This window comes from Alphaproteobacteria bacterium (assembly GCA_019635875.1).
Taxonomy (GTDB): Bacteria; Pseudomonadota; Alphaproteobacteria; order Reyranellales; family Reyranellaceae; genus JAFAZJ01.
The window spans coordinates 1-225,472 of sequence record JAHBYP010000003.1 but is presented as its reverse complement, the minus strand read 5'-3'; the positions used below and the strand labels follow the sequence as shown (position 1 = coordinate 225,472).

The following is a 225,472-nucleotide window of genomic DNA, read 5'->3' as shown; positions in this document are numbered from 1 at the left end:
CTCGGTGATCTCGGCATCGCTCTTGCGCGAGGCGCTGGGCTCCATCTCCTCGCCGCGATACGGCTCCATGGCCTTCTGCGCGAAGATCTCGCGCGCCATCTTCGTGCCCTTGACCAGCACGTCGAGGTCGCGCCGCTCGGCGAGGTAGTTGGCGTCGATCGCCGGATGGTCGAACGGATCGGGACTCTTCAGCCTGATGGTGCCGCGGCTCTCCGGTCGCAGCAGGCACATGTGCAGGGTCATGCCGTTGGTCTTGAGCTTGGTCTTGCCGTGATCGATCACGAAGGCCGGGATGAAGTGCAGCTGGATGTCGGGCGCCGCCAGCCCGTCCGACGTGCGCAGGAAGCCGCCGGTCTCGGCGATGCACGAGGTGCCTGGCCCGGTCTTGGCGAAGAGGTACTTGGCGAGCGTCACCAGCTCGTTGGCCGTGTCGTAGGTGTCGCGCGTCCTGCAGTGATAGAGCGTGGCCGCATCGACATGGTCCTGCAGATTGCCGCCCACGCCCGGCACGTCGGCCACCACGTCGATGTGATGGGCGCGCAGATGGTCGGCCGGGCCGATGCCCGAGAGCATCAGGGTCTGCGGCGAGTTGATCGCGCCGCCACTCAGGATCACCTCGCGGCTGGCATAGGCGGCCTTGTCGATCTTGTCGTGGTGATAGGCGACGCCGACGGCCTTGCCGTTCTCGAACAATACCTTCTGCGTCATCGCCTCGGTCTGCACGGTGACGTTGCCGCGCGCCATCGCCGGGCGCAGATAGGCGACGGCGGCGCTGAAGCGCTTGCCGCCCTTCTGGGTCACCTGGAAGTAGCCGACGCCATCCTGCTCCGCGCCGTTGAAATCGCTGACGCGCTTGTGGCCGGCCTGCTCGCAGGCGGCGAGAAAGGCGTCGTTGATCTTCGCCGGGCATCGTTGGTCGGCGACGTTGAGCGGCCCGCCGCTGCCGTGGAACTCGCTGGCGCCGCGCTCGTTGTTCTGCGCCCGCTTGAAGTAGGGCAGCACGTCGGCGTAGCTCCAGCCGGCGTTGCCGAGCTGGCGCCAGTGATCGTAGTCCCAGGCGTGGCCGCGGATGTAGAGCATGGCGTTGATCGACGAGGATCCGCCCAGGGTCTTGCCGCGCGGCCAGTGCATGCGCCGGTTGTTGCAGTTCGCCTGGGGTACGGTCTCGTAGCCCCAGTTGAACTGGCCGGTGGCGGCGAGATTGACGACTCCGGCCGGCATGTGGATGAACATGTGGTTGTCGGGCTTGCCGGCCTCGAGCACGAGGATCTTCACATCGGGATCCTCGCCCAGCCGGTAGGCCAGCGTGCTGCCGGCCGAGCCGGCGCCGACGATGATGTAGTCGTACTCGTTGCCGGCCATCGCCCCTCTCCCGTTCTTTCTTTGCCGCGATGGTTATGCCGCGGGTGCGGCGCGGTCAACGCCCGACGACGAGGACGCCGCGCGGCGCCAGGCTCAGCGCCACCCGATCGCCAGCCGACAGCGGACGATCGACCCGCGGGCAAACTGCGAAGAGCGCGCCGGCCGCGGTCTCGATCGTGTACTCCATATGCGTGCCGACATAGGTCGACTTGGCGACGCGGCCGGCGAGCGTGCCCGACGCACCGGGCGCCGGCTCGACGGTGATCGACTCCGGCCGCACCGCGACCTCGGTCTCGCCCTCGGCCGCGTTGCGCACCGGCACGATGACCTCGATCTCGCCGAGCTTGACTGCGGCGCGCTCGCCGTCCAGCCGCCGCGACGTGCCGCGCAGGCGGTTCGATTCGCCCATGAAATTGGCGACAAAGGCGGTGGCCGGCCGCTCGTAGAGATCGCGCGGCGCGCCGTCCTGCTCGATGCGGCCCCGGTTCATCACGATGATGCGGTCGGACACCGCCAGCGCTTCCTGCTGGTCGTGCGTGACGTAGACCACGGTCAGCCCCAGCCGCTGCTGCAGCTCGCGGATCTCCTCGCGCATCTGCCGGCGCAGGCGCGCGTCGAGGTTCGACAGCGGCTCGTCGAACAGCATCACCGAGGGCCGCAGCACCAGGGCGCGCGCCACCGCCACGCGCTGCTGCTGGCCGCCCGACAGCTCGCTGGGCTGACGCCGGGCGAAGCCGTCGAGACCGACCTGCTCCAGCGCCTCCTGCGCGCGGGCCGCCGAGGCGGTCTTGTCGACGCCGGAACGGCGCAGCCCGTAGCAGACATTCTCCAGCACGCTCATGTGCGGGAAGAGCGCGTAGGACTGGAACACCATGCTGACGTCGCGCTCGGTGGCCGACAGCACGGTGACGTCCGCGCCGTCGATCAGGATGCTGCCGGCGCTGGCGGCTTCCAGCCCGGCGATCATGCGCAGCACCGTGGTCTTGCCGCAGCCCGACGGTCCCAGCAGCGTCGTCAGCGTGCCCGCCGCGACGGTGAAGCTGACCCCGGCGACGGCCGTGGTCTCGCCGTAGCGCTTGACGACATCACGGAACTCGACGCCCGCGCTCATGCGCCAGCCCTCGCCGCCAAGGGAGCCGGCGCGGCGCGCCGGCCGAGCCGGCGCTGGCCCACCAGCAGCTGGATCAGCAGGATCGCCGCCAGCATCAGGAGGATCAGCGCGCAGCTGTAGGCGATGGCCAGGCCGTAATCGCCGTTGATCACGCGCAGCACGATGAAGGTCGTCGCCAGCTCGTACTCGGCGGTGACCAGGAAGACCACGGCGCTCACCGTCGTCACCGCGCGCACGAAGCCGTAGACCAGCGCCGCCACCATCGCCGGCCGCATCAGCGGCAGCACGACATGCGCCAGCGTCTGCCAGGCGCGGCCGCGCAGCGTCGCGGAGGCTTCGTCGAGGCTGCGGTCGATCTGGCTCATCGCCGCCATGCCGGCGCGCACGCCCACCGGCATGTTGCGGAAGACGAAGCACAGCACGAGGATCAGCGCCGTTCCGGTGATCTCCAGCGGCGGCACGTTGAAGGTGAAGACGTAGGCGACGCCGATCACCGTGCCGGGCACCGCGAAGCTCAGCATGGTGGCAAATTCCAGCGTCGAGCGGCCGATGAAGCGCTGGCGCACCAGCAGCCAGGCCGCGAGCAGGCCGAGCAGGGCGGTCAGCGGCGCGGCGATCGCGGCGAGCTTCACCGTGGTCCAGAACGAGCCCCAGGCCGCGCCGGTCCAGATCAGGCCGGCGGGTCCGCTCTCGACGGAGAAGGCCTTGGCGTAGTGCTGCAGGGTCAGCGTGTGGTCGCGGCCCCAGATCTTCACGAAGCCGCCGGCCAGCACGAAGCCGTAGAGCAGGGCGGTGAAGCCGGCCCACGGCAGCGCGATCCACTGCGCCAGGCGACGCAGACCGTCGGGCATCGGCACCGGCAGGCCGGCATCGCCCTTGCCGGCGATGGTGGCGTAGGAGCGCGTGCCGACCAGGCGGCGCTGCAGGAAGAAGGCGCCCAGCGCGAAGGCCAGTAGCAACAGCGCCAGCGACGCGGCGCGGCCGTAGTCGAGCTGCGCGCCGACCACGGCGAAATAGATCTCGGTCGACAGCACGCCGTAGTCGCCGCCCAGCACGATGGGATTGCCGAAATCGGCGATGCTCTCGATGAAACCGACCAGGAAGGCGTTGGCCAGCCCGGGCTTCATCAGCGGCAGCGAGACGGTGCGGAAGGTGTCCCAGCGATTGGCGCGCAGGGTCTGCGAGGCTTCTTCGAGAGTCGGGCTGACGCCCTCGACGACGCCGATCAGCACGAGGAAGGCGACCGGCGTGAAGGCGAAGAGCTGCGCCAGGAACACGCCCTGGAAGCCGTAGATCCAGCGCGTCGGCGCGACGTCGAACCAGGCCTCGAGCGCCTGGTTGACGATGCCGGCGCGGCCGAAGACGAGGATCAGGCCGAGCCCGATGACGAAGGGCGGCGTGATGATCGGCAGCACCGTCAGCACGCGCAACGTCCTCTTCATGCGAAAGCCGGTGCGGGTGACGATCAGCGCGAAGGCGAGGCCCAGCAGGGTCGTGCCGGCGCCGCAGGCCAGCGCCAGGAAGAGCGTGTTCCACGCCACGCCGCAGCGCCCGCCGCCGCTCAGGCAGCGCAGGCTCCAGATCTTCGCCGTGGTCAGGCGCTCGACCAGCAGCGCCGGCGCGAAGGCGCCGTCGGTGGCGTTGAACGCCTGCAGCAGGATGCGCAGCACCGGCCAGGCGGTGAACAGCACGATGCAGGCGACCAAGCCGACCATGGCGCCGGCGACGAAGGAATCGCCGCCGAAGGCGCCGCGCTGGGCGAGGCCGAGCGAGAGCAGGCCGAGCAGCGCGATCATCACCAGGGTGGCGCCGCCGCCGATGCCGACCTGCCGGCCGTCGATCGTACCCAGCGCCAGGGTGAGCCACTCGGCGTTCCAGCCGCGCAGGCCGATGCTCAGCGCCTGCAGCCAGAAGACGGCCAGCCCGAGGCCGGCGAGCAGCACCAGCAACGTGCCGCGCTGCCGCCGCTCGCCGCCGATGAAGCCGACGCCAAGGCAGGCCAGCAGGATCGGCAGCAGCGGCGCGAGCCACCAGCTTCCGTGGGTGGCAATCAGCGCCAGGCCGCTGGCGGAGTCCGCGTGCGACCACGTGCCACTGATCCAGTCGAGAGCGAGGATGCCCTCCTGCTGCGCGTACCACGGCAGCAGGAGGAACCCGGCAATCCCGATCAGCGCCCACGCCGCGACCGCGCGGGTGGGCGAGACGCGGCTCACCGCGGCAGCGCGCCGATCTCGGTGTCCCAGCGCGCGATCAGACGCTTGCGCTCGTTCGCCTTGCCGTACTTGGCGAAATCGTACTGGATCAGCTTCATGTCGGCGAATTTCGGCGCCTCGGGCGGCACCGGCGTGTCCTTGTGCGAGGGCACCTGGAACTGCTTGGCCTGGGCGCCGAGCTTCTGCGCCGCCGGCGACAGTGCCCAGTCGACGAACTTGCGCGCGTTGTCGAGGTTGCGCGCGCCCTTGATCAGGCTGATCGAGCCGATCTCGTAGCCGGTGCCCTCGCACGGCGTGGCGGTCTTCACCGGGAAGCCGGCCAGCGCCTCGGTCACGCCGTCATGCACGAAGCTGATGCTGACCGTGGTCTCGCCGCGCGCCACCGCCTTCATCGGCGCCGTGCCCGAGCGCGTGTAGGCGTTGACGTTGACGTGCATCTTCTTGAGGAAGTCGAACGCCTTGTCCTCGCCCATCACCTGCACCAGCGTGGCGATGGCGACATAGGCCGTGCCCGAGGAGTTCGGGTTGGCCATCTGGATCTCGCCCTTGAAGTCGGGCTTCAGCAGGTCGGCCCAGCAGGCCGGCGGCGCGATCTTCTTCTTGGCGATCAGCTCGGTGTTGATGCCGAAGCCCAGCGCGCCGGCGTAGATGCCGGTGGTGCGGAAGCCGGAATCGGCGGCCTGCTTCTGCGCCCAGGGATGCAGGCTGGCCAGCGCCGGCGACTTGTAGACGTCCGTGAGGTTCTCCTCGGCCGCCTGCAGATGCGGATCGCCGGTGCCGCCGAACCAGATATCGCCCTTGGGGTTGGCCGCCTCGGCCTTGATCTGCGCGATGGTCTCGCCCGAGCCCTTCTGGGTGATCGAGACCTTCACGCCGGTCGCCTTCTGGAACTCGTTGGCGATCAGCGTGCACCACTCCGCCTGCACCGAGCAGTAGACGTTGAGCGACCCCTGCGCCTGCACGGCCGACGGACTGACCAATGCCATCGGCGCGATGGCGAGGATCGCGGCCTTCCAGGTTCTCATGGGCTCCCTCCCTTGTTGGAGGGACGATTGATCGCCGCGCCGATCGTTGCAACAAAATTGTAACAGTCACGCCTGGCGCGGATAGCCTTTCTGCTCGAGGTCGACGATGTCCTCGCGGAAGGCCTTGTCGATGGTGCCGTAGACGGCGCGGCGGAACAGCGGCTTGAGCAACCTCCTGATGCCGCTGACCGGCAGGTCGGCGCGGAAATGCACGATGGTGCCGCCCCTGCCGCCGCCCTCGAAGCGCTGGGTGAAGCGCGTGCCGGCATTGGTGCCCGACACGACGTCGCTGGTCAGGCTGCCGTCGGCGTTGCGCGTCAGCACGACCTCGTCGACCTGCATCATCCCCAGCAGGCGCACGGCCTGGCGGAACCTGCAGGTCGTGCGGTCGTCGGAGTGGACGGTGAAGACGATGCCCTTGTGCACGGTGTGCGAGGCGTGGTGGCGCATGTCGCCGAACTGCGCGCCGACCTCGGCCGCAGGGCGGGCGATGCGGCCCTCGTAGTCGACGACAAGTCTCTCGCTCATGACGACGCTCCCCTTGTTGCCGGCGATACGCACGGAACGCGGCGGTAGATGCGTCTACTTCTGCGGATCGGTCAGCTCGTCGAGCGTGCGCGCGAATCGCGGCGCCCAACGGCTCTCGCAGGCCGCCTTGATCTGGCGCGACAGCCATGGCCAGCGGCCGCGGCCCCATCTGAGCCAGCGGCGTCCGCATTCGAACTCGGAGGCCAGCAGGTAGAGCGCCGGCACCAGGAACAGCCAGCCTGGAATGATCGGCAGGAAGCCGCCCAGGGTTGCCAGCGCCAGGCAGACGGCGATCGCCAGGATGACGATGACCTTGCGGAACCAGCTGCGGTGCGGATCGGACACAGGTGCAGGCGACATGACTCCCATATGGTGACTTGACGTTTACGTAAGGTCTCATTGACGTTTACGTAAACGGCATATAGTTTCGCACCATGACATCGACGCCGACGATCGATTCCGCGCGCAGCCAGGCCAAGGCGCCGGCCGCACAGACCTGGACCATCGCCGAGCTGGCGCGCGAGCACAACGTCACGCCGCGCGCGATTCGATTCTACGAGGACGAGGGCCTGCTGTCGCCGACCAGGCTCGGCATGTCGCGCATCTACAGCCAGGGCGACCGCTGGCGGCTGGGCTGGATCCTGCGCGGCAAGCGGCTGGGCTTCAGCCTGGCGGAGATCAAGGAGCTGCTGGACCTCTATCACGCCGACCGCTCCGGCGTGCAGCAGCTGCGCGCCGTGGTGCGCAAGAGCCGCGAGCACGTCGCGGAGCTGGAGGCCAAGCTGCGCGACCTGCGCACCCAGATCGCCGAGTTCCGCGAGGTCGAGACGCATGCCGCGCAGATGCTGCGCGACAAGGGCGCCGATCCGGAATCGGAGTAGACTAAGCCAAAGCCTGTTCAGGGGAGAGACGCCATGGCGACCTACAAGGTACCGCTGAAGGACATGCGCTTCGTGCTCAACGAGGTGATCGACGTGTCGCGCGTGTCGGCGCTGCCGGGCTATGGCGAGGCGACGCCCGACCTGATCGACGCCATCCTCGAGGAGGGCGCCAAGCTCTGCGAGAACGTGCTGTTGCCGCTCAACCGCAGCGGCGACGAGGAGGGCTGCAGCTACGAGAACGGCGTGGTGCGCACGCCCAAGGGCTTCAAGGAAGCCTACAGGCAGTTCATCGAGGGCGGCTGGACCAACGTCACGACCGATCCGCAATATGGCGGCCAGGGCCTGCCGGCGACGGTGGGCTTCGTGATGCAGGAGATGATCACCTCGTCGAACCTGTCGTTCGGCATGTATCCCGGCCTGTCGCACGGCGCCTACGAGGCACTGCACGCGCACGCCAACGAGACCATCAAGCAGACCTACCTGCCGAAGCTGGGCGAGGGCGTGTGGTCAGGCACGATGTGCCTGACCGAGCCGCATTGCGGCACCGATCTCGGCATGCTGCGCACCAGGGCCGAGCCGCGCTCGGACGGCAGCTTCGACATCAGCGGCACCAAGATCTTCATCAGCGCCGGCGAGCACGACCTGACGGAAAACATCATCCATCTCGTGCTGGCGCGCCTGCCGGATGCGCCAGGCGGCACCAAGGGCATCAGCCTGTTCGTCGTGCCGAAGTTCCTGCCCACGGCGGACGGCAAGGCCGGCGAGCGCAACGGCATTCGCTGCGGCGCCATCGAGCACAAGATGGGCATCAAGGCCTCGTCGACCTGCGTGATGAATCTCGACGGCGCGCGCGGCTGGATGGTGGGCGAGGCCAACAAGGGCCTCAACGCCATGTTCGTGATGATGAACGCCGCGCGGCTGGGCGTCGCCATGCAGGGCCTCGGCATCGCCGAGACCGCCTACCAGAGCGCGGCGAGCTACGCCAAGGAGCGCCTGCAGGGCCGCTCGCTGACCGGCCCGAAGAACGCCCAGGGTCCGGCCGATCCGATCATCGTGCATCCCGACGTTCGCCGCATGCTCTTGATCCAGAAGTCGTTCGCCGAGGGCGCGCGCGCCATGGCCTACTGGATCGGCTCGCTGATCGACGTCGCGCGCCGCCACGAAAGCCAGGAGGAGCGCGAGAAGGCCGACGATCTGATCCAGATCCTGACGCCGATCGCCAAGGCCTACTTCACCGACATGGGCTTCGAGTCGGCGAACCTCGCGATCCAGACCTATGGCGGCCACGGCTTCATCCGCGAGCACGGCGTCGAGCAGCTGGCGCGCGACGCGCGCATCACCATGCTCTACGAGGGCGCCAATGGTGTGCAGGCGCTTGACCTGGTGGGCCGCAAGCTGCCGATGAAGGGCGGCCGGCCGGCGCAGCGCCTGCTGGGCGAGATCAACGGCTTCATCGCGGCCCACAAGGGCGATGCGGCGATGGCGGAGTTCGTCGAGCCGCTCGAGAAGGCGATCGGCCGCGTGCAGGATTCGGCGCTGTGGCTGATGCAGAACGGCATGAAGAATCCCGACGAGGCCGGCGGTGCCGCGACCGACTTCCTGCGCCTGATGGGGCTCAGTGCGATGGCGTACATGTGGGCGCGCATCGCCAAGGCGGCGCATGCCGGCCTTGCAAAAGGCAGCGACAACGATTTCTACAACGCCAAGCTCATGACCGGCCGCTTCTTCGTGCAGCGCGTTCTGCCGCAGACGACGTCGCTGTCGCACCAGATCAAGGCGGGCGCATCCACCATGATGGCGCTCGACGCCGCGGCGTTCTGAGTAGTGAACAGTCAGTCGGCGCGGTTTCCCGTTTTCCTCACGCGCCGATTGCATCATTGACGTGTTTATCACGTCGAGCACGGCCAAGCCTGTGCAATGGTTGGCGTCGAGATGTGCTCCCCCAATGCGCGTCTCTCCTCTCAGGGCCGCTCTCCCCCAACCCCTGCGGCCCTGTCTCGCTCGATGGAGCAGCCGGTCATCTCCGTGATGACCGGCTTTCTTCGTTTCAGGGCATGCGCATATTCTTCGCGCGTGCGAGGTAGGCTTCGGCATCCTCGGCCAGCAGCAGCCGATCCTTCACCAGCGCATCGACGACGGCCTCGACGGCGGCGACGTAGGTCGCGCGATCCGCATAGCGTTCGGCGATCGACGCACGCGGATCGCCGCGCGACTCGCGCTCGGCCGCGGTCGCGGTGAAGGCGAGGCAGCTGCCGTCGCGATCGGCCAGCTCGCCGTTGGGATAGGGCGCCTTGTACTCGTTCCAGCCGGTATAGGTAGCGAGCGGCACGGCGATGTCGGGCAGGCGGATGCCGGCGACCTCGTTGCCGTCGGCATCGACCGCCGACACCAGCGTGCGATAGGCGCGCGACGGCTCGACGAAATCCGTCCAGTCGCCGGGTGGGGTGACGGCGTTGGTGCGCCTGATGATCGCGGCGCCGGGGATCGCCGGGAAGCCCGTCGCGTCCGGCGCGACCAGCGTGCCGGCCGCGAGCGTCGGCGCGCGGCTGGGCGGCGGCAGCTTGCCCGACACGACCCACTCGTCGAGCGCGACCAGCAGCGCGCGCACCGCCGGCATCGGGTTGTGCGGGTTGCGCGGATTGCGGTTGGGACCGGGATCGGTGGTCGCGCCGGCGCGGCCGGCATGCTGCGTGCCGGCGATCATGTAGACGCGCGAATTCGCCGGCAGCGTCGCGTCGCGCGCGCCCAGCGGATCGGTGAGCAGCAGCGACGCGCCCTTCTGCCAGTACTCGGTCGACGTGTTGGTCTCGATCAGCAGCGGATCGCTGCCGTCGCCACGCAACAGCGAGCCGCGCGCGCCGGTGAGCGGGTCTTCCATGGTCGCAGTCGAGAACGGGAAGGCGTTCTCGGGAAAGCCGTGGTCCTCGTGCTGGGTGTTGGTACGGAATGGCTGGGCGAAGGGCTGGTTGAGGAACACGCGGCCGACGCCGGCGATGTGGCAGTGGATGCCGTCGAAGACGCGCCTGCCGTCCTCGTCGCGATTGAAGCCTTGCCAGACGTGGTCGCGCAGGTAACGGCCGGCCTGCGAGAAGCCGATCGCCAGCGCATGGGTGATCGGCCCGCCCGTTGCGGCGCGGCCGCCGGGGTCGTGCCTGAGGTAGCTGATGAAGTCGCGCGTCGCGGCGAAGCCGATGCCCTGGACCTTGGGCGACGTCGCCTCGTAGAAGACATCGTAGATCGAGCCCGGTGTCGGCTTGGTGCCGTCGGGCAGCAGCCTGATGGTGCGGTCGTCGATGAAGGTCCAGGGGACGTCGCGGCGCGGCTCGGCCTCGCGCTCGCGCAGCGTGACACGCACCTTCGATGGATCGAGGCTCGCCGCGGGATAGGAGAGTCGGAACGTCTCGGTCGCGCCGCCGGGGCGCGTGCCGCAGCCGAACTCGTCGCGGATGCGGCGTACGATAGGCTGGCCGTTGTCGGTGGCGACCGGCGCGGTGAGGCCGAGCCCGAAATTCGCGCGCGGCGCATCGGGATCCCAGCCCGACCACACGATGGTGTAGCCGCGCCTGAGCGGAAAGCCGTTTCCGAGATCGGCGACGGTGCGCGGATCGTTCATGCCCTGCGGTCCGTCGCAGATGTTGCCGACCAGCATCTTGCGGCCGCGATTGTTGACCTCGTAGAGGATGCGGCCGTTGCCGCGCTTCGCATCGGCCGGGCGCAGGATGAAGAAGTCGGTGGCGTACTCGACGCGGCCGCGCGCGTTCAGCGGCGCCTGGGCGATCAGAGCGATACCGCGGTTGCCGGGGTGCTGCGGATCGAGCTCGCCGCGGGCGACGCCGACGACGCGTTCATAGGCCCCGGCATCGCCGAAAGCCGCACCGTCGGCCAGCGTCTCGACGGCGGTGATATCGATGGAGTTCAGCATGCCGCCATCTTGAACTACCTTCCCCTGGAGGTGCAGGGCAATCGCACATGGCGTTTTCCTCCCTCTCCCCGCAAGCGGGGAGAGGGTCGGGGTGAGGGGGCGTTTCAGGTTGCGCACAGCCGTGGTGCGTCGCTTGCGGCAGCCCCTCACCCCAACCCTCTCCCCGCTTGCGGGGAGAGGGAGCAGAAGGCCAACCCATATGCGATCGCCCTGCCCCCTCCGGGGGAAGCGATTCTAGGCGGTCACTTCCTTCACCGTGATCCTGTAGCCGTAAGCCTCGGGATCGACGCCGTCGAGCGGGCCTTTCGCCGTCTCGCCTTCGGGGTACATGAAGAAGTTCACCACCGTCGAGCTCGGCGCCAGCCTGACGTCGCGGCTGTGGTTGAAGGCGACCCAGTTGGCCTCCCACGAGCCGAACAGGAAGCGCCTGAGGTCGGGCATCTTCGGATCGTCGAGCGCCAGCTTGTCATCGAGCACGACCTTGCGAATGTCGGCCGGATCGGCCGGCACCCAGCCGGTGCCGGCGGTCCAGAACTCGGCGCGGCAATGCTGCGCCTTGCTGACGTCGACGTTGCGCGTGCCCATCGCCGGGTAGTGCGCCGAGGGCGCCACGCGCACGCCGTAGACGCCGCGTGCCGGCACGCCGGCGGCGCGGGCCAGGCCCATGAACAGCGCGTTGAGGTCCGCGCATTTGCCGCCGAGATTGCCCGTCGTGAGCATGGCGCGGATATCGCCGATGCCGCAGCCCTTCACCTTGGGGTCGCGGAAGGTGTTCTCGACGATCCAGTCGTAGATCAGCTGCGCCTTGAGCAGCGGATCGCGCTTGCCGGCGACGATCCTGTCGGCGGTCTCCTTGACGATGCCGTCGGTGCGGATCATCGCGTTGGGCTTGAGGAACTTCGCCACGTCATCGGGCATCGCGCCGCCCTGCGCGCCGCTGGCGAGCGCAACCGCGCGCGGCAGCACGCCGACGCGCACGTTGAGCGTCACCTTGCGCGCCTCGCCGCCCTCGGCCCAGGCGGCGTGCACGGCGCGCGCGCCGGAGCCGAGATCGGTGTGCAGGCTGATCGGCGCGTTGCCGCTCCAGCTCATCGATTCCAGCCGCTGGTAGGGCGCGTCGTGCGGCAGCGGCAGCCAGATCTTCGTGGCGCCGCTGCTCGCCGGAATCTCGACCGCATAGGTCATGTCGAAGCTGCGCCACTTGCCGGCCGCCGTGCTGGGCGTGGCGCGCGCGGGCGATGGCGCGAGGGTGGACGCGAACGGGGCCGCGGCAGACGCGGCAAGCAACAGACGACGTTGCATGGGCTCTCTCCTCCTGGGGGCGGGAAGATCGGGGCATTGAGGTCGTCTTCAGCCCGATTGACCGGCGTGCATCCCTCGGCGCCCGGACCGGGCAGCGCTGGCGGGACGACCTCGACTGCGCGGGCCAAGCCTAGGACGGCGGGCGCGTCGCCGTCCAGTGCCGCCGTCGAGTACCTTCCCCCGCCGACGAAGGGCGATCGCAGATGATCTGGTGGCTGTCTTCGGGCCGCGCCGCTCCAGCGGCGCGCATGATGCGTCGCTGGAGCGACGCGGCCCGAACGCCTTGAAAGAAGCTGCCTGCTCGAGGCGCGCCACTGGAGAGGCGCGCGCCCAGCCTCTTGCGGGCCATATGCGTTCGCCCAGCCCGCCCGCAGGGGAAGGCAAGTCAGAACGATGGCACGAACATGCCGGCCCAGGCGGCGATCGAGACCAGGATCACGCCGGGCACCACGCGCGAGGCGTAGGTCGCGCCGCCATAGGTCGCGGCGATGACGCATTTCACGACGGAGTTGCTGGTGAAGGCGGCAAGGATCGGCCATGACGCTTCCTGCGGCGAGATGCGGCCGGACGCCGCCATCGAGGTCACCGATGCCGCGCCGGCATGCGCATCGGCCAGGCCGCCCGCGGCGGCGGCGATCACCAGGCCGGCCTCGCCCAGCCACTCCTTCAATGCCGCCGAAGCCAGCAGCACGATGGCGACGATGGCCGCGAGCAGCAGCGCGGTCAGCGGATTGAAGGCGCGCTCGTCGGTACCGACATCGCGCGGCTCCTCGGCCCGCGCGGCGTGCCAGGCGAAGAACAGGCCATAGAGGACGGCGACCGCGCCGGCCAGGGCCAGCGGGATGGCGAGCGCGATCAGGGTCGGACGATGGAAGGCAGCGACGATGATCGCCAGCTGCACCACGGTGGCGACCGTCGACAGCACGGCGCCGGCCACGATCGGGCGCAGCGACTGCGGCTCCTTGGTGGCGCGCTCGCCCATGGCGGCGATGGTGGCGGTGCTCGACACGAAGCCGCCGGCGAAACCGGCGATGGGCAGTCCGAAACGCGGGCCGACGATGCGCACGGCGACGTGGCCCAGGGCGCCGATCGCCATGACCAGGATCACGATCAGCCAGATCGTGCGCGGGTTGATTGCCTCCCATGGACCCATCGGCCGATCGGGCATCAGCGGCAGGATCACCAGTGCCGCGGCGCCCAGCACGAGGCCGTCGCGCAGCTCGTCGGCGGTGAGCACCGATCGCACGAAATGGTGGATGTCGCTGCGGAAGGCCAGCAGCACGGTCATCACCACGGCGATCGCACCGGCGGCGGCCGGCTCGCGCAGGCTCAGCGCGCCCAGCGACGGCATGGCGACCAGCGCCGCTTCCGTTGTGAGACCCGGATCCTCGCGGCTGGAATGGAAGTAGGCGACGGCGGTGAGGCCGAAGATCGCGACGCTGGCGGCGATCAGCATCGGCACGCCGCCGATCTCCAGGGCCACGGCGCCCGACAGGCTGGCGATGGCGAAGGTGCGCACGCCCGCCGGGGAATGCGTCTGATCCTCGCCCTTGCGCCGCTCGCGCTCGGCGCCCACCAGCAGGCCGATGGCCAGCGCGCCGGCGAAACGCAGCATGAGGTCGGCGAAGTCGCTCATCGTTTCACTATGAGAACCAGCGGGCTTTTGCGCCAGCAGCGGCTGTGGGAACCTGCGTCAACGAACGTCGGGAGGAAGCGTTCCATGGAATTCGGCATCCTCTTCACCTCGCACGCCAATCCGGCGACCGAGCCCTATCCGCACCGCGACGTGCACGCGCGTGTCACGGCGGAGGTGCTCGAGGCCGAGCGCCTGGGCTACGACATCGCCTGGATCGCCGAGCATCACTTCTCGACGACCTACGGCATCATGCCGGACTGCTTCGCCTACATGGCCTATCTCGCGGCCAAGACCAGCCGCATCAAGATCGGCTCGGCGGTGATCACGCTGCCGCTCTACGAGCCCATTCGCGTGGTCGAGAACACCGCCTTCGTCGACATCCTGAGCGGCGGGCGCGTGATGCTGGGCATCGGCTCGGGCTATCGGCCCTACGAGTTCACCGGCTTCGGCAAGGATTTCGACGCGCGCCGCGACGTGCAGGAGGAGGCGGTCGACTGGATGCTCGAGGCCTTCCATCGAAGGCGCTGGACGCATGACGGCAAGCATTTCAGGGGCACGGTCGAGGGCGAGTACGAGATGCTGCCGGTGCCGATCCAGGAGCCGCATCCGCCGCTGTTCATGGCCGGCGGCACGGACCGCTCCATCGCCTATTGCGGACGCCACGGCTTCGGACTGATGCTCTCGACGCTCGGCGGGCACGACACGCTGGAGAGGCAGATCGCAATCTATCGCGATGCGCTGAAGGACGCGCCGGAGAAGCTGAAGAAGAATCCCGGCGCCGGCTGCGTCGACATCGCGCGCTGGGTCTATGTCGCCGACACCGACGCGGAGGCGCGCGCCGACACCGAGGCCGGCATCATCAGGCACATCGCGCATTTCGGCGGCTCGGGCACCGCGGGCTATCTCGGCTCGGTGTCGGAGAAGAAGGGCGAGCTGCGCTACGAGGACCTGCTGGCGACCACCTTGCTGCACGGCTCGCCCGAGACGGTGACCGTCAAGCTGCGCGAGCTGCAGGCACGCACCGGGCTCAGCTCGCTGTTGCTGCACTATCCCCCGTACTACGGCCGCGATAAGACGCTGAAGAGCCTGCGGCTCTTCGCCGAGCGCGTCATGCCGGCCTTCCGCCCACCCTCGCGCGCGGCGGCGTAACCACCCCTGTCATCCCGAGCGCAGCGAGGGATCTAGTCGTCGCCCTGGATCCCTCGCTGCGCTCGGGATGACAGAAAGAGAAAAGAGGATCTGATTCATGACCGAGCAACACGTGCTGTCCGAGGTGAAGGACGGCATCGGCACCATCACGCTGAACCGGCCCGAGGTGCTCAATGCGCTCTCCGCGCAGATGACCGAGGGGCTGATCGAGATCACGCGCGCCTTCGAGAGGGACGCCGCCGTGCGCTGCGTGGTGATCCGCGGCGCCGGCGACCACTTCATGGCCGGCGGCGACATCAAGGGCTTCCACAAATCGCTGACCGAGGATCGCGAGCGCCATCTCGCCAACTTCGAGATGCGCGTGGTCAAGGCGCACCAGCTGATCTATCACCTGCGCCGGATGGAGAAGCCGGTGGTCGCTTCGGTGCAGGGCGCAGCGGCCGGCTTCGGCCTCAGCCTGATCCTGGCGTCGGACCTCGCCATCGCCAGCGACGATGCCTTCTTCACCCTGGCCTATCGCCATATCGGCCTGTCGGCTGATGGCGGCGCGACCTATTTCCTGCCGCGCATCGTCGGCGAGCGCAAGGCGCTGGAGATCGCGCTGCTGGGCGAGCGGTTCAAGGCGCCCGAAGCGAAGGACGTCGGCATCCTCAACTGGATCGTGCCGCGCGCCGAGCTCGGCGCCGAGACTGCGAAGCTGGCGCGCAAGCTGGCCGACGGGCCGACCTTCGCACTGGGCAAGGCCAAGCTGCTGATCAAGGGTTCGCTCGACAATTCCTGGGACGAGCACTCCCACCGCGAGGCCGAGAACCTCGCTGCCTGCGCCGCCACGGCAGATCACCTCGAAGGCCTGAAGGCCTTCATCGAGAAGCGGCCGGTGAAGTTTCAGGGGCGGTGACGAGGGCCGACGACGCAATGGGCCGACACGGATAAGGGCGAATACGGCGCAAGCGTAAGCCGCTGAAATCACGAGGAGAAGCCCGCGCGCGCCGGTGAAAAGCAGGGCGTTTCGACCACCCTAGGGGTGGAAATTGGAGAATGCGGGAATCGACGGTAAACCGGGAGCAGTCTTTCCAACCGGAGTCCTTCGCATGGCCCGCAATCGCACCATCCCTCCCGAGTTCTGGACCTGCGAGGCCGTCATCGACTGCAAGCCGATGACGCGCCTCCTGTTCCTCGGCCTGTGGAACTTCGCCGACGATCACGGCGTGCAGCCGCTTCGGCCCCGCACCATCCGCCTGCAGGTCCTTCCCGGCGACGCGCTCGACAACGAGGACGTGCGCGCGATGATCGAGGAGCTGGCGGCGCGCAAGCTGGTGCGCATCTACCAGGTCGACGGCGTGGAATACCTGGCAGTCGTCGATTGGGAGCAATATCAGCGCGTCGGCAAGAACGCGCGGCGCCGCTATCCCCCGTTTCCTGTGCCGGTCGAGAACCAGGACAAGTCGCCAGTTGTCGGCGGGGTGGAGGAGGGGCCTTCTGCCTCGCCTGCAACGGCCATCGATGATGAATCGCCGCGAAGTCCGACATCGGACCCTCGGCCGCCGTCTCCCCACTCTCGTGGGGAGAGGGAAGCCCAGTTCACCGATCCCGAGCCGCTGTCGCAGGCGGCCTGAGCCTCAGCCCGCCCTGGCGATCAGCCTGGCGAAGGCGGCGAGGTTCTGCTTGATGACGTCCTTGGTCGGCTGGTCGCTGAGGGTCGTCGGCGCGTTGTCGACCATCTCGAACTTCGAGCCGGCCATGGTCACCATGACCTCGGGCCGGTTGACGATGATGCCCTCGAGAAAGATGAAGATCTGGCGCAGGTGATATTGCGCGCGCGCCCCGCCCAGCGCGCCCGGTGAAGCCGACAACAGGGTGATCGGCTTGTTCTGGAAGGGCTGGTTCTGGACCCGCGAGAGCCAGTCGATGGCGTTCTTCAGCGGGGCGGGGACCGAGTAATTGTACTCCGGCGTGACGATGATCACGCCGGCGGCGGCGCGGACCGCTTCGGCCAGCGCTGTGACCGGCTCGGGGAAGCCCTTGGCCTGGATGTCGAAATTGTAGAGCGGCAGGCCGTCGATCGGCGGTGCCTCGGCGATCTCCATGCCCTCCGGTGCCAGCGCCGGCAGCGAGCGCATCAGCGCGCGGTTGATCGATGCCTTGCGCAGGCTGCCGCAGATGGCGACGACTTTGGCCATGTCGATTGCTCCCCCAGTGGAATCAATGAGCCGATATCAGGCGGTTTCCCGGGCGATGGTCTCGAGGTGCTCGACCAGCTCCTCAGGCATCGAGTAGTTCGGCGAGTGGCCCGAATCGAGCCGCAGGATGTTGAACTTCATCGAGCTGTTGACCATGCGTTGCATCGGCAGGGTGATGGCGTTGCTGCGCAGGCATTCGATGTACCAGCGCGGCACGCCGCCATAGCGCTCCTCGGTGTAGGTCATCGGCGTGGTGACGATCGCGGTGGCCTGCGGGCGCATGCGCGACATGGCGCGATAGACGTCGGCGGGATCGCAGTCGTTGAAGAACAGCGTCGGGATGATCGAGCGCTTGAAGGTGTAAGTGACGCCGCCCGGGCCGGCCTCGTAGGCGCGGCGGATCATCGAGTCGGGATCGCTGCCGGTGATGTCGCGGTTGGTCTTGCCCGGCGGCGGCACGACGCCGGTGACGTAGACCAGGGCGCGGATCTTGCGCCGTCGCGCCTCGGCGGCATGGGTGATGGTGAGCCCGCCGACGCTGTGGCCCACGAGGATCACCGGCTCGGGCTCCTTGTCGAGCATCTTGGAGACGAAGTCGACATAGAGCGGCAGGCTGACCGCCGCCGGCGGCGTCAGCTGATCGTCGCCGCTGCCCGGCAGGTCGGGTGCCAGCACCTTGTGGCCGCGCGCCTCGAGCAGCGGCACGACCTTTTCCCAGCACCAGCCGCCCTGACAGGCGCCGTGAATCAGAATGAATGTTGCCATGACAGTATTCTACGCGCGGCCGACGAGGTTCTTCGAGCCGGGCGCCGGCACGAAGAAATCGGGGGCGAGCTCGGCGCCCGGCACGACGCTGTAGCCCGAGAGATCGCTGACGCCGGCTTCCTTCAGCGCCTCGTCGTCGATGAAGAAGCGGCCGGTGCACTCCCGGCTCGGCCGCGTGAGGATGAAGTGCGCGGCGTCGGCCATGATCTGCGGCTTGCGGCTGCGCTTCATCAGCTCGTCGCCGCCCAGCAGGTTCCTGATCGCCGAGGTGGCGATGGTAGTGCGCGGCCACAGGCAATTGAAGGCGATGCCGTCGGCCCTGAACTCCTCGGCCATCGACCAGGCGTAGACGCTCATGCCGTACTTGGCGAGCGTATAGGCAGCGTGCGGCGCGAACCAGTGCACCGAGAAGTCGAGCGGCGGCGAGAGCGTCAGCACGTGCGGGTTGGCCGCCTTCCTCAGGTGCGGGATGCACTTCTGGGAGACGAGAAAGGTGCCGCGCGCGTTGATCTGGTGCATCAGGTCGTAGCGCTTCATCGGCGTGGCGAGCGTGCCGGTGAGGCTGATGGCGCTGGCGTTGTTGACCAGGATGTCGATGCCGCCGAAGGTTTCGACCGTCCTGGCCACGGCGGCCTCGACGCCCTGCTCGTCGCGGATATCGACGGCGATCGGCAGCGCCTTGCCGCCTTCCTTCTCGATCTCCTCGGCGGCGGTGAAGATGGTGCCCGGCAATCGCGGATCGGCTACCGCCGTCTTGGCGGCGATCACGACGTTGGCGCCGTCGCGCGCCGCGCGCAATCCGATGGCCAGCCCGATGCCGCGGCTGGCGCCCGTGATGAAAAGAGTCTTGCCGTGGAGATTCACCCGGTCCGGTCCCCGATCTGCCGATGCTGGTCAGGGCTGCTTAGCCTTCGCCTTGGCTGGCCGCAAGCCGGCGTTTTTGCAACGCGGCCGCCCGTCCTAGTTGTTGCGCGGCGGCCTGCTGCCGGGAATCGGATCGCCGCTGTCGCGCTCCTTCACCGCCTGCTGGAAGCCGACCGCCTCGGCGCGGCCCTTGAACCACAGGCCCTCGGGCGAGTGGCGGGTCAGCCCGTCGAACACGGTCGCCAGGGTCTGGGTGGTGCGCAGGCCCATGCTGTCGAAGGCGGCGTTGATCGCGGTCTTCTGCATCCACAGCTGGTTCTTGGGCACCCCCTTCATCCGATGGCACAGACGCGCCACCTCGGTGTCGAGCTGGTCCGCCGGTACCGCCCTGGTGACCAGCCCGATGCGCTCGGCCTCGCGGCCGTCGATCAGGTCGCCGGTGAAGAGCATGCGCTTGGCGCGCTCGGCGCCGACGCGATAGACCCACATCATGGTGGTGGGGCAGCCCCAGACGCGGGCCGGCGGGTAGCCGATGCGGGCGTCCTCGGCCATGACGACGAGATCGCAGGAAAGCGCGATGTCGCTGCCGCCGGCCACGGCGTAGCCGTGCACCTTGCAGATGGTCGGCTTGTAGCTGCGCCACAGGCTCATGAAGTTCTGCGTGCAGCGGTCCATGAACTGGTAGTCGAGGAAGGGATCGTAGGCGCCGTCCTGGGTGCCGGTCTCGGCCCGCGGCGCCTCGGCATAGGCCTTCAAGTCGTAGCCGGCGCAGAAGGCGCGGCCGGCGCCCTGCAGCACGATGACGTGCACGAGGTCGTCGCGGTTGGCGAGTTCGACGGCCTCGCGGATCTCGTCGGGCATGTCGCGGTGGATCGCGTTGAGGCGATCGGGCCGGTTCAGCGTGATGGTCGCGACGCGATCGTCGCGGTGCCAGGTGAGGTGCTGGAAGTCCATGGTGGCCCTCGCTCAGAGCGGCCGCAGGTCGTAGCCCAGCCGCGGGAAATGCACGACGATCTCGCCGGCGACCGGATCGCTGCGCCAGATCGCGATCTCGCGATCGTCGATGAAGTGCAGCTCGCCCTCGACCGGATCGCGGCCGTAGTCGTCGGCGCGGATGCGCACGAAGTCGCCGGGCCTGGGGTCCTCGGGCTGCGGCGAGGAGGGCCGCGATGGCTCGGGCGCCGCGTTCCGGGCCACCATGATGGCGTCCTCGGCGCTCATCGGCGTCGGCGTGCCGTGGCCGAAGGCCTTTACCTTGGCCATCCAGGCGCGGATGCGCCCGTAGGGCTCAAGCTCGTGCGCCAGCCGGTCGGTGCGCGCGGTGAGGAACCATAGCGCATGATAGACGGCGAGATCGGCGACGCTCGGCGCGTCGCCGGCGATCCAGGCGCGGTCGTCGGCCAGCATCGACTCGACGGCGGCGATCTGCGGCCGCAACTGCGTGGCGCTGCGCGCCGCGGCGCGGGCCATCGTCGCCGCGTCGGGCTCGGGCAGGCCGCGCATGCGCGCGCGATCGGCCTGCAGGGTGGGCGGCAGCACGTCCATGTTGTTGCCCGAGACGTAGAGCGACATCGGCCGGAACAGACGGTTCTCGGCCCAGTAGGCGACGGCTTCGGCCAGCGCGCTCAGATGCGGCGGGAACAGCGTCGGCTGGGGCACGCGCCGTTCCAGCTCGCGCACGATCAGCGCCGTGTCGCAGTAGATGTCGGCGCCGACCTGCAGCACCGGCGTGCGGCGATAGCCGCCGGTGAGCGGCGTCAGGTCGGGCTTGGGTGCGATCGGCGGGATGATCACCGAGCCCCAGGCCAGCCGCTTGAAGCCCAGGGCGAGCCGCGCCTTCTCGGAGTAGTTGGAGAAATCGTAGTGGTGGAGGATCAAGCGCTACTCGATCTTGATGCCCGCCGCCCTGATCAGCGGCCACCACAAATCGGCCTCGGCCTTGTGGTGCGCGGCCAGCGCCTGCGGCGTCTGCTGCGCCGGCGGCGGGATGTCCTGGCCCAGTGCCGCGAAGCGCTCGCGCACCTGCGCATCGGCCAGCGCCTCCATGATCGCCGCGCTGAGCTTCGCCGCGGCTTCCTTCGGCGTGCCCTTGGGCGCCCACAGCCCGTGCCAGATGGCGATGTACAGACCGGGCACGCCGGCCTCGTCGACAGTCGGGATGTCGGGCATCGCCGCGAGCCGCGTCCTGGCGGTGACGGCGAAGCCCCTGATCTTGCCGGCCTTGACCTGCGGGATCGAGTTGGCGGCCTGGTCGAAGATCAGGTCGATCTGCCCGGCGATCAGGTCCTGCATCGCCGGCGCGGCGCCGCGATAGGGGATGAAGCGCAGCTTGCCGCCGGTCTTCTGCTCGAAGTAGACGCCCGAGACATGCGAGGCGGCGCCGACGCCGGCGGTGCCCGCCGTCACCTTGTCCGGCTCGGCCTTCACGTGCGCCGCAAGCTCCTTCAGGTCGGCGGCGGGAAAGCCGTCGCGCACCGCGATGATCTGCGGGTTGGTGGCGATCAGGCCCAGCGGCTCGAAGTCGGTCAGCACGTTGTAGTTCAGCTGGTAGACCGCGGCGTTGACGACATGCGTGCTCCAGTGGCCGATGCCGATGGTGTAGCCGTCGGGCTGGGCGCGCGCCACGCGGCCGACGCCCACCGTGCCGGCCGCGCCCGTGGTGTTCTCGACCACGACGGTCTGGCCCAGCGAGCGGCTCATGTGCTCGGCGATGATGCGCGCCAGCGTGTCGGTCGGGCCGCCGGCGGAGAACGGCACGATCAGGGTGATCTGCCGGGTCGGGAAGGCCTGGCCGTGCGCGACGCCGCCCAGCGCGAGCAGGCCGGCGATGACGGCCAGAAAAAGGCGACACATGACGGCTATTCCTCCGGCGACGACTTACCCGTCGGCAGCCAAGCGCAGAAGATTGGCGCCGGCAAGGCGATAGAACGCCTTCTCCCGGCGCGGCACGCCCGGCTGGCGGTAGAGGCGCCGCCCGCCGGCAATACCGCGATCGGTCGTCCAGTCGACGCGGCAATAGCCTTGGTCGCGGGCAACCTTCGCCATGCCCCGCAGCAGCGCGCTGCCGACGCCCGTGCCGCGCCCGGCTTTGCCGACATCGGGCGCTGTCTAGCGGCCGGGACGGGCTTTGGGTACGGTTCGCGCCAAGATCGCGACAGCGGCATCTGGGAGGACACCATGGTCACACGGGCAGGGCGTCTGCAGCGGCGCACCGTCATCGCCGGCGCGCTCGGCGGCGTCGCGCTGGCGGGCGGGGCACGCGCGCAGATCGGCGGCGGTCGGCCGATCCGCATCCTGGTCGGCTTTGCCGCCGGCGGCGGCAACGACGTGGTGGCGCGCATCCTGGCGCAGAAGATGGGCGAGTCGCTGGGCCAGTCGGTGATCGTCGACAACAAGGCCGGCGCCAGCGGCCTGATCGCCGCCGACATCCTGGCCAAGGCGCCGCCCGACGGGCTCACGCTGATGGTGGCGTCGCAGACGACCTACTGCGTGGCGCCGGTGCTCTACCGGTCGGTGAAGTTCAACGCCGAGAAGGACTGCGCCGGCGTGGCGCTGCTCGGCGCCTCGCCGCTGGTGCCGGTGGTGCATCCCTCGGTGGCGGCCAAGTCGGTGGCCGAGCTGATCGCGCTGGCCAAGGCCAGGCCCGGCGTGATCAACATCGGCTCGGGCGGCGTCGGCACCACGCCGCATATGGCCGGCGAGCTGTTCATGACCATGGCCGGCATCAAGATGACGTCGGTGCCCTATCGCGGCGAGGCGCCGGCGCTCAACGACCTGCTGTCGGGCCAGCTGCCGGTGCTGTTCTCCAACATCTCGGTGTGTCTGCCGCACGTGAAGTCGGGCGCCCTGCGCGCGCTGGGCGTCACCAGCCCGGCGCGCTCGCCGGTGGCGCCCGATCTGCCGACCGTCGCCGAGTCGGGTCTGCCGGGCTTCGAGGGCGAGACCTGGTTCGGGCTGACCGCCTCGCCCGGCACGCCGCGCGACGTGCTGGCGCGTCTCAATGCGGAGGTGGCCAAGGCGCTGGCCGCGCCCGACGTCAAGAGCCGCTTCGCCGCTCTTGGCATGTCGGTCGCCGGCGGCAGTCCCGAGCAGCTCGACGCGCTGATCCGGTCCGAGATCGTCAAGTGGGGTAAGGTGATCCGCGAGGCGGGCATCAAGCCGGTCGATTGAGCAGGAGGACGGTGGCCATGAGCGACGCCTACGACATCGACATCGTCGTGCAGGGCTTCCCGGGCAAGTCGGTGTGCCATGCCGGGCTGGGCTGGAGCAGCGTCGTGCTGGTGCGCGGCCATGGCCGCGTCGCCCTGGTCGATACCGGGCCGATCGGCATGCGCAAGCTGATCCGCGAACGCCTGCACGAGCGCGGCGTCGCGCCGGGAGACGTCACCGACCTGCTGCTGACCCACGCGCATCACGATCACAGCATCAACTGGCCGATGTTCGCCAACGCGCGCGTGGTGATCGCCGACACCGAGCTCGACTGGGCGCTGAAGCAGCCGGCCGGCGAGACGCCGGTGCCCGAATTCTATATGCGCGAGCTCGACCGCTGGCCGAAGCTGACGCGCGCCAGGGACGGCGAAGAGGTGATGCCCGGCATCACCGCGCACCTCGCGCCTGGCCACACGCCGGGCTGCCTGGTCTTCCGCCTGCAGGACACCACGCGCGACGTGATCTTCACCGGCGACGCCGCCAAGAACCGCGCCGTGCTGCTGTCGCGCACCGCCGACATGACCGACGATCCCGGCCAGACCCGCCGCTCGATCGACATGATGTGGCGCTTCTGGCGCGCGCGGCCCGGCAACATCCTCGTGCCCGGCCACGATTTGCCGATGAGCCTGGAGAACGACCAGCCGCGCTACATCGGCAAGCGCGAGGCGGCGATCACCATCTGGAACGGCGCCAACCTCGAGCAGACGACCCGGATCGAGCTTGCGACGTTCAAGGCTGCGGCGATCCTGGTGCCGGTGAAGTAGGGGGATACGCGGCCGACCGATCAGGCAGCAGGGCCTGCGGTATCGCGTCAACGCGATATTGCCGCGGCCGATTGCTCAATGCTGCCGCTGTCTCGGCACGAACAGTGCGGTCGAGGTGAAGTAGCACGAGGACTCCAGCCCATGCCCAATGTTCTGTGAAGAAGGCAATGGAATCCCACCAGTGCAGAGCGATGAAGCGTCGCCAGGTAAGGCCTGCGCGCAAACTATAGCGCTTGCCGGCGCGGGCCAGATGTCGGTGAATGTCCTCGACCAGATCGCAATAGTCGCCACCGGATGACGGATTGATCGAGTCGTGCGGCACAGCCAGTGTTGGAAATCCGCGAAAACCGACCTCGCACACAAAGATGGCTCGGGGCTTCCGCCCGAGGATAAATCTACCTGAACGCCGAAACTCAACATAGAGGCGCACACTTCGAACGTCTGCCCACGGGATCGTCTTAGACGGGCCACCGGGGCCGATGAAGCGAAGTCCGTCGACCGTGCTCTCCACATCGATCGGGTTGTTCGGCTCGTCGCGTTGATAGGGGTGGCGCATCGACATCTTGCCAAGAGCGAAAAAGGGCGGAGCTTTCGGCTCCGCCCTTCGATCGCATCTACATTTGAGCAGCGCCTACTGCACGACCTCGAACAGGCCGGCCGCGCCCATGCCGCCGCCGATGCACATGGTGACGACGACGTTCTTGGCCTTCCGCCGGCGGCCCTCGATCAGGATGTGGCCGGTGCAGCGCGCGCCGGTCATGCCGAAGGGGTGGCCGATCGAGATCGAGCCGCCGTTGACGTTGAGCTTGTCGTTGGGGATGCCGAGCTTGTCGCGGCAGTACAGCACCTGCACCGCGAAGGCCTCGTTGAGCTCCCACAAATCGATGTCGTCCATCTTCAGGCCGAAGCGGGTGAGCAGCTTCGGGATGGCGTAGACCGGGCCGATGCCCATCTCGTCGGGCTCGCAGCCGGCCACCACCAGGCCCTTGAAGATGCCCAGCGGCTTCAAGCCCCTCTTGGCGGCTTCGGCGTCGCTCATGACGACAGCGGCCGAGGCGCCGTCGGAGAGCTGGCTGGCGTTGCCGGCGGTGATCCACTTGTCGGGACCCATCACCGGCTGCAGCTTGGCGAGGCCTTCCTTGGTCGTGTCGGCGCGGTTGCCTTCGTCCTTGGTCAGCTTGACCTTCTTCTTCGAGGTCTCGCCGGTGTTCTTGTCGGTCACCAGCATCTCGGTTTCCAGCGGCACGATCTCGTCGTCGAACTTGCCGGCCTGCTGACCCGCCGCGGTGCGCATCTGGCTCTGCAGCGAGTACTCGTCCTGGTACTCGCGGCTGATCTTGTAGCGCGCCGCCACCGTGTCGGCGGTCTGGATCATGCTGTGGTAGATGCCGGGCACGTGCTCCTGCACCCAGGGGTTCACCAGGCGGTGCTTGTTGCCGCCGCCGCCCTGCACCAGCGACACCGACTCCAGCCCGCCGGCGATCATCACCGGCACCTTGTCGACCAGCACGCGCTGCGCGGCCATGGCGATGGTCTGCAGGCCCGAGGAGCAGAAGCGGTTGACCGTCGCGCCCGAGACGCTGACCGGCGCGCCGGCGCGGATCGCCGAGACCCGCGCGACGTTGGAGCCCGTGGTGCCCTCGGGCGCGGCGCAGCCCAGCAGCACGTCCTCGACCTCGCCCAGCTCGAGCTTGGCGCGCTCGGCGGCGTGCTTGATGACATGCGCGCCCATCTCGGCGCCATGGGTGTCGTTGAAGGCGCCGCGGAAGGCCTTTCCGATCGGCGTGCGGGCGGTTGATACGATGACGGCGTCCATGTGTCCCTCCGGATATCCTTGTGATGATCCCAGTCTAGATCAAACGTCGGCGAACTTCTTGCCTTCGGCGACCAGTCGCTTGAGCAGCGGCGCGGGCTCCCAGAAGGGATCGCCCGACATCTCCTTGTACTTCAAGAGCGCGTCGTGGATGGCCTTCAGGCCGACGACGTTGTCGGCCCACCACATCGGGCCGCCGCGATAGACCGGCCAGCCATAGCCGTTGACCCAGATCACGTCGATGTCGAGCGCGCGCTGGGCCATGCCCTCCTCGAGGATCTTGGCACCCTCGTTGACCATCGGATAGAGCGTGCGCTCGAGGATCTCCTGGTCGGAGATGGCGCGGCGCGTGATGCCCAGCCGCTTCGAGTTCTCCTCGATGATCTTCTCGACCTCGGGATCGGGGATCGGCGTGCGGTCGGGCAGGTTGTACTTGTAGTAGCCGGCGCCGGTCTTCTGGCCGAAGCGGCCGAGCTCGCAGATCGCGTCGGCGACGTAGCCGGTGTAGCGCACGTTGCGCTGCTCCTTCTCCTTCTTGCCCTGGCGGATGCGCCAGCCCACGTCGTTGCCGGCCAGATCGCTCATCTGGAACGGGCCCATGGGGAAGCCGAAGTCGAAGATCACCTTGTCGATCTGCTGCGGCAGCGCGCCTTCCTCGAGCATGTAGGCCGACTGCACGCCGCGCTGGCGCAGCATGCGGTTGCCGACGAAGCCCTCGCAGACGCCGACCAGGGTCGGCACCTTGCCGATCTTCTTCGACAGGCTCATCACGGTGGCGATGACGTCCTTCGACGTCGCCTTGCCGCGCACGTTCTCCAAGAGCTTCATGACGTTGGCCGGCGAGAAGAAGTGCATGCCGATGACGTCGCCCGGCCGCCTGGTGTAGGAGGCGATCTGGTTGACGTCGAGCCCCGACGTGTTCGTCGCCAGGATCGCGCCCGGCTTGGCGACTTCGTCGAGCTTCTTGAAGACACCCTCCTTGACCTCCATGGTCTCGAACACCGCCTCGATGATGACGTCTGCGTCCTTGAGGTCGTTGTAGTCGAGCGTCGGCTTGATCAGCGCCATGCGCTTCTCGACGTCCTCGGCCTTCATGCCGCCGCGCTTGGCGGTGTTCTCGTAGTTGGTGCGGATGGTCTTCAGGCCGCGGTCGAGGGCTTCCTGGTTGTTCTCCAGCACGGTGACGGGAATGCCGGCATTGGCGAAGTTCATGGTGATGCCGCCGCCCATGGTGCCGGCGCCGATGATGCCGGCGGTCTTGATCTCGCGCTGCGGCGTGTCGGCCGGCACGTCCTTGACCTTCGCGGCCTCGCGCTCGGCGAAGAAGTAGTAGCGCTGGGCGGCCGATTCGCTGGAGACCAGCAGCTCCTGGAACAGCTCGCGTTCGCGCGCGAGGCCCTGGTCGAAGGGCAGCTCGACGGCGGCCTGCACGGTCTTGATGATGTTCCACGGCGCCTTGAAGCCACGCGCCTTGCGCGCGATCGACTTCTCGAAATCGGCGATGGCGGTCGGGCTCTCGAGCTTCACCTGCTGATCGCGCACGCGCTTGAGCGGCGCGTTCTGCGCGACGAGCTCGCGCGCGTAGGCGACCGCCGCCTCCTGCAGGTCGCCCTCGGCGATGCGATCGACGATGCCCTTGCTTGCAGCTTCCTTGGCCGGGATATGGCGGCCCGAGACCATGGCCTCGAGGGCGTAGGCCGCGCCGGTCAGGCGCGGCAGGCGCTGCGTGCCGCCGGCGCCGGGCAGGATGCCGAGATGAACCTCTGGGAGTCCGAGCCGCGTGGTCGGCGCCGAGATGCGGTAGTGCGCGCCCAGCGCCGTCTCCAGGCCGCCGCCCAGCGGCGTGCCGTGCAGGGCGGCGACGATGATCTTGGGCGAGGACTCCATGATGCGGATGACCTCGTTGAGGTCGGTGCCGGCGCGCGGCTTGCCGAACTCGCGGATGTCGGCACCGGCGATGAAGGTGCGGCCGCCGCCGATCAGCACGATCGCCTTGACCGCCGGATCGGCACCGAAGGCCTTGACGCCTTCATCGAGGCCGGTGCGCACCGCGGCGCTGAGCGCGTTCACCGGCGGATTGTTGACGGTGAGGATGCCGATCTCGCCATTGGTCGAGCGGATGACGGCTGGCTCTGACATGTCGCTGTTTCCCTCCGAAGCATCGTTCCGCGCCGCGAAAGCGCGTTCTGAGCGTTGAGGGACTCGTACCGCCTCAGACCGACAGGCGCAATCCGTCCTCGGCCGCCTCGATGCCCAGCGAGCCGACGCGCGAAAGCATCTCGGGACTCATGTGCGTTACCACCACGCGCCGGGCGCCGATCTCGGGCAGATGTTGCTTCACCGTCTGCCAGTTGAGGTGGAAGCGCACCGGCTTGTCGTCGAAATAGACCTCGCAGACGAAGAGATCGACGCCCTTCGCCGCCGCGACGATGGCGTCCACCCATTCGGTGTCGCCGGTGTAGCACATCGACTTGCCGTCGACCTCGACGCGCAGCGCCAGCGGCGGCGCGCCGCAGGGATGGCGCACGAGATGCGGTCTCACCGTCAGCGCGCCGAGAGTCGCCGGCTCATCGGGCGTGAGCTCGACGATGTCGAGGTCGAATTTCTGCGCGATGCCGGAGGAGCCGGGAAAGAACACCTCCATCGCCTGGAACAGGCGATCGCGCAGGCCGGGCGGACCGGCGATGACCAGCGGACGGGTGCGCCGGCTGCCGAGCTGGGCGTCGAGAATGAAGAAGGGCAGACCGCCGAAATGATCGCCGTGCAGGTGGGTGATCAGGATCGCATCGATGGCGTTGGGATCGATGCCGTGCTTGCGGATCGAGATCATCGAGCTGGCGCCGCAGTCGATCAGGAACGTGGCACTGGGCGCCCTGATATGGAAGCAGGTGTTGAATCGTCCGCCGCTGCCGAAGGCGTCGCCGCAGCCGAGGAAGGTGAAGTCGACAGGCGCCATCAGCCGTCCAGCGCGGCGGCGAGCGCCTGCTGCAGCTGGCTGCGCTGCACGGGCTTGGTGATCAGGGCCGACCGGGCGACGGCCATCATCTCATCGCGCAGGCCCTTCTCTCCGGCATAGGCGGTGCAGAATATGATCGGCGTCTGGGCAGCGGTGCGGATCTCGCGCGCCGCGGCGAGGCCGCTGCCGCCTCCAGACAGCCGCAGATCCATCAGGATCGCGTCCGGCTGTTGGCGCGTGGCCTCGTCGACGGCCTCGCGTTCGGTGGCCACCGGTCCGATGACGTCGTAGCCAAGAGCCTCTGCCATGTCGGCCAGCGACCAGGCGATCAGCGGCTCGTCCTCGACGATCAGTATCCTGCGTCCCGATCCGGATGATGGCGGCTCGTCGAGGGGCATGTCGTCGTGCTCCCGGTTCAGACGGACAGGGTGGCGGGGCGCTGGACCGATCCCGTGGCGGGCTGGCCGGCGGGATCGAGGACGGCCGAGGCGGGTGCGTCGACCAGCCACGTCACGCCCTCGGGCGGGAAGTCGAGATTGATATCGGCCTTCAGCGAGGCGGCGGTGATCCTTCCCGTGAGCTTGCGTCCGAAGCCGCGCCGGGTGGGCGGCGTGACGGGCGGGCCGTCGCTCTCGCGCCAGCTGAAGTGGAAATGCCGATCGTCGCCGTCGGTTCCTTCGAGGCGCCAGGCGATCGACAGGCGGCCCTCGGGCACCGACAGCGCGCCGTACTTGGCGGCATTGGTTGCCAGCTCGTGCAGCGCCATGCCGAGGATGTTGGAGACCTCGGGCTTGACCCGCAGGTCGGGCCCCTCGATCGTCACCCGACCGCCCGAGGTGTCGACGAAGGGCTTGAGCTGCGCCTCGACCAGAGGCCGCAGCCCGACGCCGCCGCGGGCACCTGCGACGGCGATATCCTGCAGGGTCGCCAGCGAGGCGATGCGCTGCGCCAGGCGCTCGCCCAGCTCGGCCGGATCCTCGCCGCTGCGCACCGTCTCGGTGGCGATCGCCTGCACCACGCTCAGCAGGTTCTTCGAGCGGTGCGCCAGCTCGCGCACCAGGAAGGCGTTGCGTTGCTCCGACTGCTTGAGCGAGGTGATGTCGGCGGAGACGCCGAGCAGCCCGACCGTGTCGCCGTGCAGATCGCGCACCGGCTCGATGCGCAGGCGGAAGTAGCGCGCCTCCTCGTCGACGCCGATCTTCAGCTCGGCCTCCTGGGCGTGGCCGGTCTTCATCGCGCGTTCCTTGAGCGCGATCGCCTCGTCGCTCCAGCCGGCCGGCAGCAGCTCCTCGTCGCGCCTGCCAAGCAGCTCCTGGCCGCGATGCGTGGCGCTTTCGCTGATCCAGGTCAGCCGGCGCTGGCGGTCCTGGGCGAAAACGACGATGTCGGCGCCGCGCAGCGCGACGTTGAAGCGATCGAGCGCCTGGCGCAGCGCCCGCGTGCGCTCGCTCAGGCGCTGCGAGGAGAGTTGCAGGGCGCCGGCGACCTCGTTGACCTCGCGCACCGACGAGCGCAGCGCCGGCGGGATGCGTTCGTCTTCCATCACCGTCGCGATGGCGGCGATCTCGCGGATCGGGCGGGCGACGAGGCGGCCCAGCGCCAGCGCGAGAACCAGCACGAGCAGCAGCAGGATGACGGCCAGCCCGAGGATTTCCCAGACCCCGGCGATGAGCGAGGCGCGTGCGACGGCGACCGGCACGTTCGCCGACGCCAGCCAGCCGGAGTTCGGCGACACCTTGGTGGCACGAAAGATCTCGACGCCCTCGACGCTGACGGTGCGAAAGGCCTTGTCGCGGCTGCGGCTGCGGCTGGCTGCGACGAGCTCGGGCGGCAGGGGTTTGCCGGCAAAGTCGTCGTGGCGCAGCAGGCGCGCGATGATGATGCCCCTGCGGTCCGACAGGCCCGTGTTCCACTGCGGCGGCAGGCCCTGGGCGCGCAGGATGTGCTGCAGCCAGACGGTGTCGATCGACATGTGCAGGAAGCCGCGCACTTCGCCGTCGCGGATCACCGGCGCGGTGATGCTAACCAAGGGCTGACGCGCCATGGCGCCGACGTAGACGTTGGAGATGTACGGCACGAGCGTGTTGCGTATCGCGGCGTCGATCTCGGGCACATCGACGCGCGGCAGGGGGGTGCCCCAGGCGACGCGGGTGTTGAACAGCATCTGGCCACCGGCATCGCGGTAAAGCAGATCGAGCCCCAACGGCTTGAGCGACCGCACGGCTCCCTCATGCAGCTCCTTGTATTGCTCGGCGTCGAATTGCGGCGAACTCGCCAGCACGGTGAGCGTGGCGGCGAGGAGGTTGAGACTGCGGTCGACTTCCCCGGCGAGGGCACCCGCCACCTGCTCGAGCCGATGCTCGATCTCCTGCTGACGGTCGGTCCAGCGGCGCTCGAGCAGGTAGGCGGTGCCTCCGAGCGCGGGCAGGACCAGGCAGGCGCCGAACAGAACCAGGAGCGATGCAATGCGAATCCCGCCGACCTTCGCGGCCGGCGGCGCCTGTTCCCTGGCGGGTGCGGTCAGGGGCGCGCGGTTCAGTTTAGGCTCGGCCGCGACGTCTCTAGATAGCCGCCACACACGGGTCTCCCGACCTTATTCGGCGTCTTCCCCGATCGCATTGTCACGGAGGCGGCGCCGACATGCAACCGTCGCAGACGGGGCCCCGAACGCGTGTCATCCCGAGCGCAGCGAGGGATCTTTCACTTTCGCCAGGATCCCTCGCTACGCTCGGGATGACAGAGGAGACGGTGCCTACGCCGTCGGCAGCTTGTAGTCCTTGAACTGCTCGCGCAGCCGGGTCTTGAGGATCTTGCCGGTGGCGCCGTGCGGGATGGCCTCGACGAACTGCACGTCGTCGGGCAGCCACCACTTGGCGACCTTGCCCTGGAGGAAGGCGAGAATCTGCTCCTTGGTGACCTTCGCATCGGGCCTGGGATGCACGATCAGCAGCGGCCGCTCGTCCCACTTGGGATGCGCCACGCCGATCACGGCGGCTTCGGCGACGCCGGGGCAGCTCATGGCGGCGTTCTCCAGGTCGATCGAGGAGATCCACTCGCCGCCCGACTTGATGACGTCCTTGGAGCGGTCGGTGATCACCACCGAGCCGTCCTTCTCGATCTTGCAGACGTCACCGGTGGCGAACCAGTCGTCCTTGCCGAACTGGCTCTGGCCGTCGCCTTTCATGTAGCCCTTCACGATCCACGGCCCGCGCACCACCATGTTGCCCGAGACGCTGCCGTCCTGCGGCAGGTCGTTGCCGGCGTCGTCGACGATCTTCATCTCGCAGCCGAACACCGGGCGGCCCGCCTTGGCGGTGATGGCGAAGCGCTCGGCGTCGGGCAGCTGGCGCTCGCCGCGATTGAAGCGCGTCGTCGTGCCGAGCGGGCTCATCTCGGTCATGCCCCAGCCCTGGACGACCTCGACGCCGTGCTCATACCAGAAACGGGAGATCATCGAGATCGGCACCGCCGAGCCGCCGATCAGGGTGCGCTTGACCGACGACATCTTGAGCTTGTTCTGTGCGCAATAGTCGAGCAGGGCGAGCCATACCGTCGGCACGCCGGCGCTGAGCGTCACCTGTTCCTTGTCGAGCAACTCGTAGACGCTGGCGCCGTCGAGCTTGGCGCCGGGGAACACCAGCTTGGCGCCGGCGATCGGCGCGCCGTAGACCAGGCCCCAGGCATTGGCGTGGAACATCGGCACCACCGGCAGCAGCGTGGTGTCGGGATCCATCGGGATCACCGAGCCATTCGATGCCATCATCGTGTGAATGAGCGTCGAGCGGTGCGAGTAGAGCACGCCCTTGGGATTGCCTGTCGTGCCCGACGTGTAGCACAGCGACGAGGCCGTCTTCTCGTCGAACGTCGGCCAGGTGAGCGTGCCCGGCTGGTTGGCGATCAGCTCCTCGTAGCACAGCAGGTTGGCGATCTTGCTCGAGGCCGGCATGTGCGCGCGGTCGGTCATCACCACGACATGCTTCACCGTCTTGAGGTGATCGATCACGCCCTCGACGATCGGCAGCAGGTTGAGGTCGACGAAGATGATCTGGTCTTCGGCGTGATTGGCGATGTAGGCGACGTGGTCGGGCGCAAGGCGCGGGTTGATTGTGTGCAGCACCGCGCCGATGCCGGAGATGCCGAAATAGCACTCGAAGTGGCGGAAGGTGTTCCAGGCGATCGTGCCGACGCGATCGCCGAGCTTGATGCCCAGCCCCTGGAGCGCCTCGGCCAGCTTCTTGGCCCTGATCAGCGCATCGCGATAGCCGTAGCGATGGATCGGCCCCTCGACGGTACGCGAGACGATCTCGACATCGGGATAGTAGCGGCCGGCGAAGTCGATGATCTGCGAGATCAGCAGCGGGCGGTCCTGCATCAGGCCGAGCATTGGCGTTTCCTCTGGTGCGTGCGGTTATTCCCCGGCGACTGTCATAACATGCTCGCCGGGGATCGCCACGCCCGCCTGACTGAGTAACGTGATCGCAGCCGCCTTGGCGGCGCGCGCCATGGCGGGATCGCCGCGCACCAGGTTGGTGGCGATGGCGCCGTCGACCAGGATCGCCAGCTGGGCCGCCAGCAGGTCGGGCTCGGGCAGCCCGAGCTTCACCAGCAGGTCGTGGAACCAGGCCTGCCGGCCCAGCTTGAACTCCAGCGCCACCGCCTTGGCCTCGTGCTCGCCCTCGCCGAGCTCGGCCACCGCGTTGACGAAGGGACAGCCGCGAAACGCCCGCGTGCCGAAACTGCGTTCCAGCCGGTCGAAGGAGCGCAGGATCAGGTCGGCCGGCTCGCGGTCCGACGGCGGCGTCTGCACGTTGCGGCGCTCCAGATACGCGACGATCAGCGCGTCCTTGGACGGGAAGTGGTTGTAGAGCGTGCGTTTGCTGATGCCGATCTCGGCGGCGATGGTGTCGACACCCACGGCGCGGATGCCCTGGCTGTAGAACAGCCGGTCGGCGGTCTCGAGGATCCGCTCTTTCATAGGCAGTTTTGGCGATTTCCGCATAGTGCACAGACCTGTGTAATTCTGCATTGACGGCAGGGCTTACGGGGATCAGGAATTACACAGATCGGTGTAATTCTCAAGCGAGCGTCCCATGCGTGCCGCGTTGCCCATCCTGATCGGCGTTTCCGTGATGCTCTCCCTGAGCATGGGCCTGCGCCAGAGCTTCGGCCTGTTCCTGCAGCCGCTGACGCGCGACATCGCCATCACGGTCTCGCAGTTCACCCTGGCGATCGCCGTGCAGAACCTGGCCTGGGGCTTCCTGCAGCCGCTGGCCGGCGCGCTCACCGTGCGCTGGGGTTTCCGGCCGATCATGGTGGCTGGATCGGTGCTCTATGTCGCCGGCCTCGCCCTGATGGCGATGGCGCAGGGCTTCGTCGGCGTGCTGATCGGCGCCGGTGTGCTGATCGGCATGGCGCTGGCCTGCACGGCCGCGGCGATCTCGTTGTCGGTGGCGACGCGCTCGGTCTCGGCGGCGGCACGCAGCACGGTGCTGGGCATCGTCAGCGGCGCGGGCTCGCTGGGCGCGCTGATCTCCGCGCCGCTGGGGCAGGTGCTGACCGACGAGCACGGCTGGCGCATCGGCGTGGCGTCCTTCGTCGCGCTGGCGTTGATCATGATTCCGGCGGCATGGATCGCCGGCCGCGTCGATCGCGTGCCGCTGCCGCCGGCGAGCGGCGGCGACATCGCCAGCGCCAGCATGAAGGGCGCGGCGCTCACCGCCTTCTCCAGCGCACCCTTCGTGGTGATGGCGACGGCCTATTTCGTCTGCGGCATGCAGCTGATCTTCCTCACCACGCACTTGCCGTCCTATCTCGCCCTGTGCGGCATGGACCCGATGCTCAACGCCCAGGCGCTGGGCGTGATCGGCGGCTTCAACGTGCTGGGCTGCCTGTTCTTCGGCTGGGCTGGCGGGCGCTGGAACAAGCTGGCGCTGCTCGGCGGCATCTACGTCGTGCGCTCGCTGACCCTGGCGCTCTATTTCATGTTTCCGCCGACGCCCCTGGGCACGCTGGTCTTCGCCGCGGTGATGGGCTTCGTCTGGCTCGGCGTCGGCCCGCTGGTATCCGGCGCGGTGGCCGAGATGTTCGGCCTGCGCTGGCAGGCGATGATCGCCGGCCTGGCCTTCATGGGCCATCAGGTCGGCAGCTTCGTCGGCGCCTTCGGCGGCGGCGTGATCTTCGACTCGCTGGGCTCCTACGATCTCGCCTGGCAGCTCGCGGTCATGCTCGGGCTGCTCGGCGGCACGGCGCAGATCGCCTTCGCGCTGCACCGCCCGCCGCGCCCGCCGCTGATTGCGGTGTCATCCCGAGCGTAGCGAGGGATCCAGTGACGGCCTGGATCCCTCGCTGGCGCTCGGGATGACAGGGTATGTCAGGCGTCCTCGCCAAGCTCCTGCTGCACCAGGTTGACCCAGTAGGCCGAGCCGGTGAGCAGGGCCTTGTCGTTGAAGTCGTAGATCGGCGTGTGCACGTGGTGGCAGCCGCCCTCGGCCTCGCCGCCGTTGCCGATGACGATGTAGGCGCCGGGCTTCTTCTCGAGCATGAAGGCGAAATCCTCGGCGCCGGTCATCGGCGCCATCTTGCCGTCGACGTGCTCGACACCGACTGTGGCCGCGGCCGCCTTCATGGCGATCGCGGTCTGCTCGGCGGCATTGACCAGCGGCGGGTAGCGGCGCTGGTAGTGGTACTCCGCGCTGCAGCCCCAGGCCTCGGCGGTCGAGCGCGCGATCTCGCCCATGCGGCGCTCCAGCAGGTCGCGCGTCGCGGCGCTGAAGCTGCGCGCCGTGCCGCGCACCATGACGTCCGAGGGAATCACGTTGGGCGAGCCGAAGCTGCCGGCGGCGATGTGGCCGACGCTCAGCACCGCGGTCTGCGTCGCCGCCACGTTGCGGCCGATGATGCCCTGGATGGCGAGGATGAAGCTGGCCGCCGGCGTCGTCGGATCGGTGCCGCGATCGGGCATGGCGCCATGACCGCCGGTGCCCTTGAAGGTCACCGTCCAGGAGTCGCTCGAGGCCAGCATCGGGCCGGGGCAGATCGCGAAGTGGCCGAGCTTCAGGCCGGGCATGTTGTGCATGCCGTAGACCGCGTCGCAGGGGAACAGGTCGAACAGGCCTTCCTCGATCATCACCCGCGCGCCGCCCAGGCCTTCCTCGGCCGGCTGGAAGATGAAGTGCACGGTGCCGGCGAAATCCGGATCGGCGGCGAGGTGCTTGGCGGCGCCCAGCAGCATGGCGGTATGGCCGTCATGGCCGCAGGCATGCATCTTGCCGTCGATCACCGAGCGGTGGTCGAAATCGTTCTTCTCCTGCAGGTGCAGCGCGTCCATGTCGGCGCGCAGGCCGATGGTCTTCTGGCCCGGCCGCGCGCCCTTGAGCGTGCCGACCACGCCGGTGGTCGCCAGCCCGCGATGGATCGGGATGCCCCATTCGGTGAGCTTGGCGGCGACGATGTCGGCGGTGCGCACTTCCTCGAAGGCGGTCTCGGGGTGCCTGTGGATGTCGCGGCGCAGGGCGACCAACTCGTCCTCGGATGTCTTCAGCGCGTCCAACACGTCATGCGGCATATGAACTCTCCTTGCTGCGTGCCAGCATAGCGTCGCGGCATGCAAATGGGGAAGGGATGGTCGACGCGACGCGTTTTGCCGGCGAACGGCCCGTGCTGACGACCGGGCGACTCGTGCTGCGCCAGCCCAGCGACGGGGACATTCCGGCGATCATCGACATCGTCGGCGACCTCAGGGTCGCGCGGCAGCTGGCGCGCATTCCACATCCCTACGGCGAGGCCGATGCGCGCTTCTTCCTCGACGAGATCGTGCCGCGCGAGCTGGTCTGGGCGCTTGCGCTGCGCTCCTCGGCGCGGTTGGTGGGCATGGCCGGCCTCACGCCCACCGACGACGGCGACGTGGCGGAGCTCGGCTACTACTTGGCCCCGGCGCTTTGGGGACGGGGCCTCGCCACGGAGGCGACGGGTGCGATCCTCGACTACGGCTTCGCAGTCGGGGGCTTCACATCGATCACCGCGGGCCATTTCGCCGGCAACCCGGCATCGGCTCGCGTGCTCGGCAAGCTGGGCTTCGTCGAGATCGGCCGCGCCGACCGCTTCTGCCTCGCAACCGGCTTGACTGAGCCGTCCATCGAGCTGCGCCTCGATCGCCGTTGATCAGCGGCGCGGCCAATGCGGCCTGCGGCGGGTTGAGGCAAAGCCGGGTCCGTGCGACGTTCGCTCATGCCTCGACGCGCCGTCTCGGCCGACCTGATGGGATATGGATCGAGGGAGGACGCGAGACCGTGAGCGACCATACCCTGTTTCCGGTGCACTCCAGCCTGACCCTGGTGCAGGCCGATGCGATGATTGCCGGTGCGCTCGCCGCGGCGCGCGCCGCCGACCTGCTGCCGCTCACCGTCGCCGTGCTCGATTCCGGCGGTCAGCTCGTCGCCTACAAGCGAGAGGATGGAAGCGGCGTGCTGCGCTTCGACATCGCGCTCGGCAAGGCGTGGGGCGCCCTGGGCATGGGCATCTCCAGTCGTACCCTGCGCGATCGGCTCGCCAACCGACCGGCTTTCCAGGGCGCGCTGGCGGCGGCCTCCGACGGCCGCTTCGTGCCGGTGCCCGGCGGCGTGCTGGCGATCGGCGCGCAGGGCCACGCCATCGGCGCGATCGGTATCAGCGGCGACGCATCCGATCGCGACGAGTATGCCGCGATCATGGGCGTGCAGGCCGCCGGCTTGGCGTCACATCCCGCCGCGCCCGCCGAGAACTGGCGATCGGCGGGTCTTTGACCAGGGGCAGCCGGCGCCGACGGCGTCGGGATGCAGACCCGTCATAGGTGGAACATCGAGATGACATCGCCGCTGATCAATCGCCGCGACCTGGACTTCGTGCTCTACGAACTGCTCGACGTCGGCGGCTTCACGAAGCACGCGCGCTACGCCGATCACAGCCGCGAGACCTTCGAGGCGGCGATCGAGACGGCGCATCGCCTGGCGCTGGAGAAGTTCCAGCCGCACAACGCCAAGGCCGACAAGAACGAGCCGGTCTTCGACGGCAAGGTGGTGAGCATGATCCCGGAGGTCGCCGAGGCGCTGGCCGCCTTCCGCGACGCCGGCTTCTTCGCGCCGACCAAGGACTACGAGCTGGGCGGCATGCAATTGCCGCTGACCGTGGCGCAGGCCTGCAACGCCATGTTCCAGTCGGCCAATATCGGCAGCGCCGGCTATCCCTTCCTCACCGTGGGCGCCGCCAACCTGATCGAGAGCTTCGGCTCGCAGGAGCAGAAAGCGCTCTACATGGCGCCGATGCTGGCCGGCCGCTTCTTCGGCACGATGTGCCTGAGCGAGCCGCAGGCGGGGTCGTCACTGGCCGACATCCGCACCCGCGCCGAGCCGCAGCCCGACGGCAGCTATCGCGTGATCGGCAACAAGATGTGGATCTCCGGCGGCGACCATGAGCTTTCCGAGAACATCGTGCACATGGTGCTGGCCAAGATCCCCGGCGGCCCGCCGGGCGTGAGGGGCATTTCCCTGTTCATCGTGCCCAAGCGCGTCGTCAATCCCGACGGCTCGTCGGGCGAGCGCAACGACGTGCGGCTGGCCGGGCTCAACCACAAGATGGGCTATCGCGGCACGACCAACACGGTGCTGAATTTCGGCGAGAAGGGCGGCGCCGTCGGCTACCTGCTGGGCCAGCCGCATCGCGGCCTGGAATACATGTTCCAGATGATGAACGAGGCGCGCATCGGCGTCGGCCAGGGCGCGGTGATGCTGGCCTATGCGGCGTATCTGTTCTCGCTTGAATACGCGCGCGGCCGGCCGCAGGGCCGTGCGCCCGACAGCAAGGATCCGGCCTCGCCGATGATCCCGATCGTCGAGCACGCCGACGTCAGGCGCATGCTGCTGCACCAGAAATGGGTGAGCGAGGGCGGCCTGCATTTGTGCCTCTTTGCCGCCTCGCTGGTCGATCGCATCGCCATGGCAGTTGACGCGGCGGAGAAGGCGCGGCTCGAGCTGCTGCTCGACACGCTCACCCCGATCGTCAAGGGCTGGCTGTCGGAGGTCTGCCTGAAGTCGAACGAGCACGCCGTGCAGATCCTGGGCGGCTATGGCTACACCCGCGACTATCCGGTCGAGCAGTATTATCGCGACCAGCGCCTCAATCCGATCCACGAGGGGACCGACGGCATCCAGGCCATCGACCTGCTGGGCCGCAAGATGGCGATCAAGGGCGGCGCCGGCTGGAACGCGGTGAAGGCCGAGATTGCGCGCGCCATCGGCATCGCCAGCGCCCACGATCAGCTCAAGCCGATGGCCCGCGACCTCGCCGCTCTCGTCGAGACGGTCGAGGCGACGCGCGCCACCCTGCTGGATGCGATGGGCAAGGGCCAGGCATCGCTGGCGTTGGCCAACGCCTTTCACTTCCTCGACCTGTTCGGCCTGCTGGTGATGGGCTGGATGTGGCTGTGGCAGGCCAGCGCCGTGCACGACCTGCCGCCGGCCGCCGGCGACGCGGAGCGCGCCTTCCGCGACGGCAAGCTCGCCGCCTGCCGCTACTTCTTCACCTACGAGGTGCCGCGCTCGGCTTATCTCGCGGCATTGCTGAACCGGCTCGACGACACGACGCTGACGATGAAGAGCGAGTGGTTCGCGTAATGGGGACCTCTTGTCATTCCGAGCGCAGCGAGGAATCCAGGGAAGCGACTGGATTCCTCGCTACGCTCGGAATGACAGCAGTAAGGCTCTACGGCCGCGCGGTGACGACATGCGCCCGCATCGGCGCCTCGATCGCACCCGAGCCGTAGCGCGCGGCCAGGGCGTCGGCGACCGCGTCGGTGGCGGCCTGCAGCCCGTCCGGCGCGCGCGCCTCGATCTCGCCGCGCAGCGGCGAGCCCTGGCAGAAGCCGGTCGCCGCCTCGCGCGCGCTGTCGGCGCAGCTGGGCAGGCTGACCGTGTCGATGGCGATACGGGCGAAGCCCGCGGCACCGAGATCGGCGCGGATCCGATCGACATCGTGGTAGCCGTGCGGCGTACGCTCGAAGAAGCGCGGCGGATCGGCGGCGAAGCGGGTAGCCAGCGTCTCGGTCAGCAGCGCCGGCAGCGGATTGTGCGCCAAGCTGTCCCAGGCGTTGAACAGGAAGCGGCCGCCGGGCTTCAGCACGCGCCTGGCCTCGCGATAGCCGGCGACGCGGTCGGGGAAGAACATCACGCCGAACTGGCAGACGACGACGTCGAAGCTGCCGTCGTCGAAGGGCAGCGACAGCGCATCGGCCCGCCGCAGCTGGGCGCGCATGATGCCGGTCTTGGTGGCCGCGAAGTCGACCATCGCCTGGTTCAGGTCGGTGGCGACGATCTCGACCGCCGACGGCAGCGCCGCGACCAAGGTCTCGGTGACGATGCCGGTGCCGGCCGCGGTCTCCAGCAGCCGGCCGCCCTTGAGGTCGGCAAGGCGGTGGGCCAGATCCGCGGCATAGGGCCGAAACAGCATCGGGCCCATGAAGCGGTCGTAGAGCGCGGGGATCGAGCCCGCGAACAGCGTATCGCCTGTCGTCATTGGCGGCCTCCGTGGACGGAGCGTGCCTGTTGCAGCACGTCGCCGGGCGGCAGGCAAGCGACGTTCGCCTGACGAACCGCACAGCCACGCGCGCTTGCCGCCGGGCTGTCGCCACGCCACCTTGCGCGCCGTTTCGTCACCCGGAGGCAATCCCATGGCGTCGCCGCTTTTCGACCTCACCGGCAAGGTCGCCGTCGTCACCGGCTCGAGCAAGGGCATCGGCAGGTCGATCGCCGAGCAACTCGCGCTGCAGGGCGCCAAAGTGGTGATCTCCAGCCGCAAGCTGCCGGCCTGCGAGGAGGTGGCCGCCAGGATCAACGAGGCGGGCGGCCAGGCGGTGGCCATCGCCTGCAACATCTCCGACAAGGCGCAGTGCGAGAACCTGATCGCGCAGGCCCGCAGGCAGCTCGGGCCGATCGACATCCTGGTCTGCAACGCCGCGACCAACCCGTATTACGGGCCGACCGAGAAAATGCCCGACGACGCCTTCATGAAGATCATGCAGAACAACATCCTGTCGAACATCTGGCTGATCACGCAGTGCCTGCCCGACATGCGGGCCAAGAAGGACGGCGCGATCATCATCGTCTCGTCGATCGGCGGCGTGCGCGGCACGCCGGTGATCGGCGCCTACGGCATCTCCAAGGCCGCCGACATGCAGCTGGCGCGCAACCTCGCCATCGAGTTGGGGCCGGACAACATCCGCATCAACACCATCGCGCCGGGCCTGGTGAAGACCGACTTCGCCAAGGCGCTGTGGGACGATCCGGCCTACCTCAACAAGCGCCTGCAGTCGGCGCCGCTGCGCCGCATCGGCGAGCCCGAGGACATCGGCGGCATCGCCGTGCTGCTGGCCTCCAAGGCCGGCGCCTTCATCACCGGTCAGACGATCATCGCCGATGCCGGCGTGACCATTGCGAGTTAGCCTAGGCGGCGCACGAAGCTTCCAAGATCAATCGTTAAATAATCGTCATAATACATTGAATTCAATGAACTTTTTGAGGTGTCCATGAACCGTCACCCAAAATGCCACTTTACCAAATGACTGTAACATACTGTTTATACACGGTTATATTTTCAATGACTGTGTGAATCCAATTGACAGTCCGCTTTAGCGGGAGCAGTTTATGCATTGGTAAGACGGAGATTGGCTGGGCTGATCGATGTCGACCGGTGACGCTCCTGCGGATTTCCCACCGTGCGGCGCCACCTGATGAAAAGAAGGACGCGTCCGCTCCCCCGGCCCAGGCGCGCATTGTCGACCGCATATATTTGGAGAGAGACGATGTTCGTCGCCGCCGACGCACCCAAGGTCCGCAGGTTCGTCACGCCGTTCGTCGAAATCGGCATTGCGCTGGCGTTCGTGATGCTCGCCGTGCCCGCCTCGCTGCGCGTGATCACCATCGCCTGAGCGTTCAGGCCGACCCCGAAACGGAAACGGCCGGCTGATCGCCGGCCGCCGGTATCTGTCGTTGGGCCGCCCCGCGCTCAGGCGATCTGGGTGGCGTTCTGCACGATCTTGCCGACCAGGCCGTATTCCACTGCCTGCTGCGCGCTCATCCAGTAGTCGCGCTCCGTGTCCTTCTCGATGCGCTCCAGCGGCTGGCCGGTCTCGGCGGCGAAGATCTCGTTGAGCCGACGGCGCATGCGCAGGATCTCCTTGGCCTGGATGGCGAAATCCGAGGCCGATCCCATCGCCCCGCCCGAGGGCTGGTGCAGCAGGAAGCGGGTGTTGGGCAGGCTGTAGCGGTTCTCGCGCTTGGCCGCGGCGTAGATCAGGGCGCCGGCGCTGGCGACCCAGCCCGTGCCCACCACCCGCACCTCCGGCTTCACGAACTTGATCATGTCGTAGATCGTGTCGCCCGATTCGACGTGGCCGCCCTGGCTGTTGATGTAGACGGTGATCGGATCGTCGCCGGCCGATTGCAGCGCCAGCAGCCGCGCCGAGACCTCCCGTGCCAGCTTCTGGTCGATGCCGCCGTAGATCAGGACGGTGCGCGCCTTGAACAGCCGCTCCTCGATCGCCGCGGTCTTGTCGCGCGCCTCACCGTGCTCGGCCATCTTCTCCTTCTTGTCGGGCTCGTCGTCATCGTCGTCGTCGAAACGGATGTTGGCTGGCAACATGACGCTCTCTCGCAATGAGGGGGAATGACGCCCGGTATCACGCGGCCGGGCGGCGGGCAAGGCTCAGGCCGTCACCCCGCCATCGGCCACGAATTCCGCCCCGGTGCTGAACGAGGATTCGTCGGAGATCAGGAACAGGATCAGCCGGGCGATCTCCTCCGGCCGGCCCAGCCGTCCCATCGGATGCAGGCTCTCGAGGTATTGCCGGCCGCTCATGTTGTCGATGGTCATGGCCAGGCGCGGCGCGATCATCGGCGTGTCGATCCAGCCGGGATGCACCGAGTTGCAGCGGATCGGATAGCCCATGGTGCCGCAATGGATCGCCACATTCTTGCTCAGCAGGCGCACGGCGCCCTTGCTGGCGGCATAGGCCGGCGCGCGCGCCATGCCGCGCAGGCCCAGGACGGAGGAGATGTTGACGATCGAGCCCGGCCGGTCGGGCGGATTGCCCTTCATCGCCAGCACGCCGTGCTTGCAGCCCAGGAACACGCCCAGCCCGTTGATGCGGCAGACGCGCTGGAAGTCCTCGAGCGAGGCCTCCTCGACGTCGCCGCCCACACCGACGCCGGCGGCGTTTACCACGCCGTGCAGCCCGCCGAAGCGCTGCAGGGCGGCGGCGATGCAGGCCTGCCACTCGCTCTCGACCGTGGTGTCGAGGCGAAAGAAGAGGGCGGCGTCGCCCAGCTCGGCGGCCAGCGCGCCGCCGCCGGCCTCGTTGAGGTCGGCGATCACGACCCTGGCGCCCTCACGCACCAGCAGCCGCGCGCTCTCGGCGCCGATGCCCGAGGCGCCGCCGGTGACGATCACCGTCTTTTGGTCAACGCGGGGCATTGAGCGCCGTCCTCTGGATGCCTGAGGTGATACCGCCATCGGCCACCAGCTCCGAGCCGGTGACGAAGCGCGAGCGGTCGGAGGCGAGATAGAGCACCGCCTCGGCGATGTCCTCGGGCTCGCCCATGTGGCCGATCGGATGGCGCGCGCCGATGAAGGCCTTGCCCGCCTCATGGCCCATGACCTGCCACAGCAGATTGAAGATCGGCGTGTCGATGCCGCCGGGATGCACCGAGTTGCAGCGGATGGCGTAGCCCTTCTCGGCGCAATGCTGCGCCACGCTCTTGGTCAGCAGCCGCACCGCGCCCTTGCTGGCGGTATAGGCGCAGGGTCCGGCGGCGCCGACGATGCCGGCGATCGAGGAGATGTTGACGATCGCGCCCTGCGACGCCGGCTTGGCCGGGCCGGTGCGCTTCATCGCGCCGATACCGTGCTTGCAGCCGAGGAAGACGCCGTCGAGGTTGATGGCGTGCACGCGCTCCCAGTTCTCGACCGTGGTGGTCTCGATATTGCCCATGCCGCCGGAGATGCCGGCGTTGTTGACCAGGATGTCGAGCCGGCCGCAGCGTTGCAGCGTGTCGTCGACGACGCGCTGCCAGTCGGCCTCGCGGGTGACGTCGAGACGGCGGTACACGGAGGTGCCGCCGATGTCGCGCGCGACCTTCTCGCCCAGATCGTCCTGCACGTCGGCCACCACGACGATGGCGCCCTCGCGCGCCAGCAGGCGGCAGCTCGCCGCGCCGATGCCCGAGGCGCCGCCGGTGACGATGGCGACGCGGTTGTCGAGATCCGCCATCTGCCCCTCACATCGCCGTGCAGCCGCCGTCGACCACCATCTCGGCGCCGGTCGTGAACTTCGATTCGTCCGAGGCGAGATAGAGGATCATGTAGCCGATGTCGTCGGGCTCGCCGATCTTGCCCATCGGCACCATGCGCAGCAGCCGCTTGCGCGCCTTGTCGGGATCGGTGTCGGCGGCGAGGCCCTGCTGCACCATCGGCGTGTCGATGAACGCGGGATGCACCGAGTTGCAGCGGATGTCGTAGCCGGCGCGCGCGCAGTGCAGCGCCACGCTCTTGGTCAGCAGCCGCACCGCGCCCTTGGAGGGCGAGTAGGCCGCCATCTGCCAGCCGCTCACCAGGCCGGCGACGGAGGAGATGTTGACGATAGAGCAGGGCTGGCCGTTTCCCTTCATGACGCGGATCGCGTTCTGGCATCCCAGGAACGTGCCCTCGCAGTTCACGCTCATCATGCGCTTGAAGTCGGCGAGGCTGACGCTCTCGATCGAACCGTCCGGCCAGGCGATGCCGGCGGAGTTCACCAGCACGTTGAGCCGGCCGAAGCGCTTCACCGTCTCGTCGACGACGTCCTTCCAGCGCGACTCGCTGGTGACGTCGTGCTCGAGGAACATCGCCTCGCCGCCGATCTCGGCCGCCGCCTTCGGCCCCTTGTCCTTCTGCACGTCGGTGATCACCACCTTCGCGCCTTCGCCGGCGAGCAGCCTGGCCGTCGCCAGGCCCAGCCCCGACGCGCCGCCGGTGATGAGCGCGACCTTGCCTGCGACGCGACCTGCCATGCCTTTCCTCCTTCAGGGATCGCGCGGAGATTAGCCGCGCGGAGGATGGCAGGGAAAAGAAAAGGCCCGGGACATGCCCGGGCCTCTCGCTTGATGGAACGTGCCGGTCAGAAGCCGAGCGGCTCGGTCACGCGGGTCCAGCGGCCGCCCTTGACCACCGCGAGGAACGACGAGGCGGCGCCCTGGCGGGTCTTATCGCTGAAGTTCACCTCCGGGCCGTTGAAGATGTCCTTGTAGCCCTTGATCGACTCCAGGCCCTTGACGAAGCTGTCGAGCGTCAGGTCGGCGCCGGCGTTCTTGAGCCCGACGACCGTGAGGTCGGCGGCGACATAGCCGTAGACCGCGCCGATGTTGGGATCGATGTTGTACTTCGCCTTGTAGTCGGCGACGAACTTCTTGACGCTGGCGACCGGGCTGTCTGCGTAGGGCATCTCGGTGAGCCCCATGCCGTAGAAGCCATCCATGCCCTGCGCGGCGCCGACCACGAGATCATAGACCGCGGCCGAGCCGACGAAGTCGACATCGGTCCAGCCCATCTTGCGCGCCGTGTTGTAGGGCACGATCGAGTCGCGCACGATGGTGCCCATGGCGATCAGGTCGCAGCCGGCCGCCCTGAGCTTGGTGATCGGCGCGGTGAAGTCCTGATCGGTCGGCTTGTGGGCGGCGTGCTCGACGACCTTGATGCCGAGCTTCTTGGCCTGCTGCTCGACGCCCTCGATCACCTCCTTGCCGAAGTCAGTGTCCTGGTACATCGTGCAGATCTTCTTCTTGCCTTTCTGCTTGACGAAGTAGTCGACCGCCGAACGCATCTGGTCGACGTACGAGGCCGCGCCGTAGAATTTCAGGCGGTGGAACGGCTCGTACATCTGTCGCGCCGCCGACAGCGGGAACAGGTTCGGCACGTTGGCCGCGAGCTGGTCCTTGAAGCAGGCGTTGTTCATCGGCGTGCCCAGCGGGGCCACGAAGGCGAACACGTTGTCGCGATTGATCAGCTTGTTGCAGGCCTGCACCGCCTTGGGCACCTGGTAGGCCTGATCCTCGATGATCAGCTTGATCTTGCGGCCGTTGATGCCGCCGGCGGCGTTGATCTCGTCGAAGCGCATGCGCACCGCGTTCGACGACGACACGCCGTAGGTCGCCGCCACGCCGCTCAGGTCGGTGTGCATGCCCAGGGTGATCTCGGTCTTGCTGACGCCGCGCGTCTGCGCGGCCGCGCCCGTCGCGATCGCCGCGCCGAGCGCCGCGATCGTAGCGATAGCCAGTTTCTGACGCATCCCTTGTTCCTCCCGTTGTTGACACAGCCCCTGTGGGCGGGAACCTACGCGGCTTCCGCGTACATGCTTTCGATCAATCCCTTGTACTTCTCGTTCACGAACTTGCGCTTGAGCTTCATGGTCGGCGTGACCTCGTCGTCCTCCGCCGTGAGCTGGTGCTCGAGCAGCCTGAACTTCTTGATCGTCTCGACCCGCGCGAATCCCTGGTTGACCTTCTCGATCTCCGACCAGATCAGGTCCTGCACCTCGCGCGCGCGGCAGAGCGAGGTGAAGTCGGTGAACGGCACGTTGCTGTCCTGGGCGAATTTCGACACGCTGTCGTAGTCGATCATCACCAGGCAGGTCAGGAACTTGCGCCGGTCGCCCACCACCACCGCGTCGGAGATGTAGGGCGAGAACTTCAGCTGGTTCTCGATCTCCGAGGGCGTGATGTTCTTGCCGCCGGCGGTGATGATGATGTCCTTCATCCGGTCGGTGATGCGGACATAGCCCTCGTTGTCGATCGTGCCGACGTCGCCGGTGTGCAGCCAGCCGTCGCGCAGCGCCTCGGCGGTCTTCTCCGGCTGGTTCAGGTAGCCCATGAAGACATGCGGCCCGCGCAGCACGATCTCACCCTCGGGCGAGAGCTTGAGCTCGGTGCGCGGCGCGGCCACGCCCACCGTGCCGAGCTTGATGCGGTCGGGCATGCCGGTGGCCAGGCCGCAATTCTCGGTCTGGCCGTAGACCTCGCGCATGTCGATGCCCAGCGCGCGGTACCAGCGGATCAGGTCGGGGGCGATCGGCGCGGCGCCGGTCCCGGCGAAGCGCACGCGGTGCATGCCGATGGCGCGCTTGATGTTGTCGAGCACGCAGTAGTCGGCGACGGCGTATTGCAGCTTCAGCCACGCCGAGGGCTCCTGGCCCTCGAGCTTCGTCTCGGCCAGCTTCATGCCGACGCCGAGCGCCCAGCGATAGGCGGTGCGGCCGATCCAGGTCGCCTCCTTCATGCGGATGGCGATGCCGGTATAGAAGCGCTCCCAGATGCGCGGCACGGCGAAGAATGTCGTCGGCGCCACCTCGCGCACGTTGTCCGGCACCGTCTCGACGCTCTCGGCGAAGTTGGCGATGGCGCCGGAGCGCAGCGGCAGGAAGGCGGTGAAGGTGCGCTCCGCCACGTGGCACAGCGGCAGGAACGCCAGCTGCTCCTCGCCCTCGCGCATGGGGATGAAGGCGTCGGCGTTGCTGAGCTGGAAGATAACGTTGCGGTGAGACAGCATCGCGCCCTTGGGCGGCCCCGTGGTGCCGGAAGTGTAGACCAGCAGCGCCAGCTCCTCCGCCCGCGAGGCGGCGACCAGCTCCTCCCACTTGCCGGGATGCGCCGTGTCGTACTCGCGGCCGAGCTTCAGCAGCTCCTCGAACGGCATGACCTGCGGGTCGCTGAACCCGGCCAGGCCCTCCATGTCGAATATGAAGGCCTTGCGGATCTGCGGCGTGCGCGCGCGGACCTCGAGGAACTTGTCGAGCTGCTCCTCGTTCTCGACGAACACGAAGCGCGAGGCGCTGTCGTTGAGGATGTACTCGACCTGCTTGGCCGCGTCGGTCGGATAGATGCCGTTGGATACGCCGCCGGCGCCCATGATGCCCATGTCGGCGTAGAGCCACGCCGGGATGGTTTCGGCGAGGATGGAGACGACATCGCCGCGCGCCAGGCCGAGAGACACCAGACCCATGCCCACCGCCCGCGCCCGCTCGCCATACTCGCGCCAGCTGGTCGAGCCCCAGATGCCAAGCGTCTTCTCGCGGAACGCCGTCCTGGAGTCGCGCGCGCGCACCTGGTGCCAGAACAGCTTCGGGATGGTGTCGCGGCCCTCGATCTCGATCTTCCCGATCGAGCCCGCGTGGACATCCGCATTCATGTCAGGCGGCCCTCCCTGATCGGCCTGCTCTCGTTGCGTCCTACCTACCGCATCCCGGCTGCCCTGTCATTCCGAGCGAAGCAAGGAATCCATGCCGGTTCCCGGCCTCCTCGCTCCGCTCGGAACGACAGAGGGTCAACGCCATGTCTTGCGCTTCTTCCAGCGCCGCTGGCCGCGGGCGCCCTGTTCCTTGATGCCGAGGTAGAACTCCTTGATGTCGTCCTTCTGCAGCAAGCGCTCGCCGGTGTCGGCCATGACGATGCGCCCGACCTCCAGCACGTAGCCGTAGTCGGCGACCTGCAGCGCCATGTTGGCGTTCTGCTCGACCAGCAGGATGGTGACGCCGCGCTCCTTGTTGATGCGCACGATGATATCGAAGATTTCCTTCACCAGCTTGGGCGACAGGCCCAGCGACGGCTCGTCGAGCAGCATCAGGCGGGGGCGCGCCATCAGCGCGCGGCTGATCGACAGCATCTGCTGCTCGCCGCCCGACAGCGAGCCGGCGCGCTGGTCGGCGCGCTCCTTGAGCACCGGGAAGTAGCCGAACACCGTCTCGAGGTCCTTGGCGACCTCATCGGTGTCGCGCCGGGTATAGGCGCCCATGCGCAGGTTCTCGCGCACGCTGAGGAAGGGGAAGACCTCGCGGCCCTCCGGAACGTGGCTCATGCCCAGGCGCATGATCTTGTCGGGGTCCATGCGCTGGATTTCCCGGCCCTCGAAGGTGACCGAGCCCTTCTGCGGGTCCATCACGCCGCTGACCGTCTTCAGTACCGTGGTCTTGCCGGCGCCGTTGGCGCCGAGGATGGTGACGATGTCGCCCTGGCGCACCTCGAAGGACACGCCGCGGATGGCCATGATCGGACCGTAGTAGGTCTCGATGTTGCTGACCCTGAGCTGGGCTTCGGACATGCGGACCTCAGCCTCCGAGATAGGCGCGCACGACGTCGGGGTGGCTCTGCACCTGCGAAGGCGTGCCGGTGGCGATCGGTCGGCCGTAGTTCAGCGCCAGCACCCGGTCGGACACCGCCGACACGAGCTTCATGTCGTGCTCGACCATCAGCACGGTGACGCCCAGCAGGTTCTTGATGTCCTGGATCCAGAACGCCATGTCCTCGGTCTCCTCGACGTTGAGTCCGGAGGACGGCTCATCGAGCAGCAAGAGCTTCGGATCGGTGCACAGTGCGCGCGCCAGCTCTGTCACCTTGCGCACGCCGTAAGGCAGGTTGACGATGAAGCTGTCGCGGTACTGCTGCAGGTCGAGGAATTCGATGACCTTCTCGACGGCCTCGCGGTGCTCGACCTCCATGCGCCGCACCGAGGGCAGGAACAGCAGCTCCGCGAAGAAGCCGGATGTCTTGTGGGCGTGGCGCGCCAGCAGCAGGTTCTGCAGCAGCGTGGCGTGCTCGAACAGCTCGATGTTCTGGAAGGTTCGCGCGATGCCCAGCCGCGCGATGCGGTGCGGCGGCACGCGGGTGATCTCGTTACCCTCGAAGACCAGACGGCCGCCGCTGGGCTCGTAGATGCGGCTGACCAGGTTGAAGATCGTCGTCTTGCCGGCACCGTTGGGGCCGATGATGGTGAAGACCTCGCCTTTCGCCACGTCGAAGGTCACGCCGTCGACGGCCTTGATGCCGCCGAAGTTGATCGAGAGGTTGTCGACCTGGAAGAGACTCACCGCAGCCGCTCCGACTTCATGTAGCTCTTCTGGCGCTTGAAGGTGGCGCGCTTGTACATCGGGAACGTCGAGAAGAAGACCCGGATCTTCACCCAGCGGCCGTATATTCCCCGCGGCTCGAGCAGGATCACCAGCACCAGGATCAGGCCGAGAATTCCGGCCTCGACGCCGGGCTTGCTGAGGAAGGCACCGACAGCCTGGCCGATGCCGCCGATCACGCCGATGCCGGTGGCTGCCGCCACACTGGACAACCCGGCCGGAATCTCGTCGCGCAGGATCGAGATGGCCGGCGGCAGCAGCACGACGAAGATCGCGCCGAAGATCGCGCCGTGCAGCGAGCCCAGGCCGCCGACGATCACCAGCAGCAGGAAGTTGATCGACAGCAGGATGTTGAAGGTGTCGGGCGCGAGGTACGACACCTTGTGGCCGAACAGCGCGCCGGCCAACCCCATCAGGCCGGCCGAATAGGCGAAGGCGCTCGACTTGTAGATCGCCAGGTGCACGCCCATCGACTGCGCCGCGATCTCGCTGTCGCGGATCGCCACCCAGGCGCGGCCGGTCGGCGAGCGCAGCAGATTGCGCGTCAGCCACAGGCACAGCACCAGGAAGAAGAGGCAGAGGTAGTAGAAGGCCGTCTTGTCGAAGGAAATGCCGAGGATCTCCGGCATCGCGACCGGCAGGCCGTCGAAGCCCTGGGTGACCGTCGTCCAGCGGTTGAAGACCTCCTGGATGATCAGGGAGAAGGCCAGCGTGGCGATGGCCAGGTAGATGCCGGTCATCCTGAGCGCCGGCAGGCCGACTATCAGGCCGCAGGCGGTGGTGATCGCGACGGCCATGACGATCGACGGAATCCACGGGATCCCGATCTTGAGGAAGTAGCCGTGGGCGTAGGCGCCGATACCGAGGAAGGCCGCGTGTCCGAGCGAGATCAGCCCGGTATAGCCCACCAGCACCATCAGCGAGACGCCGCAGATGCCGTAGATCAGCACCAGGCTGATCTCGGTGACGTAGTAGGTCGAGAGCCAGAGCGGCAAGGCCACGACGATTGCGCCGAGCAGGCCGTACCAGAACATGTCGACGCGGTCGCGGAACAGACCGATGTCCTGGTTGTACGAGGTCTTGAAGAGGAAACGCATGGCCGCCCCTACACCTTCTTGCGGCCCAGCGTGCCGAACAGGCCCTGCGGGCGGACCGCGAGCATGATCAGCAGCACGACGTAGGGGGCCGCGTCCTTGAAGCCTTCGGGCAGGAAGCGGCCGGCGAAGAGCTCGATCAGCCCGATAATGATGCCGCCGACCAGCGCCCCGGGGATCGAGCCGAAGCCACCCAGCACCGCCGCCGCGAAGGCCTTGAGCGCAACCGGCAGGCCCATGTTGATGTCGATCAGGGTGACCGGCGCCAGCAGGATGCCGGCGATCGCCGCCGTCGCCGCCGAGATCGCCCAGATCAGCGAAAAGATCAGCTTGACCGGAATGCCCATGTAGTAGGCAGCCAGCTGGTTCTGCGAGGTCGCCTGCATGGCCACGCCGATGCGGGTGTAGTTGAAGAAGGCGTAGAGCACGCCGCATAGCAGGAAGGTGCCGACCACGATCGACAGGTACTGGTCACTGAAGGTTACGCCGGCGATCACCGTGGCGCCGGAGAACGGCGTCGGCAGGGTGTAGATCTCCGACCCCCAGGTGACGCTGGCGAAAGTGCGGAACATCGCGCCCAGGCCGATGGTCAGCATGACCACGGCGAACTGCGGCTGGCCGATCACCTTGCGCAGGATGGTGCGGTCGAGGAGAGCGCCGAACAGGGCGACGACGACCACGGCGAGCGCGAAGCCGAGCCAGTAGTCCCAGCCCCACCAGACGACGGCCATGTAGGCGACGAAGGCGCCCAGCATCAGCAGATCGCCCTGGGCGAAGTTGACCAGCTCGGTCGCCTTGTAGATCAGTACGAAGCCGAGGGCGACCAAGCCATAGATACAGCCGACCGCGACTCCGTTGAGCAGCAACTGCAGAAACGTAACCAGCTTCTGTCCTCCCGTGGGCGATCTCGCGTCACCATCACCTCATCGCCAATATCGGAGTCGTCCCGCGCTGTAAAGCCGCCGCGTCTCGCCGAGCGAGACAGGTTTCCGTGAATCCGTTTATGAATGGGCTGGACTTCGGGAGACGACAGCCGACCATGAGTACCGCCCTGCGGGAATCAATTCCGCCGGCCTCGCCGGCGAGCCCTTTTTACACCGCCGAGCACGAGGCCTTTCGCGACACGCTGCGCCGCTTCGTGGCGAAGGAGATCGCGCCCTATGTCGACGAATGGGACGAAGCCGGCGAGTTCCCGCGCGAGCTTTATCGCAAGGCGTCGGCCATCGGCCTGCTGCAGCTGGGCTACCCTGAGGAATACGGCGGCGTGCCGACCGACCCGTTCTACCGCATCGTCGTCAGCGAGGAACTGGCCAAGGCCGGCAGCGGCGGCGTCAACGCCTCGCTGATGAGCCATTCCATCGGCGCCCCGCCGATCGCCGCGCTGGGGCCGGACTGGATGAAGCGCAAGGTGCTGCCGGAGATCCTGAGCGGCGAGAAGATCAGCGCGCTGGCCATCACCGAGCCCAGCGGCGGCTCCGATGTCGCCAATCTGCGCACCACGGCCAGGCGCGAGGGCGATCACTACGTCGTCAACGGCCAGAAGATGTTCATCACGTCGGGGTTCCGCGCCGACTACTACACCGTGGCAGTGCGCACCGGCGGGCCGGGCGCGTCGGGCGTCTCGCTGCTGCTGATCGAGCGCGACCGGCCCGGCTTCTCGCGCACCAAGCTGCGCAAGATGGGCTGGTGGGCCTCGGACACCGCGCAGCTCTTCTTCGACGACGTCAGGGTGCCGGTCGAGAACCTGATCGGCGAGGAGAACCGCGGCTTCATCGGCATCATGCTGAACTTCAACCAGGAGCGCATCGGGCTGGCCGCCGGCGCGCACGGCTTCGCCCGCGTCTGCCTCGACGAATCCATCGCCTACGCGCGCGAGCGCCATACGTTCGGCAAGCCGCTGATCGCCAACCAGGTGATCCGCCACAAGATCGTCGACATGGCGATGCGGGTGAACGCGGTGAAGGCCAACCTGGAGCTGCTGGCCTGGCGCGTGCACCAGGGCGAGCGGCCGGTGGCCGAGATCTGCATGCTGAAGAATTTCGCCACGACCACCCTGGAATACGTCGCCAACGAGGCGATGCAGATCTTCGGCGGTGCCGGCTATCTGCGCGGCGCCAAGGTCGAGCGCATCTATCGCGAGACCAAGGTCATGACTATCGGCGGCGGCTCGCTCGAGGTCATGAAGGACCTCGCGGCGCGGCAGATGGGGCTGTAGGCGATGGCCGACAAGCCCACCTCCATTTTCGAGACCATGCCCGAACGAGCCCTGGCGCTGTTCCAGGAATGGTTCTCCGACACCATCCCGCAGAACAAGGCGCTGGGCCTGCGGGTCGTCGGCGTGCGCCGGGGCGTCGTCACGATGCAGCTGCAGTGGCAGCCGCACCTTGTCGGCGATGCCGAGACCGGGGTGCTGTTCGGCGGTGCGATCACCACCATGCTCGACGCCTGCAGCGGCATGGCGGTGGCGACGATGCTGAAGGAGCCGTTGCCCTTCGCGACGCTCGATCTGCGCATCGACTACATCAAGCCGGCGACGCCCCGGCAGGCGGTGATCGCCGAGGCCGAGTGCTTCAAGCTCACCAACAACGTCGCCTTCACCCGCGCCGTGGCGCATCACGGCGATCCCGCCGATCCGATCGCCTCGTCGGCCGGCACCTTCATGATGGGCACCAAGGGTTCGGTGATCCAGGCCCAGACCCTGGGCGCGCGTTTCGCCGGGGGCCCGTCGTGAGCCTCCACCTCGAACGCCTGCGCAAGGCCCGCGACGAGGGCAATCTCGCGGCGCTGGCCGAGGCGATTCCCTATGCGCAGTGGATGGGCATGGCGCCGGAGAACTCGACCGGCGAATTGCTCACCCGCTTGCGCTACAGGCCCGACCTGATCGGCAACACGCACCTGCCGGCGCTGCACGGCGGCACGATCGGCGCGCTGATGGAGATGGCGGCGATCTTCCACCTGCTGTGGGAGCTCGACAACGAGACCCTGCCCAAGATCGTCAACATCACCGTCGACTATCTGCGCTCCGGCCGGCCGGTCGACACCATCGCCAAGGCCACGGTGACCAAGCAGGGCCGCCGCGTGGTCAACGTATCGGTCGAGGCCTGGCAGGAGGATCGCGCGCGGCCGGTGGCCGCGGCGCAGATCCATTTCCTGGTGAACGCCCCGACCTGACTGTCATCCCGAGCGCAGCGAGGGATCTCGGACCGCCCTGGATCCCTCGCTGTGCTCGGGATGACAGGGAGGGTTCAGCTCCACAGCCGCTTGCTCGCGATATCCGCACCTTCGCGTGCGGCGGCGAGCTTGGCCCAGACCACGTCCTCGGCGACGTAGGCCGAGCCGGCGAAGGTGCCGAAGCCGCAATCGGTGCTGGCGATCACCCGCTCGCGATCGCCGATCGCGGCCGCCGCCTCGCACAGCCGGTTGGCGATCAGCTCGGGGTGCTCAACGAAATTGGTCGTGGTGTCGAGCACGCCGGCCATCAGCGACATGTCCGCGGGCAGGGGGAAGCGCTTGAACGCCGGGTACTCGTGGGCGTGGCGCGGGTTGGCGAACTCCAGGCTGAGCGCGCCGGCGTTGGCGGCGTAGAGCAGCGGCAGGATGTCGGAAAGCGGCACGTCGTGGATGTGCGGGCCCTCCCAATTGCCCCAGCAGCAATGCAGTCGGACCTTCTCGCGCGGGATGTCGCCCAGCGCCACGTTGATCGCCGCGACGTGCAGCTCGACGATGGCGAGGAACTCGGCCAGCGACTTGTCCTGGAACAGCATGGTGCGTTCCATCGCCAGGTCGGGCGCGTCGATCTGCAGGGTGAAGCCCTGGTCGACGACGAAGCGGTACTCGCGGACCAGCTCGCGCGCCAGGGCCATGACATAGGCCTCGTGGCTGTCGTAGTGCGCGTTGAGCATCGTCGTGGCGATGATGCCGGGCGAGGGCGCGGTCATGAAGGTCTCGAGCGGCTGCGTCTTCTGCGCCTTGAGCGCCTCTTTCATCATCGTCGCCTCGGCCTGCGCCTCCTCGAGCGTGCCGTAGCGCACGTCGGCGATGGCCTGTGGAGCATTTGCAACCTTCGGCCGGCGCGACAGGCGCTGGGCGAGCTGGCGGGCGTAGATGCGGAACTCCTGCATGTCCTTGGCGCGGGGGCGCTTGGACTCGCCGCCGAAGCCCGACATGCGGCGCACGATGTAGGTCTGGAAGCCGACGCGCGGCTGCTCGCCGTCGTTGACGATGTCGATGCCGGCCTCGATCTGCCGTGCCACGACGTTGCGCACCGCCTCGGCCGCCTCGCGCGCCAGCAGCGACTCGTCGACCGCCTCGCCGGCCTCCTGACGGATCAGCAGGTCGTCGAGCACGGCGGGGCGCGGCAGGCTGCCGACATGGGTGACCAGGATTCGATCGGTGCTGAGCTTCATGGACGGTCCTCCAATCCCCACTTTCGGGCCGCGAGCGGCGGCGCGCAACTTCAGTTGACGGCGGTGCGTGCGGCGGGCATGGGGCTGCGATGAGCATCGACCTCAGGACCTTTCCGCGCGACGACGTAGTGGTGGACGGCAGCGGCCCGGCCGACTGGCTGAAGCCGGGCGCGTTGATCGACAGTAACCACCCGGAAATCGCGGCATGGGCGCGCCACGTGGTAGGCGACGCCGGCGAGTCGCGCGCCAAGGCGCTGCGGCTCTATCACGCCGTGCGCGACGACATTCGCTACGACCCCTACACCACGCCGCTGCGGCCCGACGCCTACAGGGCGAGCGCGACCCTGGCGGCGGGCCACGGCTACTGCATCAACAAGGCCGGCGTGATGGCCGCGGCGTGCCGCGCCGTCGGCGTGCCGGCACGGGTCGGCTACGCCGACGTGCGCAACCACATGACGACCAGGCGCATGACCGAGTTCATGGGCACCGACGTCTTCTACTTCCATGGCTATGTCGATGTCGGCCTCGACGGGCGCTGGATCAAGGCGACGCCCGCGTTCAATCGCCAGCTCACCGAGCGTTTCGGCCTGAAGCCGCTGGAATGGGATGGCGAGAGCGACTCGATCTACCATCCCTTCGACATGGCCGGCCGGCGGCACATGGAGTACCTCGCCTATCGCGGGGTCTATGCCGACATCCCCTTCGACACCATCGCCGAGTGCTTCCGACGCGAGTATCCCAGGATGCACGCGGCGATGAGCGGTGGGTCGATCGAAGGCGATTTCGCCGCCGAGGGTGAAGCGGAGACCAAGACGGCGGCCAACGCGTGAGCTTCGCCCTGGTACCGCGCTCCGCCGGCTATACCGTCCTGCTGGTGGCGCTGGCCTCGTTCGGCCCGCTGTCGATGAGCATCTATTCGCCGGTGATGCCGGTGGTGGGCGCATCGCTGGGCGCCACGCCCGACGGCGTGAAGCTCACCCTCACCACCTACATGCTGGGCTTCGCCGCCGGCCAGATCTTCTTCGGCCCGCTCAGCGACCGCTTCGGCCGCCGGCCGGTGCTGCTGGTCGGCCTGCTGCTCTTCGCGCTGACCTCGGCCGGCTGCGCGCTCGCCGGCACGATCGGCGAGCTGGTGGTGCTGCGCGTGATGCAGGGCCTGAGCGCCTGCGCCGGCTCGGTGATCGGCCGGGCGCTGACCCGCGACATCTACGAGTTCGCCGAACTGCCGCGGGTGATGAGCTGGATCTCGATCGGCGTGAACATCGCGCCGGCCCTGGCGCCGCTGATCGGCGGCCATCTCGGCGAATGGTTCGGCTGGCAGGCGACGTTCTGGGCGCTGACGGTGTTCTCGCTCGGCCTGTTCGCGATCGTCGCGCTGGGCGTGGCCGAGACCAACCGGCATCGCGCGGTGACACTCAACCTGCTGGCCTTCGCGCGCGGCAGTGGCGAGATGCTGCGCGACCGCCGCTTCCTCGGCTTCGCGCTGACCATGGGATTCATCTTCGGCATCAATTTCGGCATGATCGCCGGCACGCCGTTCATCCTGCAGGACACGCTGGGCTTCACGCCGCGCACAGTCGGCTATCTCAGCGTCATCGGCGTCGCCGGCTTCGCCCTGGGCGGCTTCGCCAACAACCGGCTGATCGGCCGGGTGCGACCGACGACGATCCTGCAGGTGGCGCCGCTGTTTCACATCACCGGCCTCACGATCATCGCCGCCCTGTCGATCGGCGGCATCCTCGAGTGGTGGTCGATCATGGTGCCGTTCATGATCTGCTCCTTCGGCTCGGGCCTGGTCGTGCCCAACTCGAACGCCGGCGCCGTCGGGCTCTATCCGCGACTGGCCGGCACGGCGTCCTCGCTGGTCGGCCTGGCGCAGATGGGCATGGGCGCTCTGGGCACCGTCGCGGTCGCCATCACCACCGGCCTGGGCGGCTACGACCGCGCCCTGCCGCTGGTCGGCGAATGGATCGGCTGCACGACCAGGGCCTGCGCCATCCCCATGCCGCTGATCCTGGCGCAGCTGCCCTTTGCCTTCGCCGCCTTGTTCGCCGCCCGGCTGCTGCGCACGGCCGGCCAGCGCTGATCGAGTGTCCTTGTCGAAATCCGGCGTGTTGCCTAGGGTTGCCGGCCGTCCCGCTGGTCAGGCCCATGACAACCCCGACCCCGTCGTTCTTCGCGTCCGACACCGACGATCCTCGGGACCTCAGCGATGCCCTGCGGGAGAGCTACGAGCTGCTCGCACTGGCCGAGCAATCGGCCGGCATCGGCATCTGGGATCGCGACCTCGCCACCGACCTGGTTCGCGCCACCCCGACCTTTTTCCGGCTGATGGGGCTGGAGCCCTCGGCTGCGCCGGTGCATGCCGATGTGATCCGCGCGGTGCGCCATCCCGACGACGCGCCCCGGGTCATCGACGGCTTCCAGCGCTCCGTGGCCGAAGGGATCGACGTGTACGATTCGGAGTACCGCATCATCCGCCCGTCGGACGGCGAGCTGCGCTGGATCTTCGGCCGCGGGCGGGTGGTGCGCGACAGGTCCGGCAAGCCGGTGCGCTACAGCGGCGTCGACATCGATGTCACCGAGCGCAAGCGTTTCGAGGGCGCACTGCGTGAGAGCGAGGAGCGCTTCTCCAAGGCGTTCAACGCCGCCGCCCATCCCATGAGCATCACGACGCTGAAGGAGGGCCGCTACGTCGACATCAACGCCGCCGGCCTGCGTGCCAGCGGGCTGACGCGCGAGCAGGTCATCGGCCGCACCGTGCGCGATCTGGGGTTCTACAACGATCCGGACAATCACCGCCTCGTGCGCGACCTGCTGGAGAAGCAGGGCTATTTCACCGAGCTGGAGACGGTGCTGCGCGGCAGCCGGGGGCCGCGCACCTACCTGCTGTCCGGTGCCCTGGTCGAGCTGCGCGGCGAGCAGTGCCTGCTGACCTCGGCGCTCGACATCACCGAGCGCAAGAAGGCGGAGGAGGACAACCGCCTGCTGATGCACGAGGTCAATCATCGGGCCAACAACCTCCTGGCGGTGATCCAGGCCATCGCCCGACAGACCGTCGACAGCGGCGACCCCAGGACCTATGCCGAACGCCTGTCGCAGCGCATCTCGGGCATCGCCGCGTCCAACAACCTGCTGGTGTCGGGCAACTGGAACGGCGTGGATCTGGCCCGGCTCGTCGAATCGCAGGTGGCGCACTTCGCCGATGCCGGCCGGCGCCTCCGCATCGACGGGCCGCCGGTGCGGCTCCTGCCGTCGGCGACCCAGGCGGTCGGCATGGCGCTGCATGAGCTGGCGACCAACTCCGTGAAGTACGGCGCGCTGTCGCAGGACGGCGGCCGGGTCCGTATCGTCTGGTCGCTGACCGGCCAGGGCGAGGGGCGCGATTTCTCGATGGGCTGGTCGGAGCACGACGGGCCGCCCGTCCAGACGCCGACACGCACCGGGTTCGGGCAGACGGTGATCGAGCGCATGGTGTCGGGCACGCTGGGCGGCAAGGCGAAGCTCGAGTACGCGCCGGCTGGCGTCATCTGGACGTTCGCCTGTCCCGCCCGGCAGGCGCTGGAGCTCGACGACTAGCAGGAACTCGCCGCCGGACGTGGCGTTGGCCTGACACCACGGATCGGCGGAGGGATGGACATGGCCTCGTCAGCGAATGCGACTCGCGCGGCGCGCCGTACGGCGTCCAAGCATCGTGCCCTGCAGCGTCGCGTGGATCGGGCGGATCGGCGGCGGCCGAGCCGCAAGAGCCGCTTGGCGATCCAGGCCGGGGCGCGCCACTATCCCGAGCCGCCGTTTCCCAGGCAGCATCAGGCCAAGCCGGGCGAGGAGTCGCGTCTCGATCCGGCGCCGCTCTACGACGCGCCGTTCTACAAGGGCTCGGGCAAGCTTCAGGACAAGGTGGCGCTGATCACCGGCGGCGATTCCGGCATCGGCCGTTCCGTCGCCGTGCTGTTCGCGCGCGAGGGCGCCGACGTCACCATCGTCCATCTCGACGAGGCGGAAGACGCCGAGATCACCCGCCAGGCCGTCGAGGCCGAGGGCCGGCGATGCCTGGTGATCGCCGGCGACGTATCGAAGGCCAGGTTCTGCGAGACGGCGGTGAAGCGCACCGTGGATCGGTTGGGCCGGCTCGACGTGCTGGTCAACAACGCCGCTTTCCAGCTGCACGAGACCGAGATCGAGGCGCTGACCGAGGAACACTTCGACCGCACCTTGAAGACCAATCTCTATGGCTATTTCTTCATGGCGCGCGCTGCGGCGCCGCACCTCGGCAAGGGCGGTGCGATCATCAACAACGGCTCGGTGACCGGTCTGCACGGCAGCAAGGCGCTGCTCGACTACTCGATGACCAAGGGCGGCATCCATGCCTTCACCCGCTCGCTGGCCAGCCACCTGCTGCCGCGCGGCATCCGGGTCAACGCCGTGGCGCCCGGGCCGGTGTGGACGCCGCTCAATCCGGCGGACAAGAAGGCCGAGGACGTGGCGGAGTTCGGTGCAAGGACGCCGATGAAGCGGCCGGCCCAGCCCGAGGAGATCGCGCCGGCCTTCGTCTTCCTCGCCTCGTCGCATTGCTCCAGCTACATCACCGGCGAGATCCTGCCGATCATCGGCGGGTACGAATAGCGAAACGGCACGGGCCCGCGCATAGCTGCCGCGCTTTCCATCGGCGCGCCAATCGGCCTAAATGGCCGCGGCGAATCGATTGGAGAGGGAAGCCCGACATGCCGAACATGCTGAAGGACAAGGTGGTGCTGGTGACCGGTTCGGGCGGCGGCATCGGGCGCGAGATGGCGCTGCTCGCGGCCGCCGAGGGCGCCAAGGTCGTGGTCAACGACCTGGGCGGCGCGGTCGACGGCGAGGGCGCCGGCAGCTCCACCCCGGCGCAGAAGGTCTGCGACGAGATCAAGGCGGCGGGCGGCGTCGCCGTGCCGAATTTCGGCAGCGTGTCCGATCCGGCCTCGGCCGAAGCGATGATCAAGCAGGCGGTGGAGACCTTCGGCAGGATCGATGGTGTGATCAACAACGCCGGCATCCTGCGCGACCGCATCTTCCACCGCATGAGCCATCTCGACTGGAAGCAGGTCATCGACGTGCATCTCAACGGCTGCTTCAACGTCAGCCGCGCCGCCGCCAACTACTTCAAGGAGCAGAAGTCGGGCGCCTTCGTGCACTTCACCTCGACCTCGGGCCTCGTCGGCAATTTCGGCCAGGCGAACTACTCGGCGGCCAAGATGGGCATCGTCGGCCTGTCGCGCTCGATCGCGCTCGACATGGCGGCGTTCAACGTGCGCTCCAACTGCATCTCGCCCTTCGCCTGGACGCGCATGATCGGCACCATCCCCGCCGACACGCCGCAGCAGGTGGCGCGGCTGGAACGGTCGAAGAAGATGACCGCGGCCAAGGTGGCGCCGATGGCGGTGTTCCTGCTGAGCGACGCGGCCGAGGGCGTGACCTCGCAGATCTTCGGCGTGCGCATGAACGAGATCATGCTGTTCTCGGCCAACCGCCCGGTGCGCTCGGTGCACATGTCGGACGGCTGGACGCTCGAGAAGATCGCCGAGACGGCGGTGCCGGCGCTGAAGCCCGGCTTCATCGACATGCGGCGTTCGCCCGAGTACTTCACCTGGGATCCGATCTGACTGATTTTCCTTCTCCCCGCGAAGGCGGGGAGAAGGTGGCGCGAAGCGCCGGATGAGGGGCTTTCGCGACCGTGCAACTGGATCGATGCTGTTGATGCGCCGCGAAGCCCCTCATTCGCCTCGCTGCGCTCGGCACCTTCTCCCCGCCTTCGCGGGGAGAAGGGAGTACAGGAGTAGGAGGACATGGACACGCCGCTGAAGAACGAACCGCGCATCGATGCCGACGAGGTGCTCGCCGGCATCGTCGAGTGGGTGGAGATCGAAAGCCCGAGCCACGATGCGGCCGCGGTCAACCGCGTCGTCGACAAGGTCGAGGGCCAGATGGCCGGGCTGGGCATGAAGATCGAGCGCACGCCCGGGCGCGACGGCTTCGGCGACATCCTCGAATGCAGGACGCCGTGGGGCGAGGGGCCGGGCATCCTGGTGCTGGCCCACCTCGACACCGTGCATCCGATCGGCATGATCGAGAAGGACCTGAAGGTTCGCCGCGAGGGCGACGCGATCTTCGGCCCCGGCATCTACGACATGAAGGCCGGCGGCTACATCGCCTACTACGCCATGCGCCACCTGATCCGGCAGGGCAAGAAGAGCCGGCTGCCGGTGACCTTCCTGTTCATTCCGGAGGAGGAGGTCGGCAGCCCGACCTCGCGCGCGCGCATCGAGGCGGCGGCGCGGCACGCCAAGTACGCGCTGGTGATGGAGCCCGGCCGCGACGGCGATCGCGTGGTGACCTCGCGCAAGGGCGTCGGGCGCTTTGTCGTCACGGTGAGAGGACGCGCCAGCCATTCCGGCGTGCGCCACCAGGACGGCCGCAGCGCCATCCTCGAGTTGGCGCGCCAGATCGTGCGCATCGAGGCGATGACGGATTACGGCCGCGACATCACGGTGAATGTCGGCCTGGTCAGCGGCGGCACCGGCGTCAACGTCGTGCCGGCCGAGGCCACCGCGGAGGTCGATCTGCGCGTGCCCGATGCCGCGACCGCGGCCGAGATGGAGGCGGCGCTGCTCGGCCTGCAGGCGATCGGCGAGGATGTCGAAGTGAAGGTCGAAGGCGGCATGAACCGGCCGCCCTACCGCAAGGATGCCGGGATCGAGGCGCTGTTCGGCAAGGCGCGTGCGATCTACGCCGAGATCGGCAAGGAGCTCAACGACGTGCCGCTGACCGGCGGCGGCAGCGACGGCAACTTCACCGCCGCGCTCGGCATCCCGACGCTCGACGGCCTGGGCGCCGACGGCAAGGGCGCGCATGCCGCCTTCGAGCAGATCTACTATTCGTCGCTGATGTCGCGCACCTACCTGGCGGCACGCCTCTTCGAGACGCTCGACTGATGCTGACCGTTTTCCATGCCCGCAATACGCGCTCGCTGCGCGTGCTGTGGATTCTCGAGGAGCTCGGAATCAAGGCCGAGGTGAAGTCGCTGCAGTTTCCGCCACGCAGGCTGCAGCCCGAGTATCTGTCGGTCAATCCGACCGGTGCCGTGCCGGCGCTGGTCGATGATGGGCAGGTGCTGACCGAGTCGATGGCGATCTGCGAGCACCTGGCCGCGAAGCACGATCCATCCTTGATCGTTGCACCGGGCGAGTCGGATCGAATCCAGTTCCTGCAATGGCTGTGGTACGGCGAGTCGACGCTGATGACGCCGCTGTCGCGCATTGCGACGGTCGGCCGCCTCGAGCGCAAGAGCCCGGACATCGACGCCATCATGGCCGACGCGCGCGACAACGCCGGCATCCGGCTGACCTCGCTGGAGAAGCATCTGGAGGGATGCGAGTTTCTCGCTGCCCGCCGGTTCACGCTGGCCGACATTTCGCTCGGCTATCCGCTGCACCTCGTCGGCCTGTTCGGCCTCGACAATCTGCTCGGCCCGCGCACCGCCGCGTACCGCGCCCGCCTGCACGGGCGGCCCGCATTCCAGCGCGCGCTCGCCGCGCCCTAGTATGCCGCGGTGAAGCGCCGCCTCACGTGCTTCGGCGTCTCGATCTCGTCGAGGATGGCGACGGCGAAGTCCTCGCGCGAAATCAGGCTCACGCCTTTGTCGTCCTCCAGTAGGTGGTCGAGCCCGAGGCGGAACTTGCCCGTGCGCTCGCCCGGCTGGATCGACGCCGCCGGCGAGATCGCGGTCCAGTCGAGATCGTCGGCGGCCCGGATCGCGTCGTAGGCCAGCGCCGCCGGCTTCGAGGTCGGCGGCTGCACGCCCTTCTCGGCCATGTGCTCGAAATGCGTGCGGCCGTCGCTGCGCAGAAGGCTGCCGGCACCGATCACGAACAATGCGCGTTTCACGCCGGCGCGACGGATCGCGTCGAGCACCTGATGGATGTCCGCCTCGTTCCACTTGATCGAGGCGACAACCACGTCGTGACCTCCAAGCACGGCGGCCAGCGCGCCGACATCGGCCGTGTTGACCACCCTTGGCGTGAGGTTGGCGCGAGGCGGCAACTTCGCGGCATCGCGGGTCGTGCCGGTGACAGGATGACCGCGACCCAGCGCCTCGTCGAGGATGCGGCTGCCGATACTGCCGGCGGCGCCGATGAGAGCGATCGAGGTCATGGACGGTGTTCCTTGGCGAGGTCGAGGATGGCGGCGGCAAAGTCGATCGGGGCTTCCTGCGGCACGTTGTGGCCGATGCGCGGCAGCAGGCGGCGCTGGTATGGGCCGGTGAAGAAGCGCTGGTGCTTCTCTGATTGCGCGGCCGGCCCAACGCCGTCGTGGCCGCCGTGCAGCACCTTGGTCGGCACGGTGATCTTTGGCCGCTGCGCCAGCCTCGCCTCGATCGGCGCGACCGCAGGGTCACCCGGCGCGTAGCCGTAGCGGTGGCGGTAGGACTGGATCACCACATCGACGAAGTCGGGATTGTCGAAGGAGGACGCAGTCTTCTCGAACGTCGCCTCGTCGAACTGCCATTCCGGCGACCACAGGCGCCACAGCAGGCGGCAGAATTCGCGGCGGTTCCTGGTCAGGCCGGCGCGGCCACGCTCGGTGTGGAAGTAGTACTGGTACCAGAAGCGGTGCTCCTGCTCGGCCGGCGCCGGCTCGACCGAGGCGGCGATGTCCTGGATGTTGTAGCCGCCGCAGCTTACCAGGCCGGCGACGCGCTCCGGCCACAGCGCGGCGACGATGCAGGCGGCGCGGCCGCCCCAGTCGTAGCCGGCCAGCGTGGCGCGCGCGATGCGCAGCGCGTCCATGAACTGCAGCAGGTCATGACCCAGCGCCGCCTGCTCGCCCGAGCGCGGCGTGTCTTGCGACAGGAAGCGCGTCGGGCCGTAGCCGCGCAGGTAGGGCACCAGCACGCGCATGCCCGCCGCCGCCAGCCGCGGCGCCACCTCGTCGTAGGCGCGCACGTCGTAGGGGAAGCCGTGCAGCAGGATCACCGGCGCGCCGACCGCAGAGCCGTGGTCCTCCCAGGCAATGTCGAGAACGTCGGTGCGAATGTGCTTGTTGGTCATGGGCCTAACTTAGGCCATTCCTGCCGCGTTGACAGGCCGGCATGGCGCGCTCAGGCTTGCGCCAGATGCTGGCCAAACCGCACGACTACGTCAGCAGCGAGCAGATCGCCGCCCTGCGCGGCAAGTCCGACCTCGTGGGCGCGCTGCTGCTGCTGCACGCCTGGGGCCTGATCTTCGGCGCCATGGCGCTCTTCGCGTGGTGGCCCAACCCACTGACCTTCATCGTCGCCGTCACGGTGATCGGCGCGCGCCAGCTCGGCATCGCCATCCTGATGCACGACGCCGCGCATGGCGTGCTGTTCGACGACAGGCGGCTGAACGACTGGGCCGGCACCTGGCTGTGCGGCGCGCCGGTCGGTGCCAGCCTGGCGCTGTACCGGCCTTATCACCTCTCGCATCACCGCCATACACAGCAGCCCGAGGATCCCGATCTTGGCCTGTCGGCGCCGTTCCCGATCACGCGCAACAGCCTGTGGCGCAAGGTGCTGCGCGACATGACCGGGCAGACCGCCTATCAGCGCCGCAGCGAGCAGGTCCTGCGCGCCATCGGGCCGCGCGATCAGGCTCTCGGCAGGCGCCTGCTCAACCTGCTGCGCAACGAGCGTGGCTTCTTCGTCACCAACGCCATCCTGCTCGCGGGCCTGAGCGCGCTGGGCCATTGGTGGCTCTATCCGGCGCTATGGCTGCTGCCGATGGCGACGTGGTACCAGCTCGTCAGCCGCGTCAGGAACATCGCCGAGCACGCCGTCGTGCCCGACAACGACGATCCGCTGCGCAACACGCGCACGACGAAGGCGAACTGGCTCGAGCGGCTGCTGATCGCGCCCTACTGGGTGAACTACCACCTCGAGCACCACCTGTTCCTGTTCGTGCCGTGCTGGCGTCTGCCCGCTGCGCATCGCGCCCTGCTGGGCGGCGGCTTCGGGCCGAGGATGGAGCTGCGCCGCGGCTATCTCGAGGTGCTCAGGCGTGCCACGTCGAAGCTGATCGACGGTCCGCCCGATTCCGGCCGTGTGAGCGGCCCCGTGCATATCTGATTCGCTACTCTGTCATCCCGAGCGCAGCGAGGGATCGAGGGCGTTCGGCCTGGGTCCCTCGCTGCGCTCGGGATGACAGATGATCAATGCCGGTGCATGCGCAGATCGCCGTAGGCTTCGGGGATCGTCTCGAGATTGTGCTGCGTCAAAGCCGGCGGCTGGACGAGGCGGCTGTCGACCGTGCCGTCGGCGTGGAAGGCGTGGTCGACATAGCCGACGACCTTCGGCCCGTACGCCGGCTGAAAGAAGTCTGGCAGGATGAACGCCGTCGAGGGTGCCCAGACGTTGCGCCAGTCGCCGCCATCGGTGTCGCGGAACTGGTGCACGTGGCCGCAGGCGACCAGGCGCAGCTTCGCGCCGTTGAAGGCCGACAGCAGACCGCCGCGCGCCGCCGGCGGCAGGAAACGTCCGCCGAGGATGGTCTCGGCCGGCGAGGCGTCGTAGAGCGGCTTGTGCACGAAAAGCGCGATCGAGCGGCCATTGGCGGTCGACGCCGCGTGGCGCACGAAACTGCCCTGGTCGGCGTCGGCCGCGAGATCGGAGCCGGCGAGCTGCGCATTGACGCCGATCAGCCGCCAGCCGGGGACATCATGCGCCCAATAATCCTCGCCGAAGACCGCGCGGTAGCGCGCGCGGCGGTTCTCGTCGATCGGCTGCTTCGAGCCGATGCCCTGGCTGTCGCCGATGTCGTGGTTGCCGGGGATCGCCAGCCAGTCGAGGTCGAGCGCCTCGTGCAGGCCGTGGGCGCGGCGCAGGTCGACATCGAGATCAGCGCCGTTCAGCGAGACGTCGCCGCTGTTGATCACCAGGTCGACGGCCGCCTCGTGCAGCGCCTCGCCCAGGCGGGCGAAGTTGGCGTTGAAGAACGGTTTGTCGGCGCTGAGATGGGTATCGGAGATCTGGGCGACGTGCACGGTCATGGCTGCCTCCACGGTGGCATGGGCCAACCTGCCCGATCTCCGTCTCAGTCGTGTGACGCCGTCTTCAGCGCCCGGGCCCGGATGTCGCCGTAGGCGCCGGGGAAATCCTGCATGTCGTTGCGCACCATGCCGGGCGGCTCGACCAAGCGGCTCTCGGAGCGGCCGTCCGTGTGCAGGCGATGCTCGACATAGCCGACGACCTTCGGCCCCCAGTCGGGCTCGAAATAGTCGGGCAGGATGAACGAGGTCGAGGGCGCCCAGACATGGCGCATCGAGGGCGTCGTCTGGCGGAAGAGATGGAGATGGCCTGACGCGATCAGCCGCACATCGGCGCCGGCGATCAGGCCGAGCAGGTTGTTGCGCGCCTGGTGCGTCAGGAACCAGCCGCCGATCTGCGGCTCCTCGACCGTGTGCTGGAACAGCGGCTTGTGCAGGAAGAGCGCGACGGCGCGGCCCGGCGCCCCGGCCAGCGCGTCGCGCAGGAAATGCGCCTGCTCGGCCTCGGCTGCGAGGCCGGAGTCGAGGAGCTGGGCGTTGATGCCGACCAGCCGCCAGCCCGGGACGTCCCGGCTCCAGCGATCGGCGCCGAAGACCTCCAGATAGCGCTCGCGCCGGACATCGTCGATCGCCTGCCTGGAGCCGACATTGCGGCTGTCGCCGGTGTCGTGGTTGCCGGGAATGACGTGGTAGGGCAGGCCGAGCGCGTCGTGCATCGCCTTGGCGCGGCGCAGATCGGCCTCGCGGTCGCAGCCGTCGAGCGTCGCGTCGCCGGTATTGATCACCAGGTCGGGCTTCGCCGCCCGCAACGCCTCGGCCAGGCGCTCGAAATTGGCGTTGAAATAAGGCCGGTCGTCGCTGAGATGGGTGTCGGAGATCTGGGCGATGGTCGTCGTCATGGCCCGAGTCCTATCACGCCAGCGGCTGGGGCGGCGAGCGCCGGGACAGGATGATGGCGATGGCCACGAGCTGGCAGCCGATGCAGACGCCCAGCGCCGCCGGATAGCCGCCGGCGAAGTCCTTGACCACGCCCAGCAGCGCCGGCCCGAAGGCGTAGGTGAATTGGTTGATGGCCGCGGAAAGCGCCATCAGCATGCCGAAGGAGGCGGCCTCGAACTCGCGCTGCACGATCAGCGAGGGCAGGGTGATCAGGTTGCCGACCGACAGCCCGAACAGCGAGGCGAGCGCGATCAGCGCCACGGTGTCCGACGTGTGGATCATCAGGAACAACGCCGCCGCCTGGCTGGCCAGCGACATCGCGGTGACCAGGCGCTGGTTGAGCCGGTCGATGAAGAAGCCCATTCCCACCCGGCCGATCACGGCGCAGATCGAGGCCAGCGACAGGGCCACGCCGGAGAGGTAGCGGCCGATCGTCGGCTCGAGGAAGGCGATGAGGTGCACGAGGAAGCCGACCTGGGCCACCAGCGCCAGCGCGAAGGGCGCGGCCACGGTCCAGAACTGCAGGCTGCGCAAGGCACGCGGACGGGTCCAGGTGCCCGACGGGGCGGGCGAGGCAGCGGTGGCATGGGCACGATGTGGCGGCCAGTCGACCCACAGCAGGATCGCCGGTCCGACAATCAGCAGGGTGGCGATCGCCGCCACGGTCATCGCCGTGGCGAAGTCGAAGACGCCGATCAGCGCCACCAGCGCCGGCGCGAAGACGATGCCGGCGACGCTGGCGCCATTGAGCGCGAAGCTGATCGCCATGCCGCGCCGCGCGCTGAACCACAGGCCGAGGATGTTGTTGATGATGGCGATGCTGGAGCCGGCCCAGCCGAAGGACATCAGCAGGAAGGCGCCGTAGAGCTGCCACGGCTCGCGCACCAGCGCCAGAAGGGCGCCCGAGCCGCTCAGCGTCACCAGCCCGACCAGCGCCACGTTGCGCGGGCCGAAGCGGCGCACCGCGTCGCTGACCCAGATCACGATCACGCCGCCGAACAGGTAATAGGCGGTGGTCGCGGTCGAGATCAGCGAGGTCGGCCAGTCGTAGAGCTTGCGCAACTCGGCGAGATAGACCGTGTGGCCGTAGAAGCCGAAGCCCCAGGCGGCGACCGCCAGCAGGAAGCAGGCGAAGACGGTCTTCCAGCCGGCGTAGCCGCGCGAAGTCTCGTCGACGGTGAGGGCACTCGTGGACATGTCCGTGAGATGCCGTCGCTTCGCGCGCCGCGTCCATCGCCAATCTTGTCACCGCACAATCGGTGTAAGCTGAGGCGAAGCGCAGGAGGGGGACAATTCATGGCCGACGTGCCGCCGACCGAGCCGAAGGATGCCGAGCCCGCGACCGCGGCCGCCAACCGGGCCATGCTTGACGTCCTGCCGTTCGAGGATCGCGAGGACTATGTCGAGGCGGCGCGTGGGCTGATCGCGGCGCTGCCGGAGGGCGTGGTGCGCACGCCTGCGGGCTCGGTGATGTGGAACCTCGGCGCCTACGGCTTCCTCAACGGCCGCGAGGCGCCGCCGACGGTCAATCCCAGCCTGTGGCGCAACGCCCAGCTCAACATGAACAACGGCCTGTTCAAGGTGGTCGACCGCGTCTTCCAGATCCGCGGCGTCGACCTCGCCAACATGACGATCGTCGAGGGCGATACCGGGCTGATCCTGATCGATCCGCTGGGCACGGCCGAGGTGTCCCGTTGCGGTCTCGACCTTTATTTCCAGCATCGCCCGCAGCGGCCGGTGCACGCGGTGATCTACACCCACAGCCATGTCGATCACTATGGTGGCGCCAAGGGCGTGGCGACGGAGGAGGACGCCAGGGCCGGCCGCGTGAAGGTCATCGCGCCCGACGGCTTCATGGAGGCGGTCGGTGGCGAGAACGTGCTGGCCGGCGTGGCGATGACGCGCCGGGCGATGTTCCAGTTCGGCCCGCTGCTGCTGCCGGGCGAGCGCGGCCAGGTCGATGCCGGGCTGGGCAAGAACATCGCCCGCGGCCAGGTGACGCTGATCCCGCCCAACGACTTGATCGTGCAGAAGACCGAGCGACGCACGATCGACGGCGTCGAGATCGAGTTCCAGCTCGCACCGGGGAGCGAGGCGCCGGCCGAGATGCACATGTTCTTCCCGCAGTTCGCCGTGCTGAACATGGCCGAGAACGCCACGCCGCTGCTGCACAATTTCATCCCGTTGCGCGGCGCGGTGGCGCGCGACACACGGCTGTGGTCGCGCTACATCGCCGAGGCGATGCGCATGTACGGCGATCGCACCGAGGCGCTGATCGCCCAGCATCACTGGCCGACCTGGGGCCGTGCGAAGGTCATGCGCTTCCTCGCCCGCCAGCGCGACCTCTACAAGCACATCCACGACCAGGCGCTGCGCATGGCCAATCTCGGCCTGCGCCCGGCGGAGATCGCCGAGACGCTGCAGCTGCCCAGAGAGCTGCAGCGCGACTGGACGGTGCGCGGCTACTACGGGACAGTCAGCCACAACGCCAAGGCCGTCTTCCAGCGCTATCTCAGCTGGTACGACGGCAACCCGTCGAACCTCAACCCGCTGCCGCCGGTGCCCGGCGCGCGCAAGCTGGTCGAGTACATGGGCGGCGCCGACGCGGTGATCGCGCGGGCGCGGGCCGATTTCGCCAAAGGCGAGTTCCGCTGGGTGGCACAGGTGATGAACCAGGTGGTGTTCGCCGATCCTGCCAACCGCGCGGCACGCGAGCTCTGCGCCGATGCATTGGAGCAGCTCGGCTACCAGGCCGAGTCGGCGACCTGGCGCAACGCCTACCTGTTCGGCGCACGCGAGCTGCGCATGGGTCCGCTGCAGCTCAACCCCCGCAGCATCCTCAGCCCCGACCTGATCCGCGCCATCACGACCGAGACGTTCTTCGACTTCATGGGCGTGCGACTGAACGCCGACCGCGCGGCCGGCCATCGCTTCGTCATCGATTGGCGGTTCAGCGATACCGGCCAGTCGCTGGTGCTCAATCTCGAGAACTCGACGCTCACGCACATGCCGGGTCCGGCGGCCGACGCGACGCTGGTCGTGACGACGACCCGGCCTGTGCTCGACTCCCTGATGGTCAGGCAATCGACCGTCACGCAATGCCTGGAAAACGGCGGATTGAAGGTGCAGGGGGACGCCGGGATGCTGGACGAGCTGTTCTCCATGCTCGACGATTTTCCGCTGATGTTCGACATCCTGACGCCGACGACGAAGGGAGGAGGCGCATGAGCGACGCGACGATCACCGGACTCCACCTCGTGCCCTCGCTGCGCTACCGCGACGCGCCGGCGGCGATCAGATGGCTGAAGGAGGCCTTCGGCTTCGAGGAGCACCTGGTCGTGCCGGGCGAGCCGGGCAGGATCGTCCATGCCCAGCTCACCAGCGGCAGGGCGATGATCATGCTGGCCAGCCCCAACGACGACGCGTTCGGCAAGCACATGGCCGTGCCCGGCATGGTCGGCGGCGCCAATACGCAGAGCATCTACATCGTCGTGCGCGACGTCGACGCGCATTGCGCGCGCGCCAAGGGGGCCGGGGCGCGCATCGTGCTGGAGCCGCAGGACCAGGAGTACGGCGGCCGAAACTATTCCTGCCGCGATCCGGAGGGACATCTGTGGAGCTTCGGCAGCTACGATCCCTGGACCAACGCCGTCGCGACCTGATCTTCCTTGTCATCCCGAGCACAGCGAGGGATCCAGGCCAGCCTGGCTTCCTCGCTGTGCTCGGGATGACAGTGGACGCTGTGTCACGCGTGGCTGGGCCGCCATCAGATGTCCCGCCGTGATCGGCACAATTCGATTGTCCGCTCTGCGCATCTGACGGGCGGGCAGGGCGGCGGGCAATGATAGGGTGCCGGCCAATCAACGGAGGGAATGCGTGGTAGGCGTGGGTGCGGACGCGGCCGAGGTCGATTCCGTGTATGCATGGTGGCGGCTGGTAGCCTGCGTCGCGCTCGGCGCGCTGGGCGGCGTCGGCATGTGGTCAGTGGTCGTCGTGCTGCCAACGGTGCAGGCCGAGTTCCAGGCCGCGCGCGGCGGCGCCTCGCTGCCCTATACCCTGACCATGGTTGGCTTCGCCTTCGGCGGCCTGCTGATGGGCCGCATGGCCGACCGCTTCGGCATCGTCTGGCCGATGCTGTGCAGCGCGCTGTCGCTCGGCCTGGGTTACATCGTCTCCAGCCAGGCCGAGACGCTGTGGCAGTTCGCCATCGTGCACGGCGTGATGATCGGCATGCTGGGCAGCTCGACGACCTTCGGGCCGCTGATGGCCGACATCTCGCATTTCTTCACCAGGCGGCGCGGCATCGCCGTGGCGCTCGCCGCTTCGGGCAACTATCTGGCCGGCGCCTTCTGGCCCAACGTCATCCAGCACTATGTCGAGACCATCGGCTGGCGCCAGACGCATCTCTACATCGGCATCTTCAGCATCTGCGCGATGCTGCCGCTGGTGCTGATGCTGCGCCGCAAGCCGCCGCGATCGGCGATGGTCATGCCGACGCCGATTGCCGGGGGTCGCAACAATCTCGGCCTGTCGCTCGGCGGCCTGCAGGCATTGCTGGCCTTCGCGTCGTTCGCGTGCTGCGTCGCAATGTCGATGCCGCAGGTCCATATCGTCGCCTACTGCAAGGATCTCGGCTACGGCGTGGCGCTGGGCGCGCAGATGCTGTCGGTGATGCTCGGCCTGGGCATCGTCAGCCGCATCGCGTCGGGCTTCATCGCCGACCGGCTGGGCGGGCTCTATACGCTGCTGCTGGGCTCGACCCTGCAGGGTATCGCATTGTCGTTCTATCTCGTGTTCGACGGGCCCTGGTCGCTCTACGTCGTCACCGCGCTGTTCGGCCTGGTGCAGGGCGGCATCGTGCCGAGCTACACGATGATCGTGCGCGAGTACTTTCCGCCCAGCGAGGCCGGCCAGCGGGTCGGCGCGATCCTGATGGCCAGCATCTTCGGCATGGCCGCCGGCGGCTGGCTCTCGGGCGTGATCTTCGACGTCACCGGCTCCTACATGGCCGCCTTCGCCAACGGCGTGGCCTGGAACGTGCTCAACGTCGCCATCGTCGTCTGGCTGATGATGCGCGCCGGCCGGCTGCGACCCGCCCTCTCGTCATTCCGAGCGTAGCGAGGAATCTCCCGGCCACAGATCGGGTGCCAGATCGCTCCACTCAGGATTCGATGCCGAGACAAGCGCATCCTTCTTCGCGCGACTCCAACCCTTGATCTGCTTCTCGCGCGCGATCGCTTCGGGGGCAGTCGGATACTCCTCAACAAGCACCAGGCGATCGACGTTGTATTTCGTGGTGAAGCCACCGAGTGTCTTCGAGCGATGCTCGACAAGTCGACGTTCGACGTTCCGCGTGATGCTTACGTACATCACTGTCTTGTGCCGGTTGACCAGAATGTAGACGTAGGCGCCACCGCGCATCGTTCAGCCCTCGTGCGCAACTTGCGGAAGATTCCTCGCTTCGCTCGGAATGACGAGGAGGGGGAGGGGCGGGAGAGAGGCAGTTACGCCCTGTGCTTCACCAGATCCCACGCCATGTCGGCCATATTGCGGGCGCGGTTGCCGTATTTGGTCGCGGTGGTCGAGGAGGCGTTGCCGTCCAGCCCGCGCTTGTAGACGCCCTGCACGATGCCGGCGAGGCGAAACAGCGAGAAGGCGAGATAGAAGTCCCAGTGCGGGATGCCGTCGCGGCCGGTGCGCTTGGCGTAGAGCGCGATGTAGTCCTTCTCCTCGGGAATGCCCAGCGCCCTGAGGTCCTGGCCGGCATAGCCGCTCGAGGCGCCGAAGCCCTTGCCGAAGTGATAGGTCATGCAGTTGTAGCCGAGGTCGGCCAGCGGGTGCCCGAGAGTCGACAGCTCCCAGTCGAGCACGGCGACGATGCGCGGCTCGGTGGGATGCACGATGGTGTTGCCCAGGCGGTAGTCGCCGTGGTTGATGCGCGTCTCGTCGCCTTCCGGGATGTTGCCCGGCAGCCACTTCTTGAGGTTCTCCATCGACTCGATGTGCTCGGTCTGGGCGAGATCGTAAAGCTGTGTCCAGCGTCCGATCTGACGCTGGATGTACTGGCCCTCGCGGCCGTAGTCGCCGAGCCCGATCGCCTTGTAGTCGACGTTGTGGATGCGCGCGAGCACGTCGTTCATCGAGTCGAAGATCCTGCCGCGGTCGGCCGGCGAGATGCCGGGCATCATCGGATCGTCGAGCACGCGGCCGGGCTTGAATTCCATGATGTAGAAATCGACGCCGATGACGTTGGCGTCCTGGCACAGCGCATAGGCCCTGGGCACCGGCACGTCGGTGTTCTCGCCCAAGGCCTTGATCACGCGGTACTCGCGGTCGACCTGGTGCGCCGAGGGCAGCAGCTTGCCCGGCGGCTTCTTGCGCATGACGTATTCGCGCCCGCCGCCATCGGTGAGATGGAAGGTGGGGTTCGACTGGCCGCCCTCGAACTGCAGCACGCGCAGCGGTCCCTTGTAGCCCTCGACCTTGTCCTTCATGAAGGCGGCCAGGGCCGCCTCGTCGAAGACGTGGTTGGGCCGCACGGGCGTGAGATTGGCGGGCAGGTCGGTCATCAGGCGGTTCCTCGGCTGGCCGCCTGTTTATCGCCGCGAGCGCGGGCCGTCGATGGCCGCGTTTCGCCGGACGATTTTCCCGTTGCTCCCTCTCCCCGCAAGCGGGGAGAGGGGGGAAGAAAAGACTACGGCGCCACGAGGTCGCGCAGCGCGCCCTCGAAGGCGGTGCGATCGCCGCTGAAGCCGTTCTCGCCGAAGACCTCGGCGGTCAGCGTGGCGACGTCCTCCTCGCGCAGCTCGACGCCGTTCTGCGCCAGGTAGCCGCGCGCCAGCTCGACCGCCTGCTGCATGTCGCCGCCCAGCTTGTACTGCTTGAACCAGTCGTGCCGGCCGCCCTTGCCCAGCGCCTCGGCCACGAGGTCGGTGAAGTTCATCACCTTGAACGGATGGTGTGCCTCAGCCCCGGCGAGCTGGCGGTGGCAGGAATGATAGGTCGTCACCAGCAGGTCCGCGCCCACCGAGGCGGCGCCTTCGGCCACCGCCTGGTGGATCTGCGCCACCTTGCCCGGCCAAACCTTGCCGGCCTGGCAGGTGTAGGACCAGTCGCGATGCTGCGGGATCTCGACCACCTCGAGATTGGGGATCGCCGCCATCAGCCGGCGCACGTTGCCGGTGACCCCGGCCAGCGAATCGTGCTCGTGCAGCACCGCGCGGCGCCTGGGCAGGTCGACGAAATGGGGCCGCATGCGCTCGATGTTGTCGGCGAGGAAGCCGGTGACGTGGCCGATGCCGAAATCGCGCGGCGCCGCCTCGTGGCGGGTCTCGGAGAACTGCTTCTGGCAGGTCGGGCACCAGGTCAGCACCTTGGTCGCGCCGGTCTGGCCGAAGCTCTCGTAGGTGCGCCCGGCGATGCGCTCGTGCGTCCTGGTGTCGCCCTCGTTGAACTGGTAGATGCCGCAGCAATTGGCGGCGCCGCCCATCACGTCGTATTTCACCGACAGCGTGTCGAGGATGTCCATGATGTTGAACACGATGTGCGGCGTGCGCAGCACGTTGCAGCCGGTATAGAACACCAGCTCGCAGTTGCGCCCTTCGCCGCGCGCGGTGATGCGCTTCATCGTCGCCGAGGGAATCTGCATGCTGGCGAGCAGGCGCATGGCGTGCGCCATGTTGCGGTATTTCTGCGCGCCGATGCTGCGCCGCTCGCTCTCCGGCACCGTGCCGGTGCGCTTCTTGATGCGCGCCACCGACATCCATTGCCGCACGTTGATCTGCTCAGGGCAGGCGGCGGTGCACTGGGCGCTGCCGTTGCACGCCTCGATCCACCTGCCGGCGGTCTCGGGATAGGCGGTGCCCGCCGTGACCGCCTTCAGTTCCCCGACGATCCGCACCGAGGCGGTACGGTCCAGGCCGATCTCGGCGGCCGTCGGGCAGGCCTCGACGCATTTGCCGCAGGTCGTGCAGCGGTCCATGGCGTCGCGGCCGACGCTGTCGAGATAGGCTTCGTAGGAGGACATACGGGTTCCTCGCCGGGATCGGCGCACCATAGCGCCGCGGCGATCGGGCACAACTGCGGACATGTTCAACACAATCCGGTCACGGATCAGTGCCTACTGGACCGCCACGGGCGACGGGCGCACCATGGCGGCAACCCAGCGGGAGGACGAAACCATGACCAAACCCGACGGATTGCATCACCTCGCGGTCACCACCGCCGACATCAAGACGCAGATCGCCTTCTTCAGCGACGTGCTGGGCACCGAGCTGGTGGCGCTCTACTGGATGCACGGCGTGAAGGGCGCCTGGCACGGCTTCGTGAAGCTCAACGACACCTGCTCGATTGCCTTCGTGCAGTCGCCCGACATCGCCAAGGTCAAGCCAGAGATCGGCGTCACCCATTCCGGCAATGCCGGCGCGCCCTGCGCGCCGGGCGTGATGCAGCACCTGGCGCTGAACGTGAAGGACGACGCCGAGCTGCTGGCGATGCGCGACCGCATCCGCTCGCGCGGCATCATCGTCTTCGGCCCGATCGACCACGGCTTCTGCAAGTCGATCTACTTCGCCGGACCCGAGAACCTCAGCCTCGAGCTGTCGACCTCGGCCGCTGCGATCGACGCGCGCGCCTGGATCGATCCCGAGGTGGTGCGCCTGGCCGGCATCAGCGAGGCCGAGCTGGCGCGCTTCAAGCAGCCCGCCTCCTACCGCAACGACAGCGGCAAGCCGCTGCCGCAGCCGGCCATCGATCCGGCCAAGCCGCACATGATCTACCCCGAGGCGCGCTACAAGCAGATGGTGGCGATGTCCGACGAGGAATATACGCGGGTGCGCAGCGAGACCACGCCGCCGGTCCAGATCGCGGCGGAGTAGGGGCCGAAAAACCCGCTTGACCTTGACGTAGCGTCAAGCCGCAAGGTCGCCTCCGGCTCAACGGCTGGAGGCGTTCCCGCGATGTTCAGGATCGGCGAGTTCTCGCAGATCGCGCGCGTCTCGGCGCGCCTGCTGCGCTACTACGACGGGCTGGGGCTGCTGCACCCGCAGCGCATCGACCCGCAGACCGGCTACCGCTTCTACAGCGCCGCCCAGCTGCCGCGGCTCAACCGCATCCTGGCGCTGAAGGATCTCGGCCTGGCGCTCGACCAGATCGCGCGCTTCGTCGACGACGACATCTCGACCGACGAAATCCGCCGCATGCTGGCGCTGAAGAAGGCCGAGGTCGAGGCCGAGCTGCGCGAGGGCGAGGAGCGGCTGCGGCGCATCGAGGCCCGCCTGCGCCAGATCGACGAGGGTGACGGCAGTCGCAGCTTCGATGTCCTGCTCAAGCCGGTGGCGGCGCAGCCCTTCCTCGCCATCCGCGCGCAGTTCGCCGGCCTCGACCCGGTGATCGCCACCTTGCGCGAGGTGAGCGCGCGCGTGCCCGAAGCGTCGCGCGACAGGCTCACCGTGCTGGCGCATTCCGACTTCGACGACGAGCGGCTCGACCTGGAGATCGGCTTCAGCCTGACGCGCGCCATCAATCGCCGCGTGGCGCTGGCCGACGGCCGCGCGCTCAGCCTCGGTGAGTTGCCAGCCGTGCCGTCGATGGCCGCGATCGTGCGCCGCGACGCCGATCTCGACAGCCATCGCGCCTTCGGAGCGCTCGGCCAATGGATCGAGGCCAACGGCTTGAGCATCTGCGGGCCCTGCCGCGAGGTGTTCCTCGAGCCGCCGTTCCAGGGCGGCGACATGGTGGTCGAGATCCAGTTCCCGGTGGAGCGCACCGGCTAGAAGCCGCGACACAGCGACAGAAAGCATTCGACCGGGAGCGCCCCCGCTCCCGGAACGGGGACACGCGTCCCTGCGCAACTCCGGGGGCGAAAGAGGATAGAACCATGCTGACCATCTACGGCGTCCCCGTCTCGGTGCACACCCGCAAGGTGATCGTCACCGCTCTGCTCAAGGGCCTGCAATTCCGCGTCGAGCCCGTCGTGCCTTTCAACCCGCCGGCGAACTGGGCCGAGCTCAGCCCCACCGGCAAGATCCCGGTGGCCGATATCGACGGCTTCAGGCTGGCCGATTCTACCGTGATCTGCGCCTATCTCGAGCGCGTCCATCCGGCGCCGTCGATCCATCCGCAGGACGCCAAGGCCCATGCCCAGGCGCTGTGGTTCGAGGAATACGCCGACGGCACGCTCTTCCGCGACGTGGTGCACGGCCTGTTCTTCAACAAGGTGATCCGCCCGGGCATCCTGAAGGAGCCGACCGACAATGCGGCCGTCGCCACCATCATCGACGACGTGGCACCGGTGAAGCTGGCCTATCTCGACGGCGCGCTCGCCGGCGACTACTTTGCCGGCGGCCAGCTGTCGATCGCCGACATCGCCATCGCCTCGAACCTGGTGAACTTCCACTACCTCGGCTACGAGATCGACAAGGCGCGCTACCCGAAGCTTGCAGCGCATTTCCGCCGCATGCTCACCGACAAGGCCTTCGCCGCCGCGCTCGAGGCGGAGAAGGGCGCCGCCGAGAGCATGAAGCTCGACCGCAGCTTCCTCGGCGTGCCGGCCTGACTCACCCGTCATCCTGAGCGCAGCGAAGGATCCAGTGGTACCGCGGACACACGGCCGCGCTGTGTCCGACAGCGCCACCACAAGGTCCTTCGCTGCCGCTCAGGACGACATCCGACCGCTTGCCAGCCGGATAGCCTCGCCAAGCTCGAGCGCGGCGAGGCTGTCGACCCGCAGATCGGCGGCCGACAGATCGAGTCCCGCCGTCATGGCGTTGGGCACGGCGATGGTGAACATGCCGGCGGCCTTGGCGGCGGCGACGCCGTTGCGCGAATCCTCGATGGCGATCGCCTCGTGCGGCGCGACACCGAGCTTCTGCGCCGCCAGCAGATAGAGATCGGGCGCCGGCTTGGCATGCTCGACCAGATCGCCGGTGGCGAGATGGTCGAAGTGTTCGAGCAGGCCCATGGCGCTCAGGTGCTGCTCGACCCAGGGCCGGCGCGATGTCGAGGCGATCGCCAGGCCCAGGTCGCGCCGGCGGGCGCCGGCCATCCAGTCCTCGATGCCCGGCCGCGGCCGCTCGGCGGCGATCAGGTCCATCATCACCGCGCGGCGGCGCACCCGCAGCGTCTCGCGATCCAGACCCCTGCCGATCTTGCCCTCGAGCCAGGCATAGGGATCGAAGACACCCTGCGTGTTGCTGCCGATCAGCTGGACCCACAGGTCCATCGGCATCTCGACGCCGAACACGGCGTATTCCAGCCGCCACGACTCGAACTCGGGCGTCTCGGTGTCGAGGATGGTGCCGTCGAAATCGAAGATCAGCGCCCTGATGCTCAATTGACCCGCCGTTCCTTGCCGCGCCAGTACGGCTCGCGCAGCTCGCGCTTGAGGATCTTGCCGGTGGGGTTGCGCGGCAGGGTTTCGACGAAGTCGACCGATTTCGGCAGCTTGTAGCCGGCGATGCGTTCGCGCGCCCAGGCGATCAGCTCGGCGGGCGTGACCTCGGCGCCGGGCTTCTTGACCACGATCGCCTTGACCGCCTCGCCCCAGCGATCGTCGGGCACGCCGATCACCGCGACGTCGGCGATGGCGGGGTGGCCGAACAGCGCGCTCTCGACCTCGGCGGGATAGATGTTCTCGCCGCCCGACACCACCATGTCCTTCACCCGGTCGTAGATGTAGAGATAGCCCTTCTCGTCGAGATAGCCGGCGTCGCCGGTGAAATACCAGCCATCGCGCATCGAGCGCGCCGTGGCCTCGGGCAGCTTCCAGTAGCCCTTCATGATCTGGCGCGAGCGCACGGCGATCTCGCCCACCTGGTTGGGCGCGCAATCCTTGCCGTCGTCGCCGACGATGCGCAGCTCGACGTTCTTCTGAGCGTAGCCGCAGGACAGCAGCTTCTTGGGGTCGTCGGGATCGTGATCCTCGGGCGGCAGCAGGGTGATCGCGCCGGTGGTCTCGGTCGCGCCATAGACCTGCTGGAAGCCGCAGGGGAAGATCTTCAATGCCTGGCGCAGCAGCTCGGCCGGGATCGGGGCTGCGCCATAGATGATGATCTTCAGCGACGACAGATCGGTCTCGTGGATCTGCGGCGTCTGCACCAGGAACAGGATGATCGCCGGCACCAGCAGCAGCACCTCGATGCGCCGCTGCTCGATCATCCGCAGGATCTGCAGCGGCACGACCTCGCGCATCACGTAGTTGGTGCAGCCGGCGTAGGTGCCGGCCAGCGCCCAGCCGGCGCCGCCGATATGGAACATCGGCAGGACGATGATGTTGGCGACGCCCGGGCCCATGTGCCAGGTCGGCGTCCAGGTCGGCAGCAGCTCGAGCAGGTTGGCGTTGGTGATCTGCGCGCCCTTGGGCAGGCCGGTGGTGCCCGACGTGTAGAACTGCACCGCCACGTCGTCGGGATCGATCGGCAGCGTCGGATCGGTGGGCGATTGGCGATCACGCCAGCGCGCGAAGGACTCGAATGCGGGGTGCGCGCCGCTGAAGGCGACGATCGTGCGCACGGTCTTGAGCTCGTCGCGGATCTTCTCGACGACCGCAAAGTATTCCTCGCCGACGAACAGGATCTCGGCCTCGGCGTCGTTGACGATATGGGCGATCTCCGGTGCCGCCAGCCGCCAGTTCACCGAGACCATCACCGTGTTCGACTTCGCGCAGCCGTAGAGCAGCTCGAAGAACACGCCGTTGCTCTTGTCGAGATGCGCCACGCGCGCCTGCGGTTTGAGCCGCGCGGCGATCAGGCCGTTGGCGACCTGGCTGGCCCGCCGGTCGAGCTCGCCATAGCTCGTCGGCACGTCCTCGAAGACGACGGCGATCTCCTGCGGCCGCTCGGCGGCGTGCTTGCGCACGATGTCGGCGATGATCCTGGGTTGCACCCCGTTCCTCCCCTTTGGCGGGCTGGCCGCGCATGCTACAGCAATTCCGGTCGGATTCGGATGATTCTCTAGGCCTGACAGGCGTTTGACGCGAAGTCTTCCGTGGAAAAATTGGCCGAATCGGGATACTGTGCGCGCAATGTTCGGCAAATGGTTCGGCGGCGGGAGGAAGACGCAACCGGCGCGGGCGCGACGCGCGGCCGTGCCGGGGGGCTATCGCGTATACGCCATCGGCGACATCCACGGCCGCCTCGACCTGCTGGCGGCGTTGCACAGCGACATCCTCGAGGACGCCACCCGCCATCCGCACGACGGCAGCAACGTGCTGATCTATCTCGGCGACTATGTCGACCGCGGGCCCTGCAGCCGCGAGGTCATCGACTGCCTGATGTCCGATCCGCTGCCCGGCTTCGAGAGCGTCCGGCTGATGGGCAACCACGACGAGGCGCTGCTGAAGTTCCTCGACGATCCGGCGATCGGCCCGAGCTGGTCGAGCTACGGCGGCGAGGCGACCTTGCTGAGCTACGGCGTGCGCGCCAGGCCCGGGATCATCGGGCTGGCGCGCTGGGAGGACATGCGCCAGCAGATGATCGAGAACATGCCGGCGAGCCACGTCGCCTTCCTGCGCGCGCTCAAGACCTCGGTCGAGGCCGGCGACTACATGTTCGTCCATGCCGGCGTGCGCCCCGGCGTGCCGCTTTCGGCGCAGCGGCAGGAAGACCTGCTGTGGATCCGCGACACCTTCCTCGACAGCGCGCTCGACCACGGCAAGGTCGTCGTGCACGGCCATACGCCGGTCGACCAGCCCGAGGTGCGGCCCAACCGCATCGGCGTCGATACCGGCGCCTTCGCCAGCGGCGTGCTGACCGCCGTCGTGCTCGAGGGCGAGAGCCGCCGTTTCATCTGCACCGGCGCGCCCGCCTGGGTGCGCGTCGCCGCGCAATAGGCTCCACCACCGACAACCAACGACCAGACCCCCTCAACGATCCCGTCCGAAGGACTGAGCTTCCCATGCCGAAACGTATCCTGGTGACCGGCGGCGCCGGTTTCCTCGGCTCGCATCTGTGCGAGCGCCTGCTGGCGCAGGGCCACGACGTGCTGTGCGTCGACAACTACTTCACCGGCACCAAGCGCAACATCGTGCCGCTGCTCGATCACAAGCATTTCGAGGTGATCCGCCACGACATCACGTTCCCGCTCTATGTCGAAGTCGACGAGATCTACAATCTCGCCTGCCCGGCCTCGCCGGTGCACTACCAGCACGATCCGGTGCAGACGACCAAGACCAGCGTGCATGGCGCCATCAACATGCTGGGGCTGGCCAAGCGCACGCGGGCCAAGATCTTCCAGGCCTCGACCAGCGAGGTCTACGGCGACCCCGAGGTCCATCCGCAGCCCGAGAGCTATCGCGGCAGCGTCAATACGATCGGCCCGCGCGCCTGCTACGACGAGGGCAAGCGTTGCGCCGAGACCTTGTTCTTCGACTACTATCGCCAGCACAAGGTCAACATCCGCGTCGCGCGCATCTTCAACACCTACGGCCCGCGCATGCATCCCAACGACGGGCGCGTGGTGTCGAACTTCATCGTCCAGGCGCTCAAGGGCCAGCCGATCACCCTGTACGGCGACGGCAAGCAGACGCGCTCGTTCTGCTACGTCGACGACCTGATCGAGGGCTTCATCCGCCTGATGAACGCGCCGAACTCGGTGACCGGCCCGGTCAATCTCGGCAATCCCGGCGAGTTCACCATCCGCGAGCTGGCCGAGAAGGTGATCAAGCACACCAACTCCAGGTCGAAGCTGATCCGCAAGCCGCTGCCGGTCGACGACCCGCTGCAGCGCAAGCCCGACATCCGCCTGGCGCGCAAGGCGCTGAAGTGGCAGCCGAAGATCAGGCTCGACGAGGGCCTGAAGAAGACCATCGCATATTTCGACCACCTGCTGACGACCGGCGTGCCCTACGGTGAGCGGGGGAACTGATGGGCGTCGCCCGCAATTCGTCCCGTCGTCCTGAGCGAAGCGAAGGACCTTGCGGTGACATGAACGGCCGCCCCGCCGGTGTGTGATCGCGATACCGCCAGATCCTTCGCTTCGCTCAGGATGACGAGGTCGACAGGACGACGGCGATTTAATCGACCCGCCGCCTTGCCAGCTCGGCGTCATTGAGGCGCAGGCCGAGACCGGGTTCGTCCGACAGCTTGAACAGCCCGTTCACCGGCACCGGCGGGTTCTCGAACACCGCGTGGGTGCGTGTCGACGGGTCGTTCCATTCGGCCGGCTTCGTGCCCTGCAGCAGCGCGGCCACCACGTGCAGGTTGGCGACATGGCCGATGGTCGGCTGCGTCTGGTGCGGCACCAGCTCGACGCCGTGCGCATGGGCCAGCGCGGCGCAGCGCAGCAGGCCGGTGATGCCGCCCATCTTGACGATGTCGGGCTGCACCATGCGCACGCCTGAATCGATCAGGTCGGCGAGCGCGGCGAGCGTGTAGGTCTGCTCGCCGGCCGAGACCGTGATGTCGAGGCGCTGCGCGACCTCGCCCATCGCCTTGACGTGGTAGTGCTGCACCGGCTCCTCGAACCACCAGTAGCCGAGCTCTTCCAGGGCGCGGCCCACCCGTATCGCGCCGCCGATCGAGTAGCCGTTGTTGGCGTCGAAGGCCAACGGGAAGCCGTCGCCCACCAGCCTGCGCACGGCGCGGGCCTTCTCGATGTCGCCGGGAATGTCGGCATCGAGCGACGTGCGCGTGTTGTCGAATCGGATCTTCACTGCGGCAGGCTGATCCTTCAGCCGCTGCTCGACGACCTTGCAGACCTCGTCGACGCTGCGATCGCCATTGCCGCCGATCGAGGCGTAGAAGGGGATCGCCGTCCGCCACGCGCCGCCGATCAGCTTGTGGATCGGCAGGCCGGTGCGCTTGCCCTTGATGTCCCACAGCGCGATGTCGAGAGCGGCCAGCGCGCCGGTCAGCGCGCCTTCCGGCCCGAGCTTCACCAGGGTGTGCATCGCCTGGTCGAGCAGCACGGCGTGGTCGAGCGGGTCCTGGCCGATCAGCATCGGCGCGATGTCGTCGCGGATCATGCCGAGCGAGGCGCGGCCGCCCTGCATCGGCGAGGCCTCGCCGATTCCGGTGATGCCCTCGTCGGTATGCACCAGCACGAAGGCGCTGCGCTGCTGCGGCCGGTCGTTGGCATTCCACGCGACCTGGAACGCCTCGACGCGTGTGATCTTCATTGTCTCCTCCCTTTCCTTCTCCCCGCGAAGGCGGGGAGAAGGTGCCCGAAGGGCGGATGAGGGGCTTCACGGCGTTTCGACAACCACGATGGAGTCGTTGCGCGAGAAGCCCCTCATCCGCCTCGCTGCGCTCGGCACCTTCTCCCCGCCTGCGCGGGGAGAAGGGAACTCACAGCGCGCGAGTCAGATATCGTACACTCTTGCCGCGGTCGGGGAGGTGGGCTTCGCCGCAGACGGTGAAGCCCAGCCGTGCATGGAAGGCATCGGAGACCGGGTTGGGCGGATCGCTGTTGACCTCGCAGCAGACCCGTTGGTGGCCCGCGACCCGGGCGATGGCGAAGAACTCCTCGTAGAGGCGTCGCGCGTGACCGCCGCGGCGCGCCGTCGGCGCGACGACGATGCGGTCGACATAGGCGAAGCGCTCGTAGCGCCGGCGGAACCACAGGAAGTTGGGACTGTGGTAGTCGGCGGCCTGGTCGAAGGTCAGCAGGAAGGCCTCGGCGTCGCCGATCACGCGCGCGGCCAGGGCGATTGCCAGCAGGCGGCTGAGCTCGCGCGCATCGAGCTCGGAGAGCTCGGCGGCATGCGCGTTGTTGAGCGCCAGCAGGGCGGCCTCGTCGGCGGCGGAGGGGATGCGGATCGGCGACATGACTGGCTTGTCATCCCGAGCGGAGCGAGGGATCCAGGGTCTTCACGAGATTCCTCGCTGCTCGGAATGACAGAGAGAGGCTCACGCGCGGCCGTACTTGTCCTCGAAGCGCTCGATGTCGTCCTCGCCGAGATAGGAGCCGGACTGCACCTCGATCAGGTGCAAGGGCTCGCTGCCGGTGTTCTCCAGGCGATGGCGGATGCCGAGCGGAATGAAGGTCGATTCGTTCTCGTTGAGGTCGAAGACGTCGTTGCCGCGGGTGACGCGCGCCACGCCGCGCACCACCACCCAGTGCTCGGCGCGCTTGTTGTGCTTCTGCAAACTGAGCGAGCGGCCGGGCAGCACCTGGATGTGCTTGACCTGGTGGCGCTCGCCGATGTCGACGGTTTCGTAGTAGCCCCAGGGACGGAACACCCTGGTGTGGATCGTCGCCTCTGAGCGGCCGCTGGCCCTCACGCGCTCGACCAGCTTCTTGACGTCCTGCGCCCGGTCGCGCCGCGTCACCATCACCACGTCGCCGGTGGCGACGACGATCAGGTCCTCGACGCCGAGCGTCGCGACCATCACGCCGTGCTCGGCGCGCACGTAGCTGCCCCTGGTGTCCTCGGCCAGCACGTCGCCGACCAGCGCGTTGCCCTGCGCGTCTTGCGGCGACTGCTCGTGCAGCGCCGCCCACGAGCCGATATCGCTCCAGCCCATGTCGACCGGCACGGTCACGGCGCGCCGGGTGCGCTCCATCACCGCGTAGTCGATCGACTTCGAAGGCGAGCGGCCGAAGGCCTCGGCGTCCAGCCGGATGAAGTCGAGGTCGCGCGTGGCGCCCCTGAAGGCGGCGACGCAGGCCTCGGCGATGGCCGGCTCGAACTCGCCGAGCTCGCCGAGATAGAGATCGGCGCGCAGCAGGAAGGTGCCGCCGTTCCAGGCATAGCCGCCGTCGGCGAGGAATTGCCGGGCGCGCTCGAGGTCGGGCTTCTCGATGAAGCGCTCGACGACGTGGCAGCCCGGTGCGTGCGGCAGCGCCGCGCCGATCTTGATGTAGCCGTAGCCGGTCTCCGGCGATGTCGGCGCGATGCCGAAGGTGACGAAGCCGCCATGCACCGCCGCCGGCGTGGCCTGGGCGATCGCCGCCTGGAAGGCCTCGGGACGGCGGATCAGCGAATCGGAAGGCAGTACGAGAAGCGGCCGGTTGGGCCCGCCGGCGGTGGCCATCATGGCGCCGATCGCCACGGCCGGCGCGGTGTTGCGCGCCGCCGGCTCGAGCACGATGGCGGCCGGCGTGACACCGACGGCGCGCAATTGCTCGGCGACCAGGAAGCGGTGCTCGGCGTTGCAGACGATCACCGGCGGCATGAAGCGCTGCGGATCGGCGACGCGCAGCACCGTTTGCTGCAGCAGCGATCGCTCGCCGGAGAGCGGCAGGAACTGCTTGGGGTAGGCCTCGCGCGACAGCGGCCACAGCCGCGTGCCGGATCCGCCGGACAGGATGACCGGCTGGATCAGGTGGGATGACGAAGTCGGATCCGGCTGCGCCATCCGCTGTACCACTGGTTAACTGGCGACGGCGAACCTGGGCGCGCCGTTGGCCTTCGACATGCCGCCCGATACCATCTGGTCGTGGATCCAGCGATAGGTTTTTTCCATGCCGTCCTCCAGGCGGGTGGAGGGCGCCCAGCCGAGTACGCGCTTGATCATGTCATTGTCGCTGTTGCGCCCGCGCACGCCCTTGGGGGCATCGAGGTTGTAGCGGCGCGTCAGCTTGACGCCGGCGATCCTCTCGACGATGTCGACCAGGGTGTTGATCGACACCAGTTCGTCGCTGCCGATGTTGATCGGCTCGAGCACGTCGCTGTTCATCAGCCGCGCGCTGCCGTAGGTGCAGTCGTCGATGTACATGAACGAACGGGTCTGCTCGCCGTCGCCCCAGATCTCGATCTCGTGGCGGCCCGAGAGCTTGGCCTCGATCACCTTGCGGCACATCGCGGCCGGCGCCTTCTCGCGTCCGCCGTCATAGGTGCCGTGCGGGCCGTAGACGTTGTGGTAGCGCGCCATGCGGGTCTGCAGCGCGTAGTCCTCGCGGAAGTGCCGACACATGCGCTCGCTGAAGAGCTTCTCCCAGCCATAGCCGTCCTCGGGCATGGCGGGGTAGGCGTCCTCCTCCTTGAGCGCCGTGACGGCGGCGTCGGTCTGCTTGTCGGCGGCGTAGACGCAGGCCGAGGACGAGAAGAAGTAGCGCTCGACGCCGAACTGGTGCGCGGCCATCAGCAGGTGGGTGTTGATCAGCACCGAGAGCATGCACTCGGCCTTGTGGGTCTCGATGAAGCCCATGCCACCCATGTCGGCGGCAAGGTTGTAGACCTGATGCGCGCCCTTCACGGCCTTGAAGGCGGCCTCGCGCCGGCTCATGTCGAGCTGCAGGTTTTCCACCCCCTCGTGCAACTGGTACCATTCGTCGGTGGGCTTGATGTCGACCGCCCGGATCCGGGTGAAGCCGCCGACCGAGCGCAAATGCTCGACCAGGTGACCGCCGATGAAACCGCCGGCGCCGGTCACCAGAACAATGTCCTCGTTGCGCATTACTTACACCCGTAAATTCATGCATTAAATCGGCAATGATTATATAAATTTTGCAGCGGTTTGCGAGAAGTTTATGAGGTGGCGCTTAATTTTCCTTGCGAGGCTCCCCGCGCATCTTGTGGGTGCCTGGCCAGTCAGCCGCTACTGCTGGTCCATCGATGGTGGACGCTCATGACGGATGGCTGGCATTCGTGAGGATCGCCTCAAACCGGTCGGCGATCCTGTGGATATCGAAGGTGGCCTCGGCGTAGCGACGGGCATTGCAACCCAACGTTGTCCGGATGGCAGGGTCGTCATGCAGCCGTGCCGCGGCACCGGCGAAGCCGGTTGCGTCGTCAGGGGCGACGACGAGGCCGGCGCCCTGGGCGGCGACGATGCGCGCGGCGAGGTTCTCGGCCGGCATCGCGGCGAGCAGCGGTCGGCCGGCGCAGAGATAGGTCAGCACCTTGGACGGCACCGAATAGACGCCGGCCTCCGGCTCGAGGATGGCCATCAGGACGTCGGCCGAGGCCAGCATGTCGGGCATGCGGGCGAAGGGCTGGAAGGGCAGCAGCACCAGGTTGTCGAGCCGCCCGGCCTTCTTGCGCTCGGCCAGCCAGGTGGCGCCGAGCCCTTCGGAGACTACCACCACGCGCACGCCGGGATCGTCGCGATAGCGCTCGGCGATGCCCAGCAGCAGGCCGGGATTGTGCTTCAGGCCCAGCGTGCCCGAGTACATGAACACCAGCCTGCCGTTCAGGCCATGCTCGCGCGCGAAATCGTTGTCGCGCGGGTGCGGCGGCAGCTCCTCCAGCGGCGCCCAGTTCTCGATCGTCGAGATGCGCTGCTCCTCGATCCGCCAGCTTTTCAGCAGCGGCCGGAAGTCGTCGGTGATGGCCACGACCTGATCGCTGTGGCGCAGCAGCCCCGCTTCGAGGCGCCGATAGTGCCAGACGACGGGGGCGCCCAGCGGGCCCAGCTTCGGCGCGACCAGGCGGGCGATGGCCTCGGCGTAGATGTCCTGGACCCAGAAGACGAAGCCGCGATGGTTGGCCCGGCACCATCGCTGGGGCGCCAGCAGCGAATCGGGCGGCGTGTTGCTGAGCAGGGCGACATCGGGCTGGAAGGCCGCCAGCTCGCGCTCCAGCAGCCGGCCATAGGCGCGCTCCTGGCGGAAGCGGGTGAAGTAGTCGTACTTCGCCATCGGCCGGCCCGGATCGATCGACGCGACCTCGAAGGTCGTGGGATCGCCGGGCAGCTGCGCCAGCGATCCGCGCGGCGTCTGGAAGCGGGCGTTGAAGAGATGGCGCACGACATGGCCGCGCCGCGCCAGCTCGCGCGCCAGCTGGACCTGGAAGGGATGGCCGGAATTGTCGTGCAGCAGGATGCGCATTGCGGACCTTCTGTCATCCTCGGGGCCGTCCGCGGCCCCTGTGGCGTAGCGAGGGATCCAGGGCGCCGACTAGATCCCTCGCTGCGCTCGGGATGACAGCGGTGTTTACGCCAGTATCGTTCAATACGCGTTCTTGCCGCGCAGCACCGTGACGATGGTCATCAGCACGATCTTGATGTCGAGCAGCAGCGACCAGTTCTCGATGTAGTAGAGGTCGTGGTCGACGCGCTTGCGGATCTTCTCGATCGTGTCGGTCTCGCCGCGCCAGCCATTGACCTGGGCCCAGCCGGTCAGGCCCGGCTTGACGCGGTGGCGCGCGGCGTACTCGGCCACCGCCTCCTCGAACAGCATGTCCTCGGCCCTGGTGTCGATCGGATGCGGGCGCGGCCCGACCATCGACATGCTGCCGCCCAGCACGTTGAAGAACTGCGGCAGCTCGTCGATCGAGGTGCGGCGGATGAAGCGGCCGACGCGGGTGATGCGCGGGTCGTCGCGGCCGACCTGCACCGGGGCGATGTCGCGGCATTCCTCGGCGTACATCGAGCGGAACTTCCAGACCTGGATGCGCTGGTTGTTGAAGCCGTAGCGCGTCTGGCGGAACAGGACCGGCCCGCGGCTGTCGAGCTTGATGGCGATCGCCGTCGCCAGCATGACCGGCGAGAACACCAGCAGCAGCAGCAGCGCCAGGCCGATGTCCTCGATGCGCTTGAGCAGCAGCTTGTCCTCCGACAGCGGCTTGTCGAGGACGTTGAGCACCGGCACGTTGCCGAGTTCGCTGTAGGAGCAGTGCGCCAGGCGGAAGCCGATCATGTCGGGCGCCAGCCTGATGTCGATCGGCAGCTCCCAGAGCTTCTTGAGAATGGTCATGACGCGGATCTCGGCCGCCCAGGGCAGCGCCACGACGATCTGGTCGACCTGGTGCTCGCGGGCGTAGGCGATCAGGTCGTCGACCGTGCCGCGCACCGGCACGCCCTCGATCGGCTCCATCTCGCGCTGGGCGCGGTCGTCGAAGACGCCGACGATGCGGTAGTCGGCGCCGCCGGCCTCGCGCAGGTGCTGGATCAGGCGGCGCCCGTGCGGGCCGGCGCCGACCACGGCGATGTCGCGGGTCAGCCGGCCGGACTCCATCCAGCGGCCGATGATGCCGGCGACGACGAAGCGCACGGCGATGAAGCCGCCCAGGGTCCAGACGTACCAGAGGATGGCCCAGCCGCGCGGGAAGTTGGCCGAGACCTTGGTGACGAAGGCCGCGGCGATCAGCAGCGCCAGCACGCCCGTCCAGGCCACGGTGACCCGGCCGACCTGGCGCGGCACGTTGCCGAGGCTGCGGATGGAATAGAGGTTGAGCGCCTGGAAGATGTTGGCCACCAGCAGCGAGCTGGTCGCCATGGCGAGGAAGTACTGGTCGTCGAACTGGTCGAAGTGCTGCGGCAGCCAGGCGGCGATGGCGATCCACGCGACCACCGCCGGCGCCAGGATGTCGGCGATGCGGGTAAGCCAGAGCAGCTTGGTTTCGGAATAGGCCTTCGACTTATCCATGTCGTCCCCGCCATACGGGAGTCCCGAATATAACTTCCCGCCGCCGCAAACCGGCGCCGGCTATGAATTCCGCGCTAAGTGTCTGCTATTGTGAAATAATCCATTCGCGCGGTCAATGAAGTCTTTTGCGCGGAAGCTTGTGGCGGACGCAGTGAACATATTGCATGATAACTATCGATATCGATATTTATCGAGTTGAATCAATAGAATGTAATATGTATTTCAATCCGTATGGGACTTAAGAACGGCCTCCGTCTGCTCTACAGGGCGGTCGACCGGTTCGGCCTGGCGGCGGGACTGAAAGCGTGGTGGGCGTTGAGCGCTCCGGGCACGGGGCTGCGCGCTATCCGGGTACCCGGGTTCGATCACCCGATACGGTTGCGGGCCGGAACCACCGACGTCGCCAATTTCGAGCAGGTCTTCCTGTACGGCGCGCTCGACCAGCGCCGCTTCCCACAAGGCCGCGCGCTGCAAGCCTATGCCCGGACGGCGCCCGGCCCGCGCGTGGTGGTCGATGGCGGCGCCTATATCGGCCTGTCGAGCGTCTGGCTGGCCCGCGACTATCCCGAGGCGACGGTCTTCGCCGTCGAGCCCGATCCCGCCAATTTCGCCATGGTCGAGCGCAACACCGCCGCCTGGCCCAATATCGTGCCGGTGCAGGCCGGATTGTGGGATCGCCCGGCCGCACTGTCGCTGCAGCAGGAGGGCTTCGAGCCATGGAGCGTGCGCGTGAGCGACGTGGCGGGCGAGGGTCCGACGGTGCAGGCCGTCACCATCAATCAACTGATGGAACGGGCCGGCGCCAGCGAGCTGCTCGTCGTCAAGCTGATCATCGAGGGTGCCGAGCGGGCGGTGTTCCGCGGCGACCTCGGGTGGCTCGACAGGACCCAGCACGTGATCTACATGCCCAGCGACTGGGCGGCGCCCGGGCAGGGCGCCGGCGGGCTGGCCTTCGCCGCCCTTTCGGCTCGACCCTTCGACTGGATCGTCGATGGTCAGTGCGTCTACTGCTACCGCATGCATGGAAAATCGCTGGCCTGAGGCCGCGATCTGAATTATAGCATGATCTGAGAAATTAGAGGAAATGTGCGTTATTTCAGTAATTTGCGATGATCTATTAAATTGACCATGCTCGACCAGATCACGCCGGTGATCCTGACCTGGAACGAGGCCCCGAACATCGGGCGCAACCTCGACCGGCTCACATGGGCACGCGAGATCGTCGTGGTCGACAGCGGCAGCGACGACGAGACTGCCGATATCGCCCAAGGCTATCCCAATGTCCGCTGGCTCAGCCGCGCCTTCGACAGCCATGAGCGGCAATGGACCTACGCCGTGCAGGAGACCGGCATCGCCACGCCCTGGGTGCTGCGGCTGGACGCCGACTACATCGTGCCGCAGGCGACGATCGATGAAATCGCCGCCCTGACGCCGAGCGACGACATCGGCGGCTACCGCACCGCCTTCGACTACCGCATCGAGGGGCGCAAGCTGCGCGGCTCGCTCTATCCGCCGATGCCGACCCTGCTGCGCCGCGACCGCGTCAGCTTCGTGCAGGACGGCCACACCGAGAAGGCGCATGTCTCGGGCAGCGTACCGAGCCTGCGCGGCCGCATCGACCACGACGATCGCAAGTCCTTGGAGCGCTGGCTGGTCTCGCAGTACCGCTATCAGCGGCGCGAGGTCGACAAGCTGACCGCGACGCCGTGGGCGCAGCTGTCCTGGGGCGACCGGTTGCGCCTGACCCGGGTGCTCGGGCCGCCTGTCGTGTTCCTCTATTGCCTGCTCGGGCGCGGCCTGCTGCTCGACGGCAGGGCGGGGCTGCTCTACGCCTGCCAGCGCGCCACCGCCGACCTGATCCTCTCGATGCTCCTGCTGCAGCGCGACTTCAAGAAATGACCTACATCCTGGGCCTCAACGCCTTCCACGCCGATTCCGCCGCCTGCCTGGTGAAGGACGGCGTCCTGGTCGCCGCCGCCGAGGAAGAGCGATTCCGCAGGGCGAAGCACTGGGGCGGCTTTCCCAGCGAGGCGATCCGCTACTGCCTGAAGGAGGCCGGCATCGGCCTCGACCAGGTGGCGCATGTCGCGATCAACCGCGACAGCCGGGCGAGCTTCTGGCGCAAGGTCGGCTACATCGTCACGCGGCGGCCCAGCCTCGACCTGATCATGAGCCGGGTGCGCAACCGCCGTCAGTGGGACGACGTCGCCCAGCAGCTCGCCACCCAGCTGCCCGAAGCGAGGTTCGCCGGCACGGTGCACGCCGTCGAGCACCATCTCTGCCATCTCGCCTCGACCTTCTACGTCTCGCCCTTCGAGCGCGCCGTGGCGGTGTCGGTCGACGGCTTTGGCGATTTCGCCAGCGCCGCCTGGGGCATGGGCGAGGGCAACCGGCTGTCGATCGACGGCCGCGTGCACTTCCCCAATTCGCTGGGCATCTTCTACGAGGGCATCACCCAGTTCATCGGCTTCCCCAATTACGGCGACGAGTACAAGGTCATGGGCCTCGCCCCGTACGGCGAGCCGAAATACCTGGAGCAGATGCGCCGGCTGGTGAAGCTCCGCGACGACGGCGCCTTCGAGCTCGACCTGCGCTACTACACGCACGCCCGGGAGGGATCGAAATACGAGGTGCGCGACGGCACGCCCTCGGGCGGCCGCATCTGGTCGCAGGCGATGGTCGAGCTGCTCGGACCGGCGCGGGGCAAGGACGACCCCTTGGAGCAGCGCCACAAGGACATCGCCCGCTCGGCCCAGGCCATATACGAGGAGGCGTTCTTCAACCTGCTGGGCGCGCTGCACCGGCGCTACGCCTGCGACGCCGTCGTGCTGTCGGGCGGCTGCGCCTACAACTCGGTCGCCAACGGCAAGGTCTACGAGCGCTCGCCGTTCAAGCAGTGCTACATCCAGTCAGCCGGCGGCGACGCCGGCGGCGCGATCGGCGCGGCCTTCCAGGTCTGGCACGGCCTGCCGCAGGCCAACGGTGCCAAGCGCCACTTCGTGATGGATCACGCCTATTGGGGACCATCAGCGAAGCCCGAGGAGATCGACGCGGCGGTCGCCGCACGGCGCTCCGAGTTCGATACGGCCAACTGCACCATCGAGACCATCGCCGACGAGGCCGAGCTCTGCCGCCGCACGGCGAGCGCGATCGGCCAGGGCAAGGTGATCGGCTGGTTCCAGGGCCGCATGGAGTGGGGCCCGCGCGCGCTGGGCAACCGCTCGATCCTCGGCGACCCGCGCCGCGCCGACATGAAGGACATCCTCAACCTCAAGATCAAGCGCCGCGAGTCGTTCAGGCCCTTCGCGCCCTCGATCCTGCGCGAGGCGGTGAAGGACTGGTTCGAGACCGACGACGACGTGCCCTTCATGATGCAGGTCTTCCGCATCAGGCCGGATCAGCGGCCGAGGATCCCGGCGGTCACGCATGTCGACGGCTCGGGCCGCCTGCAGACCGTCGATGCACACACCAACCCGCGCTACCACCGCCTGATCTCGACGGTGCGCGATCAGACCAGCGTGCCGATCGTGCTCAACACCAGCTTCAACGAGAACGAGCCGGTGGTGTGCCGGCCGGAGGAGGCGATCGACTGCTTCCTGCGCACGAAGATGGACGTGCTGGTGCTCGGCGACACGTTCATCGAGCGCAAGGCGTAGAGCGAGAGCATCTTCCTGGGACCGCCGGCGTCCCGCCGGCTCATGAAGATGCCGGCGAGACGCCGGCGGTCCCAAAGAGACCCCTCGCTGCGCTCGCAGTGACAGCGAGGCTGTATCAGGCCTTTGCGATTCCGGCTAAGAGTGCGACCCGATGAAGACCATCGACTACTACTACTCGACCCGTTCGATCTACGCGTATCTCGGCGCGCAGCGCATCGTCGATCTGGCGCGCCGCTTCGGCCGCCGGCTGGTCCATCGTCCGGTCGATCTGTCGCGCGTCGTGCCGGCCGCCGGCAGCCAGCCCTTCGACAAGCGCTCCGCCGCGCACAAGGCCTATCAGTTCGGCCGCGAGATCGAGCGCTGGAGCGAGTATCTCGGCATCCCCGCGCTGGTCGATCCGGTGCACCATTTCGGCGACCGCGCGCTGTCGGCCGGCGTCATCCTCGCCGCGCAGTCGGCGGGCGCGGATGTCGATCGCCTGCATGTCGACATGCTCACCGCGCTGTGGCGCGACGACCGCGACCTCTCCAGCGCCGAGGTGCTGGCCAGCCTGGTGAGCGGCGTCGGCGCCGACGCCACGGCGATCCTCGACGCCGCGCGCTCCGAAGACGTTCAGGCCGCGTTCAACCAGTGTTCCGAGCGAGCGATCGCCGCCGGCGTGCCCGGCTCGCCGACCTACGTCGTCGACGGCGATCTGTTCTATGGCCAGGACCGCCTGATGATGGTCGAGCGTGCGCTGGAACGGCCCTTCGCGCCGCCCGGTCCGCCGCCGAGATGGTGATGCTGCAACCCCCGCTGTCCATTCGAGTGAGAGTGAGTGACGCATGAACGCCCCCGCGGCGCCGGACTGGCGCGACGACATCTTCGCCGTCCTGCAGGCGCATGAGATCAGGCAGGTCTATCACGTGCCCGACGCCGGCCATTCGCGGCTGATCGAGGCCTGCCAGCGGTCGAACGCCATGCGCACGCTGGCGCTGACGACGGAGGAGGAAGGCGTGGCGCTCGCCGCCGGCGCCTGGCTGGGCGGTCAGCGTTCGGTGCTGCTGATGCAGAGCTCGGGCGTCGGCAACACCATCAACCTGATGGGCCTGACCAAGACGCTGCGCTTCCCGCTGCTCACCCTGATCACCATGCGCGGCGACTACGGCGAGTTCAACTCGTGGCAATACCCGATGGGCCAGGGCACGCCCAGGGTGCTCGAGGCGATGGGCGTGCTGCTCTACTCGGTCGACAAGGCCGAGGAGGTCAAGGCCACGGTCGACGCCGCCACGCGCGCCGCCTTCAACGGCGGCCAGGCGGTGGCGGTGCTGCTGCGCCAGAAGCTGATCGGCATCAAGGATTTCGGGAAGAAGTGAGATGAGCAACGCAACGCTGCGCCGCCGCCCGCTGGTCAAGCGCATCCTCGAGGGCGCCACCGACGATCTGCTGGTGATCGCCGGCCTCGGTTCGTCGAACTGGGACATCACCGAGGCCGGCGACCGGCCGCTCAACATGCCGCTGTGGGGCGCCATGGGCGCGACGGTCGGCATGGGGCTCGGCCTGGCGATCGCCCAGCCGACGAAGCGCGTGCTGGTGATCACCGGTGACGGCGACATGCTGATGGGCATGGGTTCGCTGGCCACGGTCGCCACGCAGCAGCCGCACAACCTGGCGATCTGCGTGCTCGACAACGAGAAGTTCGGCGAGACCGGCAACCAGGCGACCCACACCAGCCCGCGCAACAACGGGCCGACCGATTCCGGCGCCGGCGCCGATCTCAGCCTCATCGCCCGGGGCTGCGGCATCGCCGACAGCGCCATGGTGCGCGACGAGGCCGAGGTGGCGCAGCTGATCGCCGATCTGCGCCGCAAGAACGGCCCGGTGTTCCGCGTCGTCAAGGTGATGGTCGAGAAGCTGGAATTCGTCATGCCGCCGCAGGACGGCGCCCACCTCAAGGACCGCTTCCGCCAGGCGCTGCTGGGTCACACGTAGCGATCACAGTCGCCAGCGCCCTTCCCCCGGAGGGGGAAGGGCGCGCGCGCAGCGCGACGGAAGGGGGATGTCGAAGACGAACGCAGGAGTCCGTCTTCGACATCCCCCTTCCGCCCTTCGGGCACCTTCCCCCTCCGGGGGAAGATCAGCCCAGACGAATCGGCCGAATGTGATCGCCTCACATGCCAGCAGGCCATAGGCGACGGGCGGGAACTGCGCTATCTTAACGCTGTCAATATAGATTGCGGAAGCGAGCGATGATCCCGGTCACGATCAACGGCGAACGGCGCGAAATCGAGGTCGAGCCGGACAAGCCGCTGCTGTGGGTGCTGCGCGAGGATCTGGCGCTGGTCGGCACCAAGTACGGTTGCGGCGTCGCGGCCTGCGGCGCCTGCACGGTGCATGTCGACGGCCAGGCGATGCGCTCGTGCTCGGTGCCGCTGGAACAGGTCGCCGGCCGCGAGGTCGTCACCATCGAAGGCCTGGGCGGCGATCGCCTGCATGCGGTGCAGGCGGCCTGGATCGAGCTGCAGGTGCCGCAATGCGGCTACTGCCAGCCCGGCTTCATGATGGCGACGGCGGCGCTGCTCAGGGACACGCCGAAGCCGACCGACGCCGAGATCGACGCGGCGCTCACCAACATCTGCCGCTGCGGCACCTATCAGAGCATCCGCAAGGCCGTGCACCGCGCGGCGGCGCTCATGGAGGCGCGGCGATGAAGCTCACGCGGCGCAAGCTGATCGTCGGCGGCACGCTGGGAGGCGGCGCGCTGGTCGTGGGCTGGTGGTTCGCGCACGAGCGCGACCGGCTGGGCGGACGCGACGCCTTCAGGACGCGCCAGGGCGAGGTGGCGCTGAACGGCTGGGTCAAGGTGTCGAAGGGCGGCACCATCATCGTCGCCGTGCCGCGCGCCGAGATGGGCCAGGGCATCCATACCGCGCTGGCCATGCTGGTCGCCGAGGAGATGGACGCGAAGTGGGACGACGTACGCGTCGAGGACGCCGCCGATCTCGGCATCTACCGCAACGTCGAGATGCTGCTCGAGGGCGCCCGCTCGCAGGATCCCGGCATCATGCGCGACATCGCCATGTGGGCCGGCTCGCGCGTCGCCGGCATCCTCGGCGTCTCGGCCACCGGCGGCAGCACCGCGACGCGCGATGCGTGGGAGCCGATGCGGCTGGCCGGCGCCTCGGCGCGCGAGCTGCTGCTGCGCGCGGCGGCGCAGAAGGCCGGCGTGAAGCAGGCCGATCTCGTCGTCGTCGACTCCGAGGTGCGCACGCGCGAGGGCAAGCCGATCGCGCGCTTCGGCGAGCTCGTCGAGGCCATCGGCGAGCTGCAGCCGCTGCGCGACGTGCCGCTCAAGGAGCCGGCCGCGTTCCGCCTGATCGGCAAGGAACTGCCGCGGCTGGACATCGCCGCCAAGGTCACCGGCACCGCGACCTTCGGCGTCGACGTGCGCCTGCCCGACATGCTCTACGCCGCCGTCGCCAATTGCCCGGTGTTCGGCGGCAAGCCGAAGGGCTTCACCTTGCCCGGCGGCGAGCTGCCGAAGGGGCTGGTCAAGATCGTCGAGCTGCCCGAGGCGATCGCCGTGGTCGGCGACAGCTGGTGGAAGGCACAGCGCTTCCTGAACGAGGGCCTGAAGATCGAGTGGGATCTCGGGCCGAATGCGGCGTTGAGCAGCGCAGCGCTGCTTGCCGACTACCAGGCGCAGTCGCGCGCCGTCAGCGATCCGACCAAGACCCGCAGCTTCCAGACCACGCCGACGACGCAGACGCCGATGGAGCGCGGCATCGAGGCGACCTACCGCGCGCCCTATCTGGCGCACGCCACGATGGAGCCGATGAACTGCACGGCGCGCTTCGCCGATGGCCGGCTCGATCTGTGGATGCCCAACCAGTCGCCCTCGCTGATGCGCTACGTCGCCGCCAAGGCCGCCGACATCGACCAGTCGGCGGTGAGGGTGCACACCACCTATCTCGGCGGCGGCTTCGGCCGGCGCGCCGAGCCCGATCTCGTGCGCCAGGCCGTAACCATTGCCAAGGCTTTGCCCGGCAGGCCGGTGCAGCTGCTGTGGTCGCGCGAGGAGGACATGCGCCACGACTTCTACCGGCCGATGGCGGTGGCGCGCATGCAGGCGCGCGCGTCGAAGGACGCGCCCTGGGAGTGGCGCTGCCGGCTGGTCGGCCAATCGGCCACCGGCCAGTTCGTCAACCGCGTGCTGCGCCTGGGCGAGCAGGGCGATCCCGACGGCAACAGCGTCGAGCGCCCGCCCTACGGCTTCCCTTCCTACCGGCTGGAAGCCGTGGTGCCCAAGGGGCCGGTGCCGGTCGGCTTCTGGCGCTCGGTCGGCCATTCGCACACCGCCTTCTTCGACGAGTGCTTCCTCGACGAGGTGGCGCACTCGATGAAGAAGGACCCGTTGGTGTTGCGCCGCGAGCTGCTGGCCAACCAGCCGCGTCATCTCGCCGTGCTCGACGCGGCGGCCAAGGCGGCGGGCTGGGGCACGGCGCCGCCATCCGGCATCGGCCGCGGCATCGCCCTGCGCGAGTCGTTCGGCTCGATCGTCGCCCAGGTGGCCGAGGTCGCGGTCGAGGGCAGCGCGATCCGTGTGAAGCGCGTGGTCTGCGCCGTCGATTGCGGCCGCGTGGTCAACCCCGCCATCGTGCGCGCGCAGATGGAAAGCGGCATCGTCTACGGCCTGTCGGCGGCGCTGCATGGCGAGATCACGATCAGCAAGGGCGCCGTCGAGCAGGGCAACTTCCCGGACTACGAGGTGGTGCGCCTGGCCGACATGCCGGTGATCGAGACCCTGATCGTCGGCTCGCCCGACGCGGCGATGGGCGGCGTCGGCGAGCCCGGCACGCCGCCGATCGCGCCGGCCGTCGGCAACGCGATCTTCGCGCTCACCGGCAAGCGGCTGCGCAGCCTGCCGCTGCGCCTCGACGCGTGAGGCACGCGTCGCGCGGCAGGATGTGCCGGCACTGTGCCGGTACGGTGGGGAAAGGAAGGGAAGGGAAAGGAAGGGGAAAGGAACAGGTATTCCGCCGGAGGCGGACGCTGTCGCGTCGCCGGCCTTCGGCGAAGGCTGAACCGATTCACCCGTCATTCCGGCCTTCCTTCTCCCCGCGAAGGCGGGGAGAAGGTGCCGAGCGTCAGCGAGGCGGATGAGGGGCTTCCTCGCGCAACGACAAGCATCGATGCTGTCGAGCCTCCGCGAAGCCCCTCATCCGCCCTTCGGGCACCTTCTCCCCGCCTTCGCGGGGAGAAGGGAAGAAGCTACGTCACCCCGTCCTTCGCCATCGCCTCGATCTCGGCGGCCGTGAAGCCCAGCTCGGCGAGCACCGCGGCTGAGTCGCCGCCCAGCGGCGAGGCCGGTCTTGTGGCGGCGGGCACCGTGCCGTCGACGCGGAAGCCGGCGCCGGGCGCCTCGACCGGCCGGTCGTAGCCCGGCTGGTCGGCGATGGTGCGGTGGATGCCGGGCATGAAGCGGTAGGGGCCGGCGAGGAACTCGCTGATGCTGCGGACCTTGGCGCAGGCGATGCCGGCGGCGTTGAAGGCGCGCTCCCAGTGCTCGGCGTCCTTGGCCTTCAGCGCGCGCACGAACTCGGCCTCGGCGCCGTCGAGATCGGCGACGAAGAAGAAGCCGCTCTGGCGCGCCGGGGCGAAGCGCGGGTCGCTCTTGAGCTCGGGGCGGCCGACCACATCGAGCGCCTTGCGCCCCTGCTCGACGGTGTTGGCGGCGACCGAGATCCAGCCGTCGCCGGTCTCGAAGACGCCCGAGGTCGGGCTGCTGGCCAGCGAGCGGTTGCCCATGCGCTCGTTGGGCAGGCCGCCGACCAGCCAGGCCGAGGTCGGGCCGAACATCAGCATCAGCGCCGAATCGCTCATGGCGATGTCGATGTGGCAGCCCTTCCCGCCGTTGCGCTGCCGCTCGAGCAGCGCGGCCATGATGGCGCAGGCGCCGTTCATGCCGGTGGCGATGTCGATCGCCGGGAAGCCGGTCTTCAGCGGCGGCGTGCCGGTCTCGCCCTGCATCATCATCATCCCGGTGGCGGCCTGGATCACCTGGTCGTAGCCGGTGCGGCCGGCGATCGGGCCGCTCTGGCCCCAGCCCGAGATCGAGGCGTAGACCAGCCGCGCATTGAGCGTCGCCGCCGTCGCGTAGCCGAAGCCCAGCCGGTCGAGCTCGCCCGGCCGCTGGTTCTCGACCAGCACGTCGGCACGCTCGACCAGGCGGGTGAGCACCTGCTGGCCGCGCGCGTCCTTCAGGTCGAGCGTCAGCGAGCGCTTGCCGTGGTTCATGCCGACGAAGCCGGCGGCGAGGCCGGGCGGCGACTGGCCGGGACGGCCGTTGCGCATCACGTCGCCGACGCCCGGCCGCTCGATCTTCACCACGTCGGCGCCGAGCTGGGTCAGCACGTGCGTGACGTAGGGTCCGGCGAGCACATGCGTCAGGTCGACGACTCGCACGCCCTGCAGCGGCGCGAACATGATGGATCCCCCCGAATTTCCCACCCGTCATTCCGAGTGCAGCGAGGAATCTCCTCGAAACGAGATTTTGTCGCCGGGAGATTCCTCGCTGTGCTCGGAATGACGGGAGGGGTGGTCAACGCGGCATCTTGCGGCGCCAGCGTATCGCGTCGTCGATCTGCGCGTCGAGGTCGCGGCCGGGATGCCAGCCCAGCTCGCGGCGCACCAGCGCGGTGTCGGCCACCAGCTCGGGCGGATCGCCGGGCCGGCGCGGGCCGACGCTGTGCGGCACGGCGCGGCCGCCCAGCCGGCCGGTGGTCTCGATCAGCTGCCTGACGCTGTAGCCGTGGCCCGAGCCGAGATTGAAGGCCGGCGTCCGGCCGCCCTTCTCGATGTAGTCGAGCGCGCGGACATGGGCGTCGGCGAGGTCGGCGACATGGATGTAGTCGCGCACGCAGGTGCCGTCGGGCGTGTCCCAGTCGTCGCCGAACACCGTGAGCGGCTTGCCGACGCCCAGCATGGCGTCGATCGCCAGCGGCATCAGATGGCTCTCCGGCTCGTGCGCCTCGCCGATCTCGCCGTCGGGATCGGCACCGGCGGCGTTGAAGTAGCGCAGGCACACCGTGCGCAGCTTGCGCCCGGGCGCGCGCAGGGCCTTCTCGACCTCGAGCTTGGTCTCGCCGTAGACGCTGACCGGGCCGAAGGAGTGGCTCTCGTCGAGCAGCGGCCGCTGCGGCGTGCCGTAGATCGCGCAGGTGCTGGAGAACACGAAATGCGCCACGCCGTGCGCCTCGGCCGCCTCGATCAGCACCAGGCTCTTGTCGATGTTGTTGTGGCGATAGCGCTCGGGATCGCGCATCGATTCGCCGACCTCGATATAGCCGGCGAGATGGATGATGGCCTCGGGCTCATGCTGCGCGAACGCCGCATCGAGCCGCGCGCGGTCGCCGATGTCGCCCTGTTCCAGCGGTCCCCATTTCACCGCCCAGGCGTGGCCCTTCTCCAGGCTGTCGTAGGCGATCGGCGTGAAGCCGGCCTGGGCCAGCGCCTTGCACACCTGGCTGCCGATGAAGCCGGCGCCGCCGGTGACCAATACGCTGCGACTCATGCGGCTGCTCCGGACGTGCGGGAAACGATGCGGCTGTCGGCGGCCTCGCGATACAGGGTCTCCAGCGCGGCCGCGACGTTGTCCCAGCGATAGAGGCGATCGACTGTGGCACGGGCGCGGCGGCCGGCCTCGGACGCGGCGCCGGCATCGGCCAGAAGCGGTGTCATTGCCGTGGTCAGCGCATCGCGCGTGCAGGCGATCACCGTGGCGCCGCCGCCGGCCTTCAGCTCGCGCCAGATATTGACCTGGTCGGAGACCACCACCGGCAGGCCCGCCGCCATCGCCTCGACCGCGGCGATGCCGAAATTCTCGCTGTAGGAGGGCAGCGCGAAGAGCCGCGCGGCGGCGAAGGCCGAGAGCTTGTCGGCGCCGCGCAGCATGCCGGTGAAGGTGACGCGCCCGGCCACGCCATCGCGCGCCGCCCATTCGCGGCACTGGCCGAGCATGCCGTCGTCCGGCCCGGCGATGACGAGATGCAGCGTTGGATCAGTCGCGGCGAGCTGGGCGAAGGCCGGCAGCAGCAGGTCGAGGCCCTTCTTGAAGTGCAGGCGGCTGAGGAACAGCACGATGGTCTTGCCGCGCGTTTCAGGAAAGCGCTGGTGGAAGATCTCGGGCGAGGGCAGCGCATCGAAGCCGCTGAGGTCGACGCCCAGCGGCACCACCCTGGGCGGCGCGCCCATGGCGAAGGGCGTGCTGATCTCGCGCTCGATGTCGGAGGTGTAGTGGATCGCCGTGGCGTGGCGCAGCACGCGGTTCTGGAACGCGGCCTCCATCAGCCACTTGCGGGCACGGTGATGGGCGCGGATGTACGGGTCGAGCATGCCGTGCGGGCGCACGATATAGGGCACGCCGCGCCGCCTCGCGTAGTGGCCGCCGACCAGGTCGTGGAACAGGTAGATCGAGTGCAGGTGCACGACGTCGAAGCCCGCCATGTCGCGGCTCAGCGCCCGTGCCATGGCCAGCGACGGCTTCCAGAATCGCGGCGCATGGACCGGGAAATAGCGGACTGCGAAGCCGTCGCGCTCGACCGGCCGGTCGGTCGGCACGTCCTCGACACCGCCCTCCTTCCAGTTGGTGGTGTAGATGCTGACATCGTGGCCGCGCCGGGCGACGGCCGCCGCCATCTCGACACAGGCTTGGGCCGGGCCGCCGCTCTCCCGGTTCAAGGTCGCGATCAGGTGGAGGATACGCATGCAGCGGGCGGCGGGGCGTCGGTGTTGGGCATCGGGTCCAGCCGGGACCGATCCGATTGCAGAGGTCAAGAAATTATCATAACATGTTCAGAATACTACAATTATAGTTTCCGGAGCCGGCTCGCCACGAGGTGTTGTGGGGGAGTGTCAGGTTTCCAGAGAGGTCCCCTCCAGGTGTGTGGTATCGCCGGCCTTTTCCACTACGGCTCGCCTGCTGTCGCGGGCAGGGGTGGATCGTCGCGTCTGGCCGGCATCGAGGTGATGGTGGGCGGCCGGCGCGCCGGCGAGGCGACGGCCAGCCCCGACGACCTGCAGAGCATGGTCCGGATGTCGGAGGTCATGCTGTCGCGCGGTCCCGACAGCGCCGGGCTGTGGCAGGACGAGGGCGGCGTGGCGCTCTTCGCCCAGCGCCGCTTGGCGATCATCGAGACCTCGGACCGCGGCTTCCAGCCGATGGCGCTCGACGGCGGCCGCCTGGTCGTGAACTTCAACGGCGAGATCTACAATTACCGGGCGCTCAAGGCCGAGCTCGAGGCCAGGGGCCGGCGCTTCGCCTCGAACTCCGACACCGAGGTGCTGCTGCACCTCTACGACGTCGAGGGGCCGGCGATGGTCGAACGCCTGCGCGGCATGTTCGCCTTCGCCCTGTGGGACCGCGAGCGGCGCGCCATGCTGCTGGCGCGCGACCCGTTCGGCATCAAGCCGCTCTACATCGCCGATGACGGCAGGACCCTGCGCTTCGCCTCGCAGGTCAAGGCGCTGATCGCCGGCGGCGGCATCGACACCACGCCGCAGCCGGCGGCGGAGGTCGGCTTCCTGCTCTGGGGCTCGGTGCCCGAGCCGTTCACGCTCCATCGCGGCATCCGCGCGCTGCCCGCCGGGCATACGCTGTGGCAGCCCACAGGCGAAGCGCCGACGCTGCGCCGCTACCACTCGATCGCCAATGTGCTGGCCGAGGCGGAGGCCGGTCCGCCGGCGCCTTCGGGCGCCGCGCGCGTCGAGTTCCTGCGCCAGCAGATCGTCGACACCATGCGCCATCACATGGTGGCCGACGTGCCGGTGGGCGTCTTCCTGTCCGGCGGGCTCGATTCCTCGCTGGTGGCGCAGTACGCCACGCCGGAGAACGCGCAACCGCTGCGCACCGTGACCCTGGGCTTCGACGAATATCGCGGCGGCGCGCTCGACGAGACGCCGATCGCCGAAGCCACGGCGCGCACGCATGGTACGCAGCACCAGACCGTGTGGGTGAGCCGCGCCGAATTCGCCGCCGCGCGCGATCACCTGCTGCGCGCGATGGACCAGCCGACCATCGACGGTACCAATGTGTACTTCGTCAGCAAGGCCACCGCCTCGACCGGGCTGAAGGTGGCGCTGTCGGGCATCGGCGGCGACGAGGTCTTCGCCGGCTACCCGAGCTTCCGGCAGATTCCGAAGATGGTCGGGCTGGCGTCGCCTTTCGCAGCGCTGGGCCGCGGCTTGCGGCTGGTGAGCGAGCCGGTGCTGCGGCACTTCACCTCGCCGAAATACGCCGGGCTGTTCGAGTATGGCTCGACCTATGGCGGCGCCTACCTGCTGCGGCGCGGCCTGTTCATGCCGTGGGAGCTTCCCGCGCTGCTCGACGGAGACCTCGTGCGCCAGGGCCTGGCCGATCTGCACACCGAGACGACCCTGGCGGCGGCGATCGAGGGCGTGCGCTCGGCCAACGCGCGGGTGGCGGCGCTCGAGCTGTCGTTCTACCTGCGCAACCAGCTGCTTCGCGACGCCGACTGGGCGGGCATGGCGCATTCCCTGGAGATCCGCACGCCGTTCGTCGATGCCGGCTTCTTCCGTGCGCTCGCGCCCTTGATCGCCGCGCCGCAGCCGCTGACCAAGGCCGAGCTGCCGGCGCTGCTGTCGCCCCAGGTCGCCGCCTCGCTGGCCGGAAGCGGCAAGCGCGGCTTCGTCGTGCCGGTGCGCGACTGGCTGGGCGTGCCCTCGCATGCCGGCGCCAGGCTGCGCGGCTGGCGCGCCTGGGCGCTCGACGTCTTCGACGCCTTCCGCAGCGGCGCGCAAGCGGCGCCGACGGCGGGCTGAGGGGCGGCGATGGAAATCTTCCTGCTCGGCGTGCCGTTCGTCCTCGCCATCTGGGTGGCGATCATCGTCAACTGGCGCTGGGGCGTGCTGGGCCTCGCCTACTACACGCCGCTCACCGGCCCGATCATCGTCGCGCTCTATCCGTCGCCGCTGGGCACGCTGATGCGCGACCTCATCGTGGTGATCCCGCTCTACATCTCCTACTTCCTGCTCGCCGGCTCGCCCCAGGCCAAACGGGTGCCGGTGCAGGTGCTGGCGATGTACGGCGCGCTGCTGCTGCTGGTGCTGATCTCGCTGACCAAGCCGACCGTGCCCAACGCCATGGTCGCCGGCATCGGCACCAAGGTGTGGCTGTTCTATATCCCGCTGCTGTTCATCGGCGCGGCCTATGCGCGCGACGAGTTCGAGCTGCGCGGCATGCTGCGCACGATCATCGTCACCGGCTGGATTCCGTGGCTGGTCGGCCTGATCATGGTCATCGGCGCCGTCACCTACGACTACAAGGAGACGATGACGTTCTTCTACGGCGAGTACGCCAAGAACATCATGGGCGAGTTCCACTACATGGGCGCGTACCTGTACCGCATAACGGGCTCGTTCCAGTACAATTCCCAGTACGGCGTGTTCTGCTGGTACATCCTGTTCCCGCTGATGATGCTGCTGGAGCTGGAGAGGTCGCGCGGCTGGCGCATGTTCCTGTGGTTCAGCCTCGGCGTCGGCATGATCGCCGGCTTCAGCTCCGGCGCGCGCGGCAACTTCCTGTTCATGCCCATGGTCATGATCATGATCCAGATGTTCCGCATGAAGTCGAAGGGCATGTTCTGGAACGTCTTCATGGTCGGCGGTGGCCTGGCGCTGTTCCTCGCGGTCTCCGGGCTCGACGGCGCCAACATGGCGAGCGAGGTCGCGACCCTGACCACGGTCTACGGCAAGGAGTTCGCCGCGCAGGGCCTGATGGACGCCGTCGCCAAGGGCGGCCTGTTCGGGCTCGGCGCCGGCACCAACACTGGCGCCGCGCGCCACGGCCTCGACCGATCGGAGCTGGCGTTCCTCGCCGACGGCGGCGCCTTCATCGAGAATTTCTACGGCAAGGCGGTGGTCGAGCTGGGCGTGCTCGGCTTCTTCGTCATGCTCGGCTGCTACGGCATGCTGTTCCTCTACTGCCTGCAGATCCGCTCGCAGATGAGGCTGGAGCGCTTCAAGGGCATCGCCTCGATCGCCTGCGCCATGATCGCCTTCTCTGCGCTGGTGTCGTTCAAGGGCTGGACGCTCGACGTCGAGCCGATGAACTACTACTTCTACCTTACCATCGGCCTGGCGCTGGGCCTGCCCTATGTCGAGCGGATGGCATTGGCGCAGGAAGCGGCGCGGCGCGCCGGCTACGCGCCGCAGGCCCCGCAATCCTGGGCGCCGGGCGCGCCGCAGCCGGTGTACAACGTGCGCCGGCCGGTGCGCTGGGCCAGGCCGTCACCCGGCCGCCGCATGAGCGCGCTGCCGGTGGTCGAGCAGGGCGGCCAGCCCGATGGCGGCCCCGGCCGTTACGGACGCGACCGCGAGGAGTGACGGATCGGCTGCCGATCGCCCAGCGCGAAGGCCAGCGCCGACATCGCATAGACCACGTCGAGCGGGATGCGGAAGCGCGGATCAGCGTTGGTCAGCGCGAAGGGCAGGGCGTAGAGCAGCACGAAGAGGAACCCGGCGACGCCCGGCAGCGAGGCGCGAAAGCGCCGGCTGACGACGAACAGCGCCCACCACATCAGGCCCGGCAGCAGGATCGCGTACTGGACGGCGACCTTGATCGGCGTGTCGGCCAGCTTGAGGTTGGGTCGCCACAGCATGGTGTAGGCCTTGTAGGCCGTCAGGCGCAGGAACTCGCCGGGGTTCTCGCCGATGAAGCGCGTCGTGCAGTCCACATAGACATCGCCCGGCACGGCGTAGCGATCGCCCTCGACGCCGCACCATTGCAGCGCCTTGTCGAGCGAGTACTCGGCGTTGTGGTTGCCGACCAGCTCGGCATGGGCGAAGGGATTGTTGCCGGCGAAGAGGTTGTAGCCGCCGTTCTTCGGCCAGAAGAACGGCGTGCCGGTAAGGCTCCACGAGAGCGCGACGAAGGCCGCCAGGCTCGCGACCGCGAGCGCCAGCGGCCGCGACCACGGCGTTCGCGCGCGCCATGCGACGATCGCCAGCGCCGCCAGCAGCGTGATCGAATTGGGCCGCACCAGCACGAAGAGGCCGAGCGCCACGCCGGCCAGCAGCCAGTCGCGCAGGCGGGCCTCGCGCGCCGCCAGGGCGCAGGTGAACAGGACGCCGATCAGCAGGATGTCGACCGCGCTGTCGCTGACGCGCGGCAGGCCGATCAGGAAATAGGGGTTGAGGAAGATGGCCGCCAGCCAGAAGCCGACCCACGCCCACAGCCACCACGGCCGGCCGCGACGCTGGCCGTCGCGGTCGAGCGCGGCCATGCGCAGCGCCAGCCAGGCGATCAGCACCCAGGTGCCCCACAGGCAGAGCGCGTGCACGATGCGCAGCGTGCGCTCGACGCCGCCGAGCCAGCCGGCGATCAGCGCCGGGTAGCCCAGCGGCTCGAAGCCGCGCGTGGCCTCGCCGCGGCTCAGCGCCTCGGCGAGCGCGAGATAGGACGGCATGATCGGCTCGATCGGCCGCAGGAAGGCGAACCACACCGAGGCGGCGAAAGCCGGCAGCGCCAGCAGCGCGAGGGCGAGCGGCAGGCGCCTCATGCCGGCGGCTTCAGCCGGTCGAGCAGCGCGCCCAGCCGCGCCGCGTAGGCCGCGGCATCGTGCGCTTCGGCGCGCGCGCGCGCGGCCGCGCCCATGCGCCGGCGCAACGCCTTGTCGTCGGCGAGACGCGCCAGCCGCTCGGCGATCGCGGCGCTGTCGCGCAACGGCACGACGAAGCCTTCGACGCCGTCGCGCACGATGGCGCCGGCGTTGGGCGTGACGATCGCCGGCAGGCCGCTGGCCAGCGCCTCGTTCACCGCCATCGCCGAGCCCTCGTGCAGCGAGGGGAAGACGAAGACGTCGGCTGAGCTGAAGATGTCGGGCATCTCGCCATGGGGCACGTTGGCGACGTGGCGGTAGAGGCCGTCGTAGCGCGCCAGCCACCCCGTGCCGTCGACGATGCCGCCGACCAGCACGATCTCGATGTCCGGCCGCGCCAGCAGACGCGCGGCTTCGAGGGCGTACTTCACGCCCTTGCGCAGGCCGATCTGGCCGACGAACAGCGCGCGCAGCCGGCCGTCGTCGCGCGGCGAGCTCGCCGGCGTGAAGCGCGCGACGTCGATCGGGAAGGGCAGCAGGTCGATGGTCGCGGGATCGCGGCCGTTCTCGACCATGGTGTCGCGCACGTACTCGGACGGCACGACGACGCGGTCGGCCAGCAGCGCCTCGTGCGTGTTGCGCGCCATCCATGCCTCAGACGTGTCGCCGAACGATACGCCGGCGAATTCCGGCGACAGGCGCCTCTCCTCCATCAGCGTGCGCAAGCCGCTGCGCAGATGGCCGATCGCCTGGTAGAGCAGGCTGATCGTGCCGACCGCGCGGCAGGCCTCGAAGCTCCGCTCCGCCGAGCCGTCGAAGCCGATGAAGAAATCCGGCCGTTCGCGGCGGATCAGCCGCGCGATGCGCGCGTCGAAGCGGGCGTTGCGCCAGCGCAGCACCGCGGCCGTGGTCGCCGGCGACAGCAAGCGCGCCGAGGCGACGTGCAGCAGCTCGCTGAAGGGCGCGGTGGCGACGCGCGTCGGGTCGATGTCGGGATGGCTGCGCCTTCCCAGCTCGCGCGCCAGCGCGCCGCCCAGCCTCGCCGGCAGGATGCGCGCGAGACGGTGCAGCGCATCGCCGGGCCGGTCGTAGAACAGCGTCTCGAAGCGCGTGTCGAGATCCATGCGCTGCAGCAGCGCGACCAGCGGATAGAGCAGCGAGGTCGCGCCGGGATGGGCGATCAGCAGGCGCCGGCGGCTCACGGCGGCACCGCGATGCCGCGATCGGGGAAGAGACGCGCCAGCGCCGATTTCAGCCCGGCGAGATTCTGCTCGAAGCCCCAGCCATCTATGATGTTCAGGCTTTGGCGGCCCATGGCGGCGAGCCGGTCGCGATCGGCCAGCGACGCACGCAGCCGCCCGGTGAGCGCGGCGACGTCGCCGAAGGGATAGACGAAGCCGTTGACGCCGTCGCGCACCAGATCGCGCGCCGAGCCGACGCGGTCGCTGGCGATCACCGGCCGGCCGGCGTTCATCACCTCGTTGACCACCAGCCCCCAGGTCTCGTGCTGCGAGGGCAGCACGAAGAGATCGCACAGCTCGTAGAGCGCGGCGAGTTGGCGCTGCGGCTGGAAGCCGAGCAGGCGGATGCGCCCGGCCGCGTCCAGCTGGGCGATGCGCGCCTCGATGCGCGCACGAAGCTCACCGTCGCCGGCCATCAGCAGCACGGCCTCGCCATCCCGTGTCGCCGCGGCGAAGGCCTCGACCAGGTCCAGCGGCGCCTTGCGCTCGATCAGCTTGGCGGCGTAGAGCGCGACCGGCCGGCCCGGCGCGAGATCCAGCGAGCGGCGCAGCGTCTCGCGGTTCGCGGCCGCCTCTGCGATGCGCGCCCGGAACCAGGCATTGTCGACGGCGTAGCCCATCGGCGTGAACTTCGCCGGGTCGATGCCGAGGTCGCGATAGTGCGCCTCGTTGAGCGTGCCGATGGTGAGGTAGCGATCGACCAGCCGGTCGATCAGGCCGAACAGCGCGCGCTTGATCGCGGCGCGGGCGCCGGGGTGGGCCTGGCCGATGCCGTTGGCTTCGTCGCGCAGCAGCACGCGCACGCCGGCCGATCTCGCCGCCAGCATCGCCGCGACATGCGGCAGGCGCGCGTAGCCGTGGACCCACAGCGCGTCGAAGCGCCCCTCGCGCAATCGTCGGCGCAGGCCGCGGCTGAACGGCCGCCAGGCGTCGAAGTAGGCATCGCCGGGGTAGCGGGTGCCGGGCCAGGCGGGCAGCACCTCCGATTGGTAGCCGTCGAGCAGCGGCACGTCCCACTCGACGGCGCGGCCGAACTCGGGATCGTGGAAGGCACGGGCGGAGAAATCGGCGGCGAAGAACGCCTCGAGATGAAGGTCGCGGTCGGCCGCGATCATGCGCAGGAGCGGCGCCTGATACTGGATGGGGTGCGTCACCAGATAGGCGACGCGGATCTTCTTGGCGCCGGTTTCCGGCACGGCTTTTCCTCGCGTTGGCACCGCCGGGAGGGGACCGTCGGCCGCGCGTCTGGTGCCGGGTGTCGGAATTGAACCGACGACCTACCGCTTACAAGGCGGTTGCTCTACCCCTGAGCTAACCCGGCATGCACAAACTATAACCCGCTGAAAAATTTAATCAAATGATCGATTTCTCAGGGCCGGCCTGACTTTTCACTCAAGTTGAAGTATAAGTTGAACGTTCAGTGCCAACTAATTTCATATGGGGAGATAAATGGCAACCTTCGACGAATATGTCGACATGGCGAACGCCGCCTACGGCAATCAAGGCAACCACAACGATCCGCCGGGCGGCTGGGACACGCAGACCCGCGAATGGGCGACCTGGTACGGCAACGGCTTCCAGGGCGCCATCTTCAAGAACGACAAGGAAGTGGTCGTCGCCTTCTCCGGCACCAAGGGCGGCCCGACCACGGCGCCGATCTCGCAGAACACCGGCAACGTGCGCATCGGCGTCAACGTCATTCCCAACATGGCAGGCGGCGCCTTCGCCATGGTCAACGCGGCCAAGAAGCTGAACCCCGGCAAGCCGATCTCGATCTGCGGCCATTCGCTGGGCGGCGGCCTGGCGCAGGTCGTCGGCAACTGGGCCAGCTGCCCGTTCGTCTCGTTCAACGGGCCGGGCATGAAATCGCATCTGAAGATGTCGGCCTTCAACATCTTCAAGCCGCAGCAGATGCTGCGCTCGGCGACGTCGAAGAACACCGACGACACGATCGGCATCTGCTTCACGGTCAAGGGCGACTTCGTCGGCGAGTTCGGCTACCACGTCGGCTGGGAAGTCGAGCTGCCACCGGCCAAGAACGGCCAGAGCGCGCACAGCATGGACGCGATCTTCGCCGGCATCATGAACAAGCAATGGCGGTTCAAGAAGCCGCGCGACGTCTACAGCATCTGGCCCGCATGACGGAAGGGCGCCGTCGCTTCCGGGGCGACGGCGCTTGACATTGCGGTGCCCAGCCCGTGTGATCGCGCCAACAAGAACTGGCGCGATGTCGCCCGGGAGGACACCATGATCGTGCGCGCAATCAGCCGCCTGCTCGGCGGCGTGGCTCTCGCCGCCCTGACGCTGGGCGTCGCCCAGGCGCCGGCCCAGGCCCAGGAGAAGAAGCTCAAGATCGGCGTGATCTACGATTACACCGGCCCGCTGGCCGGCGGCGGCTCCGACCTGCACGCGCTCGGCGCCAAGATCATGATCGACCACTTCATCAAGCAGGGCGGCGTCGCCGGCTACAAGATCGAGGCGGTCTACGCCGACGCGCAGAGCAAGCCCGACGTCGCCATCAACGAGGCGGTGCGCCTGGTCGAGCAGGAAAAGGTCGACATGCTGCTCGGCTTCTACTCCTCGGCGCAATGCGTGCCGGTGGCGGCGCGCGTCGAGCAGCTCAAGAAGTTCCTGTGGATCACGACCTGCATCTCCTCGGCGGTGCTCGAGAACCGCAATCTCAAGTACGTCTTCCGCAGCCAGCCCAGCGGCCGGCAGTTCGGCCTGACCTCGACCGACTTCATCGCCGCCAGCAGCAAGGCGAAGTTCGGCAAGGAGCCGAAGGACCTGCGCGTGGCGATCATCCACGAGGACGGCGCCTACGGCGTCGACGTCGCCAAGGGCAACGAGGAGGGCGCCAAGAAGCACGGCCTGCAGATCGTGCTGAAGGAGGGCTACGCCGCCACCGCGCCCGACCTGTCGGCGCTGGTCACCAAGCTGCGCCGCGCGCGGCCCGACGTGATCTTCCACACCGGCTACAACCCGGACATCTCGCTGTTCCTGCGCCAGGCGCGCGAGGGCGGCCTGCGCTTCAGCGCCCTGGTCGGCCACGGCGCCGGCTACGGCGTCTACGACAAGCTCAAGGAGGCGCTGGGCAAGGACGTCAACCACTTCTTCAATGTCGATCCGATCTCGATCTGGCTCGCCAACCGCAAGACGCTCGATGCCAAGCTGCCGCCGCTGATCGACATGATCGGCGCCGAGTACGAGAAGGCGCGGCCGGGCACGACCATCAAGTCGGCGCATGTCGGCATGGCGGCGTCCAACGCCTACGTCTTCTTCACCGAGGTGCTGCCCAAGGCGATCAGCAAGCACGGCGGCATCGACGCCGAGGCGCTGCGCAAGGCGGCGCTGGAGGTCGACATTGCCGAGGGCGGCACCATGCTGGGCTTCGGCGTGAAGTTCGAGGGCGACGGCTCGGCGATGGCCGGCCAGAACAACCGCGCCTTCCCGGTGATCGTGCAGTACATCGACGACCAGGCGCACATCGTGTGGCCCAAGAGCCAGGCGCAGCGCGAGGCGGTGCTGCCGCTGCCGGCGACCTCGCCCTACGCGGCGAAGTGAGCGGGCGCCGCGGCGTGGCCACCGGTACGGCCCGCTCGTGCTGAGCGTCGACGGACTCGTGAAGCGCTTCGGCGGCTTCACGGCAGTCAGCAACGTGTCGTTCAAGGTCGAGGAGGGCGAGATCCTCGGCCTGATCGGCCCCAACGGCTCGGGCAAGAGCACGATCTTCAACATGCTGTCGGGCACGCTGGTGCCGACCGCCGGGTCGATCCTGTTCGAGGGCCGCCAGATCGCCGGCCTGTCGCCGCACTGGATCATCAATCACGGCATCGGCCGCACCTTCCAGATTCCGCGGCCGTTCCGCCGGCTGTCGATCTTCGACAACGTGGCGCTGGCCGGCTACTACGGCCAGGGCGGCCATTCCAGGACCAAGGCCTTCGACGCGGCCGAGAAGGCGCTGGCGATGGTCGGCCTGCCGACCGATCGCGACGCGCCGGTCGACGGCCTGGGCGCCGCCGGGCTGAAGAAGCTCGAGCTGGCCAAGGCGCTGGCCACCGGCCCCCGGCTGCTGCTGGCCGACGAAAGCCTGGGCGGGCTCGACGAGCACGAGATGGACCAGGCCGCCGACATGCTGCGCCGCATCCGCACCGAACTGGGCATCACCATCATCTGGGTCGAGCACATCATGGGCGTGCTGATGCGCGTGGTCGACCGCGTCATGGTGCTCGACCACGGCGAGAAGATCTCCGAGGGCCTGCCGTCCGACGTGGCGCACGACCCCCGGGTGATCGAGGTCTATCTCGGCACCGACGCCGACGCGGTGCAGGCCGCGGCCGGCGGCAGGGCTTGAGCGCCATGCTGCGCTTGCGTTCCGTCGATGCCGGCTACGGCGCCTTCCAGGCGCTGTTCGGAATCGACCTCGACGTCAACGCCGGCGAGGCGGTCGGCGTCATCGGCCCCAACGGTGCCGGCAAGACGACGCTGATGCGGGTGATCTCGGGCCTGATCCGTCCGACCACGGGCGCGATCACGATGGAGGGCGCCGACGTCGTGACGACGCCGGCGCATCGCATCATCGAGATGGGCATTGCCCACGTGCCGGAGAACCGCCGGCTGTTCCCGCGGCTGAGCGTCGAGGACAATCTGCGCATGGGCGCCTTCATTCCCGCCGCGCGCGCCAAGTTCGCGCAGCGGCTGGAGTTCGTCTTCGACCTCTTCCCGCGCATGAAGGAACGGCGCACGCAGATGGCCGGCACGATGTCGGGCGGCGAGCAGCAGATGTGCGCCATCGGCCGCGCGCTGATGTCGGACCCCAAGCTGCTGCTGCTCGACGAGCCGTCGGCCGGCCTGGCGCCGGTCGTGGTGCAGCAGGTCTTCGAGCTGGTTCGGCGCATCCGCGCCAGCGGGCTCACCGTGCTGATCGTCGAGCAGAACGTGCAGCAGGTGCTGAAGGTCGTCGACCGCGCCTACCTGCTCGAGGCCGGCAGCATCCGCGCCTCGGGCACCTCGGCGGAGATGCTGGCGAGCGACACCATCAAGCAGGCCTATCTCGGCGTCTGAGGAGAGCTCGCATGGATTTCCTGTTCAGCATCGAGCTGGCCGAGGCCCTGATCAACGGCCTGCTGCTGGGCGGCCTGCTGGCGCTGCTGGCGCTGGGGCTGAACCTGATCTTCGGCGTCATCGACGTCGTCTGGATCTGCTACGCCGAGCTGATCATGATCGGCATGTACGGCATGTACTTCCTGGTCACGGTTTACGGTGTGCCGATTCCGCTGGCGGTGATCTCCTGCATCGCGCTGGTGGCGGTGCTCGGCATGGCGCTGCACCTCATCGTCATCGGACCGCTGCTCAACTCCGCACCGATCAACCAGCTGCTGGCCACCGGCGGCGTGCTGTTCTTCCTGCAGAGCTTCGCCACCGTCGCCTTCGGCATCGAGTTCCGCAATCTCGGCATCCGCCTGCCGGTGCTCGAGATCGGCGAGATGTTCATCTCCTATCCGCGCCTGATCGCCTTCGGCGCGGCGCTGCTCGGCATGGTCGTCGTCTATCTCTTCCTGACCCGCACCTACACCGGCATCGCCATCCGCGCCATCGCCCAGGATCGCCAGATCATGCCCCTGATGGGCGTCGACGGCCGGCGCATCTACCTGATCACCTCGGCGCTGGGCGGCGGCCTGGCCGGGCTCGGCGCCTGCGTGCTGGTGCTGCAGTACGACGTGCATCCCTTCGTCGGCCTGAGCTTCGGGCCGATCACCTTCCTGATCTGCGTGATGGGCGGGCTGGGCAATTTGATCGGCGGCTTCATCGCCGCCTTCCTGTTCGCCGAGATCATCGCCGTCGGCAGCCTGGCGTCGGATCTGGAATGGGGCTACGTGCTGGCCTTCGGCTTCTTCATCGTGATGATGTTCATCCGGCCCGGCGGCCTGCTGGCGAGGCGCACATGAACCTGTCGCGCAACCAGCTTCTCGGCGGCGCGGGGCTGCTCGTCCTGCTCGTGCTGCCGTTCGTCTATCACGCACCCTATCCGCTGCACATCCTGATCCTCATCCTGATCTGGTCCTTCGCCTACACGTCGTGGTCGATGATGGGCCGCTTCGGGCTGGTGTCGCTGGGCCACGGCGGTTTCATGGGCGTCGGCGCCTACGTCACGGCGCTGATGTGGAACCATCTCGGCGTCTCGCCGTGGATCGGAATCCCGATGGCCATGGTGACCGCCGGTGTGCTGGCGCTCGTCGTCGCCTGGCCGTGCTTCCGCTTCCGCATCACCGGCCACTATTTCGCGCTGGTGACGCTGGCGCTCTCCGGCATCGTGCTGCAGGTGATCACCGCGACACGCGACTGGACCGGCGGTTCGCTGGGCTACACGCCGGAGCGCACCAAGGGCAGCGGGTTCGCCGCGCTGCAGTTCACCGACAAGGAGACCTGGTACCTGATCGCGCTGGCGGTCTGGGTTGGCGGGCTCGCCATCTGGTACGTGGTCGACCGCAGCATGGCGCGCTACGCCATGGAAGCGATCTCCGAGGACGAGGACGCCTCGGCGGCGGTCGGTGTCAACGTCACGGCCGAGAAGCTCAAGATCACTGTGCTGAGCGCAGTCATGACCGCGCTGGCCGGCGCGCTCTACTGCCAGTACCAGATGTTCATCTCGCCCGACACGGTGAGCGGCATCGCGGTGTCGCTGCAGATGGTGTTCGCCGTCGTCGTCGGCGGCATCTACGTCTCGCTGGGGCCGACGGTGGGCGCCGTCATCACGATCCTGATGGCCGAGGCGCTGCGCGTCGGGATCGGCACCAAGGCCGTCGGCTGGGACAATCTCATCTACGGCGCGCTGCTGGTGCTGTTCATCCGCTTCATGCCCAAGGGCATCCTGGGCAGCATCCTGGAGCTGGGGAAGAAGAAGCCGTCGGCCGCGTCGCCCGCCAAGCCGGCGAAGGCCGCGGCCTGATCGGGACCGCCGGCAGTCCCAGGTGATCTACGGCCGGTCGATCCACTGCGCCGCGGCGCGGCGCTTGGTGTAGATGTCGCAGGTCGTGCACGGGATGTCGGCGCGTTCGCCGGCCTCGCCGCGCAGCATCGCCTTGGCATGGCGCATCTTCTCGTGGCCGAGCGCCTCGTCCATGCCCTGGCGGAAGACGTTGCCGCCGAAATCGCCCCAGAAATTGCGGCAGCAGCCCAGCACCTTGCCGTCCCAGTTGATCTGCGGCTCGTCCCACAGCTGCAGGCACATGTCGGCGAGATAGGCCTCGCCGGTCTGCGCTTCCCAGTCGGAGCGGCGCACCGCGGGCGTGTCGAGCCAGCGCATCACCTCGGGCGAGACCTCGGTCGGCGCGATGTCCTCGTCCCACGAGAGCTTGAGCTTGAAGCGCATGCCGAGCTGCGTCGCCATGGCGTGCGCGATCTCGACCTCGTGCTTGTTGTGCTCGAACAGGATCATGCGCCACACCAGCAGCGGCTCGTCGACGCCGAGCCTGGCCTTCCAGTCGTTGATCGCCCGGATGTTCGCCAGCACCTTGGCGAGATCGCCGCGCACCCGGTACTTCTCGTAGGTCTCCTGCGTCGCGCCGTCGATCGAGCACATGATCGACTGCACGCGATAGCGCACCAGCGCCTCGAGCGCCGCCGGCGAGGCGGTGTTGAGGTTGGCGCCGTTGGCGATCATCGTCGCTACACCGCGCTCGTGGGCGATGCGCAGGATCTCGGGCATCCGCGGGTTCATCAGCGCCTCGCCGTAGTTCGACAGCTCGACCTCGCGAATCGCGGGGTTGGCGTCGAGCAGGGCGGCGAAGTCCTCGGGCTTGAGGAAGCCCTTGCCGACATGCGCGTCGATCGCCCGATCCGTCGTCGGGCAGGACGGACAGCGCAGCTGGCAGAACGACGACGCCTCCAGCCGGATGCGGCTGGGCGTCGATGTGTCGATCGGCAGGGCCGTGTCTGGCATGGGCTACCGCATCGGAGTTACCTTCCCCCGCTGGCGGGGGAAGGTATGAAATCGGGCGCGCATCAGCGGCTCTGCGTGTGGTACTCGGGGTTGGGCATCATCTCCGTGCCATGCGCCATGCGGTTGGACATGTTGAAGAACGCCACGACGTCGCAGAGATCGTACAGGTCGCGCTCGCTGAAGCCCAGCCGGCGCAGTGCCTCGCGATCGGCGTCGCCGACGTCGAAGGGAGTCTGCGTCAGCTTCCAGGCGAAATCGAGCATGGCGCGCTGTCGCACCGGCAGCTCGGCGACGCGGTAGTTCATCACCAGCATCTCGCCCAGTTGCGGGTCGCCGGCGTACTGCCGGACCGCCTGGCCATGGGCGACGAGGCAGTAGTAGCAGCGGTTCGCGCTCGAGACGACGACCGCCACCATCTCGCGCTCGAGCTTGCTCAGCCCCGACTCGCCCAGCATCAGTTCGTTGTACATGGAGATGAAGGCGCGGGCCTTCTTCGGGTTGGTCGAAACCGCGCGGATGACATTGGGCACCATGCCGAGCTTCTCGACGCACTTGGCCCAGTACTTCTCGAGATCCGCCTCGGTCGGATCGGCGGACGGGATGTCGAGCTTCCAGAGATGGGCGGGCTGCGGCATGGGGTCCTCACTGCAGGGGCAGGCCGGGCTTCCACGCCCGGATCGCGTCGTACACGTCGCGCATCGGCCGGTCGAGGCCGTTGAAGCGCACGCCCACCGACGCGCCGCCCCCGGGAACGGCGGTGAGGTTGTCGTCCAGGTTGAACAGCGACAGGTTCAGGCGGCCGAACAGCTCGGGCGTGATGCCGATCTGAAGCGTGCGGCGCATGCCGCGCGGGCGGGCGAGGCGGATATCGGCCCAGGGCAGCAGGACGTCGCGGCCGAAGCCGAGCCAGATGCCCTTGTTGTCGATGACGATCTGCGGCCGCGTCTCGCGCAGCCGCAGGATGGAGCGGATGGCGTAGTAGAGCAGGCCGGCGGCACCGAGGCCGAGCAGGATCAGCCGGCCGGAAGATTCCTCGCCCACCATCCTGTCGTAGTTCGCCAGCACCCACAGCGCCGATGCGGCCGGCAGCATGATGCCCACCGCCGCCAGCGTGACGTGAAAGGTCTGGCTGAACCGGATCTCGAGGCGCTCGCGCTTGGGCATCAGCCGCACTGCGCGCGATGGCGCAGCAGATGGTCGGCCAGCACGCAGGCGATCATCGCTTCGGCCACCGGGGTGGCGCGGATGCCGACGCAGGGATCGTGGCGGCCGGTGGTGCGGATCTCGATGTCATTGCCGTGCCGGTCGACGCTGCGCACCGGCGTGAGGATGGAGGAGGTGGGCTTCACCGCCATGCGCGCGACGATGTCCTGGCCCGAGGAGATGCCGCCCAGGATGCCGCCGGCGTGGTTGGCGAGGAACGTGACCTTGCCGTCCTTCATGCGCATCTCGTCGGCGTTCTCCTCGCCGGAGTGCCCGGCCGCGGCGAAACCATCGCCAATCTCGACGCCCTTCACGGCGTTGATCGTCATCAGTCCACGCGCGATGTCGCTGTCGAGCTTGTCGTAGATCGGCGCGCCGAGGCCTACAGGCACGCCTGACGCCACGACTTCTATGACCGCGCCGACGGAAGAGCCGCGCTTGCGCACCTCGTCGAGATAGCCCTCCCAGACCTGCGCCGCCTGCCGGTCGGGGCACCAGAAGGGATTGTCTCCGACCGCGTCCCAATCCCATTTGCTGCGGTCGATCCTCTGCCGGCCCATCTGCACCACGGCGCCGCGCACCGTGACGCCCGTGCCGAGGATCTTGCGAGCGATGGCGCCGGCGGCGACGCGCACCGCCGTCTCGCGCGCCGATTGCCGGCCGCCGCCGCGGTAGTCGCGCACGCCGTATTTCTGCAGGTAGGTGTAGTCGGCATGCGCCGGCCGGAACTGATCCTTGATCGCGCCGTAGTCCTTGGAGCGCTGGTCGACATTCTCGATCAGCAGCGAGATCGGCGTGCCCGTGGTGACGCCCTCGAACACGCCCGACAGGATCTTCACCGCGTCCGGCTCCTGGCGCTGCGTCACGAAACGCGAGGTGCCGGGCCGGCGCTTGTCGAGATAGGCCTGGATGTCGGCTTCTGTCAGGGGAATGCGCGGCGGCGTGCCGTCGACGACGCAGCCGATCGCCGGGCCGTGGCTTTCGCCCCAGCTCGTGAACCGGAAGAGATGGCCGAAGGTGTTGTCCGCCACACTCAGTCCTTGAAATCGGCGAGCAGCTCGCCGAGCTGCGGCGCCGAGGAGGTCTTGATCATGCCGACGACGTGGTAGCCGGAATCGACGTGCATCACCTCGCCGGTGACGCCGCTGCCGAGATCCGACAGCAGGAACAGGCCGGCGCCGCCGACCTCTTCCGTGGTGACGTTGCGCTTGAGCGGCGAGTTCAGCTCGTTCCACTTCAGGATATAGCGGAAATCGCCGATGCCCGAGGCCGCTAGCGTCTTGATCGGGCCGGCCGAGATGGCGTTGACGCGGATGCCCAGATCGCCCACGTCGGCAGCGAGGTAGCGCACGCTGGCCTCGAGCGCGGCCTTGGCGACGCCCATGACGTTGTAATGCGGCATGACGCGCTCGGCGCCGTAGTAGGTCAGCGTCAGCAGGCTGCCACCCTTCTTCATCCGCGGCACGGCGCGTTGCGCGACGGCGGTGAAGGAGTAGCAGCTGATGTTCATCGTCATCGCGAAATTGTCGGCCGAGGTGTCGAGGTAGCGGCCCCTGAGCTCGTCCTTGTTCGAGAAGCCGATGCAGTGCACGACGAAGTCGAGCTCGCCGCCCCAGCGCTTGTCGATCTCGGCGAAGACCGCGTCGATGCTGGCGGGGTCCGTGACGTCGCAGGGCGCCGTGAAGTTGCTGCCGATCGACGCGGCCAGCGGCTCGACCCGGCGCTTGAGCGCGTCGCCCTGGTAGGTGAAGGCGAGCTCGGCGCCATGGTCGTGGACCGTCTTGGCGATGCCCCAGGCGATCGAGCGGTCGTTGGCGACGCCCATGATCAGGCCCTTCTTGCCGGCCATGAGCTGCGTCGGGGCGGTCATACGGAAACCTCTGGAATCGTTGCGTATCAGGTCGTTGATGTCGCCGATTGCGACGATTTTTCAACAGTTTGTGTCAGCTTGTAGCGGGCGGCCCGAACGGCCGCAAGGGGAACGCGCCCGCCAACAGGGACAATCGGCCACTGGTTTCCCGGCATGCCGGCCGGCCATAGTCGCGACCATGAGCGAGCCCAGTGACGATCCGTGGCAGAGCTTTGGCGCGTGGTTCGCCGAGGCCGAGAAGAGCGAACCCAACGATCCCAATGCCCTGGCCCTGGCGACGGTGGGCGCCGACGGCATGCCGTCGCTGCGCATGGTGCTGCTGAAGGGCTGGGATCGCGACGGCTTCGTCTTCTACACCAACTATGAGAGCCGCAAGGGCGAGCAGCTGCTGGCGCACCCCAAGGCGGCGCTGCTGTTCCACTGGAAGTCGCTGCGCCGTCAGGTGCGCATCGAGGGACCGGTCACCAGGACGACGCCGGAGGAGGCGGACGCCTATTTCGCCACCCGCGCGCGCGGCAGCCAGATCGGCGCCTGGGCCTCGACCCAGTCGCGGCCGCTGGAGAGCCGCTTCGCGCTGGAGAAGCGTGTCGCCGAGTATGGCGCGAAGCATCTGATCGGCAGCGTGCCGCGGCCGCCGCACTGGTCGGGCTTCCGCGTCGCGCCGCTGATGATGGAGTTCTGGCGCGACATGCCCTTCCGTCTGCATGATCGGACCGTCTTCCGACGCCCGGACGTCACCGCATCGACGTGGCAATCCGAAAAGCTCTACCCCTGAGGCCCGACGATGGCGGGCGATGAACGCGCCCGGCTGGTGCGTGCAGCGACATACGCCTCCACGTCGGTCGCGCTGACCCTGGTCCTCGCCAAGCTGGGCGCATGGGCACTGACCGGATCGGTGAGCCTGCTGTCGTCTCTGGTCGACTCGGCACTCGACCTTGTGGCTTCTGCGATCACCTGGCTCGCCGTGCGTCACGCGATGAATCCGGCCGACCGCGAGCATCGCTTCGGGCACGGCAAGGCCGAGGCACTGGCGGCCCTGGCTCAGGCGGGATTCATTCTTGCCTCGGTCGCCGGGCTGCTTCTCGCCGGCATCGAGCGCCTGATGATGCCGCATCCCATCGTGCGCGAGGAGATCGGCATCGCGGTCAGCGTGCTGGCGATCGTGCTGACCGGCGGGCTGGCGGCGTTTCAGCGCCATGTCGTGCGACGCACCGCATCGGTGGCCATCGCCGCCGACGCGCTGCACTACCGATCGGACCTGCTGGTCAATCTCGCCGTCGTCGTGACCCTGCTCGTCACGGCGCGCTACGGCATCGTGTGGCTGGATTCGGTGACGGCCATCGCCATCGCGCTGTACCTGCTTGTCGGCGTGCGGGCCATCATCGGCCAGGCGCTCGACGTGCTGATGGATCGCGAGCTGCCGCAGGCCGATCGCCTGCGCATCGAGGCGATCGTGCACGCCCATCCGGCGGCGCGGCATCTGCATGGCCTGCGCACGCGCAGCTCGGGGCTGACGCAGTTCATCGAGCTGCACGTCGCCTTCGACCCTGACCTGTCGCTGGCCGTCGTGCATCGCTACGGCGACGAGATCGAGGCCGGCATCAAGGCCGCGTTCCCGCAGGCCGAAGTGCTGCTGCACCACGACCCCTTCGGGCTCGAGGTGCCCGAGCGCGATCCGACGTGAGGTGGGCAGTTCCGGATGACGGACTTGCCTTGGTCTTACCTTCCCCCCGGAGGGGGAAGGTGCCCGGAGGGCGGAAGGGGGATGTCGAAGACGGACACCGGCCTCGTTGAGGCATCCCCCATCCGTCGCGCTTCGCGCGCCACCTTCCCCCTCCGGAGGAAGGTAAAGCCGAAGTTCATATGCAGCGGGGTGTGAGGGCGGTGGGCGTTACGCGACGAACTGGCGGAAGAGGTGGCGCAGGTCCTGCTTTTCCTGCGGCGTGATCTCGCCGTCGAGAACGCGCGCTTCCCAGGAGCGCAGCTCCTTCTTCACGTGGCTGGGTGTGCGCGGGCTGAGCAGCAGCATGAAGAACTGCTCGTAGGGCGACAGCTCGCGATCGCGTCGCATGCCCATCGGGCCTGCGCCGGGCGCCGTCGCTGCCGCGGTCGACCGGGCGGAGCCGTTCATGTCGTAGTCGGAGCCTGATCGGACGACCTGCCCCTTGGGGTGCAGGTCGGGACGCAGGATCTCTTCCCAGGAGAATCCCGCCTCGCGGACCATGGTCGTGGCCAGCTTTGCCGCCGCCATGACTTCTCCGGCATGATCACTGCCCAGAATCTCGAGGATCTTGGCCAGCGTCGCCTTGCTGAACTGGGTCATTGGGGACCCTCTCCCTAGCCGGTTCCGGGGGGCGGAGGGCCGGCATTGATCTTGAGAAACAATGGACTGACCAATTTTCTTGGCTTGGGCACAAGATATGGGTTATCCACAGTGAAAGCAAGCAAGGTCTGGTTGTCCCCGGCGCGGAACAATCGTTCCCACCCGATCCGCCGGATGTGCCACACATCCGCCGCATGTCCGCGTCCGAGCCATCCCCCGATCCCGGTTTCCGCGCCTATCTCGGTGGCCTGAGTTCCTGGTTTCTCGCCCAGGGCATCGGCATGGTCATGGTGCAGTGGCTGGTGAGCGACGTGCTGCACCGGCCGGCCGACGATCTCGGCCTGGTGCAGATGTGCGCCATGGGGCCGTCGCTGCTGTTCATGCTCTATGGCGGCGCGGTCGCCGATCGCGGCGACGCGCGGCGCCAGCTCATCGTCTGCCATGCGCTGGCGGCCGTGCCGCCCGTCGCGCTGGCCGTGCTGGTCGTCATGGGAGAGCTGAGCTTCTTGGCGATGATCGCCTATGGCGCCGTCGCCGGCACCATCGCGGCCTTCGCCATTCCCGCGCGCGACGGGCTGCTGCCGCGGGTCACGCGATTGCCGATGCCGCGCGCCGTGGCGATCGCCACCGGCATGCAGTTCCTGACCCAGCTGCTCGGCATCGCCGCGGCGATGGCGGCGGATCGCACGGGGGCGGCGCCGCTGCTGGTCGTCCAGGCGTTGGCGGTGGGGCTGGGCGCGATCGCCATCGTGCGTCTCCACCCGCAGGCCGCGGCGCGGCCGCCGTCGGATGCAGGCAGCGGTCTCGTCGACGGCGTACGCGTCGCGATGCGCGAGCCGCGCATCTGGCCGGTGATCGCGCTGATCTTCGCCATCGGCCTGTTCTACGTCGCGCCGTTCGTCGTCGTGCTGCCGATCGCGGTGCGTGACGTCTATGGCGGCGGCTCGGCGCGGCTGGCGCTGCTCAACCTGATGTTCTGGGCCGGCACGATCGCCGCGAGCTTCGCCATCGCCCGCTTCGGAACGCGCCTCGTCCATCGCGGCCGCGCCATGGTGCTGGCGCTGGCCATGGGCTTCGTCGTGCTGGCGCTGATGGCGCTGCTGCCACCGTTTCCCGTGGTGCTGGCGCTGATCTTCATCTGGGGCACCGGTGCCGGCGTGACCATGACGCAGGGCAGGACCATCGTGCAGATGGCGGCGCCCGCCAGTCATCGCGGCCGCGTGCTGGCGCTGTTCCAGCTCGGCTTCATGGGTGGTGCGCCGATCGGCGCCCCGATCGTCGGCACCATCGCCAGCGGCCACGGGCTGACGGCGGCGATGCTGGTCGCCGTGGTCGGCATGATCTGCGTGATCGCCATCGTGCTCGCGACCTCCAGGATCTGGCGCGAGCGGTCGCTGTAGCGGGGCACGGGAATCGACGATGCGTATCTGCGTGTTCGGGGCGGGCGCCGTGGGCGGCCACATCGCGGCCAAGCTGTCGGCCGCCGGCAACGAGGTCTCGATCGTCGCGCGCGGGCCGAACCTCGCGGCGATCCGCGAACGCGGCATCCGCCTGCACACCGGCGAGCGCGTGATCGAGGCCAGGGTGAGGGCCTCCGACAACGCCGCCGAGCTCGGGCCGCAGGATGTCGTGCTGGCGACGCTGAAGGCGAACGCGCTGGTCGCGCTGGTCGAGGGCGCCAGGCCGCTGCTGGGCGGGGACACCGCGGCCGTGTTCGTGCAGAACGGCATTCCCTGGTGGTACGCGCACGGCCTGTCGCCGTCGCGGCCAAGGCCGCCGGACCTGTCGCGGCTCGATCCCGGCGGCGCGCTGGCGAAGGCGCTGCTGCCCGACCGGGTGATCGGCGGCGTGGTCTATTCGTCGAACGAGGTGGTCGAGCCCGGCGTGATCCACAACGGCACACCCAGCCGCAACATCCTGCATGTCGGCGAGACCGACGACAGGGCGAGCGCGCGCGTCGACAGGCTGCGCGAGACGCTGGTCGCCGCCGGCATGGCCTCGCCGCCGACCGGCGACATCAGGCGCAACGCCTGGCACAAGCTGATGGCCAATCTCTCGGGCTCGGTGATGTGCCTGCTGACCGGCCAGGCGATCCCGGTGCTGCGGCAGCCGGGCATCAACGAGGTCTGCCGCCGCGCGCTGGCCGAGGGGCTGGCCACCGCGCGCGCCCACGGCGTCGACCTCGACATCGATGTCGAGCACCGGCCGCGTCTACCAGAACCACAAGCCGTCGATCCTGCAGGACTACGAGCTCGGCCGGCCGATGGAGATCGAGGCGATCGTCAAGGCGCCGCACGCCTTCGCCCGGGTCGCGGGGCTCGACACGCCGACGCTCGATGTGATGGTGGCGCTGGCCGCCAACCTGGCGGCGGCGAATGGGCTCTACTCGGCCGCCTGACGCCGCTCGGGCATCAGGGTCTGCCAGACATCGACCAGGGCGGCGACCAGGCGATCCATCGCCGCGTCGTCGTGCGCCGGCGTCGGCGTGATGCGCAGGCGTTCGGCGCCGCGCCCCACGGTGGGATAGTTGATCGGCTGCACGTAGATGTCATGGCGATCCATCAGCAGGTCGCTGGCCGCCTTGCACAGCGCGGCGTCGCCGACGAACAGCGGCACGATATGGCTGACCGAGGGCATCACCGGCAGGCCCACGGCCGCCAGCCGGGCCTTGAGCGTCGCGGCGCGCTCCTGGTGCCGCGCGCGGCGCTCGGCGCCCTCGCTCTTCAGATAGCGCACCGCGGCCAGCGCGCCGGCGGCGATCGAAGGCGGCATCGAGGTGCTGAAGATGAAGCCGTTGCCGTTGCTGCGGATGAAGTCGACCAGCCCGGCATCGGCCGCGACATAGCCGCCGACCACGCCAAAGCCCTTGGCGAGGGTACCCTGGATGACGTCGAGGCGATGCATCACGCCGTCGCGCTCGGCCACGCCGGCGCCGCGCGCGCCGTACATGCCCACGGCGTGCACCTCGTCGAGATAGGTCAGCGCGCCGAACTCCTGCGCCACGTCGCACAGCGTGCTGATCGGCGCGATGTCGCCGTCCATCGAGTACACCGACTCGAAGGCCACCAGCTTCGGCACCTTCGGATCGGCGGCCGCCAGCAGCTCGCGCAGATGGTCGGGATCGTTGTGACGAAAAATGTGGTAGGGCGCGCGGCTGTTGCGGATGCCGGCGATCATCGAGGCGTGGTTGAAGGCGTCGGAGAACACCACGCAGCCGGGCAGGCGCGAGGCCAGCGTGCCCAGCGTCGTCTCGTTGGCGACATAGCCCGAGGTGAACACCAGGGCGGCGTCCTTGCCGTGCAGGTCGGCGAGCTCGTGCTCCAGCTCGACATGCAGGTGGTTGGTGCCGGAGATGTTGCGCGTGCCGCCGGCGCCCGCGCCCTGCCTGAGGATCGCCGCGGCCATCGCCCCGGTGACCACCGGATGGCTGCCCATCGCCAGGTAGTCGTTGCTGCACCACACGGTGACTTCGCGCGCCCGGCCGCGCTCGTCGCGGTAGAGCGCCAGCGGGAACCGGTCCGCCAGCCGCTCGAGATCGGCGAAGACCCGATAGCGCCCCTCGGCCTTCAGCGCCGCCAGCTGCTCGGCGAAGAAACCGGTGTAGTCGAACGACATGCCTCGGGACCTTTCGGGGCGGGCGGGCCTGCTCGGCAAACTAATGATGGAACACGTCATACCAAACAGAATTCCCGCAGGCGGACAAGGCCGCATTGACGCATGTCAAGCCGGGGGACAGGCTACGGGCGGCATGCTCGAAGCCCGGGTCGACCCATCGGCAGGCGGCAGCCGCGGTGCGTTCGCGGCCGCCGTGCGCAGCCTGCTGCTGTGCCTGAGCCTCCTCTTCATCCCATCGATCACGCGCGCCGCCCCCGACGAGGAGGCGCTGGGCAAGGCGGCCGGCTATCCCGTCGGCACGCGCGAGACCTGGTTCGCCGACGAGAAGCTGCGCGTCGGCTCGTACAGCCATCTCGACACCATCCTGCCGCACAACCGCATCGGGCGGGCGGACAGCGCGCGTCCGTTGCCGATCGCCGCCGCGGTTCCCGGCTATACCTATCGCTACTTCAGCGAGAAGCGGACGATCGACGACTTCCTCGCCGGCCGACGCGTCACCGGACTGATGGTGGTCAAGGACGGCGTCGTGCAGGTCGAGCGCTATCAGTACGACCGCACGGCAGCCCATCGCCTGCTGTCGAACTCCATCGCCAAGTCGATCGCCGCCATCGCCGTCGGCTTCGCGCTGGCCGAGGGCCGCATCCGCTCGCTCGACGATCACGCCGCGGTCTACGCTCCGGGCCTTGCCGGATCGGCCTACGGCGAGACGCCGATCCGCGCGCTGCTGCGCATGGGCTCGGGTGTTGCCTTCGCGGAGCGTTACGACGGCAAGGACGATCTCACCAGGTTCTTCAAGCTGCACGAGGCGGTCGGCAGCGTGGCGGCGCTGCGCACCTTCTCCGACCGCAGGCACCCGCCGAACACCCGCTTCCAGTACGCCTCGACCGAGACGGCCGTGCTCGGCTACGTGCTGACCGGCGCCACCGGGCAGAGCGTGTCGTCCTACATATCCGACCGGCTGTGGCGGCCGATGGGCGCCGAGGCCGACGCGACCTGGATCGTTGATTCCTCGCGCGTCGAGGCCACCATGGGCTACCTCAATGCCACCCTGCGCGATTTTGGCCGGCTGGCGATGCTGCTGGCCGATGACGGCGTGCGCGACGGCAGGCAGATCATCCCGCGCGACTTCCTGCTCGAGGCGACCGACCATCGCCGCCATCCGCCGGCCTTCGAGCCGGGTTCGGCGACGCCGTACTACGGCTATGGCTACAAGTTCTGGCTCTTCCCGGGCCGGGCTCGTCGTTTCGGGCTGTTCGGTGCGCACGGACAAGGGATCTTCGTCGATCCCGGGCTGCGCCTCGCCCTGGTGATCACCGCGGTTGAGCGCTCGGCGACCAGCGACGACGGCTTCGGCGCCGAACGCGACGCGCTGTGGCGCGGGCTGGTCGCGCATTACGGGAAATGGTGACGCTGGCGGGCCGGGACAGGCCGCGCGCCGCCGGCTGGATTGGGCGCGGTGCACGGGGTTCTGGACGATCCGCTGGTCGAGGCGCTGGCGGGCACGGCACGCGGCGAGCGCGAGGCGTTCGCGGCGCTGTACCGGGCGGCCGCGCCCGTGCTCATGGGCGTCGCGCTGACGGTGCTGCGCCGCCGCGACGCGGCCGAGGACGTGCTGCAGGAAGCCTTCGTCGCCATCTGGGACAAGGCCGGCCAGTACCGGCCCGAGCGCGGCGCGCCGATGGCCTGGATGGCGATGGTGGTGCGCCGCCGCGCCGTCGACCGCCTGCGGCGCGCGGCTCGGAGGTCAAGATCCTGCTGGTCGACAGGGTCCGGCGCGAGCGCTCGTTCCTGCTGCGGCTGGCGCCCGGCGGCCACGTGCCGGCGCACGATCATCCGACGACCGAGGAATGCATGGTGCTGTCGGGCGACATGGTGATCGGCGACACGGTCTTTTATGCCGGCGACTTCCACGCCGCGACGGCGGGCGTGAAGCACCCGGCGCTGACCAGCCACAACGGCGGCGTGATCTTCATCCGCGGGCCCATCTACGAGGGATATCCATAAGTCCTTCTCCCCGCGAAGGCGGGGAGAAGGTGCCCGAAGGGCGGATGAGGGGCTTGTGCGGTGCTGCCATCGGCAACGTCGGTGGTGTTGAGCGAGAAGCCCCTCATCCGCCTCGCTGGCGCTCGGCACCTTCTCCCCGCCTTCGCGGGGAGAAGGATAAGCTTACGCAGCGATCGTCGCGTCGGATGCATCGCCGCGATGATTCAGAGTTCACAAGTTCCTCACGTCGGCCACGCGCGCTCGTGATCGGCTGATCGCATCCTCCCATTGGCGGCGCCCGTAACAGGGCACGACGGTCAAGACATGACCTCGTCGACCACGAAGGGAGCAATCATCATGGATACCACTGTGAACGGCGGCCGCCGCAAGGTGCTGCGAGTCGGCGGCGCCTCGTTCCTGTCGGCCACCGCGGTCGCGCTGATCGCCGGCTGCGAGCGCATGGCGAGCCAGGCGCAGGCGCAGACAACCCGGCCGGCGACGTGCAGATCCTCAACGTCGCGCTGGGGCTGGAGCACGAGGCGATCAGCGCCTATTCGATCGCCGCCGGCAGCGGCCTGGTCACGAGGGCCGTGCTGCCGGTCGCGGTGACCTTCCAGGGCCATCACAAGGAGCATCGCGACGCGCTGATCGCCACCATCCGCAAGCTCGGTGGCACGCCGGTCGCGGCCAAGCCCGACGCCGAGGTCGCCCGGGCGCTCAACGCCGCCTCGCTGAAGAACCAGACCGACGTGCTGCGCCTGGCGCAGAAGCTCGAGCGCGGTGCGGCCAACGCCTATCTCGGCGTCATCCCGTCCTTCTCCGACAAGGCGCTATCGCAGGTCTCGGCCAAGCTCGCCTCGGACGAGACCGGCCACTGGATGGTGCTGAGCCAGGCGCTGGGCGATGCGCTCTCGCCCAAGGCGTTCTACGTCGGCTGAACCCCGCATCCGAGGGTCCCCGCCGCGTCGCGGCGGCGGGGATCGCGCACCGAGGTGACCCATGGATACGCTTCTCGCCTGCGCGGTGATCGCGGGCCAGCTCTGCATCGGCCCGCAGCTCGCCGCCAACGACGCCAGTCGCGGCAAGGAATTGTGGGAGGCGCGCTGCACCGGCTGCCACTCGCTTGAGGCCAACCGCATCGGCCCGCTGCATCGCGGCGTGTTCGGCCGCAAGGCGGGCACCGCGCCGGGCTTCAGCTACTCGACGGCGCTGAAGAATGCCGGCCACACCTGGAACGAGGCGACGCTCGACAAGTGGCTCGCGGCACCGGGGCAGTTCGTCCGCGGCAGCCGCATGGGCTTCTCGGTCGGCGACGCCAACGACCGCTCCGACATCATCGCCTATCTGAAGAGCGTCCGTTGACCTCACGGCGTCGTCCTGAGCGCAGCGAAGGACCTGGCGGTCGTGCCATCGTGCGCCGCGCTTGTATGTGACCGCGATACCGCAAGATCCTTCGCTGCGCTCAGGATGACGAGGTGGCCGTCTGCGCCAGCAGCGCGCGGCCCTGGTCGGTGATCTCGACGATCGTGCCCGCGCCGGCGACCGAGCGCGGCGCCACGAAGCCGCGCGCGCAGGCCTCCTCCCACACCGTGAGCCGCGGGCACGAGGTGCGCCAGGCGTCGATCAGCTCGGCGTAGGAGCGCGGCGCCTTGCCGACCCACTCGACGAGGTCGACGATCAGCGGATCGATCGGATCGCTCATGTCGCTGTCTCCTATAAGGTCGCCATCAGCCAGGCGCCGTGACCGACATAGTAGGTCGCGATCACCAGGATGATGCGGTTGGCCCAGGTGCGGAACTGCTTTTCCGACATGGCCTCGAGGATGCGCCGCGCCGCCGTCGTGCCGATCAGCGAGGCGGCGATGGCCAGGCCGGCAAGGATCGGATCGATCCCGGCGGCCTGGGTGACGATGCCGCCGAAATAGACCAGCTTGATGGCGTGGCCGAGCACCTGGCAGGTCGCCTTGGTCGCCACCAGCTGGCGGCGATCCATCGCGCCGCCGAGGAAATAGGTGTCGAGCAGCGGCCCGGATACGCCGGTCAGCAGCATCAGGCTGGTGCAGGCGCAGCCGAAGATCGTGCCGTGCAGCAGCTTGCCCGGGTCGGGCTTGAGCGATGCCGGCATCAGCCGCACGACGAAGGGCGACAGGCCGAGAAAAAGCAGGGCCAGCGGCCGCGTCGGCACGAAGGTCAGCAGCGACCACAGGCCCAGCGCCAGCGCGCAGCCCACCATGTAGTAGCCGACCGGCTTCCATACGATGTGGTCGCGCCACAGGAGTGCGCGCCAGCCATTCGAGGCCAACTGCGTGACCCCGTGCAGCACCATCGCGGCCGGCACCGGCATCAGGGCGAGCAGCACGCCCATCAGGATCAGGCCGCCGGCCATGCCGAAGATGCCCGAGAGGAAGGCGGTCGCGACCATGATCGCGAAGAGCAGGGCCATCAGCAGCGGCGTCATGCGCTTCCTCATGCGCCGCTTGTCGCCCGGCCGCAAACGGCGTTAAGTAGGCTTAGGCCTAGTTTTCCTGAGGGTGTCGATGCGCGCGCTGCCGTCGCTCAACGGCGTCAAGGCGTTCGAGGCCGCGGCCCGGCGCGGCGGCTTCGCCGGCGCGGCCGAGGAGCTCGGCGTCACGCCGGCGGCGATCAGCCGGCTGGTGCGCCTGCTCGAGGCGCGTCTGGCCGTGCCGCTGTTCGAGCGCCGCGCCAACGGCCTGCGGCTGACGCCGGCCGGCATCGCCTTTCGCGACGGCCTGACGCCGATCCTCGATTCGCTGGCGACGCTGACGGCGCAGATCTGCGACGCCGCGCGCGGCCGCGTGCTGACGGTGGGCGTCGGCCCGACCTTCGCCATCCGCTGGCTGATCCCGCGGCTGGCCGCCTTCCGCGCCGAGGCGCCGGAGGTCGAGGTGCGTATCACGACGGGCGGCGCCACCGTGCCGTTCGCCGAGGACTGGACCTGCGGCATCCGGCTGGGCGACGGCGACTGGCCCGGCTTCGTCGCCGAGCGGCTGTTCGCCGCCGATCTGTCGCCGGTCTGCGCGCCGTCGGCCGCGGCACGCCTGCGCAAGCCCGAGGATCTGCGGCGCGCGACCCTGCTGCGCGTCGCCCATGCGCGCGAGGACTGGCCCAGCTGGCTGAAGGCGGCGGGCCTCGGCGAGCTGCGGGTCGACGGGCCGCTGTTCGAGTATTACGGCCACGCCCTGCAGGCGGCGGCCGACGGGCTGGGCGTGGCCATGGGCATCCGTCCCTATATCGACGACGATCTCGCCGCCGGCCGGCTGGTGGCGCCGTTTCCGCTCTCCGTCCCCAAGGGCACCAGCTGGTACCTCGTCTACCGCCCGCACCGCGCGGTGGAGGAGGGCTTCAAGGCGTTCCGAAGCTGGATCGCCGCCGCGGCGCTCAGGCCAGCACGAGCGAGATCACGCCGAGCGAAAGGCTGAACGACACCGCCAGCATCGGCGAGACGGCGAGGAAACGGATGCGGTCGGGCAGGGCGTCCCAGTGGCGGAACGCGCCCACGGTGGCGGCGACGGCGGGGATCATGCCGAACAGCCAGAAGATCAGCGCCATGACCGCCGCGACGTCGCGCAGCCTCTCGCTGTCGCCGACGAAGCCCAGGCCGAAGACGACGGCGGGGACTGCCGAGGCGAAGAACGCCCAGGCCCAGTTCGAGCGCAGGCGCAGCCGGCGCGACACCGCCGCGATGTCGGTGGTGGTTGTCACTTACCTTCCCCCGCAGGGGGAAGGTGCCCTAAGGGCGGAAGGGGGATGTCGAAGACGACCACCGCCGTTCGTCTTCGACATCCCCCTTCCGTCGGCGCTTCGCGCCGCCACCTTCCCCCTCCGGAGGAAGGTAACGCGAGGCGAAGCGGCCACCTTGATCTCAGCCCTTGAAGCTGCCGTCGGCGCGCATCTCGGCCAGCGCGGCGTCGAAGGCCTTGCGCAGGCGGTTGAACAGCTCGTCGGTCTCCGCCTGGGTGATCACCAGCGGCGGGCAGATGGCGATGCGATCCGCCATGTTGCGGATGATCAGGCCCATCTCCATCGCGTGCTTGGCAATCCTGTTGCCGGCCGCGCCGGCCGGCTCGAAGACCGCCTTGGTCTTCTTGTCGGCGACCACCTCGACGGCGCCCACCAGACCGACGCCCATCGTCTCGCCGGTCAGCGGATGGTCACTGAACGAATGCAGGCGCGCCTGGAAGTGCGGCGCCAGGCGCGCGGCGTGACCGAAGAGATCGGTCTCGTCGTAGATCTTCTGCGCCTCGAGTGCGACGGCGGCGGCGACCGGGTGGCCGGAGTAGGTGAAGCCGTGGCCCCACACGCCGATCTTGTCGCTCTCGCTCATCAGCGCCTGGTAGACGCGCTCGTTCACCATCACCGCCGAGATCGGCAGGAACGACGCCGACAGCGCCTTGGCGCAGCTCAGGATGTCGGGCTTCAACCCCATGGTCTGGCTGCCCCAGACATTGCCGGTCCGGCCGAAGCCGCAGATCACCTCGTCGGCGATCAGCAGGACGTCGTGCTTCTTCAGCACCGCCTGGATCTTCTCGTAGTAGCCCTTGGGCGGCACGATGACGCCGCCGGCACCCATCACCGGCTCGCAGATCATCGCCGCGACCGTGTCGGGGCCCTCCTTCTGGATCAGCGCCTCGAGCTCCTCGGCGCAGCGCGTCGCGAACTGCTCCTCGCTCTCGCCGTCCTTGCCGAAGCGGTAGTGGTGCGGGCAGCTGGTGTGCAGGATGCCGGCGATCGGCAGGTCGAAGGATTTGTGGTTGTTGGGCAGGCCGGTGAGGCTGGCCGAGGCCACGGTGACGCCGTGATAGCCCTTGATGCGGCTGATGATCTTCTTCTTCTGCGGCCGGCCCAGCGCATTGTTCATGTACCAGACCATCTTGATGACGCTGTCGTTCGCCTCCGAGCCGGAATTGGCGAAGAACACCTTCGACATCGGCACCGGCGCCATCTCGAGCAGCTTCTCGGCGAGATTGATCGCCGGCTCGTGGCTGCGGTGGTTGAACGAGTGATAGAACGGCAGCTGGCGCAGCTGGTCGTAGGCGACCTTGGCCAGGCGCTCGTTGTCGAAGCCGAGCGAGGCCGACCACAGGCCGGCCATTCCCTCGATGTACTCCTTGCCGTCGTCGTCGATGACGTGCACGCCGCGGCCGCGCACGATGGTCAGCGGACCTTCGCTCTCGTGCTTCTTGAAGTTGGTGTAGGGATGCAGATGGGAGGCGATGTCGCGCGCGGCGTTGGAATTGCCGCGCAGCGAGCGCGTGATCTGATTCATTTGGGAACCCCTCCGGACTGACCGTCGGGCGGCACTCTAGCGTCGCGCAGACGACGCTGTCCATGTGGCCTCGGCCGGTCCGCGTGGTCCCGGATGCCGGAACGGATGGTCGCGGCTACTGGAAGTGGCTGACCGTGTTTGCGACGTTCGCGCCAAGGTTCGTGCCGATGAATTGCACCGACGTCAGGATGGCCATGGCGACGAGGGTCGCGAGCATCGTGTACTCGATGACGACGGTGCCGGACTCGTCGTACCAGAGGTCGGTGACCAGTTCGTGGAGCAGCTTCAGCATGTGCGGCCCCCTCAGCTCGCCGGCGACAGGCCGAGCGCGGCCAGGGCCTGGGCGAAGGAGCCATAGTGAAGCAGCACCAGGCCCGCCGCGGCCAATGCAAGGCCGGCGATGGCGGTGACACGGTGCGTGTCGCGATTCGCGGGCAGGTGATCCCGTGCAACATGCGCGATGGCGGTCATGTCTCGTTCCTTCCAGTCGGCGGTGCCGGCGATCCGCGAAACGCGCTGCCTCGCCTGCGCGGTCGGGGTTGACGATGGCCGATGTCAGCCCCGGCGATACGCCGTGGGGCCGGACAGCATTGTTTCGGGGTGGAAGGCGGCGAGCGATGCTCGCTTGGAGGCCGCGGAGCCCCTCATAATGTGGAGTCTCATGTAAATCTTCCCCGGAAATCAATGGCTTATATGTTTGCAACTAACAGGTCTCTTTATACACAACCCCTGCGCCGGAATCAACCGATTCGTGAAAATTCCGCGAAAAAATCGACAGAACAGCTGCCGATGTTCGGACGTGAAGAGTACCGGCGATTTCCTGTATGCTCGGCGGCACAAGTTCCGGCCCGCGACCTTATCGGGGTTAAGTCGCCGCCGGTCCTAATAATGAGAGGGAGTTTCCTGATGGGCAAAATTTCGCGTTGGGGCTTCGCGGGCGCGGCGGCGCTTGCGTTGGCCGGGGCGTTGGTCATCGCGCCTGTGTCGCAGGCCTCGGCCAAGACGTTCAAGTGGGCGAACGCCGGCGACGTCAGCTCGATGGACCCGTACTATCGCAACGAGACGTTCCTGCTGGCCTTTCTCGAGAACATCTACGAGCCGCTGATCCGGCGCGGCAAGGACCTCGGCCTCGAGGCGGCGCTGGCGGAGAAGTGGGGCCAGTCCTCGCCGACCGTGTGGTTCTTCGACCTGCGCCAGGGCGTGAAGTTCCATGACGGCACGCCCTTCACCGCCGACGATGTCGTGTTCTCGCTCAACCGCGCCAACAGCGGCGGCTCGAACATGAAGGCCTACTTCGCCTCGATGAAGGAGATCCGCAAGGTCAGCGACTTCCGCATCGAGGTCGAGACCAAGTATCCCGATCCGCTGCTCGCCTCGAAGTGGGCGGCGATCCTGATCATGTCCAAGGCCTGGGCCGAGAAGAACAACGCCGCGGTCGCCTCGGACGCCACCAAGAACGAGGAGAACTTCGCCACCCGCAACGCCATGGGCACCGGCGCCTTCATCCTGAAGGAGCGCAAGGCGGGCGAGAAGACCATCCTGGTGAAGAACCCGAACTGGTGGGACAAGGCGACCCACAACCTCGACGAGGTGATCTTCACGCCGGTGCCCAATGCGGCGACCCGTGTCGCCGCGCTGAAGGCCGGCGACATCGACATGATGTACGAGGTGCCGCCGCAGGACACCGACAACCTCAAGCGCGACGCCAACGTCAATGTCATCGAGGGCCCCGAGACGCGCGTCGTCTATCTCGGCTTCGACGTCGAGCGCGACGAGCTGCTGGAGTCCAACATCAAGGGCAAGAACCCGTTCAAGGACAAGCGGGTGCGCGAGGCCTTCTTCCGCTCGATCGACGTCGAGGCGATCAAGCGCACGGTCATGCGCGGCCAGTCCTTCCCGACTTCGCTGATGGTGGCGCCGGGAATCAACGGCTACGTCAAGGAGCTCGACAAGCGGCCGGCGCTCCTGAAGCCGGACGAGGCCAAGAAGCTGCTGGCCGACGCGGGCTACCCGCAGGGCTTCGAGGTCGGCTTCGACTGCCCGAACGATCGCTACGTCAACGACGAGAAGATCTGCCAGGCGGTCGTCGGCATGCTGGCGCGCATCGGCGTCAAGGTGAACCTGCTGGCGCAGACGCGCAGCAAGTACTTCACCAAGATCCTGCGCAAGAGCGACTTCAAGCCGGGCGAGACCAGCTTCTACATGCTGGGCTGGTCGCCGGCGGCGACCTACGACGTGCACAACGTTTTCGAGGCGCTGATCCAGACGCCCAGCGCCACGACCAAGAAGGGCGCCTTCAACGTCAGCGGCTACTCGAACAAGGCGATCGACGAGCTGGCCGACAAGATCGAAGGCGAGACCGACACGGCAAAGCGCAACGCCATGATCGTCGAGGCCACCAGGCTCTACACCCAGGACTACGCCTACATCCCGCTGCACCAGCAGGCGGTGGTCTGGGCGGCGCGCAAGAACGTCAGCCTGCACCAGCCGGCGGACAACCGCTTCCCGCTGCGCTTCGTCACGCTGAAGTAGCGTCTGCCGCCTCCACCTTCCCCCGCCTTGCGGGGGAAGGTGCCCGAAGGGCGGATGGGGGGTGTCGGCATCGCGGCCAGACTCGATTGTCGGCACGTGACCGGACAGCCACCCCCATCCGGCGCTTCGCGCCACCTTCCTCCGCCAGCGGGGGAAGGAAGGTTGGGTGCGGCTCTGGTCTGTTTCATGCTACATCGCCCGTCATGATCGCATTCATTCTGCGACGGCTCGCCCAGGCGGTCGGCGTCCTGCTGGCCGTGGGTTTCATCGCCTTCTCGCTGTTCACCTATATCGGCGATCCGATCAACGCGATGGTCGGCCAGGACACCTCGATGGAGGACCGCCAGGAGCTGCGCAAGAAGCTGGGCCTGGACGATCCGGCGCCGCTGCAGTTCGTGCGCTTCATCGGCAACGCCGCCACCGGGCGCTTCGGGCTGAGCTATCGCACCTCCGATCCGGTCGGACGGCTGATCCTCGAGAAGCTGCCGGCGACCCTGGAGCTGTCGTTCTGCGCCGCGCTGTTCGCCGTCGGCGCCGGCGTCCCGTTGGGCGTCTACACCGGCCTCTATCCGCGACACTGGACCAGCAGGGCATTGCAGGCGGTATCGCTGGTCGGCATTTCGCTGCCGACCTTCCTGATAGGCATCATGCTGATCCTGTTCTTCGCCGTGATCCTCAATGTGCTGCCCTCGTTCGGCCGAGGCGACACGGTGACGTTCGGCTGGTGGACATCGGGCTTCTTCACCTGGTCCGGGCTCAAGGCGTTGATCCTGCCCTCGATCACGCTTGGCCTGTTCCAGCTCACCCTGATCATGCGCCTGGTGCGCTCGGAGATGCTGGAGGTGATGCGCACCGACTACATCAAGTTCGCGCGCGCCCGCGGCCTGTCGAACCGCGCCATCAATTTCGGCCACGCGCTGAAGAACACGCTCGTGCCGGTGATCACCATCACCGGTCTGCAGCTCGGCGCCATCATCGCCTTCGCCATCGTCACCGAGACGGTATTCGCCTGGCCGGGCATGGGCCAGCTCTTCGTCCAGTCGGTGCAGTTCGCCGATATCCCGGTGATGGCCGCCTATCTGCTGCTGGTCAGCCTGTTCTTCGTCGTCATCAACATGATCGTCGACCTGCTGTACTTCGTCGTCGATCCGCGGCTGCGCGGCCTGGGCGCGGCGGCGGCGGGGAGGCACTGAGATGGTGCTGATCGACAGCTTCCGGCGCGCCGCCGACAGCGACATCTGGTACAGCTTCCGCGCCTCGCCGATGACCATGCTGGCGGCGGCTGTCACGTTCTTCATCGTCGCGGCGTCGTTTCTCGCGCCGCTGATCGCGCTGCAGAATCCCTTCGATCCGGCCAACCTGAACCTGAGCGACGCCATGCGCCCGCCGGTCGGCTTCGGCGGCGAATGGAGCTTCCCGATGGGCAGCGACGATCAGGGGCGCGACCTCTACTCGGCGATCCTGTACGGCACGCGGCTGTCGCTCGAGGTCGGCTTCGCCGTGGTCTTCGTCTCGATGATCCTCGGCATCGGCCTGGGGCTGATCGCCGGCTATGTCGGCGGCACGGTCGACGCGGTGATCATGCGCATCGCCGACGTGCAGCTGACCTTCCCGGCGATCCTCATCGCGCTGCTGATCGACGGCGTGGTGCGCGGCATCATCTCGGTCCGGCGCCACGAGGAGATCGCGGTCTTCGTCATCGTCGCCTCGATCTCGCTGGCCTTCTGGGTGCAGTATGCCCGCACCGTGCGCGGCTCGGTCATGGTCGAGCGCAACAAGGAATACGTGCAGGCGGCGCGCGTCATCGGCCTGCCGCGCTGGCTGATCATGATCCGCCACGTGCTGCCCAACGTCATGGGCCCGGTGCTGGTGATCGCCACCATCAATCTCGGCCTGGCGATCATCACCGAGGCGACGCTGTCGTTCCTCGGCGTCGGCCTGCCCTCGACGCAGCCGTCGCTGGGCACCCTGATCCGCATCGGCAACGAGTACCTGAACTCCGGCGAATGGTGGATCACCATCTTCCCCGGCCTGACGCTGGCGATCCTGGTGCTTGCCGTGAACCTGCTGGGCGACTGGTTGCGCGACGCCCTCAATCCCAAGCTGCGATGAGGTCGCGCCGATGATCCCCGGTTCCAACCAGCCGCCGCTGCTCGAGGTGCGCAATCTGCGCGTCGAGTTCCCGACGCGGCGCGGCACCCTGGTCGCGGTCGACGATGTCTCGTTCTCCATCGCGCCGGGCGAGGTCCTGGGTGTCGTCGGCGAGTCCGGCGCCGGCAAGTCGCTGACCGGCGCGGCGATCATCGGCCTGCTCGAGCCGCCCGGCCGCATCGCCGGCGGCGAGGTCCTGCTCGAGGGCGAGCGCATCGACAACCTGCCCTACGAGCTGATGCGCCGGATCCGCGGCGCGCGCATCGGCGCGATTTTCCAGGACCCGCTGACCAGCCTCAACCCGCTCTATTCGATCGGCCGCCAGCTGGTCGAGACCATCCAGACGCACCTGCCGCTGGGGGTGGCCGAAGCGCGCAAGCGCGCGATCGATCTCCTCAAGGAGGTCGGCATTCCCGCCGCCGAGACGCGCGTCGATCACTATCCGCACCAGTTCTCCGGCGGCATGCGCCAGCGCGTCGTGATCGCGCTGGCGCTTTGCGCCAATCCGCGCCTGATCGTCGCCGACGAGCCGACCACGGCGCTCGACGTGTCGATCCAGGCGCAGATCATCGCCCTGCTCAAGCGGCTGTGCCGCGAGCACGGCACGGCGGTAATGCTGGTGACGCACGACATGGGCGTGATCGCCGAGACCGCCGATCGCGTCGCCGTCATGTACGCCGGCCGCCTGGCCGAGATCGGGCCCGTGCGCGACGTGGTGAAGAACGCCAGCCATCCCTACACGCGCGGCCTGATGGGCTCGATCCCCAGCCTCGGCGTGCGCAGCGAGCGGCTGACGCAGATCGACGGCGCCATGCCGCGGCTGACGGCGATCCCCAGCGGCTGCGCCTTCAACCCGCGCTGCCCCGAGGCCGGTGCGCGCTGCACCGTCGAGCGTCCCGAGCTGATGCCGGCCGGCGTGACCCGCGCGGCGTGCTGGCTCTATGACGCCGGAGGCGTCGGTCCGGCCCTGGCGAGGGAGACGGCGAATGCCTGACAGCGGCGTCGCAGTGGTCCGTCCGCCATCGAGCGGCGGCAAGCCCCTGGTGCGGCTCTCCTCGCTGAGGCGCTACTTCGACGTCTCGCCGCCCTGGCTGGCGCGCGTGCTGGAGCGCAAGCCGCGCGCCATCGTGCAGGCGGTGGCCGGCATCGACATCGAGATCAGGAAGGGCGAGACCTTCTCGCTGGTGGGCGAATCGGGCTGCGGCAAGTCGACGGTGGCGCGCCTCGTCGTCGGCCTCTATCCGCCGACCGACGGCTCGATCGAGTTCGACGGCAACGACATGGCGCAGAAGCGCGGCGGCGCCGAGATGGCGGCGATCCGCCGGCGCATGCAGATGATCTTCCAGGATCCGTTCGCCAGCCTCAATCCGCGCTGGCGCGTGTTCGACATCATCGCCGAGCCGATCCGCGCCTTCAGGCTGGCGAGCTCCTCGCAGGAGGTTCGCAGGCGTGTCGATGACCTGCTGCGCCAGGTCAAGCTGACGCCGGCCGACGGCGCGAAGTATCCGCACGAATTCTCCGGCGGCCAGCGCCAGCGCATCTCGATCGCGCGCGCGCTCGCCAGCCGTCCCGAGTTCCTGGTGTGCGATGAGCCGACCTCGGCGCTCGACGTCTCGGTGCAGGCGCAGATCCTCAACCTGATGATGGAGCTGCAGCGCGAGCACGGGCTGACCTATCTGTTCATCAGCCACAATCTCGCGGTCGTCTATCACATCAGCACGCGGGTGGGCGTGATGTATCTCGGCCGGCTGGTCGAGGTCGCCGACACCGACACGCTGTTCCGGCGGCCCAAGCATCCCTATACCCGGATGCTGCTGGACACGATTCCTGACCTGGACATGACGGGCCGTCAGCGCGCGCCGGTGGCGGGCGAGGTGCCCAGCCCGATCAACCCGCCCTCGGGATGCGCCTTCCATCCGCGCTGCCCCTTCGCCAACGACCGCTGCAAGCGCGAGCGGCCGGCGTCGATTCCGATCGAAGGTGGCCTGGTGGCCTGTCATGCCATCGAGGAAGGCCGACTGACGATCGAGGACCGCAGCTACGGCGCCCGCGCCTGATTGCGGCCTTATATTGCACCGCCGCATGTGCCGTAGCCGGCTTGACGGCGCGATCTTGCGATCCCATCTCGATCGCAGCCCGACGTTTCAGGCCGTCGGCACAGGTTGAGGGTCGAACGGTACCGCCGCACGGGTGGTGATTGTGAGCTCTCGCGGCGATGCGCCGGCGTCGACCATGAACGCCAGGAGGCATCCATGACCTACAAGACAATCGTCGTGCAGCTCGACGACAACAAGGAATCGGTGTCGCGCATCCGCCTCGCGCTCGAGCTTGCCCAGGCCTGCCGCGCCCGGCTGATCGGTCTGGCCGTCATGCCGCGCGTCCGTCTGCCCGCCGGCGTCGACGGCATGGCGCTCGGCAACGCGGTGCTGGCGCGTCAGGCCGAAGCCAACCGCGAACGCCTCGCCGTCGCACGCCAGCTGTTCGAGGACACGACGAAAGGCAGCGCTGTCGAGGTCGAGTTCCACGGCGCCGTCGCCGACGCGACCGGGGCGATGAACGAGGAGCTGCGCTACGCCGATATCGGCGTGGTCGGCCAGCGCGATCCCGACAAGTCCATCGGCGACATGTACACCAACCTTCCGGAGGCGGTGGCGATGGAGTCGCACCGGCCGGTGGTGGTCGTGCCGCATATCGGCTACAGCAAGCCGGTGGGCCGCAAGGTCCTGCTGGCGTGGAACGACAGCCCCGAGGCGATGCGCGCGGCGACCGACGCCATGCCGCTGCTGCAGGCTGCGGAGAAGGTCACGCTGCTGGTGGTCGACGGCCACAAGCGCGAGGCGAACGAGAACGGCCACGACGACCCGCCGGGCAGCAAGGCGGCCGGCTGGCTGGCGCGCCACGGCGTCAACGTCGAGCTGATCAACGACGTGTCCGACGGCACCGATGTCGGCAGCATCATCCTCTCGCGAGTCTCCGATCTCGACATCGACCTGGTGGTCATGGGCATCTACGGCCATTCCAAGCTGCGCGAGACGCTGTTCGGCGGCGCCAGCCGGACCATGCTCGGCCACATGACGGTGCCCACCCTGATCGCCCACTAGACGGGGCGGGTCAGGCGGCGCGATAGTCCTCCCGGCGCCTGGAAGCCGGGAGGACGTCGCATGGCCTGCGCGCTGAACGAGGCGCAGATCCGCGCCTATGAGGAAGACGGGCTGGTGATCGCCCGCGGTCTCTTCGCCGCCGACGAAGTCGAGCTGCTGCGCGGCGCGATGGAGCGCGATCCGTCGGTGCGCGGGCACATGCTCGACCGCCTCGACGGCGAAGGTCGCTCGACCCGCATCTCGCTGTGGAACCGCGCCGGCGACAGCGTCTATGGCCTGGCGGCACGCTGCGATCGCATGGTCGATACCGTGACCCGCCTGCTGGGCGGGGAGGTCTATCACTACCAGTCCAAGCTCACCGCCAAGGAGCCGCATGTCGGCGGCGCCTGGGAATGGCACCAGGACTACGGCTACTGGTACCACAATGGCTGCCTGCGGCCCGACCTGCTGTCGTGCATGATCGCGCTCGATCGCTCGGACCGCGGCAACGGCTGCTTGCAGATCGTGCGCGGCTCGCACAGGCTCGGGCGCATCGACCACACGCCGCTGACCCAGGGACAGAACGAGGTCGACCCGAAGCGCATGGAGCACATCCTGGCGCGCTATCCCGTCGAGTACTGCGAGCTCGACCCGGGCGACGTGCTGATCTTCCACAGCAACGCCATCCACCGCAGCGACGCCAACCGCTCGGCCAACCGGCGCTGGACCCTGCTGGTCTGCTACAACCGCGTCGACAACGACACGGTGACGAAGGACGACGACCGCTACTACGTGCCGCTCGAGCGCGTCGACGACGGCGCCATCCGCCGCGCCGGCGTGAAATTCGCCGACGGCTCGGACCAGGAGCATTTCGCCTCCAAACCCTTCGTGCCCAAGGTCACGATCGAGGCGTGAGGGATCGGGTCGCCGCGCGCCTGCGCCTGAAGGGCGTCGAGACGCTGCACGAGGGCTGGTCGAAGCTCCGGCGCGCCACCTTCGACTGGCTGCGCCGCGACGGGCGCTGGCAGGAACTCCGGCGCGAGACCTACGACCGCGGCGACGGCGTCGCGGTGCTGCTGCGCGACCGCGCGCGCGGCACCATCCTGCTGACGCGCCAGTTCCGCTATCCGACCTGGGTCAACGGCCATCACGGCATGATGATCGAGGTCTGCGCCGGCAGGCTCGACGGCGCCGATCCCGTCGCCGGCATAGGCCGCGAGATCGAGGAGGAGACCGGCTACGCGGTCTCCGCGCTCTGCGAAGTGATGCAGGTCTTTCCCAGCCCCGGCTCGGTGACCGAGCGGCTGCACCTCTTCGTCGGCGACTACGACGCCTCGAGGCGCGTTTCCGCCGGCGGCGGAGCGGAGAGCGAGGGCGAGGACATCGAGCTGATCGAGACCACGCTCGAGGAGGCGCTGGCGATGGTGGCGCGGGGCGAGATCCTCGACGCCAAGACCATCATCCTGCTGCAGCACGCCAGGCTCAACGGGCTGGCCTGATCACAGCGAGACGCCAGCCAGGGTCAGCACGCCGAGCGCGGCGAAGAGCAGGCTGGCTGCGAGGCGCAAGGCGCGCAGGGGCAGGCGATCGGCCAGGGTGTGGCCCAGCCAGACCACCGGCGCGTTGGCCAGCATCATGCCGGCGGTGGTGCCGACGACGACCGCGGCCAAGAGGTCGAAGCGCGCCGCCAGCGCCACCGTGGCGATCTGCGTCTTGTCGCCCATCTCGACCAGGAAGAAGGCGATCGAGGTGGTGACGAAGGCCGCCCAGCCGCTCGCCGCCTCGCGCGCCGTAGTGCCGTCGTCCCTGTCGGGGATCAGCGTCCAGGCGGCCATGGCGATGAAGGACACGCCCAGCACCCAGCGCTGCCAGTCGCCCTCCAGCACGCCGCTCAGCAGGTGGCCGACATAGCCGGCGGCGGCGTGGTTCAGCAGGGTCGCGGCGAGGATGCCGAGCGCGATGGGGATCGGCCGGCGCAGCCGCGCCGCGAGGGCCAGGGCAAGCAGCTGGGTCTTGTCGCCGCATTCGGCCAGCGCGACGACGGCGGTCGAGACGAGGAACGCGTCCATGATGAGGGCGAGGGCTGTAGCACGCCCGCATGCCTCGCCGTCCGCGACGCGCGGTCGCGCGTTGGCTGTCGTCCTGAGCGCAGCGAGGGATCTAGACTAGCCGCACCCCTGGATCCCTTGCTGCGCTCGGGATGACAGAGGTGCTACCCGTCCAATGCCTGCAGCACCGAGCGGTACTCCTCGCAGAAGGCCTCGACCGCGGCGTGGAAGCCGTCGTAGTGCTGCGGCTCGAGCACGACCGAGAGGCTGCTGAAGCCGCGGCGCGCGATGTAGTAGCCGCGACCCAGCATCGAGAGCTGGAACAGCGCGCGCGCCTCGATCGGCGTCTTGCCGGCGTCGGCGGGGCGGCGCAGGGGCGTGCGCTGAAAATGCACGACGTTGATCGAGCCCATGCCGGTGCACATGAGCGGCACGCCGGCCTTCGCGCCGATGGCGTTGAGCTTCGCGCGGAAGGCGTCGCCCCGGGCGCTGAGCTCGATCGACTTCTGCGGCGTGTAGATCTTCGTCAGGCCGGCGACGCCGGCGGCCATGGTCAGCACGTTGTTGTTGAAGGTGCCGGCGTGCGGCCAGGCATCGGCCTGGCGTGGATCGTAACGCCGCATGATGTCGCCGCGGCCGCCGAAGGCGCCGAACGACATGCCGCCGCCGATATACTTGCCGAAGGTGGTCATGTCGGGGGTGATGCCGTGCTTGAGCTGCAGGCCGCCGGGCGACAGGCGCGAGGTCATCACCTCGTCGAAGATCAGCACGATGCCGTGCGCCGTCGCCTCCTCGCGCAGCATCTTCAGATAGTCGACGTCGGCGGGGATGCCGGAATTGCCGATCATCGGCTCGACGATGATGGCGGCGAGCTCGGCCGCGTGCTGCCGCATCAGCGCGCGTGTGCCCTCGATGTCGTTGTAGGGCGCCAGCACGAAGGGGTAGGGCGCGTTGATCGGCGACGGCGCGCCGCTGCCGAAGTAGAGCACGCCGCCGTGATAGCCGCCGGCGATGCCGAGGATCTTCTCCCGGCCGGTGAAGGCACGCGCGGTGCCCAGCGCCATGATGTTGCCCTCGGTGCCCGAGTTGGTGAAGCGCACCAGCTCGACCGAGGGGAAGCGCTCGCAGACCAGCCGCGACAGCTCGGCCTCGTTGACGTTGGGCCCGCCGAACGACACGCCCTTGTCGAGCGTCTCGTGCAGCACCTGCATGATCACCGGATGCGAATGGCCGTAGAGACCGGCGGTGTACTCGCCGAGGAAGTCGATGTAGCGGTTGCCGTCGATGTCGATCAAGGTCGGCCCTTCGCCGCGATCGATCACCGCGGGGAAGGGGCCGTAGAACAGCACCGTGCGCGTGTTGCCGCCGGGCATCGACTTGCCGGCGCGCTCGGCCTGCGCCTGGCTTTTCGGCCGCGCCGCGACGTACTCGCGCTCGACCTCGGCCAGCGCCGAGGCCAGATCGATATTGACGCGACTCGCGCCGTCCATGTCCGTCTCCACCCTTACTTGGGAATCGCGCCGTCCCTGGCACGGGCCCGCGCCAGCGCCGGGCGCGCGGCCAGCCGCGCGAGGTAGTCGTCGACCACCTTGCCCTTGGGCATCATGTTGCGCATCCACATCCCGGTGCTGCCGATCAGCACGTCGGCGCCCGAGAAGCGCTCGCCCAGCAGATACGGCCCGGCTTGGAGCGCGCCGAGGATGCGCGCATCGTACTCCTCGCGGCCGCGGAAGGTGCGGCGCAGCGCCTGGTTGTCCATTAGGCCGGCGAACTCCATGTGCATGATCATCTCGATCACGCCGGCGTTGTAGGCGAGCCACGACACGTAGGGTCCGCGCAATGGATCGCCGACCGCCGGGCCGATGCCCTTGGCCGGGAACTTGTCGGTCAGGTACAGGCAGACCGCCGCCGATTCGGTGACCAGCGCGCCGTCGTCGAGGAGCGCCGGCGCCTTCTTGTCGGGATGCGGATTGTCCGGATCGGCCTTACCCGAGCCGTCCATGCGCGAGATGTCGACGATCTTCAGCTCGTACGGCGCCTCGAGCTCCTCCAGCAGCCAGACGATGCGGGAGGAGCGCGATTGCGGCGCGTGATAGAGCGTCAGCATCTCTAGGCGGCCAGCTTGCTGAGGTATTGCTGGACGAAGTCGCACTTCACCTCGGCGATATAGGCGTCGGTGAGCCGTCTGGTGATCGGCCCCGGCACCTTGCCGTCGGCGACCTTCTCGCCGTTGAAGGCGCGCACCGGCAGGATGCAGAGCGACGTCGAGGTCAGGAACATCTCCTCGGCGTTGGCGGCGTCGAACAGGTCGATGTCGGCCTGCTCGCAGCGGATGCCGAGCTTCTTCGCCATGTCCATGGTCATCTGCCGGGAGACGCCGGGCAGCACGTAGCGCTCGCTGGGGGTCAGGAGCACACCCTCGCGCACGATGAAGATGTTGCTGCCCAGGCCCTCGGCGAGGTTGCCGTTCTCGTCGAGCAGGATCGCCCAGGCGTCGGGGTTCATCGCCTTCACCGGGCGCTCGGCGACGATCATGTTGAGGTAGTTGTGCGTCTTGGCGCGCGGGCTGAGCATCGTCGGCGCGGTGCGCCGCATCGCCGTGGTCATCACGTCGGCGCCGTCGCGGAAGTACTTCGCGCGCTTGGCCAGCGGCAGCGGCAGCACCTCGATCACCACGTTGGGCCCGGTATGGTCCCAGCCCTCGTCGCCGATCGCGTCGACGCCGCGGCTCACGCGCTGGCCGACCCAGAAATCGCCGTCCTTCTCGCGCAGATGCTCGTTGCGCTGCACGGCTTCCTCGCTCAGCGCCACCATTTCCTTGGGCGCCATGCCGGGATCGATGTGCAGGTAGCGCAGCGAGCGGTAGAAGCGGTCGATGTGCTCCTTGATGCGGAAGATGCGGCCGTCGAAGGTGCGCGTCATGTCGAAGGCGCCGTCGCCGTACTTCCAGCTGCGGTCGCGGAAGGGGATCACCACCTGGCCCTCGGGCATCCACTGGCCGTTGAACCAGGCGACGCGGGAATTCGACAGGGCGGTCATGCGGTCCTCTCGCTTTCGATCATGCGATGCGCCACGCTATCGGAAATCGCCGGGAGGAGCCATGCGCGACTATCGAGGGTCCATTGCGCTCTACGAGGAGTCGCGCCGCCATATGGCCGGCGGCGTCAGCAGCAATGTCCGCTACGCCAGCGTGCCGGTGCCGCTGTTCTTCAGCCGCGGCGAGGGCGCGCGGCTGACCGACGTCGACGGCAATGTGCATATCGACTACGTGCTGGGCAACGGCCCGGCGATCCTCGGCCACGCGCCGCCGGAGGTGATCAGGGCGGTGGCCGACAGCCTCGCCGACGGCCAGGTGTTCGCTGCCCAGCATCGCCGCGAGGCCGAGCTGGCGCAGCGGCTGTGCGGCCTGCTGCCCGGCGCCGAGCTTGTGCGCTTCGCGACCTCCGGCACCGAGGCGGTGCTGATGGCGCTGCGCATCGCACGCGCCTTCACCGGCCGGCGCAAGGTGGTGAAGTTCGAGGGCCACTATCACGGCTGGACCGACCAGACCTATATCAGCGTGCGGCCGGGCGGCAACGAGGCCGGCCCGGCCGACCAGCCGGTGCCGGTGGCGGAGTCCGAGGGCATCGCGCCCGGCACGCTCGACGACGTGATCGTGCGCGGATGGAACGATCTCGAGGGACTGGAGGCGCTGTTCGCGAAGCAGGGCGGCGAGATCGCCGGCGTGATCATGGAGCCTGTCATGGTCAACGGCGGCGCGATCCTGGCGCACCCCGGCTATCTGCAGGGCGTCGCCGATCTCTGCCGCAGGCACGGCACCTTGTTCATCTGCGACGAGGTGATCACCGGCTTTCGCGCCGGGCTGAGGGGCGCGCAGGGCCGCTTCGGCTTCACCGCCGACCTGTCGATCTACGCCAAGGCGGTGGCGGCGGGCTTTCCGCTGGCGATGGTCGCGGGCCGGCGCGAGGTGATGGAGATCCTGCAGAGCCGCAACGTCATGCATGGCGGCACCTACAACGGCAATGTCCAGAGCATGGCCGCGGCGCTGGCCGCGCTGGACCTGCTGGAGCGCGACGGCGGGGCGATCTACGCGGCGATGGAGAAGCGCGGCGCGCGGCTGATGCGCGAGCTCGAGACGCTGGGCAGGCGCCACGGCCTGCCGATCCTCGCGCAGGGCCTGCCGACGATCTTCCAGACCTTCATCACGACTGGGCCACCGCCACGAAACTTCCGCGAATCCGCGGCCACCGACCGCGACCGCGCCATGGCGCTCAGCCGCGCGCTGCAGGACGAGGGCGTGCGGGTGAACCAGCGTTGCTCGTGGTTCCTCTCCACCGCGCACGACGATGCGACCATCGACGAGACCCTGGCCGCCGCCGACCGCGCCATGGCGCGGGTGGCGGCGGGCTGACTGATCTACCTTCCCCCGGAGGGGGAAGGTGGCGCGCGAAGCGCGACGGATGGGGGATGTCGAAGCCGGACGCCTGCGTTCGTCTTCGACATCCCCCATCCGCCCTTCGGGCACCTTCCCCCTCCGGGGGAAGGTAGAGTAGAGGGAGCAAGGAGAACCGCCATGAACCTGCCCAAGCGTGTGCGACTGGTCGAGGTCGGGCCCCGCGACGGCCTGCAGAACGAGGCCAGGCCGGTGCCGGTCGACGTCAAGGTCGAGCTGATCGACCGTTTGACGGCCGCCGGCCACACGACCGTGGAGGCCGGCAGCTTCGTGTCGCCCAAATGGGTGCCGCAGATGGCCAGCACCGACGAGGTGATGGCCAGGATCAAGCGCAAGCCGGGCGTGTCCTATCCCGTGCTGGTGCCCAACAAGCTGGGCATGAACGGCGCCATCGAGGCCAAGTGCGAGGAGGTCGCGGTCTTCACCGCCGCCTCCGAGGCGTTCTGCAAGGCCAACACAAACTGCACCATCGACGAGAGCTTCGAGCGCTTCGCCCCGGTGATCGAGGCGGCGCAGCGCCACAACATCCGGGTGCGCGGCTACGTCTCGGTCGTCGCCGGCTGCCCGTATTCGGGCGACGTCGACCCAAGAATCGTCGCCGATGTCTCGGAGCGGCTGTTCCGCATGGGTTGCTATGAGGTTTCTCTTGGCGACTCCATCGGCGTGGGCACGCCGGCGAAATGCGTGGCGATGATCGAGGCGGTGGCCGAGCGCATGCCGCGCGAGAAGATCGCGGCGCATTTCCACGACACCTACGGCCAGTCGCTGGCCAATATCCTGGCGGTGATGGAACGCGGCATCACCGTGTTCGACACCGCCGTCGGCGGGCTGGGCGGCTGCCCCTACGCCAAGGGCGCTTCGGGCAATGTCGGGACCGAGGACGTGCTCTACCTGCTCAATGGCCTGGGCATCGAGCACGGCGTCGATCTCGACGCCATCGCCGCCACCGGCCGCTTCATCTGTGAAGCGCTGGGGCGTCAGCCGGCGTCGAAGGTGGCACAGGCGCTAAAGGCGAATCTGGCGGCGTAGGCGGAGCGGCATGCGGGCCGCTTGCCTCTCCTGGGGCCGCCGGTGTCTCGGCGGCTTCAGAAGATGCCGGCGAGACGCCGGCGGTCCCAAAGAGATGCGATGGTTTGCTATGGTCGGGAAGCCCGCCATCGGCTTCGCCGGCATCAGGCGCCGTCTCGGCCGGATAGCGGCGCCTGGCGCGCTTGCTGACGCGCTGGAACTGCTCCCAGTCGACGATCGCGACGTATTCCACGCCGTCGACCTCGTAGAGGCGCAGCAGCCCCTGCGCCGCCAGCTCGGCGATCATCGCGCACACGGCGTCGTTGTCGATCGCGTCGCCGGGAAACACCTGCATGCGAATGGTACGCGGCCGCAGCGGCTGCACGCCGAAATCGTCGGCGAAGTTCGACAGGCCGATGAGCAGCAGGCGGGCCATCGGCTGGCAGTCGATGACGGCCTCCCGGGTCCAGAATTCGGGTGAGATCAGACGGTCGCGGGCCATGGGGCGGGCTCCTGTAGTGAGACTGCCAGCGGTGTACCGCGAAGCTCGCCCTGTCCCTATTTCAACCTCTACGGTTGTCGGGAAGGCATCAATAGTTGCTGTGGCCGTAGCAATATTTCCACCCCTACGGTGGTCGTTTTCAGGGTCGCGCGAGGATGCGGACCAGCGCCGAGGCGCTGCGGCCCTGGGAGTCGACCACGGTGATCTGCGTCACCCCCGGACCGTCGGGTCGCCAGGTCTGGTCCTTGGCGAAGCGGTCGGGCGGCAGCGGCTTGCCGTCGATCAGCCAGCGCAGCTGGCCCGAGCCGCCGTCGGCCTGCAACGGCACGATGGCGTCGTCGGCGCCGAGGTCGATCACCGCGGCGGCGGGCGGATAGAGGATGCGAGGCGGCTTGCTGGCGGGGGCGACGATGTTCGCGCCGGTCGGCCGCGTCGGCGCCGCCGTGGCGGCGGCCATGCGCGCGGCCGGTCCGCGGAAGCGGCGCAGCGCCGGCGGCAGGTCGGCGTTGCGCGCCACCAGCAAGGTGTCGGGCGGCGGCTTGGGTCGGCTCGCCAGCTCGCCCGGCAGGCGGTCGAACATCTTCAGCAGGATCGGCAGCGCCGTCTCGCGGCCGAAGGCGCCGGGGCGCGGCGTGCCGTCGGCCTGGCCGACCCAGACCACCACCGTGTAGGCGCCGCTGTAGCCGGCGGCCCAGGCGTCGCGGAAGCCGTAGGAGGTGCCGGTCTTGAAGGCGATCTGCCGGCCGCCGGTGCGGCGGCCGTCATAGGAGCGCGGCAGCGAGGCCCAGCCATCGGGCATCGGCGCATTGGCCAGCGCGTCGGCGATCTGCCATGCCGCCGGGGCGCCGATCAGGCGCATGCCAGGACCTTCCGCCTCGTCGGCGATCAGGCGGGGCTTCACCACCACGCCATCGTTCGCCAGCCCGGCGTAGAGCGTCGCCAGCTCCAGCGGTGATATCGCCACGCCGCCCAGGCCGATCGCCAGCGAACCGCCGAGATCGCCGGTCCGGGGCAGCGCCGGCGAGACGCCGGCCTGGCGCAGCATGGCGAGGAAGCGCTGCGCGCCGATGCGCTCGAGCATGGCCACGGCGGGCACGTTGAGCGACTGCTGCAGCGCGTGGCGCACACTCACCGTGCCCTGGTGCGCGCGGTCGAAATTGCGCGGCATCCATTCGCCGAAGCGCAGCGGCACGTCGTCGATCAGCGTGTCGGGATGCGCCACGCGATCGTCGAAGGCGATGCCGTAGATCAGCGGCTTGAGCGTCGAGCCCGGCGAGCGCCGAGCCCGCACGAGATCGACCTGGCCCTGGCGGCCGAAGAAGCCGCCGCCATGCCAGGCGGCGATGCTGTGGCGCCTGTTGTCGATGATGACGATGGCGATGTCGGCGCCGTCGCCCAGCCGCGTGCGCTCGTCCGTCGCCAGTCGTGCAGCCGGGTCCTGGATTTCGCGCCGCAGCGTGGTGGTGACGATGCTGCCGCGCGGCGTACGCGCGACGAGATACTGGGCGACGTGCGGCGCGACGAACGGCATCGCCAGCCGGCGATCGGGCGCGGCGGCCTGCGTCGCATGGGCGGCGACCGAGGCGGGGATCACGCCGCGCTCCAGCGCGCGCGCCAGCACCACGTCGCGCGCCGCCCGCGCCTGCTCCGGACGGCGATCGGGCCGGCGGCGTTCGGGCGATTGCGGCAGCGCCACCAGCAGCGCGGCCTCCGCGGCGGTCAGCCGCCTGGGCTCCTTGCCGAAATAGGACAGCGAGGCGGCGCGCACGCCCTCGATGTTGCCGCCGAAGGGCGCCAGCGTGAGGTAGATCGACAGGATCTCGGCCTTTGAGTAGCGCCACTCCAGCTGCAGCGCGCGCGCGCTCTGGCGCAGCTTGGCGCCCAGGCTGCGGCGCGTGCCGCGCTCCTGCTCGAGCAGGCGGGCGGCCTGCATCGAGAGCGTCGAGGCGCCGGAGACGATGCGGCGATGGCTGATCCACTGCTCGGCGGCGCGCAGCACGGCGATAGGATCGACGCCGGCGTGGCTGTCGAAGCGCTTGTCCTCGTAGGATTTCAGCAGCGCGAGGTAGAGCGGGTCGACATCGTCGACCGTCGACTTCAGCCGCCACTTGCCGTCGGCGGTGGTGAAGGCACGCAGCAGGCGGCCATCGGCATCGCGGATCTCCAGCGAGCGTGCCTCGTAGCGCGAGAGATCGGGCGGGTAGATGCGATCGAGCGCGAGCAGCGAGGCGGTGGTGGCGAGCGCACCGAGCGTCGCCGCGATCGCCGCATGTCGAAGGAAGCGCCGTAGTCTCCCTCTCCCCGCCTGCGGGGAGAGGGTCGGGGTGAGGGGCTGGGACTCACGGACCGCGGCCGCGGTCTGTTGCGCGAACCCCTCACCCTCCCATCGCGCTGCGCGCGACGGGTCCCTCCCTCTCCCCGCACGGGGGGAGAGGGTGATCACGATGCGCCGGATGAAGCGCTTGAATTTACCTTCCCCCGGAGGGGGAAGGTGGCGCGCGTCAGCGCGACGGATGGGGGATGTTGAAGACGAACGCATGAGTCCGGCTTCGGCATCCCCCATCCGCCCTTCGGGCACCTTCCCCCTCCGGGGGAAGACATTCAAGAAGTCGCCCACGTTTCTACCGGCTGAGGATCGTGACGCGTTGCGCAGTCGTGCGGGCGAAGACCTCGGGGTTGTACATGTCCTCGATCTGGGTCGCCGGCAGCACGTAGCTGCCCGGGGTCACCGCGCGCACGACGTAAGCCAGGCGCATCAGGCGGCCGCGGCGCGGCGAATCGTCGTACCACCACGGACGCCATCCGGCCGGCCAGTCGCGCGAGCCGAACTCGAAGGCGGCGAAGTAGCGATCGTCGCGCGCCTCGGTCGAGGACGGCTTGCCCAGCCGCGCCATCCACCGGTACTCCTCGCTCAGCACGCTCTCGATCTCGAAGCCGGCGGGCAGCAGGTCGAGCAGCGCCATCTCGTGGTAGGTCTGGGTGGTCGAGGTGACGTCGATCATCACCACGACGCGGTCGTTCTGGCGCACGCGCGAGAGGTCGGCGATGTCGCCCTGCAGCGTGCGGAACTGGCGCTCGATGATCACGCCCTTGCTGTCGGCCGGCAGCGGCTGCGTCGGCACGCCGCGGGCGGAAACCATGGCCCAGGCATGGCCCGTCGCCACGTTCTTGATCGCAAAGCCACGCGCCAGCGCGGCGGCGTCGAGGTTGTAGGCGACGCTGCCGGCCTGCGGCTTGACCTCCTTGCCGTCGACGATCAGGTCGAGCGGCGAGGCGCCCTGCAGCTCGGCGGCGCTGGCCAGCAGCATCCAGGCCTTCTCCTGCGTCGTCGTGCGCCGCACGTCGACCCGCGTTTGCGCCGCGAGCTGCATCGACAGGCGCTGCGCCGCGGCGCGCTGGCCGATCTCCGGTGCCAGCGCCACCAGGGCGGCGATGTCGCGCAACGCCGTACCGTAGTAGTCGTGGTCCGGTTGCGTGCCGACCTTGTCGAGCGCGACGCGGAACGCCGCCTCGGCGCGACCGCGCTCGCCGACCAGCGACAGCGCGGCGGCGAGATGGGCGTGCGAGAGCGCGCCGGTCATCTTGTCCATCGACGTGTCCTGGAAGTAGCGCACGCGGCCGGCGTCGGAGATGCCGGCGCGGCCCAGCAGGTACCAGGCGTAGGCCTGCGGGTTGGGCGCCATCTGCGGCGCGTAGCGCTGCACCCATTGCAGCGAGCGACGCAGCTGCGCTTCGGGCACGACGTAGTTCTTGTCGCGGGCGCGCAGCAGGAAGTCGACGCTGTAGACCTGCAGCCACTGGTCGGCCGGCCCGCTGTAGACGCTCCACATGCCGAAGCCGCCGTCGAAGGTCTGGCGATCGAGCACGCTGTAGACCGCCTCCTGGATGCGGCGCGGGATGGCGCGGTCCTCCTTGACGCCGCCCAGCCAGGCGACGTCGTTGAAGTACAGCAGCGGCAGGGCGCGGCTGGTGGTCTGCTCGAGGCAGCCATAGGGATAGCGGTCGAGCGACTGCAGCAGGGCCGCGACGTCGAAGGTCCGCGTGCTCGACAGCGCCACCGACGCCGACGCGGTGCCCGGCAGGAAGCCGCTGAGCAGCTCGCGATCGATGCGCAGCTCGTTGCCCGAGGCGATCTGCTCCATCGACTGGCGCGTGACCGGCGCCTGCGGCGCGCGGGTTTCGATGTCCCAGGTGCGGCTCACCGAGAAATCGCCGGGGCCGGTGATCGCCATGGTCACCGAGCCGAGCCCGACCACGTCGCCGGCGACCGGCACGACGAACTGCTCGCGGCGGCCGGCGGCCAGCGCGACGATTCGCGTGTCGTCGCCGGTGAGGATCACCGAGCCGGTCGTGCTGATCTTGACCGTGTAGTCGCCGGGCTGGCCCTCGACGTTGTGCAGCGAGATCGTCGCCTGGCTGCGGTCTCCCGGCGCCAGGAAGCGCGGCAGCACGAGATCGCTGGTCAGCGCGTCGCGCACGAACATGCGGCCCTCGGCCGAGCCGACGCGGGTCTTGTCGTAGGCGACGGCCATCAGGCGCAACTGACCGCTGAAATCCGGCACGTCGAACTTGATTGGTGCGGTGCCGTCAGCGCCGAGCCTGACGATGCCCGAGAACAGCGAGACCACCTTGATCGGCACGACCTCGAGGCCGACGCCGCCGGCGGCGTCGCCGCCCTCGCGCAGCCGGCCCACGGCATCGGCCTTGTCGTCGAGCAGCTTGCCGTAGTCGTCGCGCATGGCGATGCCCAGCATGCGCTTGCCGAAATAGTGCTCGACCGGCCTGGGCGAGCGATAGCGCGTCAGCTGCAGGATGCCTTCGTCGACGGCGGCCAGGGTCACGAACACCTCGCCGCCGCCGGCATTGGCGACCTTCACCGGCAGGGTGACCTCGGTGCGCGGCCGGATGCGCTGCGGCGCATCGATCGCGACCTGCAGCGAGCGCGTTGCGGGATCGATGCCCAGCCAGGCCAGGCCGACGGCACGCACCGGCGCGCGCTCCGCGCGGCTGAGCGGCCGGTAGGCGGTGATCAGCGCATAGGCGCCGGCGCCCCAGTCGGCGGCGACGGGCACCTCCACGGTGGTGCCGGCGGCGGAGACCTGGATCAGCCGCGATTCGATGATGTGGTCGTTGGCGACGACCAGCAGCGCCTCGCCGTCGAACGGCGCCTCGATGCGCAGCTTGGCGGTTTCGCCGGCGACATAGGCGGTCTTGTCGGCGCTGACCGCGGCGGTGTCGGGCGTCTCCTTCCTGGAGACCTCGGCGCCCCAGCCGGCATAGAAGCGATGGACCGTGCGGTTTTCGCCGTCGGTGAGGATCAGGCGATAGCCGCCCCACTGGACCGGGTGGCGGATCGTGCCGACCTTGCCTTCCTCGGTATCGAGCGTGCCCTGGGCGACGACGGCGTCGGTGACATATTCGCGCCAGCGCCAGGTATTGTCGTCGCGATACCACTGGAAGCGGCGGTTCTCCTTCACCAGGCGCCACTCCAGCCCCTTGGTGGCGACGCGCACGCCGTCGGGGTTCAGGGTGATGATCTCGAAGGCGGCTTCACGGCCTTCCTCGGCGCTGGCGCCGCGGAACAGCGGCTTCACGCCGACATAGAGATTGCGCAGGCGCACCGGCACGGTGAGCTGGTCGCCCGTGGCGCGGCCGCCGGGCTCGAGCACCGAGACGCGCAGCTCGCCCGAAAGCGGCGCCATCGGCACCTCCTTCAGGCTCACCGTGGTGCGGATCTGCGAGCGGCCGCGCTCGTCCATGGCGGCGAGCTCGAGCTTCTCCAGCTCGGGATTGATGCGCTCGTCGATGTCGCCGAAGCGGAAGCCCGGCTCCTTCGGGAACGGGTTGGGGTCGGCCTTGACCGTCAGCTCGGCCTCGCCCTCGAGGCCGGCGGCGGGCGCGCCGTAGAGGAAGTCGGCCTGCACGTCGACCTCGAACGTCGTCGCCGTCTTCAGCACCGTGGCGCGGGTCGAGATCTGCACCTTGAGCTTCTGCGGGATGAAGTCCTCGACGCTGAACTCGACGCGGCTGACCGGATCGGCCTTGGGGTCGAGATAGGCCGCGACCGACCACTTGCCGCGCCGCGCGGTGCGGGTCAGCTCGACCGGGAAGTGCAGCCCGCCGGCGGCCTGCGCCTGCAGCGCCTGGCGGCGGAACTCCACCCCGTCGGGGCGGCGCACGATCATGGTCACCGGCACGCCCTCGACGGCGTTGCCGGCGCGATCGCGCAGGAGCGTCACGACGTTGACCGTCTCGCCGGGGCGATAGATGCCGCGGTCGGTGTAGATGAAGCCGTCGACCGGGCCCGGGGTGGCGCGGCCCTCGACGCCGCGGTCGGAAAAGTCGAAGGCGGCCTTGGTCAGGTCGAGATGGTTGAAGTCGGAGCGCGGCTTGTCGAAGGCCATCAGCGAGATCGGCTCGATGGCGCCAGAGCCGGCCAGCAGGCCGCCGGGGAACACGACCTTGCCCGAGGCATCGGTGGTCATGCGCGCCAGCTCGTCGTTGTTGCGCGCGATCAGCGACAGCTCGATGCCGGCCATCGGCTGGGCGGTGTGCAGCGAGCGCACGAAGACAGTGAGCCCGTCGCGGGCGCTGAAGGTGGTGATGCCGATGTCGGAGTCGAAGAGCCACTGGGCGGCGAAGCGCTGCTCGTAGCGCTCCTCGTTCTCGTCCGACAGCAGGTGCTCGAGCGTGCCGTCGGCGGCGTTCCAGGCGACCACGACATAGGCGCCGGGCTGCCAGTCCTTGACCATCTCGCGGATCGGGATGGCGGTGGTGACCGATGTGTTCTGGACGTTGCGCACCTCCATGCTGCCGGTCCACATCAGCGCGCCCTGCGATTCGCGGAAGGTTCGCAGGTTCCACGTGGTCATGGTCTTGCGATCGGCGAGGTCCTCGTCGTCGGACGAATCGGAGAAGGCGCTCTTGCTCAGGCGCGGCAGCAGGCGCTCGCCGATGCGATAGACCGCGAGGTTGAGCTTCGAGACGTTGACGGTGGTGACCGGCAGGCCGGCCGCCGACTGGCGTGGCAGGATGTGGCCCTTGCCGGCGAAGTTCACGACCGGCGGGCGTTCGCCGAAGGCGACGTCGACCTTGTCCTCGGCGATGATCCTGGTGCCGTTGGCGGCGGGCAGGCCGGCCTTGATGATCACGGTGTAGTCGACGCCGTAGGACAGGCCGCCCAGGCAGATGCGCTCGCGGGTGACGGTGATCGCCGCCTTGGTCTCGGGCTCGATGGCGACGAAGTCGGCGTATTTCACCCGGCCGGTATCGTCGAGCGTCTGGCTGAAATGCAGGCAGGCCTCGGGTGCGCCGCGGTCGGCGGTGATGGTGGTGCGGACATGGCCGAAGGGCGGCGGGCCCGGTGGCGTCGCGGGCGGCTTGGGCGCGGCCTGCTGCGGCGCGGGTGCGGGGGCGGGCGCCGCCGGCAGCGGTGCCGGCGTCGGCGTGTTGCTGGCCGGTGGCGCAGCCGGCTTGGGCGCCGCCTGCTGCTGCGGCGGCTGGGCCGGCGCGGGAGCCGGTGCGGGCGATGGCGCCGGGGCAGGTGCCGCGACCACCGGCGGCGGCGTGGGCCGATCGAGCGGCGGCTTCTCGTTGCCGATGGTGTAGCCGATCACGCCGGCTCCCAGCGCGACGGCGGCGAACAGGGCGACGAGGGTGGTGCGGTTCATGGTCTCACCTGGCGAACGCGCTCGCGCCGCCGGACGGAGAGCCGGCGCCGTGAGGAGTGGACAATCGCGGGAACGGGGCGGGGCTCGTCGATCAATCCGACGCTCGGTCGCGCGTGCATAAACGCTTGCATGACCCTGCCCATCAGCTGCGATTCGACCCGACGCGGATCGATCACGCAACATCATACTGGGTATGGGTGGAAAATGTTTGAAATGTGTTGCGGTCGCGCAATTGGTGATGAATCTGGCCGACCATGCCGCTTCACCTGATCAAGCTCGCCGTCGGCGTCTCCGATCTCGCCCATCTCAAGTCATTGCAGGCCCAGCGTCGCAAGCAGCGCGGCATGGCGCCGCGCACGCCGCACTGGGTTTACACCCGCAACACGCCCAGGCGCTCGGTCGACCTGCTCGACGGTGGCTCGCTCTACTGGATCATCAAGGGCGTGATGCGCTGCCGTCAGCTTCTCGTCGGCTTCGAGGAGGACACCGACGACGAGGGCCGCAGATTCTGCCGCATCAAGGTCAAGCGCACCATCGTGCCGACCGCGCCGGTGGCCTTCAAGGCCTTCCAGGGCTGGCGCTACATGGAGGACGAGCGCGCGCCGCCCGACCTGTCGCGCGGCGATACCGCCGATATGCCGGCGGACATGGCCGCCGAGCTGAAGCGGCTCGGGCTGCTGTGAGGCGGAGCGAGGCGCTCGGCTTCCTCGCGGCCGTGCTGCTGGCCGGCCTGGCCGGCGGGCTTTATCTCCGTCCGCCCTTCGACGACGAGATCCACACCCTGCTGGCGATCGAGGAGCTCGGCGTCCGGCGGATCATCGTCACCGGCTTCGACGGCGGCGACATCCACCCGCCGCTGTCGAGCGTGCTGTTCGCGGCACTCTCGGCGCTCGGGCTCGGCCCACCGGCCCTGCGCGTCGTCGCCATGCTGCTGTCGGCGCTGGCCTTCCTCGCCGCGCTCGACCTCGTGCTGCGCCAGATCACGCAACGGCGCTGGACGGTGATCGCGCTCTTCGCCGCCTGTCCACTGCTGTTCGGCGTCGGCGACAGCCTGCGCTGGTATCCCCTGTTCGCGCTGCTGACGGCGCTCTTCCTGCGCCGCGTGCTGCTCGATGGAAGGCCCTCGCTCGGTGCCGGTGTCCTGCTGGGCCTGGCCGGCATGACCAGCTTCCTCGGCGTGGTCCCGGCGCTGGCCTATGGCCTGCACCGCTACGGCATACAGCGCCGCTTCGACCGCCGGCAGGATGCGCCGTTCCTGGCCGCCGTCGCGGTGATGGCGTTGCCCAGCGCCTGGGCGTTGCTGCGGATCATCGACAGCGTTGGCGCCGTGCGTGACGCCGGACCGTTCTCGGCGGCGCTCTCTTTGGGTTACGGCTACTTCGCCGGCAACCGGCTGGGCCTGTCCTTCGTCGCCGCCGTGGCACCGCCGGCGGTGGCAGCGCTGGTGGCCGCGTGGCTGGCCGTCCGGTCGTGGCGCACGGCCTCGGAGCTGGAGCAGATCGCGCTGCTGCTGGCCGGGCTGGCGGCGATCACCCTGACGCTGATCGGCAATGCCCAGCCGCGCAGCCTGCTATTCGTGGCGCCGTGGCTGAGCGCGGTGCTGGTGCTGGCAATCTTCCGCTTCGGGCGGTATGCGCCGATCGCCCGCACCTTCCTGCTGCTCGCCGCCGTCGTGCCGACGCTTGCCGTCCTGATCACGCTGCGCTTCGGCACCGCATACCCATTCAAGCGCAACCTGGCGATTCCCTACGCGGATGCGATCGACTGGACGCTGGCGCAGGCGCCGAGCGGCGCCATGGCCTATGCCTCCGAGCCGGTGATCGAGCACGGCCTGCGCAAGCGCGGCCTGTGCGTTGTCGGCCGCACCCGCGTGGACGAGGGCTGCGCGCTGACCGGCCAGCCGGTGGTGGTGGTGCGCGACCAGAGCTTCGGGCGCATCTCCTATCTGAATGAAGGGGTCGCGCGCTCGACCGCGGGCCGGACGCTGGCCGCGACGCGCGATTTCGGGCTTGATCGTGACGCCAGCCTGAAGAATCGGCTCACCGGATCGAGTCTGACGACCTGGATCGTACGAATCGAGGTCTGGCGTCATTGACCCGTAATCGCGACGGCGTTTTACTTCGGATAGGGAAAACTCACGGAGGGGTGTCCCATGGGGATGGTTGAACGCAGGGCGGTGGCGGAGTTCCAGGAGCGCTACTATCCGCCGCTCCTGAAGAAGATCCATGCAGCCGCCGGCTATCCGGTGCCTGTCGAGGTCAAGTGGGACACGCTGGCGCTCGACAAGGAGTCCGACAAGTACAACACCCACTGGCCCGACATGTACTTCGAGCCGCTGGTCGCCGGGCTGGGCCGCATCAACAAGGACGAGATGGGCCGCGCGGCGATCAAGGAAGGCATCAAGAAGATCGTCATCCAGAACGAGAGCAACAACAGGAACCCGGACCGCTGGGCGGTGCTGAAGGACGGCGTGCTGACGCTCGACCACCTGCCGCACACCAATGTGCAGGACCGCGTGCTGCGCGGCGACAAGCTCGGCCTCATGCTTGAGCAGAAGCTGTAACGACGCATTGTCATCCCGGGCGCAGCGAGGGATCGAGGCCCTTCCCTGGATCCCTCGCTGCGCCCGGGATGACAGACAGCGCGGGAGAGTCGCACGATGCGTGGTGATATCGCCTTCGGCTTCCAGGCCGCGCCGGCCAGCGATGTGCGCAAGTCCGACCAGGACCTCTATCGCGAGGTGATGGAGGACTGCGCGCTCTGCCACAGGCTCGGCTACGACGCGGCCTGGCTGCTGGAGCATCATTTCAGCGACTACTACCCGACGCCCAGCCCGCTGCTCTTCATGGCGCATATCGCGGCGGCGTTCCCCGAGCTGTCGCTCGGCACCTCGGTCCTCGTGCTGCCCTGGTACCACCCAGTGCGGCTGGCCGAGGAGATCGCCATGCTCAACAGCATGACGAGGGGCACGCTGCATCTCGGTATCGGCCGCGGCACGGCGAGGATGGAGTACGACGCCTACAACGTCGACATGAACGAGGCGCGGGCACGCTTCGCCGAGTGCTACCGCATCCTGGAGAAGGGGCTGAGCGGCGAGACCTTCAGCCATGACGGCCGCTTCTGGAAGATCGACAAGCCGATCCGCCTGCGGCCGGAGCCGGTCGACAAGAAGATCCATTTCTACGGCGCGATCGGCAGCCCGGCCAGCGCCGAGGTGATGGGTGAGCTCGGCATCGCGCCGATCTGCCTGGCGACCTTCCCCGACAAGCTGCTGGCGCGCATCCTCGAGCGCTGGCGGGCGAAGGCCGGCGCCAAGGCCAACGACGCCATCCTGCCGATCTCGGTGAAGCTGTTCATCGCCGACACCGACGAGGAGGCCCGCGCGCTGGGCCGCCGGTACTACCCGCCGTATTTCGAGCTGCAGTGCAATCACTACGAGTCCGACGCCAATCCCTGGGCCGACATCCCGGAGTACCAGGATTTCAGCCGCATGTTCGCCAACCTTCGCAAGCTCACCGACCCCGAAGAACTCGGGCCGTTCCTCGACTCCAATCTGGTCGGCAGCGTCGAGACGATATGCCGGCGCATCGACCAGCTGGCGGCGCTGGGCTTCAACTACTTCATGGTGTCCTGCGCCACGCCAGGCACGCCGATCGCGCTGCGCCAGACGATGATGACGCGCTTCGCCGAGGAGGTCTGCCCGCGCTACTCCGACGCCATGCGCCGCAAGCGCGCGGCCTGATCAACTCTCCCTGTCATCCCGAGCGCAGCGAGGGATCCAGGCCCATCCCTGGATCTCTCGCTGCGCTCGCGACGACAGTGGGACTCGGTATCAGGATCCGAACGTCACCGTCGGCCAGGCGAGGATGATGTTGGGCGAATTCTTGATGAAGAAGTCGACGTTGCGATCGACGAAGATGCCGGTGCGCTGGCCGTCCTTGCCCGGATAGGGGTGGTAGGGCTCCATCGCGATCACGTCGCGATTGACCTGGCCGAACAGCACGTTCATGTGCGTGCCGGCCTGCGGGTGGTTGTAGGCGATCATGACCGGCTTGTCGCCCAGGGGCAGGCCGCGACCGCGGTACTGCGAGGTCTTGAACACGCCGGCGGAGATCTTCAGCCGGCTGTCGTTCTTGAACACGTCGATCAGCGTCTGCGGATTGAACCCGCCATCGGCTTCAGTATGCTTGTCGTACTCGCTGATCACCTGGCTCTGCGTCCATGACGGCCGACCGTCCTTGACGGCCTTGAGCCACCACGCCAGACACGCCGCCCAGCAGGCCATGCGGTCGAACTGACCGATCGCCGGTACCGATTTGTAGTTGTTCTTGTCCAGAGTCGCCATTGGAGCCCTCCCGCGCCGATCCCCCGGCCGCCAAGTCGATCCCCCGTCAACTCCCCGCACGCATTGTGCCATCAGGCGTCAATTCTGCCTATGGCCGTCCCTTGCGCTCGGCATCCATGCGTTTGAGCTCGCGGCGCAGGATCTTGCCGGTGGTGGTCAGCGGCAAGGTGTCGAGGAACTCGACCTCGCGCGGATACTCGTGCGCCGCCAGCCGCGTCTTGACGTAGTCAGCGATGTCGCGCTTCAGCGCCTCGTCGCCGGTGACGCCCGGACGCAGCTGCACGAATGCCTTGACGATCTCGGTGCGCACCGGGTCGGGGATGCCGACGACGCCGGCCATCGCCACCGCCGGATGCCTGATCAAACACTCCTCGATCTCGCCCGGCCCGATGCGATAGCCGCCCGAGGTGATCACGTCGTCGTCGCGGCTCTTGAAGAAGACGTAGCCCTCGTCGTCCATGCGGCCGAGATCGCCGGTCAGCAGCCAGTCGCCGGCATACTTCTTCGCCGTGCCCTCGGGGTTGCGCCAGTACTCCAGCATGACCACCGGATCGTGCCGCCAGCCGGCGATCTGGCCTTCCTCGCCATGCGACAGGACCTTGCCCTGGCTGTCGACGATCGCGACCCTGCGGCCGATCGCGGCGCGGCCGCAGGAGCCGGGCCTGACCGGGAACCAGTTGGGCGAGTTCAGCAGCATCAGGTTCATCTCGGTCTGGCCGTAGCCCTCCGAGATGGTCGAGCCGAAGACATCGCGGCCCCATTGCAGCAGCTCCTCGCCCATCGCCTCGCCGCCGGTGTAGACGCAGCGCACGTCGTAGTCGAAGCGCTGCCGCGGGTTCTCGACCTGGCGCATCATCTTGAGCGCCGTGGGCGGGATGAAGGCGACGCCGACGCGGTGCTTGTCGAGCATGTGGAAGGCGCGCTCGGGGTCGAACTTGGCGAAGCGATGCGCCAGCACCGGCGTGCCGTAGTACCAGGCGGGGAACAGCGCATCGTAGAGACCGGCGATCCATGCCCATTCCGCCGGCGTCCACATCACCTCGTTTCCCCTGGGCCAGAAATCGGCCCACTGGTTGATCGCCGTGATCACGCCCAGCAGCATGCGATGGGCATGCAGCGCGCCCTTGGGCTGACCGGTCGTGCCTGAGGTGTAGATCAGCAGCGCCGGGTCCTCGGCATCCGTGTCGACAGCGGGGAACGAGTCCGATGCGGCATCGACCAGCATGTCGTAGTCGAGGAAGTCGGCCGCGTGCCTGCCGGCGCCGATGACGATGATGGTCTTCAGCTCGGGCAGCCGCTCGCGCACCGCCAGCACCTTGGGCAGCTGCGACATGTCGGTGAGCAGGGCGCAGATGCCGGCATTGGCGGCGCGATACTCGACCGCCTCCTCGCCGAACAAGGTGAACAGCGGCAGTGCGATCGCGCCCATGCGGTAGCAGGCAAGATGGCCGATCGCCAGCTCGGCGCCCTGCGACAGGAACACGCCGACACGGTCGCGCTTGCTGACGCCGCGCGCCTTCAGCGCATTGGCCAGCCGCGCGCTGGCACGGTTGAGCTCGCCGAACGTCCAGGTACGCACCGAGCCGTCGGCGTTTTCGACGATCATGGCCAACGACGCGGCCGGGTGGCGGTCGCACACGGCGCGCGCGATGTTGAAGCGCGCCGGCCTCGGCCAGCGGAACTCGGCCTGCGCCTGCTCGTAGCTGCGGCCCGGCGGAATCATCACGATAGGCGTCTCCTCTCGCCGTCGACTGTAGCCGGGCGAATCCGAGGTCGCTACTGCCGGGGGGAGATCGCGTATGGCCGAGTGGCCCTGGCTTCTCCTTCCCCGGACGGGCAGGGTGATCGCAGACGCGATCTGTCTCGCGAGGCCGTCTTCGTCTTCGACAGCCAACCCCCAGCCGGGGAAGGGAGGAGACGAAATGTCATAGGCCATCGCCCTGCTACTGCCGGGGCGCGTCGTTGCGATGGATCACGCCGGCGTCGAGCAGCTCCTCGGTCGTCGGAATCCAGATCGACTCGGACGGTGTCTCCATCACCTTGCGCACGAAGGGTGCGCTGACCTGGCCGGCGAAGCTCATGAAGTCGCGCAGTTGTCGATTGGCGTCGGCGAGCTCCGCATCGTCCATGCCAGGGAAGCTCAGCCGATGGAAACCCAACTCGCCGCGCGGGCCGACGCTGCGCCGCACGCCGCCCAGGAACATCACGGTGCAGGCCGAGTAGCATCGGCGTTCCACGCGCGTGTCGAGGCCGCGTGTGCGGATCAGCCGGGCGATCTGGTAGGCCGGTCCCACGCGGCCGCCCGGACCGCCCATGACGACCGTGCGCACGGCCGCGTTCTGGTCGAGCACAGCCTTGACCTGCACGGCGGCGGCCATGCCCAAGGTGCCGTCGACGATCAGGACACGGCCCTGGCCGGAAACGACCAGGCGCAGGTCGCTCAACCGCTCGTCGCCGTGATGGATGTCCCACATCTCCGCGAGCTGCGGCACCGCCTTCACATGCAGGATGCCGGCGATGGCCGCGGCTCCGAGCGCGGCGCCGGCAATGGCGAGGCTGGCGAACCACAGGCCGCCGCCCTCGCGCATCGTGCGTCGCGCCGCGGCCACGATCAGCCAGAGTTGCCACAGCGCGAAGACGCCCGCGACGGCGCAGAGCACCGCGGGAATGAGGATCTGGAAGATGCCGAGGTCGCGGCCTTTGGAGATCGCGATGGAAATGCCGTCGATGCCGACGATCATCGCCAGCGCCGCCCACACGATGCGATAATTGACGATTCGGCCCAGCGGGACCGCGGCGTCACGCCAGATCGGCACGCCGAGCATGGCTATCTACGCCTCGGCGCGCCGGCGACGAACACCAGATGATCGCGCGCCGCCTTGTCGTAGTCGGCGGTCATCGGCTTGGGTTGGCGGCCGATCAGCGGCACCCATCTGGCGTAGGCGGCGCGCATCGGCGCGCGAAGGGCAGGGGCGTCGCCGGGGAGCGCCCGGCGCGCGACCTGCGCGTCGGAATCAGCGGATGACAATGCGATTGTCCCCTCCAGGACTGGGTGCTTTCTCGGTCGGTCACCCCCCGGTATGATGGGCGACTTTATTGCGGAGCGTCTATCTCCATGGCCCCTGATGGAAGCGCCCGGCCCGGCAAGGTCGCCGAGGCCAGGCAAAAGCCAGTCCTGGTGAACTCCGTCTGCCCGCACGACTGCACCAGCACCTGCGCGCTGGAGGTCGAGCGGCTCGACGCCCACACCATCGGCCGCGTGCACGGCTCGCGGCGCAACACCTACACCGCCGGGGTGATCTGCGAGAAGGTCGCGCGCTACTCCCAGCGCGTGCATCACCCGGACCGGCTGCAGTATCCGATGAAGCGGGTGGGCCCCAAGGGCTCGGGCCAGTTCGCGCGCATCTCCTGGGAGGAGGCGCTCGACACCGTCGCCGAGCAGTTCATCGCCAAGGCCGCGCGGCACGGCAGTGAGACGGTGTGGCCGTACTTCTACGCCGGCACCATGGGCCTGGTGCAGCGCGACGGCATCAATCGCCTGCGCCACGTGATGAAGTACTCGCGCTGGTTCTCGACCATATGCGTCACGCTGTCGGATACCGGCTGGCTGGCCGGCACCGGCTTCAAGCGCGGCGTCGACATGCGCGAGGTCGACGAGAATTCCGACGTGGTGGTGATCTGGGGCGGCAACCCGGTGAACACCCAGGTCAACGTCATGCATCACGCCATGACGGCGAAGAAGCGCGGCGCCAAGCTGGTCGTGGTCGATCCCTACCGCACCGGCACGGCCGAGAAGGCCGACATGCATCTCGCTGTGCGCCCCGGCACCGACGGCGCGCTCGCCGTCGCCGTGATGCACGTGCTGTTCAAGGAGGGCTACGCCGACTGGGACTACATGCGCAAATACGCCGATTGTCCCGACGACCTCGCGAAGCATGTCGCGACGCGCACGCCGGAGTGGGCGGAGAAGATCACCGGCGTCCCGGCGGCGCAGATCGTGGCGCTTGCGCGCCTCTACGGTTCGACGAAGAAGAGCTACATCCGCTGCCATCACGGTTTCAGTCGCTCGCGCAACGGCGCGGCCAACATGCATGCGGTGACCTGCCTGCCGACGGTGACGGGCGCCTGGGCCGTGCTTGGCGGCGGCGCACTATACGGCCACACGCAGATGTATCCGCTCAACCGCAACCTGATCGAGGGCAACGACCATATCGACATGTCGCTGCGCGAGCTCGACCAGTCGCGCCTGGGCCCGATCCTCACCAACGATCCGCAGGCGCTCAATGGCGGGCCGCCGGTGACGGCGATGCTGATCCAGAACACCAATCCGGCGATGGTCTGTCCCGAGCTGCACCTCGTGCACAAGGGCCTGTCGCGCGAGGACCTGTTCCTCTGCGTGCACGAGCAGTTCCCGACCGAGACGGCGGCCTTCGCCGACATCGTGCTGCCGGCCACGACCTTCCTCGAGCACGACGACTTCTACACCGCCTCGGGCCACACCTATTTCCAGGTGACCAGGAAGGTCATCGAGCCCTATGCCGAGAGCCGCGAGAACCACCATGTGATCTGCGAGCTCGCCAAGCGCCTGGGTGCCGAGCATCGCGGCTTCGACATGACGGCGTGGGAGATCATGGACGAGACGCTCAAGGTGTCGGGCATGTGGGACGCCGAGACCAACTTCCAGAAGGGCGGCCAGGATTTCGTCAAGCCGTTCGAGACCGGCCACTTCCTCGACGGCTTCGAGAACCCGGACAAGAAGTTCCACTTCCGCCCCGACTGGAAGAAGTTCGGCGGCCGCTGGCAGGACATGCCTGACCTGCCCGACCACATGGACGTGATCGACAACGCCACGCCGGAAAAGCCTTACCGCCTGGTCGCGGCGCCGGCGCGCACCTTCCTGAACTCGACCTTCACCGAGACGCCGGGCTCGCTCAGCCGCGAGAAGCGGCCGACGGCGCTGGTCCATCCCGAGGACTGCAAGGCGCTGGGCGTGAAATCGGGCGACCGCGTGATCCTCGGCAACGAGCGCGGCGAGGTGCTGGTGCACGTCAAGCCGCAGGAGGGCCACCAGCGCGGCGTGGTGATCGTCGAGGGCATCTGGCCCAACAAGCACTTCGAACGCAAGATCGGCATCAACGCCATCACCAGCGCCGATCCGGGCTGGCCCAATGGCGGCGCGGTGTTCCACGACACGGCGGTGTGGCTGAAGAAGGCATAGGGCGGCGCGCCGTCGGTCGAACGCGACTGTCATCCCGAGCGCAGCGAGGGATCCAGGTCAGGCGCAGAGCCCTCGCTGCGCTCGGGATGACAGGTGGCTCCGGCTTTCCGCGTGTCGCTCTGGAGTTTTCCCACGGTGGATGCCTCGCATCCGCCTTCTGCAAGGTGTAGGGTTTTCAGGACCGAGCCGGCACAAGACCGGCCGTCATCGACGCACAACCCCTCGGGCGCCGAATCATGAACCAGATCGCCTTGCGGCCGTTTCGTGCCGCCGCCAATCCCTCGATCGTGCAGGCACAGGCCAGCGCCGCCGAGCCGCGCGCGCATGTCATCGTCTTCGGCAACGAGAAGGGCGGCTCGGGAAAGTCGACCGCCGCGATGCACGTCGCCGTGGCGCTGCTGCGCGAGGGCAGGAGCGTCGGCACCATCGACGTCGACGCGCGCCAGGGCACCTTCACGCGCTATTTCGAGAACCGCCGCAGTTACAACGCCACACGCGCGCCTGACATGCCGATGCCGCGCCACCACGCGGTGCTGCCCAGCACGCTCGGCACCAAGGCGGAAGCCGAGGCCGACGAGAAGGCGCGGCTCGAGGTGGCGCTCAACGAGCTGTTGCCGTCCTGCGATTTCGTCGTCGTCGACACGCCGGGCAGCGACACCTTCCTGTCGCGCCACGCCCATACCTTCGCCGACACGCTGGTGACGCCGCTCAACGACAGCTTCGTCGATCTCGACCTGCTGGCGCGCGTCGATCCGGAGACGTTCAAGGTCGTGCGGCCCAGCATCTACGCCGAGACGGTGTGGCGGCAGCGGCAGATCCGCGCCATCGCCGGCGGCAGGCCGATCGACTGGCTGGTGATGCGCAACCGGCTTTCGGCGCTGACCGCGCGCAACAAGCGCGACATGAGCGCGGTACTGGAGAATCTGTCCAAGCGCATCGGCTATCGCCTCGCCGCGGGCTTGAGCGAGCGCGTGATCTACCGCGAGCTCTTCCTGAAGGGCCTGACGCTCCTCGACCTGCGCGAGGAGAAGACCGGCATCGCCATGACCATGTCGCATGTCGCGGCACGCCAGGAGGTGCGCGACCTGCTGGCGGCGCTGAAGCTGCCGACGCTGACCATCGAGGAGCCGCCGCCGGCGGCGACGGAAGAAGCCGAAGAGGCGTGAGCTGACGACGCTCATCCACGAGCGGGTCGAGCTCGCCCGACAAGGGCGAAACCCCCACGCCATCTGCCGGACGGCATCGGGCTGGCTGGTCATCGGCGATGTGCAACCCTTGCCCGGCTATTGTCTTCTGCTTGCCGATCCGGTCGTCGAGAGCCTCAACGCGCTGGACGAGGCCGGGCGCGCGGCCTACTGCCTCGACATGGCGCGCATCGGCGACGCGCTGCTGGACGTGACGGGCGCTTGGCGGATCAACTACGAGACGTGGGGTAACGCCGAACCCGCGCTGCACACCCACATCGTGCCGCGTTATCTCAGCGAGCCCGAGGAGAAGCGACGGCGCCCCGCGGTGATGTCGTATTCCTGGGCGACGGCGCGCAGATTCGATCCGCAGCAGGATCGCCCGTTCGTCGAGGCGATGCGAGAGTGGCTTGGCGGCTAACGCGCCTGCTCGATCGGCGGGCGGGCGCGGAACAGCACAAGCCAGAGGAACGACACGACCTGCAGGGCGATCATCAGACCGAACGCCCAGGTGTAGCCGTCGGGCGCGTAGCCCGTGGCCGTGTGCGGCCACAGATCGACGATGCGGCCGATGCCCCACTGGCCGAGGAAGATGATGCTGAAGGTGACGAAATTGCCCGTCGTGGTGACGCGACCGGAGAGCTCGGGCGTGAAGGCCTGTGCCAGGGGCGGGAAGTAGACAATGCCGTAGGCGCCGAAGTAGCCGAACAGCATCCACCACAGGGTCACGTTGTTCGGTGGCGCGAAGGTGATCGCGGCCATGACGGCGCAAAAGGCGATCGCAGCGCCGGTCGCGGTGTGGACGTCGCCGAAACCCGCGCGCCGCACGAGCCCGGCCACCATGCCCGTGGTGAAGAAGCCGACGGTCATCGCCGCGGCGGTCAGGAAGAGGACGTCGGCGCGGTCCGTCGCGTTCATGCCGGCGATGTCGCGCAGCCACGGCCCGGCCCACAGCGTCTGAATGGAGATGTAGGCGCATTGCTGGAAGGTCATCAGCGGCACGATGCGCCAGAAATAGCCCGTGCGCAGGATTCGGCCCACAGCCGAAATCTGTTGCGCCAGCGAGCCCGAGGCCTGGCTGCCGGGTTTCTCCGGCACCACCACCCAGAGCACCAGCGCAACGATCAGCGTGATGCCGGCGAGGATGAAGAACAGGCCATGCCAGGTGGTGTACTGCAGGGCCGCCTGGGTCGGCGCCGTGGCAGTGAGCGAACCGACGCCGCCCGCCGCCATATGGATGCCGGTCATCAACGTCCAACGGTTGGGCGGGAACCAGATCGAGATCACCTTGATCGCCGCCATCAGGCCGCCGGCGACACCCAGGCCGATCAGCGCGCGGCCGATCACCAGCTCGGTCATCGACGAGCCACCGCCGAAGACGGCGGCGCCGACCGCGGCGATGGCCAGCAGCGTGCCGTGCACCCGGCGCGGGCCGTAGCGGTCGAGCGCGACCCCGAGCGGAATCTGGATCGCCGAGAACATGATGAAATAGGCGCTGGTCAGGAAGCCCAGGTCGCCGGCGCTGAGCTTCAGGTCGTCGGCGATCACCGGCCCGACCACCGAGTTCACGGTGCGGTAGAGGTACGACAGGAAATAGGCGGCGGCGAAGGGCAGGTAGATCCGCAGCACCAGCGTGCCGATGCCCGGCGAGGCGGCCGCGCCGGCGGCGATGGCCATCGTCCTTGTTCCCTCCGCGCGCGGGCGCGCTGTTTATTGGGGCACCGCTCTGGACGGCGGCGCCGGGGCGTCACCATATTGGGGTGTCCGGGGAGGGTCAAAGCGCATGGGCGGCAAGGACCGCAAATCATCCATGCCGGCGCCGCAGGGCGCCGCGACCGCGCGCGACGTCGATCAGTTTCTCGACCGGGCGCGGCGCATGCCGGCACCGGCGCCCGATGCGGCGGCGGCGCGGGGCCGGCTGCTGTTCTGCATGGACGCCACCGCCAGCCGCGAGCCGACCTGGGATCGGGCCAGCCGGATCCAGGGCGACATGTTCGTCGCCGCCGAGACGCACGGCGGGCTGGCGGTGCGGCTCGCGTTCTATCGCGGCTACGACGAGTTCAAGGTCTCGAAATGGGCGACCAACGGCGTCGAGCTGGCGCGACTCATGTCGCGCGTCGATTGCCTCGCCGGCCAAACCCAGATCGCGCGCAGCCTGGCCTTCGCCGTCGACGAGGCCTCGACCAGCCGGCTTCATGCGATGGTGCTGGTCGGCGATGCCTTCGAGGAGGATATCGAGTCGATCGGACCGGGCGCCGGCAAGCTCGGCCTGCTGGGCGTGCCGGTCTTCGCCTTCCAGGAGGGCAGGGACCTCGTGGCGACCCGCGCCTTCAGGCAGATCGCGAAGCTGAGCGGCGGACGGCATTGCATCTTCAGTTCCACCAGCCCCGATGAGCTGCGCCGTCTTCTGGGCGCTGTCGCCGCCTATGCCGCGGGCGGTGCCGTGGCGATGGGGAAGTATGCGCGTCTGCACGGCGGTGCCGCCGGACAGCTTGTGGACCAGCGCGGCTAGCGATGCTGCAGCTCGTCGGCGGCCTTGTCCTGCTGATCGTCCTGGTCGGCGTGCTGCGCTGGCTCGCCACCGCGAGCCCGGCAAGCCTGGCCACGGCGCTGCGCGGCGCGATCTTCGCCGCCGTGGCCCTGGGCATCGCCGGCGTGCTCCTGTTCCTGGTCCTGCGCCTGCCGCAATTTTTGTTCTCGCTGATCGCGCTGGCCGCGCCGGCGCTGGTGTGGTGGTTCCGTCAGCGCCGCGCCAGCGGCAAGCTCGGCGGCGGCTGGTCGACGCCGTCCGGCACGCAGAGCACCGGCGTCGAAACCGGATGGCTGCGCATGAGCCTCGACCACGACAGCGGCGCGATGGATGGCGTGATCCTGCGCGGCCGCTGGATCGGTCGCACGCTGTCGGCGCTTTCCGAGGCCGAGCTGTTCGACCTGCTCGATGACTGCGCCGGCGATCCGCAGTCGGTACGCGTGCTCGAGGCCTATCTCGACCGGCGGCTGGATGCCACGTGGCGCGACCGTCGCCCGGCGTACGAGGAGCCGCCGCCGCGCAACCAGCGGCGTTCCGACGCGATGAGTCGCGACGAGGCCTGCGCCGTGCTGGGCGTGACGCCGGACGCCAGCGAGGAGGAGATCAAGGCGGCGCATCGCCGGCTGATGCGCAAGGTGCATCCCGACCAGGGCGGCAGCGACGAGCTGGCGTCGCGAGTCAATCGCGCGCGGGCCGTCCTGCTAGGTTAGTGGCGATATGCAACCGATGACATCGTGCCGCCTTCCTTCGGCCATGCTGATCCGCTACTTGCGTGCGTCAGGCAATTATTGATAGCGAACCCTAGACGTCTGCGGTAAGATATTGATATTGCCTGACAATGATTGTTTGAAGAATAGAGAGACCGTTTGATGCCGCGTGTCCGCAAGGCCGTTCTTCCCGTCGCCGGGCTTGGTACCCGCTTCCTGCCGGCGACCAAGGCGATCCCCAAGGAGATGCTGACGATCGTCGATCGTCCCCTGATTCAGTACGCGGTCGAGGAGTGCCTGGCCGCCGGCATCGAGGAGTTCGTCTTCGTCACCGGCCGCAGCAAGCATGTGATCGAGGATCACTTCGACCACGCCTACGAGCTCGAAGCGACGCTGGAGGAGCGCGGCAACAAGAAGACCGAGCTCGAGGCGGCCCGCGATGCCACCATTCCCTACGGCAACGCCGTCTTCACCCGCCAGCAACAGCCGCTGGGCCTCGGCCATGCCATCTGGTGCGCGCGCCACTGGGTGGGTGACGAGCCGTTCGCCATCCTGCTGCCCGACGAGTTGACCCTGAGCACGCCCAGCTGCACGGCGGAGCTGGTTGCCGAGCACGAGCGCACCGGTGGCAACGTGATCTCGGTGGTCGAGGTACCGCGCGATCAGACCAACCGCTACGGCATCGTCGCGCCGGGCAAGGATGACGGCCGCCTCGCCGAGGTCGTCGGCCTGGTCGAGAAGCCCGAGCCGGCCAAGGCGCCGTCGACCCTGGCGGCGATCGGCCGCTATGTCCTGCTGCCCGAGGTCTTCCGGCATCTCGACAGGCACGAGAAGGGCGCCGGCGGCGAGATCCAGCTCACCGACGCCATGGCGCCCATGATCGGCCATGCGCCGTTCCACGCGCTGCGCTATCGCGGCGCGCGCTACGACTGCGGCAACCGGATGGGCTTCCTCGAGGCGAACATCGCCGTCGCGCTGGCGCGCGAGGACACGGCCAACGAGGCGCGCGCCATGCTCGCCCGTCTTGCGAAGGGAATCTGAGGCGGCAGACTGTCGCTGACGGGATTGGGGGCATCATGCATATCGCCATGATCGGCACGGGCTATGTCGGACTGGTGTCCGGCGCGTGCTTCGCGCAGTTCGGCTTCGACATCGTCTGCGTCGACAGGGACAAGTCGAAGATCGAGGCGCTGGAGCGCGGCGAGATTCCGATCTTCGAGCCGGGTCTCGACCGGCTGGTGGCCGACAACCGCGCGGCGGGCCGCCTGACCTTCACAACCGACCTGAAGGCGGCAGTTGCCGACGCCGACGCGGTATTCATCGCCGTCGGCACGCCGTCGCGCCGCGGCGACGGCCGCGCCGACCTCGGCTACGTCTACGCCGCCGCGGCCGAGGTCGCCGCCGCGATGAACGGCTACACGGTGGTGGTCACCAAGTCGACCGTGCCGGTCGGTACCGGCCGCGAGGTGGCGCGCGTGATCCGCCAGCGCCGGCCGGACGCGGAGTTCGATGTCGTGTCCAATCCGGAGTTCCTGCGCGAGGGCGCGGCGATCGAGGACTTCATGAAGCCCGACCGTGTCGTGATCGGCGTCGAGAGCGAGCGCGCCAGGGAGGTGATGCGCGCGATCTACCGGCCGCTTTACCTGATCGAGACGCCGATGGTCTTCACCAATCTCGAAACCTCGGAGCTGATCAAGTACGCCGGCAACACGTTCCTGGCGACCAAGATCACCTTCATCAACGAGATGGCCGATCTGTGCGAGAAGGTCGGCGCCGACGTGCACGACGTGGCGCGCGGCATCGGTCTAGATGGTCGCATCGGACGCAAGTTCCTGCATCCCGGCCCGGGCTATGGCGGCTCGTGCTTCCCCAAGGACACGCTGGCGCTGGCGTACACCGCGCGCGAGGTCGGCTCGCCGGCGACCATCGTCGAGCAGGTGATCAAGGTCAACGACACGCGCAAGAAGAACATGGCGCAGAAGGTGATCGCCGCCTGCGGCGGCTCGGTCGCCGGCAAGACCATCGGCATCCTCGGCCTGTCGTTCAAGCCCAACACCGACGACATGCGCGACGCGCCCTCGCTCGACATCGTGCCGGCGCTGCAGAAGGCCGGCGCGCGCATCCAGGCCTACGATCCCGAGGCGATGAAGGAAGCGGCGAGGCTGCTGCACGACGTCGACTTCAAGCGCACCGCACAGGAAGCCGCGACGGACGCCGATTGCCTGGTGATCCTCACAGAATGGACACAGTTCCGCTCCTTGAGCGGCAAGCGCCTGAAGCCTTTGATGCGCCAGCCGGTCGTCGTCGACCTGCGCAACATCTTCAATCCAGAGGAAATGCGTGCCAATGGCTTCATCTACGAGTGCGTCGGTCGCCCGCAGCCGCGCAAGGCAATCGAAACCGCGCGGGCGGCAGAGTGACATGACCGTGCACGTGTTCGACTCGACCATCCTGCGCGAATACGACATCCGCGGCATCGTCGGCCAGACGCTCAAGCCGGCCGACGCGCAGGCCATCGGCCGCACCTTCGGCACGATGGTGCGCCGCGCCGGCGGCAGGACGGTGGCGCTGGGTTATGACGGCCGCCTGAGCTCGCCGTCGCTGCAGGAAGCCTGCGTCGCGGGCCTGCGCGAAGCGGGCATCGACGTGCTGCGCATCGGCATGTGCGCCACGCCGATGCTGTACTTCGCGGTCTACGAGCTCGATGCCGACGGCGGCATCATGATCACAGGCTCGCACAATCCGCCGGACTACAACGGCTTCAAGATGATGTTCGGCAAGAAGCCGTTCTACGGCGCCGACATCCAGAAACTGGGCGCGATGTCGAAGGCGGGCGACGTCGAGACGGGCGCCGGTTCGCTGTCGGAGCGGCCGGTGAAGGAAGCCTATGTCGCGCGCGTGCTGCGCGACTTCAAGCCGGCCCGGCCATTGAGGGTGGTGTGGGACACCGGCCACGGCGCCATGGGCGTGGTGATCCGGGACATCGTCTCGAAGCTGCCGGGCGAGCACACGGTGCTGTTCGAGCGCGTCGACGGCACGTTCCCCGCTCATCATCCCGACCCGACGGTCGAAAAGAACCTGCTCGACCTGCGCGCCGCCGTGAAGGAGAAGGGTGCCGATGTCGGCATTGCCTTCGACGGCGACGGTGATCGCATCGGGGCGCTGGACGGCCAGGGCCGCGTGCTGTGGGGCGACCAGCTGCTGGCGATCTGGGCGCGCGACGTGCTGAAGGAACGGCCGGGCTCGACCATCATCGCCGACGTCAAGGCGAGCCAGGTGCTGTTCGACGAGGTCGCCGCCGCCGGCGGCAAGCCGCTGATGTGGAAGACCGGCCATTCGCTGCTCAAGGTCAAGATGGCCGAGGAGAAATCGCCGCTGGCCGGCGAGATGAGCGGCCATGTGTTCTTCGCAGATCGCTGGTACGGCTTCGACGACGCGATGTATGCCGGCATCCGCCTGCTCAACATCGTCGGCGGCTCGCCCGACACGCTGGCGACGATGCGCGATCGCCTGCCACAGCCGGTCAACACGCCGGAGCTGCGCTTCGACTGCGCCGAGGACCGCAAGTTCAAGGTCGTCGAGGAGGTCAAAGAGCGGCTGAAGTCAGCGAAGGCCGACGTCAACGACGTCGACGGCGTGCGCGTCTCGACCGGCGACGGCTGGTGGCTGCTGCGCGCCTCGAACACCCAGGCCGTGCTGGTGGCACGCTGCGAGGCCGGGGATCAGGCCGGGCTCGAGCGGCTGATGGCCGAGCTGAAGGCGGCGCTGTCGGCCAGCGGCGTGGCGATGCCGGACGAGCCTTCCGCCGGCCACTGATGCGCTGCTTCTTCTACGGCACCCTGCGCGATCGCGACCTGTTGTCGCTCGTGCTGGGCCGCCCCGTCGCGCGCGACGCGTTGAAGCCCGCGACGCTGCGCGACTGGCGCCGCCATCCGGCGCGCGGCAAGACCTATCCCATCCTGGTGCGCGAGCGCGGTGCGTTGACCGACGGCGACGTCCTCGATGGCATCTCGAGCGCGGAGCAGCGCCGGCTGGCGATCTACGAGGGCGAGGGCTACCGCCTGACGCGGGTCTTCGTCACCATCGCCGGCGCGCCGGGCCCGCTGGGCACGCTGCTCTTCGTGCCCTCGGCCAAGGCGCCGCCGGCGCTCGAGGGCGACTGGTCGCTGGATGCATGGCGCACGCAGCACAAGGCACGCGCCATCGAGGCGGTGCGCGAGGGCATCGAGCGGCTGGGCTTCTAGTTCTGCGCTACGCCCATGCCGAGATTGATCGGCGCGCAGTCGACTTGCGCCTGCTCGAGGCGCTTGCAGCTCCTGGCCGCGAGTTGCTCGTCGAGATCGGTCAGCCGCACGCGATGCGCCGTCTTGCCGTTGACGGGCACTGTGTCAATCGTCGCCCGCACCGTCATGCGCAGGTCGGGCAGCAGGCTCATGGCCCGCTGCACCGCCTGGGTGGCGGCGTTGACGGTGCCGAACGCGCCGAGCTGGATCGCCCAATTCTCGCCGTCGACGCCGGCATCGCCCGACGCCGCGGCGTGACTGTCGAGGCCGTTCGGGGCCGACGACGGCGTCGTGCGCGCCGCTACCGCGGCCCGCGGTACTTCGGTCGGGACCACGACACCGGGCACGACGTTGATCGCAGTGTAGCGGGCGTCTGCCGGCGGCCTCGTTGGCCGGAACCGGGCCAGCCGCAACGCGCCAGCGCGTTCGAAGCCGCGGTCCAGCAGGTTGCCCATGGCGGCGTCGCGCTCGCTCGGTGTCGAACCGCCCAACACGACGCCGATCAGGCGGTGCCCGTCGCGTTGCGCCGACATCACGAGGTTGAAGCCGGAAGCGCGGATGTAGCCGGTCTTGATGCCATCGGCGCCGGGATACCAGTCCAACATCCGGTTGTGGTTGCGCAGCGACTGGCCGGCGTAGACGTACTCCTGCACCGAGAAGAGCGGGTAATAGTGCGGAAAATCGCGCAGCATCGCCTGTGCTAGCTTGGTCAGGTCGCGCGCCGTGGTCACCTGCGCCGGATCGGGCAGGCCCGAGGCGTTGCGGAAGGTGGTGCTGGTCATGCCAAGCTGACGGGCCTTCTGCGTCATGATGCGCGCGAAGGCGGCCTCGTCGCCGGCCAGCGCCTCGGCGACCACGACGGCGGCGTCGTTGGCCGACTTGGTGATCAGGCTCATGACCGCGTCGCGTACCGCCAGCGTGCTGCCGGCATGCACGCCGAGCTTCGATGGCGAGACCGAGGCGGCCCGCGCCGAGACCGGCATGCGGTCCGCCAGCCTGATCTTGCCGCGGTCGAGCGCGTCGAAGGCCAAGTAAAGGGTCATGATCTTGGTCAGCGACGCGGGGTGGCGCTTGTCGTCGGCCGATACCGCCTCGAGTTCGCGTCCGCTTTCGGCGTCGATCACCAGCATCGCGTCGCGCCCGGTCACCGCCGGATTGGCGATGACCGCCGGAGTCGTTGTCGCCCGGCGCACCTTGCGCGGAACGCCTTTCTGCACTTTGGGCGCAACGCCGTTGCGCACCACCGTCGATCGGTTGCGCGCCTCTGACGGGGTGGCCGAGAAAAGCCACGCCAGCGCCATCATCGTGATACCGATCGCTACCAGAGGGGATGGCAGACGATCGAGCCGGTACTCGACCATGAACTTCTTTCTTAACTAATTTTACGTGTCAAATGAGGGGATTAGCAGATTGTCCACAAGGGTACGTGAGGTTGGACGAAATCGCAATTCGGAAGTGGGCGCTTGGTCAGGTCTCCATTCGGCCGCAAAGTCGCGGCAGGCTGAACACATGGGCATTGACGAGCTCGGGAGCGGTGAATGACGAGGCTGTGGCGTACGATTATTGCGGGCGCGGTGATGATGCTGGGCGCCTGCACTGCCGACCTCGATGGAGGCGGCCGCGAGATCGAGGCGCCGATCGGCCGCAGCTTCTACTGGTTCCGCTACATCGGAGGAGCGGATATTCGCGACACCTGTGCCGCTGGCGCGCCCGATCGCACGCGAATTGTCTACAATGCGGTCTGGGGCGAGCAGGTACGAATCTACGACATCGTTGGCCCGCGCATGACGTCGCGGGTCCTGACCGACATGGCCGTGGGGCTGAACCTCGAGATCAGCTCGGCCGGCGATCTGCTGGGGCCGTGGCGCGCGCGCAAGGCGGATCGGGTGCTGAACGGGGCCGAGCTGCGGCAGCTCGACGCCGCGCTGTCGGCCAGCGGCGGTTTCGGCCCGCCCGCCGTCAGAGGCGACCTGCTGTCCCACGAGTTCTGGTGGAGCGTGGCGTCGTGCCGCAAGGGTCGCTGGGGCTATGCCGCGTACGATTTCGAGAAGGATGGTTTCAGCCGCGTGCGTTTCGCCGAGCCGCTTTTCGCGCTCGATCCGATGGCGCGCACGCTTGCCCCGCCACCGCCGCGTCGCACGCCGGGCGAGCGGCTCGGGCTGGAGAGCAAGCAGACCCACAGCAAGTGGCGCCTGGCGATCGGCGCTAACGGGCCGCGATACTGATCGGCCGCCGCGCGCCGGGCTTTGGGCGGCGCGGAAAAACGGAGTAGACTGGCATCCGGCCGTGGCCCTTTTGTTGCGTCGCGGCAATGCCTATGTAGAGGAGCGTTTCGCTCGGATCGGACGATGAGGAAGTTGGGGATCACATTCGGGAAAGCCTCGTGGCGGGCCAGCGGCGAGCCGCCGCGGCGCGACGATGGCGGTCGCGGCGGCGATCAGGGCAACGATTCCGACAAGGGCGGATCGGGCACGGCGACGCTGACGCGAACCCGGACCAAGAAGCCCTCGATGTACAAGGTCCTGATGCTCAACGACGACTACACGCCGATGGAGTTCGTCGTGCACGTGCTGGAACGCTTCTTCGCCAAGAACCGCGAGGAGGCGACGCGCATCATGCTGCATGTCCATCAGCGCGGTGTGGGCATCTGCGGGGTCTTCACCTACGAGGTCGCCGAGACCAAGGTCATGCAGGTCATGGATCTGGCGCGCAAGCACCAGCATCCGCTCCAGTGCACGCTGGAGAAGGAGTAGCGGAATAGAGGGCAGGAGTAGGCACATGCTGTCGAAGAACCTCGAGAAGACCCTTCACCGCGCGCTGGCGCTCGCCACCGAGCACCGGCACGAGTACGCCACGCTCGAGCACCTGCTGCTGGCGCTGACCGACGACACCGACGCCATGTCCGTGCTCAAGGCCTGCTCCGTCGACCTCGACAAGCTGCGCCGCGAGCTGGCGCGCTACATTGAGGAGGAGCTCAAGGGCCTCGCCACCGACAGCGTCTCCGATCCGCAGCCGACCGCCGGGTTCCAGCGCGTCGTGCAGCGCGCGGCGATCCACGTGCAGTCGTCCGGTCGCGAGGAAGTGACCGGCGCCAACGTGCTGGTTGCGATCTTTTCCGAGCGCGAGAGCCATGCGGTCTACTATCTGCAGCAACAGGGTCTGTCGCGCTTCGACGCGGTGAATTTCATCAGCCACGGCGTCGCCAAGACGCCGGGCCGCACCGAAACCCGCCGCGTGCGCGGCGCCGACGAGGACTCGAAAGAGGACAAGGTGGCCAAGCAGGGTGAAGAGGCTCTCCAGGCCTATTGCGTTGACCTCAACCAGAAGGCCCGCGAGGGCCGTATCGATCCGCTGATCGGGCGCGAGCTCGAGGTCGAGCGCACCATCCAGATCCTTTGTCGCCGCACCAAGAACAATCCGCTCTATGTCGGCGATCCGGGCGTCGGCAAGACAGCCATTGCCGAGGGCCTGGCCCGGCGGATCGTCGAGGGCGACGTCCCCGACGTGCTCAAGGGCTGCGTGATCCACGCGCTGGACATGGGCGCGCTGCTCGCCGGCACGCGCTATCGCGGCGACTTCGAGGAGCGCCTGAAGGCGGTGCTCGCCGAGCTCAAGAACAAGCCGGGCTCGATCCTGTTCATCGACGAGATCCACACCGTGATCGGCGCCGGCGCCACCTCGGGCGGCTCGATGGACGCCTCGAACCTGCTGAAGCCCAGCCTGGCCAGCGGCGACATCCGCTGCATCGGCTCGACGACCTACAAGGAATACCGCAACTACTTCGAGAAGGACCGCGCGCTGGTGCGGCGCTTCCAGAAGATCGACGTGCCCGAGCCGTCGATGGCCGACGCGATCAAGATCATGACTGGGCTGAAGCCGGTCTACGAGCAGCACCACAACGTCACCTACACCGACGACGCGGTGAAGGCCGCCGTCGACCTGTCGGCCAAGTACATCAACGACCGCAAGCTGCCGGACAAGGCGATCGACGTGATCGACGAGGTCGGCGCGGCGCAGATGCTCAAGCCCGAGAACGAGCGCAAGGGCGTCATCGACGTCGCCGACATCGAGGAGATCGTCGCCAAGATCGCCCGCATCCCGCCCAAGAGCGTGTCGAAGGACGACACCGAGCTGCTGCGCAACCTCGACCGCGACCTCAAGACCGTGGTGTTCGGCCAGGACAAGGCGATCGACCAGCTCGCCGCGGCGATCAAGCTGTCGCGCGCCGGCCTGCGCCAGCCGGAGAAGCCGATCGGCTCCTACCTGCTCGCCGGCCCGACCGGCGTCGGCAAGACCGAGGTGGCGCGCCAGCTCGCCAAGCTGATGGGCGTCGAGCTGATCCGCTTCGACATGTCGGAGTACATGGAGCGGCACTCGGTCTCGCGCCTGATCGGCGCCCCGCCGGGCTACGTCGGCTTCGACCAGGGCGGCCTGCTGACCGACGCGATCAACCAGCATCCGCATTGCGTTCTGCTGCTCGACGAGATCGAGAAGGCGCATCCCGACCTGTTCAACATCCTCCTGCAGGTGATGGACTACGGCAAGCTCACCGACCACAACGGCCGGTCGGTCGACTTCCGCAACGTCGTGCTGTGCATGACGACCAACGCCGGCGCCGCCGACCTCGCCAAGCCGCCGATCGGCTTTGAGAGAGCGAACCGCAAGGACGAGGACGACGACGCGATCAACCGCCTGTTCACGCCGGAGTTCCGCAACCGGCTCGATACGGTGATCAAGTTTGCCAGCCTCGGCCCGGAGACGGTCGGTCTGGTCGTCGACAAGTTCATCGCCGAGCTGGAGGCGCAGCTCGCCGACCGCAAGGTGCTGGTCGAGCTGACCGAGCAGGCGCGCTCGTGGCTGGCGACCAACGGCTACGACAGCCTCTACGGCGCGCGTCCGCTGGCGCGGCTGATTCAGGAGAAGGTCAAGAAGCCGCTGGCCGACGAGATCCTGTTCGGCCGGCTCAAGGACGGCGGCACGGTGCGCGTCGATGTCGGCGAGACCGACCTCGTGTTCGCTTTCTCGCCGCCACCCCAGGGCAAACCGACGCCGTCCGAGCCGGCGCTGGCCAACTGAGGACCGTCCATGGCGGATGACGACGACGACTACGACGCACGGGCGCTCGTGGTCGTCGCCACCTTCGACGATGTCGCCGAGGCGCATATCGCGCGCGGCATGCTCGATTCCCAGGGCATCCCCTCGGTACTGGCCGATACCGGCATCCTGGGCGCGCTGCCCTCGATCGCCGATCGCGTCGGCGGCGTGAAGCTGCAGGTGGCGCGCCGCGACGAGGGCAAGGCACGCGATCTACTCGCCCACCCGCCCGGCTCCGACGAGGATTTCGAGGATCTGACCGAGGCGGATTGGTAGCGTCTATCACCTTCCCCGGAGGCGGAAGGTGGCGCGAAGCGCCGGATGGGGGTGGCTCGCGCGGCCAGTCGCGATCTGCCTTGCGAGATCGTCTTTGTCTTCGACAGCCACCCCCATCCGCCCTTCGGGCACCTTCCCCGCAAGGCGGGGGGAAGGTAGGAGACGAACCGTCATATGCGATCGCCCAGCCCTCCAAGGGAAGGGAGCTACTCGTTCTCCTTTCTGAACGGCGAGTACTCCATCAGCGCCGCCATGTCGCGTTCGGCGGCGGGGCGCTCGCGTTCGAGGAAATTGGCGATCGCCGCGCGCAGCTGGCGGTCGCCGATCCAGTGCGCCGAGTAGGTCGGTGTCGGCAGATAGCCGCGCTGGATCTTGTGCTCGCCCTGCGCGCCGGCCTCGACGCGCTTCAGGCCATGCGCGATGGCGTAGTCGATGGCCTGGTAGTAGCAGGTCTCGAAGTGCAGGAAGTCGTGGTTCTCGACGCAGCCCCAGTTGCGGCCGAAGATCGCGTTGTCACCGCGCAGGTTGAGCGCGCCGGCCACCATCCGTCCGTTGCGCTCGGCGATGATCAGCACGACTCTCTCCGCCAGGGACCCGCCCAGCAGGTGGAAGAAGTCGCGATTGAGATACGGACTGCCCCACTTGCGGTCGGCGGTATCCATGTAGAAGCGGAAGAACGCATCCCAGTGCGCCGAGGTGATCTCCGCGCCGCTCAGCGCGCGCAGGCTGAGACCGTGCCTGGCGATCGCCGCGCGCTCCTTGCGGATCGCCTTGCGCTTGCGCGAGGAGAGCGCCGCCAGGAAATCGTCGAAGGTCCTGTAGCCGTCATTGTTCCAGTGGAACTGGTAGTGCTGGCGCTGGAGGAAGCCCAGCCGGCCCAGCGCCTCCCATTGCTCGCGCGGGCAGAAGGTGACGTGGATCGAGGAGATGTCGTTGTCGGACGCGACCTTGACCATGGACTCGACCATGGCATCGAAGACATGCGGCGCCAGCGGGCCGGGACGCGGCAGGATGCGCGGGCCGGGCACCGGCGTGAACGGCGCCGAGACCTGCAGCTTGGGATAATAGCGGCCACCGGCGCGCTCGTAGGCCTGCGCCCAGCCGTGGTCGAAGACGTACTCGCCCTGTGAATGGCTCTTGAGGAACATCGGCACGATGCCGAGCACCGCGCCGGCATCATCCTCGGCCACGAGGTGCTGCGGGATCCAGCCGGTACCGCGGCCCAAGCACCTGGAGTCCTCGAGCGCCTTGAGGAAGCCGTAGCTCAGGAAGGGATTGCCGTTGGCCTCGGGCGCCAGCGCGCAGGAATCCCAGGCCGCAGCGTCGACTTTGGTTACGCTGTTGACCACACGGATGCTCAGCCGGGTCGGATCACCGTCCATCGCCGCCATGGTAAAGCGGACGGGCCGCGCGCGAAACGAAAACGACGCAAGCGAAAACAGGCGGACCACGGGCCTGTCGAGCCCGATATCCGCCTGCTTACAGTGGTGAGATGATGCTTCCCGCCGGCGCCTCGGCGCCGGGCGGGAAGCTGATTGGCATCAGTTAGAGGGGCCAATCTGAAGTTTGGCCAGTGGCCTACTTCTTCTTCGCGGCCTTCTTCTTGGCGGCCTTCTTCTTGGCAGCTTTCTTCTTCGCAGCCATGACATATCTCCTGTAAGTTTTGCCCGTTTCCGACCGTGGGACCCGGACTGGGTACGCGGTTTTTACTCAACGCTTACGCTCGCGCGCCTCGTACGACGCGCCTAGACTTCAACTGCACCCCGTGGTCGCCCCGCACGTGTTGCATTTCAGGCACGTGCCGTTGCGGACGAGGGTGAAGTTGCCGCAATCGGTGCAGGCATCGCCTTCGAACCCCTTGAGCCGGGCCTCACGGACCCGGTCGAGGCGCTCGTCTGCGTGTCCGACCGTTGCGGATCCGAGGACGGCCGCTCCGCCAGAAGCGAAGGCGACGGCCATGCCGTCCATCGAACTCTGGGCGGGGAGGGGGGCGGACACCGCCGGCGCCACGAACTGCATCGTCGCGTCGGCGGTGGCCTGGCTGCCGGCCCCTCGCCCGTTCAAGACATAGAGATTGCTGCGCACGAAGCCGACGCTGGCCAAAGACGGCGCATTCACCGCCTGCGCCATCATCAGCGTCGTCTCCGACTCGCCAGCGCCGACATCGTCGGAGCGGTTCATGGTCGGATCGACATGCGCGAGGTCGGTGCGCGCGAGGTAGGACACCGCCAGCTCGCGGAAGATGTAGTCGAGCACCGAGGTCGACATCTTGATCGCGTCATTGCCCTCGACCAGGCCGGACGGCTCGAAGCGCGTGAAGGTGTAGGCCTCGACGAACTCCTCGAGCGGGACGCCGTACTGCAGGCCGATCGAGATCGCGATGGCGAAGTTGTTCATCAGGCTGCGGAAGGCGGCGCCTTCCTTGTGCATGTCGATGAAGATCTCGCCCAGCTTGCCGTCGCTGTACTCGCCGGTGCGCAGGTAGACCTTGTGTCCCCCGACCACGGCCTTCTGGGTGTAGCCTTTGCGGCGCTGCGGCAGCCGTTCGCGCCGGCCGCTGACCTCGCGCTCGACGATCCGCTCGACGATGCGTTCGGCGATCACCGTGGCCTGCTGCGCCGGGGTGCGGGTGCTGGTGTCGAGCTCGTCGTCGTTGGCGGATTCCGGCAGCCACATTGCCGCCAGCGGCTGCGACAGCTTCGAGCCGTCGCGATACAGCGCGTTGGCCTTCAGGCCGAGCTTCCAGGAGAGCTCGTAGGCGGCGCGGCAATCCTCGACCGTGGCCGCGTTGGGCATGTTGATGGTCTTGGAGATCGCGCCGGTGATGAAGGGCTGCGCCGCCGCCATCATCCGGATGTGCGCCTCGGTCGACAGCGAACGCGTGCCGCTGCGGCCGCACGGCGTGGCGCAGTCGAACACCGGCAGATGCTCGCTGCGCAGGCCGGGCGCGCCTTCCAGGCTCATCGCGCCGCAGACGTGCAGGTTGGCCGCTTCGATCTCGGCCTTCGAGAAGCCGAGCAGCGGCAGCAGATCGAGCTTGGGATCGTTGAGCTTTGCCTCGTCCAGCCCCAGCCGCTCGCGGCAGAATGCGTCGCCCAGGTTCCAGCGGCTGAAGGCGAAGCGGATGTCGAAGGCGTCGGCGGCCGCCTTCTCCACCTTGGCCATCATCGTCTCGTCGAGGCCACGGGCGCGCAGGCTTTCTGGATTGATGTGGGGGGCGCCGGAGAGCGTGCCGTGGCCGACGGCGTAGGCGATGATCGACTTGATCGCGGGATCACCGTAGCCCAGGCGGGCAAGGGCGGCGGGGACCGTCTGATTGATGATGCGAAAATAGCCGCCGCCGGCGAGCTTCTTGAACTTCACCAAGGCAAAGTCCGGCTCGATGCCAGTCGTGTCGCAATCCATCAGCAGACCGATCGTTCCGGTCGGCGCGATCACCGAGACCTGCGCATTGCGGAAGCCGTGCGCGGCGCCGAGCTCCAGCGCGTCGTCCCAGGCGCGCGCGGCGGCGTCGGCCAGCACGCGCTGCGGGCAGTTGGCAATGTCCAGCGGCACCGGCGTGATCGACAGACCCTCGTAGCCCGTGCTCTCGCCGCGCGCCGCCCGCCGATGATTGCGGATCACCCGCAGCATCGCCTCGCGGTTGGCGCCGAAGCCTGGGAAGGGCCCCATCTCCGCCGACATCTCGGCCGAGGTGGCGTAGGCGACGCCGGTCATCAGGGCGGTGATGGCGGCGCAGGTGGCACGGCCGCGGTCGCTGTCGTAGCCCATGCCGCCGGCCATCAGCAGCGCGCCGAGATTGGCGTAGCCCAGGCCCAGCGTGCGGTAGGCGTAGGACAGCTCGGCGATGCGCTTCGAGGGGTACTGCGCCATCATCACCGAGATCTCGAGCACCACCGTCCACAGCCGGGTGGCGTGCTCGAAGCTGTCGATGTCGAAGCTGCCGTCGGGGCGGCGGAAGCGCATCAGGTTCAGCGACGCCAGATTGCAGGCTGTGTCGTCGAGGAACATGTACTCGGAGCACGGGTTCGAGGCGTTGATGCGGCCCGATTCCGGACAGGTGTGCCACTGGTTGATCGTGGTGTCGAACTGCACGCCGGGATCGGCGGACATCCAGGCCGCCAGCGAGACCCGCTCCCACAGCTCGCGCGCCGGTACCGTCCTGGCCACGCCGCCGTCGGTGCGGCGAACCAGGTTCCACGGTGCGTCCTTGGCGACGGCCTCGAGGAAGGCGTCGGTGACGCGCACCGTGTTGTTGGCGTTCTGGCCGGAGACCGTGGCATAGGCCTCCGACTCCCAGTCCGTGTCGAACTCCGGGAACTCGATGTGCCGATAGCCCTGGCGCGCGAACTGGATGACGCGCTGGATGTAGTTCTCGGGGATCTGCGATTTGCGCGCGGCGACGATCTCGCGGCGCAGCGTCGCGTTGCGTGCCGGGTCGAAGGCGGCGTCGCCCTCGGCATCCGCGGTGAAGCAGGCGCGCAGCACGGCGTTGAGGTGGCGATTGGCGAGCTTGGAGCCGGCGACGAGGGCGGCGACCTTGCGCTCCTCCGCCACCTTCCAGTCGATGAACGCCTCGATGTCGGGATGATCGACGTCGACCACGACCATCTTGGCCGCGCGCCGCGTCGTGCCGCCCGACTTGATCGCGCCCGCGGCGCGATCGCCGATGCGCAGGAAGCTCATCAGGCCGGACGACTTGCCGCCGCCCGACAGCTTCTCGCCCTGGCCGCGCAGCGCCGAGAAGTTGCTGCCGGTGCCCGAGCCGTACTTGAACAGGCGCGTCTCGCGGACCCACAGGTCCATGATGCCACCTTCGTTCACCAGATCGTCGGCGACGCTCTGGATGAAGCAGGCGTGCGGCTGCGGCCGCTCGTAGGAAGACGGGCTCTCCAGCGTCTCGCCGGTGCGGTGGTCGGTGTAGAAATGTCCCTGTGCCGGACCGTCGATGCCGTAGGCCCAGTGCAGTCCGGTATTGAACCATTGCGGCGAGTTGGGCGCGCACATCTGGCTCGCCAGCATGAAGCGCAGCTCGTCGTGGAAGGCGTGCGCGTCCTGCTCGCTGTCGAAGTAGCCACCCTTCCAGCCCCAATAGGTCCAGGTGCCCGCGAGACGATCGAAGACCTGACGCGCGTCGCGCTCGCCGACGTAGCGCTGTTCCTTCGGCAGCGCTGCGAGCCCACTCTCGTCGGGCACGCGCCGCCACAGGAAGGACGGCACGTCGGCCTCACGCACACTCATCAATGCGGCGGGCACGCCGGCACGGCGGAAGTACTTCTGCGCGAGGATATCGCAGGCGACCTGCGACCAGTCGGCCGGAACATCGATGTCGGCGTGACGGAAGATGATCGAGCCGTCGGGATTGCGGATCTCCGACGTCGCCGCACGGAAGGGCAGTCGCGCATAGGGCGACTCACCTTCTGTAGTATGACGACGTACGAAACGCATCGACCGCTTGGGCCCCCGCAAATCGTCCTTCGATGTGCCGCGCCTCCAAAATCGCAATCGCACATATGGACGTCTTAAGATACTAGATTACAAAATCTTGAGAGCGCAACAATATTTTGTGCACACGCGCGATCATGATACTACATGATGCAGACGCGCAACACCATCGCACGAGGCCGTGCGACGCGCGGCAATCGACAGCGATGACGACGATCACCACACATTGCGGGACACGACGCGCGACGCTACAAGCAGCGCCACGCGTGATGTTTTCGCGGATCGGGGAAGGTCGATGACGGTGGGCACACGCCTCTTCACGTGGCTGCGCGGCGAACTCGTCGGCGAAGACTCGCAGGGCAATCGATACTACCGCGAACGCAGGACGCCGGCCGGGCGTCGCCAGAAGCGCTGGGTGCTCTATCGCGGTGAGGCGGAAGCCAGCCGCGTGCCGCCCGATTGGCATGGCTGGCTGCATCACACCGTGGCCGAACCGCCGCCGCCGGGCGGCCTGCCGCGCAAGCCCTGGGAACAGGCGCATCGTCCCAATCCAAGCGGCACGGCGATGGCCTACCATCCGGCCGGCAGCGTGGCGGGAGTCGGGCGCCGCGCCCGGGCGACCGGCGACTACGAGGCGTGGAAACCCGACTGAGCCACGCGTTCGTCCTCGTGCGGCCATCATTGTATACTGCCATGCACTGAACGGTTCGGAGGTTGGGTTGGGACGCAATATCGTGGAGACGATCATCGGCGCCCTCGTGCTGTGCGTCGCCGGCATCTTCGTCATCTACGCCTTCACGACGACCGAGGCCTCGACGCCGAGCGGCTACGAGATCGTCGCGCGCTTCGATCGTGCCGACGGGCTGAAGCGCGGCTCCGACGTGACGCTGTCGGGCATCAAGGTCGGCACGGTGACCGGCCTGGAACTGGACAAGGAATTCAACGCCGTCGTGCGCATGTCGATCCGGCGCGACGTGAAGCTGCCGGCCGACACCTTCGCGCGCATCGTCAGCGAGTCGCTGCTCGGCGGCATGGTGATCCTGCTCGAACCCGGCGGCAGCAACCAGTTCCTCGCTGACGGCAGCCGCATCAGCAAGACCCAGGGATCGATCCTGCTCGCCGACCTGATCGCCCGCCTGATCTTCGGCGGTGTCGGCTCCTCGCCACCGGCCGGCGCGCCGCCCGCGCCGGCCCCGACGCCCGCACCCGCACCCGCCCCGGGAGGCAAGCAGTGAGCGGCGGCCAGAATTCGGCCGCGCCGGTGTGGCTGCAGCCCGACGGCAAGCCGGTGTCGTGCCTCGAGAAGATCAAGGTGCTCAACGAGAACCTCGACGAGATCCGCGCCATGATCGCCGATGCCGTTGAGGACGGCGTGCTCATGGGCTGCGATCCGGCGCAGATCCGCGCGGTGTTCCACGATCTCGTCGAGGCGGCCGCCGCCGACGCGCCGCCCGCCAAGCCCGACGAATGACGATGCGATGGCGCGCCGCCCTGATGGCGTGCGCGGTGGCGTGGAGCACGACGGTCCTGGCGCAGTCCCGCGACGGGCCGTCGATCACGTTGCCGCCGATCGACGACTTCAAGCCGCTGCAACGCTCGCCCGCCGCGCCCGAGGGGCAGCGTCGCGCCGTCAAGCTGCAGGCGCTCGACAAGGTCACGACGCGCACCCGCGAGGTCGTGGTCGCGGTAGGCGACATGGTGCGCTTCGGCACCCTGCGCATCGACGCCGCCGAGTGCCTGGTCAACACGCCCGAGGCGACGCCCGATTCGGTGGCGTTCCTCACCATCACCGACAACAAGCCGGCGCAGGCGGCCGAGAAGCTTTTTTCGGGCTGGATGTTCGCCTCCTCGCCGGCGCTCTCGGCGCTCGACAGCTCGGTCTACGACGTGTGGGTCCTGGCCTGCGTGACGATTCCGCAGGCTTCCGTGCCGCCCAGCTCCAGGTAGAAATGCGCGCGCGCGGCGATCGCGCGCTCCAGCCGCGCCCGGTATTCGGCGCGCGGAATCTCCGTCGTTCCGAACTGGCGCAGATGCTCGGTCATGAACTGGCAGTCGAGCAGGCTGAAGCCGCCCTTGATCAGTCGGGCCACGAGATGCACCAGCGCCACCTTGCTGGCATCGCGGACCCGGCTGAACATGCTCTCGCCGAAGAACGCGCCGTTGATCGACACGCCGTATAGGCCACCGACCAGCTCGCCGTCGATGCGGCACTCGACGGAATGGGCGAAGCCACGGCGGAACAGGCCGGTATAAAGCTCGATGATCGGCCGGTTGATCCAGCTTTCGTTCTGGTAGCGCCGCGGTGCCGCGCAGGCGCGCATCACGCCCTCGAAATCGCGATCGCAGCTGACCTCGAACGGTCCGTTGCGCACCGTGCGCGCCAGCCGGCGCGGCAGATGGAACTGGTCGAGCTCGATGATGGCGCGCTTCTCGGGATCGACCCAGTACAGCGTCGGATCGCCGCGCGTCTCGCCCATCGGGAAGATCCCGGCGCAATAGGCGCGCAGCAGAAGCTCCGGCGTGAAATCGTTCATGGACGCAAGGTCGCGCGCGGCCGCCGAATATGCAACGGCGGACGACGCCTGCGATTGCTCACTTCTTGAGGCCGACCAGTCGTTCCAGCCAGTGGATGTCGTACTCGCCGTCGACGAAGCCCTGCTGGGCGATGATGCGCTGGTGCAGCGGGATGGTGGTCTCGATGCCGCCGATGACGTATTCGCCCAGTGCGCGGCGCAGGCGCATCAGGCACTCGTTGCGGCTGCTGCCCGAGACGATCAGCTTGGCGACCAGGCTGTCGTAGTAGGGCGGCATGCGGTAGCCGGTGTACAGCCCGCTGTCGACGCGCACGCCCAAGCCGCCGGGCGGATGGTAGTCGGTGACCAGGCCGGGGCAGGGCACGAAGGTCTCGGGGTTCTCGGCGTTGACCCGGCATTCGATGGCGTGGCCCGAGAACTTGATGTCGGCCTGGGTGAAGCCCAACGGCGCGCCGGCGGCGATGCGGATCTGCTCGCGCACCAGATCGATGCCGGTGATCGCCTCGGTGATCGGGTGCTCGACCTGCAGGCGGGTGTTCATCTCGATGAAGTAGAACTCGCCGTCCTGGTACAGAAACTCCAGCGTGCCGGCGCCGCGATAGCCCATCCTGCCGATGGCGGCCGACGCCAGATTGCCGATGCGCTCGCGGGTCTCGCGGTTGAGCGCCGGCGAGGGCGTCTCCTCCAGCACCTTCTGGTGGCGGCGCTGCAGCGAGCAGTCGCGCTCGCCCAGATGCACGCAATTGCCGTGGGTGTCGGCGAGAATCTGGATCTCGATGTGGCGCGGCTTGCCGAGATACTTCTCGACATAGACCGAGCCGTTGCCGAAGGCCGCGGTGGCTTCCTGGCGCGCGAGCGTGAAGGCTTCCTCGGCCGCTTCGGCGCTGTCGATCACCTTCATGCCGCGCCCGCCGCCGCCGGCCACCGCTTTGACCAGCACCGGGTAGCCGATCCTGGCGCCCAGCGCCCTGACCTCGTCGAGCGAGTCGACCGGGCCGGGCGAGCCGGGCACCAGCGGCAGGCCGAGCTTCTCGGCCGTCTGCTTGGCGACGATCTTGTCGCCCATCATGCGGATGTGCTCGGGCGTCGGGCCGATGAAGGTGAAGCCGTGCTCCTCGACCAGCTCGGCGAAGCGCGCGTTCTCGCTCAGGAAGCCGTAGCCGGGGTGGATGGCGTCGACGCCGGCAATGGTCGCGGCCGACAGGATGGCGGGGATGTTGAGATAGCTCTCGCGCGCCGGCGGCGGGCCGATGCAGACCGATTCGTCGGCCAGGCGCACGTGCATGGCATCGGAGTCGGCGGTCGAGTGGATCGCCACCGTCTCGATGCCCATCTCCTTGCAGGCGCGATGGACCCGCAGCGCGATCTCGCCGCGGTTGGCGATGAGGACCTTCTCGAACATCGTTCTCAGTCCACGATCAGCAGCACCTGGCCGAATTCCACCGGCTGGGCGTTGCCGATGATGATCTTCGACACGGTGCCCGCCTTGGGCGCCTTGATCGGGTTGAAGGTCTTCATCGCCTCGATGATCAGCAGGGTCTGTCCGGCCGCGACCTTGTCGCCGATGTTGACGAAGGCCGGCTTGCCCGGCTCGGGCGAGAGGTAGGCGGTGCCGACCATCGGCGACTTCACCGCGCCGGGATTGCTGGCGTCGTCGACCACGCTCGCGGCGGAGGAGGGCGCGGCGCTCGCCGCCGCGACCGGGGCCGAGGCCATGGCCGGCATGCCGCCGCCGACGAAGATCGGCGCGCTGGTGGTCGCGGGCGGCTGCTTGGCCAGACGTACGCGGCGGCCGTTGGTTTCGTACTCGATCTCGCCCAGCCCGCTGTCGTTGAGCAGCTCGGCCAGCTTGCGGATCAGCGCGAGGTCTTCATCGGGTCTCGACATGGTCCGTCCGTTGGTGAGAGGTCAGCGGGAGACGAGGCGGGCCATCGCCCGCAGCGCCAGGAGATAGCCCTGGCTGCCGAAGCCGCAGATCACGCCCACGGCCACCGGGCTGATATAGGAATGATGCCGGAACTCTTCCCGCTTGTAGATATTCGAGAGATGGACCTCGATCACGGGCTTTTCGGCTGCGTTCAGGGCGTCGAGCAGGGCCACCGAGGTATGGGTGTAGGCCCCGGCGTTGATGACGATGCCGCTGTTGGCCTCGCGCGCCTGCTGGATGCGGTCGACCAGTGCGCCTTCGTGGTTGCTCTGGAAGAAATCCAGGGCCAGGTCGAGGCCCTTGGCCTCGGCGCGGCAGGCGGCTTCGATATCGGCCAGAGTCTCGCGGCCATAGATCTCGGGCTGGCGCTTGCCCAGCATGTTGAGGTTGGGGCCGTTGAGGACCAGCACGGGTGACAAGGTCGATCTCTTTGTTTTTGTGGCGCTTTCGGACGCAAGCGATGGCCTTATATATCCCCTGACACCATATATCTAGGGGGCTGGACGGGCTGCCAGCACACGGGCGGCCTCCAGCAGCCGGTCCAGCAGGCCGTCCAGCGCCTTGCGTTCGGCCGGCGAAAGCTGGGACAGCAGCTCGGCCTCGTAGCCCAGGGCCAGCGGCACAATCAGGTCGTGCATCGCCCGGCCGGGCTGGGTGAGCCGAAGCAGGGAGCGGCGGCGGTCCGTGCCGTCGGTGGCCTGCTCGATCAGGCGGCGACGGCGCAGCCCGGCCACGGCACGGCTGACCGTGACCTTGTCCATCACCGTGCGTTGGCAGATATCGGAGGCGGAAAGCGGCGCGAAGCGGCCCAATGCGGCGATCACCCGCCACTGCGGGACGGTGAGGTGGGAGGGGCCGAAGTAGCGGCGATGCAGATCGGCGCTGGTGGTCTGGCTGAGGATCGACAGCCGGTAGGGCAGGAAGCGCTCGAGCCGCAGGCCGGGTCGGTCGGACATGTGGATGGTCTTCGTCGCTTCAGGGGTTGCCAGCGCCGGCGGTCGGTATTAGTTTCATTTGAAACCAATTGGCCTGACCCGTCAATGGAGGTCTCCCATGGCGAGCACCCAGCCCGAAATCGACACGGTGAACCCGATGGGCACCGACGGCTTCGAATTCATCGAGTACACCGCACCCGATCCCGCCGAGCTCGGCCGGCTGTTCGAGTCGATGGGCTTCACCGCGGTGGCCAGGCACCGCGCGAAGGACGTCGCGCTCTATCGCCAGGGCGACGTGAACTTCATCGTCAACGCCGAGCCGGCGAGCTTCGCGCAGGGCTTCGCGCGCGTGCACGGCCCCAGCATCTGCGCCATCGCGTTTCGGGTGAAGAACGCGGCGCAGGCCTACAAGCGCGCGCTGTCGCTGGGCGCCTGGGGCGTCGAGGGCCGCGTCGGGCCGATGGAGCTCAATATTCCCTCGATCAAGGGCATCGGCGACAGCCTGATCTACCTGGTCGACCGGTACGGAACGAAGGGTACGATCTACGACGTCGACTTCGAGTATCTGCCCGGCGTCGATCCCCAGCCGCGCGGCGTGGGCCTCACCTATATCGACCACCTGACGCACAACGTGCATCGCGGCCGCATGGCGGAGTGGGCGGAGTTCTACGAACGCCTCTTCAATTTCCGCGAGATCAAGTACTTCGACATCGAAGGCAAGCTCACCGGGCTGAAGTCCAAGGCGATGACCAGCCCATGCGGCAAGATCCGCATCCCGATCAACGAGAGCTCGGACGACAAGTCGCAGATCGCCGAGTATCTCAACGCCTATCACGGCGAGGGCATTCAGCACGTGGCGCTGGGCACCGACGACATCTACGCCACCGTCGAGGCGCTGCGCGGCATGGGCACGCCGTTCCAGGACACGGTCGAGACCTACTATGAGGGCATCGATCGGCGTCTGCCGGGCCATGGCGAGGACCTCGCGCGGCTGAAGCGCAACCGCATCCTGATCGATGGCGCGCCGACCGAGGGCGGCGGGCGCCTGCTGCAGATCTTCACCAACACGGTGATTGGGCCGATCTTCTTCGAGATCATCCAGCGCAAGGGCGACGAAGGCTTCGGTGAGGGCAATTTCCGCGCGCTCTTCGAGTCGATCGAGCTCGACCAGATCAGGCGCGGCGTCTTGAAGGCGTAGATCTCCCTGTCATTCCGAGCGCAGCGAGCAATCCAGGCAGCTTTCCTAGATCCCTCGCTGCGCTCGGGATGACAAGCAACGTAGGAGGACACGATGGCCAGGAACTGGATTCCCCTGTCGCGCGTCGAGGGCGTGGCCTCGCGCCAGGCGCATGTGCGGCTGCCTCAGGGCACCTACGAGCGCGAGATCAGCAAGGAGGGCTTCTTCGGCCCCTCGGCGCAGTTCCATCACCCGCACAAGCCCACCGACTGGATCGACTTCGAAGGCCCGATTCGTCCGCGTGCCTTCGACCTCAACAAGCTGGTGAAGGCCGAGGGCAGCCCCTGGGCGGCGCAGGACGTGCTGAAGAACAAGGCCGTGCACATGCGCATCTGGCGGCTGGAGTCGGCGCAGCCCGATCTGGCGCGCAACAGCGACGGCGATGACCTGCTGTTCATTCACGAGGGCGCCGGGCATCTGTTCTGCGACTACGGCCACATGGAGTACCGCGACGGCGACTACATCATGATCCCGAGGGGCACGATGTGGCGCCTGGAGCCGTCGGCCTCGACCATGGTGGTGATGATCGAGGCGACCAACGACCACTTCACCCTGCCCGACAAGGGCATCGCCGGCCGCCATGCCATCTTCGATCCGGCGATCCTCGACACGCCTTCTCTCGACGACGCCTTCAAGGCGCAGCAGGGCGAGAAGCGCTGGCGCGTCGTGGTCAAGCGGCGCGATCAGCTCTCGACCATCACCTATCCGTTCAACCCGCTCGACGCGACCGGCTGGCACGGCGATCTCTCCGTCGTGCGCGTCAACTGGCGCGACATCAGGCCGATCATGAGCCATCGCGCGCACCTGCCGCCTTCGGTGCACACCACGTTCCTCAGCGGCCGCTTCGTCGTCTGCACCTTCGTGCCGCGGCCGTTGGAAAGCGACCCCGAGGCGCTGCGCCTGCCGTTCTTCCACAACAACGACGATTTCGACGAGGTGCTGTTCTATCACAAGGGCAGCTTCTTCAGCCGCGACAACATCCATCCCGGGATGATGACGGTGCATCCCAGCGGCTTCACCCACGGCCCGCATCCCAAGGCGTTCAACGCCGCGACCAAGGGCGGCAGGACCGAGACCGACGAGGTCGCGGTCATGCTCGACACCCGCGACGCGCTCGACATCGCCGCGATGCCGGCGGGCGTCGAGTGGGACGGCTACGTGCACTCATGGCGGCCGCCCGAGACCAAGCAGGCCGCTGAATAATCACTCCGTCATCCCGAGCGCAGCGAGGGATCCAGGGCCATCCCAGATCCCTCGCTGCGCTCGGGACGACACAAACGATGGAACTCACGCCATGAAACTGGGCTCACTGAAGGAAGGCGGCCGCGACGGCACGCTGGTCGTGGTCAGCCGCGACCTGTCGCGCGCCGTGCGGGCGAGCGATATCGCGCCGACGTTGCAGCGCGCACTGGACGATTGGGCGCACACGGAGAAGCTGTTGCGCCAGCTCGCCGCCGATCTCGAGAGCAACAAGGTCGAGGGCAGCTTCGCCTTCGATCCGGCGATGGCCGCCGCGCCGTTGCCGCGCGCCTATCAATGGGCCGACGGCTCGGCCTACGTCGTGCATGTCGAGCTGGTGCGCAAGGCGCGTGGCGTCGAGATGCCGCCCAGCTTCTGGACCGATCCGCTGATGTACCAGGGCGGCTCCGACGGCTTCATCGGCCCGCGCGACGACATCGTGGCCGGCGACGAGGCCTGGGGCATCGATTTCGAGAGCGAGATCGGCGTGATCGTCGACGACGTGCCGATGGGCGTCACGCCGCAGGACGCGCGCCGGCACATCAAGCTGGTGACCATTCTCAACGACGTGTCGCTGCGCAACCTGATCCCGGGCGAGCTCAACAAGGGCTTCGGCTTCTTCCACGGCAAGCCGGCCACCGCCTTCGCGCCGGCCGCGGTGACGCCGGACGAGCTGGGCCCCGCCTGGGACGGCGCGAAGCTCAGCCTGCCGATGCTGTCGACCTACAACGGCGAGCTCTTCGGCAGGCCCGACGCGGCGACCGACCTGACCTTCGATTTCGGCCAGCTGATCGCGCATGCGGCGAAGACCCGGCACCTCGAGGCCGGCAGCGTGATCGGCTCGGGCACGGTGGCCAATCGCGACGCCTCGGTCGGCTGCTCGTGCATCGCCGAGCGGCGCGTGCGCGAGACGATCGACGGCGGCAAGCCCGTCACGCCGTTCATGAAGTTCGGCGATCGCATCCGGATCGAGATGCTCGACGCACAGGGGCGGTCCATCTTCGGCGCCATCGACCAGAAGGTGGTGCGCTACGGAGGACCGGCATGAAGCTCTACGGTTACTTTCGGTCGTCCGCCGCCTATCGGGTGCGCATCGCGCTCAACCTCAAGAGCATCGTGGTCGAGCACGCGTCGAAGCATCTGCGCAAGGGTGAGCATCTCAGTGACGATTTCGCCGCGCTCAATCCGCAGAAGCTGCTGCCGGCACTGAAGCTCGATTCGGGCGAGATCCTCACCCAGTCATTGGCGATCCTCGAATACCTCGAGGAGACGCACCCCGATCCGCCGCTGCTGCCCAGGGATCCGGTCGGTCGCGCCCGCGTGCGCTCGCTGGCGCTGATCCCGGCCTGCGAGATCCATCCGGTGCAGAATTTGCGCGTGATGGGCTATGTGCGGCAGCACTACAAGCAGGACGACGCCGGCGCCTTCGCCTGGTCGAGGCACTGGATCGAGGTCGGCTTCGAGGCCTACGAGAAATCGATCGCCGGCAATCCGGCGACCGGCATGTTTAGCCACGGCGACACGCCGACCATGGCCGATCTCTGCCTGGTGCCGCAGGTCTTCAACGCCGGCCGCTTCGGCGTCGACATGTCGAAGTTCCCGACCATCGCGCGCATCAACGCGGCCTGCCTGAAATTGCCGGCCTTCGACCTGGCGCAGCCCTCGAAGCAGCCCGACGCGGAGCCATAACTGTCATCCCTCGCTGCTCCCGGGATGACAGGTGGTCGTCAGCCCTTGCGCGCCTTGGCGACGGCGGCCTTCATGGTGTCGGCGTCGACGGCGCCGGGGATCAGCTGGGTGCCGATGATGAACGCCGGCGTGCCGTTGACGCCCAGCGCCCGGGCGAGCTGGGCGGCCTTGTCGATATGCTGGGTGATCGCCGGGTCGTCCATGTCCTTGGTCAGGCGCTGCGCGTCGAGCTTCAGATCGGCGATGACCTGCGCCATGCGCTCGGCCGAGATCTGGCCGCGGGCTTCCATCAGCGCGTTGTGCACCTCGAAATACTTGCCCTGCTTATGGGCGGCCAGCGCCATGCGCGCGGCGATCTTCGAGTCCTCCGACAGGATCGGGAACTGCTTGTGGACGATTCGAATCCTGCCGTCGCCGGCGACCACCGATTTTAGCGTGGGATGGGCGCGCCGGCAGTAGCCGCAATTGTAGTCGAAGAACTCGACGATGGTGACGTCGCCCTTTGGATTGCCGCCCACCGGGGTGAGCGCGTCGTTGGCCAGCTCGTCCCTGAACCTGACCAGCGCCGCCTTGGCGCGTTCCTCCTTCTCGATGCCCTGGCGGCGCTCGTACTCCTGCAGCGCCTCGACCAGCACCTCGGGGTTCTTGATCAGGTATTCCTTGATGATCTTCTCGATCGCCGCCCTGTCCGATCCGGACTGGGCCTGGGCGAGCGGCGCCAAGGCAAGCGCGGCGAGAATGGCAACCAGGCGGACTAACCAGCGCATCAGTATCTCCTGCGGCCAGCCTCAAGGGCGACCGGCCGGCGTGACTTACCACAGAGCGCCCGGATCAGGCGCATCAACTCATGGCGATCTTGAGGCGGCTCAACGCCTGGGCCGCCCGGATTCGATGAAGCCCTTGATATCCATGGCGCGCTGCCAGCCCGGCGAGCCGCGCGGCAGGGCGCGTTCGGCCGCCGTGGCCTTGTAGATCGCTGCCTGGCGGTCGCCCCTCAGCAGGAATACCTCGGCGGTGGCAAGGTCGGTCATGCCCTGGTTGCCCAGTCCCGCCTGGGCTCTCGCCATCAGGTCCCAGGCGCCGAGATTGCGCGTCTCGACGATCACCACCTGGTCGAGGTTGCGGACGGCCGGCGCGAAGCGCCCGGCGTTCACCTGCGCCTGGGCGAGCTGATAGCGCAGCGCGATGGACGAGGGCAGCAGCGCAACGGCCCGCTCGTAGGAGCTCACCGCCTCGGCCGGCCGCTGCGAGTCGCGCAGGATGTCGCCCTTCAGCTCGTGAATATAGGGATCGCGCGGATGCTCGCGGATCAGCGAATCGAGGATCGACATCGAGGCGCCGACCTGGCCGCTGCGCCACAGCGCCATGGCGCGGCCGTAGCGCGCCGCGATGCTGCGATCGGAATCGGGATACTTCGACAGCGCGCGCTGCGGCTCGAAATAGCCCAGCGTCTTGGCCACCATCCGCGCATGCAGCTCCCTGAACTGCGCCGGCTCCGCGGCGTTGACGGCGCGCGAGCGCGCCACCTGCTCCTCGAGGAAATCGATGCGTTCGCCGGTCATCGGATGGGTGCGCATGTAGCCGGTGCTGCGCACGCCGACATAGATGCGCTCCTGCACCTGCAGGATCTTCATGAACTCGAGCATGCCCCTGGGCGAGATGCCGGCGCGCTCGAGGAAGCCCACCGCCGCCTGGTCGGCCTGCTGCTCCTGCGAGCGGGTGTAGCTCAGGAAGCTGCGCAGCGCCGTGCTGCTGCCACCGCCCAGCACGCGCGGATCGCGCGGGTAGCCCTGGCTGTCGCGGCCGACCTGCGAGCCGGCGACGACCGCCGCGCCCGCCAGGATCTGCTCGATGATCGCCTCGGCGGTGGCGTTGCGGATCGCGTCCTGCAGCTTGGCGAGATGCGCGCCCTTGATGTGGCCGGTTTCGTGCGCGATCACGCCGATCAGCTGGCCGGCGTTCTCGGTGCGCATGATCAGGCCGGTGTGCAGGAAGATGCGCTGGCCGCCGGCGACGAAGGCGTTGAGAGAGGCGTCCTGCACGAGATGGACCTCGATCGCGCCGGGATCGAGCCCGGCGGCGCGGAAGATCGGCGCCGCGAAGATGCGAATCGTGTTTTCTATTTCGGCGTCGCGGACTAAAACCAGCCGCTGGGCGGACGCGCTGGCGGTCGCCCCCAGAAGTGTCAGCAAAAGGGCGATGCAGGAAACGATGCGCTTCGGAACCATCGACGGACCATCCCCCCTCGCCAAGGCCAACCATACCATTCTCGCGGCGGCGGCGCTCGCCGCGCTGCTGGGCGGCTGCTCCGGCGACAAGCCGGTACGCGGCGACGTGGGATTTATCGAGGGGTTTTTTGGCGCAGTTGTGGCGGACGAGCCGCGCGCGGCCGACGCCGGCCGGGACGTGCTGACCAGCGGCGGCAGCGCCGCGGACGCCGCCGTGGCCATGTACTTCACCATGGCGGCCACCCTGCCGTCGGCCGCCAGCCTGGGCGCCGGCGGAGTTTGCCTGGTTCACAACGCGAGCCGGCGGTCGGTCGAGTCGATCGTCTTTCCGCCGGTGCCGGTCAGCGGCTCGGCGCGCGGCTACGACATCGCCGTCCCGATGGCCGCGAGGGGCATGGCGCTGCTGCACGCGCGCCACGGCCGCTCGCGCTGGGAATTGCTGGTCGCCGGCGGCGAGCGCGTGGCACGTTTCGGCGCGCCGGTATCGCGTGCCCTGTCGCGCGACCTGCAGGCCGGCGCGCGTCTGATCGGGGCGGATCCGGAGGCGCGGCGCATCTACGATAAGGGCGGCGGGGTCGCCGTGACCGAGGGCGACGTGTTCCACCAGGGCGACCTCGGCGCCACGCTCGGCATCATCAAGGCGCGCGGCGGCGGCGACCTGTACCAGGGCCCGCTGGCGCGCCAGCTCAGCGGCGCGGTGCAGCAGGCCGGTGGCAACCTGACGCTGGCGCATCTGCGCGCGGCTGTCCCGCGTGTCGTGCCGCCGCTGCAGGTGCGCTTTGGCGATCACACCGCGTTCTTCGCGCCGGCGCCGTTCGACGGCGGCCAGTCCGCGGCATCGGCGTTCCAGAGTGGCGGCAGCGGCGGCGGCACCTTCGAGGGCGGCGAGGCCGGCTTCGTCGCTGTCGATCGCGACGCCAACGCGGTCAGCTGTGTCTTTACCATGAACCAGCTCTTCGGCGCGCGTCGCGTCGCGCCCGGCACCGGCATCATGTTGGGCGCGCCCTCGGGCAACGGCATGGCGCAGACGACGCCGATGCTTGTCAGCAACGTCAACAACGGCGAGTTCCTGCTCGCCGGCGCCGCATCGGGCGGTCCCGGCGCGCCGGCGGCGCTGGGGGCGGCGGCGCGTACGGTGCTCTCGACCCATGGCCGGCTGGCCGACGCCGTCGGCGGCACGAGTGGCGGCGTGCTCAGCATCTTCACCTGTTCGCGTGGGCTGAAGTTCGATCGTCGCACCTGCCAGGCGCTGGCTGATCCGCGCGGCCACGGCCTGGCGCTGATCGCCGACAGATGAGCCGTCGGCCCCGATGAGCGTGTCGCGCCGCGCCGATGCCGTGCCGCCGTTCATCGTCATGGACGTGATGCGGGAGGCGGCCGAGAAGGAGGCGCGCAACGAGAGCGTGATCCATCTCGAGGTCGGCCAGCCCAGCACGCCGGCGCCGGTCGGCGCCCTGGACGCCGCGCGCGAGGCGCTGTCGCGTGACCGGCTGGGCTATGTCGATGCGCTGGGCATCCCGAAGCTGCGCGAGCGCATCGCCCGGCACTACCACGAGCGCTACGGCATCGCGGTGCCGGCCGAGCGGGTGATCGTCACCACGGGCTCGTCGAATGGCTTCCTGCTGGCCTTCCTCGGCGCCTTCGATGCCGGCGCGCGGGTGGCGATGGCGGCGCCGGGCTATCCGCCCTACCGCAACATCCTCTCGGCGCTGGGGCTGGCGCCAGTCGATCTCGTGACCACGGCGGTCGAGCGCTATCAGCCGACCGTGGCGCAGCTCGAGAAGGCCGGCGCGCTCGACGGCCTGATCGTCGCCAGCCCGTCGAACCCGACCGGCACGATGGTGACGCGAGCCGAGCTGGCAGCGCTTTATGGTCATTGCCGCGCGCACGGCCTGACCCTGATCTCTGACGAGATTTATCACGGCCTGACCTACGGCGAGCGCGCGACCACGGCGCTGGAGATCGGCGACGACGCCATCGTCGTCAACAGCTTCTCCAAGTACTTCTCGATGACCGGCTGGCGCGTCGGCTGGCTGGTGGTGCCGCAGGCGCTGGTGCGGCCGATCGAGCGTCTGGCGCAGAATCTGATGATCTCGACGCCGACCATCTCGCAGCACGCCGCGCTGGGCGCGTTCGAGTGCACTGACGAGCTCGAAGGCCACGTGCGGCGCTATCGCGCCAATCGCGATCTGTTGATGGCCGGTTTGCCGAAGGCGGGGTTCGATCGCTTGACGGTCGCGACGGGTGCCTTCTACACCTATGCCGATATCTCGCACCTGACAAACGACAGTGTCGATTTCTGCCGCCGCATGCTGCGTGAGGCCGGAGTCGCGACGACGCCGGGTGTCGATTTCGATCCGCAGCGGGGCCGCGGAACGTTGCGGATTTCCTTCGCCGGCTCGACCGCGGAGATGGAGGAGGCAGTACGTCGACTTGTCGCCTGGAAGCGGTGATTGCGGCTGTCGCCTTGATCGTTCTGTCGGTCGTCACGTCGGCGGGCGCGCAGGCGCTCGATTGCCGGCGACCGGCTTCCGAAATCGATCGCGCGACCTGCCGCGGCGCCGACCTGATGACGGCGCGTGCCGCCGTCGGCGTCGCCTATTAAGGCCTGCTGCATTCGCTCGCCGGTGCGGCGCGCGAGTATCTGATCGCCGATCAGGAGCGCTGGGCGCGCAACAACCACTCGCGCTGCGTCGAATCGGTCCGCCGCTACACGACGAGCCGCGTCGACACCCAGATCGCAGCCTGCCTGACGGAGCGCATGTCGGCGCGCACCGGACGGCTGCTGGCGATGCCGTCGGGCGCCGCCTATCCGTTCATCTCCGAGCATCTGATGCTGAAATTCGGCCTGGCGGTGCGCAGCGCCTATCGGCTGTTCGTCAGCTATCCGCAATTCGATCTGCCTGGCGTTGACAGCGGTGTGCTGAACCAGCAGATCGAGAAGGCCGCCCGCGAACGCATCCAGGTCGATCCGTTTCCCCGGCCGGGCGACGACTTCCCCGGCCCGTGGCTGACGGAGATCCGCCACGATCTGCGCTTTCCCGCCCCGGGCCTGGTCGCTGTGCTGTCCAGCATCTACCTCCAGCACGATGGCTTGCGGCCGACCAATGTCAGCGCCGGCATGCTGGTCGATCTTCGCGCGGGAGGGTGTGGAGATCGTCTTCCGATCCTACGAGGAGGGATCCGGCCCGAACGGTGCGCGGCTGGTCGCGATCCCCTATGCCAGGCTGAAGGGCATCATCCGCCGTGACGGCCCGCTGGCGGAGAAGGCGCTGAGACCTACTTCGTGATGAACGGCTCCCAGGCGCGCAAGCCGCTGGCGTTGGGACCGCGAGTATCCGTGTCGCCCTGGCTCGCGCGCTCCATGATTGGAAGGTACAGCGCGCGATCGGCGTCGGCCCCCTTGTCGTCGCCCTTTGCCTCCTTCGCCCGCGCCCGAAACTCATATGGGTTGTACATGGGGTGCACGTAGCGCGGTGCGAGGCGGATGGCCTCGCTGAAATCGCGAATCGCGTCGTCGTACCGCTTCATCTCCAGGTACGCCTCGCCCCGATTGTTCCATGCCACGGCATAGGCGGGGTCGAGGCGAAGCGCCTCGGTGTAGTCGGAGATGGCATTCGACGGGTCGGGATAGCTGTTGCGCACCCCGCGATTGTTGAAAAGCTTCGCCAGCTTGGGCGCCAGGCGAATTGCCTCGTTCAGATCGCGCATCGCCTGATCTTCGTCTCTGGTCATTGCCGAGCGGTTGTTGAGCGCCATCGCGCGATCGATCGGCGAGGTTCGCGGGTCATCGATGACGAGGGAGCACAGCTTGGCCGACTCGGGATCGAAGTCCGGCGTTCGCAGGCAACGCTGGTAGGCATTTTCATACAGCGACTGCGCCGACACCGTCGGCATCGTGCAGGACAGGCAGAGCAGCATCAGCGGCAGGAGACCGCGCATCGACATGCCTCAATGCAGCTGGCGGCGGTCGCGCCGCTCGGCTGGTGGCGACGTCTGCGCCGGCGGCGCCGGTGCCGCGTGATGATGCACCATCTTCCAGACTTCGCCCTCGCGGACGAAGCCATTCGTGGCGATAAGCTGGCCGGCCGGCAGGATCTCGCGGCAGATCACGATGGCCAGGCCATGGCGCACGATGACGAACTCGTCGGAGACGCCGGCCTTGGGCGCGTTGGGATTGCGCAGGATCGCCCGCCAGGACCGCAGAACGCTTTCGCGATCGAGCAGGGCCGGCTGGCCGGGATGCACGCAGGCCACCGGCGCCGTGGTCGCCCACATCCCGGCCAGGGCCTCGAAGTCACGGCGGCTGAAGGCGGCATAGAAGGCGCGGTTGGCGGCGAGGATCGCCTCGTGGTCATCTTCCTCGATGCCCGGCACGAAGGGCGGGATGCGGCCGCGCGCCATCGTCGCCCTACTTGTTCCTGAACACGGGCTTGCGCTTCTCGACGAAGGCGTCGACCGCCTCCTTGTGGTCCTCGCTCTGATGCGCGATGGCCTGCATCGAGGCCGACATGTCGAGCAGCGTGTGCAGCCCGGTGCGCTCGCCCTCGCGCAGCAGGCGCTTGGCCATGCGCAGGCCATAGGCGGGATTGACGGCGATGCGTCTGGCCAACGCCATCGCCTCGTCCATCAGCTTGTCGTCGTCGACAACCTTCGAGGCGAGCCCCATCTCGTAGGCCTGCTCGCCGGTGAACTGCTCGCCCGTGAAGGCCATCAGCATGGCGTTCGACATGCCCACGGCGCGCGGCAGGAACCAGGCGCCGCCATCGCCGGGGATGATGCCGAGCTTGACGAAGCTCTCGGCGAAGCGCGCGCTGCGAGCCGCGATGCGGATATCGCACATGCAGGCCAGATCGCAGCCGGCGCCGATGGCATGCCCGTTGACAGCGGCGATGATCGGCACCTCCAGCTCGTACATCGCCGTCGGGATGCGCTGGATGCCGCGCTGATAGCCGACGCGCACATTGTAGACGCCGCCCGAGAACATGCCTTGGTGGCGCTGCATGTTCTTGACGTTGCCACCCGAGCTGAAGGCCGTGCCGGCGCCGGTCAGGATGGCGCAACGCACGTCGTAGTCCTCGTTGATGCGGTGCAGGGCCTCGACGATCGCGCTGATCATCTCCTCGTCGGAGATCGCATTGCGAACATCGGGATCGTTCAGCGTCAGCGTGACGATGTTGTCCTTCTTCTCGTAGAGCAGCCTGTCCGCCACCGCATTCCTCCCGACGTGAATCCGCGTTTACTTATAGCGGTCGGCGTCTAGGATTATCGGAACAACGCCCTCAATCCAACGCCTGAGTCCATCATGAAGTCGGGAGGATGCCTGATATGACGATGCCGACCCTCGATTTCCCGCCGTTCCGCCTGCCGCCGGACGCCGAGGAATTGCGGACGGAGGTGCGGGCTTTCCTCAAGGGCATCCTGCCGACCTTGAGCGCGGGCGAACGCTTCAAGAGCTGGAACAGCCGCTCGCCGGAATTCAGCAAGGCGATGGGCGCGAAGGGCTGGATCGGCATTACCTGGCCGAAGAAGTATGGCGGCGCCGAGAAAAGCTTCCTGCACCGCTACGTGATCACCGAGGAGCTGCTGGCCAATGGCGCGCCGGCCGGCTCGCACTGGGTCGCCGACCGCCAGAGCGGTCCCAACATCCTGCGCTACGGCAGCGAAGAGATGAAGGACGCGATCCTGCCGCGTATCGTCAAGGGGGAGTGCTTCTTCTCGATCGGCATGAGCGAGCCGGATTCCGGCTCCGACCTCGCCTCGGTGCGCACCCGCGCCGACAGGGTCGAAGGCGGCTGGCGAGTCAACGGCACCAAGATCTGGACCAGCGGCGCGCATCGCTCGCACTACGCGATCACGCTCTTGCGCACCAGCGGCCAGCGCGAGGATCGCCATCGCGGCCTGAGCCAGCTGGTGATCGACCTTAAATCGCCGGGCATCACCATCCGGCCGATCATCAACCTCAACGGCAAGCACGACTGGAACGAGGTGGTGTTCCGCGACTGCTTCGTGCCCGATTCGATGATGCTGGGCGAGGAGGGCGATGGCTGGCTGCAGGTCACCGGCGAGCTCGCCTACGAGCGCAGCGGGCCTGAGCGCATCCTGACCAACATCCATGTGCTGAAGGAGCTGATCCGCATCGTCGGGCGTCAGCCCGGCCACCATGCGCAGGAGGTCATCGGCAAGCTCGCCGCCCGCGTCTGGAGCCTGCGCCAGATGTCGCTGTCGGTCGCCGGAATGCTGCAGGCCGGCAAGTCGCCGGCGGTCGAGGCGGCGGTGACCAAGGATCTCGGCACGCATTTCCAGCAGGACCTGCCGGAGATCGCGCGCGTGCTGGGCGAATCCGACGCCGCCGACGAGAACGACATCGAGGAATTCCTCGACGTCTGCCAGATGGCGACGCTTGCAGCGCCGGCCTACTCGATCCAGGGCGGCACGACGCAGATCCTGCGCGGCATCATCGCGCGCGGGCTGGGTCTGCGATGAAACCTTGCCTTCCCCCGGAGGGGGAAGGTGCCCGAAGGGCGGAAGGGGGATGTCGAAGACGAACGCATGAGTCCGGCTTCGACATCCCCCATCCGGCGCTCCGCGCCACCTTCCCCCTCCGGGGGAAGGTAGACGTAAAAGGGTAAGGAACGACGACAGATGGCATCGGACAACGAAACCCGCGACATGTTCGTGGAGATGGCGTCGCGGCTGTTCAGCGAGCAGGCGACGCGCGAGATCATCAACGCTTTCGAGAAAGGCACCTGGCCGGCCGATCTGTGGAGGCAGGTCGAGGAAGCCGGCCTGCCCTGGGCGGCGGTGCCGGAGAGCGCCGGCGGCGCCGGCGGCAATATCGGCGACCTGATGGCGGTGCTGCGCGAGGCCGGCCGCAACGCCGTGCCGCTGCCCCTCGCCGAGACCGGCCTGGGCGCGATGATCGCCGGCGAGGCGGGGCTGACGCCGCCGCCAGGGCCGCTGGCGCTGGTGATCTCGGAGTCGAGCGCGCCGATCCGCATCGCGGGCGGCAAGGTCTCAGGCAAGGCCAGGCGCGTCGCGTTTGCCTCGGTGTGCGACAACATCATCGTCGTCTCGTCCGGCGAAGTGGCGATTGTCGCGAAGGCGGCGGTGAAGATCGACGCCAGGCAGGGGCAAACTGGCGAGCCCTATGACGATGTGACCTTCGACAATGCCGCGGCGAGCGCATCGGCGTCCTCGAAGATCACGCCGGAATGCGCCCTGGAGCTGGCGGCGCTGGCGCGCACCAGCCAGATGAGTGGTGCGGCCGACCGCATCCTGGCGATCACCACGCAATATGCCAAGGAGCGTACGCAGTTCGGCCGCTCGATCAGCACCTTCCAGGCGATCCAGCACATGCTGGCCGAGCTCTCGACCTATGTCGCGGCGGTCGCGGCGGCGGCGCGCACCGCGGCGCGCGATGCGGAGGAGGGCGATGGCAGCTTCGCGATCTGGGCGGCCAAGACCCAGGCCAGCGACGCCGCGCACAAGATCTGCGCCATCGCGCACCAGTCGATGGGCGCGATGGGCTTTACCTACGAGCACATCCTGCACCACTACACGCGCCGCCTCTGGGTGTGGCGCCGCGACTACGGCAGCGAGTCGTTCTGGGGTGCCAAGCTCGGTCGCGCGATGTGTGAGGCGGGGCCGGATGCCATGTGGCCGTCGCTGACCTCGAGCAAGGTGGCCGCCTAGGTGGAACATGCTGTCGTTCCGAGCGCAGCGGGGAATCCAGGGAAGATGCCGGGCTTCCTTGCCGTGCTCGCAATGACGGGGCGACTCTAGGGAGACTGCCATGGACATGCACGCCAGCGTCGGGCGCCTGCGCACCGAGATCATCGACAAGGCCGAGGCGCTGGCGCCGACGATCGAGGCGGCGGGGGCGCGCATCGAGGCCGAGCGGCGCATCGTTCCCGACGTACTGGCCGCGATGCACGGCGCGCGGCTGTTCCGCATGCTGCTGCCGCGATCGGTCGATGGCGAGGAGGTCGATCCCGAGACCTTCTTCCGTGTCGTCGAACGCATCGCCAGCGCTGATGCCAGCACCGGCTGGTGCCTGTGCCAGGCCGGCGGCTGCGCGATGTCGGCGGCCTATCTCGAGCCCGACGTGGCACAGAAGATCTTCGGTGCGTCGAACTCGGTGCTGGCCTGGGGTCCGGGCCCGAAGGTCAAGGCGGTGGCCGACGGCAACGATGGCTATCGTGTCACCGGCTCGTGGGCCTTCGCCTCGGGTGGGCGACACGCGACCTGGCTGGGCGCGGACTGCCCGCTATTCGCCGCCGACGGCACGCCGATCCGCGATGCGCTGGGACGCCAGATCATGCGCGTCTTTCTCGTTCCGACCGAACAGGTGCAGTGGACCGACATCTGGAACGTGATCGGCCTGCGCGGCACGGCGAGCGACCAGTTCGCGCTCGACGACCACTACGTGCGCACCGATCACTCGATCACCCGCGACCACACGCGCGAGCGGCGCGAGAACGGGCCGCTGTACCGCATGTCGGCGCTCTACCTCTACGCCATCGGCTTCGCCGGCGTGGCGCTGGGCACGGCGCGGCCGATGCTCGACACCTTCATGACCTTCGCACGCGACAAGTATCCGCGCGGCATCAAGAGCGCGATCCGCGACAACAACGTCGTGCAGCTTGGCGTCGGCCAGTCAGAGGCCAGGCTGCAGTCGGCCCGTGCGCTCCTGCTGCAGAGCGTACGCGAGGTGTGGGCCGAGGTGCAGAAGACCGGCACCTTCACCATCCCGCAGCGCATGCAGCTGCGCATGGCGACGACGCACGCGATCCAAATGGCGCGCGAGGTCTCGCACTTCGTCTATCACGCCGCGGGCGCCACCGCGATCTTCCACGACAATCCCTACGAGCGCCGCTTTCGCGACATCAACACCGTGACGCAGCAGCTGCAGGGCCGGCTGTCGCATCTCGAGAATGTCGGCAATTTCCTGATGGGCGGGGAGCCCGACCTGAACTTCGCATAGGAATCTGTCGTTCCGAGCGCAGCGAGGGATCCAAGCCCTCTTCCTGGGACCGCCGGCGGTCCCAGAGAGATTCGTCGCTACCGGGTCACCGTCGCTACCGCTTCAATTGCCGGTCATGCGCGACCACCAGCCGCGCTTGGGCTTCTCCGGCGGTGCCTCGACGGAGGTCGAGGGGATCGCAGGCGGCGGGGGCGGTTCGGCACTGGGCACCGCGGGCGCGGCGCCCGTTGTCATCTGGCCGTTGCCTGGCTGCTCGGTGGCCACGGGTTCGACCTGCGGCTCGACGATGATCGGCCGCGGCGGCGCGTCGGGCTGCGCCTCGATCGGGACCGGCACGAAGGGCGTCGCCGGCTCAGGCTCGTGCTCTGTCGGCCGAGCGCCGGCATGCGCGTCCTCGGATTCGCCCTCCTCGCGCTCGCGACGGCGGCCACGACCGCCACGGCGGCCGCGCCGGCGGCGGCGGTGGTCGTCGGCGTCCTCCGGCCCGCCATCCTCGGCGCGCGGTCCGTCCATGTCCTCGACGCCGGCCTCGGCCGGCTCGGCGCGCTCCTCGCCGCCGGCAGGCGGCGCCGCATGCGCGCCATCGGGCTCGCCGTCGTCGGGCGCGGCGGCCATCGGCTCGCCATTCTGCTCGTCGCGGCGACCGCCGCGCCGCCGGCGACGCCGGCGGCGACGGCGGTTGGCGTCGTCGTCGTCGCCCTCGGCACCATCGGCGGAGACGGCGGCCTCGGCTTCCTCGCCCTCCGGCACGTCCTCGTACTCGTCGTAGGCAGCCGAGGCGGTCAGCCGGGCCTGCGGCTGCTGCTGATCGCCGCCGACGCGTGCGCGGGTGCGCTCGATCTCATAGTGCGGCGGGATCAGCTCGTCGTCGCCGACGACCAGCACGCGGAAGCCGTAGCGCTCCTCGGCCTCGGCGATGTTGGCGCGCTTGTGGTTGAGAATGTAGAGCGCCACCGGCGTCGGCACGCTGACCACGACCTCGCCGGCGCGCCGGCGGATGCCTTCCTCCTCGATGCCGCGCAGCACGTGCAGCGCCGTCGATTCGACCGAGCGGATGCGGCCGGTGCCCTCGCAATGCGGGCAGACCTCGGTGGAGTTCTCCAGCAGGCTGGGCCGCAGGCGCTGGCGCGACAGCTCGAGCAGGCCGAAGGGCGAGATGCGGCCGATCTGGATGCGCGCGCGATCGAGCCGCATGGCTTCCTTCAGGCGGCGCTCGACCTGCTGCTGGTGCTTGCTCTCCTCCATGTCGATGAAGTCGATCACGACAAGGCCGGCGAGGTCGCGCAGGCGGACCTGGCGGGCGATCTCCTCGGCCGCCTCGAGGTTAGTGCGCAGCGCCGTCTCCTCGATGTTGCGCTCCTTGGTGGCGCGGCCCGAGTTGACGTCGATGGCAACCAGTGCCTCGGTCGGGTTGATAACGATGTAGGCGCCGGTCCGGAGCTGCACCGAGGGCGAATGCATGGCGTCGAGCGCGGTCTCGACCTGGTAGCGGTGGAACAGCGGAATCGAATCGTCGTAGAGCTTGATGCGGCCGGCCTGCGAGGGGATCAGCTGGCGCATGAAATCCTGCGCCAGGTTGAAGCCGTCGTCGCCCTCGACCCAGATCTCCTCGATGTCGGAGTTGTAGAGGTCGCGGATCGATCGCTTGATGATGTCGCCTTCCTCGTAGATCAGCGCCGGCGCCGTCGACTTCAGCGTCAGCTCGCGGATGCTGTCCCACAGGCGCATCAGGTAGTCGTAGTCGCGCCGCACCTCGGGCTTCGACCGCTCCAGCCCGGCGGTGCGCAGGATCACGCCCATGCCCTGCGGCACGTCGAGCTCGGCCAGCATCTCCTTCATGCGCTTGCGGTCGGCGGCGTTGGTGATCTTGCGCGAGATGCCGCCGCCGCGGCCGGCGTTGGGCATCAGCACGGCATAGCGGCCGGCGAGCGAGAGATAGGTGGTGAGTGCCGCACCCTTGTTGCCGCGCTCTTCCTTGACGACCTGCACCAGCAGGATCTGCCGGCGCTTGATGACCTCCTGGATCTTGTACTGGCGCGGCGGCGGGGCGCGGCGCGGGCGCGGCTCGTAATCGTCGCCGCCCAGGGTCTCGACCGGGATCTCCGGCTGCGGCGCCTCGGCCGGATCGACGGCGACGTCGCCGTTGGCTGCGGCCTGGACCGTCTCGATCGTGTCGCCTCCATCGATGGTTTCGGGCGCGGCTTCGGCCGGCTTGTCGTCCTCGAAGGTCGGGCCGGAGATGGCGTCGGTGGCGACGGAGGCGGCAATGGCCCCGGTGTCAGGTTCCGGCTCGGGCGTCGGTTCCGGCGCGGGAACCGAGGCCGCCTCGGTGTGCGGTTCAGGCGCCGGTGCGGCCTCGATCAGGGCAGGGGCCGGCTCGGCGTCCGGCTCGGGCAGGGGCGCGGTGGCCTCGGGCGCGCCGACGATGCCGACATCGGCGCCGGCCGTCTCCGGCAGGTTCGACTCGGCAGGCTCGGCGGCTTCGACGGGCTGGGCGCCCGCCAGCAGCGCACGCTGCTCATCGGCGTCCTCGATGTCGCTGCGATCGACGCGATGGCGGCGGCGCGAGCGGCGATCATCCTCCTCGTCGTCGTGGCGCTGGCCGCGCTGGGCCTGTTCGGCCAGCAGCCGTTCGCGGTCGGCGACCGGGATCTGGTAGTAGTCGGGGTGGATCTCGTTGAAGGCCAGGAAGCCGTGGCGATTGCCGCCATATTCCACGAACGCCGCCTGCAGCGACGGTTCGATCCTCACGACCTTTGCGAGATAGATGTTGCCCTTCAGGGGCTTGCGGGATGCCGCTTCGAAATCGAATTCTTCCAGCTTGGTTCCATCCACCACGACGACCCGGGTTTCCTCCGGGTGCGTGGCGTCGACAAGCATACGCTTGACCATCGCCATGCTCCGCGACGGAACGTGGGCCACCTGTGCGAACGGTCAGGCGGACGTCCGTCGCCTAGAGCGGGACCGGCAGGCACCATGTCGTCGACCTGTCGAACGGCGTCAGACGCCAGGACAGGGACCTTCACGATGCCCCGAGACGACAAAAGCTGCGCCGGCCCCGGGTTTCGTTGAAGCCGTCATCACCATGACACCGATGGTCCAAACGGGGTACCGCGCGATCGCATCGATCGCCGCCCGCCGCGTGAGAGCGGCCGGACGTTCCGGCACCGGACCGCCGATGCCGTCGACCAATCCCTGAGGATCGTCCGACTGACGACGACTGTTCGCAGAATCAACATACGCCCGTGCGTGGCATTTCCACAACACAAACTCTAGGCGGTACCGTCTCTTGTGAGTTGTAACATTAGGAGATACAAATATCATATTGATTTAGAAAGGTAATTTTTCTACAAGCAAGCCATGGACCCGACTCCCATCCGTCGTCGCGCGGCGTTGGCAGTGCTGCTGGCCGGCATGATCGGCCTGTCGACGCCCGCCTGGGCCAAGAACCCACGCAAGGCCAAGTCCAAGGTCAGGCCGCCCAAGCCCCCCGCGAGACCGAGGGTCAGCCGCCCGAAGCCGCGCATTATCGCGCTGGATCCCGGCCATGGCGGCGCCGACCCCGGCACAACCGGCGCCTCGGGCATGCACGAGAAGCGGGTAGTACTCGCCGTCGCCCTCGAACTGGCCCGCCAGCTGACCGCCGGCCGCCGCTACCGCGTCGTCCTGACCCGCCGCACGGATCACTTCGTCGCCCTGCGCGAGCGGGTCAGCCGGGCGCGCGCCGCCAAGGCCGACCTGTTCATCTCGCTGCACGCCGACGCCCATCCCGACCGCCGGGTGCGCGGCGCCACGGTCTATACGCTGTCGGAGAGCGCCAGCGACCGCGAGGCCGCGGCGCTGGCGGCCAAGGAGAACAAGGCCGACCTGCTGGCCGGCGTCGACCTGCGCCGGCAGCCCGACGCCGTCGCCGGCGTGCTGATCGAGATGGCCCAGCGCGGCACTATCAACCAGTCGCGGTCCTTCGCCGGCATCATGGTCGACTCGCTGAGGCGGCATGGCGTCGCAACATTGCCGCGCGGCCATCGGCACGCCGGCTTCGCGGTGCTGACGGCGCCCGACGTGCCGGCGATCCTGCTCGAGCTGGGCTATCTGTCGAACCGCGCCGACGAGCGGCTGCTGCTCAACAAGGCGCATCAGCGCAAGCTGGCGCGCGCCATTGCCGCGGCGGCCGACCGCTATTTCGCCAGCCGGCCGGCGCCGTCGCGGCCAATGGCCTAACCGGGCCCCGGACCCGCCGCGAAAAAGGCTTAGTCCCAGTGCCTTATCAACGGGCGGGCGCAACCGTCCGATTGCCTGCGCGTCATCTAACGCGTAGGTGAGACGTCGCAGCGTGAGGCGGACGGGCGCGCCGTCCGCGTGCTTCAGAGGTTCGAGGCCTTCCCATCGTGTGGCTGATCCGTTGGATGATGTATGCCGGCTTCGCGGCCATCGTCTGCGTCGTGGGCGGCGCCGTGGGCGTGTACTGGCATTTCGCGCCTGGCCTGCCCGACCACAAGCAGCTGACCGACTACCAGCCGCCGACGACCACCCGGCTCTATACTGCCGACGGCAAGCTCCTGGCCGAGTACGCGCGCGAGAAGCGGGTCTTCGTGCCGGTCGCCGCCATGCCCAAGCGCCTGGTGCAGGCCTTCGTCGCCGCCGAGGACCAGCGCTTCTTCCGCCACCCCGGCGTCGATCCCATCGGCATCGGCCGCGCCCTGATGACCAACCTGCGCAACATGGGGCAGGGCAGGCGGCCCGAGGGCGCCTCGAGCATCACCCAGCAGGTCGCCAAGAACTTCCTGGTCGGCGGCGAGGCCACCATCCAGCGCAAGATCCGCGAGGCCATCCTGGCGCTGCGCATCGAGAACGCCTTCAGCAAGCAGCGCATCCTCGAGCTCTATCTCAACGAGATCTATCTCGGCGGCGGCAATTACGGCGTCGCCGCCGCGGCGCTGAACTATTTCGACAAGTCGCTCGATGAGCTCAGCCTCAGCGAGATGGCCTATCTCGCCGCCCTGCCCAAGGCGCCCAACCGCTACCACATCAAGCGCAATCCCGAGGGCGCGCACAACAGGCGCGACTACGTGCTGAACCGCATGCTCGAGGACGGATACATCAGCGAGGCGGAGATGGCCGCCGCGCGCGCCGAGAAGCTGGCGCTGCGCCGCCGCGTCGATCCGCCGGAGCTGGCCACCGCCGAGTTCTTCGCCGAGGAGGTGCGCCGCAACCTGCTGACCGCCTACGGCGACAAGGGCCTCTACGAAGGCGGCATGACGGTGCGCACGACGCTCGACTTCGCCGTCCAGAAGCTCGCCGACGAGGCGCTGCGCGACGGCCTGATCGCCTACGACAGGAAGCACGGCTGGCGCGGCGCCACCGAGAAGCTGACCAGCGTCGATGGCTGGCAGGATCGGCTGAAGCGGCATTTGCGCGAGCGGCCCTTCACCGGCCCGCCCAGCTGGCGGCCCGCCGTGGTGCTCGACATCGACAAGAACGTCGTCCAGGTCGGCACGCTCGACGGCGAAGGCGTCCTGCAGCGCGACAAGGACAGCCCGCGCGGCAAGACCTTGCCCAACCAGCGGGTGGGCGCGCTGTCGCAGCGCTGGACCGACATCGTGCAGCCCGGCGACATCATCGCCGTCGAGCCGCAGGCGCCGCCCGCCGCCGGCAAGCCGCAGGTCTACGGCCTGCGCCAGATCCCCAATGTCGACGGCGCGCTCCTGGTGATGGATATCAAGACCGGTCGCATCCTCGCCATGTCGGGCGGCTGGAGCTACCAGCGCAGCCAGTACAACCGCGCCACCCAGGCGATGCGCCAGCCCGGCTCCTCGTTCAAGCCCTTCGTCTATCTCGCCGCCATGGAGGCGGGGCTGACGCCCTCGACCCTGGTGCTCGACGGGCCGATCGAGATCCAGCCCGGCCGCAACCAGCCGGTGTGGCGGCCGACGAATTACGGCGGCGATTTCCTCGGGCCGACCACGGTGCGCCAGGGCCTGGAGAAATCGCGCAACCTGATGACCGTGCGCATGGCCAAGTTCATCGGCATGGACAGGGTGGCCAGGATCGCCCGCGACTTCGGCGTCGACGAGAACATGCGCCTCTTTCTGCCGCTGTCGCTGGGCGCCGGCGAGACCACGCTCCTGCGCATGACCATGGGCTACGCCATGATGGGCAACGGCACCAAGCGCATCACGCCCAGCCTGGTCGACCGCGTGCAGGACCGCAACGGCCGCACCGTCTTCCGCCACGATCCGCGCAGCTGCGACGGCTGCGCCGCCGACGGCGTGCCGGTCGACGGGCAGATGCCCTCGATCGTCGATCGCCGCCAGCCGTTCATGGATCCGGCGCTGACCTACCAGGTCGTCAACATGATGCAGGGCGTCACGACGCGCGGCACGGCGGCGCGGCTCGCGGCGCTGCGGCGGCCGATCGCCGGCAAGACCGGCACCACCAACGACGCCAAGGACGTGTGGTTCATCGGCATGACGCCCGACGTGGTGATCGGCGTCTATGTCGGCTTCGACGATCCGCGCACCTTGGGCCCCGGCGAGACCGGCGGCGGCACCGCCGTGCCGATCTTCGAGCAGGTCGCCCGCACGCTGCTGAAGGACAAGTCGCCCACCCCGTTCCGCGTGCCGCCCGGCCTGCGCATGCTGCGCGTCAATCCCCATACCGGCCAACGCATGCACTCGGGCGAGCCGGGGTCGATCTGGGAGGGCTTCAAGCCCGGCACCGAGCCCACCGAGGACGACTGGCAGGTGCTCGACGGCGTCTCTCCCTTCCGCCTGCCTGGCTCGCCGGTGCCGACGCCGGACGCCGCCGAGCGCGACGTGATCGCCGTCGCGCCGCCCTCGGGCCAGGACCCGCCGGTGATGGGCGCCGACGGCGCCCTGCGGCCGTACGCGCCGACCACGTCGGGCGGCATCGCCCCGCGCCCGCCCAACCCCGGCGCGCCCTCCTTGACGGGCACCGGCGAGACCTATTAGACGAGCGCTCCCAGAGAGCAAGGGGATGTCATGCGCGCGGAGATCGAGGCGGTTGTCGCCGAGATTCAGCAGTCGGTCGGGCTGCTGAGGAGGCATCTTTGACTTCGACGTCGCCGTCGACCGCCTGGCGGAGCTGAACGCCGCCGCCGAAGCCCCCGATTTCTGGAACGACGCCAAGCGCGCGCAGAGCCTGATGCGCGAGCGCGACCGGCTCGACAAGGCGGTGGCCAACGTGCGGCGTATCGAGAACGACACCGCGTCGAACGTCGAGATGATCGAGCTCGCCCAGGCGGAGGGCGACCAGGCGCTGATCGACGAGGCCGAGGCCAACCTCAAGGCGCTGCAGGAAGAGGCCGGCAAGATGCGGCTGGAATCGCTGCTCTCGGGCGAGGCCGACGCCAACAACTGCTACCTCGAGGTCAACGCCGGCGCCGGCGGCACCGAGGCGCAGGACTGGGGCGAGATGCTGGCGCGCATGTACATGCGCTGGGCGCAGCAGCACGGCTACAAGGTCACCTATCTCGAGGAGAGCCCGGGCGAGGAGGCCGGCATCAAGTCCTGCGCCATGAAGATCGACGGGCCCAACGCCTATGGCTGGCTGAAGACCGAGAGCGGCGTGCACCGCCTGGTGCGCATCTCGCCCTTCGACGGCCAGGCGCGCCGCCACACCAGCTTCGCCTCGGTCTGGGTCTACCCGGAAGTCGACGACACGATCGAGATCGAGATCCTCGACAAGGATCTGCGCGTCGACACCTACCGCGCGTCGGGAGCGGGGGGACAGCACGTCAACAAGACCGACTCGGCGGTGCGGCTGACCCATCTGCCCACCGGCATCGCCGTGGCCTGCCAGCAGGAGCGCAGTCAGCACCAGAACCGCGCCAAGGCGATGCAGATGCTCAAGGCCCGGCTCTACGAGGTCGAGCTGCAGAAGCGCGAGGCCGAGAAGCTGGCGCAGGAGGCGGCCAAGACCGACATCGGCTGGGGCCACCAGATTCGCAGCTACGTGCTGCAGCCCTACCAGCTGGTGAAGGACCTGCGCACCAACGTCGAACGCACCGACCCGCAGAAGGTGCTCGACGGCGACCTCGACGAGTTCATGGCGGCGTCACTGGCCGCGCGGCTGGGCCAGGACGAGAAGGCGGCGTAGCAGCCAACGCGCACCGGCGCGCCGCTCGCGTTGAGCGGCAGGGCTATCGCATATGGATGAATTGACTGGTTACTACCTTCCCCCGGAGGGGGAAGGTGCCCGCAGGGCGGATGGGGGATGTCGAAGACGAGTACCGATATTGTTGAGACATCCCCCATCCGTCGCGCTGCGCGCGCCACCTTCCCCCTCCGGGGGAAGGTAGATCCGCAATCCATATGCGATAGCCCTGCGTTGAGCGGCGCGCCCGCGTTCCTACTGCGGCACAACCCTGATGGTCGATCTCGAGGAGACCGGCTCCTGATGCACGGTCGTGGTGGTCGTCGACCCCGTCGGGGTCACCACCGTCGCCGACCTGGCCTCCGCCGGTTGCGTGACGACGGTCCGTTCGTGCTTCACGGCGCACGCCGAGGCCAGCAGGGCGACGGCGGCAAGCGACATCACATGCTTCATCTGTTGTCTCCCTTTACCTGGTCGTGCGGGGAGAACGATGAAGGATTGGCGCGGGTTGCGACCAGTAGGGCGGCCAAGTGGCGGGCCGTGACAAAAATAGGGGCGCCGGCGGTCCCAGGAAAACCACTTCGATGAGAAAGCCCGTCTACCGCGCGCTCGGAATCGTCGCCGTGCTGCTGGGCATCGCCGGCATCTTCCTGCCGCTGCTGCCGACGACGCCCTTCCTGCTGCTCGCCGCCTTCTTCTTCGCCCGCTCGCACCCGGAGTGGGAGGCGAGGCTGCTGGCCCATCCCCGCACCGGCCCGGCCATCCTCGCCTGGCGCGAACGCCGCGCCATCCCGCTCGCCGCCAAGCGCGCGGCCACGCTGCTGATGGCGATCAGCGTCGCGGTCGGCTGGCTGACGCTCGCCGAGCCGTGGCGCTGGCTGCCGGCCGCCATCGCCGCCGCCGTGCTCGGCTGGATCTGGACGCGGCCCTCGGCGTGAGATCGCGTTGCCTTCCCCCGGAGGGGGAAGGTGCCCGAAGGGCGGAAGGGGGATGTCGAAGACGAACGGCGGAGTCCGTCTACGACATCCCCCATCCGGCGCTTCGCGCCACCTTCCCCCTCCGGGGGAAGGGAAACCCGAAAGCCATATGCGATGGCCCTGCCCCTCCGGGGGAAGGGATTCAATACACCTCCTCGACGAACCGCTGGGTCGACATCTTGGGCCGCTTGTAGCCGTCGTCCTCCTGGCGCGGCGGGACCTCGATCTCGACCGGGCGCATGTCCTTGTAGGGCAGGGTGTCGAGGATGTGGCGGATGCAGTTGAGCCGCGCCTTCTTCTTGTTGTCGGCGTTGACCACGTACCACGGCGTCTCGTCGCGGTCGGTGTGCTCGAACATGATGTCCTTGGCGCGCGAGTAGTCGACCCAGCGCTTGCGCGACTCGAGGTCCATCGGGCTGAGCTTCCAGCGCTTGAACGGGTTCTTGACCCGCTCCATGAAGCGCTTCTCCTGCTCCTCGTCGTTGACCGAGAACCAGAACTTCAGGAGCTGGATGCCCGAGCGCACCAGCATCTTCTCGAATTTCGGCGTGGCGCGCAGGAACTCCTTGTATTCCTCGTCGCTGCAGAAGCCCATGACGCGCTCGACGCCGGCGCGGTTGTACCAGCTGCGGTCGAGCAGGACCATCTCGCCCCTGGCCGGCAGCTGCGCGACGTAGCGCTGGAAATACCACTGGCCGCGCTCGCGCTCGGTCGGCGTGCCCAGCGCCACGACGCGGCAGATGCGCGGATTGAGCGGCTCGCTGATGCGCTTGATCGCGCCGCCCTTGCCGGCCGCGTCGCGCCCCTCGAAGATGATCAGCACCTTCAGCCCGTTCAGCCGCACCCATTCCTGCAGCTTGATCAGCTCGAACTGCAGATAGGCCAGCTCGTCGACGTACTTCCAGTCCTTGGGCGGCTTGCGCAGCTTCGAGCTGCGCGCCACCTTCGCCCAGACCTCCTGGACGGCCTCCTGGGCCTTGGCCTCGTCCAGCACGACTTCATAGGGCTCGTTCTTGGTCATGGTCCGCCCCCCGCCTTCGCCGCGGTCGTCCGGCCCGGCCGGCGATCCGGTTGATGAAGCATGGGCAGATTAGACCGAGCGGTGTCAAGGTGCTGGCGGGTCCGCCAGCAGTTGACGGGGGCACTGACACCCCCTCACGTTGGTTGGCTTTGCATTGCAGTCGTCATGCAGATGATCTGGTTTGGTACAGATGGCGTATCCTGAGCGATGAAGTTGATCGTGAAGGACCTGGGCACCACCATCGAATGCATCGACCCGCAGAAAGTGATCGACGGGGACATTGACGAGTTCATGGTGGCGCGGGTGGGGCAGGATGAGAAGGGGCGTAGCCGCGGAGCTACCCGGTCGCGTCTCTCAGTCGGAGTGTTCCCTTAGACGCTTGCTCCAATTTATCCGCTAGGAGTTCGCGCAGTCCTGCACCCTCGACAAGCAATCCGAGCTCGGCCCCTCGGCTCCTCGTTCCATCTACGACAGCTGCAGTCCAATTGAAACTGGTTACCACAACTGAACTGTCATCCCATACGAGGAACTTGCCGTGAAGGTCATCCACATTGATGAGTTTGATACCGCGTGCGGCTAAAGTAGCTGCTTCGGGGCTCCGATCATCTTCTTTCAAACGTTTACTTGGACGACGAAAGAAAATAGTAGCCCTCGCACCCATCTCTGCAGCGCGCTGCAAGGGTACCAAGACGGAAGTTTCAGCGGCAAGCCCATATAAGTCACACCCAAGGATGATGTCTCGCTTTGCTAGGTCTCTTGCACTAGTGACACATGCGTAGTGATCTTCGTCTGCTAGCAGCGAAAGTCTATGTGCTCCCGCCTCAGGCGCTGATGCCGCACCAACGCGTGCCACGTTCCAGGCGGTATTGAGTCGTCGTACAACTGGTGGCCATGTACCAGATGCAGGCAATTGCCCGTGGATCAGGTATCCTAGCAACTGCGCGGCAAGCCTTGTGCTTCGTGATCGAACAGAGATTTCTATCGCCTCGAACCAAGAAGACAAAAAGTTACAGCTGCCGACAATGCTGGTCCATATTCCGGGACCACTATCGAACACAATAACTTTACAATGGGACCCAGACGAGATTGGCGATAGCTGCACCTTCCGACGAACAGTAGGTGGCAGTTTGTCAAGGACCTGCTCAGTTTGCGTAATAGGTCTTGGCTTATCCGAAGACTCAGGATCTGTGAATAGGCCCCAAAGCAAATCTACTCGCACGCCTCGCCGGCCCGCCCGCTCCAGATCCGGCAGTAGGCTTTCGACTACCGCAGGGTCCAAAAAGCACGAATGAATGAATACTAGTGATCGAGCGCTTGCAAGCGACACTTTCAAGATCTCGAGATGCTGCCGGCCGCCGACGACTAGATCGTCTGGCTGTATGGTGTCCCTCATGTCAAACGATACGCTGTTTGCCGGAGCGGCGCCTATCTCAAGGTTGGTTGGCAGGTCAGGAAAAGCCTCCGACGCCGCGAGCAGAGCATGATCGAGCTTCGGTGGGGTATATATTGGGAGGCCCGATTGAACTTCACCGACGTCTATAATCACTCGCATAAACGGCCTCGACGGCAGCCAGCCTGTAGGTTGGAAGCCTTCAAAACCCTCATCCGAACGCAAGTTAATCAAGCCGCGAACACTGGGATCATCATAGTTAATCGAGCTTAGTACCGGAGTGATGGCTGCAGCGTCCTCAGGAAGGTCATGTTTATATACAAGCTCAATGTCATCAGTTCGCATCCAAGAACCTGTGAGTCGCTCCATACATAGAGAAGTCCACTTAATCTCGCGGCGGAGCTCCGGCTGAAGTTCCTGCTCTAGTGCTCGTTGCTTTCCAACGGCAGTGGCGACGAAGAGAGCGCCTTCGGGACCAGATCGCACTTCAATCCAACCGGCCCGAAGTAGGTTTGTTAGTGCCTCAACAACCACCCGACTTGGGGCATTGGCAGACTTCGCCAACTCTGCAACCGACTTGCGGCCATCTGCCAAGCTTACGAGCAACATGTGCTCCAGCAAGCTCCACCTCCGGCCAAGCGTGACCACATAGCTGACCGGCGCTCGGAAGACGGGGACGTAGAGTACCTTCATTTGGGTGCCCACTTACGACACAACGTCCCCTTCTCCTGTGCAGACTTCGCGAACTCCATCATGCGGCCGATGTAGGCGTACTCCTCGTCCAAAGGTGTATGGTCGTCGCACCTCGATGCGAAAAAGTCCCAACTCCCCACGATGATCAGCTTGTGGCGCGCTCTACTAAGAAGAACGTTCATCCGATTGGGCTCCCTGAGAAACCCCAAGCTCTTTCGTGCGACAAGTGGATTATTCCGTACAAGACTAACAACAACAATATCTGCTTCACTTCCTTGAAACTCATCCACAGTCGCTCCCGATCGTTTCCCAAAGGCGAGATCGAATGGGGGCTTGTACATCGTCGCTAAACGCCCTTCCCGCCGCGCCTCAGAAAGCAAGTGATCGATCAAATCGAGCTGATCGTTATATGGCGAGAGAACTTGGACTTCGCAAAGCGCGTCCCCGTTCGGTTGAAACTCCCCTAGGACTTTAATAACCGCTGCCGCTTCCGCAGGAGATGCGAATAGGCCATCCATCTCGCCTTCGGCCATTTCCGTCTTCTGTTTCCACGGAACATCGCACCACACAATTCTCTGCCTCGGCAGCCAGGATTCTTCGGAAATCACATATGGAGGCACTTTCTTGAAATGCTCATGTGTTTCGGGAGGTGACTTCAGAATCGTGGTTCCTGAGGCCTTGTCACGATAGAACACGGAACCCACTAGCTCCGCGATGTCTGGATGCATTCGATGCTGATCGGTCAGAGGTTGCGCTGGTCCGTCAGATCCCGGATCGTTGCCCCCGCTGCTCTCGAATAATGTGCCGAACACATCGACCATTCGACGCCAACTATCGCATCTATCCTCGAAGGACTCTCGACCTTCCTCATCATCGACAATTGAGACATCGATCAAACTGGACGCAAACTGGGTTCCAGTTTGAATCGCACTACGAACCCTCAATGGTTCCGCCAAAAGATCCTTGAATATTTTCGAGTTAAATGGTGGCAGTTGGTAGTGATCCCCAATGAGTAGAAGTCGATGGCTCTCTTCCAAGGCAATAGCCATGTCAAAGCCGTGCGCTTTGCCAGCTTCCTCAATAATTGACCAATCGAAGCGACGCCCACGTTCAGCAAGCTCAGCCAGGTCCGGCGCATTGAGCGTCGCTAAGGTTACGTTTGCAGAATCTTGAATGAGAAGCTGCATAGTTCTCAGATCAACGTCAGCTTGTTCGGTGTGCTTGTCTTTTGAACCTATGTTAGCAAGCCTCGATTGCAAAGAGCAGGGTACTCTCTTTGCAAGCTCGCTTTGCTTTAGTCGCTGAATGATCTCTGACGTGATAGTGGACAGGGCGTGCTCTTCACCTTCGTCAGCACTCAATCGAAGTAGCAGGGGGCGATCGCTGGGGAGCAAACTGGAAAAGAGCTTGCTGAGCTTTGTGGCAACATCATCAACGGTATGATGCGAATGAGCGGAAATCAAGATCTGTGCAGTGGGATCGCTCTTGAAGAGCCGGTCAGCAAACGCTCTGATCAAAGTAGTTTTTCCGGTGCCTGGTGGACCTTGCACAGCGAATAGCGGCTGAGTTCTCCAGAGGCGACTCAGGGCTGCGATCTTTGATTCGTCCAGGGGAATTTCAGTTCGAGGCGCTGGTAGGATATCGCTGTTTGTACGGCTCGTCCCTTTTGGGTCAGCCAGCCAGCGCAGTAGACTTTCATGTGAACGCATATCGTCGATTGCTTTATGGCGGCGCTTCAACTGCGCGATAGTTCCTCCATGGTTTCGCGCCAAGTAAAGGACGCGGTCGCCGATGGTTACGTTATAGGGACAACTGAACATGTATAGCGGACCACTCGGGTCAGATATGGCTCGCCGGAAACGCCATTTGACTGCACCTCCCTCGCTGTCCACCGTGCGCCTAACGAGTAGATGATAGACATCATGAGTGGGGTCATCCTCGTCATCGGCAGACACTGCCTCCGCCCCAAGATCAAACCAATCCTTGAGTTGCTCAGAAGGAGGCGGTAATCGCAGCTGTTGTGCCAACTGGTTGCGAGCAGGATCTTCGATCGGGGTTACGGTAACAATTGTCTCATAAGCAGAGGGCTTCGTTGTCGTCACACGGACGGGACAAATTTGCGCCGCAGTTAAAAGTGTATCAATCTGTTGCGTGATCCTAAAGAAATCATGAACATTTCGGAGATGTGGATCCAAGTGTCTACGCGTTCGGACAAAGTTAAATGTACGATCCCAAGGCGCCGCCCTATCTCGAAGGGTATAGAAAGTTCGTTGCGCCGTAGATCTGGAGACGATCTCCAGCCTTCGTTGACCTAGGCTGTAGTATTGGTCCTCAGCAGTGGTTCGGGGAACAGTTTCGACCCGCTGACAGTAACCGATCGCCCAATTCTCACCGCTACTGGTCCGCCAAGGCCGCACGTGATACTCGAGTTTATCTCCGCGGATTGTGTAGTGGGGTCGGGGGTGGGTTCGGGCAATGACTCGGCGATCGCCGCGCAAATCTCTTTCTATCCACTGGAGTTGTAAAAGGGGCTTATCGACAGGGGCCGTCCGTTCCGATGCCAGTTCAACGTCTCGTGACAAGGATACATCTGAGCCAAGTGACACTGCCAGCACTACGCTGTGGATATGACCGCCTGGCGCGGCCGAGAGATCGCGAATGAGATTCCGAATTTCCTGAAGGACTTCGTCTGAACTGGCGAGCCGTAGTTCGTGGCTTTCTTCTAGAAGCCTCAGAATGGTGTAGCGCTCATTGTTCCTAAGGGTATGTAGGCGGGTAGTGGCTGATCGGACCGCTTCGCGGTTTCGCAAGGCCGATACGGGAACGCCAAATAGCTCAGCCGCAACAAGTCCGAAGTCGAACCAATCTGTTGCCGTCGAGTGTTCTCCCTCAGCCTTCGCTAACTCCGGTGCGACAAGGTTACGAACTCGGCCAGTAGCTGCGGAGGGGCGATCTGATCCTGCGATACGCAGTGACCATTCGAACCCACTCAGTCTGAAGTCACCCTCACCGTCCGGTCCAGCAAAGATTGAGGCAGTTCCTAAAGTGCGGTGGAGGGTTCCTTCGCTATGAAGTAACGCAAGCGCTTCCGCGATTCGGAGGAGTCCCTCCCATAGGGGGCGGCGCCTGCCGACTTCAGACAAGTTAGTCAGCCAGGGTATTCGGCTTCGCTCAGCCAGCACCTCTTTGAGCAGTCGTCGCCAGCCACTGTCGAGCACCGCGTAGAAGTGCTTTTCCTCTTCCCTGATGTCATGCAGCCGAACAAACAAACTGGCTGCACCTGGATAGCCTTGAAGCCGGGAGAGACTCCGCACCTCCCTGTTCCACAGAGCGCGGATATCGTTACGATCATCACCTACGCGCTTCCATAGTTTCACGTAGTAGGCATCGCCAGCGTCGTGCGCGTGCCAAAGCGCTGGTATGCCGCGAGCTGTATCGCCAGGGAGAACTCGCCGCGTTAGGCGATAGCGTCCGCCGAGCTCCTGCATGGAAGGTTCCGATCTCGCCCGTTGCTCTCTTCACTACTTCCACGATAGGATCGTGGTCGTAATGAAGCAAGGGGCCGAAAGAGGGCGATGCTACCGGCAGACGAGAACATGGATGCGTTTGTGTCCAATTGGCCTCACTTTCGAGATCGGCTCGTGGTCTTTCTTGGCGCAGGGGCGTCCATCGGCGCTAAGAATATCCATGGCGAGCCGCTTATGAGCGCCTATGAGTTGAGGAATCAGCTTTGGCAGACATACAAACACAACATTCAACAGGGACCATTTGATCCGCGGAACCTCCGCTTGATGGGGCTTGAGCACGCTACTGCAATCATCGAGGCGAAGACGGGCAGGCAAATTCTCAATGAAACCTTGGTCCGCTCCTTTTCGTGCGAGAAACCACTTTGGCAGCATATCGTCCTACCTTATCTTAGACCTGTTTCGATTTTTACAACGAACTACGATGAGCTTGTAGAGATTGGATATAAGAACCATCCGGGTTTGCTTGACATGATTTGCTACGATCGGCATCCGATTCCTGGTAGACGCATTCTTTATAAGCCTCACGGCAGCCTTAGTCATGTGGGGCAACCGATCGGCAAGGGAGGTTTGGTAATTACCCAGTTTGATTATCTTGAGATGATATCGGACTACAGAGAGATGTTGCGCAGCGCTATGAATGACTTTCGTAGAACGTGCGTGATAATCGTAGGGTATTCTTTTGGTGATATGGATATTGGTGCCGAATTATATCAACTGCGTAAACAGAGTGCAGGTATACCCTGGTACGCTATTTTCCCACGTAGTGACCCGGAAGTTAAGAAGATGTATTCGAAGAGGTTTTCAATCGAGCAGATTGATAGGACTTTCGAAGATTTTCTGAGGGATCTAGATGAGCATGTCGACTTTATTCCAAAGGAACATAAGCATGAGCGGATCGCGGCCTTGCAAGCAGCGGGTCTGATTCAGTAGCGGTTCGGCATTTTGGGTTCGACGTCAATGGGACGGCGCAACATCAATCGAATAGCGTCCCGTCTCTCAGCCTCTTCTTGATCGCGTCCGCGATGTACAGCGCCAACGCCTGGATCGTCGACGTCGGGTTCACCCCACCCGCCGTCACCCAGATGCTGCCGTCGACGATGAACAGGTTCCGCACGTCGTGGCAGCGCCCCCACGCATTGACCACCGAGCGCTCGGGATCGGTGCCCATGCGCGCGGTGCCCAGCAGGTGCCAGCCGCCGTTGAGGATCGGCACCTCGGTCGTGATGCCACTGGCGCCCGCCGCCTCCAGGATGGTGCGCGCGTTCGCCAGAGCGTGCGCGATCATGCGCCTTGAGTTGTCGCCGATCGTGTAGTCGATGCGCGGCGCGGGGATGCCGTCGGCGTCCTTGAGCACGGGATCGAGCGTGACGCGGTTGTGCGCCTCCGGCAGGTCCTCGATGATCGCCGACAGGCCGATGCGCCGGTGCAGCAGCTCGCGGTAGACGCGGTGATGGGCGCGGCCCACGGGCAGGCGGCCGGCGGCGGTCGAGCTCAGCGCTTCCATGATCGCGCCGCCGCCGCGGTTGAACTGGAAGGTGTAGCCGCGCACGAAATCGCGGTTGGGATCGGTCTCGTAGAACTCCTTGCTCCAGATGCACAGTGGGGGCCCTCGATTGCCGTCGAGCGGTTCGTCGACATAGCCGTAGCTCAGGGCATAGGGGTGGAACATCAGGTTGCGGCCCACCAGACCGCTGGAATTGGCGAGACCATGGGGGAAGCGGCCGGAGGTCGAGTTCAGCAGCAGGCGCGGCGTGCCGACGCCGTTGCAGGCCACGACCACCATCTCGGCCGGCTGCACGTGCTCGCGGCCCTCGGCGTCGTAGTAGATCACGCCCGAGGCCATGCCGTTTTCATCGAGCGTGATCTCCCGTACGCGGGCGCGGGTGCGCAGCTCGACGCCGGCGCGCAGGGCATGCGGCCAGTAGGTGATGTCGGTGCTGGCCTTGGCGCCTTGGGCGCAGCCCGGCGTGCAGTGGCCGAGGTTGATGCAGGGCGCGCGGCCCTCGTACGCGGTGGTGGCGACGGCGCTGTCGGAGGGCCACCAGTGCCAGCCGAGCTGGTTCATCGCGCGGCCGAAGCGCGCGCCCGACTTGCCCAGCGGCAGCGGCGGCATCGGCGGCTGGTGGTGCGGATAGCCGGGATCGCCGGCCAGGCCGGCGACGCCGGTGATGCGGTCGTTCTCGGCGAAGAACGGCTCGAGCGTCCAGTAGTCGACCGGCCAGTCGTCGGCCACGCCGTCGAGCGTGCGCACGCGGAAGTCCGAGGGATGCAGGCGCGGGTAGTGCGCCGTCCACATGACGGTGCTGCCGCCGACGCCGTTGAAGTTCACCACCTTGATCGGCGAGTTGGCGTCGTTGATCGGATAGTCGGTGATGCGGTTGCGCCGGTTCGGGCTGGTGGCGAAGTCGCTGAACAGCCGCGCCTCCCAGTCGCGCCCGTTGCTGGGATAGTCGGTCGGCTTCACCCAGTCGCCCTGCTCGAGACAGAGGATGCGCATCCTCGTCTCGGCCAGGCTCCACGCCACCGCCGCGCCCGAGGCCCCCGAGCCGATGATCAGAACGTCGACCTTCTCGTGCTTCATTTTTCCCTTCCCCCGGAGGGGGAAGGTAGAACAGAACGCAGCATCACGGGAGGTCACTGAAGGCCATGCGCCGCGACAGGGATTGCTGATGCTTCATATCCCTTCCCCCGGAGGGGGAAGGTGCCCGAAGGGCGGAAGGGGGATGTGGAAGACGGACACCGGTTTTGTTGAGGCATCCCCCATCCGGCGCTGCGCGCCACCTTCCCCCTCCGGGGGAAGGTAGTCGGATCGAGCATGCATCGTTGGCGCGTCGTGCGCGTTGCACGGTCATGCCGTCGACGGTCATCCGCTCCTACCGCTACAACCCGAAGAGACGGGAACTGACGATCGTCTTCCCGTCGGGCGCGAGCTACACCTATCTGCGCGTGCCGACGGCCACGCACCTCGAGCTCAATGCCGCGCCGTCGAAGGGCGAATACTTCAACGCCCAAATCCGCAACCGCTTCGCCTTCATCCGCAACACCAGCACCCTCGAACGCCGCCGCCTGCCGGCGTCGTAGGCGCCGTCCGTCCGTGCCTGTCATCCCGAGCGCCGCGAGGGATCCAGGACCGGCCTGGATCCCTCGCGGCGCTACAGGGGCCGCGGACGGCCCCGAGGATGACAGGAAAGAGGAGCCGCGTCAGCGCCCGTGGGCGGCCTGCGCTTCGGAGCCGGTCATGTGCTGCACCAGGTCGATCGCGTCGCCGGCCAGCATGCGCACGTCCTGGAACAGCAGGGCGAGCTGCAGGGTGGCGAGGAAGGCCAGGCAGTAGAACGAGGTGGCATGCGCGCGCTCCCAGCGCAGCAGCGGGATGGCGAGCAGGCCCGGACGCAGCACGGCGAAGCCCAGCGCCATCACGCCGACGCCGACCACCGCGCCGCTGACGATGTCGCTGGCGTAGTGGTAGCCGAGATAGACGCGCGGCAGGCAGATCACCGCCGCGGTCCACAGGAAGGCGGCGATGCCCAGCACGCGGTGCAGGCGCCAGACCGCCGTGGCCAGCGCGAAGAACAGCACCGCGTGGTCGCTGGGCAGCGAGCTCCAGCCGTCGAGCGTGGCGAGGTTGATGCCGGACGGCGGCGTCATGCCCAGCGCCGCATCGTGCAGCGGCCGCTCGCGGAAGGGCAGGGCCATCTGCAGCACGCGGCCGATGGCGATGGCGGCGATGCCGGCGGCGAGCGCGGTGAGAATGGTCTGGCGGCGCTGCGCGGTGGCCTCGTCGCGGCGGAACCACTGCCACCACAGGAAGGCCATGAACACGCCGCCCTTGAGCAGCGGCGAGGCGGCGACGTCGTAGGCCAGGCGGTCGAGCGCGGGATTGCTGCCGGCGAGCTGGTTCAGCCACAGGGTGATCCGGTGATCCCACTCGGCCACCGCGGCGAGCAGGGACGCGACGCTGAATTGCATGGACTATCCCGTCTTCTGGTTCAGGTTCTTGAGTTATTGGTTTTGTCGTCAAATCGTCATCTGACGGTAACCTGAGCCTTTGCGGCGGGTTTGGTTTGTGACCAAACGGTGATCCTTCCTCCCGCTGGCGGGGTGAAGGTGCCCATGAAATACCTTCCCCCGGAGGGGGAAGGTGGCGCGCAGCGCCGGATGGGGGATGTCTCAACACATCAGGTGTCCGTCTTCGACATCCCCCTTCCGCCCTTCGGGCACCTTCCCCCTCCGGGGGAAGGTATGGGGTGCTGTCGTGCCGAGCACCGCTAGGAATCTAAATAATCCCTGTCCCACTTGCACCAAAGGGGCGTCGGCGACACGCGTAGGGGTTAAAATTGCTCCCGGCGGCGAGAGGCGTAGCTTCGCCGG

Annotated in this window: 205 protein-coding genes, 1 tRNA gene and 3 pseudogenes (1 of these 209 cut by a window edge); 106 read left to right on the top strand and 103 right to left on the bottom strand. The window is 67.9% G+C overall.

Features of this window, described 5'->3' with window-relative positions:
• From KF889_12370 to KF889_12345, 6 genes are all read right to left on the bottom strand, one after another.
• Nucleotides 1-1,362: the 5' portion of a choline dehydrogenase gene (locus KF889_12370; GenBank protein ID MBX3500233.1), read on the bottom strand. It extends 228 nt beyond the left edge of the window; the window shows 1,362 of its 1,590 coding nt (coding positions 1-1,362); its start codon is at nt 1,360-1,362; the stop codon falls past the left edge of the window.
• Nucleotides 1,363-1,417: 55 nt separating this feature from the next.
• Nucleotides 1,418-2,473 (bottom strand): ABC transporter ATP-binding protein, encoded by a 1,056-nt coding sequence (locus KF889_12365; GenBank protein MBX3500232.1) that lies wholly within the window; start codon nt 2,471-2,473, stop codon nt 1,418-1,420.
• Nucleotides 2,470-4,635 (bottom strand): iron ABC transporter permease, encoded by a 2,166-nt coding sequence (locus KF889_12360; protein MBX3500231.1) that lies wholly within the window; start codon nt 4,633-4,635, stop codon nt 2,470-2,472. The genes KF889_12365 and KF889_12360 overlap by 4 nt, the downstream gene beginning before the upstream one ends.
• Before the next feature lie 47 nt (nt 4,636-4,682).
• On the bottom strand, nt 4,683-5,711 hold the full coding sequence (locus KF889_12355; protein ID MBX3500230.1) for an ABC transporter substrate-binding protein: 1,029 nt from the start codon (nt 5,709-5,711) through the stop codon (nt 4,683-4,685).
• A gap of 66 nt (nt 5,712-5,777) precedes the next feature.
• Entirely contained in the window at nt 5,778-6,239 is a 462-nt protein-coding gene (locus KF889_12350; GenBank protein MBX3500229.1) for a hypothetical protein, read from the bottom strand.
• A 54-nt stretch (nt 6,240-6,293) separates the two neighbouring features.
• Nucleotides 6,294-6,599, bottom strand: a complete 306-nt coding sequence (locus KF889_12345) for a hypothetical protein (protein MBX3500228.1) — start codon at nt 6,597-6,599, stop codon at nt 6,294-6,296.
• A gap of 74 nt (nt 6,600-6,673) precedes the next feature.
• Between KF889_12345 and KF889_12340 the strand changes: the two genes are divergently transcribed.
• Together KF889_12340 and KF889_12335 are read left to right on the top strand one after the other, a co-directional pair.
• Entirely contained in the window at nt 6,674-7,120 is a 447-nt protein-coding gene (locus tag KF889_12340; GenBank protein ID MBX3500227.1) for a MerR family DNA-binding transcriptional regulator, read from the top strand.
• A gap of 33 nt (nt 7,121-7,153) precedes the next feature.
• Nucleotides 7,154-8,941 carry an acyl-CoA dehydrogenase C-terminal domain-containing protein gene (locus tag KF889_12335; protein ID MBX3500226.1) on the top strand — a complete coding sequence of 596 codons (1,788 nt, stop codon included), beginning with the start codon at nt 7,154-7,156 and terminating at the stop codon, nt 8,939-8,941.
• A gap of 226 nt (nt 8,942-9,167) precedes the next feature.
• Here the strand turns inward: KF889_12335 and KF889_12330 are convergent, their stop codons facing one another.
• From KF889_12330 to KF889_12320, 3 genes are all read right to left on the bottom strand, one after another.
• Entirely contained in the window at nt 9,168-11,042 is a 1,875-nt protein-coding gene (locus KF889_12330; protein MBX3500225.1) for a hypothetical protein, read from the bottom strand.
• A gap of 234 nt (nt 11,043-11,276) precedes the next feature.
• On the bottom strand, nt 11,277-12,344 hold the full coding sequence (locus tag KF889_12325) for a transglutaminase domain-containing protein (protein MBX3500224.1): 1,068 nt from the start codon (nt 12,342-12,344) through the stop codon (nt 11,277-11,279).
• Nucleotides 12,345-12,729: 385 nt separating this feature from the next.
• Entirely contained in the window at nt 12,730-13,980 is a 1,251-nt protein-coding gene (locus tag KF889_12320) for an MgtC/SapB family protein (protein MBX3500223.1), read from the bottom strand.
• A gap of 84 nt (nt 13,981-14,064) precedes the next feature.
• Between KF889_12320 and KF889_12315 the strand changes: the two genes are divergently transcribed.
• From KF889_12315 to KF889_12305, 3 genes are all read left to right on the top strand, one after another.
• A complete protein-coding gene (locus KF889_12315) occupies nt 14,065-15,129 on the top strand; it encodes an LLM class flavin-dependent oxidoreductase (protein ID MBX3500222.1) in 1,065 nt (354 codons plus the stop codon).
• 97 nt (nt 15,130-15,226) lie between these two features.
• Complete coding sequence (locus KF889_12310; protein ID MBX3500221.1) at nt 15,227-16,027, top strand: enoyl-CoA hydratase; 801 nt, start codon at nt 15,227-15,229, stop codon at nt 16,025-16,027.
• A 193-nt stretch (nt 16,028-16,220) separates the two neighbouring features.
• Nucleotides 16,221-16,745 (top strand): hypothetical protein, encoded by a 525-nt coding sequence (locus tag KF889_12305; GenBank protein MBX3500220.1) that lies wholly within the window; start codon nt 16,221-16,223, stop codon nt 16,743-16,745.
• A 3-nt stretch (nt 16,746-16,748) separates the two neighbouring features.
• Here KF889_12305 and KF889_12300 read toward each other — a convergent pair whose 3' ends face one another.
• The 7 genes from KF889_12300 to KF889_12270 form a co-directional block, all read right to left on the bottom strand.
• On the bottom strand, nt 16,749-17,309 hold the full coding sequence (locus tag KF889_12300; GenBank protein MBX3500219.1) for an NAD(P)H-dependent oxidoreductase: 561 nt from the start codon (nt 17,307-17,309) through the stop codon (nt 16,749-16,751).
• A 36-nt stretch (nt 17,310-17,345) separates the two neighbouring features.
• The gene (locus tag KF889_12295) at nt 17,346-18,074 is read right to left on the bottom strand and encodes an alpha/beta fold hydrolase (GenBank protein ID MBX3500218.1); all 729 of its coding nucleotides are present in this window, start codon (nt 18,072-18,074) and stop codon (nt 17,346-17,348) included.
• A 9-nt stretch (nt 18,075-18,083) separates the two neighbouring features.
• Nucleotides 18,084-18,938: an NAD(P)-dependent oxidoreductase gene (locus tag KF889_12290; GenBank protein MBX3500217.1), complete on the bottom strand. Its 855-nt coding sequence runs from the start codon at nt 18,936-18,938 to the stop codon at nt 18,084-18,086.
• A gap of 96 nt (nt 18,939-19,034) precedes the next feature.
• Nucleotides 19,035-19,892, bottom strand: a complete 858-nt coding sequence (locus KF889_12285; GenBank protein ID MBX3500216.1) for a crotonase/enoyl-CoA hydratase family protein — start codon at nt 19,890-19,892, stop codon at nt 19,035-19,037.
• 12 nt (nt 19,893-19,904) lie between these two features.
• Nucleotides 19,905-20,816, bottom strand: a complete 912-nt coding sequence (locus KF889_12280; protein ID MBX3500215.1) for a glutathione S-transferase family protein — start codon at nt 20,814-20,816, stop codon at nt 19,905-19,907.
• 3 nt (nt 20,817-20,819) lie between these two features.
• Nucleotides 20,820-21,791, bottom strand: coding sequence for a tripartite tricarboxylate transporter substrate binding protein BugD (locus tag KF889_12275; GenBank protein ID MBX3500214.1), 972 nt, complete (start codon nt 21,789-21,791; stop codon nt 20,820-20,822).
• Nucleotides 21,792-21,815: 24 nt separating this feature from the next.
• Nucleotides 21,816-21,983, bottom strand: a complete 168-nt coding sequence (locus tag KF889_12270) for a hypothetical protein (GenBank protein ID MBX3500213.1) — start codon at nt 21,981-21,983, stop codon at nt 21,816-21,818.
• Between the two features lie 132 nt (nt 21,984-22,115).
• Here KF889_12270 and KF889_12265 point away from each other — a divergent pair, with 132 nt between their 5' ends.
• Together KF889_12265 and KF889_12260 are read left to right on the top strand one after the other, a co-directional pair.
• On the top strand, nt 22,116-23,108 hold the full coding sequence (locus tag KF889_12265) for a tripartite tricarboxylate transporter substrate binding protein (GenBank protein ID MBX3500212.1): 993 nt from the start codon (nt 22,116-22,118) through the stop codon (nt 23,106-23,108).
• Nucleotides 23,109-23,125: 17 nt separating this feature from the next.
• Entirely contained in the window at nt 23,126-23,911 is a 786-nt protein-coding gene (locus tag KF889_12260; protein MBX3500211.1) for an MBL fold metallo-hydrolase, read from the top strand.
• A gap of 631 nt (nt 23,912-24,542) precedes the next feature.
• On the opposite strand, the gene KF889_12255 is transcribed toward KF889_12260, so the two are convergent.
• The 7 genes from KF889_12255 to KF889_12225 all read right to left on the bottom strand — a co-directional run bounded on the left by KF889_12255 (nt 24,543) and on the right by KF889_12225 (nt 33,655).
• A complete protein-coding gene (locus tag KF889_12255) occupies nt 24,543-25,727 on the bottom strand; it encodes an acetyl-CoA C-acyltransferase (GenBank protein MBX3500210.1) in 1,185 nt (394 codons plus the stop codon).
• A 39-nt stretch (nt 25,728-25,766) separates the two neighbouring features.
• The gene (locus tag KF889_12250; GenBank protein MBX3500209.1) at nt 25,767-27,863 is read right to left on the bottom strand and encodes an enoyl-CoA hydratase/isomerase family protein; all 2,097 of its coding nucleotides are present in this window, start codon (nt 27,861-27,863) and stop codon (nt 25,767-25,769) included.
• 73 nt (nt 27,864-27,936) lie between these two features.
• A complete protein-coding gene (locus KF889_12245; GenBank protein ID MBX3500208.1) occupies nt 27,937-28,680 on the bottom strand; it encodes an MBL fold metallo-hydrolase in 744 nt (247 codons plus the stop codon).
• Nucleotides 28,680-29,078, bottom strand: a complete 399-nt coding sequence (locus KF889_12240) for a response regulator (protein MBX3500207.1) — start codon at nt 29,076-29,078, stop codon at nt 28,680-28,682. The genes KF889_12245 and KF889_12240 overlap by 1 nt, the downstream gene beginning before the upstream one ends.
• A 17-nt stretch (nt 29,079-29,095) precedes the next feature.
• Nucleotides 29,096-31,258, bottom strand: a complete 2,163-nt coding sequence (locus KF889_12235) for a PAS domain-containing protein (protein ID MBX3500206.1) — start codon at nt 31,256-31,258, stop codon at nt 29,096-29,098.
• Nucleotides 31,259-31,432: 174 nt separating this feature from the next.
• On the bottom strand, nt 31,433-33,064 hold the full coding sequence (locus KF889_12230; protein MBX3500205.1) for a long-chain-fatty-acid--CoA ligase: 1,632 nt from the start codon (nt 33,062-33,064) through the stop codon (nt 31,433-31,435).
• 24 nt (nt 33,065-33,088) lie between these two features.
• Nucleotides 33,089-33,655, bottom strand: coding sequence for a TetR/AcrR family transcriptional regulator (locus KF889_12225; protein MBX3500204.1), 567 nt, complete (start codon nt 33,653-33,655; stop codon nt 33,089-33,091).
• Nucleotides 33,656-33,770: 115 nt separating this feature from the next.
• Between KF889_12225 and KF889_12220 the strand changes: the two genes are divergently transcribed.
• Complete coding sequence (locus KF889_12220) at nt 33,771-34,994, top strand: MFS transporter (GenBank protein MBX3500203.1); 1,224 nt, start codon at nt 33,771-33,773, stop codon at nt 34,992-34,994.
• A 56-nt stretch (nt 34,995-35,050) separates the two neighbouring features.
• On the opposite strand, the gene KF889_12215 is transcribed toward KF889_12220, so the two are convergent.
• The gene (locus KF889_12215; GenBank protein ID MBX3500202.1) at nt 35,051-36,244 is read right to left on the bottom strand and encodes an amidohydrolase; all 1,194 of its coding nucleotides are present in this window, start codon (nt 36,242-36,244) and stop codon (nt 35,051-35,053) included.
• 56 nt (nt 36,245-36,300) lie between these two features.
• Between KF889_12215 and KF889_12210 the strand changes: the two genes are divergently transcribed.
• The 3 genes from KF889_12210 to KF889_12200 all read left to right on the top strand — a co-directional run bounded on the left by KF889_12210 (nt 36,301) and on the right by KF889_12200 (nt 39,326).
• Nucleotides 36,301-36,840 carry a GNAT family N-acetyltransferase gene (locus KF889_12210; protein MBX3500201.1) on the top strand — a complete coding sequence of 180 codons (540 nt, stop codon included), beginning with the start codon at nt 36,301-36,303 and terminating at the stop codon, nt 36,838-36,840.
• Nucleotides 36,841-36,968: 128 nt separating this feature from the next.
• Nucleotides 36,969-37,460: a heme-binding protein gene (locus tag KF889_12205; protein ID MBX3500200.1), complete on the top strand. Its 492-nt coding sequence runs from the start codon at nt 36,969-36,971 to the stop codon at nt 37,458-37,460.
• A gap of 60 nt (nt 37,461-37,520) precedes the next feature.
• Nucleotides 37,521-39,326 (top strand): acyl-CoA dehydrogenase, encoded by a 1,806-nt coding sequence (locus KF889_12200; GenBank protein MBX3500199.1) that lies wholly within the window; start codon nt 37,521-37,523, stop codon nt 39,324-39,326.
• Between the two features lie 88 nt (nt 39,327-39,414).
• Here the strand turns inward: KF889_12200 and KF889_12195 are convergent, their stop codons facing one another.
• Nucleotides 39,415-40,224: a methyltransferase domain-containing protein gene (locus KF889_12195; GenBank protein MBX3500198.1), complete on the bottom strand. Its 810-nt coding sequence runs from the start codon at nt 40,222-40,224 to the stop codon at nt 39,415-39,417.
• Between the two features lie 154 nt (nt 40,225-40,378).
• On the opposite strand from KF889_12195, the gene KF889_12190 reads away from it, so the two are divergent.
• On the top strand, nt 40,379-41,149 hold the full coding sequence (locus tag KF889_12190; protein MBX3500197.1) for an SDR family oxidoreductase: 771 nt from the start codon (nt 40,379-40,381) through the stop codon (nt 41,147-41,149).
• A 563-nt stretch (nt 41,150-41,712) separates the two neighbouring features.
• Here the strand turns inward: KF889_12190 and KF889_12185 are convergent.
• From KF889_12185 to KF889_12140, 10 genes are all read right to left on the bottom strand, one after another.
• Entirely contained in the window at nt 41,713-42,348 is a 636-nt protein-coding gene (locus KF889_12185; GenBank protein ID MBX3500196.1) for an ATP-dependent Clp protease proteolytic subunit, read from the bottom strand.
• A gap of 63 nt (nt 42,349-42,411) precedes the next feature.
• Nucleotides 42,412-43,179 (bottom strand): SDR family oxidoreductase, encoded by a 768-nt coding sequence (locus tag KF889_12180; protein ID MBX3500195.1) that lies wholly within the window; start codon nt 43,177-43,179, stop codon nt 42,412-42,414.
• Nucleotides 43,166-43,975 carry a glucose 1-dehydrogenase gene (locus KF889_12175; GenBank protein ID MBX3500194.1) on the bottom strand — a complete coding sequence of 270 codons (810 nt, stop codon included), beginning with the start codon at nt 43,973-43,975 and terminating at the stop codon, nt 43,166-43,168. Before KF889_12175 ends, KF889_12180 begins: the two co-directional genes overlap by 14 nt.
• 7 nt (nt 43,976-43,982) lie before the next feature.
• Complete coding sequence (locus KF889_12170) at nt 43,983-44,753, bottom strand: glucose 1-dehydrogenase (protein MBX3500193.1); 771 nt, start codon at nt 44,751-44,753, stop codon at nt 43,983-43,985.
• A 107-nt stretch (nt 44,754-44,860) separates the two neighbouring features.
• Nucleotides 44,861-46,027: an ABC transporter substrate-binding protein gene (locus KF889_12165; GenBank protein MBX3500192.1), complete on the bottom strand. Its 1,167-nt coding sequence runs from the start codon at nt 46,025-46,027 to the stop codon at nt 44,861-44,863.
• Between the two features lie 44 nt (nt 46,028-46,071).
• Nucleotides 46,072-47,922: an AMP-binding protein gene (locus KF889_12160; GenBank protein ID MBX3500191.1), complete on the bottom strand. Its 1,851-nt coding sequence runs from the start codon at nt 47,920-47,922 to the stop codon at nt 46,072-46,074.
• A 135-nt stretch (nt 47,923-48,057) separates the two neighbouring features.
• A complete protein-coding gene (locus KF889_12155) occupies nt 48,058-48,831 on the bottom strand; it encodes an ABC transporter ATP-binding protein (GenBank protein ID MBX3500190.1) in 774 nt (257 codons plus the stop codon).
• 7 nt (nt 48,832-48,838) lie between these two features.
• Complete coding sequence (locus tag KF889_12150) at nt 48,839-49,597, bottom strand: ABC transporter ATP-binding protein (protein ID MBX3500189.1); 759 nt, start codon at nt 49,595-49,597, stop codon at nt 48,839-48,841.
• On the bottom strand, nt 49,594-50,733 hold the full coding sequence (locus KF889_12145; GenBank protein MBX3500188.1) for a branched-chain amino acid ABC transporter permease: 1,140 nt from the start codon (nt 50,731-50,733) through the stop codon (nt 49,594-49,596). Before KF889_12145 ends, KF889_12150 begins: the two co-directional genes overlap by 4 nt.
• Before the next feature lie 8 nt (nt 50,734-50,741).
• Nucleotides 50,742-51,614: a branched-chain amino acid ABC transporter permease gene (locus KF889_12140; GenBank protein ID MBX3500187.1), complete on the bottom strand. Its 873-nt coding sequence runs from the start codon at nt 51,612-51,614 to the stop codon at nt 50,742-50,744.
• Nucleotides 51,615-51,769: 155 nt separating this feature from the next.
• On the opposite strand from KF889_12140, the gene KF889_12135 reads away from it, so the two are divergent.
• The 3 genes from KF889_12135 (at nt 51,770) to KF889_12125 (ending at nt 53,901) form a co-directional block, all read left to right on the top strand.
• Nucleotides 51,770-52,945, top strand: a complete 1,176-nt coding sequence (locus KF889_12135; protein ID MBX3500186.1) for an acyl-CoA dehydrogenase family protein — start codon at nt 51,770-51,772, stop codon at nt 52,943-52,945.
• A gap of 36 nt (nt 52,946-52,981) precedes the next feature.
• The gene (locus tag KF889_12130) at nt 52,982-53,461 is read left to right on the top strand and encodes a PaaI family thioesterase (GenBank protein ID MBX3500185.1); all 480 of its coding nucleotides are present in this window, start codon (nt 52,982-52,984) and stop codon (nt 53,459-53,461) included.
• Between the two features lie 83 nt (nt 53,462-53,544).
• Nucleotides 53,545-53,901 carry a PaaI family thioesterase gene (locus KF889_12125; protein MBX3500184.1) on the top strand — a complete coding sequence of 119 codons (357 nt, stop codon included), beginning with the start codon at nt 53,545-53,547 and terminating at the stop codon, nt 53,899-53,901.
• A gap of 74 nt (nt 53,902-53,975) precedes the next feature.
• Here KF889_12125 and KF889_12120 read toward each other — a convergent pair whose 3' ends face one another.
• Nucleotides 53,976-55,136 carry a cobalamin-independent methionine synthase II family protein gene (locus tag KF889_12120; GenBank protein ID MBX3500183.1) on the bottom strand — a complete coding sequence of 387 codons (1,161 nt, stop codon included), beginning with the start codon at nt 55,134-55,136 and terminating at the stop codon, nt 53,976-53,978.
• Between the two features lie 89 nt (nt 55,137-55,225).
• Between KF889_12120 and KF889_12115 the strand changes: the two genes are divergently transcribed.
• From KF889_12115 to KF889_12085, 7 genes are all read left to right on the top strand, one after another.
• Nucleotides 55,226-55,966, top strand: a complete 741-nt coding sequence (locus KF889_12115; GenBank protein ID MBX3500182.1) for a transglutaminase domain-containing protein — start codon at nt 55,226-55,228, stop codon at nt 55,964-55,966.
• On the top strand, nt 55,963-57,222 hold the full coding sequence (locus KF889_12110; GenBank protein MBX3500181.1) for a multidrug effflux MFS transporter: 1,260 nt from the start codon (nt 55,963-55,965) through the stop codon (nt 57,220-57,222). The genes KF889_12115 and KF889_12110 overlap by 4 nt, the downstream gene beginning before the upstream one ends.
• A 65-nt stretch (nt 57,223-57,287) precedes the next feature.
• A complete protein-coding gene (locus tag KF889_12105) occupies nt 57,288-58,715 on the top strand; it encodes a PAS domain S-box protein (GenBank protein ID MBX3500180.1) in 1,428 nt (475 codons plus the stop codon).
• 60 nt (nt 58,716-58,775) lie between these two features.
• Nucleotides 58,776-59,762, top strand: coding sequence for an SDR family oxidoreductase (locus KF889_12100; protein ID MBX3500179.1), 987 nt, complete (start codon nt 58,776-58,778; stop codon nt 59,760-59,762).
• 98 nt (nt 59,763-59,860) lie between these two features.
• Nucleotides 59,861-60,778, top strand: coding sequence for an SDR family oxidoreductase (locus KF889_12095; protein ID MBX3500178.1), 918 nt, complete (start codon nt 59,861-59,863; stop codon nt 60,776-60,778).
• 183 nt (nt 60,779-60,961) lie between these two features.
• Entirely contained in the window at nt 60,962-62,107 is a 1,146-nt protein-coding gene (locus tag KF889_12090; protein MBX3500177.1) for a M20 family metallopeptidase, read from the top strand.
• Nucleotides 62,107-62,715, top strand: coding sequence for a glutathione S-transferase family protein (locus KF889_12085; GenBank protein MBX3500176.1), 609 nt, complete (start codon nt 62,107-62,109; stop codon nt 62,713-62,715). Before KF889_12090 ends, KF889_12085 begins: the two co-directional genes overlap by 1 nt.
• Here KF889_12085 and KF889_12080 read toward each other — a convergent pair.
• Nucleotides 62,712-63,326: an NAD(P)H-binding protein gene (locus KF889_12080; protein ID MBX3500175.1), complete on the bottom strand. Its 615-nt coding sequence runs from the start codon at nt 63,324-63,326 to the stop codon at nt 62,712-62,714. The genes KF889_12085 and KF889_12080 overlap by 4 nt on opposite strands.
• Nucleotides 63,323-64,222 (bottom strand): alpha/beta hydrolase, encoded by a 900-nt coding sequence (locus tag KF889_12075; GenBank protein MBX3500174.1) that lies wholly within the window; start codon nt 64,220-64,222, stop codon nt 63,323-63,325. Before KF889_12075 ends, KF889_12080 begins: the two co-directional genes overlap by 4 nt.
• A 65-nt stretch (nt 64,223-64,287) precedes the next feature.
• On the opposite strand from KF889_12075, the gene KF889_12070 reads away from it, so the two are divergent.
• Nucleotides 64,288-65,259: a fatty acid desaturase family protein gene (locus KF889_12070; GenBank protein ID MBX3500173.1), complete on the top strand. Its 972-nt coding sequence runs from the start codon at nt 64,288-64,290 to the stop codon at nt 65,257-65,259.
• A gap of 83 nt (nt 65,260-65,342) precedes the next feature.
• On the opposite strand, the gene KF889_12065 is transcribed toward KF889_12070, so the two are convergent.
• The 3 genes from KF889_12065 to KF889_12055 are packed head-to-tail and all read right to left on the bottom strand — an operon-like array spanning nt 65,343 to nt 68,312.
• Nucleotides 65,343-66,179 (bottom strand): metallophosphoesterase, encoded by an 837-nt coding sequence (locus KF889_12065; protein ID MBX3500172.1) that lies wholly within the window; start codon nt 66,177-66,179, stop codon nt 65,343-65,345.
• A 44-nt stretch (nt 66,180-66,223) separates the two neighbouring features.
• Nucleotides 66,224-67,075, bottom strand: a complete 852-nt coding sequence (locus tag KF889_12060; GenBank protein ID MBX3500171.1) for a metallophosphoesterase — start codon at nt 67,073-67,075, stop codon at nt 66,224-66,226.
• A 13-nt stretch (nt 67,076-67,088) separates the two neighbouring features.
• Nucleotides 67,089-68,312, bottom strand: coding sequence for an MFS transporter (locus KF889_12055; protein ID MBX3500170.1), 1,224 nt, complete (start codon nt 68,310-68,312; stop codon nt 67,089-67,091).
• Nucleotides 68,313-68,411: 99 nt separating this feature from the next.
• On the opposite strand from KF889_12055, the gene KF889_12050 reads away from it, so the two are divergent.
• The 3 genes from KF889_12050 to KF889_12040 all read left to right on the top strand — a co-directional run bounded on the left by KF889_12050 (nt 68,412) and on the right by KF889_12040 (nt 72,233).
• Nucleotides 68,412-70,343 (top strand): MBL fold metallo-hydrolase, encoded by a 1,932-nt coding sequence (locus tag KF889_12050; protein ID MBX3500169.1) that lies wholly within the window; start codon nt 68,412-68,414, stop codon nt 70,341-70,343.
• Nucleotides 70,340-70,777, top strand: coding sequence for a VOC family protein (locus tag KF889_12045; protein ID MBX3500168.1), 438 nt, complete (start codon nt 70,340-70,342; stop codon nt 70,775-70,777). Before KF889_12050 ends, KF889_12045 begins: the two co-directional genes overlap by 4 nt.
• A 313-nt stretch (nt 70,778-71,090) precedes the next feature.
• Entirely contained in the window at nt 71,091-72,233 is a 1,143-nt protein-coding gene (locus KF889_12040; GenBank protein MBX3500167.1) for an MFS transporter, read from the top strand.
• On the opposite strand, the gene KF889_12035 is transcribed toward KF889_12040, so the two are convergent.
• The 3 genes from KF889_12035 to KF889_12025 all read right to left on the bottom strand — a co-directional run bounded on the left by KF889_12035 (nt 72,219) and on the right by KF889_12025 (nt 75,141).
• Nucleotides 72,219-72,536, bottom strand: coding sequence for a GIY-YIG nuclease family protein (locus KF889_12035; protein MBX3500166.1), 318 nt, complete (start codon nt 72,534-72,536; stop codon nt 72,219-72,221). The two genes, KF889_12040 and KF889_12035, sit on opposite strands and share 15 nt — an antisense overlap.
• An 83-nt stretch (nt 72,537-72,619) precedes the next feature.
• Nucleotides 72,620-73,684 (bottom strand): phosphotransferase, encoded by a 1,065-nt coding sequence (locus KF889_12030; GenBank protein ID MBX3500165.1) that lies wholly within the window; start codon nt 73,682-73,684, stop codon nt 72,620-72,622.
• Nucleotides 73,685-73,809: 125 nt separating this feature from the next.
• Entirely contained in the window at nt 73,810-75,141 is a 1,332-nt protein-coding gene (locus tag KF889_12025) for a (Fe-S)-binding protein (protein MBX3500164.1), read from the bottom strand.
• Nucleotides 75,142-75,295: 154 nt separating this feature from the next.
• On the opposite strand from KF889_12025, the gene KF889_12020 reads away from it, so the two are divergent.
• The 3 genes from KF889_12020 to KF889_12010 all read left to right on the top strand — a co-directional run bounded on the left by KF889_12020 (nt 75,296) and on the right by KF889_12010 (nt 77,670).
• Complete coding sequence (locus KF889_12020) at nt 75,296-75,991, top strand: VOC family protein (protein ID MBX3500163.1); 696 nt, start codon at nt 75,296-75,298, stop codon at nt 75,989-75,991.
• Between the two features lie 81 nt (nt 75,992-76,072).
• Nucleotides 76,073-76,888, top strand: coding sequence for a MerR family transcriptional regulator (locus KF889_12015; protein MBX3500162.1), 816 nt, complete (start codon nt 76,073-76,075; stop codon nt 76,886-76,888).
• A gap of 104 nt (nt 76,889-76,992) precedes the next feature.
• A complete protein-coding gene (locus KF889_12010; protein MBX3500161.1) occupies nt 76,993-77,670 on the top strand; it encodes a glutathione S-transferase family protein in 678 nt (225 codons plus the stop codon).
• Between the two features lie 99 nt (nt 77,671-77,769).
• Here KF889_12010 and KF889_12005 read toward each other — a convergent pair whose 3' ends face one another.
• Both KF889_12005 and KF889_12000 read right to left on the bottom strand, forming a co-directional pair.
• Nucleotides 77,770-78,441 carry an HAD family hydrolase gene (locus tag KF889_12005; GenBank protein MBX3500160.1) on the bottom strand — a complete coding sequence of 224 codons (672 nt, stop codon included), beginning with the start codon at nt 78,439-78,441 and terminating at the stop codon, nt 77,770-77,772.
• 2 nt (nt 78,442-78,443) lie between these two features.
• Entirely contained in the window at nt 78,444-79,997 is a 1,554-nt protein-coding gene (locus KF889_12000; protein MBX3500159.1) for a fatty acid--CoA ligase, read from the bottom strand.
• A 139-nt stretch (nt 79,998-80,136) separates the two neighbouring features.
• Between KF889_12000 and KF889_11995 the strand changes: the two genes are divergently transcribed.
• Together KF889_11995 and KF889_11990 are read left to right on the top strand one after the other, a co-directional pair.
• Nucleotides 80,137-80,943 (top strand): serine/threonine protein phosphatase, encoded by an 807-nt coding sequence (locus KF889_11995; GenBank protein ID MBX3500158.1) that lies wholly within the window; start codon nt 80,137-80,139, stop codon nt 80,941-80,943.
• 65 nt (nt 80,944-81,008) lie between these two features.
• On the top strand, nt 81,009-81,977 hold the full coding sequence (locus KF889_11990; GenBank protein ID MBX3500157.1) for an SDR family oxidoreductase: 969 nt from the start codon (nt 81,009-81,011) through the stop codon (nt 81,975-81,977).
• Nucleotides 81,978-82,125: 148 nt separating this feature from the next.
• On the opposite strand, the gene KF889_11985 is transcribed toward KF889_11990, so the two are convergent.
• The 6 genes from KF889_11985 to KF889_11960 all read right to left on the bottom strand — a co-directional run bounded on the left by KF889_11985 (nt 82,126) and on the right by KF889_11960 (nt 89,363).
• The gene (locus tag KF889_11985; GenBank protein MBX3500156.1) at nt 82,126-83,229 is read right to left on the bottom strand and encodes a mandelate racemase/muconate lactonizing enzyme family protein; all 1,104 of its coding nucleotides are present in this window, start codon (nt 83,227-83,229) and stop codon (nt 82,126-82,128) included.
• Nucleotides 83,230-83,398: 169 nt separating this feature from the next.
• The gene (locus KF889_11980) at nt 83,399-83,878 is read right to left on the bottom strand and encodes a GNAT family N-acetyltransferase (protein ID MBX3500155.1); all 480 of its coding nucleotides are present in this window, start codon (nt 83,876-83,878) and stop codon (nt 83,399-83,401) included.
• Between the two features lie 81 nt (nt 83,879-83,959).
• A complete protein-coding gene (locus tag KF889_11975; GenBank protein ID MBX3500154.1) occupies nt 83,960-85,411 on the bottom strand; it encodes a mannose-1-phosphate guanylyltransferase/mannose-6-phosphate isomerase in 1,452 nt (483 codons plus the stop codon).
• Between the two features lie 15 nt (nt 85,412-85,426).
• The gene (locus tag KF889_11970; protein MBX3500153.1) at nt 85,427-86,452 is read right to left on the bottom strand and encodes an NAD-dependent epimerase/dehydratase family protein; all 1,026 of its coding nucleotides are present in this window, start codon (nt 86,450-86,452) and stop codon (nt 85,427-85,429) included.
• Nucleotides 86,453-86,621: 169 nt separating this feature from the next.
• Nucleotides 86,622-87,824 carry a glycosyltransferase family 4 protein gene (locus KF889_11965; GenBank protein MBX3500152.1) on the bottom strand — a complete coding sequence of 401 codons (1,203 nt, stop codon included), beginning with the start codon at nt 87,822-87,824 and terminating at the stop codon, nt 86,622-86,624.
• A 120-nt stretch (nt 87,825-87,944) separates the two neighbouring features.
• Nucleotides 87,945-89,363 carry an undecaprenyl-phosphate glucose phosphotransferase gene (locus KF889_11960; GenBank protein ID MBX3500151.1) on the bottom strand — a complete coding sequence of 473 codons (1,419 nt, stop codon included), beginning with the start codon at nt 89,361-89,363 and terminating at the stop codon, nt 87,945-87,947.
• Between the two features lie 231 nt (nt 89,364-89,594).
• Here KF889_11960 and KF889_11955 point away from each other — a divergent pair, with 231 nt between their 5' ends.
• The 8 genes from KF889_11955 to KF889_11920 all read left to right on the top strand — a co-directional run bounded on the left by KF889_11955 (nt 89,595) and on the right by KF889_11920 (nt 97,943).
• Nucleotides 89,595-90,404 carry an FkbM family methyltransferase gene (locus tag KF889_11955; protein MBX3500150.1) on the top strand — a complete coding sequence of 270 codons (810 nt, stop codon included), beginning with the start codon at nt 89,595-89,597 and terminating at the stop codon, nt 90,402-90,404.
• An 87-nt stretch (nt 90,405-90,491) separates the two neighbouring features.
• On the top strand, nt 90,492-91,262 hold the full coding sequence (locus KF889_11950; GenBank protein ID MBX3500149.1) for a glycosyltransferase family 2 protein: 771 nt from the start codon (nt 90,492-90,494) through the stop codon (nt 91,260-91,262).
• Entirely contained in the window at nt 91,259-93,019 is a 1,761-nt protein-coding gene (locus KF889_11945; protein MBX3500148.1) for a carbamoyltransferase, read from the top strand. The genes KF889_11950 and KF889_11945 overlap by 4 nt, the downstream gene beginning before the upstream one ends.
• 151 nt (nt 93,020-93,170) lie before the next feature.
• Nucleotides 93,171-93,800 carry a 2-hydroxychromene-2-carboxylate isomerase gene (locus KF889_11940; protein ID MBX3500147.1) on the top strand — a complete coding sequence of 210 codons (630 nt, stop codon included), beginning with the start codon at nt 93,171-93,173 and terminating at the stop codon, nt 93,798-93,800.
• 43 nt (nt 93,801-93,843) lie between these two features.
• A complete protein-coding gene (locus tag KF889_11935) occupies nt 93,844-94,374 on the top strand; it encodes a phosphonopyruvate decarboxylase (protein ID MBX3500146.1) in 531 nt (176 codons plus the stop codon).
• Between the two features lies 1 nt (nt 94,375).
• Nucleotides 94,376-94,990: an aldehyde dehydrogenase gene (locus KF889_11930; protein MBX3500145.1), complete on the top strand. Its 615-nt coding sequence runs from the start codon at nt 94,376-94,378 to the stop codon at nt 94,988-94,990.
• A gap of 257 nt (nt 94,991-95,247) precedes the next feature.
• A complete protein-coding gene (locus KF889_11925) occupies nt 95,248-95,709 on the top strand; it encodes a (2Fe-2S)-binding protein (protein ID MBX3500144.1) in 462 nt (153 codons plus the stop codon).
• Nucleotides 95,706-97,943, top strand: a complete 2,238-nt coding sequence (locus KF889_11920; protein ID MBX3500143.1) for a xanthine dehydrogenase family protein molybdopterin-binding subunit — start codon at nt 95,706-95,708, stop codon at nt 97,941-97,943. Before KF889_11925 ends, KF889_11920 begins: the two co-directional genes overlap by 4 nt.
• Before the next feature lie 326 nt (nt 97,944-98,269).
• Here the strand turns inward: KF889_11920 and KF889_11915 are convergent, their stop codons facing one another.
• The 3 genes from KF889_11915 to KF889_11905 all read right to left on the bottom strand — a co-directional run bounded on the left by KF889_11915 (nt 98,270) and on the right by KF889_11905 (nt 101,764).
• On the bottom strand, nt 98,270-99,484 hold the full coding sequence (locus KF889_11915; protein ID MBX3500142.1) for a CoA transferase: 1,215 nt from the start codon (nt 99,482-99,484) through the stop codon (nt 98,270-98,272).
• Nucleotides 99,485-99,599: 115 nt separating this feature from the next.
• Nucleotides 99,600-100,571, bottom strand: coding sequence for a UDP-glucose 4-epimerase GalE (gene galE / locus KF889_11910; protein MBX3500141.1), 972 nt, complete (start codon nt 100,569-100,571; stop codon nt 99,600-99,602).
• Nucleotides 100,568-101,764 (bottom strand): glycosyltransferase, encoded by a 1,197-nt coding sequence (locus KF889_11905; protein ID MBX3500140.1) that lies wholly within the window; start codon nt 101,762-101,764, stop codon nt 100,568-100,570. Before KF889_11905 ends, galE begins: the two co-directional genes overlap by 4 nt.
• A gap of 261 nt (nt 101,765-102,025) precedes the next feature.
• On the opposite strand from KF889_11905, the gene asnB reads away from it, so the two are divergent.
• Both asnB and KF889_11895 read left to right on the top strand, forming a co-directional pair.
• On the top strand, nt 102,026-103,837 hold the full coding sequence (gene asnB / locus KF889_11900; protein MBX3500139.1) for an asparagine synthase (glutamine-hydrolyzing): 1,812 nt from the start codon (nt 102,026-102,028) through the stop codon (nt 103,835-103,837).
• A 9-nt stretch (nt 103,838-103,846) separates the two neighbouring features.
• Nucleotides 103,847-105,400 (top strand): hypothetical protein, encoded by a 1,554-nt coding sequence (locus KF889_11895; protein MBX3500138.1) that lies wholly within the window; start codon nt 103,847-103,849, stop codon nt 105,398-105,400.
• Here the strand turns inward: KF889_11895 and KF889_11890 are convergent.
• The 4 genes from KF889_11890 to KF889_11875 all read right to left on the bottom strand — a co-directional run bounded on the left by KF889_11890 (nt 105,376) and on the right by KF889_11875 (nt 109,176).
• Entirely contained in the window at nt 105,376-106,575 is a 1,200-nt protein-coding gene (locus tag KF889_11890) for a hypothetical protein (GenBank protein ID MBX3500137.1), read from the bottom strand. The genes KF889_11895 and KF889_11890 overlap by 25 nt on opposite strands.
• The gene (locus KF889_11885) at nt 106,572-107,816 is read right to left on the bottom strand and encodes a glycosyltransferase family 4 protein (protein MBX3500136.1); all 1,245 of its coding nucleotides are present in this window, start codon (nt 107,814-107,816) and stop codon (nt 106,572-106,574) included. The genes KF889_11890 and KF889_11885 overlap by 4 nt, the downstream gene beginning before the upstream one ends.
• Complete coding sequence (locus KF889_11880; GenBank protein MBX3500135.1) at nt 107,813-109,051, bottom strand: glycosyltransferase family 4 protein; 1,239 nt, start codon at nt 109,049-109,051, stop codon at nt 107,813-107,815. The genes KF889_11885 and KF889_11880 overlap by 4 nt, the downstream gene beginning before the upstream one ends.
• A gap of 50 nt (nt 109,052-109,101) precedes the next feature.
• A tRNA-Thr gene (locus KF889_11875) sits at nt 109,102-109,176 on the bottom strand.
• A gap of 128 nt (nt 109,177-109,304) precedes the next feature.
• On the opposite strand from KF889_11875, the gene KF889_11870 reads away from it, so the two are divergent.
• The 6 genes from KF889_11870 (at nt 109,305) to KF889_11845 (ending at nt 114,804) form a co-directional block, all read left to right on the top strand.
• On the top strand, nt 109,305-109,997 hold the full coding sequence (locus tag KF889_11870) for a hypothetical protein (protein ID MBX3500134.1): 693 nt from the start codon (nt 109,305-109,307) through the stop codon (nt 109,995-109,997).
• A 105-nt stretch (nt 109,998-110,102) separates the two neighbouring features.
• On the top strand, nt 110,103-111,419 hold the full coding sequence (locus KF889_11865) for an ABC transporter substrate-binding protein (GenBank protein ID MBX3500133.1): 1,317 nt from the start codon (nt 110,103-110,105) through the stop codon (nt 111,417-111,419).
• 37 nt (nt 111,420-111,456) lie between these two features.
• The gene (locus KF889_11860) at nt 111,457-112,209 is read left to right on the top strand and encodes an ABC transporter ATP-binding protein (protein ID MBX3500132.1); all 753 of its coding nucleotides are present in this window, start codon (nt 111,457-111,459) and stop codon (nt 112,207-112,209) included.
• Between the two features lie 5 nt (nt 112,210-112,214).
• Nucleotides 112,215-112,919: an ABC transporter ATP-binding protein gene (locus KF889_11855; protein MBX3500131.1), complete on the top strand. Its 705-nt coding sequence runs from the start codon at nt 112,215-112,217 to the stop codon at nt 112,917-112,919.
• A gap of 11 nt (nt 112,920-112,930) precedes the next feature.
• The gene (locus KF889_11850) at nt 112,931-113,803 is read left to right on the top strand and encodes a branched-chain amino acid ABC transporter permease (protein MBX3500130.1); all 873 of its coding nucleotides are present in this window, start codon (nt 112,931-112,933) and stop codon (nt 113,801-113,803) included.
• Complete coding sequence (locus tag KF889_11845; GenBank protein MBX3500129.1) at nt 113,800-114,804, top strand: branched-chain amino acid ABC transporter permease; 1,005 nt, start codon at nt 113,800-113,802, stop codon at nt 114,802-114,804. The genes KF889_11850 and KF889_11845 overlap by 4 nt, the downstream gene beginning before the upstream one ends.
• A 27-nt stretch (nt 114,805-114,831) precedes the next feature.
• Here KF889_11845 and KF889_11840 read toward each other — a convergent pair whose 3' ends face one another.
• From KF889_11840 to fabI, 5 genes are all read right to left on the bottom strand, one after another.
• Complete coding sequence (locus KF889_11840) at nt 114,832-115,797, bottom strand: radical SAM protein (protein MBX3500128.1); 966 nt, start codon at nt 115,795-115,797, stop codon at nt 114,832-114,834.
• A 62-nt stretch (nt 115,798-115,859) separates the two neighbouring features.
• Nucleotides 115,860-116,432 (bottom strand): peroxidase-related enzyme, encoded by a 573-nt coding sequence (locus KF889_11835; GenBank protein MBX3500127.1) that lies wholly within the window; start codon nt 116,430-116,432, stop codon nt 115,860-115,862.
• A gap of 7 nt (nt 116,433-116,439) precedes the next feature.
• The gene (locus KF889_11830) at nt 116,440-116,961 is read right to left on the bottom strand and encodes a hypothetical protein (GenBank protein ID MBX3500126.1); all 522 of its coding nucleotides are present in this window, start codon (nt 116,959-116,961) and stop codon (nt 116,440-116,442) included.
• Nucleotides 116,961-118,031: a chorismate synthase gene (gene aroC, locus KF889_11825; GenBank protein MBX3500125.1), complete on the bottom strand. Its 1,071-nt coding sequence runs from the start codon at nt 118,029-118,031 to the stop codon at nt 116,961-116,963. The genes KF889_11830 and aroC overlap by 1 nt, the downstream gene beginning before the upstream one ends.
• A 2-nt stretch (nt 118,032-118,033) precedes the next feature.
• A complete protein-coding gene (fabI, locus tag KF889_11820; protein MBX3500124.1) occupies nt 118,034-118,870 on the bottom strand; it encodes an enoyl-ACP reductase FabI in 837 nt (278 codons plus the stop codon).
• Nucleotides 118,871-119,048: 178 nt separating this feature from the next.
• Between fabI and pdxH the strand changes: the two genes are divergently transcribed.
• Together pdxH and KF889_11810 are read left to right on the top strand one after the other, a co-directional pair.
• Nucleotides 119,049-119,645, top strand: a complete 597-nt coding sequence (pdxH, locus tag KF889_11815; protein MBX3500123.1) for a pyridoxamine 5'-phosphate oxidase — start codon at nt 119,049-119,051, stop codon at nt 119,643-119,645.
• Between the two features lie 9 nt (nt 119,646-119,654).
• On the top strand, nt 119,655-120,554 hold the full coding sequence (locus KF889_11810) for a cation diffusion facilitator family transporter (GenBank protein MBX3500122.1): 900 nt from the start codon (nt 119,655-119,657) through the stop codon (nt 120,552-120,554).
• 207 nt (nt 120,555-120,761) lie between these two features.
• Here KF889_11810 and KF889_11805 read toward each other — a convergent pair whose 3' ends face one another.
• The gene (locus tag KF889_11805; protein ID MBX3500121.1) at nt 120,762-121,193 is read right to left on the bottom strand and encodes a hypothetical protein; all 432 of its coding nucleotides are present in this window, start codon (nt 121,191-121,193) and stop codon (nt 120,762-120,764) included.
• A 194-nt stretch (nt 121,194-121,387) separates the two neighbouring features.
• Between KF889_11805 and KF889_11800 the strand changes: the two genes are divergently transcribed.
• On the top strand, nt 121,388-122,593 hold the full coding sequence (locus KF889_11800) for an MFS transporter (GenBank protein MBX3500120.1): 1,206 nt from the start codon (nt 121,388-121,390) through the stop codon (nt 122,591-122,593).
• 19 nt (nt 122,594-122,612) lie between these two features.
• A pseudogene (locus tag KF889_11795) lies at nt 122,613-123,591 on the top strand (2-dehydropantoate 2-reductase).
• Here the strand turns inward: KF889_11795 and hemA are convergent.
• Entirely contained in the window at nt 123,576-124,808 is a 1,233-nt protein-coding gene (hemA, locus tag KF889_11790) for a 5-aminolevulinate synthase (protein ID MBX3500119.1), read from the bottom strand. The pseudogene KF889_11795 and the gene hemA sit on opposite strands and share 16 nt — an antisense overlap.
• Before the next feature lie 133 nt (nt 124,809-124,941).
• Between hemA and KF889_11785 the strand changes: the two genes are divergently transcribed.
• The 5 genes and pseudogenes from KF889_11785 to KF889_11765 all read left to right on the top strand — a co-directional run bounded on the left by KF889_11785 (nt 124,942) and on the right by KF889_11765 (nt 128,153).
• Nucleotides 124,942-126,216 (top strand): serine hydrolase, encoded by a 1,275-nt coding sequence (locus KF889_11785; GenBank protein MBX3500118.1) that lies wholly within the window; start codon nt 124,942-124,944, stop codon nt 126,214-126,216.
• Nucleotides 126,217-126,369: 153 nt separating this feature from the next.
• Nucleotides 126,370-126,684, top strand: a complete 315-nt coding sequence (locus KF889_11780; protein ID MBX3500117.1) for a hypothetical protein — start codon at nt 126,370-126,372, stop codon at nt 126,682-126,684.
• Nucleotides 126,624-126,812, top strand: a complete 189-nt coding sequence (locus KF889_11775) for a cupin domain-containing protein (GenBank protein MBX3500116.1) — start codon at nt 126,624-126,626, stop codon at nt 126,810-126,812. The genes KF889_11780 and KF889_11775 overlap by 61 nt, the downstream gene beginning before the upstream one ends.
• 336 nt (nt 126,813-127,148) lie before the next feature.
• Nucleotides 127,149-127,729, top strand: a pseudogene (locus tag KF889_11770) (ferritin-like domain-containing protein).
• A gap of 61 nt (nt 127,730-127,790) precedes the next feature.
• Nucleotides 127,791-128,153, top strand: coding sequence for a c-type cytochrome (locus tag KF889_11765; GenBank protein MBX3500115.1), 363 nt, complete (start codon nt 127,791-127,793; stop codon nt 128,151-128,153).
• A gap of 100 nt (nt 128,154-128,253) precedes the next feature.
• On the opposite strand, the gene KF889_11760 is transcribed toward KF889_11765, so the two are convergent.
• Nucleotides 128,254-128,493 (bottom strand): hypothetical protein, encoded by a 240-nt coding sequence (locus KF889_11760; GenBank protein ID MBX3500114.1) that lies wholly within the window; start codon nt 128,491-128,493, stop codon nt 128,254-128,256.
• A gap of 11 nt (nt 128,494-128,504) precedes the next feature.
• Nucleotides 128,505-129,248, bottom strand: coding sequence for a sulfite exporter TauE/SafE family protein (locus KF889_11755; protein ID MBX3500113.1), 744 nt, complete (start codon nt 129,246-129,248; stop codon nt 128,505-128,507).
• Between the two features lie 79 nt (nt 129,249-129,327).
• Between KF889_11755 and KF889_11750 the strand changes: the two genes are divergently transcribed.
• Nucleotides 129,328-130,230 carry a LysR family transcriptional regulator gene (locus KF889_11750; protein MBX3500112.1) on the top strand — a complete coding sequence of 301 codons (903 nt, stop codon included), beginning with the start codon at nt 129,328-129,330 and terminating at the stop codon, nt 130,228-130,230.
• Here KF889_11750 and KF889_11745 read toward each other — a convergent pair.
• The 4 genes from KF889_11745 to KF889_11730 form a co-directional block, all read right to left on the bottom strand.
• Nucleotides 130,190-130,513, bottom strand: coding sequence for a hypothetical protein (locus KF889_11745; protein MBX3500111.1), 324 nt, complete (start codon nt 130,511-130,513; stop codon nt 130,190-130,192). The two genes, KF889_11750 and KF889_11745, sit on opposite strands and share 41 nt — an antisense overlap.
• 160 nt (nt 130,514-130,673) lie before the next feature.
• The gene (locus tag KF889_11740) at nt 130,674-132,077 is read right to left on the bottom strand and encodes an aspartate aminotransferase family protein (protein ID MBX3500110.1); all 1,404 of its coding nucleotides are present in this window, start codon (nt 132,075-132,077) and stop codon (nt 130,674-130,676) included.
• Nucleotides 132,078-132,192: 115 nt separating this feature from the next.
• On the bottom strand, nt 132,193-132,369 hold the full coding sequence (locus tag KF889_11735) for a Flp family type IVb pilin (protein MBX3500109.1): 177 nt from the start codon (nt 132,367-132,369) through the stop codon (nt 132,193-132,195).
• A gap of 11 nt (nt 132,370-132,380) precedes the next feature.
• Nucleotides 132,381-132,548, bottom strand: a complete 168-nt coding sequence (locus KF889_11730) for a hypothetical protein (GenBank protein ID MBX3500108.1) — start codon at nt 132,546-132,548, stop codon at nt 132,381-132,383.
• A gap of 435 nt (nt 132,549-132,983) precedes the next feature.
• On the opposite strand from KF889_11730, the gene KF889_11725 reads away from it, so the two are divergent.
• The 8 genes from KF889_11725 to KF889_11690 all read left to right on the top strand — a co-directional run bounded on the left by KF889_11725 (nt 132,984) and on the right by KF889_11690 (nt 141,339).
• Nucleotides 132,984-134,609 (top strand): ABC transporter substrate-binding protein, encoded by a 1,626-nt coding sequence (locus tag KF889_11725; protein ID MBX3500107.1) that lies wholly within the window; start codon nt 132,984-132,986, stop codon nt 134,607-134,609.
• 203 nt (nt 134,610-134,812) lie between these two features.
• Entirely contained in the window at nt 134,813-135,802 is a 990-nt protein-coding gene (locus KF889_11720; protein ID MBX3500106.1) for an ABC transporter permease, read from the top strand.
• 1 nt (nt 135,803) lies between these two features.
• Nucleotides 135,804-136,721, top strand: a complete 918-nt coding sequence (locus tag KF889_11715) for an ABC transporter permease (GenBank protein ID MBX3500105.1) — start codon at nt 135,804-135,806, stop codon at nt 136,719-136,721.
• A 10-nt stretch (nt 136,722-136,731) separates the two neighbouring features.
• Nucleotides 136,732-137,754 carry an ABC transporter ATP-binding protein gene (locus tag KF889_11710; GenBank protein ID MBX3500104.1) on the top strand — a complete coding sequence of 341 codons (1,023 nt, stop codon included), beginning with the start codon at nt 136,732-136,734 and terminating at the stop codon, nt 137,752-137,754.
• Nucleotides 137,747-138,817 carry an ATP-binding cassette domain-containing protein gene (locus KF889_11705; GenBank protein ID MBX3500103.1) on the top strand — a complete coding sequence of 357 codons (1,071 nt, stop codon included), beginning with the start codon at nt 137,747-137,749 and terminating at the stop codon, nt 138,815-138,817. Before KF889_11710 ends, KF889_11705 begins: the two co-directional genes overlap by 8 nt.
• Nucleotides 138,818-139,012: 195 nt before the next feature.
• The gene (locus KF889_11700; protein ID MBX3500102.1) at nt 139,013-139,861 is read left to right on the top strand and encodes a universal stress protein; all 849 of its coding nucleotides are present in this window, start codon (nt 139,013-139,015) and stop codon (nt 139,859-139,861) included.
• A 60-nt stretch (nt 139,862-139,921) separates the two neighbouring features.
• Complete coding sequence (locus KF889_11695; protein ID MBX3500101.1) at nt 139,922-140,755, top strand: phytanoyl-CoA dioxygenase family protein; 834 nt, start codon at nt 139,922-139,924, stop codon at nt 140,753-140,755.
• Entirely contained in the window at nt 140,752-141,339 is a 588-nt protein-coding gene (locus tag KF889_11690; protein ID MBX3500100.1) for an NUDIX domain-containing protein, read from the top strand. The genes KF889_11695 and KF889_11690 overlap by 4 nt, the downstream gene beginning before the upstream one ends.
• Here KF889_11690 and KF889_11685 read toward each other — a convergent pair whose 3' ends face one another.
• From KF889_11685 to KF889_11670, 4 genes are all read right to left on the bottom strand, one after another.
• Nucleotides 141,340-141,909, bottom strand: a complete 570-nt coding sequence (locus KF889_11685) for a TMEM165/GDT1 family protein (GenBank protein ID MBX3500099.1) — start codon at nt 141,907-141,909, stop codon at nt 141,340-141,342.
• A 143-nt stretch (nt 141,910-142,052) separates the two neighbouring features.
• Entirely contained in the window at nt 142,053-143,378 is a 1,326-nt protein-coding gene (locus KF889_11680) for an aminotransferase class III-fold pyridoxal phosphate-dependent enzyme (GenBank protein MBX3500098.1), read from the bottom strand.
• 14 nt (nt 143,379-143,392) lie between these two features.
• The gene (locus tag KF889_11675; protein MBX3500097.1) at nt 143,393-143,995 is read right to left on the bottom strand and encodes a glutathione S-transferase; all 603 of its coding nucleotides are present in this window, start codon (nt 143,993-143,995) and stop codon (nt 143,393-143,395) included.
• A 2-nt stretch (nt 143,996-143,997) separates the two neighbouring features.
• Nucleotides 143,998-144,927, bottom strand: a complete 930-nt coding sequence (locus tag KF889_11670) for an aminotransferase class IV (GenBank protein MBX3500096.1) — start codon at nt 144,925-144,927, stop codon at nt 143,998-144,000.
• A 61-nt stretch (nt 144,928-144,988) separates the two neighbouring features.
• Here KF889_11670 and KF889_11665 point away from each other — a divergent pair, with 61 nt between their 5' ends.
• A complete protein-coding gene (locus KF889_11665) occupies nt 144,989-146,299 on the top strand; it encodes an aspartate aminotransferase family protein (protein MBX3500095.1) in 1,311 nt (436 codons plus the stop codon).
• A gap of 162 nt (nt 146,300-146,461) precedes the next feature.
• The gene (locus tag KF889_11660) at nt 146,462-147,370 is read left to right on the top strand and encodes a hydroxymethylglutaryl-CoA lyase (protein MBX3500094.1); all 909 of its coding nucleotides are present in this window, start codon (nt 146,462-146,464) and stop codon (nt 147,368-147,370) included.
• On the opposite strand, the gene KF889_11655 is transcribed toward KF889_11660, so the two are convergent.
• From KF889_11655 to KF889_11645, 3 genes are all read right to left on the bottom strand, one after another.
• Nucleotides 147,297-147,851: a hypothetical protein gene (locus KF889_11655; protein ID MBX3500093.1), complete on the bottom strand. Its 555-nt coding sequence runs from the start codon at nt 147,849-147,851 to the stop codon at nt 147,297-147,299. The genes KF889_11660 and KF889_11655 overlap by 74 nt on opposite strands.
• Before the next feature lie 139 nt (nt 147,852-147,990).
• On the bottom strand, nt 147,991-150,114 hold the full coding sequence (gene pbpC / locus KF889_11650; GenBank protein MBX3500092.1) for a penicillin-binding protein 1C: 2,124 nt from the start codon (nt 150,112-150,114) through the stop codon (nt 147,991-147,993).
• Between the two features lie 358 nt (nt 150,115-150,472).
• Entirely contained in the window at nt 150,473-155,521 is a 5,049-nt protein-coding gene (locus tag KF889_11645; protein ID MBX3500091.1) for an alpha-2-macroglobulin family protein, read from the bottom strand.
• 254 nt (nt 155,522-155,775) lie between these two features.
• On the opposite strand from KF889_11645, the gene KF889_11640 reads away from it, so the two are divergent.
• The 4 genes from KF889_11640 (at nt 155,776) to KF889_11625 (ending at nt 159,263) form a co-directional block, all read left to right on the top strand.
• A complete protein-coding gene (locus KF889_11640) occupies nt 155,776-156,204 on the top strand; it encodes a DUF1489 domain-containing protein (protein ID MBX3500090.1) in 429 nt (142 codons plus the stop codon).
• The gene (locus KF889_11635; protein ID MBX3500089.1) at nt 156,201-157,616 is read left to right on the top strand and encodes a hypothetical protein; all 1,416 of its coding nucleotides are present in this window, start codon (nt 156,201-156,203) and stop codon (nt 157,614-157,616) included. Before KF889_11640 ends, KF889_11635 begins: the two co-directional genes overlap by 4 nt.
• A gap of 63 nt (nt 157,617-157,679) precedes the next feature.
• The gene (locus tag KF889_11630; protein MBX3500088.1) at nt 157,680-158,084 is read left to right on the top strand and encodes a hypothetical protein; all 405 of its coding nucleotides are present in this window, start codon (nt 157,680-157,682) and stop codon (nt 158,082-158,084) included.
• A gap of 96 nt (nt 158,085-158,180) precedes the next feature.
• Nucleotides 158,181-159,263: an LLM class flavin-dependent oxidoreductase gene (locus KF889_11625; GenBank protein MBX3500087.1), complete on the top strand. Its 1,083-nt coding sequence runs from the start codon at nt 158,181-158,183 to the stop codon at nt 159,261-159,263.
• 90 nt (nt 159,264-159,353) lie between these two features.
• Here KF889_11625 and KF889_11620 read toward each other — a convergent pair whose 3' ends face one another.
• From KF889_11620 to KF889_11610, 3 genes are all read right to left on the bottom strand, one after another.
• Nucleotides 159,354-159,866, bottom strand: coding sequence for a hypothetical protein (locus tag KF889_11620; protein ID MBX3500086.1), 513 nt, complete (start codon nt 159,864-159,866; stop codon nt 159,354-159,356).
• A gap of 88 nt (nt 159,867-159,954) precedes the next feature.
• Nucleotides 159,955-161,589: an AMP-binding protein gene (locus KF889_11615; GenBank protein ID MBX3500085.1), complete on the bottom strand. Its 1,635-nt coding sequence runs from the start codon at nt 161,587-161,589 to the stop codon at nt 159,955-159,957.
• 220 nt (nt 161,590-161,809) lie between these two features.
• Nucleotides 161,810-162,691 carry a hypothetical protein gene (locus tag KF889_11610; GenBank protein ID MBX3500084.1) on the bottom strand — a complete coding sequence of 294 codons (882 nt, stop codon included), beginning with the start codon at nt 162,689-162,691 and terminating at the stop codon, nt 161,810-161,812.
• Between the two features lie 290 nt (nt 162,692-162,981).
• On the opposite strand from KF889_11610, the gene KF889_11605 reads away from it, so the two are divergent.
• The 3 genes from KF889_11605 (at nt 162,982) to KF889_11595 (ending at nt 166,689) form a co-directional block, all read left to right on the top strand.
• Nucleotides 162,982-165,084: a molybdopterin oxidoreductase family protein gene (locus KF889_11605; GenBank protein ID MBX3500083.1), complete on the top strand. Its 2,103-nt coding sequence runs from the start codon at nt 162,982-162,984 to the stop codon at nt 165,082-165,084.
• A gap of 236 nt (nt 165,085-165,320) precedes the next feature.
• A complete protein-coding gene (locus tag KF889_11600; protein MBX3500082.1) occupies nt 165,321-166,250 on the top strand; it encodes an AAA family ATPase in 930 nt (309 codons plus the stop codon).
• Nucleotide 166,251: 1 nt separating this feature from the next.
• A complete protein-coding gene (locus KF889_11595) occupies nt 166,252-166,689 on the top strand; it encodes a hypothetical protein (GenBank protein MBX3500081.1) in 438 nt (145 codons plus the stop codon).
• On the opposite strand, the gene KF889_11590 is transcribed toward KF889_11595, so the two are convergent.
• Nucleotides 166,686-167,945 (bottom strand): MFS transporter, encoded by a 1,260-nt coding sequence (locus KF889_11590; GenBank protein ID MBX3500080.1) that lies wholly within the window; start codon nt 167,943-167,945, stop codon nt 166,686-166,688. The two genes, KF889_11595 and KF889_11590, sit on opposite strands and share 4 nt — an antisense overlap.
• Before the next feature lie 106 nt (nt 167,946-168,051).
• On the opposite strand from KF889_11590, the gene KF889_11585 reads away from it, so the two are divergent.
• The 6 genes from KF889_11585 to KF889_11560 all read left to right on the top strand — a co-directional run bounded on the left by KF889_11585 (nt 168,052) and on the right by KF889_11560 (nt 173,749).
• Nucleotides 168,052-168,780, top strand: coding sequence for a VWA domain-containing protein (locus KF889_11585; GenBank protein ID MBX3500079.1), 729 nt, complete (start codon nt 168,052-168,054; stop codon nt 168,778-168,780).
• Nucleotides 168,781-168,782: 2 nt separating this feature from the next.
• On the top strand, nt 168,783-169,508 hold the full coding sequence (locus tag KF889_11580) for a DnaJ domain-containing protein (protein ID MBX3500078.1): 726 nt from the start codon (nt 168,783-168,785) through the stop codon (nt 169,506-169,508).
• A gap of 159 nt (nt 169,509-169,667) precedes the next feature.
• The gene (gene galU, locus KF889_11575) at nt 169,668-170,546 is read left to right on the top strand and encodes a UTP--glucose-1-phosphate uridylyltransferase GalU (protein MBX3500077.1); all 879 of its coding nucleotides are present in this window, start codon (nt 169,668-169,670) and stop codon (nt 170,544-170,546) included.
• A 35-nt stretch (nt 170,547-170,581) separates the two neighbouring features.
• Nucleotides 170,582-171,925: a UDP-glucose/GDP-mannose dehydrogenase family protein gene (locus tag KF889_11570; GenBank protein ID MBX3500076.1), complete on the top strand. Its 1,344-nt coding sequence runs from the start codon at nt 170,582-170,584 to the stop codon at nt 171,923-171,925.
• Between the two features lies 1 nt (nt 171,926).
• Nucleotides 171,927-173,321 carry a phosphomannomutase/phosphoglucomutase gene (locus KF889_11565; GenBank protein ID MBX3500075.1) on the top strand — a complete coding sequence of 465 codons (1,395 nt, stop codon included), beginning with the start codon at nt 171,927-171,929 and terminating at the stop codon, nt 173,319-173,321.
• Nucleotides 173,321-173,749, top strand: coding sequence for a gamma-glutamylcyclotransferase (locus tag KF889_11560; GenBank protein MBX3500074.1), 429 nt, complete (start codon nt 173,321-173,323; stop codon nt 173,747-173,749). Before KF889_11565 ends, KF889_11560 begins: the two co-directional genes overlap by 1 nt.
• On the opposite strand, the gene KF889_11555 is transcribed toward KF889_11560, so the two are convergent.
• On the bottom strand, nt 173,746-175,149 hold the full coding sequence (locus tag KF889_11555) for a D-alanyl-D-alanine carboxypeptidase (protein ID MBX3500073.1): 1,404 nt from the start codon (nt 175,147-175,149) through the stop codon (nt 173,746-173,748). The genes KF889_11560 and KF889_11555 overlap by 4 nt on opposite strands.
• A 177-nt stretch (nt 175,150-175,326) precedes the next feature.
• Between KF889_11555 and KF889_11550 the strand changes: the two genes are divergently transcribed.
• The 4 genes and pseudogenes from KF889_11550 to KF889_11535 all read left to right on the top strand — a co-directional run bounded on the left by KF889_11550 (nt 175,327) and on the right by KF889_11535 (nt 179,158).
• A complete protein-coding gene (locus tag KF889_11550; GenBank protein MBX3500072.1) occupies nt 175,327-176,013 on the top strand; it encodes a hypothetical protein in 687 nt (228 codons plus the stop codon).
• Nucleotides 176,014-176,271: 258 nt separating this feature from the next.
• Nucleotides 176,272-176,541 (top strand): annotated as a pseudogene (gene clpS / locus KF889_11545) (ATP-dependent Clp protease adapter ClpS).
• A gap of 25 nt (nt 176,542-176,566) precedes the next feature.
• Complete coding sequence (clpA, locus tag KF889_11540; protein ID MBX3500071.1) at nt 176,567-178,864, top strand: ATP-dependent Clp protease ATP-binding subunit ClpA; 2,298 nt, start codon at nt 176,567-176,569, stop codon at nt 178,862-178,864.
• A 9-nt stretch (nt 178,865-178,873) separates the two neighbouring features.
• Nucleotides 178,874-179,158 carry a DUF2007 domain-containing protein gene (locus tag KF889_11535; protein ID MBX3500070.1) on the top strand — a complete coding sequence of 95 codons (285 nt, stop codon included), beginning with the start codon at nt 178,874-178,876 and terminating at the stop codon, nt 179,156-179,158.
• Between the two features lie 206 nt (nt 179,159-179,364).
• Here the strand turns inward: KF889_11535 and KF889_11530 are convergent, their stop codons facing one another.
• Nucleotides 179,365-180,540, bottom strand: a complete 1,176-nt coding sequence (locus KF889_11530) for an N-acetyltransferase (GenBank protein MBX3500069.1) — start codon at nt 180,538-180,540, stop codon at nt 179,365-179,367.
• A 370-nt stretch (nt 180,541-180,910) separates the two neighbouring features.
• Nucleotides 180,911-184,606, bottom strand: a complete 3,696-nt coding sequence (locus KF889_11525) for a vitamin B12-dependent ribonucleotide reductase (GenBank protein MBX3500068.1) — start codon at nt 184,604-184,606, stop codon at nt 180,911-180,913.
• A 292-nt stretch (nt 184,607-184,898) separates the two neighbouring features.
• Here KF889_11525 and KF889_11520 point away from each other — a divergent pair, with 292 nt between their 5' ends.
• From KF889_11520 to KF889_11505, 4 genes are all read left to right on the top strand, one after another.
• Nucleotides 184,899-185,255, top strand: a complete 357-nt coding sequence (locus tag KF889_11520; protein MBX3500067.1) for an NADH:ubiquinone oxidoreductase subunit NDUFA12 — start codon at nt 184,899-184,901, stop codon at nt 185,253-185,255.
• A 67-nt stretch (nt 185,256-185,322) separates the two neighbouring features.
• The gene (locus KF889_11515; protein ID MBX3500066.1) at nt 185,323-185,838 is read left to right on the top strand and encodes an outer membrane lipid asymmetry maintenance protein MlaD; all 516 of its coding nucleotides are present in this window, start codon (nt 185,323-185,325) and stop codon (nt 185,836-185,838) included.
• Complete coding sequence (locus KF889_11510) at nt 185,835-186,074, top strand: hypothetical protein (GenBank protein ID MBX3500065.1); 240 nt, start codon at nt 185,835-185,837, stop codon at nt 186,072-186,074. The genes KF889_11515 and KF889_11510 overlap by 4 nt, the downstream gene beginning before the upstream one ends.
• 23 nt (nt 186,075-186,097) lie before the next feature.
• Nucleotides 186,098-186,550, top strand: a complete 453-nt coding sequence (locus KF889_11505; GenBank protein MBX3500064.1) for a DUF2155 domain-containing protein — start codon at nt 186,098-186,100, stop codon at nt 186,548-186,550.
• Here the strand turns inward: KF889_11505 and aat are convergent.
• The 5 genes from aat to KF889_11480 all read right to left on the bottom strand — a co-directional run bounded on the left by aat (nt 186,484) and on the right by KF889_11480 (nt 190,020).
• On the bottom strand, nt 186,484-187,137 hold the full coding sequence (aat, locus tag KF889_11500) for a leucyl/phenylalanyl-tRNA--protein transferase (GenBank protein MBX3500063.1): 654 nt from the start codon (nt 187,135-187,137) through the stop codon (nt 186,484-186,486). The genes KF889_11505 and aat overlap by 67 nt on opposite strands.
• Before the next feature lie 58 nt (nt 187,138-187,195).
• Nucleotides 187,196-188,539 carry an acetyl-CoA carboxylase biotin carboxylase subunit gene (gene accC / locus KF889_11495; GenBank protein MBX3500062.1) on the bottom strand — a complete coding sequence of 448 codons (1,344 nt, stop codon included), beginning with the start codon at nt 188,537-188,539 and terminating at the stop codon, nt 187,196-187,198.
• A 5-nt stretch (nt 188,540-188,544) separates the two neighbouring features.
• Nucleotides 188,545-189,024 (bottom strand): acetyl-CoA carboxylase biotin carboxyl carrier protein, encoded by a 480-nt coding sequence (gene accB, locus KF889_11490; protein ID MBX3500061.1) that lies wholly within the window; start codon nt 189,022-189,024, stop codon nt 188,545-188,547.
• Between the two features lie 21 nt (nt 189,025-189,045).
• The gene (gene aroQ, locus KF889_11485) at nt 189,046-189,483 is read right to left on the bottom strand and encodes a type II 3-dehydroquinate dehydratase (protein MBX3500060.1); all 438 of its coding nucleotides are present in this window, start codon (nt 189,481-189,483) and stop codon (nt 189,046-189,048) included.
• 72 nt (nt 189,484-189,555) lie between these two features.
• Complete coding sequence (locus tag KF889_11480) at nt 189,556-190,020, bottom strand: MarR family transcriptional regulator (GenBank protein MBX3500059.1); 465 nt, start codon at nt 190,018-190,020, stop codon at nt 189,556-189,558.
• Nucleotides 190,021-190,156: 136 nt separating this feature from the next.
• On the opposite strand from KF889_11480, the gene hppD reads away from it, so the two are divergent.
• The 4 genes from hppD to maiA all read left to right on the top strand — a co-directional run bounded on the left by hppD (nt 190,157) and on the right by maiA (nt 194,164).
• The gene (gene hppD / locus KF889_11475; protein ID MBX3500058.1) at nt 190,157-191,197 is read left to right on the top strand and encodes a 4-hydroxyphenylpyruvate dioxygenase; all 1,041 of its coding nucleotides are present in this window, start codon (nt 190,157-190,159) and stop codon (nt 191,195-191,197) included.
• A 93-nt stretch (nt 191,198-191,290) separates the two neighbouring features.
• Nucleotides 191,291-192,439 carry a homogentisate 1,2-dioxygenase gene (locus tag KF889_11470; GenBank protein MBX3500057.1) on the top strand — a complete coding sequence of 383 codons (1,149 nt, stop codon included), beginning with the start codon at nt 191,291-191,293 and terminating at the stop codon, nt 192,437-192,439.
• 91 nt (nt 192,440-192,530) lie between these two features.
• A complete protein-coding gene (locus KF889_11465; protein ID MBX3500056.1) occupies nt 192,531-193,523 on the top strand; it encodes a fumarylacetoacetate hydrolase family protein in 993 nt (330 codons plus the stop codon).
• Nucleotides 193,520-194,164: a maleylacetoacetate isomerase gene (maiA, locus tag KF889_11460; protein ID MBX3500055.1), complete on the top strand. Its 645-nt coding sequence runs from the start codon at nt 193,520-193,522 to the stop codon at nt 194,162-194,164. The genes KF889_11465 and maiA overlap by 4 nt, the downstream gene beginning before the upstream one ends.
• A gap of 38 nt (nt 194,165-194,202) precedes the next feature.
• Here maiA and KF889_11455 read toward each other — a convergent pair whose 3' ends face one another.
• Complete coding sequence (locus tag KF889_11455) at nt 194,203-194,931, bottom strand: thioredoxin domain-containing protein (GenBank protein ID MBX3500054.1); 729 nt, start codon at nt 194,929-194,931, stop codon at nt 194,203-194,205.
• A 99-nt stretch (nt 194,932-195,030) separates the two neighbouring features.
• Complete coding sequence (locus KF889_11450) at nt 195,031-196,392, bottom strand: M48 family metalloprotease (GenBank protein ID MBX3500053.1); 1,362 nt, start codon at nt 196,390-196,392, stop codon at nt 195,031-195,033.
• Between KF889_11450 and KF889_11445 the strand changes: the two genes are divergently transcribed.
• From KF889_11445 to KF889_11430, 4 genes are all read left to right on the top strand, one after another.
• Nucleotides 196,376-197,689, top strand: coding sequence for a gamma-glutamyltransferase (locus KF889_11445; protein MBX3500052.1), 1,314 nt, complete (start codon nt 196,376-196,378; stop codon nt 197,687-197,689). The genes KF889_11450 and KF889_11445 overlap by 17 nt on opposite strands.
• A 13-nt stretch (nt 197,690-197,702) precedes the next feature.
• On the top strand, nt 197,703-198,845 hold the full coding sequence (locus tag KF889_11440) for a pyridoxal phosphate-dependent aminotransferase (protein MBX3500051.1): 1,143 nt from the start codon (nt 197,703-197,705) through the stop codon (nt 198,843-198,845).
• A gap of 14 nt (nt 198,846-198,859) precedes the next feature.
• Complete coding sequence (locus KF889_11435; protein MBX3500050.1) at nt 198,860-198,997, top strand: hypothetical protein; 138 nt, start codon at nt 198,860-198,862, stop codon at nt 198,995-198,997.
• A gap of 156 nt (nt 198,998-199,153) precedes the next feature.
• Entirely contained in the window at nt 199,154-199,642 is a 489-nt protein-coding gene (locus KF889_11430; GenBank protein ID MBX3500049.1) for a hypothetical protein, read from the top strand.
• A gap of 29 nt (nt 199,643-199,671) precedes the next feature.
• Here KF889_11430 and KF889_11425 read toward each other — a convergent pair whose 3' ends face one another.
• The 3 genes from KF889_11425 to KF889_11415 are packed head-to-tail and all read right to left on the bottom strand — an operon-like array spanning nt 199,672 to nt 201,604.
• The gene (locus KF889_11425; protein ID MBX3500048.1) at nt 199,672-200,334 is read right to left on the bottom strand and encodes a tetratricopeptide repeat protein; all 663 of its coding nucleotides are present in this window, start codon (nt 200,332-200,334) and stop codon (nt 199,672-199,674) included.
• Between the two features lie 9 nt (nt 200,335-200,343).
• Entirely contained in the window at nt 200,344-200,796 is a 453-nt protein-coding gene (locus KF889_11420) for a nuclear transport factor 2 family protein (protein MBX3500047.1), read from the bottom strand.
• A gap of 7 nt (nt 200,797-200,803) precedes the next feature.
• Nucleotides 200,804-201,604, bottom strand: a complete 801-nt coding sequence (locus KF889_11415; protein ID MBX3500046.1) for a crotonase/enoyl-CoA hydratase family protein — start codon at nt 201,602-201,604, stop codon at nt 200,804-200,806.
• 122 nt (nt 201,605-201,726) lie between these two features.
• On the opposite strand from KF889_11415, the gene KF889_11410 reads away from it, so the two are divergent.
• The 3 genes from KF889_11410 (at nt 201,727) to KF889_11400 (ending at nt 205,378) form a co-directional block, all read left to right on the top strand.
• Nucleotides 201,727-202,878, top strand: coding sequence for an acyl-CoA dehydrogenase family protein (locus KF889_11410; GenBank protein MBX3500045.1), 1,152 nt, complete (start codon nt 201,727-201,729; stop codon nt 202,876-202,878).
• A 159-nt stretch (nt 202,879-203,037) separates the two neighbouring features.
• Complete coding sequence (locus KF889_11405) at nt 203,038-204,087, top strand: acyl-CoA/acyl-ACP dehydrogenase (GenBank protein MBX3500044.1); 1,050 nt, start codon at nt 203,038-203,040, stop codon at nt 204,085-204,087.
• A 100-nt stretch (nt 204,088-204,187) separates the two neighbouring features.
• Nucleotides 204,188-205,378 carry an acyl-CoA dehydrogenase gene (locus tag KF889_11400; GenBank protein MBX3500043.1) on the top strand — a complete coding sequence of 397 codons (1,191 nt, stop codon included), beginning with the start codon at nt 204,188-204,190 and terminating at the stop codon, nt 205,376-205,378.
• 102 nt (nt 205,379-205,480) lie between these two features.
• Here the strand turns inward: KF889_11400 and KF889_11395 are convergent, their stop codons facing one another.
• The gene (locus KF889_11395) at nt 205,481-208,270 is read right to left on the bottom strand and encodes an Rne/Rng family ribonuclease (GenBank protein MBX3500042.1); all 2,790 of its coding nucleotides are present in this window, start codon (nt 208,268-208,270) and stop codon (nt 205,481-205,483) included.
• A 468-nt stretch (nt 208,271-208,738) separates the two neighbouring features.
• Between KF889_11395 and KF889_11390 the strand changes: the two genes are divergently transcribed.
• From KF889_11390 to prfB, 3 genes are all read left to right on the top strand, one after another.
• A complete protein-coding gene (locus KF889_11390) occupies nt 208,739-209,599 on the top strand; it encodes an N-acetylmuramoyl-L-alanine amidase (protein MBX3500041.1) in 861 nt (286 codons plus the stop codon).
• 173 nt (nt 209,600-209,772) lie between these two features.
• Nucleotides 209,773-212,349, top strand: coding sequence for a penicillin-binding protein 1A (locus KF889_11385; GenBank protein ID MBX3500040.1), 2,577 nt, complete (start codon nt 209,773-209,775; stop codon nt 212,347-212,349).
• 30 nt (nt 212,350-212,379) lie between these two features.
• Nucleotides 212,380-213,496 (top strand): peptide chain release factor 2 gene (gene prfB / locus KF889_11380; protein MBX3500039.1). Its coding sequence is split into 2 segments (ribosomal slippage): nt 212,380-212,448 and nt 212,450-213,496, totalling 1,116 coding nucleotides; the frame shifts between segments, so codons are not numbered across the junction.
• 252 nt (nt 213,497-213,748) lie between these two features.
• Here the strand turns inward: prfB and KF889_11375 are convergent.
• Nucleotides 213,749-213,946, bottom strand: coding sequence for a hypothetical protein (locus KF889_11375; GenBank protein ID MBX3500038.1), 198 nt, complete (start codon nt 213,944-213,946; stop codon nt 213,749-213,751).
• 131 nt (nt 213,947-214,077) lie between these two features.
• Here KF889_11375 and KF889_11370 point away from each other — a divergent pair, with 131 nt between their 5' ends.
• On the top strand, nt 214,078-214,431 hold the full coding sequence (locus KF889_11370; GenBank protein MBX3500037.1) for a YbaN family protein: 354 nt from the start codon (nt 214,078-214,080) through the stop codon (nt 214,429-214,431).
• Nucleotides 214,432-214,612: 181 nt separating this feature from the next.
• On the opposite strand, the gene ppk2 is transcribed toward KF889_11370, so the two are convergent.
• Nucleotides 214,613-215,491, bottom strand: a complete 879-nt coding sequence (gene ppk2 / locus KF889_11365; protein MBX3500036.1) for a polyphosphate kinase 2 — start codon at nt 215,489-215,491, stop codon at nt 214,613-214,615.
• Between the two features lie 207 nt (nt 215,492-215,698).
• Here ppk2 and KF889_11360 point away from each other — a divergent pair, with 207 nt between their 5' ends.
• On the top strand, nt 215,699-215,866 hold the full coding sequence (locus tag KF889_11360) for a hypothetical protein (protein ID MBX3500035.1): 168 nt from the start codon (nt 215,699-215,701) through the stop codon (nt 215,864-215,866).
• On the opposite strand, the gene KF889_11355 is transcribed toward KF889_11360, so the two are convergent.
• Together KF889_11355 and KF889_11350 are read right to left on the bottom strand one after the other, a co-directional pair.
• A complete protein-coding gene (locus KF889_11355; protein ID MBX3500034.1) occupies nt 215,829-217,574 on the bottom strand; it encodes an Rrf2 family transcriptional regulator in 1,746 nt (581 codons plus the stop codon). The genes KF889_11360 and KF889_11355 overlap by 38 nt on opposite strands.
• The gene (locus tag KF889_11350; protein MBX3500033.1) at nt 217,571-221,062 is read right to left on the bottom strand and encodes an AAA family ATPase; all 3,492 of its coding nucleotides are present in this window, start codon (nt 221,060-221,062) and stop codon (nt 217,571-217,573) included. Before KF889_11350 ends, KF889_11355 begins: the two co-directional genes overlap by 4 nt.
• 87 nt (nt 221,063-221,149) lie before the next feature.
• On the opposite strand from KF889_11350, the gene KF889_11345 reads away from it, so the two are divergent.
• Nucleotides 221,150-222,031: an SIR2 family protein gene (locus KF889_11345; GenBank protein MBX3500032.1), complete on the top strand. Its 882-nt coding sequence runs from the start codon at nt 221,150-221,152 to the stop codon at nt 222,029-222,031.
• 43 nt (nt 222,032-222,074) lie between these two features.
• Here the strand turns inward: KF889_11345 and KF889_11340 are convergent, their stop codons facing one another.
• On the bottom strand, nt 222,075-223,682 hold the full coding sequence (locus KF889_11340; protein MBX3500031.1) for a GMC family oxidoreductase: 1,608 nt from the start codon (nt 223,680-223,682) through the stop codon (nt 222,075-222,077).
• Between the two features lie 269 nt (nt 223,683-223,951).
• Here KF889_11340 and KF889_11335 point away from each other — a divergent pair, with 269 nt between their 5' ends.
• A complete protein-coding gene (locus KF889_11335; GenBank protein MBX3500030.1) occupies nt 223,952-224,182 on the top strand; it encodes a KTSC domain-containing protein in 231 nt (76 codons plus the stop codon).
• A 120-nt stretch (nt 224,183-224,302) separates the two neighbouring features.
• Here KF889_11335 and KF889_11330 read toward each other — a convergent pair whose 3' ends face one another.
• On the bottom strand, nt 224,303-225,070 hold the full coding sequence (locus KF889_11330) for a phosphatase PAP2 family protein (protein ID MBX3500029.1): 768 nt from the start codon (nt 225,068-225,070) through the stop codon (nt 224,303-224,305).
• Nucleotides 225,071-225,472: the final 402 nt, after the last annotated feature.

What these genes read in the sequence shown, in the direction of transcription:
- KF889_12040 (MBX3500167.1), top strand. Translation starts at nt 71,091, where the DNA reads ATGTGGTCAGTGGTCGTCGTGCTGCCAACGGTGCAGGCCGAGTTCCAG.
- maiA (MBX3500055.1), top strand. Translation starts at nt 193,520, where the DNA reads ATGAAGCTCTACGGTTACTTTCGGTCGTCCGCCGCCTATCGGGTGCGC.
- KF889_11845 (MBX3500129.1), top strand. Translation starts at nt 113,800, where the DNA reads ATGAACCTGTCGCGCAACCAGCTTCTCGGCGGCGCGGGGCTGCTCGTC.
- KF889_12070 (MBX3500173.1), top strand. Translation starts at nt 64,288, where the DNA reads ATGCTGGCCAAACCGCACGACTACGTCAGCAGCGAGCAGATCGCCGCC.
- KF889_12330 (MBX3500225.1), bottom strand. Translation starts at nt 11,042, where the DNA reads ATGCTGAACTCCATCGATATCACCGCCGTCGAGACGCTGGCCGACGGT.
- KF889_12045 (MBX3500168.1), top strand. Translation starts at nt 70,340, where the DNA reads ATGAGCGACGCGACGATCACCGGACTCCACCTCGTGCCCTCGCTGCGC.
- KF889_11715 (MBX3500105.1), top strand. Translation starts at nt 135,804, where the DNA reads ATGGTGCTGATCGACAGCTTCCGGCGCGCCGCCGACAGCGACATCTGG.
- KF889_11805 (MBX3500121.1), bottom strand. Translation starts at nt 121,193, where the DNA reads ATGACCCAGTTCAGCAAGGCGACGCTGGCCAAGATCCTCGAGATTCTG.
- KF889_11675 (MBX3500097.1), bottom strand. Translation starts at nt 143,995, where the DNA reads ATGCTGACGCTCTATCACGCGCCGCAATCGCGCTCCTCCCGCATCGTC.
- KF889_11470 (MBX3500057.1), top strand. Translation starts at nt 191,291, where the DNA reads ATGGCCAGGAACTGGATTCCCCTGTCGCGCGTCGAGGGCGTGGCCTCG.
- KF889_11400 (MBX3500043.1), top strand. Translation starts at nt 204,188, where the DNA reads ATGGACATGCACGCCAGCGTCGGGCGCCTGCGCACCGAGATCATCGAC.
- KF889_11525 (MBX3500068.1), bottom strand. Translation starts at nt 184,606, where the DNA reads ATGCGTTTCGTACGTCGTCATACTACAGAAGGTGAGTCGCCCTATGCG.
- KF889_11555 (MBX3500073.1), bottom strand. Translation starts at nt 175,149, where the DNA reads ATGGTCGAGTACCGGCTCGATCGTCTGCCATCCCCTCTGGTAGCGATC.
- KF889_11970 (MBX3500153.1), bottom strand. Translation starts at nt 86,452, where the DNA reads ATGCGCAACGAGGACATTGTTCTGGTGACCGGCGCCGGCGGTTTCATC.
- KF889_11670 (MBX3500096.1), bottom strand. Translation starts at nt 144,927, where the DNA reads ATGACCGCCCTGTCGAATTCCCGCGTCGCCTGGTTCAACGGCCAGTGG.
- KF889_11950 (MBX3500149.1), top strand. Translation starts at nt 90,492, where the DNA reads ATGCTCGACCAGATCACGCCGGTGATCCTGACCTGGAACGAGGCCCCG.
- aat (MBX3500063.1), bottom strand. Translation starts at nt 187,137, where the DNA reads ATGAACGATTTCACGCCGGAGCTTCTGCTGCGCGCCTATTGCGCCGGG.
- KF889_11870 (MBX3500134.1), top strand. Translation starts at nt 109,305, where the DNA reads ATGGCAACCTTCGACGAATATGTCGACATGGCGAACGCCGCCTACGGC.
- KF889_11335 (MBX3500030.1), top strand. Translation starts at nt 223,952, where the DNA reads ATGCCGTCGACGGTCATCCGCTCCTACCGCTACAACCCGAAGAGACGG.
- KF889_11975 (MBX3500154.1), bottom strand. Translation starts at nt 85,411, where the DNA reads ATGGCGCAGCCGGATCCGACTTCGTCATCCCACCTGATCCAGCCGGTC.
- KF889_12190 (MBX3500197.1), top strand. Translation starts at nt 40,379, where the DNA reads ATGGCGTCGCCGCTTTTCGACCTCACCGGCAAGGTCGCCGTCGTCACC.
- fabI (MBX3500124.1), bottom strand. Translation starts at nt 118,870, where the DNA reads ATGACCGCCCCGACGCAGCTCATGGCCGGCAAGAAGGGCCTGATCATG.
- KF889_11580 (MBX3500078.1), top strand. Translation starts at nt 168,783, where the DNA reads ATGCTGCAGCTCGTCGGCGGCCTTGTCCTGCTGATCGTCCTGGTCGGC.
- KF889_12310 (MBX3500221.1), top strand. Translation starts at nt 15,227, where the DNA reads ATGACCGAGCAACACGTGCTGTCCGAGGTGAAGGACGGCATCGGCACC.
- KF889_12285 (MBX3500216.1), bottom strand. Translation starts at nt 19,892, where the DNA reads ATGGACTTCCAGCACCTCACCTGGCACCGCGACGATCGCGTCGCGACC.
- KF889_12305 (MBX3500220.1), top strand. Translation starts at nt 16,221, where the DNA reads ATGGCCCGCAATCGCACCATCCCTCCCGAGTTCTGGACCTGCGAGGCC.
- KF889_11680 (MBX3500098.1), bottom strand. Translation starts at nt 143,378, where the DNA reads ATGGACGGCGCGAGTCGCGTCAATATCGATCTGGCCTCGGCGCTGGCC.
- KF889_12135 (MBX3500186.1), top strand. Translation starts at nt 51,770, where the DNA reads ATGAGTACCGCCCTGCGGGAATCAATTCCGCCGGCCTCGCCGGCGAGC.
- KF889_11990 (MBX3500157.1), top strand. Translation starts at nt 81,009, where the DNA reads ATGCCGAAACGTATCCTGGTGACCGGCGGCGCCGGTTTCCTCGGCTCG.
- KF889_12180 (MBX3500195.1), bottom strand. Translation starts at nt 43,179, where the DNA reads ATGCCCCGCGTTGACCAAAAGACGGTGATCGTCACCGGCGGCGCCTCG.
- KF889_12085 (MBX3500176.1), top strand. Translation starts at nt 62,107, where the DNA reads ATGCTGACCGTTTTCCATGCCCGCAATACGCGCTCGCTGCGCGTGCTG.
- KF889_11750 (MBX3500112.1), top strand. Translation starts at nt 129,328, where the DNA reads ATGCGCGCGCTGCCGTCGCTCAACGGCGTCAAGGCGTTCGAGGCCGCG.
- KF889_11945 (MBX3500148.1), top strand. Translation starts at nt 91,259, where the DNA reads ATGACCTACATCCTGGGCCTCAACGCCTTCCACGCCGATTCCGCCGCC.
- KF889_11615 (MBX3500085.1), bottom strand. Translation starts at nt 161,589, where the DNA reads ATGATTCCGCCGGGCCGCAGCTACGAGCAGGCGCAGGCCGAGTTCCGC.
- KF889_12200 (MBX3500199.1), top strand. Translation starts at nt 37,521, where the DNA reads ATGACATCGCCGCTGATCAATCGCCGCGACCTGGACTTCGTGCTCTAC.
- KF889_12080 (MBX3500175.1), bottom strand. Translation starts at nt 63,326, where the DNA reads ATGACCTCGATCGCTCTCATCGGCGCCGCCGGCAGTATCGGCAGCCGC.
- KF889_12300 (MBX3500219.1), bottom strand. Translation starts at nt 17,309, where the DNA reads ATGGCCAAAGTCGTCGCCATCTGCGGCAGCCTGCGCAAGGCATCGATC.
- KF889_12210 (MBX3500201.1), top strand. Translation starts at nt 36,301, where the DNA reads ATGGTCGACGCGACGCGTTTTGCCGGCGAACGGCCCGTGCTGACGACC.
- KF889_12125 (MBX3500184.1), top strand. Translation starts at nt 53,545, where the DNA reads ATGGGCATGGCGCCGGAGAACTCGACCGGCGAATTGCTCACCCGCTTG.
- KF889_11940 (MBX3500147.1), top strand. Translation starts at nt 93,171, where the DNA reads ATGAAGACCATCGACTACTACTACTCGACCCGTTCGATCTACGCGTAT.
- KF889_11565 (MBX3500075.1), top strand. Translation starts at nt 171,927, where the DNA reads ATGACCGTGCACGTGTTCGACTCGACCATCCTGCGCGAATACGACATC.
- KF889_11450 (MBX3500053.1), bottom strand. Translation starts at nt 196,392, where the DNA reads ATGGTTCCGAAGCGCATCGTTTCCTGCATCGCCCTTTTGCTGACACTT.
- KF889_12090 (MBX3500177.1), top strand. Translation starts at nt 60,962, where the DNA reads ATGGACACGCCGCTGAAGAACGAACCGCGCATCGATGCCGACGAGGTG.
- KF889_11660 (MBX3500094.1), top strand. Translation starts at nt 146,462, where the DNA reads ATGAACCTGCCCAAGCGTGTGCGACTGGTCGAGGTCGGGCCCCGCGAC.
- accC (MBX3500062.1), bottom strand. Translation starts at nt 188,539, where the DNA reads ATGTTCGAGAAGGTCCTCATCGCCAACCGCGGCGAGATCGCGCTGCGG.
- KF889_12295 (MBX3500218.1), bottom strand. Translation starts at nt 18,074, where the DNA reads ATGGCAACATTCATTCTGATTCACGGCGCCTGTCAGGGCGGCTGGTGC.
- KF889_11800 (MBX3500120.1), top strand. Translation starts at nt 121,388, where the DNA reads ATGTCCGCGTCCGAGCCATCCCCCGATCCCGGTTTCCGCGCCTATCTC.
- KF889_12230 (MBX3500205.1), bottom strand. Translation starts at nt 33,064, where the DNA reads ATGCTCGGCCTGATGCAGGACCGCCCGCTGCTGATCTCGCAGATCATC.
- KF889_11550 (MBX3500072.1), top strand. Translation starts at nt 175,327, where the DNA reads ATGACGAGGCTGTGGCGTACGATTATTGCGGGCGCGGTGATGATGCTG.
- KF889_12350 (MBX3500229.1), bottom strand. Translation starts at nt 6,239, where the DNA reads ATGAGCGAGAGACTTGTCGTCGACTACGAGGGCCGCATCGCCCGCCCT.
- hppD (MBX3500058.1), top strand. Translation starts at nt 190,157, where the DNA reads ATGGGCACCGACGGCTTCGAATTCATCGAGTACACCGCACCCGATCCC.
- KF889_12255 (MBX3500210.1), bottom strand. Translation starts at nt 25,727, where the DNA reads ATGGACGCCGTCATCGTATCAACCGCCCGCACGCCGATCGGAAAGGCC.
- KF889_12035 (MBX3500166.1), bottom strand. Translation starts at nt 72,536, where the DNA reads ATGCGCGGTGGCGCCTACGTCTACATTCTGGTCAACCGGCACAAGACA.
- KF889_11655 (MBX3500093.1), bottom strand. Translation starts at nt 147,851, where the DNA reads ATGGCCCGCGACCGTCTGATCTCACCCGAATTCTGGACCCGGGAGGCC.
- KF889_11935 (MBX3500146.1), top strand. Translation starts at nt 93,844, where the DNA reads ATGAACGCCCCCGCGGCGCCGGACTGGCGCGACGACATCTTCGCCGTC.
- KF889_11705 (MBX3500103.1), top strand. Translation starts at nt 137,747, where the DNA reads ATGCCTGACAGCGGCGTCGCAGTGGTCCGTCCGCCATCGAGCGGCGGC.
- KF889_11930 (MBX3500145.1), top strand. Translation starts at nt 94,376, where the DNA reads ATGAGCAACGCAACGCTGCGCCGCCGCCCGCTGGTCAAGCGCATCCTC.
- KF889_11755 (MBX3500113.1), bottom strand. Translation starts at nt 129,248, where the DNA reads ATGACGCCGCTGCTGATGGCCCTGCTCTTCGCGATCATGGTCGCGACC.
- KF889_12320 (MBX3500223.1), bottom strand. Translation starts at nt 13,980, where the DNA reads ATGAGCGACTTCGCCGACCTCATGCTGCGTTTCGCCGGCGCGCTGGCC.
- KF889_11855 (MBX3500131.1), top strand. Translation starts at nt 112,215, where the DNA reads ATGCTGCGCTTGCGTTCCGTCGATGCCGGCTACGGCGCCTTCCAGGCG.
- KF889_12250 (MBX3500209.1), bottom strand. Translation starts at nt 27,863, where the DNA reads ATGTCAGAGCCAGCCGTCATCCGCTCGACCAATGGCGAGATCGGCATC.
- KF889_12185 (MBX3500196.1), bottom strand. Translation starts at nt 42,348, where the DNA reads ATGTTGCCAGCCAACATCCGTTTCGACGACGACGATGACGACGAGCCC.
- KF889_12095 (MBX3500178.1), top strand. Translation starts at nt 59,861, where the DNA reads ATGCCGAACATGCTGAAGGACAAGGTGGTGCTGGTGACCGGTTCGGGC.
- KF889_12120 (MBX3500183.1), bottom strand. Translation starts at nt 55,136, where the DNA reads ATGAAGCTCAGCACCGATCGAATCCTGGTCACCCATGTCGGCAGCCTG.
- KF889_11360 (MBX3500035.1), top strand. Translation starts at nt 215,699, where the DNA reads ATGAAGTTGATCGTGAAGGACCTGGGCACCACCATCGAATGCATCGAC.
- accB (MBX3500061.1), bottom strand. Translation starts at nt 189,024, where the DNA reads ATGTCGAGACCCGATGAAGACCTCGCGCTGATCCGCAAGCTGGCCGAG.
- KF889_12355 (MBX3500230.1), bottom strand. Translation starts at nt 5,711, where the DNA reads ATGAGAACCTGGAAGGCCGCGATCCTCGCCATCGCGCCGATGGCATTG.
- KF889_11985 (MBX3500156.1), bottom strand. Translation starts at nt 83,229, where the DNA reads ATGAAGATCACACGCGTCGAGGCGTTCCAGGTCGCGTGGAATGCCAAC.
- KF889_11955 (MBX3500150.1), top strand. Translation starts at nt 89,595, where the DNA reads ATGGGACTTAAGAACGGCCTCCGTCTGCTCTACAGGGCGGTCGACCGG.
- KF889_11980 (MBX3500155.1), bottom strand. Translation starts at nt 83,878, where the DNA reads ATGTCGCCGATCCGCATCCCCTCCGCCGCCGACGAGGCCGCCCTGCTG.
- galU (MBX3500077.1), top strand. Translation starts at nt 169,668, where the DNA reads ATGCCGCGTGTCCGCAAGGCCGTTCTTCCCGTCGCCGGGCTTGGTACC.
- KF889_12325 (MBX3500224.1), bottom strand. Translation starts at nt 12,344, where the DNA reads ATGCAACGTCGTCTGTTGCTTGCCGCGTCTGCCGCGGCCCCGTTCGCG.
- KF889_11600 (MBX3500082.1), top strand. Translation starts at nt 165,321, where the DNA reads ATGAACCAGATCGCCTTGCGGCCGTTTCGTGCCGCCGCCAATCCCTCG.
- KF889_11685 (MBX3500099.1), bottom strand. Translation starts at nt 141,909, where the DNA reads ATGGACGCGTTCCTCGTCTCGACCGCCGTCGTCGCGCTGGCCGAATGC.
- KF889_11585 (MBX3500079.1), top strand. Translation starts at nt 168,052, where the DNA reads ATGGGCGGCAAGGACCGCAAATCATCCATGCCGGCGCCGCAGGGCGCC.
- KF889_11425 (MBX3500048.1), bottom strand. Translation starts at nt 200,334, where the DNA reads ATGCGCGGTCTCCTGCCGCTGATGCTGCTCTGCCTGTCCTGCACGATG.
- KF889_11645 (MBX3500091.1), bottom strand. Translation starts at nt 155,521, where the DNA reads ATGAACCGCACCACCCTCGTCGCCCTGTTCGCCGCCGTCGCGCTGGGA.
- KF889_12025 (MBX3500164.1), bottom strand. Translation starts at nt 75,141, where the DNA reads ATGTCCTCCTACGAAGCCTATCTCGACAGCGTCGGCCGCGACGCCATG.
- KF889_12145 (MBX3500188.1), bottom strand. Translation starts at nt 50,733, where the DNA reads ATGCGTTTCCTCTTCAAGACCTCGTACAACCAGGACATCGGTCTGTTC.
- KF889_11995 (MBX3500158.1), top strand. Translation starts at nt 80,137, where the DNA reads ATGTTCGGCAAATGGTTCGGCGGCGGGAGGAAGACGCAACCGGCGCGG.
- KF889_11960 (MBX3500151.1), bottom strand. Translation starts at nt 89,363, where the DNA reads ATGGATAAGTCGAAGGCCTATTCCGAAACCAAGCTGCTCTGGCTTACC.
- KF889_11610 (MBX3500084.1), bottom strand. Translation starts at nt 162,691, where the DNA reads ATGCTCGGCGTGCCGATCTGGCGTGACGCCGCGGTCCCGCTGGGCCGA.
- KF889_11765 (MBX3500115.1), top strand. Translation starts at nt 127,791, where the DNA reads ATGGATACGCTTCTCGCCTGCGCGGTGATCGCGGGCCAGCTCTGCATC.
- KF889_11410 (MBX3500045.1), top strand. Translation starts at nt 201,727, where the DNA reads ATGCCGACCCTCGATTTCCCGCCGTTCCGCCTGCCGCCGGACGCCGAG.
- KF889_12010 (MBX3500161.1), top strand. Translation starts at nt 76,993, where the DNA reads ATGCTGACCATCTACGGCGTCCCCGTCTCGGTGCACACCCGCAAGGTG.
- KF889_11830 (MBX3500126.1), bottom strand. Translation starts at nt 116,961, where the DNA reads ATGCCCAAGCGCGAGCGCCTCGAGATCCGGTTCAGCCAGACCTTTCAC.
- KF889_11925 (MBX3500144.1), top strand. Translation starts at nt 95,248, where the DNA reads ATGATCCCGGTCACGATCAACGGCGAACGGCGCGAAATCGAGGTCGAG.
- KF889_11840 (MBX3500128.1), bottom strand. Translation starts at nt 115,797, where the DNA reads ATGCCAGACACGGCCCTGCCGATCGACACATCGACGCCCAGCCGCATC.
- hemA (MBX3500119.1), bottom strand. Translation starts at nt 124,808, where the DNA reads ATGTCGTTCGACTACACCGGTTTCTTCGCCGAGCAGCTGGCGGCGCTG.
- KF889_12075 (MBX3500174.1), bottom strand. Translation starts at nt 64,222, where the DNA reads ATGACCAACAAGCACATTCGCACCGACGTTCTCGACATTGCCTGGGAG.
- KF889_11445 (MBX3500052.1), top strand. Translation starts at nt 196,376, where the DNA reads ATGCGCTTCGGAACCATCGACGGACCATCCCCCCTCGCCAAGGCCAAC.
- KF889_12055 (MBX3500170.1), bottom strand. Translation starts at nt 68,312, where the DNA reads ATGTCCACGAGTGCCCTCACCGTCGACGAGACTTCGCGCGGCTACGCC.
- KF889_11590 (MBX3500080.1), bottom strand. Translation starts at nt 167,945, where the DNA reads ATGGCCATCGCCGCCGGCGCGGCCGCCTCGCCGGGCATCGGCACGCTG.
- KF889_12175 (MBX3500194.1), bottom strand. Translation starts at nt 43,975, where the DNA reads ATGGCGGATCTCGACAACCGCGTCGCCATCGTCACCGGCGGCGCCTCG.
- KF889_11390 (MBX3500041.1), top strand. Translation starts at nt 208,739, where the DNA reads ATGGACCCGACTCCCATCCGTCGTCGCGCGGCGTTGGCAGTGCTGCTG.
- KF889_12155 (MBX3500190.1), bottom strand. Translation starts at nt 48,831, where the DNA reads ATGTCCGAAGCCCAGCTCAGGGTCAGCAACATCGAGACCTACTACGGT.
- KF889_12240 (MBX3500207.1), bottom strand. Translation starts at nt 29,078, where the DNA reads ATGCCCCTCGACGAGCCGCCATCATCCGGATCGGGACGCAGGATACTG.
- KF889_12270 (MBX3500213.1), bottom strand. Translation starts at nt 21,983, where the DNA reads ATGGCGAAGGTTGCCCGCGACCAAGGCTATTGCCGCGTCGACTGGACG.
- KF889_12015 (MBX3500162.1), top strand. Translation starts at nt 76,073, where the DNA reads ATGTTCAGGATCGGCGAGTTCTCGCAGATCGCGCGCGTCTCGGCGCGC.
- KF889_11785 (MBX3500118.1), top strand. Translation starts at nt 124,942, where the DNA reads ATGCTCGAAGCCCGGGTCGACCCATCGGCAGGCGGCAGCCGCGGTGCG.
- KF889_12365 (MBX3500232.1), bottom strand. Translation starts at nt 2,473, where the DNA reads ATGAGCGCGGGCGTCGAGTTCCGTGATGTCGTCAAGCGCTACGGCGAG.
- KF889_12130 (MBX3500185.1), top strand. Translation starts at nt 52,982, where the DNA reads ATGCCCGAACGAGCCCTGGCGCTGTTCCAGGAATGGTTCTCCGACACC.
- KF889_11465 (MBX3500056.1), top strand. Translation starts at nt 192,531, where the DNA reads ATGAAACTGGGCTCACTGAAGGAAGGCGGCCGCGACGGCACGCTGGTC.
- KF889_11345 (MBX3500032.1), top strand. Translation starts at nt 221,150, where the DNA reads ATGCTACCGGCAGACGAGAACATGGATGCGTTTGTGTCCAATTGGCCT.
- KF889_12100 (MBX3500179.1), top strand. Translation starts at nt 58,776, where the DNA reads ATGGCCTCGTCAGCGAATGCGACTCGCGCGGCGCGCCGTACGGCGTCC.
- KF889_12335 (MBX3500226.1), top strand. Translation starts at nt 7,154, where the DNA reads ATGGCGACCTACAAGGTACCGCTGAAGGACATGCGCTTCGTGCTCAAC.
- KF889_11605 (MBX3500083.1), top strand. Translation starts at nt 162,982, where the DNA reads ATGGCCCCTGATGGAAGCGCCCGGCCCGGCAAGGTCGCCGAGGCCAGG.
- KF889_11535 (MBX3500070.1), top strand. Translation starts at nt 178,874, where the DNA reads ATGGCGGATGACGACGACGACTACGACGCACGGGCGCTCGTGGTCGTC.
- KF889_11480 (MBX3500059.1), bottom strand. Translation starts at nt 190,020, where the DNA reads ATGTCCGACCGACCCGGCCTGCGGCTCGAGCGCTTCCTGCCCTACCGG.
- KF889_12265 (MBX3500212.1), top strand. Translation starts at nt 22,116, where the DNA reads ATGGTCACACGGGCAGGGCGTCTGCAGCGGCGCACCGTCATCGCCGGC.
- KF889_12115 (MBX3500182.1), top strand. Translation starts at nt 55,226, where the DNA reads ATGAGCATCGACCTCAGGACCTTTCCGCGCGACGACGTAGTGGTGGAC.
- KF889_11375 (MBX3500038.1), bottom strand. Translation starts at nt 213,946, where the DNA reads ATGAAGCATGTGATGTCGCTTGCCGCCGTCGCCCTGCTGGCCTCGGCG.
- KF889_11760 (MBX3500114.1), bottom strand. Translation starts at nt 128,493, where the DNA reads ATGAGCGATCCGATCGATCCGCTGATCGTCGACCTCGTCGAGTGGGTC.
- KF889_12315 (MBX3500222.1), top strand. Translation starts at nt 14,065, where the DNA reads ATGGAATTCGGCATCCTCTTCACCTCGCACGCCAATCCGGCGACCGAG.
- KF889_11920 (MBX3500143.1), top strand. Translation starts at nt 95,706, where the DNA reads ATGAAGCTCACGCGGCGCAAGCTGATCGTCGGCGGCACGCTGGGAGGC.
- KF889_11455 (MBX3500054.1), bottom strand. Translation starts at nt 194,931, where the DNA reads ATGCGCTGGTTAGTCCGCCTGGTTGCCATTCTCGCCGCGCTTGCCTTG.
- KF889_11735 (MBX3500109.1), bottom strand. Translation starts at nt 132,369, where the DNA reads ATGCTGAAGCTGCTCCACGAACTGGTCACCGACCTCTGGTACGACGAG.
- KF889_11355 (MBX3500034.1), bottom strand. Translation starts at nt 217,574, where the DNA reads ATGAAGGTACTCTACGTCCCCGTCTTCCGAGCGCCGGTCAGCTATGTG.
- KF889_11440 (MBX3500051.1), top strand. Translation starts at nt 197,703, where the DNA reads ATGAGCGTGTCGCGCCGCGCCGATGCCGTGCCGCCGTTCATCGTCATG.
- KF889_11620 (MBX3500086.1), bottom strand. Translation starts at nt 159,866, where the DNA reads ATGGCGACTCTGGACAAGAACAACTACAAATCGGTACCGGCGATCGGT.
- KF889_11835 (MBX3500127.1), bottom strand. Translation starts at nt 116,432, where the DNA reads ATGCCGCAGCCCGCCCATCTCTGGAAGCTCGACATCCCGTCCGCCGAT.
- KF889_12050 (MBX3500169.1), top strand. Translation starts at nt 68,412, where the DNA reads ATGGCCGACGTGCCGCCGACCGAGCCGAAGGATGCCGAGCCCGCGACC.
- KF889_12195 (MBX3500198.1), bottom strand. Translation starts at nt 40,224, where the DNA reads ATGACGACAGGCGATACGCTGTTCGCGGGCTCGATCCCCGCGCTCTAC.
- KF889_11695 (MBX3500101.1), top strand. Translation starts at nt 139,922, where the DNA reads ATGGCCTGCGCGCTGAACGAGGCGCAGATCCGCGCCTATGAGGAAGAC.
- KF889_11890 (MBX3500137.1), bottom strand. Translation starts at nt 106,575, where the DNA reads ATGAGGCGCCTGCCGCTCGCCCTCGCGCTGCTGGCGCTGCCGGCTTTC.
- KF889_11725 (MBX3500107.1), top strand. Translation starts at nt 132,984, where the DNA reads ATGGGCAAAATTTCGCGTTGGGGCTTCGCGGGCGCGGCGGCGCTTGCG.
- KF889_12225 (MBX3500204.1), bottom strand. Translation starts at nt 33,655, where the DNA reads ATGAAAGAGCGGATCCTCGAGACCGCCGACCGGCTGTTCTACAGCCAG.
- KF889_11640 (MBX3500090.1), top strand. Translation starts at nt 155,776, where the DNA reads ATGCCGCTTCACCTGATCAAGCTCGCCGTCGGCGTCTCCGATCTCGCC.
- KF889_11350 (MBX3500033.1), bottom strand. Translation starts at nt 221,062, where the DNA reads ATGCAGGAGCTCGGCGGACGCTATCGCCTAACGCGGCGAGTTCTCCCT.
- KF889_11720 (MBX3500106.1), top strand. Translation starts at nt 134,813, where the DNA reads ATGATCGCATTCATTCTGCGACGGCTCGCCCAGGCGGTCGGCGTCCTG.
- KF889_11965 (MBX3500152.1), bottom strand. Translation starts at nt 87,824, where the DNA reads ATGCGCATCCTGCTGCACGACAATTCCGGCCATCCCTTCCAGGTCCAG.
- KF889_12275 (MBX3500214.1), bottom strand. Translation starts at nt 21,791, where the DNA reads ATGTGTCGCCTTTTTCTGGCCGTCATCGCCGGCCTGCTCGCGCTGGGC.
- KF889_12030 (MBX3500165.1), bottom strand. Translation starts at nt 73,684, where the DNA reads ATGACCGACCTGCCCGCCAATCTCACGCCCGTGCGGCCCAACCACGTC.
- KF889_12220 (MBX3500203.1), top strand. Translation starts at nt 33,771, where the DNA reads ATGCGTGCCGCGTTGCCCATCCTGATCGGCGTTTCCGTGATGCTCTCC.
- KF889_11915 (MBX3500142.1), bottom strand. Translation starts at nt 99,484, where the DNA reads ATGTTCGCGCCGCTGCAGGGCGTGCGAGTCGTCGACCTGACGCATGTG.
- KF889_11895 (MBX3500138.1), top strand. Translation starts at nt 103,847, where the DNA reads ATGGAAATCTTCCTGCTCGGCGTGCCGTTCGTCCTCGCCATCTGGGTG.
- KF889_11420 (MBX3500047.1), bottom strand. Translation starts at nt 200,796, where the DNA reads ATGGCGCGCGGCCGCATCCCGCCCTTCGTGCCGGGCATCGAGGAAGAT.
- KF889_11850 (MBX3500130.1), top strand. Translation starts at nt 112,931, where the DNA reads ATGGATTTCCTGTTCAGCATCGAGCTGGCCGAGGCCCTGATCAACGGC.
- KF889_12065 (MBX3500172.1), bottom strand. Translation starts at nt 66,179, where the DNA reads ATGACCGTGCACGTCGCCCAGATCTCCGATACCCATCTCAGCGCCGAC.
- asnB (MBX3500139.1), top strand. Translation starts at nt 102,026, where the DNA reads ATGGTGGGCGGCCGGCGCGCCGGCGAGGCGACGGCCAGCCCCGACGAC.
- KF889_11780 (MBX3500117.1), top strand. Translation starts at nt 126,370, where the DNA reads ATGGGCGTCGCGCTGACGGTGCTGCGCCGCCGCGACGCGGCCGAGGAC.
- KF889_12165 (MBX3500192.1), bottom strand. Translation starts at nt 46,027, where the DNA reads ATGCGTCAGAAACTGGCTATCGCTACGATCGCGGCGCTCGGCGCGGCG.
- KF889_12020 (MBX3500163.1), top strand. Translation starts at nt 75,296, where the DNA reads ATGACCAAACCCGACGGATTGCATCACCTCGCGGTCACCACCGCCGAC.
- KF889_11740 (MBX3500110.1), bottom strand. Translation starts at nt 132,077, where the DNA reads ATGAATCAGATCACGCGCTCGCTGCGCGGCAATTCCAACGCCGCGCGC.
- KF889_11730 (MBX3500108.1), bottom strand. Translation starts at nt 132,548, where the DNA reads ATGACCGCCATCGCGCATGTTGCACGGGATCACCTGCCCGCGAATCGC.
- KF889_11630 (MBX3500088.1), top strand. Translation starts at nt 157,680, where the DNA reads ATGGTTGAACGCAGGGCGGTGGCGGAGTTCCAGGAGCGCTACTATCCG.
- KF889_11810 (MBX3500122.1), top strand. Translation starts at nt 119,655, where the DNA reads ATGGCGGGCGATGAACGCGCCCGGCTGGTGCGTGCAGCGACATACGCC.
- KF889_11560 (MBX3500074.1), top strand. Translation starts at nt 173,321, where the DNA reads ATGCGCTGCTTCTTCTACGGCACCCTGCGCGATCGCGACCTGTTGTCG.
- KF889_11905 (MBX3500140.1), bottom strand. Translation starts at nt 101,764, where the DNA reads ATGCGTATCCTCCACCTGATCGCGACCTTGAACCGGGAGAGCGGCGGC.
- KF889_11710 (MBX3500104.1), top strand. Translation starts at nt 136,732, where the DNA reads ATGATCCCCGGTTCCAACCAGCCGCCGCTGCTCGAGGTGCGCAATCTG.
- clpA (MBX3500071.1), top strand. Translation starts at nt 176,567, where the DNA reads ATGCTGTCGAAGAACCTCGAGAAGACCCTTCACCGCGCGCTGGCGCTC.
- KF889_11340 (MBX3500031.1), bottom strand. Translation starts at nt 223,682, where the DNA reads ATGAAGCACGAGAAGGTCGACGTTCTGATCATCGGCTCGGGGGCCTCG.
- KF889_11865 (MBX3500133.1), top strand. Translation starts at nt 110,103, where the DNA reads ATGATCGTGCGCGCAATCAGCCGCCTGCTCGGCGGCGTGGCTCTCGCC.
- KF889_11405 (MBX3500044.1), top strand. Translation starts at nt 203,038, where the DNA reads ATGGCATCGGACAACGAAACCCGCGACATGTTCGTGGAGATGGCGTCG.
- KF889_12060 (MBX3500171.1), bottom strand. Translation starts at nt 67,075, where the DNA reads ATGACGACGACCATCGCCCAGATCTCCGACACCCATCTCAGCGACGAC.
- KF889_11625 (MBX3500087.1), top strand. Translation starts at nt 158,181, where the DNA reads ATGCGTGGTGATATCGCCTTCGGCTTCCAGGCCGCGCCGGCCAGCGAT.
- KF889_11370 (MBX3500037.1), top strand. Translation starts at nt 214,078, where the DNA reads ATGAGAAAGCCCGTCTACCGCGCGCTCGGAATCGTCGCCGTGCTGCTG.
- KF889_11570 (MBX3500076.1), top strand. Translation starts at nt 170,582, where the DNA reads ATGCATATCGCCATGATCGGCACGGGCTATGTCGGACTGGTGTCCGGC.
- KF889_11665 (MBX3500095.1), top strand. Translation starts at nt 144,989, where the DNA reads ATGCGCGACTATCGAGGGTCCATTGCGCTCTACGAGGAGTCGCGCCGC.
- KF889_12245 (MBX3500208.1), bottom strand. Translation starts at nt 28,680, where the DNA reads ATGGCGCCTGTCGACTTCACCTTCCTCGGCTGCGGCGACGCCTTCGGC.
- KF889_11395 (MBX3500042.1), bottom strand. Translation starts at nt 208,270, where the DNA reads ATGGTCAAGCGTATGCTTGTCGACGCCACGCACCCGGAGGAAACCCGG.
- KF889_12105 (MBX3500180.1), top strand. Translation starts at nt 57,288, where the DNA reads ATGACAACCCCGACCCCGTCGTTCTTCGCGTCCGACACCGACGATCCT.
- KF889_11520 (MBX3500067.1), top strand. Translation starts at nt 184,899, where the DNA reads ATGACGGTGGGCACACGCCTCTTCACGTGGCTGCGCGGCGAACTCGTC.
- KF889_11430 (MBX3500049.1), top strand. Translation starts at nt 199,154, where the DNA reads ATGTCGGCGCGCACCGGACGGCTGCTGGCGATGCCGTCGGGCGCCGCC.
- KF889_11530 (MBX3500069.1), bottom strand. Translation starts at nt 180,540, where the DNA reads ATGGACGGTGATCCGACCCGGCTGAGCATCCGTGTGGTCAACAGCGTA.
- KF889_12340 (MBX3500227.1), top strand. Translation starts at nt 6,674, where the DNA reads ATGACATCGACGCCGACGATCGATTCCGCGCGCAGCCAGGCCAAGGCG.
- KF889_12215 (MBX3500202.1), bottom strand. Translation starts at nt 36,244, where the DNA reads ATGCCGCATGACGTGTTGGACGCGCTGAAGACATCCGAGGACGAGTTG.
- galE (MBX3500141.1), bottom strand. Translation starts at nt 100,571, where the DNA reads ATGAGTCGCAGCGTATTGGTCACCGGCGGCGCCGGCTTCATCGGCAGC.
- KF889_12160 (MBX3500191.1), bottom strand. Translation starts at nt 47,922, where the DNA reads ATGAATGCGGATGTCCACGCGGGCTCGATCGGGAAGATCGAGATCGAG.
- KF889_12345 (MBX3500228.1), bottom strand. Translation starts at nt 6,599, where the DNA reads ATGTCGCCTGCACCTGTGTCCGATCCGCACCGCAGCTGGTTCCGCAAG.
- pdxH (MBX3500123.1), top strand. Translation starts at nt 119,049, where the DNA reads ATGAGCGAGCCCAGTGACGATCCGTGGCAGAGCTTTGGCGCGTGGTTC.
- ppk2 (MBX3500036.1), bottom strand. Translation starts at nt 215,491, where the DNA reads ATGACCAAGAACGAGCCCTATGAAGTCGTGCTGGACGAGGCCAAGGCC.
- KF889_11505 (MBX3500064.1), top strand. Translation starts at nt 186,098, where the DNA reads ATGGCGTGCGCGGTGGCGTGGAGCACGACGGTCCTGGCGCAGTCCCGC.
- KF889_12260 (MBX3500211.1), top strand. Translation starts at nt 23,126, where the DNA reads ATGAGCGACGCCTACGACATCGACATCGTCGTGCAGGGCTTCCCGGGC.
- KF889_11330 (MBX3500029.1), bottom strand. Translation starts at nt 225,070, where the DNA reads ATGCAATTCAGCGTCGCGTCCCTGCTCGCCGCGGTGGCCGAGTGGGAT.
- KF889_11700 (MBX3500102.1), top strand. Translation starts at nt 139,013, where the DNA reads ATGACCTACAAGACAATCGTCGTGCAGCTCGACGACAACAAGGAATCG.
- KF889_12170 (MBX3500193.1), bottom strand. Translation starts at nt 44,753, where the DNA reads ATGGCAGGTCGCGTCGCAGGCAAGGTCGCGCTCATCACCGGCGGCGCG.